The sequence below is a fragment of the Acetobacter malorum genome, from assembly GCF_001580615.1.
Taxonomy (GTDB): domain Bacteria; phylum Pseudomonadota; class Alphaproteobacteria; order Acetobacterales; family Acetobacteraceae; genus Acetobacter; species Acetobacter malorum.
Map to the genome: position 1 here is coordinate 114,412 of NZ_LHZC01000057.1, position 230,686 is coordinate 345,097.

At 59.8% G+C, this 230,686-nt stretch carries 210 protein-coding genes and 1 tRNA gene (2 of these 211 running past the window's edge); 85 read left to right on the forward strand and 126 right to left on the reverse strand.

Features of this window, described 5'->3' with window-relative positions:
* The 4 genes from pheT to rpmI all read right to left on the reverse strand — a co-directional run.
* A protein-coding gene (gene pheT, locus AD930_RS16080; RefSeq protein ID WP_061507054.1) for a phenylalanine--tRNA ligase subunit beta crosses the window boundary here: on the reverse strand, positions 1-421 show its 5' portion. 2,039 nt of this gene lie to the left of the window's left edge; only the first 421 of its 2,460 coding nucleotides appear in the window; the start codon lies at positions 419-421; its stop codon lies off the left edge, out of view.
* Between the two features lie 3 nt (positions 422-424).
* A complete protein-coding gene (pheS, locus tag AD930_RS16085; RefSeq protein WP_043552380.1) occupies positions 425-1,495 on the reverse strand; it encodes a phenylalanine--tRNA ligase subunit alpha in 1,071 nt (356 codons plus the stop codon).
* 146 nt (positions 1,496-1,641) lie between these two features.
* Positions 1,642-2,001, reverse strand: a complete 360-nt coding sequence (gene rplT, locus AD930_RS16090) for a 50S ribosomal protein L20 (RefSeq protein WP_025825489.1) — start codon at positions 1,999-2,001, stop codon at positions 1,642-1,644.
* Positions 2,002-2,015: 14 nt separating this feature from the next.
* Positions 2,016-2,219 carry a 50S ribosomal protein L35 gene (gene rpmI / locus AD930_RS16095; protein ID WP_006557067.1) on the reverse strand — a complete coding sequence of 68 codons (204 nt, stop codon included), beginning with the start codon at positions 2,217-2,219 and terminating at the stop codon, positions 2,016-2,018.
* A gap of 308 nt (positions 2,220-2,527) precedes the next feature.
* On the opposite strand from rpmI, the gene AD930_RS16100 reads away from it, so the two are divergent.
* The 4 genes from AD930_RS16100 (at position 2,528) to AD930_RS16115 (ending at position 8,554) form a co-directional block, all read left to right on the forward strand.
* Positions 2,528-4,000: a mannitol dehydrogenase family protein gene (locus tag AD930_RS16100; protein ID WP_061507055.1), complete on the forward strand. Its 1,473-nt coding sequence runs from the start codon at positions 2,528-2,530 to the stop codon at positions 3,998-4,000.
* Positions 4,001-4,411: 411 nt separating this feature from the next.
* Positions 4,412-5,743 carry a cytochrome c gene (locus AD930_RS16105; protein ID WP_043552375.1) on the forward strand — a complete coding sequence of 444 codons (1,332 nt, stop codon included), beginning with the start codon at positions 4,412-4,414 and terminating at the stop codon, positions 5,741-5,743.
* 20 nt (positions 5,744-5,763) lie between these two features.
* A complete protein-coding gene (locus AD930_RS16110; RefSeq protein ID WP_043552373.1) occupies positions 5,764-6,237 on the forward strand; it encodes a (2Fe-2S)-binding protein in 474 nt (157 codons plus the stop codon).
* The gene (locus AD930_RS16115) at positions 6,230-8,554 is read left to right on the forward strand and encodes a xanthine dehydrogenase family protein molybdopterin-binding subunit (protein ID WP_061507056.1); all 2,325 of its coding nucleotides are present in this window, start codon (positions 6,230-6,232) and stop codon (positions 8,552-8,554) included. Before AD930_RS16110 ends, AD930_RS16115 begins: the two co-directional genes overlap by 8 nt.
* Positions 8,555-8,786: 232 nt before the next feature.
* Here the strand turns inward: AD930_RS16115 and AD930_RS16120 are convergent, their stop codons facing one another.
* The 5 genes from AD930_RS16120 to AD930_RS16140 all read right to left on the reverse strand — a co-directional run bounded on the left by AD930_RS16120 (position 8,787) and on the right by AD930_RS16140 (position 14,979).
* A complete protein-coding gene (locus AD930_RS16120; protein WP_043552370.1) occupies positions 8,787-9,230 on the reverse strand; it encodes a SufE family protein in 444 nt (147 codons plus the stop codon).
* Complete coding sequence (gene hslU / locus AD930_RS16125) at positions 9,230-10,543, reverse strand: ATP-dependent protease ATPase subunit HslU (protein WP_061507057.1); 1,314 nt, start codon at positions 10,541-10,543, stop codon at positions 9,230-9,232. Before hslU ends, AD930_RS16120 begins: the two co-directional genes overlap by 1 nt.
* Positions 10,543-11,148, reverse strand: a complete 606-nt coding sequence (gene hslV, locus AD930_RS16130) for an ATP-dependent protease subunit HslV (RefSeq protein ID WP_043552367.1) — start codon at positions 11,146-11,148, stop codon at positions 10,543-10,545. The genes hslU and hslV overlap by 1 nt, the downstream gene beginning before the upstream one ends.
* A 62-nt stretch (positions 11,149-11,210) precedes the next feature.
* Positions 11,211-13,205 (reverse strand): response regulator, encoded by a 1,995-nt coding sequence (locus tag AD930_RS16135; protein ID WP_061507058.1) that lies wholly within the window; start codon positions 13,203-13,205, stop codon positions 11,211-11,213.
* The gene (locus tag AD930_RS16140) at positions 13,195-14,979 is read right to left on the reverse strand and encodes an ATP-binding protein (RefSeq protein WP_061507059.1); all 1,785 of its coding nucleotides are present in this window, start codon (positions 14,977-14,979) and stop codon (positions 13,195-13,197) included. Before AD930_RS16140 ends, AD930_RS16135 begins: the two co-directional genes overlap by 11 nt.
* Positions 14,980-15,357: 378 nt before the next feature.
* Between AD930_RS16140 and AD930_RS16145 the strand changes: the two genes are divergently transcribed.
* Positions 15,358-15,771, forward strand: a complete 414-nt coding sequence (locus tag AD930_RS16145; RefSeq protein ID WP_043552363.1) for a hypothetical protein — start codon at positions 15,358-15,360, stop codon at positions 15,769-15,771.
* An 8-nt stretch (positions 15,772-15,779) separates the two neighbouring features.
* Here AD930_RS16145 and AD930_RS17995 read toward each other — a convergent pair whose 3' ends face one another.
* Complete coding sequence (locus AD930_RS17995; protein ID WP_156102590.1) at positions 15,780-15,941, reverse strand: hypothetical protein; 162 nt, start codon at positions 15,939-15,941, stop codon at positions 15,780-15,782.
* Between the two features lie 268 nt (positions 15,942-16,209).
* On the opposite strand from AD930_RS17995, the gene AD930_RS16150 reads away from it, so the two are divergent.
* The 3 genes from AD930_RS16150 to AD930_RS16160 all read left to right on the forward strand — a co-directional run bounded on the left by AD930_RS16150 (position 16,210) and on the right by AD930_RS16160 (position 18,455).
* Positions 16,210-16,881: a cell division ATP-binding protein FtsE gene (locus tag AD930_RS16150; RefSeq protein ID WP_061490673.1), complete on the forward strand. Its 672-nt coding sequence runs from the start codon at positions 16,210-16,212 to the stop codon at positions 16,879-16,881.
* Between the two features lie 3 nt (positions 16,882-16,884).
* On the forward strand, positions 16,885-17,835 hold the full coding sequence (locus tag AD930_RS16155; protein ID WP_061507060.1) for a cell division protein FtsX: 951 nt from the start codon (positions 16,885-16,887) through the stop codon (positions 17,833-17,835).
* A gap of 65 nt (positions 17,836-17,900) precedes the next feature.
* Positions 17,901-18,455 carry a YdcF family protein gene (locus AD930_RS16160; protein ID WP_061507170.1) on the forward strand — a complete coding sequence of 185 codons (555 nt, stop codon included), beginning with the start codon at positions 17,901-17,903 and terminating at the stop codon, positions 18,453-18,455.
* Positions 18,456-18,549: 94 nt separating this feature from the next.
* On the opposite strand, the gene AD930_RS18000 is transcribed toward AD930_RS16160, so the two are convergent.
* From AD930_RS18000 to fghA, 3 genes are all read right to left on the reverse strand, one after another.
* Positions 18,550-19,227, reverse strand: a complete 678-nt coding sequence (locus AD930_RS18000) for a hypothetical protein (RefSeq protein ID WP_156477180.1) — start codon at positions 19,225-19,227, stop codon at positions 18,550-18,552.
* Entirely contained in the window at positions 19,217-19,732 is a 516-nt protein-coding gene (locus AD930_RS16165) for a hypothetical protein (RefSeq protein ID WP_061507061.1), read from the reverse strand. Before AD930_RS16165 ends, AD930_RS18000 begins: the two co-directional genes overlap by 11 nt.
* A gap of 195 nt (positions 19,733-19,927) precedes the next feature.
* Complete coding sequence (gene fghA / locus AD930_RS16170; protein WP_373320514.1) at positions 19,928-20,794, reverse strand: S-formylglutathione hydrolase; 867 nt, start codon at positions 20,792-20,794, stop codon at positions 19,928-19,930.
* A gap of 313 nt (positions 20,795-21,107) precedes the next feature.
* On the opposite strand from fghA, the gene AD930_RS16175 reads away from it, so the two are divergent.
* The 3 genes from AD930_RS16175 to AD930_RS16185 all read left to right on the forward strand — a co-directional run bounded on the left by AD930_RS16175 (position 21,108) and on the right by AD930_RS16185 (position 24,381).
* The gene (locus AD930_RS16175) at positions 21,108-21,983 is read left to right on the forward strand and encodes a bestrophin family protein (RefSeq protein ID WP_043552354.1); all 876 of its coding nucleotides are present in this window, start codon (positions 21,108-21,110) and stop codon (positions 21,981-21,983) included.
* Positions 21,984-22,062: 79 nt separating this feature from the next.
* The gene (locus AD930_RS16180; protein WP_043552352.1) at positions 22,063-22,653 is read left to right on the forward strand and encodes a CarD family transcriptional regulator; all 591 of its coding nucleotides are present in this window, start codon (positions 22,063-22,065) and stop codon (positions 22,651-22,653) included.
* A 117-nt stretch (positions 22,654-22,770) separates the two neighbouring features.
* Positions 22,771-24,381 carry a tetratricopeptide repeat protein gene (locus AD930_RS16185; protein WP_061507062.1) on the forward strand — a complete coding sequence of 537 codons (1,611 nt, stop codon included), beginning with the start codon at positions 22,771-22,773 and terminating at the stop codon, positions 24,379-24,381.
* A gap of 85 nt (positions 24,382-24,466) precedes the next feature.
* On the opposite strand, the gene AD930_RS16190 is transcribed toward AD930_RS16185, so the two are convergent.
* On the reverse strand, positions 24,467-25,888 hold the full coding sequence (locus tag AD930_RS16190; RefSeq protein ID WP_061507172.1) for a penicillin-binding protein activator: 1,422 nt from the start codon (positions 25,886-25,888) through the stop codon (positions 24,467-24,469).
* Between AD930_RS16190 and rsmI the strand changes: the two genes are divergently transcribed.
* Positions 25,876-26,856 carry a 16S rRNA (cytidine(1402)-2'-O)-methyltransferase gene (gene rsmI / locus AD930_RS16195; RefSeq protein ID WP_061507173.1) on the forward strand — a complete coding sequence of 327 codons (981 nt, stop codon included), beginning with the start codon at positions 25,876-25,878 and terminating at the stop codon, positions 26,854-26,856. The two genes, AD930_RS16190 and rsmI, sit on opposite strands and share 13 nt — an antisense overlap.
* 8 nt (positions 26,857-26,864) lie before the next feature.
* On the opposite strand, the gene AD930_RS16200 is transcribed toward rsmI, so the two are convergent.
* Both AD930_RS16200 and AD930_RS16205 read right to left on the reverse strand, forming a co-directional pair.
* Positions 26,865-28,091, reverse strand: a complete 1,227-nt coding sequence (locus tag AD930_RS16200) for a BaiN/RdsA family NAD(P)/FAD-dependent oxidoreductase (RefSeq protein WP_061491439.1) — start codon at positions 28,089-28,091, stop codon at positions 26,865-26,867.
* Between the two features lie 5 nt (positions 28,092-28,096).
* On the reverse strand, positions 28,097-28,765 hold the full coding sequence (locus AD930_RS16205) for a glutathione S-transferase family protein (RefSeq protein WP_061507063.1): 669 nt from the start codon (positions 28,763-28,765) through the stop codon (positions 28,097-28,099).
* A gap of 175 nt (positions 28,766-28,940) precedes the next feature.
* Here AD930_RS16205 and minC point away from each other — a divergent pair, with 175 nt between their 5' ends.
* The 3 genes from minC to minE all read left to right on the forward strand — a co-directional run bounded on the left by minC (position 28,941) and on the right by minE (position 30,916).
* Entirely contained in the window at positions 28,941-29,639 is a 699-nt protein-coding gene (gene minC / locus AD930_RS16210) for a septum site-determining protein MinC (protein ID WP_061507064.1), read from the forward strand.
* A gap of 141 nt (positions 29,640-29,780) precedes the next feature.
* Positions 29,781-30,596, forward strand: a complete 816-nt coding sequence (gene minD, locus AD930_RS16215) for a septum site-determining protein MinD (RefSeq protein WP_043552344.1) — start codon at positions 29,781-29,783, stop codon at positions 30,594-30,596.
* Positions 30,593-30,916, forward strand: a complete 324-nt coding sequence (minE, locus tag AD930_RS16220) for a cell division topological specificity factor MinE (protein ID WP_061491437.1) — start codon at positions 30,593-30,595, stop codon at positions 30,914-30,916. The genes minD and minE overlap by 4 nt, the downstream gene beginning before the upstream one ends.
* A gap of 86 nt (positions 30,917-31,002) precedes the next feature.
* Here minE and AD930_RS16225 read toward each other — a convergent pair whose 3' ends face one another.
* Positions 31,003-31,695: a GntR family transcriptional regulator gene (locus AD930_RS16225; protein ID WP_082781961.1), complete on the reverse strand. Its 693-nt coding sequence runs from the start codon at positions 31,693-31,695 to the stop codon at positions 31,003-31,005.
* Positions 31,696-31,744: 49 nt separating this feature from the next.
* Complete coding sequence (locus tag AD930_RS16230; RefSeq protein ID WP_061507065.1) at positions 31,745-33,520, reverse strand: ABC transporter ATP-binding protein; 1,776 nt, start codon at positions 33,518-33,520, stop codon at positions 31,745-31,747.
* A 184-nt stretch (positions 33,521-33,704) separates the two neighbouring features.
* On the opposite strand from AD930_RS16230, the gene cysG reads away from it, so the two are divergent.
* The 8 genes from cysG to rsmA all read left to right on the forward strand — a co-directional run bounded on the left by cysG (position 33,705) and on the right by rsmA (position 45,222).
* Complete coding sequence (gene cysG / locus AD930_RS16235; protein WP_061507175.1) at positions 33,705-35,114, forward strand: siroheme synthase CysG; 1,410 nt, start codon at positions 33,705-33,707, stop codon at positions 35,112-35,114.
* Between the two features lie 422 nt (positions 35,115-35,536).
* Positions 35,537-37,207, forward strand: a complete 1,671-nt coding sequence (locus AD930_RS16240; protein WP_061501560.1) for a hypothetical protein — start codon at positions 35,537-35,539, stop codon at positions 37,205-37,207.
* A 136-nt stretch (positions 37,208-37,343) separates the two neighbouring features.
* Positions 37,344-38,171, forward strand: coding sequence for an aldo/keto reductase (locus AD930_RS16245; RefSeq protein WP_061507066.1), 828 nt, complete (start codon positions 37,344-37,346; stop codon positions 38,169-38,171).
* Positions 38,172-38,346: 175 nt separating this feature from the next.
* A complete protein-coding gene (gene lptF, locus AD930_RS16250) occupies positions 38,347-39,492 on the forward strand; it encodes an LPS export ABC transporter permease LptF (protein WP_061507067.1) in 1,146 nt (381 codons plus the stop codon).
* 17 nt (positions 39,493-39,509) lie between these two features.
* Positions 39,510-40,622 carry an LPS export ABC transporter permease LptG gene (gene lptG, locus AD930_RS16255; protein WP_043552337.1) on the forward strand — a complete coding sequence of 371 codons (1,113 nt, stop codon included), beginning with the start codon at positions 39,510-39,512 and terminating at the stop codon, positions 40,620-40,622.
* 6 nt (positions 40,623-40,628) lie between these two features.
* Complete coding sequence (locus AD930_RS16260) at positions 40,629-42,956, forward strand: LPS-assembly protein LptD (RefSeq protein WP_061501578.1); 2,328 nt, start codon at positions 40,629-40,631, stop codon at positions 42,954-42,956.
* A gap of 80 nt (positions 42,957-43,036) precedes the next feature.
* On the forward strand, positions 43,037-44,386 hold the full coding sequence (locus AD930_RS16265; RefSeq protein ID WP_043553308.1) for a peptidylprolyl isomerase: 1,350 nt from the start codon (positions 43,037-43,039) through the stop codon (positions 44,384-44,386).
* Entirely contained in the window at positions 44,383-45,222 is an 840-nt protein-coding gene (gene rsmA / locus AD930_RS16270; protein ID WP_061507068.1) for a 16S rRNA (adenine(1518)-N(6)/adenine(1519)-N(6))-dimethyltransferase RsmA, read from the forward strand. The genes AD930_RS16265 and rsmA overlap by 4 nt, the downstream gene beginning before the upstream one ends.
* Positions 45,223-45,396: 174 nt before the next feature.
* Here the strand turns inward: rsmA and AD930_RS16275 are convergent, their stop codons facing one another.
* The 8 genes from AD930_RS16275 to AD930_RS16310 form a co-directional block, all read right to left on the reverse strand.
* Complete coding sequence (locus tag AD930_RS16275) at positions 45,397-46,608, reverse strand: SAM-dependent methyltransferase (protein WP_061507069.1); 1,212 nt, start codon at positions 46,606-46,608, stop codon at positions 45,397-45,399.
* Positions 46,609-46,714: 106 nt separating this feature from the next.
* A complete protein-coding gene (rplI, locus tag AD930_RS16280; protein ID WP_043552332.1) occupies positions 46,715-47,314 on the reverse strand; it encodes a 50S ribosomal protein L9 in 600 nt (199 codons plus the stop codon).
* Between the two features lie 10 nt (positions 47,315-47,324).
* The gene (rpsR, locus tag AD930_RS16285) at positions 47,325-47,600 is read right to left on the reverse strand and encodes a 30S ribosomal protein S18 (protein WP_025827993.1); all 276 of its coding nucleotides are present in this window, start codon (positions 47,598-47,600) and stop codon (positions 47,325-47,327) included.
* Between the two features lie 5 nt (positions 47,601-47,605).
* Entirely contained in the window at positions 47,606-48,079 is a 474-nt protein-coding gene (gene rpsF, locus AD930_RS16290; RefSeq protein WP_043552330.1) for a 30S ribosomal protein S6, read from the reverse strand.
* Between the two features lie 156 nt (positions 48,080-48,235).
* Positions 48,236-48,820 carry a GNAT family N-acetyltransferase gene (locus AD930_RS16295; protein WP_061507070.1) on the reverse strand — a complete coding sequence of 195 codons (585 nt, stop codon included), beginning with the start codon at positions 48,818-48,820 and terminating at the stop codon, positions 48,236-48,238.
* Complete coding sequence (gene rpoD / locus AD930_RS16300; protein WP_061507071.1) at positions 48,810-50,789, reverse strand: RNA polymerase sigma factor RpoD; 1,980 nt, start codon at positions 50,787-50,789, stop codon at positions 48,810-48,812. Before rpoD ends, AD930_RS16295 begins: the two co-directional genes overlap by 11 nt.
* Positions 50,790-50,945: 156 nt before the next feature.
* Positions 50,946-52,781 (reverse strand): DNA primase, encoded by a 1,836-nt coding sequence (dnaG, locus tag AD930_RS16305; protein WP_061507072.1) that lies wholly within the window; start codon positions 52,779-52,781, stop codon positions 50,946-50,948.
* 313 nt (positions 52,782-53,094) lie between these two features.
* Complete coding sequence (locus tag AD930_RS16310; RefSeq protein WP_043552323.1) at positions 53,095-53,550, reverse strand: GatB/YqeY domain-containing protein; 456 nt, start codon at positions 53,548-53,550, stop codon at positions 53,095-53,097.
* 180 nt (positions 53,551-53,730) lie between these two features.
* Between AD930_RS16310 and carA the strand changes: the two genes are divergently transcribed.
* The 11 genes from carA to AD930_RS16365 all read left to right on the forward strand — a co-directional run bounded on the left by carA (position 53,731) and on the right by AD930_RS16365 (position 70,434).
* Positions 53,731-55,140, forward strand: a complete 1,410-nt coding sequence (gene carA, locus AD930_RS16315; RefSeq protein WP_061507073.1) for a glutamine-hydrolyzing carbamoyl-phosphate synthase small subunit — start codon at positions 53,731-53,733, stop codon at positions 55,138-55,140.
* Between the two features lie 6 nt (positions 55,141-55,146).
* A complete protein-coding gene (gene carB / locus AD930_RS16320; protein ID WP_061501545.1) occupies positions 55,147-58,401 on the forward strand; it encodes a carbamoyl-phosphate synthase large subunit in 3,255 nt (1,084 codons plus the stop codon).
* 142 nt (positions 58,402-58,543) lie between these two features.
* Complete coding sequence (greA, locus tag AD930_RS16325) at positions 58,544-59,017, forward strand: transcription elongation factor GreA (RefSeq protein ID WP_043552318.1); 474 nt, start codon at positions 58,544-58,546, stop codon at positions 59,015-59,017.
* Position 59,018: 1 nt separating this feature from the next.
* The gene (locus tag AD930_RS16330; protein WP_061507074.1) at positions 59,019-60,215 is read left to right on the forward strand and encodes a threonine ammonia-lyase; all 1,197 of its coding nucleotides are present in this window, start codon (positions 59,019-59,021) and stop codon (positions 60,213-60,215) included.
* A gap of 88 nt (positions 60,216-60,303) precedes the next feature.
* A complete protein-coding gene (gene gpmI / locus AD930_RS16335; RefSeq protein WP_061507075.1) occupies positions 60,304-61,842 on the forward strand; it encodes a 2,3-bisphosphoglycerate-independent phosphoglycerate mutase in 1,539 nt (512 codons plus the stop codon).
* Positions 61,843-63,381 carry a murein hydrolase activator EnvC family protein gene (locus AD930_RS16340; RefSeq protein ID WP_082781962.1) on the forward strand — a complete coding sequence of 513 codons (1,539 nt, stop codon included), beginning with the start codon at positions 61,843-61,845 and terminating at the stop codon, positions 63,379-63,381.
* Between the two features lie 172 nt (positions 63,382-63,553).
* On the forward strand, positions 63,554-65,005 hold the full coding sequence (locus AD930_RS16345; RefSeq protein ID WP_061507076.1) for a S41 family peptidase: 1,452 nt from the start codon (positions 63,554-63,556) through the stop codon (positions 65,003-65,005).
* Positions 65,006-65,028: 23 nt separating this feature from the next.
* Positions 65,029-66,210 (forward strand): divergent polysaccharide deacetylase family protein, encoded by a 1,182-nt coding sequence (locus tag AD930_RS16350; protein WP_061507077.1) that lies wholly within the window; start codon positions 65,029-65,031, stop codon positions 66,208-66,210.
* A complete protein-coding gene (locus AD930_RS16355; RefSeq protein ID WP_061507078.1) occupies positions 66,207-66,725 on the forward strand; it encodes an RNA pyrophosphohydrolase in 519 nt (172 codons plus the stop codon). Before AD930_RS16350 ends, AD930_RS16355 begins: the two co-directional genes overlap by 4 nt.
* Before the next feature lie 180 nt (positions 66,726-66,905).
* Complete coding sequence (locus AD930_RS16360) at positions 66,906-67,748, forward strand: SDR family oxidoreductase (protein WP_061507079.1); 843 nt, start codon at positions 66,906-66,908, stop codon at positions 67,746-67,748.
* Positions 67,749-68,028: 280 nt separating this feature from the next.
* Positions 68,029-70,434, forward strand: a complete 2,406-nt coding sequence (locus AD930_RS16365; protein ID WP_244150638.1) for a TonB-dependent receptor — start codon at positions 68,029-68,031, stop codon at positions 70,432-70,434.
* An 89-nt stretch (positions 70,435-70,523) separates the two neighbouring features.
* Here the strand turns inward: AD930_RS16365 and AD930_RS16370 are convergent, their stop codons facing one another.
* The 5 genes from AD930_RS16370 to AD930_RS16390 form a co-directional block, all read right to left on the reverse strand.
* Positions 70,524-72,101: a DHA2 family efflux MFS transporter permease subunit gene (locus AD930_RS16370; RefSeq protein ID WP_043552305.1), complete on the reverse strand. Its 1,578-nt coding sequence runs from the start codon at positions 72,099-72,101 to the stop codon at positions 70,524-70,526.
* The gene (locus tag AD930_RS16375) at positions 72,098-73,297 is read right to left on the reverse strand and encodes an HlyD family secretion protein (RefSeq protein WP_052403973.1); all 1,200 of its coding nucleotides are present in this window, start codon (positions 73,295-73,297) and stop codon (positions 72,098-72,100) included. The genes AD930_RS16370 and AD930_RS16375 overlap by 4 nt, the downstream gene beginning before the upstream one ends.
* Positions 73,298-73,484: 187 nt before the next feature.
* The gene (locus tag AD930_RS16380) at positions 73,485-75,272 is read right to left on the reverse strand and encodes an ABC transporter ATP-binding protein (protein WP_061507081.1); all 1,788 of its coding nucleotides are present in this window, start codon (positions 75,270-75,272) and stop codon (positions 73,485-73,487) included.
* Between the two features lie 45 nt (positions 75,273-75,317).
* The gene (locus AD930_RS16385) at positions 75,318-76,532 is read right to left on the reverse strand and encodes a CCA tRNA nucleotidyltransferase (protein WP_061507082.1); all 1,215 of its coding nucleotides are present in this window, start codon (positions 76,530-76,532) and stop codon (positions 75,318-75,320) included.
* Positions 76,529-77,098, reverse strand: a complete 570-nt coding sequence (locus tag AD930_RS16390; RefSeq protein ID WP_244150646.1) for a DUF1285 domain-containing protein — start codon at positions 77,096-77,098, stop codon at positions 76,529-76,531. The genes AD930_RS16385 and AD930_RS16390 overlap by 4 nt, the downstream gene beginning before the upstream one ends.
* A 131-nt stretch (positions 77,099-77,229) precedes the next feature.
* On the opposite strand from AD930_RS16390, the gene AD930_RS16395 reads away from it, so the two are divergent.
* The 5 genes from AD930_RS16395 (at position 77,230) to AD930_RS16415 (ending at position 85,189) form a co-directional block, all read left to right on the forward strand.
* On the forward strand, positions 77,230-78,249 hold the full coding sequence (locus AD930_RS16395) for an AAA family ATPase (RefSeq protein ID WP_061507084.1): 1,020 nt from the start codon (positions 77,230-77,232) through the stop codon (positions 78,247-78,249).
* A gap of 4 nt (positions 78,250-78,253) precedes the next feature.
* Positions 78,254-79,327 (forward strand): DUF58 domain-containing protein, encoded by a 1,074-nt coding sequence (locus AD930_RS16400; protein ID WP_082781963.1) that lies wholly within the window; start codon positions 78,254-78,256, stop codon positions 79,325-79,327.
* Entirely contained in the window at positions 79,324-82,332 is a 3,009-nt protein-coding gene (locus AD930_RS16405) for a DUF4159 domain-containing protein (RefSeq protein ID WP_061507085.1), read from the forward strand. The genes AD930_RS16400 and AD930_RS16405 overlap by 4 nt, the downstream gene beginning before the upstream one ends.
* Positions 82,333-82,337: 5 nt before the next feature.
* A complete protein-coding gene (locus AD930_RS16410) occupies positions 82,338-84,509 on the forward strand; it encodes a hypothetical protein (protein WP_061507086.1) in 2,172 nt (723 codons plus the stop codon).
* Between the two features lie 71 nt (positions 84,510-84,580).
* On the forward strand, positions 84,581-85,189 hold the full coding sequence (locus AD930_RS16415) for an ankyrin repeat domain-containing protein (protein WP_061507178.1): 609 nt from the start codon (positions 84,581-84,583) through the stop codon (positions 85,187-85,189).
* Positions 85,190-85,301: 112 nt separating this feature from the next.
* Here AD930_RS16415 and AD930_RS16420 read toward each other — a convergent pair whose 3' ends face one another.
* From AD930_RS16420 to AD930_RS16430, 3 genes are all read right to left on the reverse strand, one after another.
* Positions 85,302-86,426, reverse strand: a complete 1,125-nt coding sequence (locus AD930_RS16420) for a site-specific DNA-methyltransferase (RefSeq protein WP_043552293.1) — start codon at positions 86,424-86,426, stop codon at positions 85,302-85,304.
* Positions 86,423-87,052 (reverse strand): ribonuclease HII, encoded by a 630-nt coding sequence (locus AD930_RS16425; RefSeq protein WP_043552292.1) that lies wholly within the window; start codon positions 87,050-87,052, stop codon positions 86,423-86,425. The genes AD930_RS16420 and AD930_RS16425 overlap by 4 nt, the downstream gene beginning before the upstream one ends.
* A 126-nt stretch (positions 87,053-87,178) precedes the next feature.
* Positions 87,179-87,484 carry a CsbD family protein gene (locus AD930_RS16430; RefSeq protein WP_043552290.1) on the reverse strand — a complete coding sequence of 102 codons (306 nt, stop codon included), beginning with the start codon at positions 87,482-87,484 and terminating at the stop codon, positions 87,179-87,181.
* A 112-nt stretch (positions 87,485-87,596) separates the two neighbouring features.
* Between AD930_RS16430 and AD930_RS16435 the strand changes: the two genes are divergently transcribed.
* The 5 genes from AD930_RS16435 to AD930_RS16455 all read left to right on the forward strand — a co-directional run bounded on the left by AD930_RS16435 (position 87,597) and on the right by AD930_RS16455 (position 98,560).
* Positions 87,597-88,991, forward strand: coding sequence for an MFS transporter (locus tag AD930_RS16435; protein ID WP_061507087.1), 1,395 nt, complete (start codon positions 87,597-87,599; stop codon positions 88,989-88,991).
* Positions 88,992-89,257: 266 nt separating this feature from the next.
* Positions 89,258-90,517 (forward strand): MdtA/MuxA family multidrug efflux RND transporter periplasmic adaptor subunit, encoded by a 1,260-nt coding sequence (locus tag AD930_RS16440; RefSeq protein ID WP_043553296.1) that lies wholly within the window; start codon positions 89,258-89,260, stop codon positions 90,515-90,517.
* Positions 90,514-93,705 carry an efflux RND transporter permease subunit gene (locus AD930_RS16445; protein ID WP_061507088.1) on the forward strand — a complete coding sequence of 1,064 codons (3,192 nt, stop codon included), beginning with the start codon at positions 90,514-90,516 and terminating at the stop codon, positions 93,703-93,705. The genes AD930_RS16440 and AD930_RS16445 overlap by 4 nt, the downstream gene beginning before the upstream one ends.
* Positions 93,702-96,998: an efflux RND transporter permease subunit gene (locus AD930_RS16450; RefSeq protein ID WP_061507089.1), complete on the forward strand. Its 3,297-nt coding sequence runs from the start codon at positions 93,702-93,704 to the stop codon at positions 96,996-96,998. Before AD930_RS16445 ends, AD930_RS16450 begins: the two co-directional genes overlap by 4 nt.
* Positions 96,999-97,006: 8 nt before the next feature.
* On the forward strand, positions 97,007-98,560 hold the full coding sequence (locus AD930_RS16455) for an efflux transporter outer membrane subunit (protein ID WP_061507090.1): 1,554 nt from the start codon (positions 97,007-97,009) through the stop codon (positions 98,558-98,560).
* 62 nt (positions 98,561-98,622) lie between these two features.
* Here AD930_RS16455 and AD930_RS17555 read toward each other — a convergent pair whose 3' ends face one another.
* The 48 genes from AD930_RS17555 to AD930_RS16690 all read right to left on the reverse strand — a co-directional run bounded on the left by AD930_RS17555 (position 98,623) and on the right by AD930_RS16690 (position 141,290).
* The gene (locus AD930_RS17555; RefSeq protein ID WP_043552281.1) at positions 98,623-98,799 is read right to left on the reverse strand and encodes a DUF1328 domain-containing protein; all 177 of its coding nucleotides are present in this window, start codon (positions 98,797-98,799) and stop codon (positions 98,623-98,625) included.
* A gap of 52 nt (positions 98,800-98,851) precedes the next feature.
* Positions 98,852-99,091 carry a hypothetical protein gene (locus tag AD930_RS16460; protein ID WP_061507091.1) on the reverse strand — a complete coding sequence of 80 codons (240 nt, stop codon included), beginning with the start codon at positions 99,089-99,091 and terminating at the stop codon, positions 98,852-98,854.
* Positions 99,092-99,176: 85 nt separating this feature from the next.
* Positions 99,177-99,989: an ABC transporter ATP-binding protein gene (locus AD930_RS16465; RefSeq protein WP_061507092.1), complete on the reverse strand. Its 813-nt coding sequence runs from the start codon at positions 99,987-99,989 to the stop codon at positions 99,177-99,179.
* On the reverse strand, positions 99,986-100,639 hold the full coding sequence (locus AD930_RS16470; RefSeq protein WP_233420016.1) for an ABC transporter permease: 654 nt from the start codon (positions 100,637-100,639) through the stop codon (positions 99,986-99,988). The genes AD930_RS16465 and AD930_RS16470 overlap by 4 nt, the downstream gene beginning before the upstream one ends.
* 107 nt (positions 100,640-100,746) lie before the next feature.
* A complete protein-coding gene (locus AD930_RS16475; protein ID WP_061507093.1) occupies positions 100,747-101,787 on the reverse strand; it encodes an ABC transporter substrate-binding protein in 1,041 nt (346 codons plus the stop codon).
* 323 nt (positions 101,788-102,110) lie between these two features.
* Entirely contained in the window at positions 102,111-103,439 is a 1,329-nt protein-coding gene (locus AD930_RS16480; protein WP_043552276.1) for an MFS transporter, read from the reverse strand.
* Between the two features lie 317 nt (positions 103,440-103,756).
* Positions 103,757-104,182 (reverse strand): 50S ribosomal protein L17, encoded by a 426-nt coding sequence (gene rplQ, locus AD930_RS16485; protein ID WP_043552274.1) that lies wholly within the window; start codon positions 104,180-104,182, stop codon positions 103,757-103,759.
* A gap of 30 nt (positions 104,183-104,212) precedes the next feature.
* Positions 104,213-105,232 (reverse strand): DNA-directed RNA polymerase subunit alpha, encoded by a 1,020-nt coding sequence (locus tag AD930_RS16490; protein ID WP_043552272.1) that lies wholly within the window; start codon positions 105,230-105,232, stop codon positions 104,213-104,215.
* Between the two features lie 112 nt (positions 105,233-105,344).
* Positions 105,345-105,737, reverse strand: a complete 393-nt coding sequence (gene rpsK, locus AD930_RS16495) for a 30S ribosomal protein S11 (protein ID WP_006557780.1) — start codon at positions 105,735-105,737, stop codon at positions 105,345-105,347.
* Positions 105,738-105,804: 67 nt separating this feature from the next.
* Positions 105,805-106,182, reverse strand: coding sequence for a 30S ribosomal protein S13 (gene rpsM, locus AD930_RS16500; protein ID WP_025826479.1), 378 nt, complete (start codon positions 106,180-106,182; stop codon positions 105,805-105,807).
* A 138-nt stretch (positions 106,183-106,320) separates the two neighbouring features.
* Positions 106,321-106,971, reverse strand: a complete 651-nt coding sequence (locus AD930_RS16505) for an adenylate kinase (protein ID WP_043552271.1) — start codon at positions 106,969-106,971, stop codon at positions 106,321-106,323.
* Positions 106,968-108,326: a preprotein translocase subunit SecY gene (gene secY / locus AD930_RS16510; RefSeq protein WP_043552269.1), complete on the reverse strand. Its 1,359-nt coding sequence runs from the start codon at positions 108,324-108,326 to the stop codon at positions 106,968-106,970. Before secY ends, AD930_RS16505 begins: the two co-directional genes overlap by 4 nt.
* A 136-nt stretch (positions 108,327-108,462) precedes the next feature.
* Positions 108,463-108,954: a 50S ribosomal protein L15 gene (gene rplO, locus AD930_RS16515; RefSeq protein WP_043552267.1), complete on the reverse strand. Its 492-nt coding sequence runs from the start codon at positions 108,952-108,954 to the stop codon at positions 108,463-108,465.
* Position 108,955: 1 nt separating this feature from the next.
* Positions 108,956-109,141 (reverse strand): 50S ribosomal protein L30, encoded by a 186-nt coding sequence (gene rpmD / locus AD930_RS16520; RefSeq protein WP_043552264.1) that lies wholly within the window; start codon positions 109,139-109,141, stop codon positions 108,956-108,958.
* Positions 109,134-109,712: a 30S ribosomal protein S5 gene (gene rpsE, locus AD930_RS16525; protein WP_061490106.1), complete on the reverse strand. Its 579-nt coding sequence runs from the start codon at positions 109,710-109,712 to the stop codon at positions 109,134-109,136. Before rpsE ends, rpmD begins: the two co-directional genes overlap by 8 nt.
* A gap of 15 nt (positions 109,713-109,727) precedes the next feature.
* Positions 109,728-110,090 (reverse strand): 50S ribosomal protein L18, encoded by a 363-nt coding sequence (gene rplR / locus AD930_RS16530; protein ID WP_043552261.1) that lies wholly within the window; start codon positions 110,088-110,090, stop codon positions 109,728-109,730.
* Positions 110,090-110,623, reverse strand: a complete 534-nt coding sequence (gene rplF, locus AD930_RS16535; protein ID WP_043552259.1) for a 50S ribosomal protein L6 — start codon at positions 110,621-110,623, stop codon at positions 110,090-110,092. The genes rplR and rplF overlap by 1 nt, the downstream gene beginning before the upstream one ends.
* 10 nt (positions 110,624-110,633) lie before the next feature.
* Positions 110,634-111,032, reverse strand: coding sequence for a 30S ribosomal protein S8 (gene rpsH / locus AD930_RS16540; RefSeq protein ID WP_043552257.1), 399 nt, complete (start codon positions 111,030-111,032; stop codon positions 110,634-110,636).
* 9 nt (positions 111,033-111,041) lie between these two features.
* Entirely contained in the window at positions 111,042-111,347 is a 306-nt protein-coding gene (gene rpsN, locus AD930_RS16545) for a 30S ribosomal protein S14 (protein WP_025826462.1), read from the reverse strand.
* Between the two features lie 83 nt (positions 111,348-111,430).
* Positions 111,431-112,000: a 50S ribosomal protein L5 gene (gene rplE, locus AD930_RS16550; RefSeq protein ID WP_043552255.1), complete on the reverse strand. Its 570-nt coding sequence runs from the start codon at positions 111,998-112,000 to the stop codon at positions 111,431-111,433.
* Between the two features lie 10 nt (positions 112,001-112,010).
* Entirely contained in the window at positions 112,011-112,331 is a 321-nt protein-coding gene (rplX, locus tag AD930_RS16555) for a 50S ribosomal protein L24 (protein ID WP_043552253.1), read from the reverse strand.
* A complete protein-coding gene (rplN, locus tag AD930_RS16560) occupies positions 112,332-112,700 on the reverse strand; it encodes a 50S ribosomal protein L14 (RefSeq protein WP_006557767.1) in 369 nt (122 codons plus the stop codon).
* Positions 112,701-112,718: 18 nt separating this feature from the next.
* Positions 112,719-112,991: a 30S ribosomal protein S17 gene (gene rpsQ / locus AD930_RS16565; RefSeq protein ID WP_043552251.1), complete on the reverse strand. Its 273-nt coding sequence runs from the start codon at positions 112,989-112,991 to the stop codon at positions 112,719-112,721.
* A gap of 13 nt (positions 112,992-113,004) precedes the next feature.
* Positions 113,005-113,244: a 50S ribosomal protein L29 gene (gene rpmC, locus AD930_RS16570; protein WP_043552249.1), complete on the reverse strand. Its 240-nt coding sequence runs from the start codon at positions 113,242-113,244 to the stop codon at positions 113,005-113,007.
* A 1-nt stretch (position 113,245) separates the two neighbouring features.
* Positions 113,246-113,662, reverse strand: coding sequence for a 50S ribosomal protein L16 (gene rplP, locus AD930_RS16575; protein WP_025826454.1), 417 nt, complete (start codon positions 113,660-113,662; stop codon positions 113,246-113,248).
* Positions 113,663-113,680: 18 nt separating this feature from the next.
* Entirely contained in the window at positions 113,681-114,358 is a 678-nt protein-coding gene (gene rpsC / locus AD930_RS16580) for a 30S ribosomal protein S3 (protein WP_043552247.1), read from the reverse strand.
* 3 nt (positions 114,359-114,361) lie between these two features.
* Positions 114,362-114,772 (reverse strand): 50S ribosomal protein L22, encoded by a 411-nt coding sequence (rplV, locus tag AD930_RS16585; protein ID WP_043552246.1) that lies wholly within the window; start codon positions 114,770-114,772, stop codon positions 114,362-114,364.
* Position 114,773: 1 nt separating this feature from the next.
* A complete protein-coding gene (rpsS, locus tag AD930_RS16590) occupies positions 114,774-115,052 on the reverse strand; it encodes a 30S ribosomal protein S19 (protein ID WP_025826448.1) in 279 nt (92 codons plus the stop codon).
* A 13-nt stretch (positions 115,053-115,065) separates the two neighbouring features.
* Positions 115,066-115,896 (reverse strand): 50S ribosomal protein L2, encoded by an 831-nt coding sequence (gene rplB, locus AD930_RS16595; protein ID WP_043552244.1) that lies wholly within the window; start codon positions 115,894-115,896, stop codon positions 115,066-115,068.
* A gap of 16 nt (positions 115,897-115,912) precedes the next feature.
* Entirely contained in the window at positions 115,913-116,248 is a 336-nt protein-coding gene (locus AD930_RS16600) for a 50S ribosomal protein L23 (protein ID WP_043552242.1), read from the reverse strand.
* Positions 116,245-116,859 carry a 50S ribosomal protein L4 gene (gene rplD / locus AD930_RS16605; protein WP_043552241.1) on the reverse strand — a complete coding sequence of 205 codons (615 nt, stop codon included), beginning with the start codon at positions 116,857-116,859 and terminating at the stop codon, positions 116,245-116,247. Before rplD ends, AD930_RS16600 begins: the two co-directional genes overlap by 4 nt.
* Positions 116,860-116,863: 4 nt before the next feature.
* Entirely contained in the window at positions 116,864-117,547 is a 684-nt protein-coding gene (gene rplC / locus AD930_RS16610) for a 50S ribosomal protein L3 (protein ID WP_043552239.1), read from the reverse strand.
* 10 nt (positions 117,548-117,557) lie between these two features.
* Positions 117,558-117,866, reverse strand: a complete 309-nt coding sequence (rpsJ, locus tag AD930_RS16615; RefSeq protein WP_007282720.1) for a 30S ribosomal protein S10 — start codon at positions 117,864-117,866, stop codon at positions 117,558-117,560.
* 104 nt (positions 117,867-117,970) lie between these two features.
* Positions 117,971-119,161: an elongation factor Tu gene (tuf, locus tag AD930_RS16620; RefSeq protein ID WP_043552236.1), complete on the reverse strand. Its 1,191-nt coding sequence runs from the start codon at positions 119,159-119,161 to the stop codon at positions 117,971-117,973.
* A gap of 91 nt (positions 119,162-119,252) precedes the next feature.
* Positions 119,253-119,729: a 30S ribosomal protein S7 gene (rpsG, locus tag AD930_RS16625; RefSeq protein WP_043552235.1), complete on the reverse strand. Its 477-nt coding sequence runs from the start codon at positions 119,727-119,729 to the stop codon at positions 119,253-119,255.
* Between the two features lie 14 nt (positions 119,730-119,743).
* Positions 119,744-120,115, reverse strand: coding sequence for a 30S ribosomal protein S12 (gene rpsL / locus AD930_RS16630; protein ID WP_025826436.1), 372 nt, complete (start codon positions 120,113-120,115; stop codon positions 119,744-119,746).
* 351 nt (positions 120,116-120,466) lie between these two features.
* A complete protein-coding gene (gene rpoC / locus AD930_RS16635) occupies positions 120,467-124,642 on the reverse strand; it encodes a DNA-directed RNA polymerase subunit beta' (RefSeq protein WP_061507094.1) in 4,176 nt (1,391 codons plus the stop codon).
* A gap of 93 nt (positions 124,643-124,735) precedes the next feature.
* On the reverse strand, positions 124,736-128,908 hold the full coding sequence (rpoB, locus tag AD930_RS16640; protein ID WP_043552231.1) for a DNA-directed RNA polymerase subunit beta: 4,173 nt from the start codon (positions 128,906-128,908) through the stop codon (positions 124,736-124,738).
* A gap of 230 nt (positions 128,909-129,138) precedes the next feature.
* A complete protein-coding gene (gene rplL / locus AD930_RS16645; RefSeq protein ID WP_043552229.1) occupies positions 129,139-129,513 on the reverse strand; it encodes a 50S ribosomal protein L7/L12 in 375 nt (124 codons plus the stop codon).
* A gap of 98 nt (positions 129,514-129,611) precedes the next feature.
* Positions 129,612-130,136, reverse strand: a complete 525-nt coding sequence (gene rplJ / locus AD930_RS16650) for a 50S ribosomal protein L10 (protein WP_043552228.1) — start codon at positions 130,134-130,136, stop codon at positions 129,612-129,614.
* A gap of 285 nt (positions 130,137-130,421) precedes the next feature.
* A complete protein-coding gene (gene rplA / locus AD930_RS16655; protein ID WP_043552226.1) occupies positions 130,422-131,114 on the reverse strand; it encodes a 50S ribosomal protein L1 in 693 nt (230 codons plus the stop codon).
* Between the two features lie 4 nt (positions 131,115-131,118).
* Complete coding sequence (gene rplK / locus AD930_RS16660; protein WP_043552224.1) at positions 131,119-131,550, reverse strand: 50S ribosomal protein L11; 432 nt, start codon at positions 131,548-131,550, stop codon at positions 131,119-131,121.
* Between the two features lie 106 nt (positions 131,551-131,656).
* Complete coding sequence (locus AD930_RS16665; protein ID WP_373320518.1) at positions 131,657-133,207, reverse strand: efflux transporter outer membrane subunit; 1,551 nt, start codon at positions 133,205-133,207, stop codon at positions 131,657-131,659.
* Positions 133,208-133,269: 62 nt separating this feature from the next.
* Positions 133,270-134,616, reverse strand: coding sequence for an efflux RND transporter periplasmic adaptor subunit (locus AD930_RS16670; RefSeq protein ID WP_043552222.1), 1,347 nt, complete (start codon positions 134,614-134,616; stop codon positions 133,270-133,272).
* Entirely contained in the window at positions 134,613-137,786 is a 3,174-nt protein-coding gene (locus AD930_RS16675) for an efflux RND transporter permease subunit (RefSeq protein WP_043552220.1), read from the reverse strand. The genes AD930_RS16670 and AD930_RS16675 overlap by 4 nt, the downstream gene beginning before the upstream one ends.
* 102 nt (positions 137,787-137,888) lie before the next feature.
* A complete protein-coding gene (locus AD930_RS16680; protein ID WP_061507096.1) occupies positions 137,889-139,274 on the reverse strand; it encodes a sensor histidine kinase in 1,386 nt (461 codons plus the stop codon).
* Entirely contained in the window at positions 139,261-140,013 is a 753-nt protein-coding gene (locus tag AD930_RS16685) for a response regulator transcription factor (protein ID WP_082781964.1), read from the reverse strand. Before AD930_RS16685 ends, AD930_RS16680 begins: the two co-directional genes overlap by 14 nt.
* Entirely contained in the window at positions 140,010-141,290 is a 1,281-nt protein-coding gene (locus tag AD930_RS16690) for a DNA recombination protein RmuC (protein ID WP_061507097.1), read from the reverse strand. The genes AD930_RS16685 and AD930_RS16690 overlap by 4 nt, the downstream gene beginning before the upstream one ends.
* Positions 141,291-141,464: 174 nt before the next feature.
* On the opposite strand from AD930_RS16690, the gene AD930_RS16695 reads away from it, so the two are divergent.
* The 3 genes from AD930_RS16695 to AD930_RS16705 all read left to right on the forward strand — a co-directional run bounded on the left by AD930_RS16695 (position 141,465) and on the right by AD930_RS16705 (position 144,631).
* Entirely contained in the window at positions 141,465-142,757 is a 1,293-nt protein-coding gene (locus AD930_RS16695; protein WP_061507179.1) for a dicarboxylate/amino acid:cation symporter, read from the forward strand.
* A gap of 73 nt (positions 142,758-142,830) precedes the next feature.
* Positions 142,831-144,093 carry an MFS transporter gene (locus AD930_RS16700; RefSeq protein WP_043552216.1) on the forward strand — a complete coding sequence of 421 codons (1,263 nt, stop codon included), beginning with the start codon at positions 142,831-142,833 and terminating at the stop codon, positions 144,091-144,093.
* Between the two features lie 127 nt (positions 144,094-144,220).
* Complete coding sequence (locus tag AD930_RS16705; RefSeq protein ID WP_061492011.1) at positions 144,221-144,631, forward strand: hypothetical protein; 411 nt, start codon at positions 144,221-144,223, stop codon at positions 144,629-144,631.
* Positions 144,632-144,671: 40 nt separating this feature from the next.
* Here the strand turns inward: AD930_RS16705 and bcp are convergent, their stop codons facing one another.
* Positions 144,672-145,163 (reverse strand): thioredoxin-dependent thiol peroxidase, encoded by a 492-nt coding sequence (gene bcp / locus AD930_RS16710; RefSeq protein ID WP_061507098.1) that lies wholly within the window; start codon positions 145,161-145,163, stop codon positions 144,672-144,674.
* 70 nt (positions 145,164-145,233) lie between these two features.
* Positions 145,234-148,380 (reverse strand): bifunctional [glutamine synthetase] adenylyltransferase/[glutamine synthetase]-adenylyl-L-tyrosine phosphorylase, encoded by a 3,147-nt coding sequence (locus AD930_RS16715; protein WP_061507099.1) that lies wholly within the window; start codon positions 148,378-148,380, stop codon positions 145,234-145,236.
* Between the two features lie 38 nt (positions 148,381-148,418).
* Between AD930_RS16715 and AD930_RS16720 the strand changes: the two genes are divergently transcribed.
* A complete protein-coding gene (locus AD930_RS16720) occupies positions 148,419-151,676 on the forward strand; it encodes an AsmA-like C-terminal region-containing protein (RefSeq protein WP_061507100.1) in 3,258 nt (1,085 codons plus the stop codon).
* Here the strand turns inward: AD930_RS16720 and AD930_RS16725 are convergent.
* From AD930_RS16725 to aat, 4 genes are read right to left on the reverse strand one after another with little or no spacing between them, the layout of a single operon-like run.
* Complete coding sequence (locus AD930_RS16725) at positions 151,634-152,350, reverse strand: hypothetical protein (RefSeq protein ID WP_061507101.1); 717 nt, start codon at positions 152,348-152,350, stop codon at positions 151,634-151,636. The two genes, AD930_RS16720 and AD930_RS16725, sit on opposite strands and share 43 nt — an antisense overlap.
* A gap of 34 nt (positions 152,351-152,384) precedes the next feature.
* Positions 152,385-153,068 (reverse strand): dihydrolipoyllysine-residue succinyltransferase component of 2-oxoglutarate dehydrogenase complex, encoded by a 684-nt coding sequence (locus AD930_RS16730; RefSeq protein WP_244150639.1) that lies wholly within the window; start codon positions 153,066-153,068, stop codon positions 152,385-152,387.
* Positions 153,065-153,973, reverse strand: coding sequence for a DUF4412 domain-containing protein (locus tag AD930_RS16735; RefSeq protein ID WP_061507102.1), 909 nt, complete (start codon positions 153,971-153,973; stop codon positions 153,065-153,067). The genes AD930_RS16730 and AD930_RS16735 overlap by 4 nt, the downstream gene beginning before the upstream one ends.
* 55 nt (positions 153,974-154,028) lie before the next feature.
* Positions 154,029-154,706: a leucyl/phenylalanyl-tRNA--protein transferase gene (gene aat, locus AD930_RS16740; RefSeq protein ID WP_061507181.1), complete on the reverse strand. Its 678-nt coding sequence runs from the start codon at positions 154,704-154,706 to the stop codon at positions 154,029-154,031.
* A gap of 160 nt (positions 154,707-154,866) precedes the next feature.
* Here aat and AD930_RS16745 point away from each other — a divergent pair, with 160 nt between their 5' ends.
* Complete coding sequence (locus AD930_RS16745) at positions 154,867-155,841, forward strand: 2-hydroxyacid dehydrogenase (RefSeq protein ID WP_061507103.1); 975 nt, start codon at positions 154,867-154,869, stop codon at positions 155,839-155,841.
* 14 nt (positions 155,842-155,855) lie between these two features.
* Positions 155,856-156,038: a hypothetical protein gene (locus AD930_RS16750; protein ID WP_061507104.1), complete on the forward strand. Its 183-nt coding sequence runs from the start codon at positions 155,856-155,858 to the stop codon at positions 156,036-156,038.
* A 79-nt stretch (positions 156,039-156,117) separates the two neighbouring features.
* Here the strand turns inward: AD930_RS16750 and AD930_RS16755 are convergent, their stop codons facing one another.
* Positions 156,118-156,954: an EcsC family protein gene (locus AD930_RS16755; protein ID WP_061507105.1), complete on the reverse strand. Its 837-nt coding sequence runs from the start codon at positions 156,952-156,954 to the stop codon at positions 156,118-156,120.
* Positions 156,955-157,323: 369 nt separating this feature from the next.
* On the opposite strand from AD930_RS16755, the gene AD930_RS16760 reads away from it, so the two are divergent.
* Positions 157,324-158,028 (forward strand): hypothetical protein, encoded by a 705-nt coding sequence (locus AD930_RS16760; protein WP_061492020.1) that lies wholly within the window; start codon positions 157,324-157,326, stop codon positions 158,026-158,028.
* Positions 158,029-158,102: 74 nt separating this feature from the next.
* Here the strand turns inward: AD930_RS16760 and AD930_RS16765 are convergent, their stop codons facing one another.
* The 3 genes from AD930_RS16765 to AD930_RS16775 all read right to left on the reverse strand — a co-directional run bounded on the left by AD930_RS16765 (position 158,103) and on the right by AD930_RS16775 (position 160,839).
* Positions 158,103-158,918: a sulfotransferase family protein gene (locus tag AD930_RS16765; RefSeq protein ID WP_082781973.1), complete on the reverse strand. Its 816-nt coding sequence runs from the start codon at positions 158,916-158,918 to the stop codon at positions 158,103-158,105.
* 245 nt (positions 158,919-159,163) lie between these two features.
* The gene (locus AD930_RS16770; protein ID WP_061507107.1) at positions 159,164-159,562 is read right to left on the reverse strand and encodes a hypothetical protein; all 399 of its coding nucleotides are present in this window, start codon (positions 159,560-159,562) and stop codon (positions 159,164-159,166) included.
* A 248-nt stretch (positions 159,563-159,810) separates the two neighbouring features.
* The gene (locus AD930_RS16775) at positions 159,811-160,839 is read right to left on the reverse strand and encodes a threo-3-hydroxy-L-aspartate ammonia-lyase (RefSeq protein ID WP_244150640.1); all 1,029 of its coding nucleotides are present in this window, start codon (positions 160,837-160,839) and stop codon (positions 159,811-159,813) included.
* A 102-nt stretch (positions 160,840-160,941) separates the two neighbouring features.
* Here AD930_RS16775 and AD930_RS16780 point away from each other — a divergent pair, with 102 nt between their 5' ends.
* A complete protein-coding gene (locus tag AD930_RS16780) occupies positions 160,942-161,277 on the forward strand; it encodes a TIGR01244 family sulfur transferase (protein ID WP_043552200.1) in 336 nt (111 codons plus the stop codon).
* A gap of 106 nt (positions 161,278-161,383) precedes the next feature.
* Here AD930_RS16780 and AD930_RS16785 read toward each other — a convergent pair whose 3' ends face one another.
* Together AD930_RS16785 and AD930_RS16790 are read right to left on the reverse strand one after the other, a co-directional pair.
* On the reverse strand, positions 161,384-161,800 hold the full coding sequence (locus AD930_RS16785) for an EVE domain-containing protein (RefSeq protein ID WP_061507108.1): 417 nt from the start codon (positions 161,798-161,800) through the stop codon (positions 161,384-161,386).
* A gap of 2 nt (positions 161,801-161,802) precedes the next feature.
* Positions 161,803-162,096: a YciI family protein gene (locus AD930_RS16790; RefSeq protein WP_043552196.1), complete on the reverse strand. Its 294-nt coding sequence runs from the start codon at positions 162,094-162,096 to the stop codon at positions 161,803-161,805.
* A 170-nt stretch (positions 162,097-162,266) separates the two neighbouring features.
* On the opposite strand from AD930_RS16790, the gene AD930_RS16795 reads away from it, so the two are divergent.
* The 11 genes from AD930_RS16795 to AD930_RS16840 all read left to right on the forward strand — a co-directional run bounded on the left by AD930_RS16795 (position 162,267) and on the right by AD930_RS16840 (position 170,239).
* The gene (locus tag AD930_RS16795) at positions 162,267-163,055 is read left to right on the forward strand and encodes a heme ABC transporter permease (RefSeq protein WP_061492022.1); all 789 of its coding nucleotides are present in this window, start codon (positions 162,267-162,269) and stop codon (positions 163,053-163,055) included.
* On the forward strand, positions 163,052-163,213 hold the full coding sequence (locus AD930_RS18140; protein WP_167347358.1) for a hypothetical protein: 162 nt from the start codon (positions 163,052-163,054) through the stop codon (positions 163,211-163,213). Before AD930_RS16795 ends, AD930_RS18140 begins: the two co-directional genes overlap by 4 nt.
* Positions 163,210-163,758, forward strand: coding sequence for a cytochrome c maturation protein CcmE (gene ccmE, locus AD930_RS16800; RefSeq protein WP_061492023.1), 549 nt, complete (start codon positions 163,210-163,212; stop codon positions 163,756-163,758). The genes AD930_RS18140 and ccmE overlap by 4 nt, the downstream gene beginning before the upstream one ends.
* Before the next feature lie 121 nt (positions 163,759-163,879).
* A complete protein-coding gene (locus AD930_RS16805; protein WP_061492024.1) occupies positions 163,880-165,865 on the forward strand; it encodes a heme lyase CcmF/NrfE family subunit in 1,986 nt (661 codons plus the stop codon).
* Complete coding sequence (locus AD930_RS16810) at positions 165,862-166,437, forward strand: DsbE family thiol:disulfide interchange protein (RefSeq protein WP_061507109.1); 576 nt, start codon at positions 165,862-165,864, stop codon at positions 166,435-166,437. Before AD930_RS16805 ends, AD930_RS16810 begins: the two co-directional genes overlap by 4 nt.
* Positions 166,431-166,907, forward strand: a complete 477-nt coding sequence (locus tag AD930_RS16815; protein ID WP_043552189.1) for a cytochrome c-type biogenesis protein — start codon at positions 166,431-166,433, stop codon at positions 166,905-166,907. Before AD930_RS16810 ends, AD930_RS16815 begins: the two co-directional genes overlap by 7 nt.
* A gap of 4 nt (positions 166,908-166,911) precedes the next feature.
* Positions 166,912-167,643, forward strand: a complete 732-nt coding sequence (ccmI, locus tag AD930_RS16820) for a c-type cytochrome biogenesis protein CcmI (protein ID WP_061492026.1) — start codon at positions 166,912-166,914, stop codon at positions 167,641-167,643.
* A gap of 194 nt (positions 167,644-167,837) precedes the next feature.
* Positions 167,838-168,296 carry a GNAT family N-acetyltransferase gene (locus AD930_RS16825; protein ID WP_061507110.1) on the forward strand — a complete coding sequence of 153 codons (459 nt, stop codon included), beginning with the start codon at positions 167,838-167,840 and terminating at the stop codon, positions 168,294-168,296.
* A gap of 61 nt (positions 168,297-168,357) precedes the next feature.
* Complete coding sequence (locus tag AD930_RS16830; protein WP_061507111.1) at positions 168,358-168,900, forward strand: RrF2 family transcriptional regulator; 543 nt, start codon at positions 168,358-168,360, stop codon at positions 168,898-168,900.
* Between the two features lie 28 nt (positions 168,901-168,928).
* Entirely contained in the window at positions 168,929-169,318 is a 390-nt protein-coding gene (locus tag AD930_RS16835) for a cupin domain-containing protein (protein ID WP_061507112.1), read from the forward strand.
* An 18-nt stretch (positions 169,319-169,336) separates the two neighbouring features.
* Positions 169,337-170,239, forward strand: coding sequence for an NAD-dependent epimerase/dehydratase family protein (locus AD930_RS16840; protein ID WP_061507113.1), 903 nt, complete (start codon positions 169,337-169,339; stop codon positions 170,237-170,239).
* Between the two features lie 130 nt (positions 170,240-170,369).
* Here the strand turns inward: AD930_RS16840 and AD930_RS16845 are convergent, their stop codons facing one another.
* The gene (locus tag AD930_RS16845; protein ID WP_061507183.1) at positions 170,370-170,936 is read right to left on the reverse strand and encodes a GNAT family N-acetyltransferase; all 567 of its coding nucleotides are present in this window, start codon (positions 170,934-170,936) and stop codon (positions 170,370-170,372) included.
* A 26-nt stretch (positions 170,937-170,962) separates the two neighbouring features.
* The gene (locus tag AD930_RS16850; protein WP_061507114.1) at positions 170,963-172,219 is read right to left on the reverse strand and encodes a dicarboxylate/amino acid:cation symporter; all 1,257 of its coding nucleotides are present in this window, start codon (positions 172,217-172,219) and stop codon (positions 170,963-170,965) included.
* Positions 172,220-172,542: 323 nt separating this feature from the next.
* Here AD930_RS16850 and AD930_RS16855 point away from each other — a divergent pair, with 323 nt between their 5' ends.
* Positions 172,543-173,520, forward strand: a complete 978-nt coding sequence (locus AD930_RS16855; RefSeq protein ID WP_244150641.1) for a hypothetical protein — start codon at positions 172,543-172,545, stop codon at positions 173,518-173,520.
* Here AD930_RS16855 and AD930_RS16860 read toward each other — a convergent pair whose 3' ends face one another.
* Together AD930_RS16860 and AD930_RS16865 are read right to left on the reverse strand one after the other, a co-directional pair.
* The gene (locus AD930_RS16860) at positions 173,521-174,048 is read right to left on the reverse strand and encodes a hypothetical protein (RefSeq protein WP_043553267.1); all 528 of its coding nucleotides are present in this window, start codon (positions 174,046-174,048) and stop codon (positions 173,521-173,523) included. It abuts the gene before it with no gap.
* Between the two features lie 117 nt (positions 174,049-174,165).
* Complete coding sequence (locus AD930_RS16865) at positions 174,166-174,540, reverse strand: YidB family protein (RefSeq protein WP_043552176.1); 375 nt, start codon at positions 174,538-174,540, stop codon at positions 174,166-174,168.
* Positions 174,541-174,794: 254 nt separating this feature from the next.
* Between AD930_RS16865 and AD930_RS16870 the strand changes: the two genes are divergently transcribed.
* Complete coding sequence (locus AD930_RS16870; protein WP_043552175.1) at positions 174,795-176,978, forward strand: FUSC family protein; 2,184 nt, start codon at positions 174,795-174,797, stop codon at positions 176,976-176,978.
* A gap of 98 nt (positions 176,979-177,076) precedes the next feature.
* Entirely contained in the window at positions 177,077-179,284 is a 2,208-nt protein-coding gene (locus tag AD930_RS16875; protein WP_061507115.1) for an FUSC family protein, read from the forward strand.
* 21 nt (positions 179,285-179,305) lie between these two features.
* Here AD930_RS16875 and AD930_RS16880 read toward each other — a convergent pair whose 3' ends face one another.
* From AD930_RS16880 to AD930_RS16925, 10 genes are all read right to left on the reverse strand, one after another.
* Positions 179,306-180,178 carry an ion channel gene (locus AD930_RS16880; protein ID WP_231558332.1) on the reverse strand — a complete coding sequence of 291 codons (873 nt, stop codon included), beginning with the start codon at positions 180,176-180,178 and terminating at the stop codon, positions 179,306-179,308.
* Between the two features lie 265 nt (positions 180,179-180,443).
* Positions 180,444-181,379, reverse strand: a complete 936-nt coding sequence (locus AD930_RS16885; RefSeq protein ID WP_061507116.1) for a tetratricopeptide repeat protein — start codon at positions 181,377-181,379, stop codon at positions 180,444-180,446.
* Complete coding sequence (locus AD930_RS16890; protein ID WP_043552170.1) at positions 181,376-182,326, reverse strand: MlaD family protein; 951 nt, start codon at positions 182,324-182,326, stop codon at positions 181,376-181,378. Before AD930_RS16890 ends, AD930_RS16885 begins: the two co-directional genes overlap by 4 nt.
* Positions 182,326-183,027 carry a P-loop NTPase family protein gene (locus AD930_RS16895; RefSeq protein ID WP_043552169.1) on the reverse strand — a complete coding sequence of 234 codons (702 nt, stop codon included), beginning with the start codon at positions 183,025-183,027 and terminating at the stop codon, positions 182,326-182,328. The genes AD930_RS16890 and AD930_RS16895 overlap by 1 nt, the downstream gene beginning before the upstream one ends.
* A 1-nt stretch (position 183,028) precedes the next feature.
* Positions 183,029-183,922: an MlaE family ABC transporter permease gene (locus AD930_RS16900; RefSeq protein WP_043552167.1), complete on the reverse strand. Its 894-nt coding sequence runs from the start codon at positions 183,920-183,922 to the stop codon at positions 183,029-183,031.
* The gene (locus AD930_RS16905; RefSeq protein WP_061507117.1) at positions 183,919-186,243 is read right to left on the reverse strand and encodes an adenylate/guanylate cyclase domain-containing protein; all 2,325 of its coding nucleotides are present in this window, start codon (positions 186,241-186,243) and stop codon (positions 183,919-183,921) included. The genes AD930_RS16900 and AD930_RS16905 overlap by 4 nt, the downstream gene beginning before the upstream one ends.
* Before the next feature lie 170 nt (positions 186,244-186,413).
* Positions 186,414-187,904 (reverse strand): Ppx/GppA family phosphatase, encoded by a 1,491-nt coding sequence (locus AD930_RS16910; RefSeq protein ID WP_061507118.1) that lies wholly within the window; start codon positions 187,902-187,904, stop codon positions 186,414-186,416.
* A gap of 91 nt (positions 187,905-187,995) precedes the next feature.
* Positions 187,996-190,266, reverse strand: coding sequence for an RNA degradosome polyphosphate kinase (locus AD930_RS16915; protein WP_043552162.1), 2,271 nt, complete (start codon positions 190,264-190,266; stop codon positions 187,996-187,998).
* A gap of 270 nt (positions 190,267-190,536) precedes the next feature.
* On the reverse strand, positions 190,537-192,636 hold the full coding sequence (locus tag AD930_RS16920; protein ID WP_061507119.1) for a S46 family peptidase: 2,100 nt from the start codon (positions 192,634-192,636) through the stop codon (positions 190,537-190,539).
* An 86-nt stretch (positions 192,637-192,722) separates the two neighbouring features.
* On the reverse strand, positions 192,723-193,490 hold the full coding sequence (locus AD930_RS16925; RefSeq protein WP_043552159.1) for a P-loop NTPase family protein: 768 nt from the start codon (positions 193,488-193,490) through the stop codon (positions 192,723-192,725).
* 102 nt (positions 193,491-193,592) lie between these two features.
* Here AD930_RS16925 and purM point away from each other — a divergent pair, with 102 nt between their 5' ends.
* The 6 genes from purM (at position 193,593) to AD930_RS16955 (ending at position 200,836) form a co-directional block, all read left to right on the forward strand.
* Positions 193,593-194,675, forward strand: coding sequence for a phosphoribosylformylglycinamidine cyclo-ligase (gene purM, locus AD930_RS16930; RefSeq protein ID WP_061507120.1), 1,083 nt, complete (start codon positions 193,593-193,595; stop codon positions 194,673-194,675).
* Positions 194,672-195,298: a phosphoribosylglycinamide formyltransferase gene (gene purN, locus AD930_RS16935; protein WP_061507121.1), complete on the forward strand. Its 627-nt coding sequence runs from the start codon at positions 194,672-194,674 to the stop codon at positions 195,296-195,298. Before purM ends, purN begins: the two co-directional genes overlap by 4 nt.
* Positions 195,299-195,374: 76 nt before the next feature.
* Complete coding sequence (locus AD930_RS16940; RefSeq protein WP_043552153.1) at positions 195,375-196,703, forward strand: RsmB/NOP family class I SAM-dependent RNA methyltransferase; 1,329 nt, start codon at positions 195,375-195,377, stop codon at positions 196,701-196,703.
* Between the two features lie 63 nt (positions 196,704-196,766).
* A complete protein-coding gene (rpe, locus tag AD930_RS16945) occupies positions 196,767-197,438 on the forward strand; it encodes a ribulose-phosphate 3-epimerase (protein WP_043552151.1) in 672 nt (223 codons plus the stop codon).
* Between the two features lie 93 nt (positions 197,439-197,531).
* Positions 197,532-199,712 (forward strand): heparinase II/III family protein, encoded by a 2,181-nt coding sequence (locus AD930_RS16950; protein WP_061507122.1) that lies wholly within the window; start codon positions 197,532-197,534, stop codon positions 199,710-199,712.
* Between the two features lie 11 nt (positions 199,713-199,723).
* Positions 199,724-200,836 (forward strand): glycosyltransferase family 4 protein, encoded by a 1,113-nt coding sequence (locus AD930_RS16955; RefSeq protein ID WP_061507123.1) that lies wholly within the window; start codon positions 199,724-199,726, stop codon positions 200,834-200,836.
* Between the two features lie 75 nt (positions 200,837-200,911).
* Here AD930_RS16955 and AD930_RS16960 read toward each other — a convergent pair whose 3' ends face one another.
* The 6 genes from AD930_RS16960 to AD930_RS16985 form a co-directional block, all read right to left on the reverse strand.
* Positions 200,912-201,418 carry a hypothetical protein gene (locus tag AD930_RS16960; protein WP_061507124.1) on the reverse strand — a complete coding sequence of 169 codons (507 nt, stop codon included), beginning with the start codon at positions 201,416-201,418 and terminating at the stop codon, positions 200,912-200,914.
* 145 nt (positions 201,419-201,563) lie between these two features.
* Positions 201,564-202,241, reverse strand: a complete 678-nt coding sequence (dnaQ, locus tag AD930_RS16965; RefSeq protein ID WP_061491223.1) for a DNA polymerase III subunit epsilon — start codon at positions 202,239-202,241, stop codon at positions 201,564-201,566.
* On the reverse strand, positions 202,238-202,825 hold the full coding sequence (gene coaE / locus AD930_RS16970; RefSeq protein WP_061507125.1) for a dephospho-CoA kinase: 588 nt from the start codon (positions 202,823-202,825) through the stop codon (positions 202,238-202,240). The genes dnaQ and coaE overlap by 4 nt, the downstream gene beginning before the upstream one ends.
* A 51-nt stretch (positions 202,826-202,876) precedes the next feature.
* A complete protein-coding gene (locus AD930_RS16975) occupies positions 202,877-203,752 on the reverse strand; it encodes a shikimate dehydrogenase (RefSeq protein WP_061507185.1) in 876 nt (291 codons plus the stop codon).
* Positions 203,753-203,998: 246 nt separating this feature from the next.
* Positions 203,999-204,856 (reverse strand): N-formylglutamate amidohydrolase, encoded by an 858-nt coding sequence (locus tag AD930_RS16980; protein ID WP_082781965.1) that lies wholly within the window; start codon positions 204,854-204,856, stop codon positions 203,999-204,001.
* A gap of 94 nt (positions 204,857-204,950) precedes the next feature.
* On the reverse strand, positions 204,951-205,274 hold the full coding sequence (locus tag AD930_RS16985) for a hypothetical protein (RefSeq protein ID WP_061507126.1): 324 nt from the start codon (positions 205,272-205,274) through the stop codon (positions 204,951-204,953).
* Positions 205,275-205,522: 248 nt separating this feature from the next.
* Here AD930_RS16985 and argH point away from each other — a divergent pair, with 248 nt between their 5' ends.
* The 6 genes from argH (at position 205,523) to AD930_RS17010 (ending at position 213,353) form a co-directional block, all read left to right on the forward strand.
* The gene (gene argH / locus AD930_RS16990) at positions 205,523-206,983 is read left to right on the forward strand and encodes an argininosuccinate lyase (RefSeq protein WP_061507127.1); all 1,461 of its coding nucleotides are present in this window, start codon (positions 205,523-205,525) and stop codon (positions 206,981-206,983) included.
* 2 nt (positions 206,984-206,985) lie between these two features.
* On the forward strand, positions 206,986-207,129 hold the full coding sequence (locus AD930_RS18145; RefSeq protein ID WP_167375208.1) for a hypothetical protein: 144 nt from the start codon (positions 206,986-206,988) through the stop codon (positions 207,127-207,129).
* Between the two features lie 125 nt (positions 207,130-207,254).
* Positions 207,255-208,598, forward strand: coding sequence for a diaminopimelate decarboxylase (gene lysA, locus AD930_RS16995; protein WP_061507128.1), 1,344 nt, complete (start codon positions 207,255-207,257; stop codon positions 208,596-208,598).
* Complete coding sequence (locus AD930_RS17000) at positions 208,595-211,429, forward strand: DUF4175 domain-containing protein (RefSeq protein WP_061507129.1); 2,835 nt, start codon at positions 208,595-208,597, stop codon at positions 211,427-211,429. The genes lysA and AD930_RS17000 overlap by 4 nt, the downstream gene beginning before the upstream one ends.
* Before the next feature lie 90 nt (positions 211,430-211,519).
* Positions 211,520-212,506 (forward strand): UDP-glucose 4-epimerase GalE, encoded by a 987-nt coding sequence (gene galE / locus AD930_RS17005; RefSeq protein ID WP_061507130.1) that lies wholly within the window; start codon positions 211,520-211,522, stop codon positions 212,504-212,506.
* Positions 212,496-213,353: a trypsin-like serine peptidase gene (locus tag AD930_RS17010; protein ID WP_082781966.1), complete on the forward strand. Its 858-nt coding sequence runs from the start codon at positions 212,496-212,498 to the stop codon at positions 213,351-213,353. The genes galE and AD930_RS17010 overlap by 11 nt, the downstream gene beginning before the upstream one ends.
* 114 nt (positions 213,354-213,467) lie before the next feature.
* Here the strand turns inward: AD930_RS17010 and AD930_RS17015 are convergent, their stop codons facing one another.
* Positions 213,468-213,797 carry an ArsR/SmtB family transcription factor gene (locus tag AD930_RS17015; RefSeq protein ID WP_061507131.1) on the reverse strand — a complete coding sequence of 110 codons (330 nt, stop codon included), beginning with the start codon at positions 213,795-213,797 and terminating at the stop codon, positions 213,468-213,470.
* 95 nt (positions 213,798-213,892) lie between these two features.
* On the opposite strand from AD930_RS17015, the gene AD930_RS17020 reads away from it, so the two are divergent.
* Complete coding sequence (locus AD930_RS17020; RefSeq protein WP_061507132.1) at positions 213,893-214,984, forward strand: NADH:flavin oxidoreductase/NADH oxidase; 1,092 nt, start codon at positions 213,893-213,895, stop codon at positions 214,982-214,984.
* Positions 214,985-215,237: 253 nt separating this feature from the next.
* On the opposite strand, the gene panB is transcribed toward AD930_RS17020, so the two are convergent.
* Positions 215,238-216,059: a 3-methyl-2-oxobutanoate hydroxymethyltransferase gene (gene panB / locus AD930_RS17025; RefSeq protein WP_061507133.1), complete on the reverse strand. Its 822-nt coding sequence runs from the start codon at positions 216,057-216,059 to the stop codon at positions 215,238-215,240.
* A gap of 165 nt (positions 216,060-216,224) precedes the next feature.
* Between panB and AD930_RS17030 the strand changes: the two genes are divergently transcribed.
* Positions 216,225-216,310, forward strand: a tRNA-Tyr gene (locus tag AD930_RS17030).
* Positions 216,311-216,539: 229 nt separating this feature from the next.
* Here AD930_RS17030 and AD930_RS17035 read toward each other — a convergent pair.
* The 4 genes from AD930_RS17035 to AD930_RS17050 all read right to left on the reverse strand — a co-directional run bounded on the left by AD930_RS17035 (position 216,540) and on the right by AD930_RS17050 (position 220,568).
* Entirely contained in the window at positions 216,540-217,352 is an 813-nt protein-coding gene (locus AD930_RS17035) for an SDR family NAD(P)-dependent oxidoreductase (RefSeq protein ID WP_244150642.1), read from the reverse strand.
* A gap of 81 nt (positions 217,353-217,433) precedes the next feature.
* Positions 217,434-218,318: an S-methyl-5'-thioadenosine phosphorylase gene (locus AD930_RS17040; protein WP_043552134.1), complete on the reverse strand. Its 885-nt coding sequence runs from the start codon at positions 218,316-218,318 to the stop codon at positions 217,434-217,436.
* A complete protein-coding gene (locus tag AD930_RS17045) occupies positions 218,305-219,069 on the reverse strand; it encodes a cytochrome c1 (protein ID WP_061507188.1) in 765 nt (254 codons plus the stop codon). Before AD930_RS17045 ends, AD930_RS17040 begins: the two co-directional genes overlap by 14 nt.
* A gap of 125 nt (positions 219,070-219,194) precedes the next feature.
* Positions 219,195-220,568 carry a cytochrome b gene (locus tag AD930_RS17050; protein WP_244150643.1) on the reverse strand — a complete coding sequence of 458 codons (1,374 nt, stop codon included), beginning with the start codon at positions 220,566-220,568 and terminating at the stop codon, positions 219,195-219,197.
* A gap of 65 nt (positions 220,569-220,633) precedes the next feature.
* Between AD930_RS17050 and hemF the strand changes: the two genes are divergently transcribed.
* Both hemF and AD930_RS17060 read left to right on the forward strand, forming a co-directional pair.
* Positions 220,634-221,548 carry an oxygen-dependent coproporphyrinogen oxidase gene (gene hemF / locus AD930_RS17055; protein WP_061507134.1) on the forward strand — a complete coding sequence of 305 codons (915 nt, stop codon included), beginning with the start codon at positions 220,634-220,636 and terminating at the stop codon, positions 221,546-221,548.
* A 134-nt stretch (positions 221,549-221,682) separates the two neighbouring features.
* Positions 221,683-222,843, forward strand: coding sequence for a hypothetical protein (locus AD930_RS17060; RefSeq protein ID WP_061490898.1), 1,161 nt, complete (start codon positions 221,683-221,685; stop codon positions 222,841-222,843).
* On the opposite strand, the gene AD930_RS17065 is transcribed toward AD930_RS17060, so the two are convergent.
* From AD930_RS17065 to AD930_RS17080, 4 genes are all read right to left on the reverse strand, one after another.
* A complete protein-coding gene (locus AD930_RS17065) occupies positions 222,808-223,383 on the reverse strand; it encodes a Smr/MutS family protein (RefSeq protein ID WP_061507189.1) in 576 nt (191 codons plus the stop codon). The genes AD930_RS17060 and AD930_RS17065 overlap by 36 nt on opposite strands.
* A 161-nt stretch (positions 223,384-223,544) precedes the next feature.
* Positions 223,545-224,978, reverse strand: a complete 1,434-nt coding sequence (locus tag AD930_RS17070) for a cytochrome-c peroxidase (protein WP_061507135.1) — start codon at positions 224,976-224,978, stop codon at positions 223,545-223,547.
* 125 nt (positions 224,979-225,103) lie between these two features.
* Positions 225,104-225,949, reverse strand: coding sequence for a DNA-methyltransferase (locus AD930_RS17075; RefSeq protein ID WP_043552127.1), 846 nt, complete (start codon positions 225,947-225,949; stop codon positions 225,104-225,106).
* Entirely contained in the window at positions 225,946-226,623 is a 678-nt protein-coding gene (locus tag AD930_RS17080; protein ID WP_061507136.1) for a Tim44/TimA family putative adaptor protein, read from the reverse strand. The genes AD930_RS17075 and AD930_RS17080 overlap by 4 nt, the downstream gene beginning before the upstream one ends.
* 164 nt (positions 226,624-226,787) lie before the next feature.
* On the opposite strand from AD930_RS17080, the gene AD930_RS17085 reads away from it, so the two are divergent.
* Complete coding sequence (locus AD930_RS17085) at positions 226,788-227,306, forward strand: histidine phosphatase family protein (RefSeq protein ID WP_043552124.1); 519 nt, start codon at positions 226,788-226,790, stop codon at positions 227,304-227,306.
* A 124-nt stretch (positions 227,307-227,430) separates the two neighbouring features.
* The gene (secB, locus tag AD930_RS17090; protein WP_043552122.1) at positions 227,431-227,928 is read left to right on the forward strand and encodes a protein-export chaperone SecB; all 498 of its coding nucleotides are present in this window, start codon (positions 227,431-227,433) and stop codon (positions 227,926-227,928) included.
* A 133-nt stretch (positions 227,929-228,061) separates the two neighbouring features.
* Here secB and AD930_RS17095 read toward each other — a convergent pair whose 3' ends face one another.
* Together AD930_RS17095 and hemC are read right to left on the reverse strand one after the other, a co-directional pair.
* Positions 228,062-228,811, reverse strand: a complete 750-nt coding sequence (locus AD930_RS17095) for a uroporphyrinogen-III synthase (RefSeq protein WP_061507137.1) — start codon at positions 228,809-228,811, stop codon at positions 228,062-228,064.
* A gap of 9 nt (positions 228,812-228,820) precedes the next feature.
* A complete protein-coding gene (hemC, locus tag AD930_RS17100; RefSeq protein WP_043552120.1) occupies positions 228,821-229,894 on the reverse strand; it encodes a hydroxymethylbilane synthase in 1,074 nt (357 codons plus the stop codon).
* A 172-nt stretch (positions 229,895-230,066) separates the two neighbouring features.
* Here hemC and tsaD point away from each other — a divergent pair, with 172 nt between their 5' ends.
* Positions 230,067-230,686, forward strand: the 5' portion of a protein-coding gene (tsaD, locus tag AD930_RS17105; RefSeq protein WP_061507138.1) for a tRNA (adenosine(37)-N6)-threonylcarbamoyltransferase complex transferase subunit TsaD. The gene runs 493 nt beyond the window's last position; only the first 620 of its 1,113 coding nucleotides appear in the window; the start codon lies at positions 230,067-230,069; its stop codon lies off the right edge, out of view.

Genomic DNA, 230,686 nt, shown 5'->3' on the forward strand with positions numbered 1-230,686 from the left:
CCGGCAGTTCCGCAATACCGCCGGTATCTTCCCCCATGCCCAGCTCACGCAGGGAGCACAGCATGCCGCCGCTGGCTTCCCCACGGATTTTGCCTGCCTTGATGGTGATATCCAGCCCCGGCACATACGTGCCCGGTTTTGCAAAAATGACTGCCAGACCGGCGCGGGCGTTCGGCGCGCCGCACACAACCTGCACATCAGTCATGCCCGGCCCGGCATCCACGCGGCAGACCTGCAAGCGGTCCGCGTTCGGGTGCTGGGTGGCTTCCAGAATACGGGCGGTCAGGAACGGCTCAAGCGCCGCACCGGGGTTTTCCACCCCTTCAACCTCAAGGCCAATCTGGTTCAGTTTGGCGCAGATTTCCTCAACCGTGGCTGAGGTTTCAAGATGGTCATACAGCCATGAAAGCGTAAATTTCATGTCTTACACCCCTTCGTGCAGCAGTGCGGGCGCAAGCGGGTCAGACCCGTAATGACGCAGCCAGCGAATATCACTCTCATAGAACGAACGCAGATCGGGAATGCCGTTCTTCAGCATGGTCAGGCGCTCAACGCCCATCCCGAAGGCAAAGCCCTGCCATTCACGCGGGTCCAGACCACAGTTGGCCAGCACGCGGGCGTGAATCATGCCGGAGCCCAGCACTTCCAGCCAGTCTTCCCCGCCACCAATCTCACCCGTGCGGCGAGACCAGCCGATATCCACTTCCATGGAAGGCTCGGTAAACGGGAAGTAGGAGGAGCGGAAGCGTACCGGCAGATCCGGCTTGTCAAAAAACACCCGCAGGAACTCAATCAGGCAGCCCTTGAGGTGCCCCAGCGTAATGCCCTGCCCGACCACCAGACCTTCGCACTGGTGGAACATGGGGGAATGGGTCGCATCATGGTCAGCACGATAGGTGCGGCCGGGGCAGATCACGCGGATCGGCGGCTTCTGGCTGAGCATGGTGCGGATCTGCACGCCAGAGGTCTGGGTGCGCAGTACGCGCGCAACATCCAGCCCCGGCACGGGCGGCAGATAGAACGTGTCATGGTCGGTCCGGGCGGGGTGATGGTCCGGCGTGTTCAGGGCGGAGAAGTTATGCCAGTCCGTCTCGATATCCGGCCCTTCCGCCACACTGAAGCCCATGGCCCCGAAAATGGCGGTCATTTCTTCCACAGCGCGGCTGATGGGGTGAATAGACCCCTGTGCCGTCACGGGTGGCGGCAGGCTGACATCCACACGCTCGGCAACCAGACGGGCTTCCAGCGCTGCGGCTTCCAGCTCACGCCCACGGTCTTCAATGGCCCGCGTCAGGTCATCGCGCAGGCGGTTGAGCGCCACGCCACGCGCCTTACGCTCGTCCGGGGCCATTTTCCCCAGCGCCTTGAGCAACGCCGTCAGGCGGCCTGATTTACCCAGTGTGCCAACACGCACGGCATCCCATGCCCGCATATCGGCCGCACCGGCCAGTTCCGACAGGACGTCCTGCCGGAGAATCTCAAGATCGTCGCTCATGAAACCTCACACGAGAGGGGAAAATGCTAGGAGGCGGATACCCGCTCAGCCGCGCAGAGAAAACCCCTTAGCCAGAAAAACAGCCGCCGGAACAAAAAAGGCCGCCCTTGCGGACGGCCTTTTTCAGGACAAATCGGCCAGAAGCCTCAGGCAGCCAGAGCGGCCTGAGCTTTCTTCACGATTTCCGCAAACGTTGCGGCGTCATCAAAAGCGATGGCGGCCAGAACTTTACGGTCGATTTCAATGCCAGCCTTGTCCAGACCGTTGATGAAACGGCTGTAGGTCAGGCCGTGCTCACGCACAGCAGCATTGATACGCTGGATCCACAGAGCGCGGAATTCGCGCTTCTTGTTCCGGCGATCGCGGTATGCGTACTGGAGAGACTTTTCAAGCCGTTCCAGAGCAATGCGATAGTTTGTAGAAGACCGGCCACGGAAGCCCTTGGACATGTCCAGGACTTTTTTGTGACGAGCGTGGGTTGTTACACCGCGTTTTACACGTGCCATATCTCAGATGCTCCTCAAACCAGCCCGTAGGGTGCCCACTGCTTGACGGTACGACCGTCCTGCGGTGTCATCACCTGTGCGCCACGGTTGGTGCGCTTCATTTTCTGCGGACGCTTGATCATGCCGTGACGTTTACCGCACGGACCTGAGAGCACCTTGCCGGTTGCGGTGATTTTGAACCGCTTTTTGACCGACGACTTGGTCTTCATCTTGGGCATTTCTTTACTCCTGAAAGCTCGAACCGCGCCCCTCTGTTGCCAGAGCGGCAAAACACGGCCGGGCATGCCCCACAAGCCCGGACGCGTGTAACGAAGGCGCTGACATAACGGAAAGTGCGGAGAGTTTCAAGCGGCATCTCACCGGGATTTTTCTGCGCAACCATGGTATGGTTCCTCATGGTCAGGCCTTTCCCGCCCGCAAACCGGGCACCGCACCCTGTGTACCACAGCCCTCCAGCGCGCTGTGATTGAAAGATTTTTAGCCTGCACCAGATCTGCCTGAAAACAGAACGAGGTACGCCAATTTCATGATTGCCCTTTCCAATACCACCCTCAAACAACTTCCGCCGCAGGTTCTCACCCCCGCCTATGACCGCCAGAAGACCACACCGGGCATTGCCCATCTGGCCGTCGGCAACTTCCACCGGGCACATCAGGCGCTGTATGTTGATCGGGTATTGGCACGCCCCGGCCAGCAGGACTGGGCCATTGTGGGCGTAGGGCTGCGTGATAATACGCGGGAAACCCGCCGCGCCGCCATTATGGCGGAACAGGATGGCCTGTATACGCTGACGGAATTTGCACCGGACAACACGCACACCATCCGCGTTCTGGGCGCTATTACCGAATATGTGCAGGCCGCAAAGGATCGCGCCGCCGCCATCAAACGGCTGGCTGACCCGGCCATTAAAATTGTCAGCCTGACCATTACAGAAGGCGGCTACTACGTAGATGCCAGCGGCAAATTCATGCTGGATGATCCCGCTATTGCCGCGGACCTCAAGCGCGACGTGCCGGAAACCGCTTTCGGGCTGGTGACGGAAGCCCTGCGTTTGCGCCGGGAGAGTGGCATCGGCCCCTTCACCGTCATGACGTGTGATAATCTGCGCGATAACGGCACCGTCGCCCGCACGGCGTTCTGCACCTTTGCGGAAGCGCGGGACCCGGCTCTGGGCGCGTGGATCAAGGAAAACGTGACTTTCCCCTCCACTATGGTGGACCGCATCACCCCGTCCGTTTCCGAGACCGACATTGCCCGGCTGGACGATATGAGCGGCATTGCGGACCAGATGCCGCTGTTTGCGGAAGACTTCACGCAGTGGGTCATTGAGGACAAATTCTGTGCAGGTCGCCCGGAACTGGAAGCCGTTGGCGTGGAATTTACGGATGATGTTGGCCCGTATGAGCAGGTGAAACTGCGCATGCTCAACGCCTCCCACTCCATGCTCGCCCTGCCCGGCGTGCTGATGGATTATGACACCGTGCCGCACGCCATGGCTGACGCCGGACTCGTCACCCTGCTGGAGCAGTTTCTGGCAAATGATGCCAGTCCGCTCATCACTCCGCCCAAAGGTGTATCCCTCAGCGACTATGCGCGTCAGGTTCTGCACCGCTTCCGCAACCCGGCTGTGGGAGACCAGCTTCTGCGCATTGCGTCAGATAGCGCCTCCAAGCTGCCGGTTTTCTGGACCGACACCGTCAAAGGCGTCCTGAAAGACGGCAAAGACCATCGGCGTGTTGCCTTTGGTGTCGCCTGCTTCTTGGAATATCTGCGCGGCGAGACGGAAAGCCACAAAACCTACAAAATTGCCGAGCCGGGCCTGCCTGATGCCGCCAAAGATCTGGCGCTGAAAGACGATCTGGCCGCAGGCCTGACCATGCCGGTCTTCTCTGGCTGGGATCTGGACCAGTATCCGGCGTTTGTTGAGGATGTAACCAAACTGCGCAGCAGTATCCGCACGCACGGCGCGCGCCAGACACTTAAAGAACTCGGCCTGTAATTCTGTTATAACACTAAAGTTCTGCTCGTTTTTTCGGGCAGAACTTTTCCTGCAGGCAACTACACTGCGTAAACAAGCCAAAACCGCTCACAAAAACAGGGGTTTCCGCACGCAGTGGGCGCATGTCTTACATGCAAAAGAGCCCCCGTCGATATAGAGAAAAATACAGTCAAGGGGGAAACTGGCTGATTTCCATAACATTATCGTGTTTCAAATAAATCTTATTCAGATTTCTCTGCTTTACGCACAAACCTATGCGTTTATTTGCAGGCCAAATCCAGATAAGTTTTGTCCACTATTAAATAACAGACCTTCAGACGGCAGGTTCCCGGACCTCCCGAAGAGGAGGGACTGGATGTTTTCAGTCTTTCAGCTTCGGCTGGCTGTCGTATGCACAGGATTGGGGGTAGAGTGATCAAACGTCTCTTAGCAGGAGCTGTCGGGGCTGGTGTCCTGGGTGGGCTCGGGTTTCTGTATTATGCATGGTATCCGCCGATTGCCACGATAGAGCCGCCGGCGGCCAGCAGCTTTTCAGCCGAGCAGATTGAGCGCGGCCGCATTGTTGCCGCTGAAGGCTATTGTGCGGAGTGCCATACCCGCACAGATAATGGCGGCGGCCCTGAGCTTGCCGGTGACTACAAGATGGAAACCCCGTTCGGGGCCATCTATTCCTCCAACATTACCCCTGACCCTGAAATGGGCATTGGCGCGTGGTCGGAAGAGGCTCTGCGCCGCTCCCTGCGCTATGGTGTCTCCCGTCAGGGCGTGCATCTGATCCCGGCTTTCCCGTACGATCACTTCACCAAAATGACGGATCAGGACATTTCTGATCTGTATGCCTTCCTGATGACACGGCCTGCCGTGCACATGTCCCGCCGCCCGAACGAACTGCCGTTCCCCCTCAGCCTGCGTATTTTCCAGGCTGGCTGGAAGCTGATGTTCTTCACCCCCGGCGTCTACAAACCCGACCCCAGCCATGATGCGCTGTGGAACCGTGGTGCCTATCTGGCCGAAGGCAATGCCCACTGTGGTGCATGCCATACGCCGCGTAACCTGATGGGTGCTGAAAAGAAGGGCTCCATGTATGACGGCGCTGTTGTTGATGCGTGGATTGCCCCCCCGCTGAACGACAAGAACCCGACCCCGACCACATGGACGGAAGACGAGCTGTACCAGTATCTGCGCTTTGGCGTAGCCCCGCTGCACGGCCCGGCTGGCGGCCCGATGTCCCCCATCCCGCACCGCTTCCTCTCTCAGGTGCCGGATTATGATGTGCATGCCCTTGCGCATTACTATGCGGACGTGGACCACGCTGCGGAACGTCAGGGTCATGACAAAGCGGCTCTCGCCCGCGCCATGGAACAGTCCAAAAAGGACCTGATCGGCCCGAACACGCTGGACCCGGATGCCCGCCTGTATCAGGGCGCCTGTGGCGCCTGCCATTACAACGCAGCCCCCATGCCCGTCCTCGGCCGCCCGGATCTCGCTCTGAACAACGCGCTGTGGCTGGATGAACCGACCAACCTTTATCAGGTCATGCTGCACGGCCTGACGGCTGAAGAAGGCCAGTCCGGTGTCGCCATGCCCAGCTTCTATAACGCTCTGTCCGATGCAGACATGGCCCGCATTGCTGCCTATCTGCGCCGCACACGCACCACGCTGCCGCCCTGGACAGATCTTGAGAAGAAAGCTGCGGAAATTCGCAAGACCGTTAAAACCCTTCCCGTTAACTCTTCTCACTAAGGCGGCACACGGAGCCACTCATGATTAAGTTCAAACTCAATGGCCGTGACGTTTCCGTCGATGTGCCAGAAGATACCCCCCTGCTCTGGGCCCTGCGTGACGAGCTGGACCAGACAGGCACAAAATTTGGCTGTGGCGTTGGCCAGTGCGGTGCCTGCACCGTGCATGTGGGGGGCCGCGCCACCCGCTCCTGCATCACGCCGATCAGCTCCATTGAAGGCGCTGAGATCACCACGATTGAAGGGCTGCACCCCGAGGGTGAACACCCCGTGCAGCAGGCATGGCGGGATATTCAGGTTCCGCAGTGCGGTTACTGCCAGTCCGGCCAGATCATGCAGGCTGCCAGCCTGCTGAAGGACTATCCGGACCCGACGGATGAGGAAATTGACGGCGTGATGGGCGGCAGCCTGTGCCGCTGCATGACCTATGTCCGCATCCGCAAGGCTATCAAGAAAGCCGCCGCCGCCATGCGTGAGGAGAAATCTAATGGGTAAACTGGAACGCATTGCAGCCCGGCAGGACCGTGCGGCCGGGCGTGGCCCGACCCGCCGTGGTGTGCTGCTGACAGGCCTTGGCTCGGCGTTCATGTTCGGGTTCGCGCGGGAGGCTTCTGCCGCGCAGACCTACCCGCAGAATGCCAGCCTGCCCGGCAACGGCGCGTTTGAACCGACTGTCTGGTGCTCTGTCGGCCCGGATGGCGTGGTGAACGTCAACATCATCCGCGCAGAAATGGGCCAGCATGTTGGCACCGCCCTCGCCCGTATTATTGCGGACGAAATGGAAGCCGACTGGGACAAGGTCCGTATCACCTATGTGGATACAGACCCCAAATGGGGCCTGATGGTCACCGGTGGGTCATGGTCCGTATGGATGACATGGGATGTCTTCCGTCAGGCTGGGGCCGCAGCCCGCACCGTGCTGGTGGAAGAAGGCGCCAAACTGCTTGGCACCTCCCCCGCCAACTGTATTGCGCGTAATGGCCGCGTGATTGCCGGCAGCCGCTCTGTCTCCTTTGGTGACATTGTCAGCCACGCCCGCCCCACACGCTCCTTCAGCCCGGATGAGATGGCCAAGCTGCCGCTCAAACCCGCCTCTGAACGTCGCCTGATTGGTAAAGACGTCAAAGCGCTGGATATTCCGGCCAAGACTGACGGCACCGCCATTTACGGCATCGACGCCAAGCTGGAAGGCATGGTGTATGCGCGGCCCAAGCTGCCGCCCACGCGCTATGGCTCCAAGGTTGTCTCCGTTGATGATAGCGAAGCCAAAAAGATCAAAGGCTATATCCGCTACATCGTTCTGAACGATCCGTCCGACACGGTGCCCGGCTGGGTTGCTGTTCTGGCCTCCACCTATCCGGCCGCCATCCGCGCAACCGATGCGCTGAAGGTCACCTGGACGCCGGGCAAGACGGCCAATGTCTCGGAAAAAGACATTATCGAACACGGTCGCAAGCAGATTGCCGAGAAAACCGGCGGCTCCTGCGTGTTCAATGATGATGGCGTGGATGAAGCCTTCGCGTCTGCCAAACACGTGTTTGAGCGCACCTACACCTGTGCATCCGTGCTGCACTATCAGCTTGAGCCCATGAACGCTCTGGCCCGCCAGCAGGACGGCAAATGGGAAATCCATTGCGGTAACCAGTGGCAGTCCCTGTTCCTGCCGGTTATCGCCAAGGCATTGCAGGTTAAAGAGACCGACGTTGTTATGCGCAGTTACCTGCTGGGTGGTGGCTTTGGCCGACGCCTGAACGGGGATTACGCTGTTCCTGCCGCGCTGATTTCCAAGGAACTCGGCGGCAAGCCGGTCAAACTGATCCTGACCCGCTCTGACGATATGCAGTTTGACTCCTTCCGCTCCCCGTCCATCCAGACGGTGCGTGTGGCTATGGATGACCAGAAGGCCCTCAAAGGCTGGCAGCACCATGCCTCTGCAGGCTGGCCGACCGGCGTGATGGCTTCGGCCTTCATGGAAAAAGGTGCAGACGGCAAACCTTACGATCAGTTCGCCATTGCTGGCGCTGACCACTGGTATGATGTCGGGCCGATGCGCGTGCGTGCGCTGGATAATGATCTGGCTGACGCCACGTTCCGTCCGGGCTGGCTGCGTTCCGTGAGTTCCGGCTGGACGCCATGGGCGCATGAAGCGTTTCTGGATGAACTGGCCCACGAACTCGGGCATGACCCGGTTGAGTTCCGCATCTCCCTGCTGACGGCCAAAGGCCGCAATGCAGGCAAGGCACCGGACTCTGTTGGGGGCGCGACCCGTCAGGCCAACGTGCTGAAGCGTCTGGTTGAAAAATGCGGCTATGGCAAAGCCCAGCTGCCGAAAGATACGGCCATTGGCATTGCCACCACCTTCGGTCAGGAACGCGCCATGCCGACCTGGACGGCAGGTGCCGTGCAGGTGCATGTGGACCGCAAAACCGGCGTTGTGACCTGCCAGAAAATCTGGCTGGTTCTGGATGCTGGCACGATTGTTGATCCCGATGGCGCTATGGCCCAGACGGAAGGTGGTGCTCTGTGGGGCCTGAGCATGGCGCTGTTTGAGAACACCGAAATCGAAAACGGCAACGTGCGCGACCGCAACCTGAACACCTACACCCCGCTCCGCATTACCGACATCCCGGAAATGGATATCGAGTTTGTGGACAGCACCGAAAAGCCCATGGGCCTTGGTGAACCGGGTGTAACCACCATTGGCGCGGCCATTGCCAATGGCGTATTCAATGCCGTGGGTGTCCGCCTGCGCCACCAGCCCATCCGCCCTGCGGATGTTCTGAAAGGCCTTTCCGAGAAAAAGCCCGCCTGACGCAGGCTTTTTCCTGAACGGATAAGACGGTTACAAAAAACCGGTGCGCTGTTTTCAGCCGCCGGTTTTTTTTATGCGCCAAGCTCTAAAAGGCGACTGTGAAAGACAACAGTCGGCCCATAAAAAAAGCCCTCCAGACCGTTTAGGACCTGAAGGGCTGCTCTATTCATCTGGAACGACCAGTTATCTGGCGCGACCAACTAAAGAAAATCCAAAAACCGGAAATCCTGTCTCAGACTTTCAAAGACGCCGCCGCAGACCGGATCGCCCGCGCCATGGCTTCCACTCCGTTGCCACGGTTGGTAGAAAGCGCCTGCACCAGCCCGAGGTCCCGCAAAAAGTGCGGATCTGTCGCCATGATTTCCTCACAGGTGCGGCCGGAATAAACCCGCAGGAGGAGTGCGACCAGACCGCAGACAATGGCCGCGTCGGACAATCCTGCGAAGTAGAGCTTTCCGCCCTCTTCCCGTGCTTCCAGCCACACCTGGCTCTGGCAGCCTGGAACGCGGTGCTCATCATTGCACCATTCCGGCGGGAATGGCGGCAGCTTGCGGCCCATCTCAATGATGTACTGGTAGCGTTCCATCCAGTCATCAAAGACTTCAAGCTCGTCACGGATCGCTTCAATCGCCTCAGCGGCAGTATCTTCTTCGGGCAGTAAAAAGGGTGCGTTCATTACAGAATAAACCGGCTGAGATCGCCCTTGCGGGCCAGAGGAGCAACTTTGTCCTGAACCAGAGAGGCTTCGACGTGAATGACCTCGCCCTTCCGGTCAGACGCTGTGAAGGAGATTTCCTCCAGCAGCTTTTCCAGCACCGTGGCGAGACGCCGGGCACCAATATTTTCCACGCGATCGTTGATATCGGCGGCCAGTTCGGCCAGCGCTTCCACAGCGCCGTCCGAGAAGGTCAGCGTCACGTTTTCCGTGCTGAGCAGAGCGATATACTGCTTGAGCAGAGAATGCTCAGGGTCCGTCAGAATACGGCGCAGATCCTCACGAGAAAGCGGCTGAAGCTCAACGCGGATCGGCAGACGCCCCTGCAATTCTGGCAGAAGGTCAGACGGTTTAGCCAGATGGAACGCGCCGGATGCAATAAACAGAATATGGTCGGTTTTCACCGCCCCATATTTGGTAGAAACGGTCGTGCCTTCAATCAGCGGCAGCAGGTCACGCTGCACGCCTTCGCGTGAGACATCACCGCTGCGTCCACCACCATCGGCAGCACGACCGCAGACCTTGTCGATCTCATCCAGAAAGACAATGCCGTTTTCCTGCGCATGCGCCACGGCTTCCCGCGTCAGCGCTTCATTATCCAGCATCTTGTCGGCTTCTTCACGCTCCAGATACTCCCGCGCGGCTGCCACTTTCAGGCGGCGCTGCTGGGGTGTCTTGTTCATGAAGGTCTTCATCATTTCGCTGAAGTTGATGACCTGTCCGGGCATCATCCCCGGCATTTCACCACCGCCGGCGGGGGCTGCTTCCACAACAGCCACCTCAACGTCTTTATCTTCCAGCTGGCCATCCCGCAGCATGGTGCGGAACTTGTTCTTGGTCTCAGCCGAGGCACTGGCACCAACCAGTGCATCCACCAGTCGGTCTTCCGCAGCCTGCGCGGCACGGGTGGCAACGTCCTTGCGTTTGACCTCGCGCAGCATGGTGATGGAGGCTTCGACCAGATCGCGCACGATGCTTTCCACATCGCGCCCCACATAGCCCACTTCCGTAAACTTGGTGGCTTCCACTTTCAGGAACGGGGCCTGAGCCAGTTTGGCCAGACGGCGGGCAATCTCAGTTTTACCGCAGCCAGTCGGGCCAATCATCAGGATGTTTTTGGGCACCACCTCTTCACGCAGCGCTTCCGGCAACTGCGCACGCCGCCAGCGGTTGCGCAGCGCAATAGCCACAGCACGCTTGGCGTCAGCCTGCCCGATAATAAAGCGATCAAGCTCCGAGACAATTTCCCTCGGAGAAAATGTCGGTGCGTCCATCAGGAAGAAGCCTTGTCGGTTGAAGGAGAAGCCGTCAGCGTTTCCACCCGCACGGAGTGATTGGTATACACGCAGATATCCCCGGCAATTTTCATGGAACGACGCACAATTTCCTCGGCATCCAGATCCTCGACCGTCAGCAGCGCACGGGCGGCCGAGAGGGCAAAATTTCCGCCGGAGCCAATGGCGATAATGCCATCTTCAGGTTCCAGCACGTCACCATTCCCCGTCAGCGTGAAGGAGTGCTCCGCATCGGCCACAGCCATCATGGCTTCCAGCCGCCGCAGGTAGCGGTCTGTCCGCCAGTCCTTGGCCAGTTCCACACAGGCGCGTTCAAGCTGATTGGGGTAGCGCTCCAGCTTGCCTTCCAGCCGCTCCAGCAGGGTGAAGGCATCTGCCGTTGCTCCGGCAAACCCGGCCAGAATGGAGCCAGAGGGGCCAATACGCCGCACCTTGCGGGCGTTGCCCTTGATGACGGTCTGGCCGAGCGTCACCTGCCCGTCCCCGGCCATGGCCACTGTCGGGCCGCGCCGGACACAGAGGATGGTTGTCCCGTGCCATCCGACGGGATCATGCGAGGAGGAGGCTGTCTGAAAGCTTTGCATGGTAGAAAGAGATAAGCCTTCCTGCCGCCAGCACAAGAGGCCAGCAGGCAGGAAACCGCTCGTTATGCGGCCAGCATAGCCCTGACATCCCCCAGCAAGGCATCCCGCGTGTAGGGTTTGTGCAAAACCGTAACCCCTTCCGGCAGCGAGGCAAGGTCGGCATAGCCGGTTACAAACAGGACGGGCAGTTCTGGCCGCACGTCATGCAGGCGGCGGGCTGCTTCATCCCCATTCATGCCCGGCATCATCACGTCCATCACCACCAGCGCAATATCCGGCTTGTCGCCCACCACACTCAGGGCCTCAGCACCACTGGCGGATTCCAGCACGTCATACCCGGCCCGGCGCAGGAAGCCTGCCGTCACGGCCCGCACACCCGGTTCATCATCCACCACAAGAATGGTCTTGCCGGACTGAACCGGCGGCAACGTCTGAGGGGGCACCGGCCCTCCGCGCACAGGTCGAACCGGTGTGACCGGCGCGCGCTCTTCCACCATGGCGGGCAGCCAGAGTTCAATGGACGTGCCACCACCGGGCACGCTTTCCACCCGCACTTCCCCACCGCAATGGCTGATAAAGCCGTAGATCATGGACAGGCCCAGCCCTGTACCCTGCCCGATGCCCTTGGTGGTGAAGAACGGATCAAAAATGCGGGCCTGCATTTCTTCCGTCATACCCACACCGCGATCCATCACCTGCACCACCACCCAGGCTTCCCCGTGGGTGGCGCTGCCCGTCAGGCCCAGAGGCCGGTTTGCCTGCCGGACGGAAACCGTAGTCGCCCCGCCTTCGGGCTGCGCATCCAGCGCGTTGACGCACAGATTGAACACCGCCAGTTCCAGCTGTGTGGCATCCGTCCACACCACCGGCAGCGGCGTAGATGGGATATCAAACTGCACAGTGCTGATGCGGCTGCTGGAGGAAAGTGCCGCCGCCCCCAGCACGGCCTGAATTTCATCCGGCACTTTACCCTGCGTCATGAAACTTTGCAGAGATGCCATCAGATCCCGCAAATCAACCTGCTGGCACACCAGATGGCGCGGCCTGCTGAAGTCCAGAAGTTTCTGCGTCAGCGCACCACCGCGTCGGGCCGCTTCCAGCGCGTTATGGAACAGGCGGGAGACACCCGGCTCTTTGGGTGGCTCCAGATCCATCACCAGTTCAAGCGAGCCGAGAATAGCCGTCAGCAGGTTATTAAAATCATGCGCAATGCCGCCTGCCAGCGTGCCAATGGCCTGCATTTTTTCGGCCTGACGCAGGCGCTGCTCCATCGCCAGCAAATCGGTCACATCCCGATCAATCAGGATGGAATAGTTTTCCAGAGCAGAGGCCCCGGCAGCCAGGGTTCCGTCCGGCGCACCATCCAGCCGCACGCGCGTCAGATCATGCCAGCGGGCCTGTCCATCCGGTCCGACCAGTTGCAAAACCTGCTGGTCCCGCCCGGAAGAGTCCAGAACCCTCTGCGCATCCTTCAGGCTCTCCAGACGCGTGGCATCCACCAGTTCTTCTTCCGTGTGGCCTTCACACGCATCCACACTCCGCCCGAACTGCTGCGCCATCTGCCGGTTCAGGCGGATAAAGCGCCCGGACTGCTCCTTGAACGCCAGACCAAACGGCAGATTATCCAGCAAGCCGCGCAGCAAAAGCTGTTCACATTGCAGCTCTTTTTCCAACCGGTAACGAGACGCCGCCTGCCCGACCATGGAGAGCAGCGTTTCATCATCCCACGGCTTGTACGCAAAAAAGGAAATCTGCCCCTGATTCAAAGCGGCTTCCACCGCCGTGATATCCGCATACCCCGTGAGCAAAATAGCCCCGGCGGAAGAGAGCAGTCTGGCGCGCGCCAGAAACACGTCCCCCGTCATGCCCGGCATCCGCTGGTCGGACACAATGACGGCAACGTCAGAGCGTTCCTTCAGCAGCGCAAGCCCGCGCTCCCCCGACGAGGCAGGGAGAACCTCATACGTGTCTTCCAGCAGATCCGTCAGAGCGACCAGAATCTCTGGCTCGTCATCCACAATCAGGACAACGGACCGCTTGTCAGGTTCAGGCAGCATGAGTGCGCCTCTCCTCTTCGGCCCGATAGGGCACACGCAACGTAAAGCAGGCTCCGCCATTTTCGCGCGCATCGGTCACAACAATACTCCCGTCATGGGCCTGTACAACGCCATACGCTGTCGCCAGTCCCAGCCCTGTCCCCGAGCCTACAGGTTTTGTTGTGAAAAACGGTTCAAAAACGCGTTCCTGAAGATCCTGCGGCACACCCGGTCCTGTATCACTAATCCTGATCACGTAATCCTGTCCGGCATGCGTGGTTGCGGGCTCCAGAGTAGACGTGATTTCAATCCGGTCTTCCTCGCCCGCGGGCTGCCCGGATGCCTCTTGCTCTCGCTGCTTTTCCATAATGGCGTCGGCAGCATTGCTGACGATATTCATGACAACCTGGTTCACCAAAGCCGCCTGACAGAACAGGTCCGGCGGTGCATCCAGAGCGCACACCACCCGAATATTCTGCCCAAGTTTGGGGGCCAGCAAAGTCAGCACCATGCTGATGGCATCCGGCACATCCAGACGGCTGAACTCCCCTTCCTCCAGCCGGGAGAACCGCCGCAGGCTAACAACCAGATCCCGCATGCGGGAGAGCCCGACGAGAGACGCGGCCAGACGTTCACTGCTTTTGGCCAGCGCCTGCTCCGCCGTCAGGCTATCGCCTTCGCGCACGGCGTTCAGGGCGCGGGTAATACTGCGGTTGACCGTGTTTTCATGCGCCAGAACAAACGCGAGCGGGTTGTTGAACTCATGCGCAATCCCTGCCGCCAGTTCCCCCAGCGAGGCCATTTTAGCCGACTGCACGAGCTTGGCCTGCGCCTCGATCAGCTTGCGGTTGGCTGCTGCCAGATCCGCATTTACGCGCCGCAAGGCATCCGCCAGCGCCATACGGGCACGCGCACTTTCAATATGCGCCTCTTCCCGCCGGGTTTCATCCTGCACCATCTTGCGGCGCACAAGGCTGCCAATGCGGGCTACCAGCAGATCCGGCGCAATATCCGTATCCACCAGATCCTCCACCCCGGCGGTAAAGGCCATGCTGGCCATCTGCCCGGATAGCTGGCCACCATCCACCATCCCCAGCACACGCATGCACTGCCGGGTTCTGCGCCGCATGGCCACAACGGTGTGGGCAAAGGCCAGCCCGTCAAAGACCGGGCAGCCCAGATCCACCACCAGACAATCCGGCTGATCTTTCCCACCGGGCCAGTTCGTCAGATTAAAATCATCGGGATCATCAATCAACACGACGCTGGCGCCATTCCGCCGCAGCAGCTCTGACAGAACAGGCGGCGTATCCCGCCCCTTCCCCCGCCAGGACCACAGCAATCCACCAGGAGCCGTAACAATGGCCACACAGGGCTGGCGGAACGTCCCCCCCATGCGGGACAGCGGGTCTTCCTCCTGCTCCCGCAGGAGAGTGCAGATCCGAAACATCAGGAAAGCCGGCTCAGTCTGGCTGCTCAGGCAGGCATCAGCTCCTTGCTCCAGAATCAGGCGCTCCTGCTCCGGGTTCTGCGTTTCCACCAGCACCAGAACGGGGATGCCCCGCGTCACCGCATTCAGCCGCAGGCGCTGGCACAGTTGTGCGGCGGACATATCCGGCAGCGCGGCAGGCACCACCAGCAGGTCCGGCAACTGATCCTCAAACCCTTCAAACGCCTGACGACCGCTGAGCGCAGATCGCACCTGAAAGCCGCGCTGGTTCAAAAGCGCAGAAAACGCCTCACGCCGCTCAGGCTCCAGTCCCACCAGCAAAATATTATTCGAGCGGATCGTCATCTCAATTCCGCATCCCACACCTGTTGCCCCGGAGCGTCCATCACGTTTTCAGGTGTCCTGTTTCTTCTGCTGCCGTCTTCTACATCATGCCCCTGCCTCACGACCACAGGGGTGACGCGTTCATGAGCGTGAATTCATCTAGCCCAATCCCGGCAGCCCCGTCTGTTCGCGAATGCGTTACCTGAGCAAGAAAGACTAACGCCCACATGATTGTTATAACAAAGTCCTATAGCAGCAAAGCCACAGCCTCTGCCTTTTGCGGCAAGCCTGTGTGTGCTTGGGCGGCACTTGTGTATAATCCTGTCCAATCTGTGCGTGCCTGTTGGTTTCTGACCGCCGCCGCACCCTGTTTTTACTGGCTGAGGACACACCAGACCTATGGACCACACCCCCAACCGCGCTGATGCTCAGCGGCCCCTTTCCTTTTTATCCAGCGCGCAGAGTTCTTCGCCGCTGGGGCTCAAGCTGGCCCGTGCCGGCCTGTGGTCCATCTGCTATTTTGTTTTCTACTTTATCCAGCAACTCGCAGAACTGTTTGCCCCGCTGCTGCTGATTGCTGGTGTCGCGTGGAAAGCTCTGCCTGTGCTGATTGGCGCGGTCTCTCACGTCAGCGCCTCGGCTGACCCGCAGGCGCGTGACGCCATTGCCAACGTCGCCTCCGCCATTCCGGAACAGCTCACCATGGCAGGCCACACGCTGACAGCCAGCGGCATGATCTGGGACGGCATTCTTCTGATGGGTCTGGCCGCTGCCGGTGCGACACTGGCCACCCTAGCCGGGCGCAATATGTAAAAGGTACCTCAGCCCGGTTGATGCAGCCGGGCTGCCGCAGGCCAGACCTGCACAATATCCTGCCACCAGAAACTGACTGACAGGACCACCAGCACAGCCACCACGCCGCTGGCCATCCATGCCCACCGCCAGAACCTGTCCGTCAGCATCAGTTCTCGTAAAGCGGGCATTCTTACCTCTTGCTGATTAATTAGCCGATTGGCTTCAGGGCTCGAATCGGAGGGCTACTCTGGCAACGTGTTTGCCGAGCCAGCCCCGGCAGCCCCCTTTATACACAACGGACCGGACGCCACGCCAGACCGGAAGCCCCGGCCTGCTATTTTAGCGTTCCCCCACGGCTTCTGATCGACAGCACCACCTTCCCTCCGTTACACTTGATCCCATGCGTAACCCCCGTCCTTCCTGTCTGCTGCCGCGTGGCAGAACCGTGCTTTCACTATGATTCGTCTCACCAACGTCTCATGGCGCAGGGAGCGCAAGGCCAGCACCCCCGTGCTCTCCAATCTGTCTTTTGAAGTGCCTCAGGGCGGCTTCCGCTGGCTGCTTGGCCCGTCTGGCGCGGGCAAGACCAGCCTGCTCAGCCTGCTGCATGTGGAAAGCCTGCCTTCCGATGGCACGCTGTGCCTGCTGGACAAGGATGTGACAGCCCACACACACCGTTCCGTTCTGGTGCGCCTGCGGCAAAGAATCGGCATGGTGCATCAGGATTTTCGGCTGATGCCGGACCTCTCCGTGGCCGATAACGTCGCACTCCCCATGCGCCTGCAACACAGACCGGAAGATGAAATTACGGATGAAGTGCAGTCCATTCTGAAATGGGTGGGCTTAGGCGACCAGCTGGGCGTCCGCGCCTCCCGCCTTTCTGGCGGTGAGCAGCAGAGAACCGCCATTGCCCGCGCCATTGTGCATCGCCCCGGCCTGATTTTGGCGGATGAACCCACCAACGCGCTGGAAGAACCGCAGGCGCACAAACTGCTGGATATGTTCAGTGAACTGAGCAGCATGGGCACCACCGTGATTGTCGCCACCCATAATGAGGCACTGGTCCGCCGCCTGCCCCGACCGGCCTTAGTGCTGGAACGCGGCCGCCTTGTGCAGGATGGAGCCTGAGCCGTGGCCCTTCCCTTTTCTGGCCGTAAAGACGGTCTCTCCCTCTCAGAAGCACTGCCGGACAGAAGCCTGTTCATTCTGGTCGCTATGATGAGCTTTCTGGCCGCCCTGACGCTGACGGGCGCGACCGGTGCCCGCACCCTCTCCACCCGCTGGGCAGGCGGTGCTGCGCAGTTGCTGACCATTCAGGTCTCCGAACCCGACCAGCCCCTTGCCGTAACCAGTAAAGCCGACAAGACCGCCCAGCCAACCCGCGCCGATGCCGTGCTGGCAGACCTTGCCACCCTGCCCACCGGCACACAGGTCCATCGGCTCACGCAGGACGAACTGGCCAGACTGCTTACCCCCTGGCTGGGCGATGCGGGCAAAACGGCTCTCCCCCTGCCTGCCGTTATTGAAGTGCGTCTGGCCGAGGGGCAGGAAGCCCCGACTAATCTGGAACAGACGCTGGACGCGCATGTGCCCGGCACAGTGGTGGAACATAATGCGGAATGGAGCACCCGCCTGCGGGCTCTGGCCCAAAGCCTGCTGGCCTGCGCTGCTTTAGCACTCGCAACAGTCGGCGGCATTGCCACCATGATCACCGCTCTGGCCACAAAAGCGGGCCTGTCCACTCGACGTGATATTATTAAAATCCTGCACGGGCTAGGGGCGACAGACAGCTACATTGCCGGGCGCTTTGCATGGCGCACGGGCGGCCTGGCACTTGGTGGCGGCCTGCTCGGCACTCTGCTGGCCATGGCCCCGCTGCTCCTGCTGTTCAGAATGGCTGCCCCGTTTGCGGCCTCCACGCTACAAGCCGCCAGCACAACCATGCCGGACTGGCGCACTCTGCCGGACCTGCTGCCCGGTGACATGCTGATCGGCCTCGCCGCCCTGCCGTTTGTGGCCGCCTTTATTGGCTGGGTGACGACACAGTTTATGGTCCGCGTCTGGCTCCGACGGCTCCCATGAGACACGAGGCCGATCGTCCTCATCGCCCCTCACGCCTGTCTCGCTTCATCTTCTGGTGGGTTAAAATGGGGCTGCTGGCCAGTCTGGCACTCTGCGGGGCGTTTGGCTGGTTTGTATATGACGCGCTCAAGCCTGCACCGGACAACATGCCACACACCGATGGCATCGTCGCACTCACAGGTGGGCAAGGCCGCGTGGATACGTCCCTGCGCCTGCTTATGCAAAACCGAGGCGATAAACTGCTGATTTCCGGAGTAGACCCACAAGCCACCCAACAGGACCTGCTCCCCCCGCACCTGCCAGAAAGCCTCAAGGACCGCGTAACCCTCGGCTATCTGGCCCGCTCCACTATTGAAAATGCGAGCGAGACAGCCGCATGGGTGGTGGACAACCATGTCCACACGCTCACGGTCGTTACGGCAGGCTACCACATGCGCCGCGCTCTGGTGGAACTCCGCCGCACCCTGCCGGGCGTCACCCTCTACCCCTACCCGGTTATTCCCCCAGCCCTCGAACACCCCTTCGAGACCTCAACCCTGCAACTCCTCCTCCGAGAATTTGCAAAATGGCTCGGCGCACTAGCAGGTTTTGCGCATAACCCGTCGCATGCTGCGGGGTGAATGTAAGTGACTGAGGGAATGTCTGATTAGGGGGGGAAATCAGACTGTCCGTTCTTGAAAGACCAGATCAACAAACCGACGGATGTACTATACATTAAGGAATATGAAATCTCCGTCGCAGTTCCGTAGAAAACCACCCAATCAGTTGTTCTTCACGACTACGATTAGATATTCGAACTTCAAAAATGGGCATTGCTTTATGGGCATTCAAAAGTTTTGGTATATCACTGTGGGATGTATTGGAAACAAGCGCCTTGACTGAAGTGCTAAATTCGGAATTAAGACCTATAAACTCACGGCCTATGCTTAAATTAAGTGTAACACCATAAAATTTGCATTCTATAAAAGCGTGAATTTTGTTTTGTGATGGATCAACTTGAAGAATACGACACTTCACGGCCTCTTCTTTATCAACGATACATACATCCAGCTCATGCAATACACTTGAACGTCCGCGAACTCGAATACCATTTTGAACTTCAAACTGTCGTCCAGGGCATATTGCATTTATAAAAGTTGAGGGCGTGGTAGGACTATGGATTTTTCCAGGACCAAATCTGAATATTAAATTATTTGTTTTCTGATCATTAAGGTCACGGGCTTCAATTACTGCCCCAATATTACGGAGAGCCTCAAGTAAGCACATCAGAATGTAGATTTCATAAACTTTCTCGATTACGCCGCGCGATGCCAGAGAGGGACTGGCAGCTTTTAAGTTGGAAAGTTCGGTTCTTATACGTGCTAGATATCCTGAACGAGGACTAATCGCCATCTTTAAGAATCTCCTTGGACGGTAGCGACATCATCTCTAAAAGCAAACCTTGAATGACAATTAGTTTCTTTTTAATACTGTCAAGGTCAACTGTATATAATTGAAATTCCTCATTGCTTTCATCATCAACTAAATGCAATTCAATGTCAGAGGCACTCTCATTGAGGTGGATTGTATTTGCCCTCTTTAAAATCTCGTTTATGTTGTTGGAAACCTCATACGTATACGTCTCAAGGGTTTTATTTATAATATTTATCTGTTCATCTAAAGTAAATGGTGACAGCTTCATTCGTGTCTTCTCGCCAGAAGCTCGCACATCAGAAGACGAAATTTTTTCTCCCAATTTAAATGTAAGTTTTCCTTCTATTTTAGATTGATTAACGATAAACGTCTCTGGTTTTCCACCATTAATAACCTCTTCTATTTCCTCTCCAATCCACGCCAATTCAATGCTTTCTAATAAAGAAATCACTTCTGAAACCAAAGGGTCAGGCAGAAAACTCATCTCTTTTTCACCAAAAATAATTATTTATTATCTTATCAACTAAGATGCACAAAATCACAATATGTCAGTCTCTTCATTTTCAGCATACCAATTATTGCTAACCACTGTCTGTTTTTCGATTGAGGACAATCTGCCTTATGTCAGAAATGAGGGCGAAAGCAGACCAGCCACTTTCACTCACTCTTTAAGCCTCCCTCACATCCCATTCAACACCCCCGCATGATGCCGAATATGATCAGCCGCAAAACTCTGCACAAACCAGTACGAATGGTCATGCCCGGCATGGCGGCGGAGGCGGAGGGACTGGCCTGCTTTGCGGGCAGCCTCTTCCAGTAGTTCCGGTTTGAGCTCGCGTTCCAGAAACTGGTCGGCCTCGCCCTGGTCAATCAGAATATCCGCCGGGTGGCGGTAGCCATCTTCCAGCAGGCAGACGGCATCTTCCCGTCGCCATGCCTGCCGGTCTGGCCCCAGGTAGCCGGTAAAGGCTTTCTCACCCCACGGCACGGCAGCCGGATGCACAATGGGCGCAAAGGCCGAGATGGATTTCCAGAACTCCGGTGCCCGCAGCCCGTGCACCATTGCCCCATGGCCGCCCATGGAATGCCCCATAATGCCGCGCCGCGCGCCATCCAGCGGGAAGAGCTGTTCTGTTAAGGCAGGCAGTTCCTGCGCAATGTAGCTGCCCATGCGGTAATGGCGGCTCCACGGTTCCTGTGTCGCGTCCAGATAGAACCCGGCTCCGGTGCCAAAATCCCAGCTATCCTCCTCACCTGGCACCTTCGCCCCGCGCGGCGAAGTATCCGTCGCTACCAGAGCAATCCCCAGTCGGGCGGCTTCAGCCAGCGCATGGGCCTTGATAAAGAAGGTTTCTTCCGTGCAGGTCAGCCCCGCCAGCACATGCACCACCGGCACAGGCCGCGCCGCCGTAGCACCGGGCGGCACAAACACGGCAAAGCGGGCTTCCAGCCCCAGCACGTCGGACTGATGGCTGTAAAAGCCAACACGCCCCCCGTGGCACAGGTGCTCCGATCTGGTTTTCAGCATGCTGCTGGTCGTCATCAGCCCGACACTCCTTACTTTCCCCAAGCCACAGCGCAAATGCTCTGCCGCCCTGACGTAATACAACCACGATAATCCGCTTTTTAACGGGAGGGCCAGAGCTGTTCTCGTGTCCGGAGTCACAAGAAAATCATGACGATTTTTTTAAAAAGCCCTCCCACCCCCGCCACACACGCGCCAGACCATGCTATTGTCCCATTTTACGCGCTACAGCATTGCATCCAAGGAAACCCTTTGGGGGCTAAGCTGTTAAGCAACATTGCTTTTTACGGTCCGGCCCCGGTGCCTGACCCCAGATAGAATGGAGATTTAATGGATGATCGTTGACCAACGGATCGGCCTGCGCATCATCAGTAAAGAAATTTTTGGTGTTATCCTGCTTATGGCGGCGTGGGATCTCATCGTGGTTATCCTGTTCCAGGTGTTCCATCAGGAATGGATGGAGCAGCCAAGCCTGCCCACATCGCTCATTGGCTCAGCGCTGGCCCTGTTCATGGGCTTTCGCAGCAACAGTGCGTATGCCCGCTGGTGGGAGGCTCGCACCCTGTGGGGCTCCATTACCAACAATAGCCGCTCCTTCGGCCGACAGGTCGGCACCCTGCTCAAGGACCGCCCAGACCTGATGATGGGCATGGCCGCCTATCCGCATGCCCTACGCGGCGCGCTGGGGAATGTGGATGTTTCTGCCGACGTCAACCGCCTGCTCCCGCCGGAAATGGCAAAGGCCATTGCAGGCTGGCGCAACCAGCCTAACGCCATTCTCTATCAGCTCGGTCTGGGCGTGAGTGATGAAGTGGCTAAAAAGGGCATTGATGGCGCAGTGCATGGCCAGATTGACCGCATCCTCTCGGACCTCGCCAATGCGCAGGGCGGGCTTGAGCGTATTCGCAACACGCCGTTGCCCATGCAGTTTTCTGCCCTGCCCCGTGCTCTGGTGAACGTCTTCTGTATCGTTCTGCCGCTATCCATGGTGCAGACGCTGGAATGGATTACGCCGCTGGGTTCATCTCTGGTGGGTATTCTGTTTCTGGTGCTCGATAAAAGTGCGAATGACCTGCAGGAGCCGTTTGCCAGCACGCCGCACGCCCTCCCCATGGCCGCAATGGCCCGCACGATTGAGATTGATGTGGTCCAGCCCACAGGTCTGCCGCTGCCGCCGCCCATCACCGCAGTAAACGGCATTCAGCCCTGATCTGCGGCTCCATCTGCCATACGGGCCTGTCAGCCGTTTTGGAAGACAGGCCACGGAAATTGTGGTATAAGGTTTGGTTATGAGCACATTCAGAACAACTCCGAAAGGCGGCGTGACAGACGCAATGGCACGCACTGCCGCCGCAACAACCGCAGCGCAGGCCAAAACCAAAATTAAAGATGACGACCCCTTCCAGGAAGGTGACGCCATTGTCTATGCCGCCCATGGCGTGGGCCGTGTAGACCGCATCGGTGTTGACGAGATTGCCGGGACCAAGCTGGAAGTGATTCAGATCTCCTTCCCCGGCAACCAGATGACCCTGCGCATCCCGCTGACAAAAGCCCGTAAAGCTGGTCTTCGCAAAATCGTCTCGCGCGAGATTGTGGACAAAGCCATGGCCATCATCAAGGGCAAGCCGCATGTCAGCAAAGGCATGTGGGCCCGCCGCGCTGTTGCGTATCAGGAAAAGATCAACTCTGGTGATCTGGTTCAGATCGCCGAAGTGCTGCGTGACCTGCGCCGCAATGTGGACAGTCTGGACGGCAGCTTTAGTGAACGGAAGCTGTTTGAAGCCGCTCAGGAACGTTTTGTGGCGGAAGTCGCTGTTCTTGAGAAAAAAGACCCCACGGAAGTTCTGGACTCCCTCACGGCTGTGATGAAAGCAGCCTGAGGCTCCCGCTCCAGATCTGACGCAAAAACCCGGTCCGGCCCAGTGCCTGACCGGGTTTTTTGATGGCGGGTGCGCTTCCTCTTTTCAGCACTGCATCAGCGCAGTAGGCTGGCGGCCATGACGCGCAAAGCCTCCTCCCCCGCACATTCTGCGGTTCCTGATCCTGCCATTCTGCGCCGGGCGCTGAGTGAGATCAAAGCCGGGCACTTTGAAAGCACTCTGAAGGCCCTCAGTCCCTACGCCAGCAGTGGGGAGAATTCCGTTGATATAGTACGCGCCTTCTGTCTGGCAGGAACCAATAAGCCGGAACAGGCTGCGGAACTTCTGTGCCGGGTTGCACAGAAAAGCCCCACCACCGTTCACCCCCTGCAGGACCTGAGCGACATCATGGCGGAGCTGGACCGCAGGCCGGATGCCGTTGCGACCTGCCGTGCCGCGCTGAAGGTCACCCCGCAGGATGCCCGTATTTATGACGTGCTGGGCGGCGTGCTGACCCAGATGGGCCTGTTTGACGAGGCCGTTGAAACCCTGCGCCACTCCATCGCCCTCCGCCCCAATGCCACCTATTCCTACAACATGCTGGCTATGGCGCTGACGGAGCGCGGAGATATGGCCGAGGCTCTGAGCGTGCTGGAAGGCGTGCTGGCGGAAAACCCGGAACACGCCGGCACCCTCTCCAACATCGGCTGCATTCTGGCAGGAGAAGGCCGGTTTGAGGACGCTCTGAACGCCTACCGCCGCGCCATTGTCTACCGCCCCACAGATGCTCAGATCCGCCTGAACCATTCCATCACCCTGCTCAAAGCCGGACGCTATGCACAGGGCTGGGCCGAGCATGAATGGCGGCTGAAGCTGCCGGGCCACAGCAGCCTGCCGCAGGACCGCCTGCTCCCCTCCCTCGGGCCGGACACAGACCTGACCGGCCAGCGCGTTCTGGTCACGCAGGAAGAAGGTCTGGGCGATACACTGATGTATCTGCGCTATGTGGAACCGCTGGCCCGCCGGGGCGCGCATGTTCACCTCTGGGTGCCGGATACGTTGGAAGATCTCTGCCGCCGTCTTGAAGGCGTTGGCACCGTGCAGGTGGGAGGCGAGGTGCCGCCGTATGACTGGCATTGCCCCTTTATCAGCCTGCCCCGCGTTTTTTCCGCCACGCCGGATGCCATGGGCGCTCCCGTCCCGTATCTGAAAGCCGACCCCGACAAGGTCAAAGAGTTTGCCGAACTCCTGCCCGACAATCACAAGCTGAATGTCGGCGTGATCTGGGGTGGTGCGCCGCGCCCTAACCTGATTGGCCCGCATATGGTGGACCGCAGGCGCTCCATGAGCCTGAAAACACTGGAACCGCTCAGCGCTATTCCCGGCATCAACCTCATCAGCCTGCAAAAAGGCCCTTATGCGGACCAGATGCTGGACCCGCCGCGTAACATGACGCTGTATGACCCCACGGATGACCTGCATACCATGGACGATACAGCCTCGCTCATGATGTCACTGGATGTGATTGTGTCTGTCGATACCTCGTCCGTCCATCTGGCCGGGGGGCTGGGCAAGCCAGTTATCATGATGGATCGGTATGACAATTGCTGGCGCTGGTTGCATGGGCAGGACACCAGCCCGTGGTACCCAACCATGCACATTGTCCGGCAGACCACGCCCCGCAGGTGGGATGATGTTGTGAAAAAGGTCGCGGAACGCCTGCGCGTTATGGCCGCCTACCGCGCCTGACGCAGCGGAATAAGCCTGAAACAAAAACGGGGCACCGGGAATTTCTCCCCGGTGCCCCGTTTGCTTTTTCAAAGCCGCGTTCAGATCAACCTGAAACAGCGCTTTTGGTGGTGCCCGGAACCAGCAGTTTTGCACCGCCCCCATTATCCAGAACTTCAAACACACCCAGAGCCCGACGCGTACGACCATCCGGCAGCAGCGTGAACGGACCGTCCACCCCCGCAAACCCTTCCGAACGGGTCAGCACATCGGCGGGGTAACCATTAGGCGCCACGCGCGCCACGGTGGTGGCAACTTTTGCAGCATCATAGGACAGATCAGCCAGCGGGCGTGGCATATGGTGGTTGCGTGCCATAAAGCGGCTGGCAAAGCTCTGGCGGGATGACGGGTCCGGCGCCGCATACCATGCACCCTTCAGGGCACCCAGCTTGGTCGCAAACGCAGCCCACAGGCCCGGCCCCATAATCCGCACATTGGCGGAGGACACCTGACTATCTGCCAGCGCACCAATCACGTTTTTCAGGCCAAGGCCCGTATCACCCAGCAGCAGCGCATCAAACGGCGGCGGCGCAAGTTTGGGCACTGTCGGGGTTGGCGCTGCGCCATCAGCCGAAGCCGTTGCAGGCGTATCAGACCCACCTTTGAGAGCGGCAGCCAGATCAGACGGCAGCGTCTTGTCTGTCGTGTCCGCGCTGCCCGTAGCGGGTGCCGCAGGCGTGCTTGCAGGCGCAGACGCATTGCCATCCGGCTGTGCTTCCGCACGGCGCGTGTCGTAAGAAGACAGCTCCCGCATCATCTGCGTAATGCTGGCCTGAGAGCCGGTGTGATAAACAATGGTGGGGGACATCAGGCCCTGATCCCGGCAGGACGCCAGCAAACCATTCCCCAGCGCATGGCCCAGCGGATTATCCGGCAGGAAGGCTGCAAAACGATGCCGCCCTTCCTGACGCGCCGTGGCAACCAGACGTTCCACCTGATCTTCCGGCGTAATGCCCATCACCCACACACCATTCCGGGCCTGACCAACATCACTGGTAAAAGCCAGAACCGGCATGCTGGCGGATTGCGCAGCAGGTGCTGCTGCAGCGGTGTCCACCGCCGTCAGCGGGCCGAGGATAATGCCATCGCCAGCTTCAGCCGCCGCCGTGGCCGCAGCGGAGGCGCCCCCAACGGCTGCTGTGTCATGCACGTCCATTTGCAGGGCAGACACCTGCCCCGGCGTCGTGGACGTTCCATTTTCTGCAAGAGCAAGCTGCGCCCCGGCCAGAAGCTCATGCCCCAGGGCGGCATTCGGCCCGGTCAACGGCAGCAGAACGCCAATCTTGTGGCTCGTCGCGGCCTTTGGGGCCTGCGGGCCAGTGGCTGCACCGGGGCCGGACTGGTCCGCACATCCCGCCATTGCAAGGCCAACTGTACCCAAAACAACCATTCCGGCCTTGCGTCCTGCGCCATTTCCAGCCAGACCTCGCGTGGATGCCTTTGACAGGAAAGAATATGTGCGCGTCATCATCCAGATCGTCCTCCGCAAACAACCGGCCTGATGAAGCTTATGACCGGACTTCCACACTCCATAGCGAAGGAAAGGCCTCTCGTCATGCCTTCTCTTCCTCAGGTGGTGCGGCAGGCCTCACTCTGGTTGCGACTCCCATAGGAAATCTGGGAGATTTCAGCCTGCGTGGTGCGGAAGCTCTGGCCGAAGCCGACCTGATTTTGTGTGAAGATACCCGCATGACAGCCCGCCTGCTGTCTGACCGGAATATTACAACCCGCACGGAAGCCCTGCACGAGCACAATGAACGCCAGCGCGTTCCGGCCCTCATCGAGCGGATGCAGAACGGCACCCGCATGGCGCTTGTGTCCGACGCCGGCATGCCGCTGATGTCCGACCCCGGCTTCCGGCTGGTGCGGGCAGTGATTGACGCGGACCTCCCGCTGACCGTCATCCCCGGCCCTAACGCTGCTTTGACCGCACTGGTGCTATCCGGCCTGCCGCCGCACCCCTTCATGTTCATCGGCTTTCCGCCCCCGCGCTCTGCCGCCCGCAAGGAAGCCTTCGCCAAACTGCGCGCAGCGGAACGAGCTGGCCTGAGCGCCACCCTGATCTGGCATGAAGCCCCGCACCGTCTGGCGGATACGCTGGCCGACATGACCGAAGTGTTTGGGGAAGACCGCCCGTGCGCCGTGGGACGGGAACTCACGAAACGCTTTGAGGAAGTCAAACGCGGCCCTGTAGGCACGCTGGCCGCATTCTATGCGGAAACAGCACCGCGAGGAGAAATCACCCTCCTGCTCGGCCCGGCAGAAGCCGAGGAAAGCAGCGCGGATGATCTGGATACGACCCTGCGCAGCCTGTTGAGCACACATTCCGTCAAAGATGCCGCAGCCCTCGCCGCCACGGCCATTGGCCTGCCCCGCCGCACGGTTTACGCCCGTGCGCTGGAACTGGCTGCGGAACTTAAAAACAGCGCCGACTAAGGCGTCCTTCAGGCGGCAGCACTTTCCCCAAGGGCTTCGCCTGCCGCGTGCCCGCTGGCCCATGCCCAGTGGAAGTTATAGCCACCGAGCCAGCCGGTCACGTCTACGGCCTCGCCAATCACATAAAGGTTTGGCACGGTCTGCGCTTCCATAGTTTTGGAAGACAGTTTCCGGGTATCAACGCCGCCACGTGTGACTTCCGCCTTGGCAAACCCTTCCGTTCCGGTGGGGTGCAGGTCCAGACGATGAATGCGGTCAGCCAGTGCACGTAGCGTGCGGTCCGGCCATTCTACCACGGGGCGCTCTTCCGGCGCACCCTGACGCGCCAGTTCCTGCGCCAGACGGTGCGGCAACCAGCGCCCCAGCGCTGCCGGGCCTTTCATCTGCCCTTTGGCTTTTTTCAGTCCGGCCAGAAGTGCGTTCAGATCTTCACCGGGCAGCAGATTAATCCGCACGGCCTGCCCCGGCTCCCAGTAAGACGAAATCTGCAGTAACGCCGGGCCGGACAGGCCCCGATGCGTGAACAGCAGCGATTCATCAAACCCGATTTTCCCGCAGGACGCCCTTACTGGCAGAGAGACGCCAGCCAGTGATTGCACCCAGCTTTCGTCAGGCTGCCCAAACACCAGCGGCACCAGAGCTGGCTCCGGCGAGACAACCGACAGGCCAAAATAGCGGGCAATATTATAGCTGAAGCTGGTGGCACCCAGTTTGGGGATGGAGAGGCCACCCGTCGCCAGCACCAGCGCTTTGCTGGTGAAGGTTCCGGCAGAGGTCTGCACCCGGAAATCCTGCGGCTTGGTGACATCGGTAATGCGCACATCCGTCAGAATGGTCACATTGGCGGCCGCACATTCCGCCAGCAGCATCTGCACAATGTCCCGCGCGGAATTGTCGCAGAACAACTGCCCCAGCTTTTTCTCGTGCCAGGGGATTTTATGCTTCGCCAGCAGTTCCAGAAACTGCGCAGGCGTGTACCGGCTGAGCGCCGAGCGGGCAAAATGCTTATTTTGGGAAATAAAGCGTTCAGCCCGCATTTCGGTATTGGTAAAATTGCAGCGCCCGCCGCCAGAAATCAGGATTTTACGCCCAACCTCCGGCGCATGATCCAGCACGACAACGCGCCGACCGCGCCGGGCCGCTGTAAACGCCGCCATCAGCCCGGCAGCACCGGCACCAATAATCAGCACATCGGGCGCACGACGCGCTGCGTCGCCGCCATTATGAAAGGTCACGCTCTTCAGAAATCCAGATTGGCGTAATAATCCGGCGGGGTAATGCCAGATACGCGGTCACCCAGCAGGGGGCGGAAACAGGGGCGAGACTTCATGCGGGCGTACCAGTCCCGCACCGCCGGCGCTTTGGACCAGTCAATATCCCCAATAAAATCAAGGCTGGAGAGATGGGCTGCTGCCGCAAAATCCGCCAGAGAGAGGAAGTTACCAGCCAGCCAGTTCCGGTTTTCCGCAAGGAAGTTGATGTATTTCAGGTGCGGCTTCATGGCCGCATAGCCTTCCCGCAGAATGGTGCCGTCCGGGTTGCCGCGGCCGCTAATGCGCTTCATGACGCGCTCGCCAATAAAACGGCGGGACACATCGCGGGCAAAGCGCTGGTCAAACCACGCCACCAGACGCCGCACTTCCACGCGCTCAGCCAGCGTGCGGCCCAGCAGCGGCGTATCGGAATAGGCTTCTTCCAGATACTCGCAGATCACGGAGGAATCCGGCACAACCAGCCCGTTATCTTCAACCAGAACCGGCACTTCACCCGCCGGGTTCATGGCGTAGAATTCCGGGCGTTCTTCCCACACCCGTTCCACGATGGCTTCAAACGGCAGACGTTTTTCACCCAGCACAAGCCGGATCTTCCGGCAGTAGGGGGAGAGGGGGAGATGATACAGGGTACGCATGCGCAAGATTTATGACATTGTCTGCCAGCGCGCCAGAGGGTAATCGGGCCTGCGGGCATCAAATAATGCACAGGGTCCCTGCGCGTTCTGCACAGATGCTCGACAGACAACCCTTGCAGCGTGTACCACTGCTGCACTTTCCCGTCCGATCCTACGCAAGCGAGATCTCACGTCCTTGTCCGCCACGACATCCCCCCTGCCCCGCATCCGTATCTCCGGCCGGTCCTTTCTGGCGCTCACGCTCACCCCGGAAGCCCCGCTGGAAGACTGGCTGAGCGCGCTGGATCACCAGATTGCCCGCTCCGCCGGGTTCTTTGCCGGCAAGCCCATTATTCTGGACCTCGGGATGCTGGATGCTGAAACGCAGCATCTGGCTGATCTGCTGCCTGCCCTGAAGGAACGCGGCATCCGCGTGATGGGCATTGAAGGCGGGGACCGCTCCTGGCCCGCGCTGGCGGACTGGGAATGGCCGGAAAACTTTGCCGGTGGCCGCGCCTCTGCCGAGATCGATATCCCGGAAGATGACGTGCCCGAAGCCCCCGGCCCGCGCACGCTTATTCTTGAGAGCCCCATCCGCTCCGGCCAGCAGGTCGTGTGGCCGGATGGTGATGTGATCATTCTTGGCTCCGTCGCCTCTGGGGCGGAAGTCTCAGCCGGCGGCTCCATCCATGTCTACGGCCCTCTGCGTGGCCGGGCCATTGCAGGCATTGGCGGGAATGGGGAAGCCCGTATCTTCACCCGTGCGCTGGAAGCCGAACTGGTGGCGATTGACGGTTTTTACGCCACCGCGGAAGAAATGAATGCGGACCAGACAAGTAAACCAGCTCAGGTTGCACTTTCCGGGGAAACACTCACTTTCCTTCCTCTCACGTAACATTTTCGCGCAAAAGACTTCGCATAATGCGAATATTCTGCGTTCCATTTTTGATGACAGATTGTAAGGTTGCGTTCCTACACGGCTGTCGTACTAAGCTGACGGCAAAGCAGCCTTAAAGACCAAAGAGGAATAACACGGATGTCAAAGGTTCTGGTCGTCACGTCCGGCAAAGGTGGCGTGGGTAAGACCACCACTACCGCAGCCTTAGGCGCAGCGCTGGCACAAAATGGTCAGAGCGTTGTGCTGGTTGATTTCGATGTCGGCCTGCGGAACCTTGATCTGGTAATGGGCGCAGAACGCCGCGTGGTGTTTGACCTGATCAACGTGATTCAGGGTGATGCCAATCTGGCGCAGGCGCTCATCAAGGATAAGCGCGTCCCCTCCCTCTCCCTGCTGCCTGCCTCCCAGACGCGGGACAAGGACGCCCTGACGTCTGAAGGCGTGGCCAAGGTAATTGCGGAACTGCGCAAGAAGTTTGACTGGGTGATCTGTGACAGCCCTGCCGGGATTGAGCGCGGCGCGCAGATGGCCATGTATCACGCCGATATGGCCGTGATTGTCACCAACCCGGAAGTCTCTTCCGTGCGTGACAGTGACCGCATTATCGGCATGCTGGACAGCACAACGGAAAAAGCCAAAAACGGTGAGAAGCTGGAGAAACACCTCCTCCTCACCCGGTATGACCCGCAGCGCGCCTCCCGGGGTGACATGCTGGGGACAGACGATGTGCTGGAAATCCTCTCCATTCCGCTTCTGGGCATCATCCCTGAAAGCGGCGACGTACTGCGGGCCTCAAACGTGGGAGCCCCGGTTACGATAGCTGAGCCTGAAAGTGCAGCGGCGCGCGCCTATAACGATGCAGCGCGGCGTCTGGCAGGCGAGAAGCTGGAAGTCACTATTCCCACGGAACGCAAAGGCCTGTTTGACTGGCTGTTTAAACGGAGAGTCTCATGACCTTCCTCTCCAATATCTTCAAACGCCGCTCCTCGGCCCCCGTCGCGCGCGACCGTTTGCAGATTCTCCTCGCTCATGAACGGATTTCCGGTGGGGACGGCAAGGATGACCTGCTGGCCCAGCTGCACCGTGAAATCATGGAAGTGATCAAACGGCACGTCGCCGTGGATCAGGACAAGGTGCAGATCAAGCTGGATCGCGGTGCCCACTGCTCCACGCTGGAAATTGACGTGGAAGTGCCCGGCCTGACGGATGTCAAACCGGGTGAAAAGCCCGCCATTCAGGCTGCCAAACCTGCCCCTCAGGCTAAAAAAGCCTGAGACCTTCCGCCATTACGGCATGAAAAAACCCGGCCCGCTCTGGCAGCGGACCGGGTTTTTCTTTGCCCGAAAACTCTCAAACAGGGTCAGGCCGGCAAAAGCGGCTCCAGCCAGCTACGAGCCTGCTGGAAATCCTGACGGATTGCGGCCACGGCTGCCTCCGCATCATGCTGGCGGAAGGCCTCAAGCAGCAGCATGTGCGGATGGTTAGCCTCCACTGGGCTGGCTGGCGGCAGACCATTGGTGCCCGCATAAAACGGCCCAATCCGCGCCCAGAGACGCTGCATGATCCCGGCTGTAATAATCATGCTGGAAAATTCAGCAATCGCACTATGGAAGGCCGCGTTACCGACAGCCGCCTGATGCGGGTCTCCGGCCAGATAGCCATCAATAAAGGACTGATGGCAGGTTTCCAGCACGGTAATCTGTTCTGGCGTGATCCGCCCCGCGACGTTGCGCGTCAGCCGCTCTTCCAGGTCCCCGCGCAGCGGATGCACTTCCTGAAACACGTCCCGCGAGAGCTCGGGCACGCGCGCGGTGTTGCGCTCATCCAGTTCCAGAGCCTGTTCGGACACCAGCCGCAGCAGGGCCTCACGCACCGGCGTCGGGCTGAGTTTGAGAGACGCCGCCAGCGGACGCAGAACCAGCCTCTCACCGCCCTTATACGTGCTCAGGATCAGACGTTCTCTGATCTGCTGATAAGCATACGCGGCAAGCGCCCCTTTGGCTGCCGCCGGACGATCAGAGTCCAGAGCGGGCGCATCGTCATGCAACATCATGGGTATGGGTCACCTGCTGGTTCAAAAAATTCTTATACGGGCCGTCCTGCTATTCCAGCAGGGTGGGAGAGCCGTCCTCCACAATCCTGCCGTCCTGCATCACGACAATTCTATCAAAGTTGCGCAAAGTTGAAAGCCGGTGTGCCACTGCAATCACAGTTCGGCCCACCATTAGCCGCTCCAGCGCCTTTTGCACATGTGCTTCACTTTCCGTGTCCAGCGCACTGGTGGCTTCATCCAGAATAAGGATAGGCGCATTCCGCAGGAAGGCCCGGGCAATGGCAATCCGCTGCCTCTGGCCACCGGAAAGCTTCACGCCCCTGTCCCCCACCAGCGTCGCAAACCCCTCCGGCATGGCTTCAATAAAGTCCGCACAACCAGCCGCCGCCGCTGCGGCGCGCACGGCCTCATCCGTCGCATCGGGACGGCCATAGCGAATATTTTCCATCACGGTGCGATGCAGCAGAGAGACATCCTGCGGCACAATGGAGAGGCAGTCCCGCAGGCCATCATCCGTCAGGCTGCAAATATCCTGCCCGTCAATCAGAATACGGCCAGACTGCACAAAGCGAAGCCGCTGCAACAGCACCAGAACCGTGCTCTTGCCGGAACCGGATCGCCCCACCAGCCCCACGCGGGTGCCTGCGGCAATATGCAGGTTAAACCCATCCAGCACCTTCGCCCCGCCGGGATAGGCAAAACCGACATCCTCAAACACAATCTCACCGCGCACCGGGCCGCGGTGCGGCACGGCGTCATCGCGGTCCGGCATATCGTGCGGCACCAGCAGCGCGGACAGCACTTCAGAAAGCCGGGCATTGTGCTGAATGGTCTCCACCAGCGCCATCGCCAGATCCCGCGTGCCATGCAGAATGGCAAAGCCAAGGGTGATGACCATCACCACCTCCCCCACACTGGCGTCGCCATGCTGCCAGAGTAGCACTGCCCAGATCAGCAACCCCGCCGTCAGCACAGCCGTCAGCACGGCGTGCACCATGCGCAGCTTTTCCATGTAGCGCAGGGAACGCAGGCGCTCGCCCATCTCCTTGCCCGCCAGCGTATTAAAGCGCAGGCGCTCCTGCGTGCGCATCCCAAAGGCACGCACCAGAGCGATATTGCCCATCACATCCAGCGTCTCACCCTCAAGCCCGGCAGCAGCAGCCGCATATTCCCCGTGCAATGCGCGCCCGCGCACCGCCAGACGGAACATCAGCAGGCACAAAGCCGCTGCCAGAACCACCGTCACACCCCCCATCAGCCAGCTGACGGACAGCATGAGCGTGACGGACAACAGCACATTCAGCGCAGGCGGCAGGACGCTCCATGCCAGAAGATTTTCAAGGGTGAAGCAGACATTCCCCGCCGTGGTGATCCGCGCGGCCAGAGACGTTGGCATCCGCTCGGAAAAATATGCGGGGGAATGACCCGTCAGAAACCGGAACAGATCGCGCCGGATATCTCCGGTCATTTCAATAAAGGTGCGCGAGGCAAACCAGCCCGCAATACGCCAGCCCATATTATCTGTGGCAATCAGCACCGCCAGAATGGCCACAGCCTGCCAGACAGCCTCTACCGGCCCATTATGCGCTGTGGCCGTCATCACATCCACCAGATGCCGGATGGCGTAGGAGGACAGAACCGCGCAGCCAATTGCCAGCCCGACCGAACCAAACACCATCACATGCGCCATGGCCCGGTTGCGCATATAGCGCAGCAGAAACGCCACGGGCCGCCCGGCATACACATGCAACTCGCGGTCTGGCACCACGATGGTTTTATCGGCCTGCGTCTGCTGCGTGCCAGATTGTGTGCCCGTTCCTGCCATTCTGCCCTCTTTGTGATGGTGAAGCTTAGGTTGCCCCACACTTTTTGTGTCCTGTCACTTGGGAAGACGGCGCTATCATGGCAACAGACCACTGAAACGCAGAAAGATTAAAAAAGCGCTTTTTGTGCGCTCAGCGCGTCAGAACCCTTGCGTCCTGCGCACAAGCCTGCTTGCTGAGGGTGTTATGCAGTCGTCTTCTGAAAAAACCAGCTGGTTCCCCATCATGCTTCGCCTCGACGAAGCCCGTGTCCTCGTCATTGGTGGCGGGAATATCGCCGCCAACAAGGTGCGCCTTCTGGTGCCCACCGGCGCACGGATTGAACTCCTCTCCCCCACACTCTGCCCGGAATTGCAGCGTCTGGCGGATGATGGTGTGCTGACGCATGTGCCGGGTCTGGTATCGGAAGACGACGTGCGCGCCCGCCTGCCCGGCTGCCGTCTGGTCTATATCGCCACGAATGATACCACGCTGAACCGCAGCCTTGCCGCTGTGTGCCAGCAACAGAATGTGCCGGTCTGCGCGGTGGATGATCCGGGTAATTCCAGCTTCATCACCCCCGCGCTCAGCACACGTGGTGCGGTGCAGGTCGCCGTCTCCACAGGGGGCGCTGCTCCGGTTCTCGCCCGCCGCCTGCGTGCCAAAATTGAGGAAATTCTGCCCGCTGGCCTCCATCTGCTGGCTGACTTCATGCAAAACGCCCGCCTGCCGCTGCGTGCACGCCTGCCCGACCCGTCCGACAGGCGGCAGGTGTGGGAACGGTTTCTGGATGGAGCCGGTGGCAATCTGGCCATGAGCGGACAGACAGAAGCCGCCAGACAAGAGCTGAACAACCTGCTGGAAGGGCACACCCGGCAGGGCGAAGTCTGGCTGGTCGGCGCTGGCCCGGGAGACCCGAACCTGCTCACCCTCGCCGCCCTGCGTCTGATGCAGGATGCGGATACGGTTCTGTATGACAATCTGATTGGCCCGGACATTCTCAACTATGTCCGGCGCGATGCCGAGCTGATTTTTGTCGGCAAGCAGCGCAACCGGCACACCCTGCCGCAGGAAGGCATTAATGCCGAACTGGTCCGCCGCGCCAAAGCGGGTGAGCGCGTGCTGCGCCTGAAGGGCGGAGACCCGTTTATTTTCGGCCGTGGCGGGGAAGAAATTGAAACGCTGACAGAAGCCGGCGTGCCCTTCCGCATTATCCCCGGTATTTCCGCTGCCAATGGCTGCGCGGCCTATGCCGGCATTCCGCTGACGCACCGGGACTGCGCACAGGCGTGCCTCTTTATTACCGGCCACGCCAAGGCCGATGGCACGCTGGATCTGGCATGGGAAACCATCGCCCTGCGCAGCCAGACAGTGGTGATCTATATGGGCCTGACCATGCTGCCACAGCTCAGCGCGCAACTCATAGAACATGGCCTGCCCGCCGACTGGCCCGCTGCCCTGGTGGAACGCGGTACAACGCCGCAGCAGCGTGTAATTACCGGAACCCTCGCCACGCTGCCTGAACAGGCTGTTGCTGAAAATGTGACCAGCCCTGCCCTGATCATAATTGGCGAAGTTGTGCGGCATCGGGTGTCCCCAACGCTACCGGAGGCGTAACAACTGCGTGACCTCCGGGTACATTCCCTTATCGTTTCTCGTTATAACAACAGGGTTTTTTGCATCTCCCTGAGGCGGACAAGTTCTATTCCCGCATAGCACCCCTCCGCCACAAGCGTGCAAGAGGGCGTGCTCCGGAGGCTTTGTTTCGATCCAAAATCGTTACCTGATCCGGAACAAATCCTCATAACACTTTGACAACAAACAAAAACTCCCAAAACCCCGCACACCCCAGCCCGCATACGCTGCATAAGTGCCCCTTAAAAGCCTCACAGCTCAAAGGCTGTACGCCTCCTTTGCCTCAACCCTGTTTCCTTGCCGGTCAGGCCTTTGTACTGGCAGAAAACTCTTCTTATCAGGGTGTTGACGGAGGGAAGTCCAATCTCTCAGAGATAGCAAACGACGTGAGGGAGCAGACTTTTATGGCATCGAGAAAACGGGCACTTCTATTACCTGTTGTGGTAACATCCGTTGCCTGTGCGCCATTTATGACTGCGCCATCTGCGCTGGCTGATGACTATAGTGACCTGCTGGATATCCTTCAGCTCAAAGGCAGTCTGACCAAGCATGAGCATGATACGCTTCTGGCCAAACATCTGAGCCACACCGCAGCCACCACACAGCACGCAGCCCCTGCCCGTACAGCCCGCCCTGTTCGCACCGCCACGGCCTCTGGCGCACATCATGCCGGACAGGCTGCGCACACCCTCGGCTCAGGCTATGAAGATGGCATCCGGTTTGATCCGGGCGCACCGGATGAAGCCTCCAGCCGCGCAGAACTGGCCGCCAACCGGGCCGAAGCCAGCGCTCGTTCCGCGCAGGAAGCGATGCGCTCCACCAATGAGGCCCTGAACAGCAACAGCATTGTCCGGGTGGCCAAATACGTGCCGGGCAAAGGCCTGACCTTCAAGGCCGGCCCGATCGACATCAACTTCTCCGGTTTTGTGAACGGGTTCTACACCTACAACAGCCCCGCAGGCGGTCGCCCCGTGGCAGGTGGCGTCTCCACCGGCTCCAGCGGGTTTGATTCCTCCTCCGTACGTAACGGCCTGCTGCCCGCAGGCTTTATCCTCAAGCTCAGCACTACCCAGTCGGGCATTGATATGTCCGCCGTGCTGGGCATGTATCCGGGCGTGGACAATGCCAAGAACGGGGCCTTCAACGCCAATACAGGCGGCAGCCCCGTCGGGCTGGGCACCGCCGGGATCGATCTGCGACAGGTTTACGTAACGGTCGGCACCAAAAAAGTCGGGACGTTCAAGATCGGGCGAGACCTCGCCATCTTCGGCAGCGACGCCATCCTGAACGATGCCACCCTGCTCAGTGTGGGTTCCACCGGTAGTAACGCCGCACCGGGTAATACATCGCTTGGTCGTATCGGCGTGGGGTATGTCTATGCGGACTGGATCCCGCAGATTTCCTACGTCTCTCCCAAATATCACGGCCTGCAAGGGTCCGTCGGCATCTTCCAGCCGCTTGATGAATTCAACTTTGCCGGTGGTGATTCCTCAGGCCGCGCGCTCTCTGCCTCCTCCTCTCAGCACTCCTCACCCATGGTGCAGGGCAAAGGCACTTACGACTTTACGATTGGTGGCGTGCAGACCCGTATCTGGGCCAGCTTCCTTGTCCAGCATCAGCAGGGCCTGACCAGCCCCGATCTGGATGCCAGCAGCCGCCGCGGCGCGATGGTGGAAGCAGGAGAAATCGGCACCAAGATCACCTACAAAGGCTTTCAGGGTGTGGCCTATTACTACCGGGGCAGCGGGCTGGGCACCACCGGCCTGTTCTTTGACGGCGTTGCGAATAATGGCCGCAAACGGGCGTCGGAAGGCTATTACGTGCAGGCCATGTATAACTTCACCAAGAAGTTCAAGCTGGTCGGCAGTTATGGTGTGAGTAATCTCTATCAGGCTCCGGGCGAAAACAGCTCACTGCTGGTGCGCCGTAACCAGTCCGAAGTCGGTGCGGCCTTCTACAGCCTGACTGACTGGCTGAACCTTGTGGCGGAATACGCTCACACGGAATCTGCCGCCCACGGGCCGAACAAGGAAAGCGACAACTCCGCCTCCGCTGGTGTCATCCTGCTGTTCTGAGGCGGCTGGTTTTTCTGAACCATCACCACCCCGGAACGTTGGGAAAGAAAGCCGCGCCCTGCCTCCCGGCCCTGTGCCGTAAGGAGGCTGGCTTGCGCCTCTGACGTTCTGACAAGACTTTCAAGGATTGCGCCCCATGCCCACAGCTCCCCTTCTTACCCTGAATGATGGCCACAAAATTCCCGGCATGGGATTTGGCACCTACCCCATGAATGATCAGGAAGTCGAAGCCGCCGTGCAGGCCGCCCTGCTCACTGGCTATCGGCTGATTGACACCGCCGCCAGCTATGGGAATGAAACCGGTGTTGGCCACGGGCTACAAGAGTCTGATGTTGAAAGAAAAGACATCTTTCTTGCCACCAAACTGCGCGGAGCCGATCAGGGATATGACGCCGCCCTCAAAGGGCTGGATGGCAGCCTCCAGCGGCTGAATGTGGACTATGTGGACCTCTACCTCATCCACTGGCCGCTGCCGGAAAAAGACCTGTATGTGGAAAGCTGGAAGGCGATGATTGCCGCGCAGAAGGACGGCAAGATCCGCTCCATCGGCGTCTCAAATTTCAAGCCCGCTCATCTGGAACGCCTCATTCAGGAAACGGGCGTGGTGCCCGCCGTCAACCAGATTGAAATTCATGCGGACTTCCAGCAGACGGACATGCGCCGCTTTAACGCCAAACATGGCATTCTGACGGAAGGCTGGCGGCCACTGGGCAAGGGGCTGATGGATAACCCCGTGATTGTGGAGCTGGCGGAAAAACACAACCGCACCCCGGCCCAGATCATGCTGCGCTGGTTTAGCCAGAACGACATCATCCCCATTCCCAAATCCAGCAACACGGACCGCATGCGCGCCAATCTGGATATCTTCAACTTCACGCTGGATGCGGGCGACCTCGCCGCCATTGCGGGTCTGGAAGCAGGCAACCGTCTGGGCGGTGACCCGGATACCCACGTAGAAGAATAATTTTTCTACATGTCAGATAGCGCCTGTCTGGCCATCTGACAGGCATAATCCGGCCTGCGGCGGCGTTCTTCGCCCTCATAATGCCGCAAGCCGGAACCACTCTTCCTCGCCCGCCCCCATTATTCGACCTCAGGGGGTGTTGCTCTGAGAGAGGGAGGGGGTAGATAAGACAGATATGACCGTCCGTTCATTTCCATCATGGCTGAAAGCACGCGTTTCCACACTGGATCGCTATGTTTTTCATCAGCTTCTGATAGCCCTGCTGGCCACCACCGGGGGGCTGGCAGCACTTATCTGGCTGATGCAATCACTGCGCTTTGTCTCGCTGGTGGTGGATCGCGGGTTGTCCCTTCGGGTCTTTATCGAGCTGACCAGCCTGCTCATCCCCTCTTTTGTCGCCGTCGTGCTGCCCATCACCACCTTTGTGGTCAGCCTGTTCATCTATCAACGGCTGGCGGGGGACCGGGAATTGACAGTCATGCGCGCCGCAGGGCTTTCCCCCCTTGCTCTGGCGCGCCCCGGCCTGACCTGCGCACTGATGGCAACCCTCATCGGGTTTTTGCTCAATCTGTGGGTGGTCCCCGTCTCCTATCATCATTTCCGGCAGTTTGAATTCCAGATCCGGAACAAGATGGCGGCCTTTATGCTGCAGGAAGGCGTCTTCACCAAAGTGTCCGATGTCATGACGGTCTATATCCGTGAACGCAGCCATGACGGCACGCTGCATGGTATTGTGGTGGAGGATGACCGCCAGCCCAACAGCCGCGCCACCATTCTGGCCAATCGCGGCACCATGATGATTGTCAACGACACACCCCGCGTCATCCTGTATGACGGCTCCCGTCAGGTGATCGACCATAAAACGGGACGTCTGGACATGCTGGTCTTTCAACAGGATTCCATGGATCTTTCCTCCACCCATCAGGAAGACTCCCGCTTCCGCGATGCGGCGGAAATGTCTCTGCATGAACTGCTGAACCCAGACCCCAAAGAGGTCGCCCCGCGTGATACCGGTAAGTTCAAGGTGGAGGGCTGGCGCAGGCTAACCTCCCCGCTCACCTGCTTCTCCTTTGCCATGGTTGGTCTGTTTGCCGTGCTGCGCGGCGTGTTCTCGCGCCACGGCAACATCAAGCGCCCACTGGCTGCTGTGCTGAGCGTGGTGGGATTACTGGCGTTCAACCTGCTGCTGCAAAATCTTGCCAGCCGGAACATGGCGCTCATTCCGCTTATCCCGCTGGTGGCCCTGCTGCCCGGCCTGGCGTGTGCGGCCATCCTGTTTGTGCCGGAGCTGCGCCTGCGCTCCAGCAACCGTACGGTCTGAGGAAGAACGCGCCCCTTATGGTTGTCTCCGTCACCCTCTCGCTCTACATCGCGCGCCAGTTTGTCTTTTCCGTCATGGCCATGATCGCGTCGCTGACCGGCATTGTCTGCCTATTCGACTTTATCGATCTGCTGCGCCGCGTGGCGACCCGGCCAGATGTTTCCACCAATGTGGTGACGGAAATTGCGGCCCTGCATGTGCCCTATTTTTCTGTGGAAATTCTGCCGTTCGGTATTCTGCTGGGCGGCATTATCTGCTTCTGGCGGCTCACCCGCTCTTCAGAGCTGATTGTGGCGCGCGCTGCCGGTATTTCCGCGTGGCAGTTTCTGGCCGGCCCGCTGGCCTGCGCCATGCTGATCGGCACCATCGCAACGGCGCTGATCTCCCCGCTCTCCTCCGCCATGTATCGCCGGGCGGAAGAGCTGGATCAGCAATATCTGCGCACCGGCGGCGGCCCGCTCAGCCTGTCCAGCGGCTCGCTGTGGCTGCGGCAGGCGGATAGCCAGTATGACCCCAAAGGTGTGGCCATCCTGCATGCCCGTGGTGTGCAGCTGGATAAAGGCATTCTGCATATTCATGATGTCAGCGTTTTCCGGCTCGACCGAAACGACAAGCTGGTCATGAGAATCGAATCGCCTGATGGCATTCTGGGCGACCGCGTCTGGGAACTGAAAAACGCGCAGACCGTCCGCCCGAATGAAATTCTTCATCCCCTCGGCCCGATGAACCTGCCAACCGACCTGACAGTCGCCCGTGTGCAGGAAAGTTTTTCCTCGCCGGAAACCCTCTCCGTCTGGGCTCTGCCGAGCTTTATTGCGCTGCTGGACCGCTCCGGATTTTCTTCCATCCGCCACCGGATTCACTTCCAGTCTCTGCTCGCGCTCCCTATGCTGGCGGGCACTATGGCTCTCGTGGCGGCAGGTTTTTCCATGCGCCCAACACGGCGTGGCGGCGTGGCTCAGATGATCGGGTCTGGCGTTGCGGCGGGATTTCTGCTTTTCACAGTATCAAAAGTTGCGGAGCAGTTTGGTAACTCCGGTGCCCTTCCCCCCGTTCTGGCGGCATGGGCTCCCACAGTTGCCGGACTTTGCCTCGCTATTTCTCTGCTTCTTCACCTGGAGGATGGCTGATTGACCGTGGCCTCTCGGCCTTCCCGCTTCCGGCTTCTGCACCGCCGGCGCACGCTTGCTGCCGCCACGGCGCTGGGAGGCATGACTGCGTGCATTCTGGTCGCAGCGCCCAAGGAGGCGCACGCCCAGTTCAGACCGCAACCCATGCACCTGAACACCGGCGCCAAAACATCTCCTGATGAACCGGCAACTTTCCAGTCTGACAGCGTGGACTATGATGACCACGCTAACACGGTCACATGGACTGGCAACGTGCAGGTCTGGCAGGGCGACCATGTGCTACGCGCGGACAAGATTGTTTTTGACCGGGATACCGGCATCGTCGCTGCACGCGGTAACGTGGCCACCATCCAGCCGGATGGCTCCGTCCTGTACGCCAATTATGCGGAACTGACGGGCAATATGCGCGACGGCATTATGCTGCACGTCAATGCCCGCCTGCCGGAAAACGCCAAGCTGGCCGCCAACGGCCTGCGTCGCACGGGCGGCAAGGTCAACGTGATGAGCCGCGCGGTCTATACGGCCTGCGAAATCTGCGAAAAGGACAAGACGCGCGCGCCGTTCTGGCAGTTCCGCGCCTATGACGCCACGCAGGATCTGCAGCACGAGCGCATTGATTTCCGGGATACGTTTATCGATATCTTCGGCATCCCGGTAATCTACCTGCCCTACTTCTCCATGACGGACCCCTCGTCCAAACGGCACAGCGGCTTCCTCATGCCCGGCGTGACCCCGCATGACCGTTATCTGGGCACCTACTTCACCATCCCCTATTACTGGGTGCTGGATGATAGCTCAGATATTACCGTGCAGGGGCTGTTCTCCACCAAGACAGGGCCGCAGCTCAGCGCGCAGTATAGAAAGCTCTTCAACTTCGGCATGCTGAATGTGCAGGGTGGCATCGCCTATGATACCCACCGCTCCAGCAGCTACACCAACAACTTTGGGGAACCTGTGGGCCGCGGCAACGGCCATGGTATGCAGGGCTATATTTTTGCAAACGGCCAGTTCTCCATCAACAAATACTGGCGCGCCGGGGCCAACATTAATCTGGCCACATCCGCTGACTATATGCGGGACTACCGCGTGCAGGGCTACGGCTCCGACACCCTGAATTCCAACGTCTATCTGGAAGGGTTTGGCACAGGCGCTTACAGCCGTGTGGATGCGCAGTATTATCAGGGCCTGAACCAGGGTGTTATCCGTAACTCGGATCTGCCGTTCGTGCTGCCGCGCTATACCTATAGCTACCTCGCACAGCCCGATGCGTGGGGTGGCCGGTTTGGCATGTCCACCACGGACTTCAACGTCCGGCGTGAAAACGGCACGTCCGACATGCGCGGCCAGCTTGCGCTGAACTGGGATCGCCCCTTCACCAACCGTCTGGGCCAGAAGTTCCTGCTCACGCTGCATCTGGATTCCATGGTCTACCGAGCCAAGAAACTCTACCAGCAGCCCAACTTCTACAAAACCGGCGCAACCTCCGTCAGCGGACAGGTTCTGCCGACAATCGCGCTGAAAACCAACTGGCCGTTCATCCGCACCTTTGAACATGGCCACGGCACGCAGATTGTTGAGCCCATCGTGCAGGCCATTTACGCCCCCAACACCGGGGCAGGCACAAACGACAACATTCCAAACGAAGACAGTCTGGCTTACGAGTTTACGGACTCAACCCTGTTCTCGCTTAACCGCTATCAGGGCACGGACAGGCTGGATGGCGGCCTGCGCGGCAATGTGGGCATGCATGCCAACTGGACGTGGGACGGTCATGAAATCGACCTGCTGGGCGGTGCCAGTTTCCAGGAGCATATTACGCAAGACCGCCTGCCCTATTCCGGGCTGGACCACCATGTGTCAGACATCGTGGCCCGCGCGCGCGTTGTGCCCAACCAGTATTTCGACTTCACGGCGCGTATGCGCCTGAACCCCTACACCTCCAAGTTTGACTTCGGGGATGCGCTGTTCAGCGCCGGGGTGCCGCATTTCCGCGTCCGTGGCGGGTATATTTATGAGCCCGTCACCCCGTATTACTATTACGCAACCGATTACCGCTCTTCCGGCCCGACACAGCTGTATTACGTGCGCACCAGCGAGTTGAGCGGCGGCTTCTCCACCGACTGGGCCAACTGGCACCTGTCCGGCTTTGCCCGCCGTAGCCTCTCCCGCAAGGAATTTGTCTCTCTGGGTGGCGATATCGGCTATAACAACGACTGCTTCGGCCTTGATTTCATGTATCTCAAACAATACACGTCCATTGGTGGTCAGCAGCGTAACTCGACCTATCTGTTCACTGTCAGCTTCAAAACACTGGGGGCGTTTGGTCTCAAATGATCAGTGCTTCAAAAAATCCGCCGTCTCCGGTATTCAAGAGTATTCCCGTTCTCCAGCGGAAAGCTGAAAGACTGTCCTGCATGCGTCTGCGCTCTCTTACACTGGCCTGCTCCCTTACGGCTCTGACACTGGCCTCCGTTGCCCATGCTGCCCCCCATAGCGGGCAGACAAAAGCCGCGTCGGCCTCATCAGCTCCCGCCAAAGCGCCCCACCCGGACGACACCATTATTGCCGTGGTGAACAGCATTCCGCTGACCACGCGTGATGTGGACAATCGCGGCAAGCTGTTTGCGCTCTCAACCGGTCTCCCGGTCAATGATGAGCTGATGCAGCGCCTGCGCCCGCAGATTATCCGCCAGCTGATTGACGAACGCCTGCGCACGCAGGAAATTCTCTCCCGGCATATCAATACACCGCCAGAACAGATTGCCGCCGCCATTGCCGGGATTGAGCGCCGCAACGGCATGCCGGAAAACGCCCTGCGTGACCGGCTGGCGCAGGACGGCGTCTCCCTGACGACGCTGATCGACCAGATCCGCGTGCAGATTGGCTGGGTGCAGGTGCTGCGGCAGGAACTGGGTGCCCGTGGCCGTGTTTCCGCCAAGGAAATTGCACAGCGTGAAGACGCTCTGAAACGGCAGGATGGCCGGACAGAATATAATCTGAGCGAAATCTTCGTGAAGGTGGAAGATCCGCGCCACTCCGAAGAAGAGCTGGCCTTTACCAACACCGTTATTCAGGAACTGCGCAAAGGCGCACCCTTCCCCATTGTGGCGGCCCAGTTCTCCCAGAGCCAGACGGCGCTGGATGGTGGCTCCATGGGCTGGGTGCAGGAAGATGAGCTGGACCCGGCTGTGATTGAGATGGTCAAACAGATGCCGGTCGGGGCTGGAGCAATTTCCAACCCCATCAAGGTGCCCGGCGGGTTTGTGATCATCACGGTCAATGGCAAGCGGACAATCGGCCATCAGCCGGGGCATGTCATTTCCATTCGTCAGGCTTTCCTGCCGTTTGATGCTGAGCTCAACCCCGAGCACATCACGCCCCAGCAGCAGCAGACCCTGCAAAAAGCCGTCAAAATTGCACAGACCGTGCATTCCTGTGACGAAGTGGCCGCCATTAACCAGCAGAATGGGGAAAGAAGGCCGTCCGACCCCGGTGAACTGCAGCTGGAACGCATGAACCCGCAGATGCGCGGGCTGCTGGAAGGCCTGCCGCTGAACAAGCTCTCCCGCCCGCTGGTTTCCACGGATGGGATTGCTCTGATCATGGTCTGCTCCAAAAAAGAGAAGAACTTTGCCGACCGCTCACCCAGCGAAATTGCTGACCAGCTGATGAATGAACGCGTGGAGCAGACAGCCCGCCAGCTGGATAGTGACCTGCACCGCAAAGCCATGATCGACATGCGTATCAAGCTGAAGGGCGTATGACGTCCCTCTCCGAGCTTGAAAGCTTAAAGGACGTTATCAGCCGCCACGGGCTGGACGCCCGTAAGGCACTTGGTCAGCACTTCCTGCTTGATCCTGATATCACCAACCGCATCGCCGCTCTGGCAGGCTCGCTGGACGGGCGACATGTGGTGGAAGTCGGCCCCGGCCCCGGTGGCCTGACGCGCGCGCTGCTGGGCACCAAAGCGGCTTCAGTCACCGCCGTGGAAGTGGACCCGCGGGCCGCCGAGATTATCCGGGAACTCATCGCCTTTTACCCGGACCGCCTGACACTGGTGGAAGCAGATGCTCTCAAGCAGGATCTGACAACCCTGTGCCCGGCACCCCGGCATATCGTCGCCAACCTGCCTTACAATGTCGCCACGCCGCTGCTGGTTGGCTGGCTGCGGCAGGGGAACGCGTGGGAACGCCTGACCCTCATGTTCCAGCTCGAAGTTGTCGAGCGGATTTGCGCGCAGCCGGGCTCATCCCATTACGGGCGGCTGGGTGTTCTGGCGCAGTGGTGCGCGCAATGCGCGATTGTCATGAAGCTGCCGCCGGGGGCGTTTTCTCCCCCGCCTGCGGTCTGGTCGGCTGTTGTCAGCATTACCCCTCACGCCGAGCAGCCTGAACCAGCTCTGTTCAAGGCCATGGAGCGGGTCACCGCCGCCGCCTTTGGGCAGCGCCGCAAAATGCTGCGCGGCTCCCTGAAAGGCCTGCATGGCGAGCGCCTGCTGGCCGAAACCGGTATTGACGGCACGCGCCGGGCTGAAACGCTCACCATCGCAGAGTTTGACAGCCTTGCCCGCGCCCATCTGGGGCTTTCAGCCAAAGGCTGAACAGGCACTCCCAAAATAGTCTTTGTTCGTTCTCGGCGTTACACTCTTTTATAATGCCGAGAACTCACACTATCATCACCAATATTCTGGATATTTTTTAGACCGCCTGCTCCAGCAGGAAGCCGGCGCTTTGGTTTTCAGGTCTTCGTCCCCAGAAAAAGAAGAGGTCTTGCCTTAAGCCGGACCTTCCGCTTCCGCCATATAATCCCGCGTCAGCGGCACGGCATTAATGGAGCGGGCTATCTGCATCTGAAAATTCATGTGCCCTTGCACGTGGAAGGACAGTTCTGCAGCGTCCAGATAGAACTCGAACATCCGCGCAAACCGCTCATCATACAGCGCCACAGCTTTGGCACGGTTCGCGGCAAACCGCTCCCGCCAGATGGCAATGGTCTTGGCGTAGTGCAGACGCAGGATTTCGCAATCCGTCACCCACAGGCCTGACCGCTCTACCGCTGCGAACGCTTCACTCAGAGACGGTGAATACCCGCCGGGGAAGATATATTTGTTAATCCACGGATTAGTAGTGCCGGGGCCGTCATTCCGCCCGATGGAATGCACCAGAGATACGCCATCATCTGTCAGGTTGTTTTTGAGAATTTCAAAAAACTGATGGTAGTGGTGCACGCCCACGTGCTCGAACATGCCAACAGACACAATCCGGTCAAACCGCCGGTTAAGATTGCGGTAATCCAGCATTTCAAAGCGCACACGCCCTTCCAGGCCTTCTTCCTGCGCACGACGGCGGGCAATGGTCAGCTGCTCTTCTGAAAGGGTGATGCCGGTAACAATCGCGCCGTAATCCCGCGCCAGTGTCAGCGCCATACCACCCCACCCGCAGCCAATATCCAGAACTTCCAGCCCCGGCTTGTTCAGCAGCAGCTTGGAGGCAATATGCTTTTTCTTGGCGTCCTGCGCCTCATCCAGCGTTTCATCACCCCGGCGGAAATATGCACAGGAATATTGCCGGTCTTTGTCCAGAAACAGGTCATACAGGCGGCTATCCAGATCATAATGATGCGCTACATTCTGCCGCGCGCGTTTGATCGGGTTGAACTGGATCCAGCTCCGGCAGGCATAGCGGAATGTGCTGGCAATCTGCTCCGGTAAATGGCCGGGAGACATGGCATTGAGCATCAGCAGGTCCAGCAGCTGATACAGCGTGCAGTCCATCGGCTGAATGCCGCCATTCATGTAGCCTTCACCAAAGCCCAGACCGGGATTCATGGCCAGAGCACGCGCACTGGCGTTATCCACCAGCTTCATCCCCGCCTCAGGCCCCGGCTTGCTACCGCTATAATGCGTCTGGCTTCCATCGGGCCAGGCAACATGCAGCCGTCCCGAGGAAATAAAGTGCCGTAATATCCGGTCCAGAATGCGGTTCATGCACTTACTCCGTCATGGCCATGAAAATACGTGATGATAAAACACAAAAAAGGGCCCGGGAATACTTCCCGGACCCTTTTGAAAGCATAGCAGAAAAAGACGACGATCAGGCGTCGGCTTTGTTTTCTTCTGCTGCGGGTGCTTCCGCGTCATCAGCGACAATTTCGCCTTCGATTACGGCTTCATCACCAGCAATTTCTGCTTCTTCTTCAACGCTCACGGCTTCACCGCGTGCCTGACGCTCAGCTTCTTCAGCAGAACGGGCAACGTTGACCACAACCGGCACAACAACTTCCGGGTGCAGAGCAACCTTGACTTCATACAGACCAAGAGACTTGATCGGATGAGCTAGGAAGACCTGCTGACGGGAGATGGTGAAACCAGCTTCGGTCACAACCTGAGCAACGTCACGGGTGGACACGGAGCCATACAGGCTGCCGCTGTCACCAGCCTGACGGATCAGCACAACAGCCAGACCGTCCATGCGCTCGGAGAGACGCTCGGCTTCTTCACGACGTTTGATGTTCTGTGCCTCAAGCTGGGCGCGTTCACGGTCGAAGCGTGAACGGTTGGCTTCGTTTGCACGAATAGCCTTGCCCTGCGGCAGCAGGAAGTTACGGGCATAACCCGGACGAACCTTCACCACATCGCCCATCTGACCCAGATGTTCAACGCGCTGAAGCAGGATCACTTCTGTAGCAGCCATGATCGCCCTCTCAGCTCATCACGTAGGGAAGCAGAGCAAGGAAGCGGGCACGCTTGATAGCCTGGGCCAGCTCACGCTGCTTCTTTGCGGAAACCGCCGTAATACGGCTCGGCACGATCTTGCCACGTTCGGACAGGAAACGGCTCAGCAGACGTACGTCCTTGTAGTCGATCTTCGGCGCATTCGGGCCGGAGAACGGGCAGGACTTACGACGACGGTAGAACGGACGACGGGCACCTACAGCAGGGCGACGTGCGGCGGGATTGATTTCGGTCGTTTCAGACATGCTGCTCACTCCGCTTCAGTGCTGGCTGCATCAGCCGGCTTTTCATCACGGGCGCGATATTCTTCACGATCTTCGGAAGAACGACGGCCGCCACGACCGCTTTCAAAGCGTCCGGCCGGCTTCGGGCCACGGAAACCACGGTCACCGCGGTCATCACCCTTGCGGGACAGAACCGGGGACGGAGCTTCATCAATTTCATCAACGCGCAGCGCCAGCAGACGCAGAACGTCTTCATTGATGGCGAGCTGACGCTCGATTTCCTTGAGCATCTCGGCTTTCATCTCAAGACCCAGCAGGACGTAGTGGCCCTTGCGGTTTTTCTTGATACGGTAAGCGAGCGTGCGCAGGCCCCAGTATTCGCGCTTCTTGACGGAGCCGCCGTCGGCTTCGACCTGAGCAATGATGCCGTCGATGATAGCATCGACCTGCTGCTGGGAAATGTCATTACGTGCAATAAGCACGGTCTCGTAAAGTGGCATGGGTACTCCCTTCGGATCGTATCAACCCAACTGCGCCAGACCGTTCCGGCAAACAGCGCCCCGCATAAGCAGAGCATTAGGTATAGCCGGAGCGATGCCGCGCACCCGGCAGGGAAGATGGCGTGTCAACCACACTTTAGCCCAGAAGGCAAGAGCTCAGACCAGAAATCTCTCAGGAATCTTCAAACCGAGCCTGTTGGGCACATCCCACGTTTCTTCCACCGTGCGCACAGGCTCAAAACCAGCCTGCTTATACAGCGGCAAAGCGCGGGGGTGATCCGCCGAGCAGGTATTAACCCGCACACACAGCGGGCCAAGCGCCCAGGCGTGCCGCACAGCCATATCCAGAAAGGCGCGCCCTACCCTGTGCCCAATGGCTTCCGGGAACAGGCCAAAATAGGACAGGTTGATATCCTGCGGGTTGGACAGGTTGAGCTCATAAAAGCCACGGATCTCCTGCCCCTGGCGGAGCAGAGCAATGCTGGCAGGCCCCTCTTCCAGAAAATGCGCAAGATCCTTATCAGACGCAGCCTGACGCATCCACCAGCAATAATCCCGGCCGACCTTGTCCTGCAGCAGGCGATATCCGGCCACATCCGGCCGGGCATTGGTCTCGACTGACCAGCCTTCCGGCAGAGCAAGCCCTTCCCCCTCAGGGGGCCGCAGCATCCGCATGAAGGTGACATCGACCTTCATGCGCGTGGCAGGCTCAGCCTGCCGGATGAGAACCTCAGTTATCATCCAGGAAGGACCGGAGCTTACGGCTGCGGCTGGGGTGCTTGAGTTTACGCAGGGCCTTGGCTTCAATCTGACGGATACGTTCACGGGTCACGTTAAACTGCTGGCCGACTTCTTCCAGCGTGTGGTCCGTGTTCATCCCAATCCCGAAGCGCATACGCAGCACGCGTTCTTCACGCGGCGTGAGCGAGGCCAGAACGCGGGTCGTGGCTTCACGCAGGTTGGTCTGAATAGCGGCATCCAGCGGGATAATCGCCGTTTTATCCTCAATGAAGTCACCCAGATGGCTGTCTTCCTCATCCCCGATCGGGGTTTCCAGAGAAATCGGCTCTTTGGCGATTTTGAGAACTTTCCGCACTTTTTCCAACGGCATCCCCAGCTTTTCAGCCAGTTCTTCCGGTGCCGGTTCCCGACCGATCTCATGCAGCATCTGGCGGGAGGTCCGCACCAGCTTGTTGATGGTCTCGATCATATGCACCGGAATACGAATGGTCCGCGCCTGATCCGCAATGGACCGCGTAATCGCCTGCCGGATCCACCAGGTTGCATAGGTGGAGAATTTATAGCCGCGGCGGTATTCGAACTTATCCACGGCCTTCATCAGGCCGATATTGCCTTCCTGAATCAGATCAAGGAACTGCAACCCACGGTTGGTGTATTTCTTCGCAATGGAAATCACGAGACGCAGGTTGGCCTCAATCATTTCCTTCTTAGCGCGGGCAGAATCGCGCTCACCGCGCGCAACGGTTGCGTAAACGCGGCGGAATTCACCAATCGGCAGACCTGTATCCTGAGCCAGTTCAGCAACCTGATTACGCAGGCCGATTACCGTTTCAGAATGTTTGGCGACAAAGTTCTTCCAGGACTTGCCCGGCAGTGCGGAGACCATGTCCATCCATGCCGGGTCCAGCTCACGGCCACGGTATTTCAGCAGGAAGTCTTCACGCGAGACGCGGCAGCTTTCCGCCAGACGCAGCATACGGCCTTCCAGCACGTTCAGGCTGCGGAACAGCTCTTTCAGCTGGATGACCAGATCTTCAATCCGGTTGTTGTGCAGATGCACCTGCTCAACCTTGCCCACCAGCTCATCACGCAGGGCGGCATAGATCTTCTCAGAGCGGTCCTGCACTTCCTCACCGGTGGTCAGCACATCAATGCGCTTGACCTGAAGCTTGCGCAGCTTTTCGTACAGCGGCTCAATTTCTTCAAAATGCGCGAGGATTTCCGGCTTCAGCTTTTCTTCCAGCGCGGAAAGAGACAGGCCACTGCCTTCCCCCTCAACTTCGCCTTCAGCTTCGGTTTCCGGTTCGTCGCCTTCTTCGCTCTCACCTTCTGCGTTTTCAAACGCATCGCCGGTGCCTTCTTCCCCCATGGGGTTAGTGGCAGCCTGCATGGCTTCCAGATCCACAATGTCACGCAGCAGCATTTCATTGTTACGGATCTTCTCATGCCAGGAGATGATGGCGCGGAAGGTCAGCGGGCTTTCGCACAGGCCGCCGATCATTTCATCACGGCCAGCCTCAATGCGCTTGGCAATGGCAATCTCGCCCTCGCGGGAGAGCAGCTCCACCGTGCCCATTTCGCGCAGATACATGCGCACAGGGTCATCCGTGCGGCCAAGATTTTCTGCGTTAACGTTGCCGGAAGCGGTTTCGGTTTCAGCCTCTTCGGCTTCCTCTGCCTCTTCGCCTTCAGCTTTTTCGGTCTTCTGAGACTCGGTCTCTTCGTTCTCTTCGTTCTCGACGACCTGAATACCCATTTCGGACAACATCGCCATGATGTCCTCAATCTGCTCGGAGGACATCTTGTCCTGAGGCAGCACAGCATTCAGCTCGTCAAACGTGATGTACCCGCGCTCACGCCCCTTCGCGATCAGCTTTTTGACCGCGGCAGACTGCGTATCCAGGGTGGTTGTGTCACCATCCTGCTCCGCTGAGTGCGCTCCGTTACCCGATGCTGTCTTTGTTGCCATGCCAGACCTGCTCCTCCCCCCGCTGCATTCTGACAAGTTGCAGAACGACCAGCTCAACACAAATTGTTCAGTTTTCCAGGGCGGGCAGGACGTGGGATATACTGCCCCCGAAGTCAAGAGGAACGCGGGCCGAACATTCCCCACGCCTCGTAAAAACTACTCGTCTATCTCCCCACGCCGCAGCGCCGCCAAAGCCTCCAGCCTTGGCTGTAGCCGCTTCCATTCCGCCATATCTGCCCCATCCTGTGCGAAGCGCGCAACCTCCTGCTCAACTTCTTTTCGAAACTGACCAAAATTCAGCAATCCGTAAAAATGCCACCACTGTGTTCTTATGGCCACAGCCAGCGAGGTGTCTTTTTCTTCCAGATTCAACGGCAAAGGGCCTTCCGTGAGTACGGATCGGACCAGCGCTTCCTCTTCCCGCCCGGCCAGTTCGTCCAGCAGCGTCTTGCCATCTTCGGGCAGCAGACCCTCTGCCGACATATCCAGCAACAGTGCACGCAGTTCGGAATAGTCCTCCGGCAGACTCAGGCGGCAGAGCGCTTCCTCCACCTCCGTCACCAGTTCCGGGTAACGCAGCAGGAGGGCGAGAAGAATACGCTGCCGCTCCCGCACAGGGTCCACGCGGGACGGCTGCATATCCTGCGGCACGCGACTTCCGCTGCCACCAGAGGAAGAATTCCCCTTGCCAAAAGAGCCGCCACCCTTCTTCCGCCGGAAGGTTTCAAAAAACCGGTCCAGCAGCGTGGAACGATATTCTGCCGCCAGATTTTTTTCCGGAATAAGTGCTGCCGCCTCTACCAGCTTGCGCCGCAGGGCCGCCCGCTCTTCCGGTCCCGGATTACTCACCCCTCCGGCCAGCAGATCAAACAGCACATCAGACAGCGGACTGGCGGAGGCGAACAGATCCCCCACCGCCTGCGCCCCACGGGAGCGCACCAGACTATCCGGGTCTTCCCCTTCCGGCAGCAGGCAGAGGCGGAGTGAGCGTTCCTCCTTCAACAGCGGCAACGCCGTCTCCGCCGCTCGTGCCGCAGCGCGACGGCCCGCAGAGTCCCCGTCAAAACACAGCACCGGCGCACGATCGACCTGCCACAGCACTTCAAGCTGCTCCGGCGTCAGCGCGGTCCCCAACGGGGCGACCGCGCCACCAAACCCGGCCTGATGCAGGGCGATGACGTCCATATACCCTTCGACCACAACCAGATCCGTCGCAGGCGTTCCTTTAGGCCGGGGTGCCCGAACAGCAACCCGTGCCCTATCCAGCCCGAACAGCAGGCGCCGCTTGGAAAACAGCGCCGTTTCCGGGCCATTCAGATATTTCGGCTGACCATCGCCCAGAATACGGCCACCAAAGGACACCAGCCGCCCTTTGCGGTCGCGGATGGGGAAGGTCACGCGCCCCCAGAACAGTTCACCCTTGGGGCGTCCGTCCTCATCCAGACGCATCAGCCCGGCTTCCGCCATCATCTGGGGCGTTACACCTTTGGCTGCCAGCGCCGCCGTCAGGCTCCCGCGCCCGTCTCCGGCCCAGCCCAGCCCGAAGGTCTCGATCGTCTCTCGCGTCAGCCCGCGCCCCAGCAGATAGTCCAGCCCGGCCCGCCCTGAGGCCGAATACAGCGCGGACGACCAGATCTCCTGCACAAGCTCCAGCACTTCACCCAGAGACCGGGTGTGTGCCACCTCTTCCTGAGAGCGTCGCGTGTCTTTGGGAACATCCAGCCCGGCCGCAGAGGCCAGTTCTTCCACTGCTTCGGGAAAGCTTTTGCCTTCCATCTGCATGACAAAGGAGATGACATCCCCATGCACACCGCAACCAAAGCAGTGGAAGTGATCGTCATAGACGTAGAAAGACGGCGTTTTTTCACCATGGAACGGGCAGCAGCCCTTCCAGTTCCTGCCGGACCGGGCGAGCTTAACCCTCCGCCCCACCACTGAAAACAGCGGCGTGCGGGCACGGAGTTCATCCAGAAAGCCTGCCTCAATTGCCATAGGCGCCTGATATCATTTTGTCTCTGAATGCGACACCGCTCCACCGTCCCGATGACGGGCACAAAGACAGCCCTGCAAAAAGCCCCATTCCAGACGTTCAGAATTTTTGCTGACGACATGAAAGGACTTCGGAACGAAAGTATCCGTCCATGATCATCTAAATATTTTTTAGGGCGACATTTTCCACCCTACCGGAGACCCTGACAGGGGTTTCCCCCAGCATACTCCGGGTGCTGATAAAGCCGAACTCCATCAGCACAGTCTCAACGCGGACTGCCACCGCCAGTCGGAGCAGCAGTCCGCATAGAGGTCTTCAGCTCAGGCTGGCTTTTACAACCGCATTCGCGCGGCCCATATCTAGGCCCGCGCCGAATTTGGCTTTCAGAGCGCCCATGACCTTGCCCATGTCCTTCATGGTTTCGGCACCGGTCGCAGCAACAGCTTCCTTCACGGCAGCTTCCAGAGCGGCATCATCCATTTCCGGCGGCAGGTAGCCACGGATCACAGCAATTTCCGCTTCTTCCTTCTCAGCCAGTTCCGGACGACCTGCGTCCCGATACATGGTGGCCGATTCGGTGCGGGTTTTGACCATACCGCGCAGCGCGGACAGGCCCTCATCCTCGCTCAGCCCTTCGCTCCCTTTAGCGCGGCCCGCAATCTCAACATCCTTGAGCTTGGCCGTAATCATGCGGATCGTGCCCACACGCGCACTTTCTCCGGCTTTCATTGCCGTCTTGAGATCAGCCATCAGGCGTTCACGCAGGGACATAACCACTCATACTCCATATCATGTACATCAGAGGCCACACCGCACAGGCGTGGCATAAAATCATCACGTGGGAAGAAATTTCCCACCCCAGATTAAAACCCGCATACGCTGGTGGGAAATTTCTTCCCACCCACCCCGCAGACTGCTAAACCATGCGGAACGGGAGGCACAGTCTACCTTATGCCCATTTCAATCGATACCATCATTGCCCGACTTGGCGGGCCGGACGCAACAGCACGCCTGACCGGCGTTGGCACAGAAGCTATCCGCAAATGGCGGCAGGCTCAGGCCATTCCATCCCGCCACTGGCCCGTCATAGCACGGGCCACAGGTCTTTCGCTGACAGATCTGGACCCCGCCAGCCCCACATCCCCGGACCAATCCTCCCCGGCACCGGGAGGCAGCACAACAGGAATACCCATGCCAGACGCCCGCCCGGACGGCGCAACCGCCGCCCTTGTTCTTGCAGACGGAACCATTCTGTGGGGGAAAGGCTTTGGCGCCTTCACGCAGAAACCCGCCCTTGGTGAAATCTGTTTTTCCACCGGCATGTCCGGCTATCAGGAAACGCTGACGGACCCGTCCTTCGCGGGCCAGATCATCACCTTCACCTTCCCGCATATCGGAAACGTGGGCACCACCCCGGAAGATGATGAAGCCTCTCGGATTGCCGCCCTTGGCCTTGTCACCAAGGAAGATCTGACCGAACCCGCCAACTGGCGCGCTACGGAAAGTCTGGACGCATGGCTGAAGGCACAGGGCGTTCCGGGCATTGCCGGCATTGATACCCGCTCCCTCACCCTGAAGATCCGTGACCACGGCGCACAGACGGCGGCTCTGTTCTTCCCGGAAAACGGACAGTTTGATCTGGCCGCCCTGCAGGACGCCACCCGTGCATGGCCCGGGCTGGAAGGCATGGATCTGGCCAAGACCGTGACCTGCAAAGCCCCTTACACCTGGAGCGAAAGCGTGTGGGAATGGTCGAAAGGCACCCGCCCCGCCCCGGAAAACCGCCGCAAGGTTGTGGCTGTGGATTACGGCGCGAAACGCAACATCCTACGCTGTCTGGTCGCTGCGGGCTGTGACGTCACCGTTGTGCCCGCAACAACGACGGCGGAAGAAATTCTGGCGCTCAAGCCCGCTGGCGTCTTCCTCTCCAACGGTCCCGGTGACCCGGCTGCGACCGCTGAGTATGCCGTGCCGGCCATTCAGGGTGTGCTGAACGCTGGTCTGCCGCTGTTTGGCATCTGCCTTGGCCATCAGCTTCTGGCCCGCGCTCTGGGCGGCAAGACCTACAAGCTGGCCCTTGGCCACCGCGGCGCGAACCAGCCGGTGAAGGATCTGGGCACAGGCCGCGTGGAAATCACCAGCCAGAACCACGGTTTTGCGGTGGATGCAGACAGCCTCCCGGACGATGCGCATGTGACGCATGTCAGCCTGTTTGATAGCTCTAACGAAGGTCTGGCGTCTGACCGTTTCCCGGCTTTTTCCGTGCAGTATCATCCGGAAGCCAGCCCCGGCCCGTCTGACAGCTTTTATCTTTTTGAACGGTTTGTCGCGCTGATTGATGCGCACGGCAGCAAGGACTAACGCATCATGCCAAAACGGACAGATATCCGCTCCATTCTCATTATTGGCGCTGGTCCCATTGTCATCGGGCAGGCCTGCGAGTTCGACTATTCCGGCGCTCAGGCCTGTAAGGCCCTGCGGGAAGAAGGCTACCGGGTCATTCTGGTGAACTCCAACCCCGCCACCATCATGACGGACCCCGGCCTTGCGGACGCCACCTATGTGGAGCCCATTACGCCGGACTGCGTTGAACGCATTATTCTGAAAGAAAAGCCGGACGCCATTCTGCCCACCATGGGCGGCCAGACGGCGCTGAACACCGCCATGGCGCTGGATGCCTCCGGCTTCCTGCAAAAGCATGGCGTGGAACTGATTGGTGCCAAGGCCGACGTGATCGACCGCGCGGAAGACCGTCAGAAATTCCGGGAAGCCATGGATGCCATTGGCATTGAAAGCCCTCGTAGCTTCATCGCGCACAGCATGGAAGAAGCGCGGGAAGCCTTCAAGAAAATCGGCTTCCCCACCATCATCCGTCCGTCCTTCACCATGGGCGGTTCCGGTGGCGGTATTGCTTACAACCGTGAAGAGTTTGAGCAGATTGTTGCATCCGGTCTGGATGCCTCCCCCACCACAGAAGTGCTGATTGAAGAATCTCTGCTGGGGTGGAAAGAGTACGAAATGGAAGTTGTGCGCGACAAAGCGGACAACTGCATCATCGTCTGCTCCATTGAAAATATTGACCCGATGGGTGTGCACACCGGGGACTCCATTACCGTCGCCCCGTCTCTGACGCTGACGGACAAAGAGTTCCAGCGGATGCGTGATGCCTCCATTGCCTGCCTGCGCGCCATTGGCGTGGAAACGGGTGGTTCGAACGTGCAGTTCGGCGTGAACCCGGCTGACGGGCGCATGGTGGTCATTGAGATGAATCCCCGCGTCTCCCGCTCTTCCGCACTCGCGTCCAAGGCCACCGGCTTCCCGATCGCCAAAATCGCGGCCAAGCTGGCTGTAGGCTACACGCTGGATGAGCTGAAGAACGACATCACCGGCTCCACCCCGGCGTCCTTCGAGCCGACCATTGACTATGTGGTCGTCAAAATCCCGCGCTTTACGTTCGAGAAGTTCCCCGGCGCCCCGGCTCTGCTCTCCACCTCCATGAAGTCTGTTGGTGAGGCTATGGCCATTGGCCGGTCCTTCACGGAAGCTCTGCAGAAGGGCCTGCGCTCCATGGAAACCGGCCTGCATGGGCTGGACCCGGTAGAGGTACCCGGTGATGGCGGGGAAGACGCTTTCCGCGCAGCCCTCTCCCAGCCGCGCCCGGAACGCATTCTGATGGCCGCTCAGGCTCTGCGTGCTGGCCTGTCTGTTGAAGCCATTAACGAAGCCTGCCGCTTTGAGCCGTGGTTCCTGCGGGAACTGGAAAAAATCGTCCACGCTGAACGCGCTATCCAGAACCACGGCCTGCCGCGTGATGCACAGGGCCTGCGCCGCCTGAAAGCCATGGGCTTTTCCGATATCCAGCTGGCCCGCCTGTCCGGCCTGCAGGAAGACGAAGTCTCTGCCCTGCGGGATCAGGTTGGCGTCAATGCCGTCTACAAACGCATTGATACCTGTGCCGGTGAGTTCGCTTCCAGCACGCCGTATATGTATTCCACGTATGAAGGCGTGTTTGCCCCTCCGGCCTGTGAATCCGAGCCGACCGACCGCGAGAAGATTGTCATTCTCGGCGGTGGCCCGAACCGGATTGGTCAGGGCATTGAGTTCGATTACTGCTGTGTGCACGCCGCCTATGCGCTGCGTGAGGCCGGGTTTGAGACCATCATGGTCAACTGTAATCCGGAGACGGTCTCCACTGACTATGACACATCTGACCGTCTGTATTTCGAACCGCTGACGGCGGAAGATGTTGTCGCGCTGATCCGCAAGGAACAGCAGAACGGCACCGTTAAAGGCTGCATTGTGCAGTATGGCGGCCAGACGCCGCTCAAGCTGTCTCATGCGCTGGAAAAAGCGGGCATTCCGCTGCTGGGCACCCCGGCAGACGCCATTGACCGCGCGGAAGACCGTGAGCGCTTCCAGGCGCTGCTGCACAAGCTCGGCCTGCTTCAGCCTGCCAACGGGATTGCCCGCTCCCCGGCGGAAGCTGAGGATATTGCAGAACGCATTGGCTACCCGGTTGTGGTGCGTCCATCCTACGTGCTGGGCGGCCGGGCCATGGAAATTGTGTATGACCGTGCAGGCCTCCAGCGTTATATGCGCGGTGCCCTTCAGCTTGCCGGGCATGACATTGCCTCCGGCCCCGTGCTGATTGACCACTACCTGAACGAAGCCATTGAAGCCGACGTGGACTGCATTGCAGACGGCACGGACGTGTATGTGGCCGGTGTGATGGAGCACATTGAGGAAGCTGGCATTCACTCGGGTGACAGCGCCTGCGCCCTGCCGCCCTACACCCTCTCCCCTGCCATTGTGACGGAGCTGAAAACGCAGACCGAAGCCATGGCGCGTGAGCTGGGCATCGTCGGTCTGATGAACGTGCAGTATGCCATCAAGGATCAGGAAATCTTTGTCCTTGAGGTCAACCCGCGTGCCTCCCGCACCGTGCCGTTCGTGGCGAAAGCAACGGGCGTCCCGGTGGCCAAGATTGGTGCCCGCGTTATGGCCGGTGCAAAGCTGAGCAGCTTCAATCTGGATGACCGCGCTGTGGTGCCGCATGTGGCCGTGAAGGAAGCCGTCTTCCCCTTCAACCGCTTTGCGGAAGTGGACATCATTCTGGGGCCGGAAATGCGCTCCACGGGTGAGGTCATGGGGCTGGATACGTCCTTTGAGCGCGCTTTTGCCAAGTCTCAGCTGGGTGCTGGCGTGCGCCTGCCCACCTCCGGCACGGTCTTCCTGTCCGTGCGGGAGAGTGACAAGCCGCACCTGCCTGCTCTTGGCCGCCAGCTGGCCAGCATGGGGCTGAAAATTCTGGCCACACGCGGCACAGCCAAAAAGCTGCGCGATGCCGGGATTGAGGTCGCTGTGGTGAACAAGGTGCTGGAAGGCCGCCCGCATTGTGTGGACGCCATCCGCTCGGGTGAAGTGCAGATGGTCATCAACACCGCCCGTGGCGCACAGTCCGTGGCGGACAGTTTTGACATCCGCCGCTCTGCCCTTGTGCTGGGCATTCCGCACTACACCACCATGGCCGGTGCACGGGCTGCAACCTATGCAATTGCGGCAATGCGTGAAGGACCGCTTGAAGTTGCGCCGCTTCAGTCATACTTTAGTGGATCGTTCTGAACAGGAGGGTCGGCCTTAGGGCCGGCCCTCCACGTTCCGCGGGGCAAGCGGCCTGTCTGATGGCATGGCCGCCTGTACCCGTGTTTTTTTATAACTTCCATGCCGGCCAGATCGTCCGGCAGATTTATTCTGGGGACATGTCTTGCAGAAAACTCCGATGACGGAAAAAGGTTTACGGCGGCTCGAAGACGAACTGCGTAATCTGAAATCTGTAGAGCGTCCGGCCATCATCCGCGCCATTGCGGAAGCCCGCAGCCACGGCGATCTTTCGGAAAACGCGGAATACCACGCCGCGCGTGAACGACAGTCCTTTACCGAAGGCCGCGTTCTTGAGCTGGAGAGCATTATCTCCACGGCTGAAGTGATTGACCCCACAAGCCTGTCTGGTGATCAGGTCAAGTTCGGTGCAACCGTCACCGTGGTTGATGAAGATACCGACAAGGAAGCCACCTACCAGATTGTTGGTGTGCATGAAGCGGACATCAAGCTGAACCTGCTGTCCATTTCCTCCCCGCTCGCCAAATCCCTGATTGGCAAGCATGAAGGCGATACCGTTTCCGTCCCCGCCCCCGGTGGTGACCGGACGTATGAGATCCTGTCTGTGAAATTCATCTGAGATGCTGAAGTTTGAGGATATCACCGCCGCGGCGGCGCGGATCAACGGCAGTGTACTCCGCACCCCTACGATTTCCTCTCAGTCTCTCTCGAAAGCGACCGGCGCCGATATTACCCTGAAGCTGGAAAATCTTCAGGCGGTCGGCTCGTTCAAGGAGCGCGGAGCGGCCAACAAACTCGCGCTGCTCTCCGAGGATGAGCGCAAGCGCGGCGTGATTGCCGTCTCGGCTGGCAACCATGCGCAGGGTGTCGCCCGCCATGCCAGCCTGCTGGGTATTGATGCCGTTATCGTCATGCCCAAATTCACGCCAGCGGCTAAAGTGGTGCGCACCCGCAACTGGGGTGCACGGGTTATTCTGGAAGGCGAAAGCTTTGCAGAAGCCCTGCTGTTTGCGCAGGATCTTCAGGCGCGTGAAGGCCGCACCTTCATTCATCCGTATGATGACCCAGCCGTCATGGCCGGTCAGGGCACCTGTGCGCTGGAACTGTTTGAGGATGCCGGACCGCTGGACATGCTGGTCGCCCCCATTGGCGGCGGCGGTCTGCTGGGCGGCTGCTCTGTTGCGGCCAAAGCCATGCGTCCAGAGGTGGAACTGATTGGCGTGCAGGTAGGAAGCTACAATTCGCTCTCCGCCTTCCCCGGCCCGGCTACGCATCCGTCGGGTGGCTCGACCATTGCCGAGGGCATTGCCGTCATGCAGATCGGCCAGCGCCCGGATGAGATTATCCGCAAGCTGGTCTCCAAAGTGCTGGTGGTGCCGGAATGCGCGGTGGAGACCGCTATCACCCTGCTGGCCGAGGGTGCCAAACAGGTAAGCGAAGGTGCTGGCGCTGTCGGGCTTGCTGCCGTCATGACCTACCCGGACCTGTTCCGGGACAAGAAAGTCGCCCTGCCTATCTCTGGCGGCAATATCGACAGCCGCATTCTGGCCAACACCCTTCTGCGCGCCATGCTGCGTGATGGCCGCATCCTGCGCCTGATTATGGAAATTCCCGACCGCCCCGGCGTGCTGGCTGATATTTCCAGAAGCATTGGGGAAGCAGGCGGCAACATCATCGAAGTCTCTCATCAGCGCCTGTTTGCCGCCCCCTCCGTGCAGGCGGCTGAACTTGAAGTGATGATTGAAGCGCGGGACCCGGAACACGCGGCCCTGATTACCAAAGCACTGGGCGAACACTACATCGTTCGCCGCGCTTAACACTTAGGAACCATGCCTGCCGGGCACTTTGTGTCCGGCTGTTTTAGTGGCATAGTCAGGCCATAAAACAATAAGAAGGCATGGTTCTATGAGTGCTTCAGCACCTTCCCAGACAAAACGCCCTGTTATGCTGGTTATTCTTGATGGCTTCGGCTGGAGAGAAGACTCGTCAGATAACGCAGTCCAGCAGGCCCACACCCCGGTTTTTGATGCGCTGTGGGAAAATGGTCCCCGCAGCTTCCTGCGCACCTGCGGGGAAGATGTTGGCCTGCCCAACGGCCAAATGGGCAATTCCGAAGTCGGGCACCTGAATATCGGCGCGGGCCGCGTCGTCATGCAGGAACTGCCACGCATCACCACCGCCATTCAGGATGGCAGCGTGGCCCGAAGTGCTGCCATGACCAGCTTTATCGACACCCTGAAAAAAACCGGCGGCACCTGCCATCTGCTCGGCCTTGTCTCCCCCGGTGGCGTGCATGCACATCAGGATCATGCCGCTGCCCTCGCCCGTATGGTGGCGGACGCTGGCGTGCCGGTGGCGTTCCATGTGTTCACCGATGGGCGTGATACCCCGCCCCGCTCCGCCCAGGGCTATCTGGAAACCCTGCGCGCGGCTCTGCCAAACAGCGTGAAAATTGCCACCGTTTCTGGCCGCTATTACGCCATGGACCGCGACAAACGCTGGGACCGGGTGGAAAAAGCCTACAACGTGATGGTCAGCGCAGAAGGCCCGACAGCCGCCACCGCGCAGGATGTCATCACCAAAGCCTATCAGGCCGATATTTCAGACGAATTTATCGAACCGACCGTACTCGACGGCTATACCGGCATGAAGGATGGAGACGGCCTGCTCTCCTTCAACTTCCGCGCCGACCGCATCCGCCAGCTTCTGGACGCCATGCTGGAGCCGGACTTTGACGGCTTTGCCCGCCATAAGGTTGTGAAATTCTCCACCATTCTGGGCATGACACATTATAGCGACACGCTGGCCGAACGCCTGACGGTGCTGTTCCCGCCGGACTCGCTGGAAAATATTCTGGGGGAAGTCGTCTCCCGCGCTGGCCGCACCCAGTTGCGCATGGCCGAGACGGAAAAATATCCGCACGTCACCTACTTCCTCAATGGCGGGCGCGAAAAGCTGTTTGAAGGCGAAGACCGCATCATGGTGCCGTCCCCCAAGGTCGCCACCTATGACCTTCAGCCGGAAATGTCCGCGCCGGAACTGACGGACAAAGCTGTTGCCGCCATTGAAAGCGGGCAGTACGACCTGATTGTCCTGAACTTCGCCAACCCGGATATGGTTGGCCATACCGGCGTCCTGAAAGCAGCCATCAAGGCGGTGGAAACGGTGGACACCGGCACGGGCCGCATTATCGAGGCCCTCAAAAAACAGAATGGCTCTCTGCTGGTCACCGCCGACCACGGCAACTGTGAGACCATGAAAGACCCGGAGACCGGCGTGCCCCACACAGCCCATACGCTGAACGTGGTCCCGCTGGTGGCCTTTGGGGTTGGCACCAAGACGCTGAAAGACGGCAGACTGGCCGACCTTGCCCCCACCCTGCTGGACATGATGGGTTTACCCAAACCTGATGACATGACCGGGACTTCCCTGCTAACGGACTGAATGCCTTTCGCCCCGCCTCCCAAGCCGTTGCCCCACTCTCTGTCCGCTCAATGCGGGTGGGGAGATCAGGGCTATGGGGCGCGGGGTTTGCGCCTGCTGCCTGTGGGGGTCTTCGCCTTGCTGGCCTGCATCCCGCCAGCACAGGCCGCCACCGCTAAGAAAAACACAACACACACGACGCATAGTGCCACCAAAAGCACGAGCCACCGGGCCTCCGGTCACACAAGTCGTGCGCACTCGTCCTCTTCCGGCACCCGGTCCTCTTCAACAGCATCCCGCACTGCCTCCACCCGTGCTGAGGCCGAGGCTGAACGCTCCGTCAAACAAGCGCAGGCTGCCCTTGCTGCCACGCAGGCCCAGCGGGCCGCCATGGATAAGCAGAAAGCCGAGCAGGCCGCCGCCGTCACGGCGTCCCGCGCTAAAAATGAGGCCGCTCAGGCCGTCGCCGTGCAGAGTGCCGCCAAGGCGTCAGCCCTGTCCGCAGCCACCGTCTCCGCCACCGCGCAGCTTCAAACCACAGAACAGCAGGTCGCAGATCTCGATTCCCGCATTGCCGATCTCCGCAAGGAACAGGCCAGCCTGCGGGATGCGCTGACGGAAGACGCTAAAGCCCTCGCCCCGGTGCTGCCGCTGGCCGAACGCCTGTCCCTGTATCCATCCGATACGCTGCTGGCGGCCCCCGTGCCGCAGGGTGAGGCCGTCACCGGCTTTCTGGTCTTGCGCGGGCTGTCTCGAGGGCTGGAACATCAGGCCGAAGACATGCGCGCCCGGCAGCAAAAGCTGACGGCACTGGATGCTGACCTCACCGCCAAACTCGCAACCCTCGGCCAGTTGCAGGAAACCCAGAGCCGCCAGCGTGATCAGGTCCGGCAGCAGGCCTTAAAAGCCCGTGCGGCCCAGCAGCAGGCCAACGCCGCCGCCCGCGCCGCAGCCGTGCGCCTGCAAAGTGCGACGCAGAAGGCCTCCAGCCTGCAGGACGCTGTCTCCCGGCTGGATGCGCTGCAAGCTGACGCGGAATCCGCCCTGCAAAAAGAAATTGCCGCAGCAGAAAAAGCCCATCAGGCCGCGCGGGATGAAGCCGCCAGACGCCGCGCGCAGGAACGGGCCGACGCCGCCCGGCGCAAAATGGCCGCCATGGCCTCTGCCGCAGGCCCCGGCCTGTCAGACCACCCGCCCGCAGGCGGCGGTACGCGCCCGGTGGTCGGCACGCTTGTCAGCACATGGGGTTCAGCAACCGAATCTGGCCCCGCCACCGGCATCACCTACCGCACCGCACCCGGGGCCAGCGTGCGCACGCCGTGTTCCGGCCGCGTTGATTTTGCAGGGCCGTTCCGCACCTATGGGCAGATGGTCATTCTGAATTGCGGGCAGCATTATCGCTTTGTGATGGCAGGCTTTTCCGGGCTGGATGTGGCGACCGGGCAAGGCTTATCCAAAGGCGCGCCCATCGGGCATATGGGCTCTTCCGGCAGTTCCGGCACCCTGTTCATTCAGCTCCGGCACGGGCAAAAACCCGTTAACCCCGCACCTTTCCTGTAAGGAAAAGCGGACAGACAGTTTGCCTGTCCGGCGGAAGCGGCTAATCTCGCCCAACTGCATGGCGGACACAGGCAGAGCTTTGCGCTACAAGGCAAAGTTAGCCATACGCTGTAACATTCGACAGGACACGACCGCACGGGTTTTTGCACCCGGCGACAGGAGACGAGATCGCATGAAGTTCCGCACAGGTCTGATGCTTGGCGCCACTTTCCTGGCAGGCCTTGCCCTGGCCTCCACCCCCGGAGTGCTGCCCGGCGCAGGCATGCTCGCCTCCCCCGCCATGGCGGAAAAGGCTCCAGACGCCTCTCCCACCAGCAACCATGCCGAAACCTATCGCCTGCTCACCCTGTTCGGCACTGTGCTGGACCTTGTGCGGGCGGATTATGTTGAGCCGGTTTCTGATAAAGACCTCATCACCAATGCCCTCAACGGCATGCTGACAGGTCTTGACCCCCACAGCTCCTACATGACCGAAAAACAGTACGCGGACATGATGGTGCAGATGAAGGGTGAGTTCGGCGGCCTTGGTCTGGAACTCCAGCAGCAGGACGGGCACATCCGCGTGGTCTCCCCCGTGGATGGCACGCCGGGCTTCCGCGCTGGCATCAAGCCGGGTGATTACATTATTGCCGTGGACGGCCACCCCGTGGACGGCACCCCGCTGGATGAAGCCGTGAAGAAAATGCGCGGCAAGCCGAACACCAAAATCACCCTCACGCTGGTGCGCGAGAAAACCCCCAAGCCGATCATCCTGACGCTGACGCGTGAGAACATCCATATCGAGGTGATTAAATCCGCCCTGTATGACCGGATTGGCTATATCCGCATTGCCCAGTTCAATGAGGAAACGGAAAAAGGTCTGCTCAAAGCTTACAACCAGCTCAAGCAGCAGGCTGGTGGCAAACTGGCCGGGCTGGTGCTGGACCTGCGGAATGACCCCGGTGGTTTGCTGAATCAGGCCATTGATGTCTCATCCAGCTTCATCCGCTCGGGCGAGATTGTTTCCACCCGCGCCCGCCACCCCAAGGACAGCCAGCGCTGGGATGCCCACAGCACGGACATTACCGACGGCCTGCCCGTTGTGGTGCTGATCAACGGCGGCTCGGCCTCTGCGTCTGAAATTGTGTCCGGCGCTCTGCAGGACCATCACCGGGCTGTGCTGCTGGGCACGAAGTCCTTTGGTAAGGGCTCTGTGCAGTCCATCATGCCTATTCCGGGCAACGGGGCCATCCGCCTGACAACAGCGCGGTATTACACCCCCTCCGGCCGGTCCATTCAGGGGCTGGGCATCACGCCCGATATCGCCGTGAAGGAAACGCGGGAAGACCCCGGCTTCAGCCTGCATGAAGCAGACCTTGAACATATCCTGAAAAATCAGGGCGGGAACCAGACCAAGTCCTCTCCGCGTACGGACCTGCCTGCCATTTCCAAGGATATTCCGGGTGAACCGCCGGCAAACTGGCCGGAGTTTGACTACACCAAGCCTGCAACGGACTTCCAGCTCCAGCAGGGCCTGCGCGTTGTGCGCTCCATGGCCGGGCTGCCCGCGCCGGACCCGTCTGCCTCCCTGCCCGCCGCCAAGCCTCCGGCCCCGGCGGCTAAGGATGACCACGCGCACCACTAACCCCAACCGGAGCCAACGCCCTTATGTCCAGCCCATCTCCTGGCACGCCCGGGAAGCCCTCCGGGGCTTCTCTGTGGCAGAAGATGCCTGCATCTGGCCGCGCTTTTATCTACTTCTGGGGCGGATGCACGGCGCTGGCGGGGGTTGTTGCCCTCACTCTGCAGATCATGGGGCCGCCCTATGCGGAGGTAAGCGGGGACGATATTGACGTTGGCACCACCTCCCCCGCCGCCATTGCAGCCCTAGCCAGCAAAACGGACATTCCCGCCCCTATGGGGGATTTGCTGACAAGCGACCTTGGTCCCGGCGGTTTTGCTCTCCCCAAAGTCGGGCCGCATGGCCTCCTGCCCCGGCAGGTTTATGCCGCCCCGGTGGTGCCGGTTCCCGCAGGCAATGCACAGGTTGCCCTGCTGATTGATGGGATTGGGCAGTCGGATGATGAACTGAGCAATCAGGCCATTGATAATCTCCCCGGCCCGGTTTCTCTGGCTATTTCCCCATACGCGTCGGACCCGAGCAGCCTGATGGACCGCGCCAGAGCGCATAACCATGAAACACTGCTTTCTCTGCCGATGCAGGACCACCCTGCCAACGGCAAGGCCGCGGGTGAAGAGGCGTTACCGAACACCCTGCAAGCTGCTCTGCCTGAACGAAAAAATATTGAGAACCTGAACGAAACGCTCTCTCATCTGGCGGGCTATGCCGGGGTGACAAATGCGTTTTCTGGCCAGAATGGCGGGGAATATCCGCATTCTCCGGCGTTCAAACCCATTCTCTCTGCCGTGCATCAGCGCGGCCTGTTCTATCTGAACGCCACACCCGCCACCACGTCCGATGGACCGGGGCTGGTCGGCACGGCTGATGTCGCCATTAATACCGATGCCGATATCATCACAATCGACATCCAGCTTCTCAAACTCCAGCAGCTTGCCCGCAAGAACGGCCGGGCCATTGGCGTTATCGGCCCCTTGCGCCCCGTGGCTCTTTCCTGCCTCAAGGCCTGGATTCCGCATCTGGCCAATGTCGGGATTACGCTGGTGCCCGTCAGCATGCTGGTTGCACCCCTTCCGGCTCCGCCGCCAGCCCCTGCAAAACCCGCGGCACCGCCGACACCCACAGCCGCAACGGGCGCTATGCATGTGAATGTTCACAACGCCACACCCAATACCCAGAACGGCCCCACCTCTCTCGGACTTCCGCAATGAGCACCAGCCCTAAGGCAGAAAGCCTGCCCTACCGCCCGAATGTCGCGGCCATGATTTTTCGGCCCGATGGCCGTATCCTGATCGCCCGCCGCACGGACCAGCCCGGCGCAGGCGGCCCGCTGTCCGAAGGCGTGTGGCAATGCCCGCAAGGCGGGATTGATGAAGGGGAAGACCCGCACACAGCCGTCTTCCGGGAAGTGCAGGAAGAACTGGGCCTGGATGCCAGCACGCTGAGCATCCTGCGGGAACATCCGGACTGGATTACGTATGATCTGCCGGATTATCTGATTGGCAAGGCGCTGGGTGGCCGCTTCCGCGGGCAAACACAGAAATGGTTTGCGCTGGCTTTTACCGGCACCGATGCCGATATCCGACTGGACGCCCAGATCCCCCCGGAATTTGACGCTTTCCAGTGGATTGAACTGGCCGACCTGCCCTCCGGCAATGTCGGGTTTAAAAAGCCGATTTATGAGCGTCTGGTGCAGGATTTCGGGCCGCTCGCAACACCTGCCTGAACCCCATTTTCCCCTAAAAACATATCTCCCCTGCCAACACCGCCCCAGAGTTGATCGGAACTCCGGGCGATGCTGTGCGTCCCTTTAAGCAACGGGGCTGTTCAGCTTCAGGTCACTCTTCTGAATGCGGACACAGGCAGAAACTGCCCTGCCCCTCCCTTAAGCTTAAAGGAAAACACCATGACGACAGTCCTGATTACAGGCGCAGGCACGGGTTTTGGCCGTGAAGTTGCTCTCCGTCTTGCTGCCGAAGGCTTTGACGTCATCGCTGGTGTGGAAATTGTTGCGCAGGTTTACGAACTCTCGGAAGAAGCCCGCAGTCGCAATGTTACGCTTCAGGTTGAAAAACTTGACGTCACGCATGATGGCGATCGCCAGAAGGCCGAAGGCTGGGACGTTGATATTCTGCTGAATAACGCGGGTATTTCCGAAGGTGGCGCTGTGGCCGATATCCCGGCCGAAAACCTGCGCCGCCAGTATGAAGTCAATATTATCGGCCCGGTCCTGCTCACACAGATTGTCCTGAGAAAAATGGTGGCGAAGAAGAAGGGCAAGATCGTGTTCATGTCCTCCGTGGCGGGCCTCACGGCGGATCCTTTCACCGGCGCCTATTCCTCTTCCAAGCATGGTGTTGAAGCCATTGCCGCAGCGTTAAGTCAGGAAGTGCGCGAATTTGGTATTGAGGTGGCCACCGTCAACCCCGGCCCATTCCTCACCGGCTTTAATGACCGCATGTTTGAGACCTGGAAAAGCTGGGAAGATGATCCGTCAAAACGCCTGTTCGATTACAGCAAAATTGCCTTCCCGCATGCGCAGTATGATCCGGAGCCTGTTTTCAAAACTACCGTCGGGGTCATCAACGGGAGCATCAAGACCTATCGGAACGTAGAGCCGAAGGAAATCATCCCGCAGCAGCGCGAACAGATGGACGCCGCCTGGACACAGAAAGTCACAGATGGTCTGGGCACACGCCCGGAAATTATCCAGAAAGCCTACGATATCAAGCCCGGCACACCGGTCTGATGCGATAAACCCCGGCACGCAAAACCGGTTTTTATCTCAAGAGTTTTATAAAAAGCTACGCTGCATCATGTGACCACAAAAAAAGGGGGAAAGAGCGCGTCTCTTTCCCCTTTCCCTATCTGCCGCCCGAAGCACCTTTAATACGCGCCCGCAGGCAGGCAGGCTGGATGAGGCGTCATAACCCTCCTAACAGAAATGTTATGATATAACATTTGAGTCTTCTGAGAAGACCGATAGGCTATGAAAAAATCAATAAAATCCAATGAAAAGTCTGATCTGCATGCCGCGCGCCTCCTCTTCCTTTCCCGACAGCACTCTTGTCTCCATGCTTATGCTGGCGACGGCACTCTCCAGCCTGTGTGGCTCGCCTGAGGCGGATGCCGCTACGGAAACATCCAGTACAACAACAGAAGAAACATCACGCGAGCAGAAAAAGAAAAGCTCAGCGCCTGCGCACCCGGAATACGTGACCGTCAAAAGCCACACCACGGCAGATGGCACCACGGGCCGCACTGCAGGCGGAGGCCTGATGCCACAACAACGCTCGCCGCATGCGCAAAGCGGCCTGACGCGAGACTACATTGCCCGCCAGAGCCCCACCGAGAGCCCTACGGCCATGATTGCCGCCCTGCCCGGCGTAATCTATTCCGCCAATGACCCGCTCGGCACGAATGATGACCAGCAGGGCCTTTCCATCCGCGGGCTGGACCAGACGGAAATCGGGTATCTGTTTGAAGGCGTGCCCGCTGCGCCGCCACTTTTCCTGATGCCTTACACCTCTGCCACGGCAGATACGGAAAACATTAGTTCCGTTACCCTCACGCAGGGCGCGGCAGAAGCGACGGCACCGCTTTACAACGCGGTAGGCGGCCAACTGAGTGTGCACATGATCAAACCGCGCAAAACAGCAGGCGGTTTTATGGATCTGTCTTACGGGTCCTATGCGCTCAACCGGGAATTTCTGCGGCTGGACAGTGGAGAAATTGGCCATACAGGGGTAACCGGCTTTGCCTCCTTTTCCTACCGTAACGCCAACCAGTGGCGCGGAGCCGGAGACAGCCCACGCTACCATGTGGACAGCCGCCTGCTGCGGGAATGGGGCACGGGCAGTTCGGCCTCGCTCATTTTTTCCTTCAACCGGCAGCGGCAATATTACCTGCGCGCGCCTACGCGTAAGCAGTGGGATGCCAGTGGCACCCATTTCAATTATTCATCCCATTATACCGAGGGTGACAGTTCCTATTACCTGTTGCAGGAAAACGCCCGCGCCCAGACCTTGCTGACAGCCCCGCTGGAATTCAGGCTGAACCGGCATTTCCATCTCTCGCTCACACCCTATTTCATTTATGTCTCGGGGTATGATGGGTTTGGCACCACGCTTGACCCGCAGCACAGCTATCAGGGCAACCAGCCCGCCGGGCCGCTACAGGCCAGTGCTGGCCCCCGGACAGGCCTGATTACCGCCGTTGCGACGGATACTTTTAAGCAGGCCCATTCCGGCATTACGGCGTCCTTGCGCTGGGATGCAGGGCGCAACAGCCTGACAGGTGGTGCGTGGTATTCCTATTATGATTATTCAAACCCCTCCCGTTACGCGGCTGTGGATGCAAATGGCGGGGTTTCCAACATGCGGGGTTACTACCCTATTCTGACGGCATCAGGAGACCCGCTGACATCCTACAACTCGCATCTGGTGCAGCAGGTGAATGCTCTGTTTGTGCAGGACCGTTTTCATGCCCTGTCCAACCGGCTGACGCTTTCCGCCACGTTCCGCGCCATTATGGTCACGCGCACCGTCAGCAACCAGCTTGCTGGCGCACGGTACCGCAACGGGGCCAGCTATTTCTCACCCCAACCTCAGCTTTCCGCCAGTTATGACCTGACGCCCAACGACCAGATCTTCCTGAACGGAACAACGGGGTTCCGCGCGCCCTCCGGTATTTCCAGCTATAATGACCGTTTCAGCGTCGCTACTGGCGCACAGACCCGTAGCGCCACCAGTGACACACGCCCCGAATATTCCATTGGGGAAGAAGTGGGCTATCGCCACACCGGGCAGGTCAACGTCTCTGCGGCCCTTTTCAATTACAATTTTACAAATCGCCAGATCAGCACAACGAGCAACCTGAATGGTGCGCTGGTAACGGAATCCCTCAACGGAGGGGGGCAGACAGCCCGCGGCGCACAGCTTGAGGTCGGGCTCAAGCCCTGGCACCATTTCAGCCCTTACCTCTCGGGCCAGTATATTCACGCTACCATCGACAATAATCTGAAATCAGGCATGGACTACCTGCCCACACGGGGCAAAAAGGCCATTCGCACCCCCGATTTTTCCGGCAGTCTTGGCCTGTCCTATGATGACACGCATCTGTTTGGTCAGTTCACGCTCAATTACGTGGGGCCAACCTATTCCACCTTCATGAATGATGAACGTATTCCGGGCTTTATGACGGCCAATCTCAGCGTGGGCTACCGGCTGCGGCAGGTGGGCTTTGCGCGCTCTCCCCAGATCCAGCTCAATCTGATCAATCTTGGTCAGTCGGGTTATCTGTCCGGGGTTAACAGTGTTTCCGCCAATGCCCGCACCACACAGGGGGTTTATGGCACCACCATTGCGGGAAAGGCTCCCACCTATTTTGTGGGTGGGGGCTTTGCCGGGGTCGTTTCCGTCTCAACCGGCTTTTAGAGCCAACACGTTGTCATGCTGCCTCGATGGCAGGCATGACTTGGCGAGTGGCCATCGCCCTCGTGGCCACCGAGGGCGTGGAGCGCGCTTTAGTGCGCGCCCGTGGGCTTGCCGCCACTTTTGATATTGGACAGCAGGAAGCAGAACGGCACGCACAGGAATGCGCCAATCCCGAGGATCATGAAGACCTCGTTATAGGTCAGCATGGCAACCTGACGGGAGAACTCCAGATACTGCACATGCTGGGCCACAGCCTGTGCGTTCTCCGGCGTTAGTCCCCGGTTGATGCCGGCATTCTGGGCCTGCGTCAGATACTCATTATACGGCTGGTTATAAGGCGTCATCCAGTGGACCATATGCGCCTGATGCGCCTGCTTCCGCTCCATCAGCAGTGCCGTGGCCCCGGAAATAGCCAGAGACCCCAGCACGTTACGTGACATACTGAACAGCGCCGACGCATCCGCATTCAGGTGTCCCGGAATAGTGGAATACGCAATGGTGGAAAGCGGCACAAACAGGAACGCAAGGCATGCCGTCTGGCTCATACGGAAGAAGACCAGATGCTTGAAATCCAACAGCGGCGTCAGTTGTGCTGAGAAGAACAGCGACAGCCCCATCAGCGCAAAGCCTAACGCGATGACGCTGCGAACGCTGAAAATGCTCATCAGCTTTCCCACAATCGGGATGAGGATAATGACCGCAATCCCGCCCGGAGAAAGAACCAGCCCGGCGAGCGTGGCCGTATAGCCCATAACCTGCTGGGCAAACTGCGGGACGATAATTGCAGAGGAATAAAGCAGTGCGCCCATCGCCCCCATCATTGCCGTGCCCACAGCAAAGTTGCGATCCTTGAACACCCGCAGGTCCACCGCAGGTTTATCCGTATGCAGCAGCCACATCACAGCGCCACCCAGCCCCAGCACGGCAAGCACACACATCACGCGGATAAAGGTGGAGCCGAACCAGTCGGCATCCTCACCACGGTCAACCATCACTTCCAGACAGCTGAACCCGATGGTGATGAGGCTGATACCGATCAGATCAACCGGGGCTTTTCGCTTTCTGGCCCACGGCGGATCTTCCACCAGAGCCGCAACACCCAGCGTGGTCAGAATACCGAACGGCACGTTGATGAAGAAAATCCAGCGCCATGAGAAGTTATCGGTAATCCAGCCGCCCAGCGTCGGGCCAATCACCGGCCCCACGACCGCCGCAATGGCCGTCAGCCCGAAGGCTGCTGCGCGTTTTTCCGGCGGGAAACTATCCAGAATAATCGACTGCTGATTGGGTTGCAGCCCGCCCCCAAAGAAGCCCTGCATCATGCGGAAGACAATCAACTCCCCCAGACTGGTGGCCATGCCACACAGAAAGGATGAGACCGTAAACATCACAATACAGACCAGAAAGTACCGTTTTCGGCCAAAAACCTTGCCCAGCCACCCGGAGATGGTGAGCACAATACCATTTGCGACGAGGTATGCCGTCAGCGTCCATGTCGCATCATCGTAGGTGCTGGATAAGCTCCCGGCGATGTGCGGCAGGGACACGTTGACGATTGTCGTATCCAGAATTTCCATGAACGCCGCCATCGTCACAATGAAGGCGACGGACCATGGATTATGCTTGGGCTTCCACCCTCCGGCGGCGACCTCGTCCTGAGCACTCATTGCGCGGCGGTCTCATGACCAGCTGTGGAGGCTGCTTTCTGGCGCTGCGCCACGGCCTGCTGCACATCCTGCGGCGCGGCATCGGAATGGCCCTGCGTATCCACATGCACAACGGGGATGACGGACATACCCAGAGCCAGCTGCTGGTTGGGGTCCAGACCATCATCAATCAGGATTTTTACCGGCACACGCTGCACGATCTTCACGTAGTTGCCGGTCGCATTTTCAGGCGGGAAAGCGCTGAAGGTTGCCCCGGTGCCCTTCTGCAGGGAATCGACATGCCCGTGTAGCTTGAGAGACGGATAGGCATCCACCTTGATATCCACCGTCTGACCGGGGCGGATGCGGGTGATCTGCGTTTCCTTGTAGTTGGCCATAACCCAGACTTCCGGCTCCACAATGGACAGCACAACCTGCCCGGCGCGGACGTAATTGCCCTGCTCCAGATTACGCTGGGAAATCCAGCCATCACACGGAGCGCGGATCACCGTCCATTCCAGATTGAGGTTTGCGTTATCTAGCTCGGCCTGATCCGCTTTGGCCTGACCTTCCTGCTGGCTGACCGTAATCTGCGCGTTCTTGATGTTCGGCTGCACCGGGGTGGCAATCTGCACGGCACCCTGTGCTTCCTGCACCTGCGCTTTTGCGGCTTCCAGCGCAGCGCGGGCGTAATCGATATCCTGCTGCGAGGTTGCGGCACGCTCGACTGAATGCTGCCGTTTGTAATCGGTTTCCGCCTTGAACAGCTGCGCTTTGGCAGCCGCCAGGTTCCCCTGTGCGCGGACCAGCTGACCCGGATAGCTCTGCATGGCCACTATGTGCATCATGTCACTGGCCTGCATACCGGCCTGAGATTTTTCCAAAAGGCCTGCGGCTTTATCCCGCGCGGCCTGCCAGTCTCTGGGGTCAATGCGGGCCAGAACCTGCCCTTTGCGGACAAACTGGTTATCGTTCACCAGCAGTTCCGTCACATACCCGCCCACATGCGGGGCGATGGAGACGGCGCGGCCTGCGGTAAAGGCGTCGTCCGTTTCCACTTCATTGCGCGTCAGGAACCAGTAAACCCCGGCCGCCACCGCCAGCACAATAACAACGCATGTCAGAATAATCTTGCCGCGCCCGCTTTTCTTCTTTTCCGGCGGGGCCTGCCCGTTATCAGACGTTGCATCAGACTGTTCGTTATGGTCTTCGGCCATTCTGTTTCCCGTCCCTGAGACACACTTCATACACAAAGCCAGTCACGGAAGCTCTCGCCCCCGCCCCGCTGACCGACCGGTTCGGTCAGTATGTGGCATGATCGGAAAAAGGCTTCAAGCGGGCATGCAGCCCGCCACGCCTATTCCGACCAAAAAGCCTTGCTAGCTGTGGGAAAAAAGAACCGCTTTAGCGATCCAGCCCCTGCGTGCGCACCAGCCGGGCATACAGACCATCCTGCGCAATCAGTTCATCATGCGTGCCATATTCCACCGCACGCCCTTCGCGCATGACCACCACCAGATCAGCCGAGCGGATGGTAGACAACCGATGCGCGACGACAATGGTTGTGCGGGAATGGCGGAGTGTGCTCAGCGCTTCCTGCACAGCGGCCTCGTTCTCGCTATCCAGCGCGCTGGTCGCTTCATCCAGCAACAGCAGACGCGGGTTCCGCAGCAGGGCACGCGCCAGTGCCACGCGCTGCCGCTGCCCGCCAGACAGGCGCTGGCCACCGGGACCAACCACCGTGTCATACCCATCCGGCAGCGCCAGAATGAACGGCTCTGCCGCAGCAGCACGGGCAGCTTCCCGCACGGCTTCATCGGACGCATCTTCCTGCCCGATCAGAATATTATCGCGGATGGAGAGGTCGAACAGCAGCGGGTCCTGACTGACATACGCAATGGCATGCCGCAGGCTTGAAAGCGTGAGGTCCCGCAGGTCCACGCCATCCAGCCTGATCCGGCCAGACGTCACGTCATGCAGACGCGGCACCAGAGAGAGCGCAGTCGATTTGCCCGCGCCAGAGGGGCCAACCAGAGCGACGGTAAAGCCGGGAGCGGCTTCCAGACTCAACCCATCCAGCCCCACGCGCCCGTCCGGGTAGATAAAGCCGACATCTTCAAACGCCAGATGCCCCTGCCCCGGCGGCAGCGTAATCGCCCCGGTGCGTTCCAGAACCGCCGGTTTTTCGTCAATTACATCAAACACGCGCACGAGGCCCGCCAGACCTTCCTGCAAGGCCGCATTCAGCGCGCCCAGCGCCCGCAGCGGTCGTGCCGCCAGCAGCAGAGCCGCCACAAAGCCGGAAAAGTCCCCCAGCGTCGCGCCGCCCATTGCTGCGCGCCAGCCTGCAAAGCCGAGCACTGCCGCCACCGCAGAACCACCCAGCGCTTCCAGCAGAGGGTCCACACGGGCGCGACCACGGGTGATGCGCAGCATCGCACTGTAAAGATGGTCAAAGGACAGAGCCGCCCGCGCGCTCTCTTTCTGCTCCATGCCATACACACGCACGGTGCGGGCCTGAGAGAAACTTTCGGTCAGGAAAGCAGCCGTCTCACCGATTCTCTCCTGCATGCCACCGGAGGCCCGGCGCACACGCTTGCCGAGCTTTTGAATCGGCACAGCAGCAATCGGGTACAACAGACCGGCAATCAGGCTCAGCTCCCAGTCCATATAGAACATGGAGGCAATCAGCCCGACCACCGTGACCACATCGCCCAGAGAATTGACAGCGCGGATCATCGCCTCACGGATGGAAACGGCATCTGTCGTAAAGCGGGCGGCCAGTTTGGCGGGCGGTTCGCGCTCAATGCGGGTCACGTCAGTTTGCACCAGATGGTCAAACATCTCGCCCTGCAAGCCGCGAATCACCACCAGCACCAGCCCTTGTGCTGCCAGTGTCTGCGCATATTGCGAGGCGGCCTTGGAAATGGTGATGACCACCACCAGCAGCGGCACCTGATACAAAATGCGGGAATCATGCGTGGAAAACATGTCCAGCGCCCGCTGAATAACCAGCGGATACAGAGCCGTCAGCGCGGCGGTCAGCACTGTCAGCACAATCACCGCGGCAATACGCGCAGGGTGCAGACGCACCTGCTCCCGCCAGAGGCGTTGCAGCAGAACGCGTGAGTCATCGGGCAGCAGGGAACGGCGGCGGGCAGCAGCCGCAGCATCAGGCTTTGCAGAAGTCATGCGAGACCTCTACCAGCCTCATGCCTCGCTATGCAAAGGGGCACCCTAGCTTTGAGATTTTAAAACCTTTTTCAGGAAGGCCAGACAGGCCTCGCGCGGCGGCGTGCAGCCCTCCGCCAGCCACCATGCCCGCGCCTGCTCCAGCACCGCACCAACCTGCGGCCCCGGCGGGTGGCCTGCGGCCAGAACATCGCGCCCAGCCAAGGGGAAAACTGGCGGAGACATCGCGGAGAGCGTGCTTCTCAATACGAGCCACGCGTCCTGATTTGCGCCGTCTGCCCCCTCCGCCTGCTGCAACCATGTTCGTCCCAGCAGCACTTCCGGTGCGTCCTGCACCAGCAAGCGGCGTAAATCTGCGTCGGTCATGCCCGGTTCCAGCACCGGACCATCGGACACGCCGACCAAAAACGCGCCTTCCGCCTTTGAGAGTTTCAGACGGCGGGCCAATCCGGCCTTATCTTCCGGGACCAGAGCCGCCAGACGCAGGACCGCATCGGCAGGTGCACCGATTTCCACCAGCCGCACCAGCCGCGCACACGCAACGCCGTCCGGGAACAGCACCCCCAGCACGCCGGCCTCATCCATAAGGGTCAGCACAGCCGGCACATTCGGGCCGGTCAGAATCCGTTTGAGTTCGGACCAGATTCGCTCAACAGAAAGGCCGCGCAACAAAGCCGCCTGCTGCGTAATGGCCTGCATGGCCTCCGGGTCTGGCTGACTGCCGCCATACCGCGCCTGAAAACGAAAAAAGCGGAGAATCCGGAGGGCATCTTCCTCAATGCGGATTGCAGCCTCCCCCACAAAGCGCACGCGGCCCTGTGCAAGATCATCCCGCCCACCAAAATAATCATGCAGAACGTCATCCCGCCCACGGGACATGGCATTGATGGTAAAATCGCGCCGGGCCGCATCTTCCTGCCAATCCGATGTCCACGCGACGACGGCATGTCGTCCGTCCGTCTCCACATCGCGCCGCAGGGTGGTGATTTCATACGGTGCGGCATCAATCACCGCCGTCACCGTCCCATGCGCCAGACCGGTTGGCACGACCTTGATCCCGGCCTTCTTCAACGTTTCCAACACTTGCTCCGGCGGCTCCGGGGTTGCCATGTCAATATCGGCAACAGCGCGGCCCACCAGCAGATCCCGCACGACACCGCCGACCAGACGCGCTTCCGGCAATACCTGCCAGATTTGCCCCAGAGCATGCGTTTGCTGCGGGGAAAGGCGCGTTTCCGTGGCGTGCAGTCCGGTGGTCATACGTCGGAATTTTCGGCAGGCATCCGGGCCAGCGGGAAGAAGCAGTCACAACTCCACACCCCCATGCAGGGCACGCCCTGACACATGCCGGGCTCGGCTAAAGCCGCCAGTTCATACCAGACCGGGCGGGACAGCCGCGCTTCTATTGGAAACTGACCGTCTCCTGCCCGTACAAGCAGATACGGCGGGCATCCCCCATCCCCACAAGCCTCGGTTGGCACATTCCAGATGGCCCGAATCGGGTGCTCCCGGCTGGCGACCACCGGTTCATCCACATTGGTGCGGAAGCACAGCTTCTGCATGCGGCCGCAGCCTTTCCAGTCCAGCTCCACGGCCAGAAAGGGCACGTCTTCCACGTCAATATAGCCCGTCTCAAACGGGGAGCGCAGCAGATACCCGCCAGCCTCATCCCGCGTCAGCAAGGAGCCAAACAGACAGACCATTTCCTTCCGCTTGATGGGGGACCCGCGATAAAGCCAGACGCCATCACGGCGAATAAGAAACGGTAGCTTCCCCGGCGCTTCTCCCGTTGCGGCTTTTTCCGTGCAGGCGGTGTGGCGGGACACCGCATTCTTCTGGGTTTGGCCTTCAGCATTCACCGGTGGATCATCCTGTTCGTGACTGTTTCACTGCTTAGGGCATGATATAGGGATGATACCCCGCTTGATGTAAGCCCTGTATCTGTCAGACTGGACCCATGACCTCATCAGACACATCGCCCCTCGCCAGCCAGCCTGCCACCATGCCCGACGTGCGTGAAGCGGATATGATCTGTGAACGCCTCCAGCGTGCCCGGCAGGAAACGTCCCGCATCATCTTTGGTCAGGATAAAGTGATCAGCCAGACGCTGACCGCCATTCTGGCCGGTGGCCACGCGCTGCTGGTGGGCGCACCAGGTCTGGGCAAAACATTGCTGGTGACAACGCTTGGCACCGTTCTGGGTCTGGACGCCCGCCGCGTGCAGTTTACGCCGGACCTGATGCCGTCTGACATTACCGGCAGCGAAATTCTGGATGAGGACGCCTCCGGCCGCCGCAGCTTCCGCTTTGTGCCCGGCCCCGTGTTCTGCCAGTTGCTGATGGCGGATGAAATCAACCGCGCCAGCCCCCGCACCCAGTCTGCCCTGTTGCAGGCCATGCAGGAACGCCGCGTCGCCATCGCCGGGGCCGAGTATCCGCTGCCCCGCCCCTTCCATGTGCTGGCCACCCAGAATCCGCTGGAGCAGGAAGGCACCTACCCGCTGCCTGAAGCCCAGCTTGACCGCTTCATGCTGCAAATCCCGCTGACTTTCCCGGATGAGCAAGCTGAACGCACTATGCTGCTGGCCACCACCGGCACGCAGGACGCGCAGGCCCAGCCGATTATGGACACAACCGGACTGATGGATGCGCAGGCTCTGGTCCGCCGCCTGCCCGTGGGTGAAAAAATTGTGGATGCCATTCTGGCGCTGGTCCGCTCTGCACGGCCGGAAACATCCCCGGATGAATCGCTTCGCAGCCAGATTGCCTGGGGTCCCGGCCCGCGTGCCGCACAGGCGCTGATGCTGGCCACCCGCGCCCGCGCCCTGCTGGACGGACGCCTCTCCCCCAGTCTGGACGACGTAATTGCCCTCGCCCGCCCCGTGCTGGCGCACCGTATGGCGCTGACCTTTGCCGCCCGGGCAGACGGCGTGCAGCTGGACGATGTGCTAACGCGGCTCGTCAACCGGCTGGGCTAACCCTTTGGCCCGGTCTGCTTTTTCTCCATCCGGCCTGCTCCGCCGCCTGTTCGCTCAGGGCGCGCCTTCTAATGCGCGCCCCTCCGCACGACGTGGAGCGAACGGCAGCGCGACAGACTCCTCTGGCGGTCTGTTTGGAGCCTTGCGCACCAGAACCGGGCAGCCTGTTTCCTCCCCGATTCTGGCCACCAACAGCACCAACACAGCCTCCGCTCTGGCGGCGCGCCTGCCGGGGTTGGTGCTGCAGGCCGACCATATTGCAGCAACCCTGTTTGCCGGGCAGCATGGCCAGCGGCGCGCCGGTGGCGGAGAAACCTTCTGGCAATACCGGCAGGCTTTGCCCGGTGAGCCCGCCAACCATATCGACTGGCGCCAATCCGCCCGCAGCACACACGCCTACGTGCGTGAGACGGAAGCCGAATCCGCCCAGACCGTTTTCATCTGGTGTGACCTGTCCCCCTCCATGGCGTGGCGCTCCAGCCCGTCACTGCCGGAAAAGCAGGACAGCGCCATTCTGATCGCCCTCGCAGCCGCCGCCCTCCTGCTGCGGAACGGGGAACGTGTTCAACTCCTCACCCCCACCGGCCCGGCCATCCTGCCCCCCGGAGGCAGCCCGCTCGAACGACTGGCCTTAGGGCTGGCCCAGCTTGCCAGCACACCAGAGGCCAAACGTCCGGCACTGCCTCCCTCTGCCGTGCTGCCACGCTATGCACAACTGCTGGTTGTCAGTGATTTTCTTTGTGCGGAGGATACCTTTCAGACGTGCCTGCATCATGTCGCCGGTCGCCCGGTTCGCACCCATCTGGTGCAGGTGACAGACCCGGCGGAGCGCACCCTGCCGTATCAGGGCCGCGTGCGGTTTGAAGGGCTGGAAGGCGAGCCGGAGATCGACCTGCCCAACGTGCAAAGCCTGCAACAGGACTATGAGCATCTGGTCGAAGCCCGGAACGCGCAGCTTGCGGCTCTTGCCACCCGCTACGGGCATGACCTTGTTCTGCACAGCACGGAAGCGCCGCCCATGCCCACGCTGCTGGCGCTCCATGCTCTTCTGTCTGGCCAGTCCGGGGTGCGCTCATGATCTTTCTTGCCCCGCTGGCCCTGCTCGGCCTGCTGACACTCCCGGTTGTCTGGTGGTTGCTCCGCGCCACACCGCCCGCCCCGCGTGCCCAGATTTTTCCCGCAGTCGCCCTGCTGCGCACTTTGCGCCCGCATCAGAATGACGCCGTTCGCTCCCCGTTATGGCTCCTGCTGGTCCGGCTTGCCGCCGTGGCCTGTCTGGTTCTGGGGCTGGCTCAACCTGTAATGCCGGGGGATCGCCTGCCCAGCACCGGGCATGGTCCGCTGCTGCTGGTGATGGATGATGGCCTGTTCTCCGCCTCAGACTGGGGCCGACGCATTGCCACAGCGCAAGGACTGGTGGAGGATGCTGACCACGCCGGTCGCACCATTCTATTCGTCCGCACCGCCCCCGCAGCCGATGGCCACGAGATCCAGCCCCCCACACCCCGCGCCGCCGTCGCTGTGCGGCAGGAACTGGACAGCATGCGCCCGGCCCCCTGGCGCACAGACCGCGCTGCTGTGGCACGTGCCCTGAGCAAACTGCCCCACGCCGATGGCAGCGTGCTGTATCTGGCAGATGGCGTCGCCTCCCCGGGTGATGACGCCTTTGCCCGCGCCCTGCGCGCTTTTGGCCCGGTGCAGGAAATCCATTTCCCGGATGCGTCTGTTCTGGCTCTTGCCCCAACGGCTGAACGCAACAGCACCCAGATGGCGCGTCTTCTGGCCCTGCCCCAGCCCGCGCCCCGCTCCCTGTCCGTGCGCGTGCATGCACAGGATGGTGGTACGCTGGCGGTCCTGCCGCTGGTTCTGCCCGCCGGAGCCGCGCAGATAGATGTGCCCGTCACGCTGCCGACAGCCGTGCGTAACCGGATTGACCAGCTTTCTCTGGCCGGACAGGCTAGTGCCGCCACAACCCTCCTGTTTGATGAAGGTGACCGCCTGCGCCCTGTGGGGCTGATGACCTCCGGCGCAGCGGACACCCCGCTCATCGGCCCGCTCTTCTATCTGCGCCGCGCCCTCGCCCCCACGGCGGATCTGCATGAAGGCACCCCCGCCACCCTGCTGGCCCAGCCGCTCTCCGTCATCATTGCGCCGGATGGCACACTGGCAAACCCGGCCATCCGCCAGAAGGTGAAGGACTGGGTAAAAAAGGGAGGCACCCTGATCCGCTTTGCTGGCCCTGCTCTGGCAGGCGCACAACATGGTGCAAACGCAGATGGAGCAGACGCTGCTTCCGAGGCCCCTGCTGGGGACGATATAGACACACCGGAACCCCGCACCGCGACGGCAGGCCCTTCAGCAGACCCAACGGCTGACCTGCTGCCCGTCGCTTTGCTGGACGGCTCCCGTCAGCTCGGCGGCACCATGACGTGGGGTGCGCCGCAAAAGCTGGCCGCGTTTGATGCCACGTCTCCGTTCCATGGGCTGGATATTCCGGCAGACGTCACCATTTCCCGGCAGGTTCTGGCCAGCCCAGTCGCGGACCTCGCCGCCCATAGCTGGGCACGTCTGGCCGATGGCACCCCGCTGGTGACCCATGCTACATTGGGCAAGGGCGACATCATCCTCTTCCATGTCAGCAGCACGGCGGACTGGTCCAACCTGCCGCTTTCCGGCCTGTTTGTCTCCATGCTGCAAAGGCTGACAGACCACGCCAATGGCGTGACCATTCCGGCGGATGACACACTTCTTGCCCCGGTTCTCACACTGGATGGAGACGACGTGCTCGGCCCGCCTCCGCCCGCAGCCCGCGGCCTGAAAGCGAGCGACTTTGCCCGCACAGCCGTCTCTCCTGCCCATCCGCCCGGCCTCTATGGCCCGCGTGCTGCCCGCCGCGCACTGAATGCCAGCAGCCAGATCACAGCGCTTGCCCCGGCAACACCGGTCGGCACCGTCACCAGCCCCGGCGGACGCAGACCGGATACGGCGCTGGCTCCGGTCTTCCTCTGTGCCGCAGCCGTCTTGCTTTTGTTGGATGGCCTGCTGGTTCTGGCCATGCGTGCAGGACTTTCTCTGCGCACCGTGACAAAGCACGGCTCGGGCAAACATGGCCTGTCCCTGCTGCTGGCCGGTGCACTGACTCTCCCGGTTCTCGCCTCCGCACAAAGCGCGCCTTCCGGGCATACCCCAGCAGCCCCTGCCGGGGCTTCCACGGGAGCCACTGGGACGGATACCGGAACACCGTCCGGTTCCACGCCTGCATCGGCTTCAGCTTCCGGTTCCAGTTCCGGAGACAATGGCGCAGCGGTTTCGTCCCTGCCTTCTTCAGCCCCAGCCCCCTCCGGCCCAACGCCCGTCCCCGGAGCAGCACTCGAAACACGGCTGGCCTATGTCATCACCGGGCATGACGATATTGATACCGTCTCGCGGCAGGGGCTTCAGGGCTTGTCGGACTATACCAACGCCCGCACCTCCGCCATGCTTGGCCACCCGGACGGGGTCAGGCCGGGGCAGGATGATCTGAGCTATTATCCGCTGCTCTACTGGCCCATCACGCCGGACGCCGCGCCCACCCCCGCCATGACTGCCGCCCTCACGGCCTTCATGGCCCATGGCGGCATTGTGCTGATTGACACGCAAGGGCAGGATTCCGGCAGCCAGACTGACGCCGCCGGCCCTTATGCGGGTGATGCCCCCGGCACGCGCTCGGCGCTGCGCCGCGTAACCGCTGGCCTGCCTATTCCGCCACTCATGACCATGACGGACCATCACCTGCTGGCTCATACCTTTTATATGCTGCACGAGTTTCCCGGGCGTTACGCGGAACAACCCGTCTGGGTGGCGCGGGAAGGAGAAGCCGAGAATGATGATGTTAGCCCGGTGATTATCGGCTCCGCAGACTGGGCGCACGCCTGGGCGGTGGATGAAAGCGGCAATACCCCCTTTGCCGTCCTGCCCGATGGCGCAGACCAGCGGCAGCTCGCCTACCGCTTTGGCGTCAACACCATCATTTATGCGCTGACAGGCAACTACAAAGCCGATCAGGTGCATGTGCCCATGTTGCTCAAGCGGCTGGGAGAATAAGCACCATGCCTCAGTCTCTCGCCCGCTCTCTTGGTTTTGCCCCTCTTGTGCCGCTCTGGGTGCTGGTAACGCTCGGCATTCTGACTGTTGTGCTGTGCGGCTATGCGCTCTTCCGCCGCACCAAAGGCGCTTTCTTCCGGCTGGCGGCCCTGCTCTCCGTGCTGGTATGGCTGGCCGGGCCGCAGCGCCTGCATGAAAGCTGGCATGTGCTGCCGGAAACGGCGTTACTGCTGGTGGATCAGTCGCCCTCCATGTCCGTCGGGCAACGGGCCTCCATCGCCCGGCAGGCCGCCAGCACGCTTGCGCAGGCCCATACGGATGGGCTGAACCTGCGCACTGTCACCGTCCGCAATTCCGGCCATAACGGCACCCGCCTGTTTGATGCGCTGGAGCAGGCCGCTGCCGATGTTCCACCGGACCAGCTGGCCGGCGCGGTGATGATTACGGATGGTCAGGTTGCCGATATTCCGGCCAGCGTGCCGGACCGCCTGCGCCCCACCACGCCAGACGGCAAACGCTTCACCCTGCCCCTGCATGTGCTCCTGCCAGCCAAAGGCGAGGAAACCGACCGGCAGCTCCGCATTCTGCAAGCCCCGCCCTACGCCATTGTCGGCCAACCCGCCAAACTGCGGGTGCAAGTGGATGATGCCGGGCCGGGCACCACACCCGGCGCACAGGCAGACGTTACCCTGCGGGTGAATGGGGAGGATCCGGTTGTCATTCCCGTGCGCACAGGCTCCCCGCAGGATATTTCTCTGCCCGTGCCGCATCCGGGGCAGATGCTGGTCAGCCTGTCCGTGGCCCCGCTGGAAGGCGAGGTCTCACAGCTCAACAACCAGTCCGTCACCCACATTACCGGTATCAGGGACCGGCTACGCGTCCTGTTGATTTCAGGCACGCCAAATCAGGGGGAGCGTGTGTGGCGACGTTTGCTGAAAGCCGATCCCTCGGTTGATCTGATTCACTTCACCATTTTGCGTCCACCGGACAAGGATGACGGCACCCCGCTATCTGATCTGGCTCTGATCGCCTTCCCCGTGCGGGAGCTGTTTCAGGACAAGATCAACCAGTTTGATCTGATCATTCTGGACGGGTTCGAGAACAGAAACATTCTGCCGCACGCTTATCTGAACAACATCGCCAACTTTGTGCGTAAAGGTGGCGGCCTGTTGCTGACAGGTGGCCCGGAATTTGTTGGCCCCGGCACGTTGCAGGACACCCCTGTGGGCGACATCCTGCCTGCGCATGTGCCCTCTGAAGGCGGCATGGTTGAGCAGCGGTTCCGGCCGAAGCTGACCGCCGAAGGCCGTCGCCATCCGGTAACAGCTGCCCTGCCCGGCGCGCCGCCGCAGAACAGCTCAACGGACACCGCCCAGACTACCCCCGGCCAGTGGGGTCCGTGGTATCGCGCCCTCAAGCCCGATTCCACGCATGGCCAGACGCTGATGAGCGGGCCGGACAACGCCCCGCTTCTGGTGCTGGACCATGTGGATCAAGGGCGCGTTGCCCTCCTGCTGTCTGACCAGATCTGGCTATGGTCGCGTGGTGAAGGCGGCGGCGGCCCGCAGGCCGAGCTGCTGCGCCGCATTTCACACTGGCTGATGAAAGAGCCGGAGCTGGAAGAAGAGCAACTGACGGCGGCAATCTCTGGCGGAGAACTCACCGTCACCCGCCGCAGCACTGCTGGTGCGCCGCAAAAAAGCGTGACCGTGACCCCGCCCGGCAGCCCCGCCGTCAGTCTGCCGTTGAAGCCTGCTGCGGAAGACGCCGGGAACAAGGACGACGCCACCGGCCTCACCATGGGCCGCATGCAGGCCGATAAACCCGGCATCTGGCAGGTGGATGACGGCACGCACAAAGCCTTTGCGGCCCCGGTGCAGCCAGACCCGCAGGAATTTGCAGACCTCCGGGCGACTGCCAGCCGGATCGGCTCGGTCGTGTCGGCCTCTGGTGGCGGCGTGTTCTGGACGGGAGAAAACAGCGCCTCCCCCACCGTTCCGGCCCTGCGGCTGGCAGACGGCAGTACCCGGCACGGGGCAGACTGGATGGGCTTCCCGCACCGGAACGCGCATGTCGTCACGGGGAAAAGTGCAACGCCCCTGCTGCCTGCATGGCTGATGCTGGGCCTGTCCCTGTGCCTGCTGTTTGCGGGCTGGTGGCGGGAAGGACGGCGCTGACTACCGTTTTCCTTTCCGCCCGCACGCGGGTGTGATAAATAATGAAGTCAGGTTCCACCTATGGACAGATCATGACCCGTTTCTTCCGCTTTACTCCGGCTGCTCTCATGGTTGGTGGCAGTCTTCTTTTTGCCTGTGCTACGCCCGTCTGGGCTCAATCCGCCCGCGAGGCTGAAGCGCAGGCGGCTGCTGAAGAAGCTGCCCAGAAAGCGGAAGCCGCCAAGGCCATGAAGCGCGCCGCCCCTCCGGCCTCCATCCCCGGTGCGGAAGGCAATGATGACGAGGAGGGTGACCGCACCAATGCGGACATGGAGCCCACCGCTGCTCTGTTTGACGCCATCAACCGCGGCAGCCTGCTCTCAGCCAAGGAATCCGTAAACCGTGGTGCCGATCTGAACCATCGCAACATGCTGGGTCAGACGCCGCTGGATATGGCGATTGACCTGAACCGGAACCCGATCATCTTCCTGCTGCTGTCCATGCGCGGCAATGATGACCGCCCGCGCACCGATATCGCGTCGCAAACCCGCGGCATGGAGACCAAAGACGGCGCAGGCCATCTGACCATCGGCGGCACGGCTGGCCGCCATAATGCGGAAGCCGCAACCAGCAGCCGTTATGACAGAACCGGCGGCTCTGCGCGCCCCGACATCGGCTTCCTTGGGTTTGGCGGAAGCTAAACCAATCAGATCCAGCCATGAAAAAAGCCGCCCATAAGAGGCGGCTTTTTTTATACCCTCGACCTGACGCAAAAAGGGGCGAAGCCTTAACGGCCCCTCCCCCGTTTCCAGTTCAGACAGAAATTACGTTGCTGGCCCCACGGCCGGACTGCACCAGACTTTCCTGCCGCAGCACATCCAGCGGCAGCCAGACGCCATCCCGCTCAAAGTGCCAGAAAGTCCAGCCATTGCAGGACGGTGCATTGGTCAGCATGGCGCCCATTTTGTGAATAGAGCCGCGCTTGTCGCCGCTCACCAGCGTGCCGTCGGGAGAAACTGTGGCCTGCACGCGCTGCTTTTTATCAGCCAGAACAACCCCGGCAGACAGAAACCCCTGCTCAACCAGACTGCCAAACGGTACGCGCGGCGCTTCGCGCTTGTCCTGCGTGGTCATCACAGCATCGTCGGACAGCGGCTCTTCCCGCGCCACACGACCCAGAGCGGCTTCCACATAATCAGGATGACGCTCAATGCCGATAAACCGACGGCGCAGGCGCTTCGCCATAGCAGGCGTGGTGCCCGTGCCGGTGAAGGGGTCCAGCACAACATCATCAACAGACGTGGAGGCCAGCAGAACACGATGCAGCAGGCTTTCCGGCTTCTGCGTCGGGTGTAGTTTCAGGCCGTGTTCGTTGCGCAGGCGCTCATTGCCCGTGCACAGCGGCAGATACCAGTCGGAGCGCATCTGCACATCATCATTCAGGGCCTTCATGGCCTGATAGTTGAAGCGATACCGGCTATCTTCGCTGCGGGCGGCCCAGATCATCGTCTCGTGCGCATTGGTAAAGCGGCGGCCACGGAAGTTGGGCATCGGGTTGGACTTGCGCCACACGATGTCATTCAAAATCCAGAACCCAAGATCCTGCAGGATCGCGCCAATGCGGAAAATGTTGTGGTAGGAGCCAATCACCCAGATGGTGCCGTCCTTATGCAGAACGCGGCGCGCTTCCGTCAGCCATGCGCGGGTAAAGCGGTCATACTCAGCCAGATCAGAAAACTTGTCCCAGTCATCATCCACGCCGTCCACGAGGGAATCATCCGGGCGACGCAGTTCACCGCGCAGCTGGAGGTTATACGGCGGGTCAGCAAACACGCAGTCAACAGAACCAGACGGCAGGCTGCGCATGGTTTCCACGCATTCGCCACGCAGAATCTGATCAAGAGGAAGTTCCATAGTGACTGATTTTGCGCCGCTCATGCCCGGCCCTCCATAGCAAGATGTTCAATTTGCCGGCGCACAGTGCCGAATGTTTTACGATGATGCGGGGTCACCCCCACGCTGCTCAGAGCCTCACGGTGGACCACGGTGCCGTATCCGGCATTGCGTTCCCAGCCATAAGCGGGCCAGCGCACGTCAAGACGCGCCATGATGCGGTCCCGCACCACTTTGGCCATGATGGATGCTGCGGCAATAGAAAGGCTGAGCCTGTCGCCCCCAACAATCGCTTCTGCACTACACCCGAAAGACGGCAGCTTGTTTCCATCCACCAGCACATAGTCCGGCAGGCGCGGCAGACGCGCGACGGCGCGCTGCATGGCCAGATGGGCAGCATGATGGATGTTGAGCGTATCAATTTCGGTAGCAGAGGCAGCGCCCAGGCCAATTTCAATGCCGGGCACATCAGGCAGGCGGGCCGCAATGGCCTCACGCACAGCAGGCTTCAGTTTTTTGGAATCATCAATAACGGCTGCGAGGTCATCCGGCACACCAGCGCCAAACACCACAGCGGCAGCCACCACGGGACCAGCCAGCGGGCCACGCCCGACTTCATCAACACCGGCGACGCGTCCGCCGTGTTGCTGCTCCCGTGTAAAATCCGGCATGGCCCCTCTTTCCACTCATTTGGCAGGACTCGGTTAAAATAACCGAGTCGCACCAATTCCGACTCCGTGGAAAGAGGAGAATCACTTTTCACCGGAACGCGCAAGAGTCCCGGTGAAAATGTTTTATCAGGAGCGCTTGGAACGCGGAAACACCAGCCAGCCGAGCAGGATGCCCACGAAGGACACAATACCCAGTGAAAGCAAGGGTTTATCCCGCACGAAAGTCACAGCTTTTTCCACCACGCCCTCGCCTTCTTCATACAAATCAGCAAATTCCTGCTGGGCCATGCCGGAGAACTGATCGTACTTGCCTTCGGCCTGCAGACCCAGATCACCCGTCAGACCACCGGCTGCGTCTTTCACGCGGCCTTTGGCTTCATCAGCTGCGCCTTCGAGTTTTGCACCGATGTTTTTGAGTTTATCGTCAGCCATAAACTTTCTCCTTTTTTAGACCGTTCCGTATTCATAATGCCGGTCGCCATAAAATAGCGTTTGAGCACGGTCTTCTGTTGCATCAGACCGCAAAAACACGTCTCTGGCTAGCATGCCGTCCATAAGCCGCCCTCATCTGATCGCCCTGATCGTCGCCTCCATGTTCTTCATGGAGCAGCTGGATGGCACCATTCTGGCCACAGCACTGCCCTCCATCGCCCACAGCCTGCATGTGGATACGGTCTCCACCTCCGTGGCGCTGACGTCCTACATCATAGGTCTGGCCATATTTATCCCTGCTTCCGGCGCGCTGGCGGACAGGCTGGGCAGCCGCACGGTGCTGACCGGGGCCATCATCATGTTCGTTGCGTGCTCGGTCCTGTGCGCGTCCGCTACCAGCCTGATTTTTCTGGCTTGTATGCGTACTTTGCAAGGCATTGGGGGCGCACTGATGGTGCCGGTGGGGCGTCTGGTGGTGCTTCGCGGCACCGCGCGGGAAGATCTGGTGCGCACCATGACGTGGATGATGCTCCCCGCCACGCTCGGTCCGCTGATGGGGCCTGTCGTGGGCGGCTTCATCACCACCTATCTGTCCTGGCGGTGGAATTTCTATCTCAATATTCCGGTCGGCCTTGTAGGGCTGCTGCTCACCCGCCGCTTCATCCCCAATGTCCGCGCGACCAACCCGCCGCCATTTGACGTGCGCGGCATGGTTCTGGCCGGTGGCGGGCTCGCCATTCTCTCAATCGCCGCAGAACTCTTCAGCCACGGCGAAGGGGGCGGGATGCTTGTTCTGGGCATGCTGATCGGCGGTAGCAGCCTGATGGGGCTTTACAGCCTGCATGCGGGGCGCACGGATGCCCCGCTGCTGGATTTCAGCCTGTTCCGGGTGCCCACCTTCGCCATTTCCGTGGTGGGGGGCGCAGCGTCCCGCGTGGCTGTGGGCTCCCTCCCGTTTCTGTTCCCAACGTTTCTGCAAATTGGGGCGGGGCTGAACGCGGCGCAAAGCGGGGCCATCACTTTTATCGCACCCCTCGGGGCCATCGCCATGCGGCCTTTTGTGCCTGCTACACTGGCCCGCTGGGGCTTCAGGCGCGTGCTGATGGCCAACGGGTTTTCCGCCGCCATTCTGTTCGCCCTGATTGCCGGGTTCCATAAAGGCCAGCCGTTGTGGACGCTGTCTCTCATTCTGTTTGTAGCTGGCATGGCGCAGGCCACGCAGTTTTCAGCCTATAATACCATCGCCTATGCGGATATTTCCCGGCAGCGCATGAGTGCGGCCACCAGCCTCTATTCCACCCTGCAACAGCTCATGCTCTCGGTTGGCATCTGCACCGCTGCGGGCACTCTCACGCTCACCCATATCCTGTGGCGGCACGCCACCCCCACCCTGCATGATTTCTCAATCGCGTTTCTGGTAACCGGCACCATCTCCATGCTGGCTGTGCCGGCTGCGGCGTGCCTTTCACCGCAGGCTGGCGCCAGCATGAGCGGCAACAAATCCTGACCCTGCCCGCAATCTTAAACCTTATTTTAAAGGCACTTTTGTAGTGTTCTCTTTCCGTAATAAATCTTGGATGGCACTTTCAGTCCGTGTAAAGTCGACTCTTGTTTTTGTTACAACAGAAGCCCTCTTTTCCCCGTCAGTTTCTTGTCAGGATTGAAATTGAACGGTGAGGAAAAGCTGCTACTGTGCCCTTTGGTTTCCCGCAGGGCTGCATTGCAGCCTCTGCTGTCCACTCTAGCTGTCAGGTGAAACGAGCCGCGCGCCCTATGGATGATCATACCACGGACACACGATCCGATTCACCCACGCCTCCTCCCCGCACATCAAGCCGGAAAAAGCGTCTCCTCTGGGGCGGCGTTGCCGTTGTTGGCGTCTGCGTGCTGGCGTTTGCCTTCCTGCGCCCGCACCACACGGCCACAACAGGCAAGCATTCCAGCCGCCATGCCGCGGCCGATAGCAGCACGGTTCAGCCTGTTGCCGTGCAGGTCGTCAAAACCGGCACCATGCCGGTGGTTCTGACGGAACTTGGTACGGTTGTACCCGTCACCAACGTGACGGTGCAAACCCGTGTTGAGGGCTACCTGATGCAGGTGCTCTTCACGGAAGGCCAGCATGTGCATGCCGGTGACCTTCTGGCCGTGATCGACCCGCGCCCGTATGAAGTGCAGCTGGCCCAGTATGAAGGCCAGCTTGAGCGGGATAAAGCCCAGCTTGCGCAGGCCCGCGTGGATAATGCCCGGTATCAGCGCCTGATCAAGCAGGACAGTATCGACGCCAAAACGGCGCGGGATCAGGAATTTCTGGTCCAGCAGTATGAAGGCACCGTCAAGTCCGATCAGGCGCTGGTGGATAACCAGAAACTTCAGCTGATCTACTGTCACATCACCGCTCCGGTGGATGGCCGTATTGGTATCCGTGCGGTGGATAAGGGCAACTATGTCAGCGCTGGTCAGTCCGGCGGGCTGGCTGTGCTGACCCAGATGCAGCCTATTTCCGTCATCTTCACGCTCCCGCAGGATCAGCTCCCGCAGGTCGCGGAACAACTCCGCGCCAAGGGCTCCCTGAAGGTGGAAGCATGGGACAGCTCAAACAGCACCAAAATTGCTGATGGCACGGTGAGCACACTGGACAGCCAGATTGATACCGCCACCGGCACCGTTCGCCTGCGCGCCCTCTATCCCAATACTGATGAGCATCTGTTCCCCAACCAGTTCGTGAATGCACGCCTGCTGGTGAAGGATCTGGAAAACGTCATTCTCGTGCCCTCCACTTCTCTGCAGACAGGCCCCTCCGGCCAGTTTGTCTATGTGGTCAAGGCGGACAACACGGTAGAAGTCCGTCAGGTCAACATCGGGATTTCTGACGGCACGAATACAGTCGTGAAGACCGGCCTGAAGGCCGGGGACCGCGTTGTGACCGACGGCGTGGACCACCTGCGTGCCGGGACCAAAGTCACTATTCCTGACGCTAAAACAGCGGCCGACACATCTCCCACCACCACACCTGCCGGTACGCCTGCCCAGTGAACCCCTCCAGCCTCTTTATCCGCAGGCCCGTCGCCACGACGCTCCTGATGCTCGCCATTCTGATGAGCGGGCTTCTGGGCTATCACTTCCTCCCGGTCTCAGCACTACCGCAGGTGGATTACCCCACCATTACGGTGGAGACGTTCTACCCCGGCGCCGGGCCGGATGTGATGGCGACCTCTGTCACCGCTCCGCTGGAAACCCAGTTTGGCGAGATGCCGGGGCTGGACCAGATGACCTCGCGCTCCTCCGGGGGCGCGTCCGTCATTACCTTGCGTTTCAACCTCACCATGTCCATGGATGTGGCGGAGCAGGAAGTGCAGGCGGCCATCAATCAGGCCAATTCCCTTCTGCCGACTGACCTTCCGGCGCCACCGGTCTACGCCAAGGTCAACCCGGCAGACACACCCGTTCTGACGCTGGGCATCACGTCCTCCACCATCCCTCTGCCGGAAGTGGAAGACTATGTTGATACCCGTCTGGCCCAGAAAATCAGCCAGATTTCCGGCGTCGGGCTGGTCACGCTCTCGGGCGGCAACCGCAAGGCCATTCGCGTCCGCGTCAACATCCCCAAACTCACGTCTTACGGGATTGATCTGGATACGCTGCGCACCACCATTGGCAACGTCAACGTCAACTCCCCGACCGGCACGTTTGATGGCGCAACCCGTGCGGCAACGCTGCGGGTTGATGGCCAGATTACCAATGTGGACATGCTGCTTAATCAGGTTATCGCCTATCAGAACAGCGGGCCTGTCCGTATCCGGGATGTCGCGACCGTCGTCATCGGCCCGGAAAATACCCAGCTTGCCGCATGGTCCAACCTGACGCCGGCGCTGATCATGAATGTGCAGCGCCAGCCGGGTGCCAACGTTATTTCCGTGGTGGACAATATTCAGGCCGCCCTGCCCGTGCTGCGCAAGGCGCTGCCGCCGGGTATTGATATTGTCCCGCTGACAGACCGCACCACCACCATCCGCGCCTCCGTCTCTGACGTGGAATTCGAGCTGTTTCTGGCACTCGTGCTGGTTGTTGGCGTGATCTTCGTCTTCCTGCGCAACATTCCGGCCACCATCATCCCCAGCCTGTCCGTGCCGCTGTCCATTATCGGCACGCTGGCCATCATGTATCTGCTCGGCTTCTCGCTCGATAACCTCTCGCTCATGGCTCTGACCATCGCCACCGGCTTTGTGGTGGATGATGCCATCGTGATGATCGAGAACATCTCGCGTTACGTGGAAGCGGGCGAAGACCGGATGACCGCCGCCATCAAAGGTGCGGGGGAAATCGGCTTCACCATTATCTCCCTGACCATCTCGCTGATTGCAGTGCTGATCCCGCTGCTGTTCATGGGTGATGTGGTCGGCCGCCTGTTCCATGAATTTGCGCTGACGCTGTCCATCACCATCGTGCTGTCCGCCGTGGTCTCGCTCACACTGGTGCCCATGATGTGCGCCCGCATCCTCAGCGAGCGCCCGCATGATGAAGCCCACGCCACCACCGCCTTCCAGCGCTGGTCCGCCCGCATGGAAGTGGCAACGGAAAAGCTGATTGCCGGGTATGACCGCGCTCTGGATGTCGTTCTGGCCCACCGGGTTCTGACCCTGTGCGTGGCCGTTGGCACACTGGTGCTGACGGGCGTTCTGGCTCTGGTCATCCCCAAGGGGTTCTTCCCCGCGCAGGATACCGGCGTCATTCAGGGTATTTCCGTCGCGTCTCAGGCCATCTCGTTCGAGAGCATGAAGGAACACCAGCAGGCGCTGGCGCGTGTGCTGCTGAAAGACCCGGATGTGGTCTCCCTCTCCTCCTTTGTGGGTGTTGATGGGCAGAACGCCACGCTGAATCAGGGCCGCTTCCTCATCAACCTGCGCCCGCATGATGACCGCTCAGACAGCGCTGCAACCATTGCGCGGCGTCTGGCGGAGGAAACCTCGCAGGTGGCCGGGATCAAGCTGTATATGCAGCCCATTCAGGATCTCTCGCTGGATACAACCGTCACCGCCACGCAGTATCAGTTCCTGCTGGAAAACCCGGATGCCACAGCCTTCAACACGTGGATCCCCAAACTGCTGGACCGCCTGCGGCAGGAACCGGCTCTGACCGATGTCACGTCTGACCTTCAGGCCGAAGGGCTGGTGGCGCATGTCACGCTGGATCGCACCACCGGGGCGCGTTACTCCATCACACCGCAGACCATTGATAACGTGCTGTATGACTCCTTTGGCCAGCGGCAGATTTCCACCATCTACACGCAGTCCAACCAGTACCGCGTCATTCTGGAAGCCGACCCGGCCTTCCAGACCAATCTGGCCTCGCTCAACCAGATTTATCTGCCGGGTATTGGCGGGAACTCAGGGGAAAGTGCTTCCGGCCCGACCCGCTCGCCCACCTCCGGACTGGTGCCTCTGGCGGCTGTCACGACGGTGACAAAAGGCAAGGCCCCGCTGCTGATTACGCATTTCGGGCAGTTCCCCGCCACGACGGTCTCTTTCAACCTCGCACCCGGCTATGCGCTGGGGGATGCCACAGCGGCCATTCGCAAGGTGGAAGAAGAGATCAAACTGCCGTCGTCCTTCCAGACATCCTTTCAGGGCACGGCAGCCGCGTTTGAAGGCTCGCTCAGCAACGAACTGTTCCTCGTCGCGGCGGCGCTGATCGCGGTCTATATCGTGCTGGGTATTCTCTACGAGAGCTTCATCCACCCCATCACCATTCTCTCCACCCTGCCCTCCGCCGCCATTGGCGCACTGCTGACGCTGATTGTGGCCGGGGTTGATCTGGATGTGATGGGCATTATCGGCATCGTGCTGCTGATTGGCATCGTCAAGAAAAACGCCATCATGATGATCGACTTCGCGCTGGATGCTGAGCGCGAACACGGCATGGACTCCCTCCAGTCCATCCGTCAGGCCGCCACCCTGCGTTTCCGTCCCATTCTGATGACGACACTGGCTGCCATGCTGGGTGCTGTGCCGATGGTCATTTCCAATGGCACGGGGTCTGAACTGCGTTACCCGCTTGGGCTGACCATTATCGGCGGTCTGGCGCTCTCGCAGTTGCTCACGCTGTTCACCACACCGGTGATCTATCTGACGCTGGATACGTGGGCGCACCGCTGGAACACATGGCGGCACCGTAATGACCTGCCTCCCACCCAGTCTCCTCCAGCCGGACAGGTTAACTCGTGAACTTCAGCCGGATCTTTATTGACCGGCCTGTTGCCACCATTCTTCTGACCGTAGCGCTCCTGCTTGCCGGGGTGCTGGGGTACAGAAGCCTGCCCGTTTCGGACCTGCCAAACGTCGATTTCCCGGTCATTCAGGTGCAGGCCCGTCAGGCTGGCGGCTCACCGGAAGAAATCGCCAGTGCAGTCGCGGCACCGCTGGAGCGGCATCTGGGCCAGATTGCGGACCTCACGGAAATGACGTCCCAGTCCTCCCAGAACACAACGCGCATCACCCTTCAGTTCGCGCTCTCGCGGGACATCAACGGCGCTGCGCGTGATGTGGAGGCCGCCCTGCAGGCCGCCCATGCGGATCTGCCATCCTCCCTGCGGCAAAACCCGTCCTACTCCAAAGCCAACCCCAACGGTGCGCCCATCCTGATTCTGGCGCTCACGTCAGACACGCACACCCAGCCACAGCTGTATGATTACGCGACCAACGTTCTGGAACAGCAGCTTTCGCAAATTGAAGGCGTGGGGGAAGTAGAAATCAGCGGGAGTGCGCTTCCGGCTGTGCGTGTGGAAATCAACCCACACCCGCTCTACAAATACGGCATCAGCTTTGAAGACGTCCGGGCAGCGCTGGCCTCCGCCAACGCCAACACGCCCAAAGGCATTGTGGACCAGAACGGCCTGCGCTTTACGCTGGATACAAACGATCAGGCCCGCAGCGCGCAGGATTATCGGGACCTGATTATTGCCTGGCGCAACAACCGCCCGGTGCGGCTGTCGGACGTGGCCTATGTGCAGGACAGCGTGGAAGACCTCCGCAACGCAGGCTATTATAACGGCTCCCGCTCCGTCATTGCCGTTGTCTTCCCGCAAGCTGGGGCGAACACCATCAAGACGGTGGATCAGATCAACGCCAAAATGCCCCTCCTGCGGGCCGCCCTGCCGGGAGGCGTGGACCTGCACGTGGGGCTGGACCGTTCTCTAACCATCCGGGCCTCGCTGGAAGATACGCAATATACGCTGATTATTTCCGTGGTGCTGGTCGTGCTGGTGGTGCTGGCCTTCCTGCATTCCGGCCGCATGACGCTGATCCCCGCCGTGGTGGTGCCAACCTCTATTGTCGCAACGTTTGGCGTAATGGCTGCCCTTGGTTATTCGCTGGACAATATGTCCCTGATGGCACTGACCGTTTCCACGGGCTTTGTGGTGGATGATGCCATCGTGGTGATGGAAAATATCGCCCGCTATATCGAGCAGGGCTATTCCGCGCGGGATGCCGCCATCCGCGGCACCGGAGAAGTCGCCTTTACGGTGCTGTCCATCTCCATTTCGCTCATTGCCGTCTTCCTGCCCATCCTGCTGCTGGGCGGGCTGGCGGGGCGACTGTTTCATGAATTTGCGATGACGGTCTCCATCACCATTCTGGTGTCCATGGTGCTGTCCCTCACCCTCACCCCCATGATGGCCGCGCAACTGCTCACGCCACGCAAGCCCGGCAGCACCCCGGCCTTCCTGCGTCACACTGCCGCCGCCATCACCACGGTGCTCAACCACCTGCAGGCAGGATATACGCGCACGCTGGATATGGCGCTTAGCCACCGTAAACTGGTGCTGCTCAGCCTGCCGCTCACACTTGCGCTGATTGTGGCGCTGTTTATTCAGATGCCCAAAGGCTTCTTCCCCACCGAAGATACCGGCATGCTGATGGGCCATTTGCAGGGTGACCAGTCCATTTCCTTTACCGCTCTGTCCCAAAAGCTGGTGGATGTTCAGAAGACCATTCTGAAAGACAAGGACGTGCAGAGCGTCTCCAGCTTTATCGGCGGGCGCGGCTCCAATCAGGCCAACCTGTTTCTGCAACTCAAGGACAAAGCCGACCGCTCAGACACGCCGACAGATCTGATCGCCCGCGTCACGCGCAAGCTGAGCCATCTGGTGGGCGCACAGTTCTTCCTCATGCAGCCCGGCGCCGTGCGGGCCGGGGCGCGGCAGAGCAACGCCGCCTACCAGTATACGCTGGAAGGTGAGTCCGCCTCCGAACTCTATACATGGACCAGCAAGTTACTGGCCGCCTTGCAGCACAGAACAGAATTCACGGATCTCTCTTCGGATGTTCAGCAGGGCGGCTCCGCCATTGATGTGCAGATTGACCGCAACACGTCATCACGGGTGCAGATCACACCTCAGCTTCTGGCCAATACGCTGTATGATGCGTTCGGTCAGCGTTCCGCCTCGGTGATTTATAACGCCCTCAATCAGTATCATGTGGTGATGGAAGCGGACCCACAGCACTGGTCCAGCCCCAATTCGCTCAATCAGGTGTGGATCAGTGTCTCCGGTGGGTCTGCCGGGGGTGGCACCAAGTCCAATACCGTGCGTGTCCGGCGAGATTCCACAGGCAGGGATTCCGCAGGCAATAGCAGCTCTTCCAGTTTGAGCAGTCAGTCTTTCAGAAACCAGATTGCCAATGCTCTGGCTGGTGGCGCCAGCGCCTCCAATGGGTCGGCGGTCAGCACCTCATCGGAAACCATGGTGCCGCTTACGCTGGTCTCCAAACTGGTGCCGGCCAAAACAGCGCTGTCCATCAACCATCAGGGGCAGTCTGTCGCCACCACCATCTCGTTCAATCTGGCCAAGGGTATCTCGCTGGGGACGGCCACGCAGGTCCTGCAGGCAGCGCAGGTGTCCCTGCATATGCCGCCGACCATCCACGGCAGTTTTGCAGGCAATGCCGCGCAGTTCCAGCAGACGGTGAATGACGAACCCATCCTGATTCTGGCAGCCCTCGCCGCCGTCTATATTACACTGGGCGTGCTGTATGAGAGCTACGTGCATCCGCTGACCATCCTCTCCACCCTGCCCTCCGCAGGCGTTGGCGCTCTGCTGGCGCTGCAACTGGCTGGCGAGGAATTTTCGCTCATCGCCATGATTGGCGTGATTCTGCTGATCGGCATCGTCAAGAAAAACGCCATCATGCTGGTGGACTTCGCTATTGAAGCCGAGCGAGACCAGAACCTGTCCTCGCTGGAGGCTATCCGCACGGCCTGCCTGTTACGTTTTCGCCCTATTATGATGACGTCTGTCGCAGCGGCCCTCGGGGCTGCCCCGCTGATTGTCGCAAACGGCTACGGCGCCGAGTTGCGCCGCCCGCTGGGAATTGCGATTGTGGGCGGCCTTATCGTCAGTCAGGCGCTCACGCTCTATACAACGCCCGTTATTTACCTTGTGCTGGATGGGTTGCGCCTGCGCTTTACCCGACGGCGCACCCGCTCCCTCCGCCTTTCTCACAACATGCAAGATACCTGATACGCCCGATGAAGCATTTCCCCCTCCGTCCGTCTTCTCGCCGCCTGAGTATCCTGCTGGCACCGCTTGTTCTCGCAGGCTGCATGGTCGGCCCCAGCTACAAGCGTCCGTCCGCCATTGTCTCCCCGCAGTTCAAGGAACTGCGCCCGGCACCGGGCTGGAATTATGCCAAACCCGCTTTAGCCGAGCTGCCCAAGGGCACATGGTGGACGATTTATAACGACCCCATACTGAACGAGCTGGAAGCACAGGTCGCGCTGAACAACCAGAACGTGCTGGAATATGACGCCCGCTACCGGAACGCCCGTGCGACCATCAACTCGGTGCGCGCCCAGCTTTACCCAACCCTCAGCGGATCCCTCTCCTTCAACCGGCAGAGTTCCGGCCGAGGCTCACGCTCATCCGGCACCATCATCAATTACGGTGGGGATAGCTCCTCCTCGGGGTACACCCCGTCCAACAGCACTGAAAACACTTATGGCATGGGGCCAACGGCCTCGTGGGATCTGGATCTGTGGGGCAAAATCCGCCGCCAGATTCAGGCACAGGTGACGGAAGCACAGGCCACCGCAGCGGACCTCGCCAATGCGCGTCTGTCCTATCAGGCGCAGCTGGCCACGGCGTATTTCAACATGCGCTATCAGGACAGCCTGCATGACCTGCTGGAGCGGAACGTAAAGTTCTATGAACGCTCCTACCAGATCACCAAAAACCAATATGACGCCGGGACGGCCACGCCGACCACGCTGCTGCAGGCGCAGACCCAGCTGGAGCAGACCCGCGCCCAGTCCACCGCCACACAGGCGGCCCGCGCACAGTATGAACACGCCATTGCCATTCTGATTGGCAAGCCCCCGGCGGAAGTCTCCATTGCCCCCGGTGCCCTGCCCCGCAGCATCCCGGCCATTCCGGTAACGGTCCCTGCGGACCTGCTGCAACGCCGCCCGGACGTAGCCGCGGCGGAACGCCGGATGGAAGAATATAACGCCCAGATTGGCGCTGCCATTGCGGCCTTCTTCCCGGACGTGAAGCTCCAGGCTTCCTATTCCTACAGCGGAGACCCGGTGGGCACGCTGGTGCAGGTGGCCAATCGAATCTGGTCTCTGGGGGCTTCGGCTACGGAAACGCTGTTCTCCGGTGGCAGCCGCACCGCCGCCGTGCATGAAGCCAACGCCAATTATGACTATTACGTCGCCACCTACCGCCAGACCGTGCTGACCGCACTGCAAGGCGTGGAAGATCAGCTGGCTAACCTGCGCGTTCTGGCTCAGCAGGCTGACCAGCAGGATGTGGCCGTCAAAGCCTCAAACCGTGCCGTTACGGTGGCGCTCAACCAGTATATGGCCGGCACCGAGATTTATACGACCGTCATCACGTCAGAAGTCACCGCACTCTCCAACGCAGAGACCGCGCTCCAGATCCAGCAAAACCGGATGCTGGATTCTGTAACGCTGATTGAAAATCTGGGCGGCGGCTGGGATGCGGCCGAACTCCCCAGCAAGAACTCCATGCAGACGGATAATCCGTTCCTGCCGTCTTTCATTCAGAAAGACAAAAACTGAGGTTACAAAAAAGCCCCTCTCCTTTCGGACAGGGGCTTTTTTATTAAAGCGGGCTGAACCGTTTATCGGGTGAGCGACCGGCCTGCCAGCAGGGCAATGACCAGAAACACCACGAACAGAACAATCGCGATAAAGAACAGAATTTTTGCCATTCCGGCAGCAGCGGAAGAAATTCCGCCAAAGCCGAACAGGCCCGCGATGATGGAGATAACCAGAAAGAAAAGCGCCATTTTCAGCATGTACATACGTCCTTATGTTTTTTGAACCAACAGACCCGTCGGTTGCTTTAAATCAGGATTTGCGGGCAATCACAGCGCCCAAAATAAAACCAAGCAGGCCAGCCACTGAGGCAGCGATAACAGGCTGGTCAGCAACACAGTCCCGCACCGCATCCAGAGCAGCACGGCTCTTACTGCAGGAGGCCAGATCTTCCGCCTGGTCCTTCTCCTTGTTCAAAAGGTTTTCAGCGCCGTCCTGCACGCGGCCAACGCCGTCTTCCAGTTTGTGCTCAACTGTTTTTTCGTCGCTCATAGGACACCCTCCCCTTACTCATGACTCCTCATAACGCACTCTTGCGCAGAGAGATGCGTCATGACGGCACTTTATTGGAAAAAAATTAAATTTCAGCAGAACGCCAGTAAGGCGCGCCACCGGGGTCCGCTTCTCCGGCAATCATGGCCCGCAGCCGCGCGGCATACATTCTGAAGGCCGGGGAGTCTGGCGTCTTCTGCTCAGCCCCGATCGTCAGCTCTCCGGTAATCCCCGCGGGAGAACCGGACAGCACGACAATACGGGTCGCCAGCTTAAGAGCTTCCTCAATATCATGCGTAACAAACAGCACCGTTTTGTGGGTCTGCTGCCAGATCCGCAGCAGTTCATCCTGCAGGCTGTTGCGCGTAATGGGGTCCAGCGCACCGAAAGGTTCATCCATCAGCAGCAGGTCCGGGTCCACAGTCAGCGCCCGTGCCACGCCAACACGCTGCCGCTGGCCGCCGGAGAGCCGCTTGGGCCAGCGATCAGCCGCCTCTTCCAGCCCGACCAGCCGCAGGGCATCCAGAGCGCGCTCGCGTTTTTCCTGCCGGTTCAGCCCCAGCCCTTCCAGACCAAAGGCAACATTCCGGAGCACAGAGCGCCAGGGCATGAGCCGCGCATCCTGAAAGACCAGCGCCTGCGCCCGACGTTTGCCTGCAGAACGCCCTTCTGCCGCGCCCCCATCATCCGTGGGGCCTGTCACAGTGCCTTCGGACGGCTTGCTCAGCCCCATCAACACCCGCAACAGCGTGGATTTCCCCACGCCGGACGGCCCCAGCAGGGCGACAAACTCACCTTTGTGCAAATTCAGGCTGACGTGACGGAGAATGAAGGTCTCACCGCCATCATGCGAGAGCCCGACATCATCCAGCCGCGCCAGCGGCGTCGCATCACTCATGCCTGCCACCGCAGCACACGCAGACGCACAAACCCGAACAGAAAATCCGTTACCGCATAGAGAAGAGCCATGGTCAGCATATAAACCACAACCACATCAGTCGCCAGAAGGCTGGAGGCCTGCATCATCCGCGCGCCAATACCCGGCACACCAAACAGCTCCGCCGCCACAACCGACATCCAGCCCTGCCCCAGCCCGGTCCTGAGCCCGGCCATAACACCGGGGGCAGAGGCAGGCAGCACAACTTTGAATAAACGCCCCAAAAAGCTGCCATGCCCGAAGGCTGAGGCCAGCTCATACAGTTCCGGGTCCACACTCCGCACCGCCGCATAGGCCGCGTAGAAATTGATCCAGAACACGGAAATGGCGATGACAAAGGTCGCCCCGGATGTGTTCAACCCAAACCACAAGATAGCAAACGGCACCCACGCCAACCCCGGCACCGGGCGCAGCAGATGCACAATGCCGGCCAGAAAGGCATCCAGCACCGGCACCATGCCGCACAGCAGCCCAATCAACGCGCCCAGCACGGAACCGAACAGCAGCCCCAGCGCATAATGGCTCAGGCTATCCAGAATGGCCTGTTGCCAAAACCCGCCATGCACTTCATCCAGCCAGGCCTGCCACAGGGAACTGGGCGCAGGCACCATGCCGGACGGTAGAAGGCCGGTGCGGACCGCCGCTTCCCAGCCTCCAAAAAACACAACCAGACCTAGGCCCGACAGCGCAACGCGCTGCCGTCGGGAAAGAGCAGCCTTCACGGTTTCAGCTGCCGCCACAGGTCCAGATCAAACAGGTCTTCAACCGGCTGTGCCTTACGCAGAAGCCCCTGCTCCACCTCAAAATCCTGCAGCTGCCGCACGCCTTCAACAATGCGGGTCGGGTCGCTCACAAAACGAGAGGCCGAGCCTTCCAGAGCTTTTTTCAGGACATCTTCGCTCAGAATACCGCCACCCAGCGCCTTGGTGACAAACGGAGCGGCTTCATCCGGGTGCGTAGACAGCAGCGTTGTCGCCCGCACAAACAGGCCGCCAAGCACTTTGGCCCAGGCCTGACGGTCCGGCGCATCCGGATTGACAATAGCCAGCACAGAACCGGGCTGGTCCGGCAGCAGATCATGCCCGCTGGCCAGCGTTCTGACATCCTTCAGGCGGCTGCGCACGACTGTCAGAGCCGGTTCTCTCAGCACGGCAGCATCAACCGCACCGGCCAGAAAGGCCTGCTGAGCAGCATCAATATCCACACCAATAATGTTTACAGACGACGTGACAGGGTTAATCCCCGAGCGCTTTTGCAGCCAGAACCGCAGCAGGCTATCCGGCACAGAGCCTGACGGCTGAGCGGCAATGCGCGGCAGGCGAGACTGCTCCTGCTTGAATTTATCAAGAATGCCTTTCAGAGCATCAGGAGAAAGACCGCCTTCTGTTCCCGCAGGCAGCAGAGCACTCAGCGCGCCGCGAGAGACTACTTCCAGTTCTTCGACAGACGCAGCCGTCACCACCTTAACGTCAGAACCATGCGCCCGGGCCTGTAACAGCGGCAGAACACCTGCCACATAGGCGTCAATCCGGCCGGACACCAGCGCCTGAATAGCCTGCGGGCCAGAGGTAAAGCGCACGAGGTTGAGGTCCAGCCCGGCTTCCTTCGCCCAGCCTTCACCATCCAGCACAAACAGCGCGGACGACCCCAGAACCGGGATATAGCCGATCCTTACCGGAGTGCCCGCGTGCGCCGCGCCACTCAGCACGGAGAGCGTCAACGCGCCTAAAACCATTAATCGGGAAAACAGCCGTTTCATTTCATCACCACGCTGAGAAAAAGCGTTTAATACCTAACCGCAATAGTGAGAAAATCCAACTCTCTGTCAATGCTACAATCGGAAAGGGAGATTATTCCCTTTCGCCATAGCTGCAGGGTGGATCTGATACCCTGAGAAAAAAACAGGAACGCCCGTGATGGGGGTTGCCCACCACTCCTGCTCCCCTACTCATGCCACTCCGCCGACACCGCAAACAGCAAAAAACCGTGCCCCCTCCTTTCAGATCACCCTGAAAATGGAAGTGGCACGGTTTTTCACAAACCAGACGTCTTCAGACCAGAGAGGTGTTTGCCTCCCGGTTTTTACTGATTACCGACTGCATGCATAGCCGCTTCACGATCGGCCTGTGCTTCATTCAGCTCATCCTTACGGATCTGCGCACGGGCTTCCGGAGAAACCGTGATCATCAGCGTCAGCAGTGCGGAGACGACATACAGACCGCTGAAGATCCAGATCACGCCTTCAACACCGCGCCAGCCTTCAAACCAGGTCACAATCGCCGGGCCAACCCACGTGCTGGCACCAGCTCCCAGCCCCAGAATGGACAGGGCTGCGGCTTTCTCACGCGGGCAAACCTGCGGCATCAGGCCGGACAGCGGCACGAAGGACGCCAGAGACGCGCCATACAGCACACCCATAGCCGCCGCGATGGGGAAGTTATGCGTGAAAGACAGCGGCACGTAATAGAACAGCGGAACAGAGATCGCCGCACCAAGGCCACCACCAATCGCCACAACTGTCCGCGGGCCCAGCTTGTCAGCCATCACCCCGGAAAGCAGGTTGAAGATGATGTTGCTCAGGAACACGATGGACAGCAGTTGCAGCCACTGCTCCAGAGAGAACCCGACCAGCTTGGTAAACACGCCCGGCATGATCACCAGAAAGGCATATTCAGAGGACGTGTTGATGGTGCGGACAATACCGGCCACCAGTGTCTTCGGCTCTCTCCAGATGATGCTGATAGAACCAAACATGGCCTGCTTCAGCGTTACATCCGGCGGGCTGAGGCGCTGCATACCGCGCGGTTCCCGTGTGAACAGCAGAGCCACAAGGCCACCAGCCATCACCAGAATCAGGGAAGACCAGAAGGTGCCCATTTCCCCGATGCGCGGAATGGCGAAGCTGGCAAACAGAGAGCCAAGCGTGGGCAGACCACCGGAGAAGGCAAACCAGAACCAGCCAGCGGCAGAGCCAAGCTGACGGGCTGGCGTTGCCGCAGCAATCCACACCAGAAAGCCATAGGCAAAGAGTGGATAGCCCAGACCACGGGCCGTGTAGGCCACCATCATCATCTGATAATTGTTCGGCTGGAGGCCGAGCAGCAGGAACAGGACTTCAAAAACGCCCCAGATCCAGAGGCCAGCCCACATGACCTTTTTAGGGCCCCACAGGTCAGACAGCGGGCCGGAAAGCCAGGAGGAGATGGAAACAGCAACACCGTAAATGGTAAACAGCAGTGCAACGCGTGTGGAGGACTGCCCCTGCCCTTCCAGGTACGGTGCCAGATACCCGGCTTCAACCCCGTCCCCGATCATGAATAGCAAAAGCCCGACAAAGCCCCAGAGTAAGGGACGTGGTATGCCCATCCTGTCTATTAAGTGTGGTTTTTCCTGCTGTGTTGCTGTCTGCATCTACATGCTCTCCTGACATGCGGTGACGGCACGTAATAAAGACACCTCGCCTCATTGCGGGGGCTTTGGGCGCATCACCTTACGGGACCTTGCGGGAGTGCTCGCAAAGAACCGAAAAAAACGATTTTTGGTTGGGTATTCGTCAGACTTCAGACGAAACAGACAGATCCTGAGATCTCACCCATACAGCCGCTTGGACGGAGAAAAACTCAACATCCGGGCTGATAAAAACGCCCACCGTGGGTGGGCGCCTCTGCCAGTGCGGCAGAAGAGACCGGCATGAAGAAGCCGGCCTCCCAAATCAAACTCTGAAAGCCTCAGGCTGCCAGATCGTGCGATTCCGTCACTTCCGGACGGGGGCCGCTGTCCTGGCCCTTCGCGCTAACATCGCGGTCGACCAGTTCGATCACAGCCATGTCGGCGGCATCGCCATAACGCATGCCAGCGCGCATCACGCGGGAATACCCACCGGTGCGGCCTTTGTAGCGTTCAGCAATCGCGGAGAACAGTTTCTTCACGATCACTTCGTCACGCAGCATGGCATAAGCCTGACGACGTGCATGCAGATCACCACGTTTGCCCAGCGTAATCAGCTTTTCGACGACGGGACGCAGTTCCTTCGCCTTGGGCAGAGTGGTCGTGATCTGCTCGTGTTTGATGAGAGCAACGGCCATGTTGCGAAACATTGCCGCGCGGTGAGAAGAGGTTACGCCGAGCTTTCTGCCGGCCATCCGGTGACGCATAGTTCAGTTCCTAGTCAGTAAGATATGGACTTAGAACGGCTCATCAAGCCGCTTTGCCAGATCTTCAATATTTTCCGGCGGCCAGGCCGGCACATTCATACCCAGAGAAAGCCCCATGGAGGTCAGGACTTCCTTGATCTCGTTCAGAGACTTACGCCCGAAGTTCGGAGTGCGCAGCATTTCCTGCTCGCTCTTCTGGACCAGGTCCCCGATATAGATGATGTTGTCGTTCTTCAGGCAGTTTGCGCTACGAACGGACAGTTCAAGCTCATCCACCTTGCGAAGCAGGTTACGGTTGAAGGGCAGGTCATCCTGCGGCTCTTCAGCCTGAACCGGACGAGGCTCGTCAAAGTTGATGAACAGCTGCAGCTGATCCTGAAGGATTCGGGCAGCAAGAGCAACAGCATCTTCCGGCGTGATGGCGCCGTTGGTTTCCACCGTCAGCAGCAGCTTATCAAAGTCGGTAACCTGCCCAACACGGGTCGGCTCCACTTTGTAAGACACCCGCTTAACTGGAGAATAGATGGCATCAATCGGGATAAGACCGATCGGGGCATCTTCCGGACGGTTTGCAGCAGCAGGGACATAGCCCTTGCCCATGTTCACCACGAATTCCATGCCCAGCTTCACGCCGTCATCCAGCGTGCAGAGAACCAGATCAGGATTCATGACTTCAATGTCATGCCCGGTCTGGATCTGGCCGGCACGCACTTCACCGGGGCCAGTGGCCGTCAGCACCATGCGCTTGGGCCCTTCACCATGCATACGCAGCGCAAGCTGTTTGATGTTCAGGACAATGTCCGTCACATCTTCGCGCACGCCAGCAACGGAAGAGAACTCATGCAGGACGCCGTCAATCTGCACGGCCGTAACAGCAGCCCCCTGCAGGGAAGACAACAGCACACGACGCAGGGCGTTGCCCAGTGTCATACCAAAACCGCGCTCAAGCGGTTCTGCCACAACTGTCGCAATACGTGTCGGTTCCACACCGGATTCGACTTCAAGCTTTTCGGGCTTGATCAGAGATTGCCAGTTTTTCTGAAGGACCAAGGTACCGGCCTTTCAATATGAAAAAACACTGCTGATGCAGCGATTTCTCAGAAAATTAACAGAACAGCGAAAAGACGGCGGCTACCGCGAGGTAGCCGCACAGCCTCAATGCTTAGACGCGACGACGCTTACGCGGGCGGCAACCGTTGTGCGGCACCGGGGTCATGTCACGGATAGAGGTGATGGAAAAACCGACAGCCTGCAGAGCACGCAGAGCGCTCTCACGCCCTGACCCAGGACCGGAGACTTCGATTTCCAGCGTTTCCATGCCGTGTTCACGGGCCTTGCGGCCTGCGTCTTCAGCAGCAACCTGCGCCGCATACGGCGTAGACTTACGGGAGCCTTTGAAGCCCTGAGCACCAGCGGAAGACCAGGAAATTGCATTCCCCTGGGCATCAGAGATGGTGATCATGGTGTTGTTAAACGTGGACAGAACATGTGCCACGCCAGAAATAATGTTCTTGCGCTCTTTTTTACGAATACGCGGTGTAGCGGCTTTCGCCATTGTTTTCCTACCTCAGTCCCTGCCCAGAAGCCCGCAAAAGCCGTCCGGAGATCCTTAACAAATCGGATTAACGCGTGGCTTTCTTTTTACCAGCGATAGCCACAGCCTTACCCTTACGCGTGCGGGCGTTGGTGTGGGTTCTCTGACCATGCACCGGCAGACCGCGACGGTGACGAAGACCGCGATAGCAACCCAGATCCATCAGACGTTTGATGTTCATTGCGACTTCACGACGCAGATCACCTTCAACGCGATAGTCGGTGTCGATCACTTCACGCAGCTTTGCGATTTCGTCATCGCTCAGCTCGTTCACGCGCTTTGCATCGGCAATGCCGACTTTCTCGCAGATCTGAGCCGCTTTGGTTGCGCCAATTCCGTAAATATACTGAAGCCCGATAACAACCCGTTTGTTCGTCGGGACATTCACGCCGGCAATACGTGCCACGCTTTACACTCCTGTCGGTCCAACTCGCTGGTCGAACACTACTGGCATCCACATGGATGCATGATTTCAATCAGTGGCCGCGAAATATACCGGCCACCCGCACAAGTCAACGAAAACAGATCACTTTTTCGTGAGCTGTCACTTCCCAGCCATGACAGCTTCAATGTCTGCCGTGACCTGAGCGGTCGGAAGCATTCCATTAATTTTATAAAGCCGTCCGGTTTTTTCGTAAAAAGGAAGAATCGGAGCCGTAAGATTCCGATATTCCTTCAGGCGCTCCACAACCGTTTCACGCTTGTCGTCCGCCCGACGCTTGAACTCATGGCTTCCGCACACATCACACTCGCCTTCCTTCTGGGGAGGCTTGGAGACTTCGTTGTACGTCGCGCCACACTTGCTGCACGTAAAGCGGCCGGAGATTCGGTCTGCCAGAATGTCTTCATCAACATCCAGAAACAGAACCACATCTATTTTTTTATTTTCGGCAGACAGCATCTTATCCAGAGCATCTGCCTGCCCGAGCGTGCGCGGGAATCCATCCAGGATGAATCCTTTTGCACAATCAGGCTGCGCAATCCGGGAGTGCAGCATGGCGATAATCAGATCATCCGGCACCAGTCGCCCGGCATCCATGAGTGATTTCGCCTGCTTCCCGATGTCAGACCCCCGGGCAACTTCTGCACGCAGCATGTCCCCCGTTGAGATCTGCACCAGACCGTATTGCTCTTCCAGCCGCTTGGACTGCGTCCCCTTCCCGGCACCGGGAGGTCCCAGAAAAATAACGTTCATCGTCTGATAATCCTCTGCTTCTTGCCTCCACGGGAGCGCCGCATAAGCCCCTGATACTGATGCGCGACAAGATGCGACTGCACCTGCGTCACGGTATCAATCGTGACTGACACGATAATGATCAGACTGGTGCCACCAAAGTAGAACGGCACGTTGTAACGGCTGATCAGAATCTGCGGCAGCAGACACACAAGAACCATGTAGGCAGCGCCAATCGTCGTCAGGCGCGTCAGAATCTTATCAAAGTAGGTTGCCGTCGCAGCACCGGGACGAATCCCGGGAATAAAGCCTCCCTGCTTGCGCAGGTTATCTGCCGTCTCAGCCGGATTGAACGTGACCGCCGCATAGAAATACGAGAAGAACACGATCATCGCCGCGTAGAACAGCATATACAGCGGCTGCCCCTGCCCCAGCTCCTCACCCAGGAACGAAAGCCATCCCGGCATAGACTTGCCGTTCATGAAGCCGGAGATCGTTACAGGGATCAGCAGCACAGATGATGCGAAAATCGGCGGGATTACGCCCGCTGTATTCACTTTGAGAGGCATATGGGTGGTATCCCCCCCAAACATCCTCTGCCCCATCTGACGCTTGGGGTACTGGATCACAACGCGTCGCTGTGCCTGCTCCATGAAAACGATGAACGTGATGGTCACCGCAGCCAGAACAAGAAACACCAACACGAAAAAGGGTGAAAGCGCGCCCGTATAGCCAAGCTGGAACAAGCTTGCCATCGCATGCGGCAGGTTCGCCACAATACCGGCAAAGATAATCAGAGAGATCCCATTCCCAACACCGCGGGAAGTAATCTGTTCACCCAGCCACATCAGGAACATGGTGCCACCCACCAGGGTGATCACGCAGGAAACCAGAAAGAATACGCCGGGGGTAACAACCGCGGATCCTGCCGCACTGTGCATATTCTCAAGACCAACAGCAATGCCGTAAGCCTGAAACAAAGCAATAAATACAGTGAGATAGCGGGTGTACTGATTAAGCTTTTTCCGCCCTTGTTCACCCTCTTTCTTCAAGGCTTCCAGAGAGGGAATAGCCGTAGACATCAGCTGCACGATAATCGAGGCAGAGATGTAAGGCATGATATTCAGGGCAAAAACGGTCATACGCCCAAGCGCACCACCGGTGAACATGTTGAACATGCCCAGAATGCCACCCTGATGCTGGGCCAGCAGCTGCCCCATAACCGTGGCATCCACACCCGGAACCGGGATGTAAGTACCAAGACGGTAAATGATCAGCGCACCAAGAGTGAACCAAATCCGCTTTTTGAGTTCGGTTGCCTTGGCAAAGGAGCCCACATTGAAGTTGGCAGCCAACTGTTCGGCCGCGGAAGCCATGCATCCGTCCTTTCACACAAACAGCGCCACCACGTAACGCGGGACGCTGTCATGATAGTCTAAGAGTTAACCCAGACCACATCTGGAGAGGCATCGGCCAGAAGAACAGTACGAAACCGTCCTTCTGGCCAAAGCATCAGGATGCGCTGGCTTCAGCAGCCTTGGGAGCTACCAGGACCTTGATGGACCCACCAGCTTTCTCAATAGCTGCCACTGCAGAAGCAGAAGCACCAGACACTTCGAACGTGACAGCGCGGGTCAGTTCGCCTTCAGCCAGAATGCGCACACCGGCATATTTGCCCGTGCCGATCAGACCAGCGTTCTTCAGCGTTTCTTCCGTCACAGCCGCGCCAGCTTCAAGCTTGCCTTCAGCAAAGGCTTTTTCAATGGTACCGAGGTTAATCGGAGCATAGACCTTGCGGAAGATGTTCTTAAAGCCGCGTTTCGGCAGACGACGATAGATCGGCAGCTGACCACCTTCAAAGCCGTTCAGGGACACGCCTTCACGTGCTTTCTGCCCCTTCACACCTCTACCGGAGGTCTTGCCTTTGCCAGAACCGATACCACGACCGAGACGCTTTTTGCGATAACGAGAGCCTTCGTTATCACGCAGTTCGTTCAGATTCATATCAATCCTCCACCTTCACAAGGTGGGCCACCTTACGGACCATACCGCGGGTTGAGGGGGTGTCTTCCAACACCCGCTCACGACCGATCTTGTTCAGGCCGAGACCCACAAGGGTCTCTTTCTGACCAGGCTTGCGGCCGTTGCCGGACGCAATCTGGGTGACTTTAAAGGTTTTCGCCTCAGACATCTGCAGCCTCCACAGCCGAAGCAGCCTGGTCGCGCTTGCCGAAGATTTCAGCAACCTTCTTACCGCGACGGTTGGCGACAGAACGCGGGCTTGCACACCGTTCCAGCGCAGAGAACGTCGCCTTCACCATGTTATGCGGGTTACGGGTCCCGAGGGACTTAGCAACCACGTCATTAATGCCCAGGCTTTCGAAGACAGCGCGCATCGGGCCGCCAGCGATGATCCCCGTCCCTGCTTCAGCAGAGCGCAGGATTACTTTACCAGCACCGAAGTGACCAGCCACATCGTGATGCAGCGTACGGCCTTCCTTCATCGGCACGCGGATCATGCCACGTTTGGCACGTTCCGTTGCCTTGCGGATGGCTTCCGGCACTTCACGGGCTTTACCAGCACCATAGCCAACGCGGCCTTTCTGATCGCCAACGACAACCAGAGCAGCGAAAGCAAAACGCCGACCACCCTTAACAACCTTAGCAACGCGGTTGATGGTTACCAGCTTATCAACCAGTTCATCGCCTTCGCGTTCACGATCACGGCCGCCTCGACCGCCTTCTCTTGGTTCACGAGCCATTACGTGATCCTTTCCTCAGAAGGAGAGACCGCCCTCGCGGGCAGCCTCCGCCAGGGCTTTCACGCGCCCATGATAAAGATACGACCCCCTGTCGAAAACAACCTGGGAGACGCCTGCAGCCACAGCACGCTGCGCAACAAGTTTACCGACAGCGCCAGCGCTATCCTTGTTGGCACCGCTCTTCAGAGACGGACGAAGTTCTTTATCCAGGCTGGAAGCGGCAGCAAGGGTGCAGCCACGCACATCGTCAATGACCTGTGCATAGATGTTCTTGCCAGACCGGAAGACCGACAGACGCGGACGACCACCAGCCTTGCGACGGAGCTGAAAACGCAGGCGAGCACGCCGACGGTTCCGCAGTTCCTGCTGAGTGCTCATTATTTCTTCTTGCCTTCCTTGCGACGAATGGTTTCCGTCTCATAACGCACACCTTTGCCTTTATAGGGCTCAGGCTTACGAAAACTGCGAATATCAAGAGCAACCTGACCAACGCGCTGCTTGTCGATACCTTCGACAAGAATAGCTGTCGGACGCGGCGTGGAGATCTTGATACCCTGCGGGATCGGATAAACCACGTCGTGAGAATAGCCCAGGTTCATCACAAGATTAGAACCCTGCACTGCAGCACGGTAACCAGTACCGTTAATCTCAAGAGCTTTTGAGAACCCTTCAGATACGCCTTTGATTGCTGTTGCAATCAGTGCGCGGGTTGTACCCCACATCATACGAGCCTGCGCTGCTGTCCCAATCGGACGCACCGCGACTTTCCCGTCTGAAATTTCCGCCTCAATGTGAGAGGAAAGCGGCAACGCGAGTTCGCCCAGCTTCCCTTTCGCCTTGAACACACCGTCTGCAATCGAGACAGTCACCCCGGCGGGAACGTCAACGGGATATTTGCCTACACGTGACATTTATCCCTCCTCAGAACACGCGACAGAGGACTTCGCCGCCAACATTGGCAGCGCGAGCCTCGACATCAGACAGAACGCCACGCGGTGTGGACAGGATCGAAACCCCGAGACCAGCACGCACCCGCGGCAATTCTTTAATCTTGGAATACACACGGCGACCCGGACGGGACACGCGATGAACTTCCTTAATAACCGGCTCGCCTTCGGAATACTTCAGCTCGATATGAAGCTGAGTAATCCCTTTGCGAATTTCTTCGTGTGAATAGCCACGGATGTAGCCTTCACGCTGCAGGGCATCAAGAACATTCGCACGCAGCTTGGAAGCCGGTGACACACAGGACACGTGACGTGCACGCTGTGCGTTACGAATACGGGTGAGCATATCACCCAGCGGATCAGAAAGTGACATTGTGCGCCCTTACCAGCTAGCTTTGACCAGGCCCGGGATCTGCCCGTTTGAAGCCAGATCACGCAGTGCGATACGGCACAACTCAAACTTGCGGTAGTTACCGCGAGAGCGCCCCGTAAGTTTGCAACGGAGACGCACGCGAACGCGTGAACCATTCCGCGGCAGTTCAGCCAGCTTTAAAGACGCATCAAACCGATCTTCTACAGGAAGCGAGCGGTCCATAACGATGTTTTTCAGCGCCGCACGCTTTTCCTTGTCGCGCGCAGCCATGCGTGTCCGCTTGGCATTACGCGTGATGGCAGAAGTCTTAGCCATATATTTTTATCCTCCGGAACCCTTCGAAAACCTTCGACGGTTTTCCAAGACAACAACACCTGGAGACAGGTAACCTATTTCACTCAGGCAGCAAAGGGCAGATCGAATGCTTTAAGAAGCGCCTTAGCTTCAGCATCCGTCTTTGCACTGGTCACGAACACCACGTCCATCCCACGAACTTCGTCTACTTTATCGTAGTCGATTTCCGGGAACACGAGCTGCTCTTTCAGACCGAGAGCAAAGTTACCGCGTCCGTCAAATCCCTTGTTGGCCGGCAGACCACGGAAATCGCGAATGCGGGGCATTGCGATCGTGACCAGACGGTCAAGGAATTCATACATCTGCGCACGACGCAGCGTAACTTTACAACCAATCGGCAGACCTTCACGGATTTTAAAGCCCGCGATTGCTTTTTTAGCAACAGTCTTGACCGGCTTCTGACCTGCAATCAGCGTCATTTCAGCAAAAGCAGCGTCCAGTTTCTTCTGGTCGCCTGCAGCTTCACCAACGCCCATGTTCAGGACAATTTTTTCCAGCCGAGGAACCTGCATGATGTTTTTGTAACCAAACTGCTCGCGCAGCTTGGCACGCAGTTCGGCTTCATAACGTTCCTGCATACGAGGAACGGAACGAACGCCCTTAGACTCACTCATTCTCGCCCCCTCAGCCTTCAATCACTTCGCCGGTTGCTTTCGCAACACGAACTTTCCGTCCGTCTTCAAGAACACGGAACCCAACGCGGGTCGGCTTCTTGGAGGCCGGATCGATCAGTTTCAGATTAGACAGGTGAATCGGGGCTTCACGCGTGATGATGCCGCCTTCTTCACCCATGCGCGTTGCTTTCTGGTGGCGCTTAATCATTGCAACACCACGCACAATCGCACGATTTTCAGCCGGGCGGACGGAAAGAACTTCACCCTGGGTTCCTTTGGAGGAACCGCTGATGACAACAACCGTATCGCCTTTTTTAATGCGAGCAGCCATTTATAGAACCTCCGGCGCCAGAGAGATAATTTTCATGAACTTGCGCGCACGCAGTTCACGAACAACCGGGCCGAAGATACGGGTGCCGATCGGCTCCTGCTGCTTGTTAATCAGCACAGCAGCATTCTTATCAAAACGGATAGCGCTCCCGTCGGGGCGACGAACCGGATAAGAGGTACGCACGATAACAGCTTGGTGTACGTCGCCTTTTTTCACCTTCCCGCGAGGGATGGCTTCCTTGACAGACACGACGATCACGTCGCCGACCGAGGCGGATTTCCGTTTGGAACCGCCCAGCACCTTGATGCACTGCACCTGACGCGCACCAGAATTGTCGGCCACGTCGAGGTTGGTCTCGGGATGGATCATGATCTAGATATCCTTACCTTACGCCGACACGCCAGCGGAGGACGCATCAACAACCTCACCGTTGCGTGCCACCACGGCCCACGTCTTGCGCCGGGAAATCGGTGTGCATTCGATGATGCGCACGGTATCGCCCACTTTGCAGACATTCTCTTCATCATGCGCTGCATATTTCTTAGAGCGACGGATGAACTTCTTATACAGCGGATGCATGACGCGACGATCGACAAGAACCGTTACGGTCTTGTCCATCTTGTCGCTGGTCACACGTCCGGTAAGGACGCGCCTTGGCATCGTCCAACTCCCTTCAGGAAATGGCAGCAGATGTTTTCGCACCTGCCGCAGACTTCTCAGTATTCTGCGCGACGATCGTTTTGATGCGCGCAATTTCACGACGGACCACACGAATGCGGCTCTGGCCTTCGTTCTGCCCGGTTGCCTGCTGGAACCGGAGATTGAGCTGCTCACGCTTCAGTTCAAGCAGAATCGTGTTCAGTTCATCGGCCGTTTTGGCACGCAGGTCAGCGGGCTTTGTTGCCTTCGCCATCTCACGCATCTCCAATTCGGGTCACAAATTTCGTCTTAATCGGCAGCTTTGCTGCACCGAGAGCCAGCGCTTCACGCGCGATCTCGGGCGGCACGCCTTCGATTTCAAACAAAATGCGACCGGGTTTCACACGGGCCACCCAGTATTCGGGAGATCCCTTGCCCGACCCCATACGCACTTCTGCAGGCTTTGTCGAGACCGGAAGGTCAGGGAAAATACGAATCCACACGCGACCTGCACGTTTCATCGCCCTGGTGATAGCCCGACGAGAGGCTTCAATCTGCCGCGCGGTGATACGTTCGGGCTGAAGAGCCTTCAGACCAAACGTACCGAAGTTGAGCGTCGTACCGCTTTTGGCCAGGCCGTGAATACGACCTTTGTGAGCCTTACGGAATTTAGTTCGCTTCGGAGAGAGCATTGTCTTCTATCCTTCGCCTCAGCGCTGAGGGGCCTGCTCGGCCGCCCGGCGGTCCTGAGCCAGTGGGTCATGGGCCAGGATCTCACCTTTGAAGATCCACACCTTCACACCGCAAGCGCCATACGTGGTCTGTGCAGTAGCCGTCCCGTAATCAATATCAGCACGGAGCGTGTGCAGCGGCACACGACCTTCACGATACCATTCGATACGAGCGATTTCTGCGCCACCCAGACGACCGGAACAGTTGATCCGGATCCCCTGTGCGCCCAGACGCATAGCGGACTGCACGGCGCGCTTCATGGCGCGACGGAAAGCCACACGACGTTCGAGCTGCTGAGCAATGTTGTCAGCGACCAGAGTTGCGTCGATTTCCGGCTTGCGGATTTCAACAATGTTGAGAGCCACTTCCGTACCGGCCATTTTGGTCAGCTCTTTGCGCAGAGCATCGATGTCCTGACCTTTTTTACCGATCACAACGCCCGGACGAGCCGCATAGATGGTCACGCGCGGCTTTTTAGCCGGGCGTTCGATCACAACGCGGGACACGCCAGCACCAGACAGCTTGCGACGCAGGAAAGCGCGCAGCTTCAGGTCTTCGTGCAGCAGACGAGAATAGTCGGAGTCAGCGTACCAACGGCTATCCCAGGTGCGATTGATTCCGAGCCGCAGCCCGATTGGATTGACTTTATGTCCCATACGTCAGGCCGCCTTCTGCTCAGGAGAAGCTGCTTCGGGCTCCGGAGCCCGTTCGGCAACAACAATCTTCAGATGGCTGAAGAACTTTTCCACACGGGCGGAACGACCACGGCCACGCGCATGGAAGCGACGCATGACAATAGACTTTCCGACCTCAGCCGTCTTCACAACCAGCTGGTCAACGTCCAACTGATGATTGTTCTCGGCATTAGCGATCGCGCTTTCCAGGGTCTTTTTGACTTCCTGGGCAATGCGACGCTTGGAGAACGTCAAGGTTGCGACAGCCTGAGACGCAGGCTTGTTGCGGATAAGACCCGCAACAAGGTTCAACTTGCGGGGACTAACCCGGATGTTGCGCGTAATCGCCTGCGCTTCTGTTTCCGCGAGCGTGCGCGGATGCTTCGGCTTGCTCATCTTAGCCCCGCTTCGACTTCTTGTCGGCCCCATGCCCGTGGAATGTACGGGTGGGAGAAAATTCGCCGAACTTGTGTCCGACCATATTCTCCGTCACCTGCACGGGCAGGAACTTCTGACCATTATAAACACCGAACGTCAAACCAACGAACTGCGGAAGGATCGTAGAACGACGTGACCAGATCTTGATCACTTCATTACGACCCGACGCGCGGGACGTTTCAGCTTTGCTCAGCAGATACCCGTCGACGAACGGGCCTTTCCAGACGGAACGTGCCATCTTCTATTGCCCCTTACTTGCCGGTCTTCCGACGACGGATAATCAGACTGTCCGTACGCTTGTTGACCCGAGTTTTGTAACCTTTGGTAGGCTTGCCCCACGGCGTAACCGGATGACGGCCACCAGAGGTGCGGCCTTCACCACCACCATGCGGATGGTCGACCGGGTTCATCACAACGCCGCGGTTATGCGGACGACGACCCAGCCAGCGCGCACGGCCAGCCTTACCCATGTGCTGGTTCATGTTGTCCGGGTTGGAGACAGCCCCAACCGTTGCCATGCATTCACCGCGCACAACACGCAGCTCACCAGACTGCAGCTTGATCTGTGCATAGCCGGCATCTTTACCAACCAGCTGTGCATACGTCCCGGCAGAGCGGGCCAGCTTGCCACCGGCACCCTGCTTCAGTTCGATGTTATGCACGATCGTGCCAACCGGAATGGATGCCAGCGGCATCGCGTTACCCGGCTTGATGTCAACGCGCGTGCCAGCGATGACATTGTCACCAACTTTCAGACGCTGCGGTGCCAGGATGTAAGCCAGCTCACCGTCTTCATACTTCACCAGCGCGATGAAGGCGGTACGGTTGGGGTCATATTCCAGACGCTCAACCGTGCCCAGCACGTCAAATTTACGACGCTTGAAGTCGACATAACGGTAAGACTGCTTGTGCCCGCCGCCACGGAAACGAGACGTGGTGCGACCGTTATTGTTACGACCGCCCGTCTTGTTTTTGCCTTCCGTCAGCTGCTTGACCGGCTTGCCCTTCCAGAGGTCGGAACGATCGATCAGAACCGTACCACGAAGGCTCGGCGTGACGGGATTAAAGTGCTTCAGTGCCATTTGTTCCTACCCCACGTCACGCCAGTTTGGCGGTAAGGTCGATGGACTGACCTTCCGCAAGCTGGACGAACGCCTTCTTGATATCAGAACGCTGCCCCAGACGCCCTTTGAAGCGCTTGGTCTTGCCCTTCTGGACAAGCGTGTTAACGCCAACAACTTTGACGCCGAACAGTGTTTCCACAGCCACTTTGATTTCAGGCTTGGTTGCAGAGATCGCAACCTTAAAAGCAACCTGATTTTTCTCTGAAAGCGCAGTTGCTTTCTCGGTGATCAGCGGAGAACGAACAATGTCGTACATCGCTTCCCGAGAAAGACGCTCGGCTTTCTTGCGCAGAGCAAGAATGTTCGTCATGCCAGGCGCTCCTTCAGACCCTCGAGGCCAGCCTGGGTAATTGCCAGGACCTCGTGATTAAGAATGTCATAAACGTTGGCACCGATTGTCGGCAGGACATCAATGCGCGGCAGGTTGCTTGCAGCGCGCAGAAAGCCTTCATCAACAGCGGCGTCAACAATCAGGGCAGACGTCCAGCCAAGCGTTTTCAGCTTTGCAGCCAGTTCGCTCGTGCGTGCCACGCCAGAAGCAGACTGAAGAACAACAAGCTTGCCTTCTTTTGCCTTCTGGGACAGCGCAGAAATCAGACCCAGACGACGCACCTTCTTAGGAAGGTCGTAGCCATGATCACGCACAACCGGACCATGGACAGCACCACCGGTACGATACTGCGGCGCACGGAGAGAACCCTGACGGGCGCTACCGGTGCCTTTCTGGCGGTACGGCTTTTTGGTCGTGCCGGACACTTCGCCCATGCCTTTGACCTTATGCGTACCTGCGCGGCGTTTAGCCAGCTGCCAGTGTACAACACGCGCCATGATGTCATTGCGCGGTGCTACGGAGAACAGCGCCTCGGGGAGCGTTGCAGAACCTGCGGTGCCGTTATCAAGCGTTTTGATTTCGATTTCCATGACCTCAGCCCTCCGCCGTCACGAGAGCGGCCGGGTAAGGCGCATCGACATGGCGGGCTTTTTTAATCGCATCACGGACCAGAACGACACCGTTTTTAGCTCCGGGAACGGAACCACGGATCATGATCAGGTTCTTTTCCGGATCGATCGCAGCAATTTCAAGATTCAGCGTGGTAATACGCTCATCGCCAAGGTGACCAGCCATCTTCTTGTTCTTGAAGGTCTTGCCGGGATCCTGACGGTTACCGGTAGAACCATGTGAACGGTGAGAGATGGATACGCCGTGGGAGGCTTCCAGACCGGCAAAGTTCCAGCGCTTCATGGCGCCTGCGAACCCTTTACCTTTGCTGGTGCCTGTCACGTCGACTTTCTGCCCCACAACAAAGTGAGCAGCGGACAGAGAAGCACCGATATCCAGCGTAGCATCGTCAGCCACACGGAATTCAGCCAGCTTCTTCTTCGGCTCTACCTTTGTGCGGGCAAAATGGCCGCGGTTCGGCTTAGAGACATTTTTTACCTTGGCTTTGCCCATACCCAGCTGAACGGCTGTGTAGCCATCCCGCTCCTGGGTGCGGACATCAACCACCTGCACGGAATCCACATGCAGGACGGTAACGGGCACATGTGTGCCATCTTCCTTGAACAGTCGGGACATGCCCAACTTTTTTGCGATCAATCCGGTGCGCATCGTCTGGACCTTAAAGTTTGATCTCGACATCCACGCCAGCGGCGAGGTCGAGTTTCATGAGAGCGTCCACGGTCTGCGGAGTCGGCTCGACAATATCGAGCAGGCGGCGGTGAGTCCGAATTTCGAACTGTTCGCGGCTTTTCTTATCCACGTGGGGAGAACGGTTCACTGTAAACCGCTCGATATGCGTCGGCAGCGGGATAGGACCCCGAACCCGCGCACCCGTACGCTTCGCCGTATTGACGATCTCTTTCGTGCTGTTATCGAGAACACGATGATCGTACGCCTTCAGGCGAATGCGGATGTTCTGGTTGTCCATTGTTTCTTAGTCCAACACTTTACTGGTCCGGGGTAACCCGGCCGCCAAGTAAGACCCCGGCCGAAGACTCAGCCGGGGCCATCCAGTCCTAGGCTTCTAACCGATTACTCGGTGATAGAAGCAACCACGCCGGCACCAACGGTGCGGCCACCTTCGCGAATAGCGAAACGCAGGCCTTCATCCATGGCGATCGGAGCGATCAGTTCAACATCCATGGCGCAGTTATCGCCAGGCATGACCATTTCCGTGCCTTCCGGCAGGTGAACAACGCCGGTGACGTCGGTCGTGCGGAAATAGAACTGCGGACGATAGTTGGTGAAGAACGGCGTGTGACGGCCACCTTCATCCTTCGTCAGGATGTAAGCTTCAGCTTTGAACTTCTTATGCGGGGTGATGGAACCCGGCTTAGCCAGAACCTGGCCACGCTCAACGTCTTCACGCTTCGTGCCACGCACCAGCGCACCGATGTTGTCACCAGCTTCACCACGATCGAGCAGCTTGCGGAACATTTCAACGCCCGTAACGGTCGTCTTAACGGTGTCCTTCAGGCCGACGATTTCAACTTCGTCACCCACGTTCACAACGCCACGTTCGACACGGCCCGTCACCACGGTGCCACGACCGGAGATGGAGAACACGTCTTCGATCGGCATCAGGAACGGACGGTCAACCGGACGTTCCGGCTGCGGGATGTAGGAGTCAACCGCATCCATCAGATCCTTAACGCGGTTTTCACCAACTTCCGGATCACCATCTTCCAGAGTTACCAGAGCGGAACCCTTGATGATGGGGATATCGTCGCCGGGGAACTGATAAGAAGACAGAAGTTCACGAACCTCCATTTCAACCAGCTCGAGCAGTTCCGGATCATCAACCTGATCAACTTTGTTCAGGAAGACAACCAGGGCCGGCACACCGACCTGACGAGCCAGCAGGATGTGCTCACGGGTCTGCGGCATCGGGCCATCAGCTGCGGAAACCACGAGGATAGCGCCGTCCATCTGCGCTGCACCCGTGATCATGTTCTTCACGTAGTCAGCATGTCCGGGGCAGTCGACGTGTGCGTAGTGACGCTTTGCGGTTTCATATTCCACGTGAGCCGTGGAGATGGTGATACCACGAGCGCGCTCTTCCGGAGCGGCGTCGATCTGGTCGTATGCTTTAAAGTCAGCACCACCGGATTTTGCCAGCGTCTTCGTGATAGCAGCCGTCAGAGACGTCTTGCCATGGTCAACGTGGCCGATGGTGCCGATGTTGCAGTGCGGTTTATTCCGCTCAAATTTAGCCTTAGCCATTTCTCTACTCCATACCCCGAAAACTTATCGGGATGCAGTTTTTAATAAGTCCGCCCCCACTCCACAAGGAGTGAATGCCACACCTAAAAGATTACCAGCGATAGTGGCTGAATGCCTTGTTGGCTTCGGCCATACGATGGGTATCTTCACGCTTCTTTACAGCAGCGCCACGGTTGTTCACAGCATCCATCAGCTCGTTGGACAACCGGTCCTGCATGGTGTTCTCGCCCCGTTTGCGGGAAGCGTCGATCACCCAGCGGATGGCCAGCGCCTGACGACGCTCAGTGCGAACTTCAACAGGCACCTGATAGGTCGCACCACCAACGCGGCGAGAGCGAACTTCTACTGCAGGCTTAACGTTATCCAGAGCATTGTGGAACAATGCGACCGGATCTGCAGAAGCTCCACTCCGGCGAACCATCGCCTCGAGAGCTCCATAAACAATCCTCTCCGCAGTGGATTTTTTGCCATCATACATCAGAGCGTTCATGAAACGCGTAATGACAATATCTCCGAACTTCGGATCAGGAAGAATCTCACGCTTAACAGCGCGGTGACGGCGGCTCATACCTTAACTTCCTCTTACTTCGGACGCTTCGCGCCGTAGAGCGAACGCCGCTGACGACGCTTAGCAATACCCTGGGTATCCAGGACACCGCGAAGGATGTGATAACGCACACCCGGAAGATCCTTTACACGACCCCCACGGATAAGCACGACGCTATGTTCCTGAAGGTTGTGGCCTTCACCCGGAATATAACTCACCACCTCATAGCCGTTCGTCAGACGCACCTTTGCAACTTTACGCAGTGCGGAGTTCGGCTTTTTAGGCGTCGTCGTATAAACACGGGTGCAAACACCACGTTTCTGGGGGCAACTCTGCAGCGCGGGCACTTTGTTGCGCTTGACTGCAGGCTTGCGCCCCTTGGCAATGAGCTGGTTGATGGTCGGCATGCGCCTTTCCCGATCCTTACACAGTTCGGCCGGCTAACCTTTTTATCGGCTGCCGACTGTCATTTGAAAAACCCACCAGGCAACAACACCCGTGTGGGGCTATCTAGGCATCCGGCTCTAACTTCCCAGAGAAAGCCAACCGCATGCTTACACAAGAATTACGAATTTACCTCCGCTCCGGCACGGGAGCAGAAGCTGAGGGCTGCTAACTACCTCTCCCCCCCCCTTAAGTCAAGCGGGGTACGCGATTCTCGACCGCGAAAAGAAGAAAGAAGCCCTCACATAAAAAGAAAGGGACCAGAGCATAGCCCTGATCCCTCCTTTTCTAACGTCTTAATGGCGCCTGCTGCGTTACTCGGCAGCAGACCGTCCGACGCGCTGACGGTCCTGAGACGCTGCGATTGCCCGCAGACGGTTCATGACGCTCCCCGTACCAGCCGGGATCAGACGGCCGACAATGACGTTCTCTTTCAGACCGTTCAGGGTATCCACCTTCCCTGCCGTTGCAGCCTCTGTCAGGACACGTGTGGTCTCCTGGAAGGATGCAGCAGAGATGAAGGACTGGGTCTGCAGAGAGGCCTTGGTAATACCCTGCAGCACGGGCATGGCATGCGCAGGGCGCTCACCAGCATTCATGCGCTTGGTATTCTCGGTCTCATACTCAATCCGATCAACGGTTTCGCCAATGAGGTACGTCGTATCACCAGGTTCGAGAATTTCGACCTTCTGGAGCATCTGACGCACGATGACTTCAATGTGCTTATCGTTAATCTTCACGCCCTGCAGACGATACACATCCTGAATTTCGTTCACGAGGTAGTCGGACAAAGCCTCAACCCCCATGACTTTCAGAATGTCATGCGGCACGCGGGGACCATCGACCAGCGGATCGCCCTTCTCGACGAAGTCGCCTTCCTGAACAGACACGTGCTTGCCTTTGGGGATCAGATATTCAGTCTCTTCACCCGTCTCATCGTTCTTCACGATAACACGACGCTTGGACTTGTAATCCTTCCCAAACTCAACACGGCCTTCCATTTCCGCGATAATCGCATGGTCTTTCGGGCGACGGGCTTCGAAAAGCTCGGCCACACGCGGCAGACCACCGGTAATATCACGGGTCTTGGACCCTTCACGCGGCAGACGTGCCAGCACGTCACCCGCATGAACTTCTGCGCCGTTTTCAACAGACAGAAGTGATTCAGGCGGCAGGAAGTAACGAGCATCGTTGCCGTTATCCAGCTTGATCACGTCGCCCTTGGCGTCCTTCAGCTGCAAGCGCGGACGCAGATCAACGCCCTTCCCTGCCTGCTTGTAGTCCACCACGGTCTTGGCGGTCAGGCCCGTCACTTCATCCATACGCTCGACAAGCGTGATGGAGTCGATCAGGTCAAGATACTCAACCTTACCAGCCTTCTCGGTGATGATCGGCAGGGTGTAGGGGTCCCACTCGGCCAGTTTCTGAGCGCGTGTGACTTCCGCACCTTCCGTCGTCAGCAGACGAGCACCATACGGCACACGATAGCGGGCTTTTTCGACCCCGGCTTCGTCCGTCAGCAGGATTTCACAGTTACGGGCCATGACAACCGGCACGCCCTGACTGTTCTGCACAACGTTGCGGTTACGAATAACCACTTTACCGTCACGAGACGCTTCGATCATGGACTGCTCAGCACCACGCTGCGCCGCACCACCAATATGGAAGGTACGCATGGTCAGCTGGGTGCCCGGCTCACCGATGGACTGCGCGGCAATAACACCGACAGCTTCACCAATGTTGACCGGCGTGCCGCGTGCGAGGTCACGGCCATAGCAGTGGCCACAGACGCCAACACGGCTGTCACAGGTCAACACGGAACGGATGAGAACCGTTTCCACACCGGATGCTTCAATGCGTTCTGCGTCGGCTTCGTCGATCAGGCAGTTGCGCGGGGCAACCACGTTACCAGAAGCCGGATCAATCACATCAGCAGCCAGCGTCCGGCCGAGGATCCGTTCAGACAGAGAGGAAACAACCTCACCGCCATCCAGCACCGCACGAATGGTCAGGCCACGCTCGGTGCCGCAATCATTTTCGACAATGATGCAGTCCTGCGCCACGTCGACCAGACGACGCGTCAGATAACCGGAGTTTGCGGTCTTCAGAGCGGTATCGGCCAGACCCTTACGTGCACCATGGGTAGACGTAAAGTAATCGAGAACCGAGAGACCTTCTTTAAAGTTCGCAATAATCGGCTGTTCAATAATCTCACCAGACGGCTTGGCCATCAGACCACGCATACCAGCAAGCTGCTTCATCTGTGCCGGTGACCCACGAGCCCCGGAGTGGCTCATCATCCACACAGAGTTGATGGGCTTGCCGACTTCCTGACGAGAAATCTCTTTGGTCATCGCGGCCTGGACTTCGTCCGTGCAGCGAGACCATGCGTCCACCACCTTATTGTAGCGTTCGCCAGCCGTGATCAGACCATCCTGATACTGCTGTTCGAATTCTTTGACTTCAGCCGCTGTGCGGTCAACCAGCACTTTCTTTTCGGCCGGGATGATCATGTCATCCTTACCGAAGGAAATACCGGCCTTAGCAGCGTGACGGAAACCAAGCGCCATCAGACGGTCACAGAAGATCACCGCTTCTTTCTGACCACAGTGACGATAAACCGTATCAATAACGTCAGACACGGCTTTCTTGGTCAGCTGCTTGTTGATCAGCGAGAACGGAATGGCTTCGCTCTTCGGCAGGATCTGAGCAATCAGCACGCGACCCGGAGTGGTCACAACCGTTTCATGCTGCTTCTTGCCGTCTGCGTCGATCGTCTCGAAACGGGCACGGATCTTGTCGTGCAGCTTCAGGACGCCAGCATTCAGAGCGTATTCCACTTCACCGATGGACGAGAAGGACGGTGCACCTTTGGTCGTCAGTTTACCAGTGGTGTTGTCATACTCGTTACGGTCCGGCGTCACACCGAATTCAGGCGTTTCAAGGCTGAGGTAATACAGACCAAGAACAATATCCTGAGACGGCACGATAATCGGCTTACCGTTTGCCGGGCTGAGAATGTTGTTGGTGGACATCATCAGCACGCGGGCTTCAAGCTGGGCTTCGAGGCTCAGCGGCACGTGCACAGCCATCTGGTCACCGTCGAAATCCGCGTTGAACGCAGTACAGACGAGCGGATGCAGCTGGATGGCCTTACCTTCAACCAGCACAGGTTCGAACGCCTGAATGCCGAGACGGTGAAGGGTCGGTGCGCGGTTCAGCATCACGGGATGCTCGCGGATGACCTCTTCAAGGATATCCCAGACTTCCGGACGCTCTTTTTCAACCATGCGCTTTGCAGCTTTAATGGTTGTGGCGTGGCCGTATTTTTCCAGCTTGGAGTAGATGAACGGCTTGAACAGTTCCAGCGCCATCTTCTTGGGAAGACCGCACTGGTGCAGCTTCATTTCCGGGCCAACCACGATGACCGAACGGCCAGAGTAGTCAACGCGCTTACCAAGAAGGTTCTGACGGAAGCGGCCCTGCTTGCCTTTCAGCATGTCGGACAGAGACTTCAGCGGACGCTTGTTGGCACCGGTAATGGCACGGCCACGACGGCCGTTATCAAACAGGGCATCGACAGCTTCCTGAAGCATACGCTTTTCGTTACGCACGATAATATCGGGCGCACGCAGCTCCATCAGGCGCTTGAGACGGTTGTTACGGTTGATGACGCGACGATACAGATCGTTCAGATCGGACGTTGCGAAACGACCACCATCCAGCGGCACCAGCGGACGCAGTTCCGGCGGGATGACGGGAACCAGATCAAGGATCATCCACTCAGGGCGCGAACCGCTTTCTGAGAAGGCCTCAATCAGCTTCAGACGTTTGACAAGCTTCTTGCGCTTGGCTTCAGACGTCGTTTCTTTCAGTTCCTGACGCAAATCGACCTTTTCGGCATCACAGTCGATGCGTTCAAGCACCTTCTTGATGGCCTCAGCGCCGATCCCGACTTCAATACCTTCTTCGCCATATTCATCCATGGCGTCGAGATACTGTTCTTCCGTCAGCAGAGAATACTGCTTGAGCGGAGACGTGCCGGGTTCAAGAACCAGATAGTTCTCGAAATACAGAACCTTTTCGAGGTCTTTCAGCGTCATATCGACCATCAGACCGATACGGCTCGGGAGAGACTTCAGGAACCAGATATGGGCAACAGGGCTGGCCAGCTGGATGTGACCCATCCGCTCACGCCGCACTTTTGCCAGGGTGACTTCAACGCCGCATTTTTCACAGACAATACCGCGGAACTTCATCCGCTTGTATTTGCCGCACAGGCATTCGTAGTCCTTAATCGGGCCAAAAATACGTGCGCAGAACAGACCATCACGCTCCGGCTTGAATGTCCGGTAGTTGATTGTCTCGGGCTTCTTGATTTCACCAAACGACCAAGACCGGATCTGCTCAGGCGATGCGAGCTGAATCTTGATCTGGTCGAAGGTCATCGCCTGGCCGGTCTGGCCAAGAATTTTCATGAGTTCATTCATGTGCCGAAGCCCCCAAAGGGAAATGAGGAGCCGGAATCGTCATTCCGGCCTCCCCCTCAAAATAAAAACGGATCGTGCTGCTAAGGGTCACCTTTATTTGGCCCCCTGCTCCAGCTCAACATTCAGGCCAAGGGACTTCAGTTCCTTGATCAGAACGTTAAAGCTTTCCGGAATACCGGCTTCAAAGTCATCCTGCTCACGCACAATGGCTTCATAGACCTTGGTTCGACCGGACACGTCATCCGATTTCACCGTCAGCATTTCCTGCAGCGTATACGCAGCACCATAGGCTTCAAGAGCCCAGACTTCCATTTCACCAAAGCGCTGACCACCGAACTGCGCCTTACCACCCAGCGGCTGCTGGGTCACAAGGGAGTACGGACCGATGGAACGTGCGTGGATCTTGTCATCAACAAGGTGATGCAGCTTGAGCATGTAGATGTAACCAACTGTGGTCTTACGCTCAAACGGCTCGCCCGTGCGTCCGTCGATCAGCTGAGACTGACCGGATTTATGAACACCGGCTTTTTCAAGCATGGCTTCAATATCCGGGATGGAGGCCCCATCGAACACCGGCGTTGCAATCGGCACGCCCTTGCGCAGATTGTTGCACAGCTCGGTCAGCTCGCGGTTGTCCATGTCGGCAATGGCTTCGTCATAGATGTTCTGCCCATACACGTCCTTCAGACGGTCCAGCAGTTCCTGACGTTTTTCACCAGTGCGCTGGTATTCATCCACCAGTTCACCAATGCCACGACCAAGGTTGGCACAAGCCCAGCCAAGATGCGTTTCCAGAATCTGCCCCACGTTCATACGTGACGGCACACCCAGCGGGTTCAGCACGATGTCCACAGACGTGCCGTCTTCCAGGAAGGGCATGTCTTCAACAGGCACCACGCGAGAAACCACACCCTTGTTCCCGTGACGACCGGCCATTTTGTCACCCGGCTGCAGCTTACGCTTCACCGCGACAAACACCTTGACCATCTTCATCACGCCGGGCGGCAGTTCATCACCGCGCTGCAGCTTTTCAACCTTGCTTTCAAAGCGGGCCTGAATTTTTGCCACGGAGGCATCAAATTCACGACGCAGCGTTTCCAGCTCAGCCATGACTTCATCGGACGCCACAACAATGTTGCGCCATGCGCCACGCGGGTTTTCGTCCAGAACTTCGTCCGTAATCACGGTGCCGGAGCGAATACCTTTGAAGCCGGCCCCAGCGGTCTGATCGAGCAGCTTTTCACGCAGACGGCTATAGAAGGAGCGTTCCTGAATAGCGCGCTCGTCATCACGGTCCTTGGACAGACGTTCGATCTCGGCGCGTTCAATCGCCATCGCACGTTCGTCCTTGTCCACGCCACGGCGTGAGAACACGCGGACGTCAACAATGGTGCCGGTCGTGCCGGGCGGCAGACGCAGAGACGTATCACGCACGTCAGACGCTTTTTCACCGAAGATGGCGCGCAGAAGTTTTTCTTCCGGCGTCATCGGGCTTTCACCCTTCGGCGTGACCTTACCGATGAGGATATCACCGGGGTTCACTTCAGCACCGACGTAAACGATACCAGCTTCGTCCAGGTTACGCAGCGCTTCTTCACCCACGTTGGGGATATCACGCGTGATTTCTTCCTGACCCAGCTTGGTATCACGCGCCATGACTTCGAATTCCTCGATATGGATCGAGGTAAACACGTCATCCTTCGCAATACGTTCGGAGATCAGGATGGAATCTTCGAAGTTGTAACCGTTCCAGGGCATAAACGCGACGAGCGTGTTACGGCCCAGAGCCAGTTCACCCAGCTCCGTGGACGGACCATCGGCAATGATGTCACCAGCGCGAACCGTGTCCCCAACATGCACCAGCGGACGCTGGTTGATGCAGGTGGACTGGTTGGAGCGGGAGTATTTCCGCAGACGATAGATATCAACGCCCTGCGTAGACCCGTTCTCATCCGTTGCACGCACAACGATACGCGCACCGTCGATCTGATCCACAATACCCTGACGACGGGCAACAATCGTTGCACCGGAGTCATGAGCCACGGCGGCTTCCATCCCTGTGCCAACCAGCGGCGCATCAGAGCGCACCAGCGGCACAGCCTGACGCTGCATGTTGGAGCCCATCAGTGCGCGGTTCGCGTCATCGTTCTCAAGGAACGGAATGAGCGCTGCAGCGACGGAAACCAGCTGCTTGGGAGACACGTCACAGGCCGTCACTTCGGTCGGCGGCACGAGGCGGAAGTCCCCGCCACGACGCACGGACACCAGATCGCCCGTCAGGGTGCCATCAGCATCCTGCTTGGCATCAGCCTGTGCCACCACCAGCTTTTCTTCTTCCATGGCAGAAAGATATTTCCAGCCATCCTGAAGAATGCCGTCTTTCACCAGGCGATACGGCGTTTCAATAAAGCCGTATTTGTTCACCTTGGCGTAGGTGGACAGAGAGTTGATCAGACCGATGTTCGGGCCTTCCGGCGTTTCAATCGGGCAGATACGGCCGTAATGGGTCGGATGAACGTCACGAACTTCAAAGCCTGCGCGCTCACGTGTCAGACCACCCGGGCCAAGCGCTGAAAGACGACGCTTATGCGTGACTTCAGACAGCGGGTTGGTCTGATCCATGAACTGGCTCAGCTGAGAAGACCCGAAGAACTCACGCACAGCAGCAGCGGCAGGCTTCGCGTTGATCAGATCATGCGGCATGACCGTATCAATATCGACAGAACCCATACGCTCACGAATAGCGCGCTCCATACGCAGCAGGCCAACGCGATACTGGTTTTCCATCAGTTCACCAACCGAGCGAACACGGCGGTTACCAAGGTTATCAATATCGTCGACCTGACCGCGGCCGTCCTTCAGTTCACACATCACCTTGATGGTGCGCAGGATGTCTTCCTTACGCAGAACGCGCACGGTATCCGGCACATCGATATCAAGACGCATGTTCATCTTCACACGACCGACCGAAGAGAGGTCATAGCGGTCGGGATCGAAGAACAGGCCATGGAACATGGCATCAGCGGTTTCAGCCGTCGGCGGCTCACCCGGACGCATGACGCGATAGATATCGATCAGCGCTTCATCACGCGCGGTGTTCTTGTCAACCGTCAGCGTGTTGCGGATCCACGGGCCCTTGGCAGCATCAATTGCCAGAACCGGCATTTCCGTCACGCCAGCGTCTTCAAGACCCGTCAGCGTTGCTTCGGTGATTTCGTCACCAGCTTCTGCGTAGATCTCGCCGGTTTCGAGATTGACCATATCACGGGCAATAAAGCGGCCCAGCAGATCAATTTCACCAACCAGCACTTCGCGGGTTTTTTCAGCGATCTTGCGCACCATACGGGCGGTCAGCTTGGCTTCTGCCTCAGCAACCACTTCGCCGGTTTCTGCGTCAACCAGCGGTGCCAGCAGCTTCAGACCACGGAAAGAGTCCGCATCGAACGGACGCGCCCAGCCTTTAGCCGTTTTGGTGAAGGTGACGGTGTCATAGAAGTAGGAGAGGATTTCATTATCATCCATCCCCTTGATATCCAGAGCATCGACGTCCCCGCCTTCTGCCATTTTCGCTTTACGGGCAGCGGCAGATGCCTCGCCTTCCAGCGCATACAGCAGCGTAGTAACAGGCAGCTTACGCTTCCGGTCGATACGCACATAAATCAGATCTTTGGCGTCAAACTCGAAGTCCAGCCAGGACCCGCGATACGGAATGACGCGTGCGGCAAACAGATATTTGCCGGAAGAGTGCGTCTTGCCCTTATCGTGGTCAAAGAACACACCGGGAGACCGGTGCATCTGGCTGACGATAACACGCTCGGTGCCATTAATAATGAAGGTCCCGTTGTCGGTCATCAGGGGCATGTCGCCCATATAGACCGGCTGCTCCTTGATATCCCTGATGGAGCGGGAACCCGTATCTTCATCCACATCCCATACAATGAGACGCAGGATCACTTTCAGCGGAGCGGAATAGGTCAGCCCGCGCTGAATGCATTCTTCAACATCATATTTCGGCTCTTCGAATTCGTAGCTAACGAATTCCAGCCGCCCGCGACCTGCAAAGTCATTAATCGGGAATACAGACCGGAAAACCTCCTGCAAACCTGTCGGCGTGCGCGCATCAGGCGACACATTCGCCTGAAGAAACGTCTCGTAAGACGCCCGCTGCACGTCAATCAGGTTCGGCATCGGAGCGATTTCGGGGATCCGCCCGAAACTCTTGCGAATCCGCTTCCGTCCTGTGAACGATTTGGTGATTGCGTTCATCGTCGCTCCTGCCCTGCCCTTTGTCTCGGACCATCAGGCCCGCCGCGCTCTACCGCGAGCCTGATGGTCCGACCTGTAGTAACCGGCCTTCACTGATACCGGGAAGACCCCGGCCTCTATACCTGCTCCGAACCGGATCCGAAACAGGCAAACGGGCAGAGGCAACATACCCCCACCCGAAAACCTTTTCCATTACCCCGCCGCCCTGAGGCAGCGGGACTTTGGCAAACTTATTTAATTTCGACGCTTGCGCCGTTGTCTTCAAGAGTCTTCTTGATTTTTTCGGCTTCGTCTTTGCTAGCGCCTTCTTTAACGGTCTTCGGTGCGCCTTCAACCAGGTCTTTGGCTTCTTTCAGGCCCAGACCCGTGATGCCACGGATTTCCTTAATGACGTTGATTTTCTTGTCGCCAGCTTTGGTCAGAATGACGTCAAACTCGGTCTTTTCTTCAGCCGGAGCAGCGGCAGCAGCCGGACCAGCAGCAGCAACAGCAACCGGAGCAGCGGCGGAAACGCCCCACTTTTCTTCCAGCAGCTTGGAGAGTTCAGCAGCTTCGAGAACGGTCAGAGCAGACAGTTCGTCAACGAGCTTGTTCAGATCAGCCATGATTAGACTTCCTAATATAAACACTGGTTTGCAAAGCACAACCTCCCCGGTGGAAGGCCATGCGATTTCTTGAACACGTCTTCAGATGAAGGCGTGCTTTAGGCGGCTTCCGCCTCACCCGTTTTGGCATAGGCCCCAAAAACCCGGGCAAGCTGCCCTGCCGGTGCCTGGGTAACACCTGCGATACGCGTAGCGGGCGTGGAGATAAGACCCACGAGCTGCGCGCGCAGTGCATCCAGAGACGGCAGTTCGGCCAGAGCCTTCAGTCCGTTGGCGTCAAGCACCTGCGAACCAAGAGAACCCCCGACCAGCACAAGCTTGTCATTGGTTTTGGCGAACTCGACGATCACCTTTGCCACTGCTACCGGATCAGCTGCCCATGCAAGAGCAGTCGGTCCTTTAAGCATCGGCTTAATGCCGTCGAACTGGGTCCCATCCAGGGCGAGAGTTGCCAGCCGGTTTTTTGCGACCTTGTAAGTTGCACCCGCTGCACGCACTTTGCGTCGCAGATCCGTCACATCAGCTACGGTCAACCCAGCATTCTGGGTCACCACAACCATGGACGTTTCAGCGAACACGGCGGCAAGGGCGGCAACAGCGGCCTGCTTTTCCGTACGGTTCAAATCCCGTCTCCGTCTTGCTTCATCCAGCCTTGGCCGAATAAAGCGGGTTGCCCTCAGGATTTCACAAAACAGCGTGAAATCCGCTCGCCTGTCCTTCAAACGGAATACCCGGAGCCTGCCGAAAAACAGCCTGCAACCAGCATCCCCGTCTTACACGCGCAAACCTATAAGGTCTTTTACGGCACAAGGCCACGTGTGATCTCGGACAGGATCGGGAAGCAACCCGAAGGCGCTTCCCTTAATGTGCCGCACCAGACCGAAGCCCAGCACAGCAGCATCTCAAACTCAGCCTGCGAAAGCTGAGATATCGACCTGAACGCCCGGACCCATGGTGGACGCAAGAGCGATCTTCTTCAGATACGTGCCCTTTGCACCCGTCGGGCGAGCTTTCTGCACGGCATCGATGAATGCGCGAGCATTTTCAATCAGCTTTGCTTCATCGAAAGAAGCCTTGCCGATGCCAGCATGCACGATACCGGCTTTTTCAGCGCGGTATTCGACCTGACCGGACTTGGCTGCCGTAATAGCACCCTTAACGTCCATGGTCACGGTGCCCAGCTTCGGGTTCGGCATCAGACCACGCGGACCGAGGATCTTACCCAGACGACCGACCAGAGCCATCATGTCCGGGGTTGCAATGCAGCGATCGAATTCGATTTCGCCAGCCTGCACTTTTTCCATCAGATCTTCAGCGCCAACAACGTCGGCACCAGCAGCGGTTGCTTCTTCAGCTTTCGCGCCACGAGCAAACACGCCAACGCGCAGCGTTTTACCCGTGCCGTTCGGCAGGGAAACGAAACCGCGAACCATCTGGTCAGCATGACGCGGGTCAATGCCCAGGTTGAGGGAGATTTCAACCGTTTCGTCAAACTTAGCCGTTGCATTGCCCTTTACCAGGGAAATAGCTTCGTCCAGCCCGTAAGACTGACCGTGAGTGACTTTGCTGCGTGCAGCGGCAATACGCTTGTTCTTAGCCATGCTCTCAGCCCTCCACCGTCAGACCCATGGAACGGGCAGAACCTACCAGCATCCGCACGGCGCCATCGATATCGTTAGCGTTCATGTCTTTGAACTTCTGCTCTGCGATTTCCTGCAGCTGACCCATGGTCACCTTGCCGACAGCAGCAGACTTACCAACCGTCTGGCTACCTTTGGAGATCTTGGCAGCTTTCAGCAGGAAGTAGGTGTTCGGCGGCGTCTTGGTGATGAAGCTGAACGTGCGGTCTGCATAAGCGGTGATGACGACCGGGATCGGCATACCTGGCTCAAGACCCTGGGTCTTGGCGTTGAACTCTTTACAGAACTGCATGATGTTCAGACCACGCTGACCGAGCGCGGGACCAACCGGCGGCGAAGGATTCGCTTTGCCAGCAGGAATCTGAAGCTTGATGTAGCCAACAACTTTTTTGGCCATATCCGGGACTCCTCATTATTGAACCCGGACCGCGGTTCTCACGACTCCTCTGAGCCATGGTTATGGCACAGGAAGAGCCTCCCGCGTTCCGATAGGAAAGGCGCGCTTACCGGTGCGCGCCGCTTGTGTCAAGAGGCTGACGCATATTTGCACCGCCCGATGTCAGGTCAGATGCCGTAGGATCAGCCTGTGTGCTGATGCCACCAAGTGGGGCTGCATGGCGCAGATTGCCATACTGCAGCGGGTGGAACGGCATGATTTTATCAGACTGCGGCAGCTCTGCCCGAGACCAGCCACCACCCAGCGCGCGAATCAGTTCCACGCGCGCATCAACAGCACGGGTCTGCACCTGCACAAGGGCAATACGCGCGTTCAGCGCCGCCACCTGTGCCACAACCACATCAAGGTAGTTGGTCAGGCCGCCGGTATAGAGCGCCATGGTCATGGTCTGAGTATGCAGGGCCGCACTCACAGCATTGCTCTGCTGCTGTGATTCCGTCTTCAGGCGGCTGGTGCGCGTGAGGTTATCTTCCACCTCCTGAAACGCATCCAGCACGGTGCTGCGATACAGGTCTTCCTGCTCCCGGTATTGCGACCAGTTGCGCTGCAGCTCGGCACGCCGCAAACCGCCCTGGAACAGTGGCAGCAACGCCTGCACGCCAAACTGGTACATAGAGTTGGAGAGAGACGCGAGGTCAAACCCGTTATCCATGAAGCCCGTCATGGCGTTGAAGGTAATGTGCGGATAGAACGCCGCGCGTGAGACACCAATCGCCCGGTTGGCCTGCGCCATACGTCGCTCGGCCTCGGCAATATCTGGCCGCCGTTCCAGCAACGTGGAGGGCAGAGCAACCGGCGGTTGCGCCTCAGCAAACCCCAGACGCGTGACCGGCGCGATATGGAATGAGGCAGGCGCCTGATTCACCAGCACCGCAATGGCATGCTCCATCACATCCCGCTGGGCGCGCACCTCGGTTTCCTGCGCCTGCGTGGTGTAAAGCTGGGTTTCTGCACGTGAGACGTCCATCCCCGGTGCGATGGCCCCCGCCAGACGCATTTTGGTGACCTGCACCGCCGTCTGATAGTAGCGGATGGAATCCCGATACACCGCATCCTGCGCGTCCAGCCCGCGCAGCGTGACGTAATCGCTCGCCAGCTCGGCCTGCAGGCTCAGGCGGGCCAGCGCGTAGGCTGCGGCCTCGGCCTGCGTGCCCTGCTTGGCCATACGCACCTTGTTACGAATGGCAGACCAGAAATCCGGCTCCCATGTCGCTGTGCCCGAATATTGCTCGGACGACATATAGACCGGCCCCTGAGAACCAGCCCCACGCCACAGCCTGTGCCGTGAGCCCTTATATTTCTCACCGCTCGCGGCACCATTAACCTGCGGGTACAGGTGCGACTTAGCTTCCATCGCCACATCACGCGCCTGCATGAAGGCTTCCGCCTGCGCCTGAAGGCTCGGGTTCAGGCGCATGGCCTGCTCTTCCAGCTGGTTGAGTTGCGGGTCCCCCAGCATGGTCCACCAGTCTGGGCGGATCGCATCATCCGCCGGCTGGCCGGGCTGCAGAACCCCGTGGTTCTGCCCTTCCCACTGGGCGGGCAGCGTCAGCTTGGTCGGTTTGTAGCGCGGGGCCAGATCACACCCCGAGAGCATGGTGGCCAGAGAAAGACCAACCAGAAAACTCCGCTTCAGTCGCAGCGTCACGGCGCGCCCTGTCATGGGCGGCCTCCTTCTTCTGCCGCTGGCTGATTATCGTCCGGCATGGCGCGGGTATCATCATTACCCTGCTCGGCCTTCGGGGCTGGTGCCTTTTGTTCCGGCTTGGGCGGAGCCGGCTTTTTGGAAGCAACGTTATAACCCGGCGTGCCTTTAACAATCCGCACGCTCTGGCCATCCAGCAGGCCAGCAGAGGGGCTATTCACCACGCGGTCCGTTTTCTTCACACCGCGCAGGATCTGCACCGTTGTGCCCAGATTGGTCCCGACTGTCACACCCACCAGATGCACATGGTTGGAATCATCCACCAGCGCGACCTGCGTGCCTTCTGCGCGGAAAATAATCGCGCCTTCCGGCAGGATCAGCATGTCCGGGTCACCCGGCGCTTTGAAGTTGGCTGTGGCGTAGGAGTTCGGCCAGAGTTCGCCAGATTTGTTGTCCAGCGTGAGTTCCGTGGTCACCGTACGGGTCGAGGCATTAAAGGCCGTGGCGGTCGCCAGGAATTTCGCCTTGAAAGTGCGGTCCGGATATTGCGGGATGCTCAGATCGGCTTCCAGACGCGGAGAGATAATATCCGCATAGTCCTGCGGCACAGCAACGAACACGCGCATGGCATGCACATCCGCCACGCTGAACAGTTCTGTGGCATTCCCGTGAGAGTCCACATCCCCGCGCCCGGCGTTGACGTAATCCCCCACGTCCGCAAAACGCGATGTCACGATGCCATCAAACGGTGCGACAATTTTCTTGAAGCCTTCAAGTGCCGCAAACCGTTCCACGTCATGCCGTGCGGCTTCCACCTGCGCCTGCTGGGCCTCGGCATTGGCGGCCTGCACGTCCACTTCCTGCTGCGAGACAGCCTGCGTGCCCTGCAACGCCTTCCAGCGCCGCGCCGTAATCTGCGCCAGCTTGTAGCGGGCCTGAGCCACGTCCAGATTGGCCTTGGCGGCGGCATACTGCGCATCCAATCCCGGCGTGTCGATTTCCGCCAGAACGTCGCCAGATTTCACGACCGCACCAAAGTCTTTGTACCACATTTTCACGTAGCCAGAGACCTGCGCGTAAATGGGGGCCTGATACCATGCGGCAATATTGGCCGGCAGCGAGAGCGTGCGGACAGACGGTCCCGGCTGCGGGTAGATCACCTGCACGGCCGGTATCGCGTTATCCTGCGTTTCCTTTGCCAGATGCATGTAATGCGCCTGCCGCTGCACAATGCCGACAACTGCCAGAATAATGGCGACGATCGCGACAATAATGATTCCGATCGTCCTTTTGCGGGAAGACGCCGCATCATGCTGTGTGGTCTGCTCCGGCTGGCCACCGTCTTCATGATACCCGCTCATGCGCCTTCTCCCTGTTCCGTCGTCGTGGTCGGCTTTTTTCGATTATGCAGCATGGCGAAAACACATGGCACAAATAGCAAGGTTGCAACTGTTGCCACCAGCAGGCCGCCCATGACGGCTTTGCCCAGTGGCGCGTTCTGAGAATTACTGAGGGACATAGGCAACATCCCGATAATCATGGCGGAGGCCGTCATCAGCACGGGGCGAATACGCTCAAACCCGGATTCAATGGCGGCCTTAATGGCGTCGCCATGTTCTTCCAGCCGCTCCCGCGCAAAGGACACCACCAGAATGGCGTTGGCGGTTGCCGTGCCCATGCACATAATGGCCCCTGTCAGCGCAGGCACCGAGAGCGTGGTGTGCGTCAGGAACAGGCTCCAGGAAATCCCGGCCAGTGCGCCCGGAAGGGCTGTGATGATGATGAACGGGTCCAGCCAGGACTGAAAGTTGACCACAATCAGCAGGTAGACCAGCAGCACGGACATGGCCAGGCCACCTAGCAGCTGCGCGTAGGCGCTGTTCATGGTCACCGCCTGCCCGCGCACTTCCAGCGCGGAACCATGAGGCAGGTCCGGACGGACCTCATCCACAATACGCTCCACCTCACGGGACACCGTGCCGAGATCAATGCCCTCGTTAGAGGCGTAAATGTCGAACACCGGCAGAATGTTGTAGTGCGAGACCTCACCTGGCGTGCCTGTCTGCACGATCTGGCTCAAACCACCCAGAATCTGCGGGTTCTGGCCGGACGGGTTGCCATCGCCCTTATCAATAGGCGTGATTTCCAGATCATTCATGGTCTGCAGGAAGGTGGCCGGGGTCTGAATATCAATCAGATGCGAGACACCTGTCTTGGTATCCAACCAGTACACCTGCCCAACCTGAGAACTGCCAGAGAGCGACACCAGCGCGTTGTTCGCCACATCGGCTTCCGTAATTCCGGTGCCCAGCGCGTAGGTCCGCTGCGTGTTGACCCGCAGGGTGGGCGTCGTCATTGGCTGCTGGACGGACACATCCGTCAGCCCCGTAACGTGCCGCAGACGGTCCGCCAGACGGTTTGCAAAGCGGAAATTCTCCGCAAGGTTACGGCCCGTAATCTGCACATCAATCGGGGACGGCAGACCGAAGTTCAGGATCTTGGCGGTCAGATCCCCCGGCAGGAAGGAAATCTGCGTGCCGGGGAATTTCTCACCCAGATTGTGGCGGATCATCCTGCGATATTCCGCTACGGGGGAGTCCGGGTCTTTCAGTGAGACCGTGAGGTCACAATCCTGCGTGCCGACCGTGGGGGTAGGAATATAGGCCTGATTAAGCGGGCTGAACGGCAGGCCGCAGTTATCGACAATACTTTCCACCTGCCCCGGCAGCGTGCGTTCAATCTCGTCATTCACCAGCTGGGAAATTTTGCCCGCTTCCGAGAGCTTGGTGCCCAGCGGTGCGCGCATGTGGATGGCCATGGTGTCGGAATTGATTTCCGGGAAGAAGTCCTGCCCCACAAAGAACAGCAGCCCCAGAGACCCCAGCGAACACACCACAAACACCGGAATGAAGGTGCCGCGCGTGGCGACCAGATGGGTCAGCAGGTTCTGGTATCCGTGACGGAAGTCCTCAAACTTGCGCTCAAACCCCTTCTGGAACCGGCCAAAAATGGTTTTAGGCGCCACCGGACCATGCGCATGCGCGGCCACCTGAGCGGCCAGCATGTATTTCGCCATGGTCGGCACGAGGGTTCGGGAAAGGATGAAGGAGGCAATCATCGCAAAGATGATGGCTTCCGCCATCGGCATGAACAGCCAGCCCGCAACGCCAGTCAGCTGGAACAGCGGCATCCATACGATACAGATACACAGCGTAGAGACGAAGGTGGGGATCACGATCTGATTGGCGGCATCGATAATCGCGGTCTCGAGATCCTTGTCCATCTCGAGATGCGCATCGATGTTTTCAATCATCACGGTGGCATCATCCACCAGAATACCCACGGCCAGCGCCAAACCGCCGAGGGTCATGACGTTAATGGTCTGCCCGGCCCAGCCCAGCCCGATAATGGAGCACAGCATGGCCAGCGGAATGGAGGTGGCGATAATGACAGTCGAGCGCCAGGAGCCGAGGAACAGCAACACCACAAGCCCGGTCAGGCAGGCGGCGGTCAGCATTTCCCGCAGCACGTCCTGCACGGATTCCTTCACAAAGGTGGAGGCGTCATTCAACACCTTGATGTTCACACCTTCGGGCAGGGTTTTCACGATACCGGGGAGCAGCTTCTTCACGCCCGCCACAACTTCGAGTGTCGAGGCGTCACCGCTCTTCATGACCACAATCAGAACGCCCTGCTGACCTTTGACCAGCACGAGGTTGGTCTGCGGCGGGCCACCCTGATGCACCCACGCCACGTCCTGCAGGCGGACTACGGCATTCCCCACCTGCTTGATGGGCAGCATGTTGAGGTCATCCATGTCACGCGGGGAGGCGTTGGTCTGCACCATCCAGTCAAATGCGCCAATCCGCTGGTCACCCGCGGGGAGCACGATGTTCTGACTGTTTAGAGCCTTGGACACATCCACGGGCGAGAGCCGGTGCGCCAGCAGTTTAACGGGGTCCAGATCGACCATCACGTTGCCGGGCTGGCCGCCATAGGGGTTCGGGATTGCCGCCCCTGCCACGGACACCAGCGCAGGCCGGATAAGGTTGGACGACATATCGTAGATCTGTGAGGCCGTCATGGAGGTCGAGGAGACCTGCAACGTGATGACCGGCACAGAGGAGGCGTTATAGGCCAGCACCAGCGGCGGCGTGGAGCCGGTGGGCATCTGCTTGATCACGGTCTGGGAGACCGAGGTGATCTGCGTCTGCGCCACGGCGGTATCCGTACCGGGCTGGAAGAAGATTTTGACAATCCCGCGGCCGTAATAGGACTGGCTTTCAATATGCTCGATATTGTTCACCGTCGCGGTCAGCGCACGTTCGTAGTAATACACCACGCGGCCGGACATATCTTCAGGCATCAGGCCGGTATAGGTCCAGACCACGGCTACCACCGGGATCTTGATACTGGGGAAGACGTCAGTCGGTGTCGTAAAGACACCTCTGATACCAAACACCAGAATAAGAATGGAGAGTACCACAAAGGTATACGGCTTTTTAAGCGCCGTTACGACAATCTCATTCATACGTGACAGCCCCTGCCGACACGTCTAAACGCCAGCATCCAGATAAATCGCTCATATCAACTTGGATACAGATATCCCCCCTGAGCGCCAATAAAAATGCTTTTAATCTGGAACTCTCAGGCCATGTTGTAACAGAAAAATAACACGAAATCGTGTCCCGTGCCCATCGGGGCCGGCATCAATTTCCACCGTGGCGTCATGCAGATGCGCAATGGCTGAAACAAGGCTGAGCCCCAGCCCGCTGCCCGGCACATGCCGGCTTTTGTCTGAGCGGTAAAAGCGGGAAAGCACGGCACCCCGCTCTTCCGGCGCAATGCCAATCCCGGTGTCCGTTACCGTCAGACAGACCGCTCCGGCCTGACGGCTCACACTCACCGTCACCTCCCCGCCCTCCGGCGTGAATTTGATGGCGTTATCGACCAGATTGACCAGCAGTTCGATCAGCAGATGCCGGTCTCCGTCCAGACAGACCGGCACGGCGGTGGGCTGCATGACCAGCGTCACCCCCTCGGTCTCCGCAATCGGCTCATAGAGATCAACCACGTCGGCACCAAGCTCATTCAGGTTCACTGTCCCAAACCCGGCGCGGCGGCGGCTGCTTTCCAGCTCCGCAATGCGCAGCAGGGCGGTGATAATGCCCAGACACTGGTCCAGATTAGCCACGGCCCCGCTGACAGCCTCTTCCAGCGCCTCGCGCTCACCGCCGGAGGTCAACGCCCGCTCCAGCTTGGCCCGCACGCGGGAGAGCGGTGTGCGGAGGTCATGCGCAATATCGTTGCCGACCTCCCGCATCCCGTCCATCAGGTGCTCCAGCCGGTCCAGCATGCGGTTCACACTGCCTGCCAGACGCTCCAGATCATCCCGTTCCTTCCCGGCAGGGAGACGTTCATGGATATCCCCGGCCATGATCAGATCAATGGCCTCGTGCATTTCCTTCACCCGGAACAGGGCGCGGCGGCTCAGCACCACCCCCAGCAAAAGCGCGAATAACAGGGTGGGAATGGCGGCAACCACTGTGGCATGCCGCAGCATCAGCTTCTGTTCCGCCAGCAGATGGAAGCTGCGCCCCAGCACCAGAATCGTGCCGTCGGGCAAGGTCTCAGCCAGCAGGCGCAGCGGATAGGCAGCACCTTCTTCCGGGTAGATTTCGATATTATGCGGCTTGCCGTCCGCCACCAGCCCTTTGGGCCATGCGTGCAGATCCCCCGCAATCAGGGCATGACTGGCGTCAAACAGTCCCGCGCTGCTGATCACCAGCCGCAGATCATCCGTTGCGCGTTTGCGGATGACATATTCCAGATGTTCCGGCGTCATCTGCGCCAGCAAATGGGCCTCGCCGCGCAGCAGTTCGGTCGAGCGGCGGGATTCCACCGCTTCCATCTGGGTGTAAACCAGCCCGAACTGCATCACCATCACGCCACCCATGGCGGCCACAGCAGCCAGCGTGAGGCGGAAAGTCGCGGTGCGGAATAGCTCAGTCAGGAACACGCAGCAGAAATCCTGTGCCGCGAATGCTACGGATCAACGGCTCTTCTCCCGGTGCATCCACCTTGCGGCGCAGCTTGCCGATATGCACATCCACCAGATTGGTGCGCGGAATAAAGCGATACTGCCAGACATCTTCCAGCATCATGGAGCGGGTCAGCACCTGCCCCGGCCTGCGCATGAGATATTCCAGCAGACGAAATTCACGCGGCAGCAGTTCAATCTCCCGGCCATCCCGCCAGACGCGGCGCTCGATCAGATCCATGGAGAGCGGCCCCACCCGCAACTGGGTGCTGCGGGTATCATCCGGGCGGCGCAGCAGGGCTTCCACCCGCGCCATCAGCTCTTCCATGGCGAAGGGCTTGGTCAGGTAGTCATCACCACCCGCTTTCAGGCCGGTTACGCGGTCATCCACTGCTGAGAGCGCGGACAGCACCAGCACCGGCGTGCGGATGCCGCGCTGGCGCACCGCCTCAATCACGCTCAGGCCATCCATCCCCGGCAACAGGCGATCCACCACCATGACGTGCGCCTCACCCGTAAGGGCTGCCGTAAGACCAGCATCGCCGGTTTCCTCGTGCCGCACCTCAAAACCATGGGTCATCAGTTCGCCCACAATTTCCTCGGCAATCGCGCTGTCATCTTCTATCAGCAGCACAATACCTCTGGAGTGCTCGGGGCCTCTGGACTGGCCGGGCTGTGCTGTATCCGGATCTGTGTTCAGTGCTGTCTCTTCCGTCATAACTGTCCTGATGCTGTTTTCCCCGGTTCAGGGCCAGTAAATTCCATTTCAGGATTAAGCGCCACGTCTTCCGTCTCCGGGGCATCCAGTTCGCGCAGACGGCGGCTGACCACACGGGTTCGTCTGCGGGCTTCCTCAATGGAGGTTGACATGGCCTGCGCGTTCCGCGCCAGTTTTTCCAGCACGCCATCCATGCGGATCATTTCCTGCCGGGTGGCCCCCAGCAGGCGGGCAATGGTTTCCGTCCGGTCTTCCAGCGCCAGCGTCACATAGCCCAGATGCACCGTGCGCAGCAGCGCGGGCATGAGGGCTGGTCCCATAATCATCACCCTGCAGGTGCGGCCCACTTCATCAATCAGGCCGGGGATACGGGCGGCTTCTGCATAAAGGCCGTCGGTGGGCAGATACAGCACGGCAAATTCCACCGTGCGGGGCGGATGGATATATTTGGTCGCGATTTTCCGCGCTTCCATCCGCAGCGTGCTTTCCAGAGATTTGCGGGCGGCTTTCTCGCCCACTGCATCGCCCTCATCCACCGCATTCAACAGGCGCTCGTAGGCTTCTGTCGGGAATTTGCTATCCACTGGCAGCACCGGCGGTGTGCTGGAGCGCACCGGCATACGGATGGCAAATTCCACCACATCATTCCCCGGCCCCAGACGCACGTTCGATTCGTAAGAGCCTTCCGGCAGCACATCATCCAGAATGGCCTTGAGCTGCGCTTCCCCCCAACCACCACGGGTCTTCACGTTGCCGAACAGCCGCTTGAGGTCGCTGATCTGCGCCGTCATGGCCCGCACCTCGCCCATGGCCTTCTGCATGGCGCTGAACTGCTCCAGCACACGCTGGAAGGAGGTTTGCATCTGCCGTTCCACGGCCTCATGCAGCTGGTCCGTCACCGCTACGCGGATGGCGGACAACTGGCGGGCGGAGGTTTCCGCCATCTCCCGCAGTGCTTCGGCCTGAGCCGCCCGCACTTCAGCCTGCTCCCGCCCCATACTGCCCGCCATACCCGCCAGACGTTCGGCCAGTTCGGTGCGCACCTGCTCAATGCGCCCGGTCATCACGCGTTCCAGTTCCGACAGGTGCGTTCTCTGATGCGCGGCTTCCGTCCGGGCGGCGGCTGTTTCCTGCTCCACCAGCACATAAAGCCGGGCCAGCAGGTCCGTATCTGCCCCGCCCTGCCCTTTGCGGCCGCCAGCCAGCAGCCAGGCCAGTAGAGCCCCAACCGCCAGTGCTCCCAGAGCCACAACAACCAGCATTATTCCATCATCCATCCGTGATCCGTCTCATTTTCTCTCGGCAGGAAGGCCGGTTCGTGCTGATCTGGTTCCAGAAATAAATTATGACGCCAATGCAACGAAGAGCCTGTATACAACATCCTTCAGGTTTGCCGCGCTGCTACAGCGTTGACAAGAATAATGAACAAACCGGGAAATACCCTTTTCGCCATGTCTCATCCTACAACTGCTTCTGCCCCCTCCGGCTCCTCCCGCGCGCACCTGTTTTATATTCAGGTGATTATTGCGGTTATTGCGGGCATTCTTGTGGGCGCCTTTTTCCCCAACATCGGTGCGGCCCTCCGCCCGCTGGGAGATGGGTTTGTCAAACTCATCAAGATGGTCATCGCCCCCGTCATTTTTCTGACCGTCTGCACCGGCATTGCCGGGATGGCGGACCTCAAGCAGACGGGCCGCGTGGCGGGAAAGGCCATGGCCTATTTCCTGTGTTTTTCTACACTGGCGCTCATTGTCGGCATGCTGGTGGCCAATATCGCCCGCCCCGGCGCCGGGCTTCATATCAAGCCTGCCTCGCTGGATACCGGCTCCGTCGCCACGTTTGTGAATGAAGCACATTCCCACTCCTTTACGGAGTTCCTGATGCGCATCATCCCCAGCACCACTGCCGGAGCCTTCACATCGGGCGAGATTTTGCAGGTGCTGCTGATTGCCATCCTGTTTGGCGTCAGCCTCGCGCAGATGGGTGAGAGCGGGCAGAAAGTCCTTACCCTGTTCCGTAATCTGACGGAGCTGGTCTTCGGCGTGGTGCGTCTGGTGATGTATGTCGCCCCCATCGGGGCCTTTGGTGCCATGGCCTTTACGGTGGGCAAGTTTGGCGTGGCGTCCATCGGGCATCTGGTCGGGCTGGTTCTGGCGTTCTATCTGACGGCCATTCTGTTCGTCTGCGGTATTCTGGGTCTGGTGACGCGCATGATGGGCTTCAGCATTTTTCGGCTGCTGGCCTATATCAAGGAAGAACTGCTGATTGTTCTGGGCACCAGTTCCTCGGAATCTGCGCTGCCGGGGCTGATTGCCAAGCTGGAAAACGCCGGCTGCCCGCAGGGGATTGTCGGGCTGGTGGTGCCCATGGGCTACTCCTTCAATCTGGACGGCACCAATATTTACATGACCCTCGCCGCCCTGTTCATCGCACAGGCGACCGATGTGCATCTGGGCCTTGGGGAACAAATCGCCCTTCTGCTTGTTGCTATGGTGAGTTCCAAAGGTGCGGCCGGTGTGACAGGGGCCGGGTTTATCACGCTGGCAGCGACACTGTCCGTTGTCCCCAGCGTGCCTGTTGGTGGCATGGCGCTTATTCTGGGGATTGATCGCTTCATGTCGGAATGTCGTTCCCTGACCAATCTGGTCGGCAATGCGGTTGCAGCCATTGTTATCTCCCGCTGGGAAAATTCTTTGGATACAGAGCAACTCCACCAAGCCCTGAGCGGAAAAACAGACGCCTGAAGCAGCCGCCCTCCCCTTCTTTTCAGCCTTTAAAAGCCTCTTATCAGATGCGAGATTTTACATGAGAACCGGAATGACAACGGCGCAGCGCCTTCGTGGTATTCTGGCAGGGTCTGCCGGGAACCTGCTCGAATATTACGACTGGTATGTCTATTCCTCCTTCACCATCTACTTCGCACACGCCTTCTTCCCACGCGGTAACCAGACTGCAGAGCTGCTGAATGCCGCAGCCATTTTTGCTGTTGGCTTCTTTATGCGTCCTGTTGGGGGATGGCTGCTGGGTATGGCAGCGGATCGCTATGGCCGCCGCACAGCGCTGACTTATTCCGTCACAGCCATGTGCTTTGGCTCGCTGGCCATTGCCGTCTGCCCGACCTATGAGCAGATCGGCCTGCTGGCCCCGGCGGTGCTGCTGGTCGCCCGATTGATACAGGGCCTCAGTCTGGGTGGGGAATATGGCGCATCCGCCACCTATCTGGCAGAAATGGCCACCCCGGAGCATCGCGGGTTCTGGTCCGGCTTCCTGTATGTCACGCTGGTTATGGGGCAATTGCTGGCGCTGCTGCTTCTGCTGCTCATGCAGTATGTCCTGCTTACGCCGGAACAGATTGCTGCATGGGGCTGGCGCGTGCCGTTTGTTATCGGGGCGATGGGCGCGTTGCTGGTGTTCTGGCTGCGTCGCCACATGCAGGAAAGTGAGCGTTTTGAAAAAACCAGCCAGCAGAAGGAAAAAGGGGGACTGCGCGTCCTGCTTCAGCACCCGCGCCCCGTGCTGACCGTCTGTGGCATGACGCTGGGTGGCACGGTTATTTTCTATACCTACACCATCTATATGCAGAAATATCTTGCGAACACGCTGGGTTTTCCCAAAGAGACCGCAACGCTGATTTCCTCCGCCAGCCTGATTATTTTCGCAGCCATCCAGCCTGCGTTCGGGGCGTTGTCTGACCGCATTGGTCGCCGCCCGCTGCTGCTGTATTTTGGCATCTGCGCCACGCTGGGCACCGTCCCGCTGCTGACCGTTCTCTCCGGCGTCAGCTCTCCGTGGGCTGCATTCGGGCTGATAACGGGCGCGCTGTTTATCGCCTCCGGCTACACCTCCATCAACGCTGTGGTGAAAGCGGAACTCTTCCCCACGCGCATCCGCGCCCTCGGTGTGGCGCTCCCTTATGCCGTCACGGTGTCCGTCTTTGGGGGCACGACGGAATATGTAGCACTCTGGTGCAAGCAGGCGGGGCATGAGATGTGGTTTGCTTATTATGTGTCTGCCTGCGCCCTTGTCACACTGCTGACGGTGCTGACCCTGCCGCGCACAACCGTGATTGATCAGGGATAACAGCCCCTGTTTTAAGGGACACAAATTGCCCGGAAGCGGCCTTGAAATTGCCATGAGGCGGCGCGTTATTAGGAACTGAAGAGGGGACGCTCCGGTGTTTCCTCTGTCAGTTTCGAGGAGGCACACGATGCGCCGTATGACAAAACTTCTTCTCGCCCTGCCCCTTATTGCAGGCACGACACTGGCTACACTGCCCGCCGCAGAGGCGCATCCGGGCGGCGGCTGGGGCCGTCCCGGCTGGGGTGGTCCGCCTCCGCCGCCGCGTGGTGGATACTGGGGCGGTGGCCCGCGCAGAGGCGGCTGGCACCGTGGCCCCGGTGGGGGTGCCATTGCTGGCGCTCTGATTGGTGGTCTGGCTGTTGGCGCTCTGGCCGGTGCCGCCATGGGCAACAGCGGGCCGCCGCCCGTAGCCTATGCACCGCCCCCGCCGCCTCCGCCCGCCATGGGCTACGCGGTGCCGGTAGTGCCCGCAGTGCCTATGGTTCCGGCTGCACCGGGCTATTACGCCGCCCCCGGCAGCTATTATTCCGGCTGGTAACCCCAGCCGGATTTAACGGCCTGATGCAGGCGGTCTGCTGTTAAAGAGCCTGCGCGGCTTCCAGCACCGCCTCCACATGGCCCGGTACTTTGACCTTTTTCCAGATACGGGCGATTTTCCCATCAGCCCCAATCAGGAACGTGGTGCGATCAATCCCCATATAGGCTTTGCCATACAGGGATTTTTCGACCCACACGCCATAGGCTTCCGTCACGCTCCCGGCTTCATCTGAGGCCAGCGGGAATGTGAGGTCATATTTCTCAGCAAATTTATCGAGCTTTTTGACCGGATCGCGCGAGACGCCGATCACACTCAGCCCGGCCCCTTCAAACTGCCCCAAGGCCTCACTAAACCCACAGGCTTCCTTGGTGCAGCCGGGCGTATCCGCCTTGGGGTAGAAATAGAGCACAAACGGTTTGCCTTTCAGCGCAGCAAGGCTGACCGTACGCCCCCCACTGGCCTCCATGCTGAAATCCAGAGCGGCATCGCCCTCTTTCAGGCCGTTTTTTGTGGTGTCCTGCGTCTCTGTCATGATCCGGTTCTTTCCTTAAAAAACGATGTCTCTGCAAACGCTACCTGAACAGATCCCTGTCAGACAGCCTTCAAAACTTAACGGCTGAAGGTGCGGAACGTTCTTCGGCAGCCCGCGCGGCAAAGCCGTCGTCCACACCCACCGCCCCTACCCTCTGCTCGAAAATCTTCCGCACGGCCTGTGCCAGATGCGCGGTGTGCGCCATCAGGTCTGGCAGGCTGGCCTCTCCCATTACACGCAGCAGAATTCTCACCGCACCGGGGGCCAGTCCGCGTTCCAGATCAACCGGCGGCACAGGGCCGCACAGCAGGCGCAGCAAACATTGGAGCTGTCGCCAGACGGCATCGGCCTCAAGCAGCAGTTTTGTTTCTGCCACACTCAGAAAACTGCCTTTCCTTAGCAAAGTCAGCGCCCGCCTTGTGCAGGGGTTTCTGGCGTCCTTTGTGCCAGCCACCAGTTGCAGGATCTGCGCGATAAACTCCACCTCCATCAAGCCGCCCGCCCGGCGTTTGATATCCCACGGGCTGGAGGCTGGCAGATCCCGCGCCAGACGGGCGCGCATCTGCCGGGCATCCTCCAGCATGGTTTCGGCGGAGGGGCGGGGCTTGCGCAGGTCTCCGTTCAAAATCTGCGCTAAATCGCCCTGCAGGCGGGCCTTGAGCGCCACGGGAGCCGTAATCACACGGGCGCGGGTCAACGCCATGCGCTCCCATGTCCAGGCGGCGTCTTCATGATATTTCAGGAATGCTGTGCGGAACACGGCAACCGGGCCTGCCGCACCGGAGGGACGCAGCCGCATATCCACCGCATAAAGCGGGCCTTCCGGGCCGGGAGCGGTGAGGGCTGCAATAAAAGCATGCGCCAGACGGGTATAATATTGCGACACCGCCAGAGACCGTGGAGCACGCACCGGCAGACCGTTCTGACTTTTGGGCGCATTCTCCGGCACCTGACTCATCTGCACGTCTTCGGGATGGTCAAATACCAGCAGCAGATCCAGATCGGACCCCGGCATCATCTCCCGAGAGCCTGCTTTGCCCAGCGCCAGCACGGCCATGCCGCCACCCGGCACGCGGCCATAGCGCTGCTGATGCTCCTTTTCCACGGCCCGCATCAGCACGGTCATGATGGTATCAGCCAGTGCCGTGCGCTGCTTTTCGGCCTCGTTTTCTCCCAGCCGCCCTTCCAGCACGGCCACGGAGAGACGAAATTCTTCCCCGCGCAGCAGAGGCCGCAGGGCTGTCACCAATAGTTCCGCTGCGTCCACTTCCGTTGCCAGATGCCGCAGGCGGTCCAGCACGTTGCGGCCTTCTTCCGGCTCCGGTTCCAGCAGCCCTTCCAGTGCGGAGGGCGTATCGGCCAGATGGTTCGCAAGAAAAGCCGAGGAATCAAACAAGGCCGCAATGCGGTCAATCAGCGCCGGGTTCCGCTCAAACAGGGAGAGCAATTGCACCCCGGCATGCTGACGCGCCAGCAGCGCCTCAAACCGCCGCAGGCAGGCCAGAGGATTACTGCGGGCCGCAAAACTGGCCAGCAAGGCGGGCAGGAGGCCACGCAGCAAAGCCCGCGCCCGTTCGGAACGCAATGCCCGCAGGCTGTTGGTCTGCCAGCGGGCCAGTACCTGCACAGCCTCGTCCGTCTGAGTGGCAGGAAAACCGAGACGTTCCAGTAAGGCCGGAGAATTTTCATCATCCGGGGCGACGGCCAGCAGGGTCGCATCCTCTGCAGGGGCGCTCACCTGCGGCGTGGCAAAGTGGCGCTCAAAAATGCGCCGGGCTTCCCGCATGCGGGGCAGCATTTCCAGCGCCAGTGCTTCGCCATCCGAATAATTCATGAACACGGCGAAGGCATCGAACGCCTCCGGGCGGTCCGGCAGATCATGCGTCTGATGGTCAGCCCGCATCTGCAACCGGTGTTCCGCATCTCGCAAAAACCGGTAGGTCCGGGCCAGCACTTCCGCTTCCTCACGCGGGAGATAGGCCGAACCCACCAGTTTTTTCAGCGCGCCAAAGGTTGTGCGGTCCCGCAATGCGGGCACGCGCCCACCCCAGACAAGCTGCATGGCCTGCGCCAGAAATTCGATTTCCCGAATCCCGCCCTGCCCTAGCTTGACGTTATGGCCCAGCAGCCAGTCCCGGCTGGCCGCCGGGTCCGCCAGCACCGCATCAGGCAGGTCCGCCAGTCCGGTGCGCCCGGCCTTGCGGTAGCGGTCAATGCGGGCCTTCATGTCATGAATATCGTCAATCAGCGCAAAATCGAGGTGTCTGCGCCAGACAAACGGGCGAATGGCGGCCAGAAACCGCCGCCCCAGCGCCATATCCCCCGCCACGGGCCGCGCCTTGATCATGGCGGCGCGTTCCCATGTCTGGCCCAGACTTTCATAATACTGGAGGGCCGCCTGCACGGAGACCGCCGGAGGGGTGGAAGACGGGTCTGGCCGCAGGCGCAAATCTGTCCGAAAAACGTAACCATCCGCATCCCGCGCTTCCATGAGGCCCACAAGATCGCTAGTCATACGGATAAAGACGCGCCGCACGGTATCAGGCTGAGACTGCACGGACGGATCGTACAGCACCATCAGATCAATATCCGAGGAGAAATTCAGTTCCCGTGCCCCCAGCTTTCCCATTGCCAGCACAACAAAACCACTGGCATGCGCCGGACGTTTGGGGTCTCGTAACTGAATCTGCCCAGCCTGATGAGCACTCCACAGCAAATGTCTGACAGCCACCTCCAGCGCCGCATCCGCCAGCCGGCTGAGCGTTTGCGTCACCTCCTCCAGCGACCAGAATCCCCCAAGGTCCGCCACAGCGCATATCAGGGCTGTGCGTTTTTTGGCCTCGCGCAGGAAGCGGGCAACACACTCTCGCCCCGATGTGATGTCAAAATCGGCAAATGCTGCAAACACGTCCTTCGCACAGGGTTCCGGCCCGCTTTGCACCAGCGTTGCAAAAAACACCGGGGCCTGCCGTGCCAGATCAGACAGATACGGGCTGTTGCCCCCCAGACAGGCAACCAGCCCCGCAGCACCCGGCAGGTTCAGCACAGCGCCCGGTCCTCCGGCCTCCTGCAAAGCCAGCGCCATATCCTGCGCAAAATGCGTAGCCGCCTGCGCGTCAGCCGGCGCGGCCCAGTTCGCATCGGGCCACAGACGGGTGCGGGCACCGCGCGGGGCCCGCACATCCCGGAAGTAAGAAGAAACAACGCTTGCTGTCATAATCTGACCATTCTTATTGAACGCAAAGGGTTGCTGCGTTGACTTCCACGGGTCAAGACCTCCCGCGCCCCCTGCACAAGCGGGCCTTGCGCGTTCTGACCGTTCTGGCGGTGGGTGTGCTGGTGCTGCCGGTGCTGTGTGTGGCGGCCCTGCTGATGCGCATGCTGTTCGGGCCGGTTAACGTCACGCCTTTTGTCCGGCCCTTCCTGCCGGTTGCAGTCCTCAGCGGGCGGCCCGGTCAGCCAGCGGCAGCGACCCTCACACTGCGGCGGGCCGATCTGGCATGGAATGGTCTGCGGGACGGTTTGAGCGTGCCAGTTATGCTCTCATTGCATGACGTTCGCATTCTCAAAGCCGACAAGACAACAACAGACACCATTCAGTCCGCCAACGTCACGCTCGACCCGCTGGCGCTGATCCACGGCAGCGTAGCGCTGAATACGGTGGACCTCAGTGGCGTGCGTATGGCCCTGCGGCGGGAGAAGGACGGCAGCGTCGGGCTGGATGTCGATGCGCCCCCCACGCCCGCAACGCCGCCTGACAGCACCAACACGCTCGACCCCAGCACCCTGCAACGTATTGGGCTGACCGACGCACAGGTCACGATTGATGACCGGCTGACCCATACGCAGTGGATTGCCTCACCCATCACCTCCACCCTGCATGCCGTCAGCCTGCATGGGGGCAATGGCCTGACCGGCTCCGTCGCCCTCACCTTTCAGGCACAGCAAGACAGCACGGAACGCCTGAGTGTAACGGCAGAGGGCACACAGACCGATCACGGCACTATCCAATGGCATGCGTCCCTCGCCCCCGTGCGCCCCAGCACCTTTGCCGGTCTGGCCCCGGCCCTGAAAACGCTGGATGTGCCGGTCAGCCTGACGGCGGATACCGTTTTTGCCCCCGCCCCCCATAGCAGCTGGCTACTCCCGCAGGGGCTGGACCTGAAAACCGATCTCGGCGCAGGTGAGCTTCAAGGCGGCGGCTCCACCTATCTGCTTCATCATGGGTCTCTGCTCGCGCATCTGGCCCTTGACCATCGCTCGCCCACCCACACGCCCGCCACCATCACGCTGCAAGGTCTGACGCTGGACCTGCTGAACCCGGAACATCCGGAAGATGTGAAGGGCGGCATCACCGTCAGCCTGACGGGCCAGCTGAATGCGTCCGACCTGTTCAGCCCCACCGTGCTGTCTGGCCAGATGGCGCTGGAGATCCCCACCATTCCGTTTGGCGATATTGCCAATTACTGGCCCGCCAAAGCAGCAAAGGGTGGCCGGAAATGGGTGGATACCAATATTACCGACGGCACAGCGCATGACCTGCACACCGCCGTAACACTGCATAGTGATAAGGGCTGGAACGGCATCAAGCTCACCTCCATCAAAGGGAGCGTGGAGGGCTCAGACCTTACGGTGCACTGGCTGCGCCCCATCTCACCGCTGCATCATCTTGATGCGCATCTTGAGGTGAATGATCTCGATAAACTGACCATCCATTTCGACCACGCCTATCAGCTGGTGGACCGTGCCGATAAAAATGTGGGGGCCACGGGCATCGGGCGCGTCGCGGCTGGTCCCGGCTCCATGGAAATTACCGGCCTGTCCAAAAAGGACCAGATGGGCACCATTGTGACAGAGCTGCACGGAAACCTGCGGGATCTGCTGGCTATGCTGGCCGAGCCGCGGCTGCATCTGCTGGCCCGCCATCCCATCAGCTTTACCAGCCCCTCCGGGGATGCCAGCGCCAAATTCTCCCTGACCCTGCCGCTGGAAAGTGATGTCACGACGGATCAGATGATTGTGGATGCCCACGCACAGGTCAGCCACACGCATCTGGGCAATGTTGTTGCAGGCCGCGCCATTACCACTGGTACCTTCCAGATTGCCGCTACCACGCAACAGATGGATCTGAACGGACATGGCGTGCTGGGTGGGCTGCCGTCAGACATTACCTATTTCATGAACTTCCGCTCCCTTAAGCCGCAGGAAATTGCGGAAAAGGCGCATCTGTTCACCCGCATCACGCCGGAAACGGCGACGGCTGCGGGCATCGACACCAGCTCCCACTTCTATGGCAGCGCCGATCTGGGTGTTGACTATGCCCGGCAGGCCAACAAGCAGGGCACGGTTCATATCAATCTTGACCTGAAGCATTCCCGCATCGTCATCCCCCTCTGGCACAAGGCGGCAGGCCGCACGGCGCAGGTCACTGCTACCCTCGCGTTGCTGGATGGGCGCATTACCTCCGTTGAGAAAATTTTCGCCACAGGGCCGGAACTGGATGTGCGGGGCCGGGCTGTGTTGCGGGAAAAAGCAGCACCGGAACTGCTGATTTCATCCTTTAAAATCGAACGCTCCTCCGGGCATGCCCGCCTTGTGCTGCCTTATGCCTCGCAGGACAAAACCATTCAGGTGGGGGTCTATGCCGATACGCTGGACCTCGCCCCCCTGATGGAGGGCGACCCGAATGCCCCCAAACAGGCCACTTCCCCCGGCTTGCATGTGCCGGAAGCCGCAACGGGCAAGCTGCACGGGCCGCCGGGCAACGCGTGGACCATCGATATGACGGCCAACGCCCTGTATTACAGCCAGACCAAGCAACCTTTGCGGGCTGTAACCGGGCATTTTGAAGATAACGGCCAGCGCCTGGAGCGCATGCGTTTTGCCATGCGCGGCCCCTCTCCCGTCACCATGACGCTGGAACCCAAAGGCGCCACCCGCGCCCTGCATGTGACCATTCCGGACATGGGCGGGTTTCTAGCGGCTCTCAACATCCTGCCCAACGTGCAGGGCGGCCACGCCACGCTGACCGGCGCGTTTGATGACACACAAGCCACAGCCCCCTTTAAAGGCACGCTGCATGTCAGCCCGTTTGTGCTGAAAAAAGCGCCCGCCACGGTGCTTCTGGCCCGCAACCTGTCTCTCTACGGCTGGGTGAACGCCCGGAAGTCTCCGGAGTTTGAAGTCTCCACCCTGACCATGCCCGTCGGGTTTTCTGATGGCGTGCTGACCATTGAGAATGGCCACATGGGGAATGACGCGCTGGGCGCCACGCTGGAAGGTAAGATTGATCTGGACCACAGCACGCTCGACCTGAACGGGACCGTGGTGCCGGTTTTTGCCATCAACAAACTGCCCGGCAAGCTCCCCGGCATTGGCAAACTGTTCAGCCCGGAAAAAGAGGGCGGCCTTGTGGCCATGACCTTTGGCATTGCCGGCAAGCTGGAAAACCCGGACCTGAGCGTAAACCCCTATTCCGTTCTGCTACCCGGCGTTTTGCGTAAACTGTTCTGATCCCAGCCGGTGCTGTGTGCCCAGTCCGGGCCCATAGTGTTATCAGGTTCTTCGGGGATGTCGGCCTGCGTTTCCGTCAGCGCGACAGTCTCTTTCAGGGTGCCCTGCACATGGGCCGTGATGGCCCCGGTTTTAACGGCACTGCGAAACGCGTCGGGTTCTTCCTCAAACGACGTATCCACGCCATTACCGCTGACTTCCCCCACCGGATGCAACACCACAGCAGCCTGAGGCCGCACCGGGTCCACCAGCCAGTGGCGCGTGCGGGACACCAGCGTGGAGGCATCCGCCCCGCTACAGGGCTGCATTTCTGTCAGTGTTACGGTTTCTGTAGTGACAACAGCTTCCATCTGCGCGCTTTGCCGACGGCCAGCAGCCGCAGTCTGCCCAACCAGCACAGTGCCGGAGGGTATGACCAGCAACGTATCCCGCGCCGCCCCCGGCGGAGGTTTGACACAGATGGAAACAGCCTGCCCGCCGGCGGAAGCACCTGCACCCGCATCTGCAGCAGTATTGTCTCCGTTTCCGGCGTCCGGGATCGCATTGGCACTGGCACTGGCACTGGCACTGGCATCTTTGGCCGCACGGGGCGCTGGCTGTCCAGAAGCCCTCTGCCCGGGCGCAATCAGCGCACTGAGCGCCAGACCCAGCACAACAGGGTAACGCAACCGCATACCCTTTCCTTTCCGTCGTAACGGTCCGGGCGGATTACGGTCTGGCGGGGGCCTCCTGCTTCAGGCCCGATGGAATGGCGAACACATCATCAGGCTGGGCCACCCGGCTGACACGGAGCGCCCGGACGGTAATCTGTCCCTGTTGTGCAACCTGCAACAACAGACCATCCGCCGTGTAACAGACATCACTCGCATGTCCGTCGGCGTCTTTGGTGCGCCAGATAATGCAGCTTTCCCCGGCCACCACGGAACCACCCAATCGTGCATAGGTGCCAACCATAGCCGGGTGACCGGGCGGCGTGAGGCCCTGACTGGGGGCTGGCATCACGCTCTTCCGCTTGCGGCCCGGGTCCACCACGGTCAGCGTATGCTCGGGCCAGGAGGTGATCATGAACAGGTCTGACCCCTGCGGGTCCAGCCGCTGGCGGAGGCTGCCCACCTGCCAGCGCATCCGCTGCTTCATCACCGCATCCCCGGTCGGCGATGTCAGTTCATACAGCACATCCGCATCCACAGACGGCGTGATAAACGGCGCATCCTGCGGTGCGACTGGCGCAGGAGTGGCAACCGCCTCAGCACCGCTCGCACCTGCGGAAACAGCGCTGCCTGCATTGGCCCCCGCAGCAGGCGTTTGCGCCAGCGCCACGGGCAAAGAGGCCGCAGCCATCATAACGCCCAGCCCGGCACCAAGCAGCACCCATGCACGCAGCCCGCTCATGGCGTATTGCCTGACGCATCATGCGCGTTGGAATCCGTGGACGGCATGCTCGTCACAGGACCAACACCCGGCACAACGCCTGTGGCGGAGGGCACGCTGGAATGTTCCTGCTGCTGCACACTGGTTGGCCCCCGCATAACGGAGGGGGGTGCTGAGCCATCCTCATTCCCTCCAGACTGAGAGCCCGGAGAATGCGGCGTGACTTCCTGAAAACCGGCAGGCGGCTGGAAGGACGTAGCCGGCACGTCGTCATAAGAGACTTTCATCGCCTTGAGGTGCCCGTTCAGACCATCCACATCCACGCCGTCCTGCTCTAGAATAAAGCCGTCATCCGTCACGCAGGCCGTGCCATTCCCCTGCGCGGAGACCACACCCCAGATGGTGCAGGGCTGGCCGATGACTTCGGATTTGCCTTTGCGCGTAAAACTCATGGACATGTCCAGCAGGAACGGGCTGCGCGCCACCTCCTGCTGCACCAACCGGGTATAAATTTTGCGGTCGTTCAGGACAATCATCACTTCCTGCGCCGCCCGGTTGATGATGACGGCACCCCGGCTTTCCGGGCCGTCCATGCTGAGCATGTAGTTGATGCGCATCAGCCCGCCATCACCGGAAAACAGAACCTGCACATGCCGGTCCTTGATCGGCAGGGCTGTTGCGGGGCCTCCACCCGCAGGCGGGCGCGGCTGAAAGACGTAATCAATGGTGGCATCGCGTCCGGGCATCAGGCGCGGATGGTCCATCTGCGGGGCGGGAGCCGGTGCGCCTGCCGGGGCCGCAGGAGTTGCGGCTGTCTCGGCGGCGTGGCCTGGCTGGCTCAGCAACCCTGCCACCAGCGGTGCCGTGGCCAGAAGGCTGCAAAGGGTCAGCATGCGGCGCGTCCGGGCCGGCTGGCAGTGTGTCATACGTCTTCGTCTTTCCTGTTTCTCATCCAGACCGCTCTGCTCCCAGAGCCGGTCCCTAACTGTGCTGAGTGTCTGCCGCCTGCGTCTCTGCCCGCATGGCGCGAATTTCAGCCTCCAGCACATCTGCCGGAATGCTAGCCTGCCAACATGGCATCATCTGGACAGCACGTTCCAGCGTCGCCTTATACAGGCTTGCCGGAATTTCCTCCCCGCCAAAGCGGGCGAGATGGTCTGTTCCAAACTGGGTGTCAAGCACGATAAAGCCGCCAATCCGCAGCCGCGCCACCAGATGCACTAACGCAACCTTGGAGGCATCGGTCGCACGGCTGAACATGCTTTCCCCAAAAAATGCGCCGCCCAGAGCCACACCATACAGGCCGCCCACCAGCTTTCCATCCTGCCGACATTCCACACTATGCGCGTAGCCCATGTCATGCAGGGCGCAGAACAGGCGGAAAATCTCGCCATTAATCCATGTGTCTTCCCGCCCCGGTGCGGGCGCAGCGCAGGCCTTCATCACACCGGGGAAATCCTGATCCACGCTGACATCAAACCGGCCCGATAACACTGTGCGTTGCAGGCGGCGTGAGAGATGGAAGCCACGCAGAGGCAGGATACCGCGCGGGTCCGGGTCATACCACTGGAGTTCGTCATCATCCGCATCGGCCGCCATCGGGAAAATTCCGGCAGCATACGCGCCCAAAATCAGTTCCGGCGTCAGCGCGTCAGTCATGTCGCCTCCTTTGAACAGATAAGACATGCGTATTTTTTACCGCCTGCGTCTGATCCTGTTTCCGTTTTCACCGTTATACGCTCGTCATGGCTTTTCTGAAGGGTCATGCTAGTCTGTCATTACGGAAACTCAATCTGTCCCACTGAAAAAAGGAACGCCCATGCCTTCCGAAAAGCCTCGCCTGATCCGTTCCGTCCGGCTTCCTGCCGCCGTTGAAAAGCGGATTGAGACCGACTTCACCGCCCCGCCCGTACCGGATGCGCCGCTGGATACCGCCGCCATGCTGGCGCTGGCGGAAAAGCAGCAGGCGTTTGCCATGCTGGTCACGCATCATTGCCCGCTGAAAGGCGCTGATGTGGCGGCTATTCCGGACTGCGTGAAGCTGGTGGCGACCGTCAGTGTCGGGCTGGACCATCTGGATGTACCGGCCCTTCTGGCGCGCGGCATCCAGGTCTGCAACACGCCGGATGTGCTGACAGACTGTAATGCCGACCTGACCATGATGCTGATTCTGGCCGCCTGCCGCCGCGCTGCGGAATACTACACGCTGATGAAGAACGGCTGGGGCCGCACGCTGGAAATGGATGAGATGCTGGGCATGCGCGTGAGTGGCAAGACGCTGGGTATTGTCGGCATGGGCCGCATCGGGCAGGCCGTGGCCCGCCGGGCGCGTGGGTTTGACATGAAGGTGCTCTACCACAACCGCCGCAGGCTGGACCCCGCGCAGGAAGAAGGGGCGACCTACTTTGAAAATCTGGAAGAGATGCTGCCCCACTGCAACATTCTCACCCTGCACATGCCCGCTACCCCCGGCGCACCGCCCCTGATGACGGCCAAAATGTTCGGCCTGCTGCCCCGCGGCAGTGTGCTGGTGAATGCTGCTCGCGGCGCACTGGTGGATGAGACAGCGCTGCTGGACGCCCTGCGCTCGGGCCATCTGTTTAACGCCGGGCTGGATGTTTATCAGAATGAACCCAACCCGAACCCCAGCATTCTCGCCCTGCCGAAGATTTTCATGACACCCCATACCGGCAGCGCCACCGTGGAAACCCGCACGGCCATGGGCATGCTCTCACTGGACAATGTGGCCGCCCTCGCCGCAAATAAGCCGCTTGTCACCCCTGTAACGGCCTGAACCGGAGAGACTTAATGACCTTAAGAATAGCCTGCCTGCTGGGTATTCTTGCCTGCGTGGTAGTGAGACTGATCGACTTCCACTACCAGCAAACCTGCTTGATTGTGGGCGGGTCCATGCTGTTTCTTGCCGTCATCGGCACGCTGATTGATGAAGAACCGCCGCCGGTCAAAAAACAGAAAGAGCCAGCCTCCTGAGGGAAAGCTGGCTCTCTGACAAGACCGTCTGAGACCACGCCGGAGGACCTGCCTCCGGCTTTTTAATGGCTCACGCCCTTCAGGACACCCGACCGTTACGGGTTGCGACGTGATCGCGCAGGGCCTCAGCCGTATCCCGCACCACGGGGCCATGTTCACGCTCCAGACGACGGATGGTGAAATGCGCCCGCGCCAGTGCCCGGTAATGGTTGAGGAAGGCCGTATTGAGCGACGCCCCACACAGCGCACCGGCCACCGGCATAAGCTGCAGAGAGACTTTCTGACCCAGCGCCAGCCCGTAATGCGAGGCGACTTCCGCAATCAGCATCACAACCGGGCGGCCACGCAGCAGCGCACGGGCTGAGAAATACCCTAGTTCGCTATCTTCCGCCTTCCGCGCATTGGGGAAGGCCCGCAGTGCGAACACTTCCAGACAGGCGCGGCGTGCATCCGGGTCGGACAGGTCCTCACCTTCTTCGCGCGCAATGCGGCCAATCTCACGCATGATGGTCAGCGTGGTAAAGCTGATATCCGGGGCCAGACCGGCAAGGCCGGCAAAGCCACCTACCGCGCCGGAGACGGCAACAGCCGCCTGCAACGCCGGGCCACGCCAGGGCTGCGGTTCCGCCAGAGCATCACCAGGGCTGCGCAGCCCGACAATGGCCACATCAAAGGCACGGGCAATGGCGCTTTCCGCCAGACCACGCAGCTTGTCTTCCATGCCGGGGGCCATGCCCAGCCCGCGCAGGCCCAGCCGCGTGGCGTGGCCTACAGCGCCGCCCATCAGGTCCGCCAGACGCACCAGAACGCCTTTGCCAGACTCGACCTGTGCGAGGGCGTGTTCCAGCTCTCCCAGATCCTGACCACTGAGCTTGAGCGTCACCATCTCGCTGCCTGTCATGTCCTGCGTACTCATTTGCGCCCTTTCTGCTTGCTCTGCCCTGCCGTGAAAGGCCGGGCCGGGGCGCAGTCGAGCGCCCGCAATAGTCTGTTTTGTAAAGGAGAGTGTAGCATAGCACGCCCGAAAAGCGACACGGGCCGCCCCTCGTCCGGCATATGCCTCCCATCTCCTGAACAGCGATGTCCACCTTCCCTCACAAAAGCCCCACGGGCTAAGAAGTTGCCTCCCGCCCCTTTTCCTTTTTGATTTTTGCTATGGTTTTCCGGTGTGCGTGCGCCCTTTTGGCGTCAGACTTCACGGTGGTTGTCACGTGCATCGGAACCCCTTACACAGCCGAAGGTGAGACCATCCCGGCGCAGACTGTGCGCCAACAGGAGTTTTTCCATGTCGCACACCACGTCTTCCTCCCAGCCCACCCGCACCCCACGCTGGCAGCATCTGCTGCGCGCTGGCTCCGTTGCCGCCGTTCTGGCTGCCACAGGCTGCGCCCAGACACCGCAGCAGCAGGCCTATCATTCTGCACTGGAACATGCGCGGACGGACCCGTCCTACTGCTATTCCCACCAGTATGACACGCTTCTGGCCGAAGCCATGCAGCGCGACCACAGCCTGCAATCCAGCAAGACGCCGGACCGGGATGACAAGCCGGATTCCTCTTTCCAGCCGACCATGCAGATCAGCGTGACGGGGGCTACCGCCATGCCGGACCTCAGCCTGCCGCCATATTTCCACCGCGTCTGCCGCCTCAGCACCAAGCTGCCCAATGGCACCACGGAAAACGGGTTCCTGACCTTCACCTACCTGATCCGTGACAACAAGGTGCAGTCCGCCCTGAGCGAATGGTATTCCGATGCGGAAGTCACGCAGGAATATGATGCGACCATGAAGCAGATTGAAGCCGGTCTGGACATGAACAACCCGGATCTGAAATCCTGCATCCAGCGCTACCCGGCTTTTGATGCACCGTCCAAAGATCCAATCGTGCAGCAAGGTGCGCTCGACCTCCGCGCCCACCTGGTCCGCCGCTGCCTGGCTAACAAGGCTGCGCTGAAAGACCTGTATTCAGACCTGTATTTCATTCATCGTTAAAACAGTCTTTCTATCCGGGGCTTGAGAGCAATCTCTTCATGCTCCGGACAGAATGTTTTCCAGATCACAGCATGTCAGGCCAGAACGGTCGCTCGTCCGGGATTTTTCTCAGGATTTCGCCAGAATAATTCTCCAGACAAACGCGCCACAACATCTGGCGGCAACACAGGCCGCCGAGGCGTATAAGCCACTTTTTTCCTGACCTCATGTAGTCCCGGCGTATTCAAAGCCTGATCAAACGCTGAGGCTCCCTTGAATTCTACAGCGTTAAAATCATAATGCCATTCAGGCAATTTGAGAAGATTTGTGATACGAGCCACTGTCTCTTCTGGTTGCGTGACTAACCGATCATACTCGACAACAATCAGCTTATGCGCCAGAGCACTATAAAACGCTTCCTGCAACGCACGCCAACAATACCCGAATGAGCCATTTGGAGCCGTTAAGGCCTCAACCCGGTCATATAATGTACCCCGCCGCTCGATCGGCACGAGTTGTGAGCCCAGAACAGGATCTTTCTGAATAATCCGTTCGAAAGAATCTATGATCCAGACAGGATTCCGAACACAGCAAATAATGCGGGCCTCTGGAAACAAATGGTCAAGAAGCCCCAACCGAGTACACCACATACGATTATGATCAATAATCATACCGGGTCGACGCCTGCTGTCTGGTCCCTTCTCAAAATAATAGTGAGACAGAACACCACGCAGAAGGCGTTTACGAGTTTCATCATTAAACTCACTCGCGTATTCGCCCTCCACCATCAAGGAAGACAGTTTGACCATCATGGGAGCAACGGGCGTAATAATTCCGGCATGACGGACGGCCGGATTTTGCTGCAGAATTGCGCTAAGAAGTGTTGAACCGGAACGCGGCAATCCAGACATAAAATGCACAGAAGATGTTAACAACGAATGCAACCCTTTTTGAATACACCGTGATTTTTAAGAAATATTATTGCACCCCGCTTTAAAGACAGCAGACAGACCAGTGGCTTTACATGAGCACTGCAATAAATTTTATTTTTCGGGAATACTGTTGATAGCAATTATGTTGCCACGATTACTGTACGACTAGAGTAACAGCGCACCAAAAGACGGAATGATTCGTCGGATGAAGTGGCCTGATACTCTCACCATTTCAGCCGCAGTCCAGCCGTTACGGCAGCCGATGCAATGTGACTCCCTGTGCTGGTCAGCCTGTGACCACCGAAAGTATTTACAACCAAATCCAGTCCGCGCACCCCTTTGACCGGATAAGCGAGTGTGACTGTTGTCCCCTGCTCAAAAGCCATGGGGGGTGTCGTGCTACGTTCAACATTGAAGGCACCCAAATGCGTCCAGTCATCCGCAACATTAAACCGATCATACAACCGGGGATCAGGAGCCGTTTTGTAAAATGATCCGGCCAGAGGGACGGTGGCATGCAAAGTAGTTGATGGGGTTTGCGCATATCCGGTCTCTGGCAAAAACATGAACAGAGCGCTGAAAATATGCGAGGCTATGTTTGCCTTCTCCAGTTTTGGAAACACATCGGGAATCCTCTTTAATGTCCTGTAGCATCCAGAATGAAGCGCGAAATCTCTCGCTTCCTGTCACATTAAAGCCACATATACTGATTAAACTTAGATAACCTTCATAAAACTCTGTTTCATAATATTACAAGACTACATTTTGGATGCTATTTTTAAAAGTTTTTCTCCCAAGATACCGCATCTATTTTTGGTTTTAGCCTTAAAAATACATTCATTTTCTCATTTCGCACTTCAAAGACTTATCCTCATTCAAAACCCTGCACCAGCCGGGAAAACCGCGCCATATCGACATTCCCGCCTGAAATAATCACGCCAATACGCTTCCCCTTCCATTCGGAAGCAGCCGCCAGAGCAGCAGCGACGCCGAGGCAGCCGGTGGGTTCGACGACTATTTTCATCCGCTCCGCCAGTGTGCGCATGGTCGCAACCAGCGTGGCATCATCCACCGTGACAATCTCGCGCAAAAGCCTGCGCATAATTCCAAAAGTAAGCGGGCTGATGGCGGTGGTCTGCGCCCCGTCCGCCAGTGTTTTTGGCACTTCAATCTGCACGATATGACCTGCGGCCAGAGATTGCCGCGCATCATCCCCGGCTGCCGGTTCTACCCCGATTACGGTGCAGCCCTTCGAGGCCGCCTGCGCAACCAGCGCGCAGCCTGAGGCAAGGCCGCCGCCGCCGACCGGCACAAACAGCGCATCAAGCGGCCCGGTCTCTTCAAACAATTCCAGCGCTGCGGTGCCCTGCCCGGCGATAATATCCGGATGATCAAAGGGAGGCAGCAGCGTGGCCCCACGTTCCGCTGCCAGAGCGCCGCCTATGGCCTGCCGGTCCTCTGCATAGCGATCATACAGCACCACCTCCGCCCCGTAGCCTCGGGTGGCAGCCAGCTTCATGGCAGGCGCATCTTTCGGCATCACAATCACGGCGGGAATCCCGGCCTGCTGTGCCGCACAGGCCACACCCTGCGCGTGGTTACCGGAGGAATACGCCACCACACCCCGGCGACGCACCTCTTCCGGCAGGGCCAGAATGGCATTCAATGCGCCTCGGAATTTGAACGCGCCCACACGCTGGAAATTTTCCGCCTTGAAGAACAGCTCTGCCCCGCTGAGCCTATTCAGATAACGAGAGGTGAGAACCGGCGTGCGATGCGCATGCCCTTTCAGACGCACCGATGCTGCCACAACATCTGCAAAACCCGGTTCTTTCTGCATGTCCCGCCGTCCCTCTTTTTTCTGATACACGCCCACCATGCCGGATTTCAGGGCAGGCATACAGCCAGAGCAGTATGCCCCCCTCTTTCCGCCTGGTCTGTCCGGGCCTACAAGGTCAGAGAGCTTGTGAGCAGAATGCTGTCTGAAAGGACTTTATTGACCATGAATTATCGCAGCCTGTCCCCCGATTTTGTTGTTGCCCCGCAGATTGCCGTCAGCGACATCCCCGCCATTAAAGCGGCCGGGTTCAAAACCATCATCTGCACCCGCCCGGACGGGGAAGACCCCGGCCAGCCGACGGCTGAAACCATTGGGGAAGCCGCCAAACAGGCAGGCCTGTCCTTCATCTCCATCCCGGTTGTTGGCGGTCAGGCTCCGTCTTCCGATGCCGTGATCATCATGCAGGAATCCCTCAACACCCTGCCGGGCCCGGTCTTCAGCTATTGCCGCTCCGGCAACCGCGCGGGTCAGCTGTGGGCGCTTGCCACGCAGAGCTGAACCACTCCGGCACCCGGAAACGGTCACTAAAAAAGGGAGCTGCCCGGTCTGGGCGCTCCCTTTTTTAGTGGTGCGACGAGAACAACGCCCCGCCGGCTTCTGGTCGTCAGTCGCCAGACCAGCCGCCCATGCGGCACAGATACTGCCAGTGTTCTACCGAGACAGGACATACTGAAAGGCGGGATTGCCGGACCAGAGCCAGATCCGTCAGCGCCTCATCCTGCTTGATATCCGCAAGCGTAACCGGGCTGGGCATGGGGCCGACAGTTTTTACGTCCACACACACCCAGTTGCCGCTTTCCGCCGTGGGGTCCGGGTAGGCTTCACGCACAATTTCCACCACGCCCACAATCGCGCGCTGCACGTTGGAATGGTAGAAAAAGGCGCGGTCTCCCACCTTCATGCCAGCAAGATTCTTTTTGGCCTGATGATTGCGCACCCCGGTCCAGGGTTCGACATCATTGGCCACCTGTTCATCCCAGCTAAAGGCGTCTGGCTCGCTTTTAATCAACCAGTAGGCCATGGCTATTCCACCAGCGCGCCATCACGGAACACCGTGCGCAGCGGGCGCACAATCACACTTTCAAACAGATTGACCTCAGCATACGGGTCTGCCGCCGCAAAGCCTTCCGCCGCCGCGCGATCCTGCACATCCAGCAGCACGAGGCTGCCGCAAGGGGTGCCGTTCACGTCAAGTTGAGGTCCGGCGAACTGAATCGCCTGCTTGTAATTTTCCAGAAAAGCCAGATGTTTCTCACGCGTAGCCTTACGTATTTCAAGGGCTCCGGGGCGATCTGTGCAAATAACGGCAAACAACATGTCTTCTCTCCGCTGTGTTGTCGGGACAGGACGCCCATGAATAACTGCCTCGTGTCAAGATGCCCCGAATGATGTAAAAGGTGCGCGAGCGCATGTCTGGGCAGGAAACTCCTGCACGCAAGACCCCTGCAAGCTCACGTGATTTGTTGAGATACGGAACGGACTGACATTTGAGCGCCACACCGACCCTCGTCGCGCGTGCCGGGACATTCTTCCATCGGTATGCCAATCCCGGCCGGTTTCTCAAGCTGGGCGCACGCCTGCAGCCCTGGCTGACATGGCCAGCCCTGCTGCTCACCCTTGCGGGGCTGGGCTGGGGCCTGTTTTTCTCGCCTGCCGACTGGCAGCAGGGCGACTCTGTCCGCATTATGTATGTGCATGTGCCGGCTGCCATGCTGGCCTCTGCCGGGTATGCAGGGCTTGCGGTGTGCGCCGTGCTGTCACTCGTCTGGCGGCACCCGCTGGCGGATCTGGCCGCGGTGGAAATCGGCCCGGTGGGGGCCTGCATTACCGCCCTGTGTCTGGCCACCGGCTCCCTGTGGGGCAAGCCGATGTGGGGCACATGGTGGGTGTGGGACGCCCGACTGACCTCCGTGCTGGTACTGTTCTTCCTGTATCTGGGCCATATCGCGCTGATACGCGCGTTTGATGACCCACAGCGCGGCTACAAAGCGGCGGCCATTCTCGCACTTGCAGGCGCTGTCGATCTGCCGGTGATCAAGTTCAGTGTGCAGTGGTGGAACACCCTGCATCAGCCGGACAGCATCACGCTGACAGGCGCGCCCACCATGTCCTCCTCCATGCTGTGGCCGCTGGCTCTCTCCACGCTCGGCTTCTCGCTGGGATTTGCCGCCATTGTGCTGGCGCGCACCCGGGCCGCCGTGATGGAAAGCCGCATTCGCAGCCTGCTCTCCAGCCCGCGCCGCCGTGCTGGCAATGCTTCGGGAGACGCCGCATGACGCATCTGCCCTATATTCTGGCCAGCTATGGTCTGGCCACCGTCATCGCCCTGACCCTCTCCATCGGGGCGGCCCTCCGCCTCAAAAAGGCCCGTATGCGGCTGGCCGTTCTTGAACGCCCCTCGGACCGCACCACAGGAGCCACTTCGTCTCTATGACCCGCAAGACACGTCGCCTCTGGCTCGTTATCGCCTGCGTTGCCTGCCTGGGGGCTGCCGCAGCCCTCATGCTCAAGGCGTTTTCCTCCGATATTGTTTTCTTTGTCACGCCCTCTCAGGTCGCAGCGTCCGCGCCTCCGGCAGACCGCACCGTGCGGCTGGGCGGCATGGTTGTGGCGGGCTCCGTCAAACGGGAAAAACGGGGCGAAACCCCTATTGCCCGCTTTGACGTGACAGATGGGCAGGCCGCCGTAACCGTGCGGTATGAAGGCATCCTGCCCGACCTGTTCCGTGAGGGGCAGAGCGTGGTGGCCGTGGGCAGCATGCACAAGGACGGGTTTGTGGCGAGTGAAGTGCTGGCCAAGCATGATGAAACCTACATGCCGAAGGAAGTGGCGGAAGCCCTGAAAAAATCCGGCAAGTGGGACCCGCGCTTTGGCCCGCCGCCCAGTGCAGCAAGCTGGAACAGCATGACGGTGCAGGACGCAAAGAAGGGCCTTCCCGCCTCTAATGCTCCTGCAGCCCCTGCCCCGGCTGGCAACTAAAACCCTGTGTTACGCCGCACATCCCCTTTTGCGTCTTTTGCCTCTGTCTGGCAGGCCTCTTGCCCTGCCAGCCTCTTTTACGCTGTTCTGACAGCCCGCCACCCGGAGACATCCCTCTGACATGCTGAGCCCTGAACTCGGACATTATGCGCTGGCCCTTGCCTGCATCCTTGCCGCCGCGCAGGGCATTCTGCCTCTTATCGGCGCGCACCGGCGCGACAGACGGGTGATGATGCTCGCCCCGGGGCTGGCCGTGGGGCAGCTTCTGGCCTTGCTGACGGCCTTCCTCTGTCTGGTGTATGCCGCCGTTACGGATGATTTCTCGGTCCAGAACATTGCGGCCAACAGTGCTGTCTCCAAACCGCTGCTGTATAAAATCACCGGCGTGTGGGGCAATCATGAAGGCTCCATTCTGCTCTGGGCGCTTATCCTCGGGATCTGCGGCGCTGCCGTGGCCGCCTTCGGGCGCAACCTGCCGTCTGCTCTGCGGGCACGGGTTATTGCTGTTCTGGGTGCCGTGGCTGCCGGGTTTGAACTGTTCTGTCTGACCACGTCAGACCCGTTCGCCCGCGTCTGGCCCGCTCCGATGGATGGGCAGGGCATGAACCCGCTGCTGCAGGACCCCGGCCTCGCCTTCCATCCGCCCATTCTCTACACCGGCTATGTCGGGTTTGCGGTGCCGTTTGCCTTCGCTATTGCGGCCCTTATTGAAGGCCGTGTAGACGCAGCATGGGGCCGCTGGGTGCGCCCGTGGGCCGTGGCCGCATGGTGCTTCCTGACCTGCGGCATCGCGCTGGGGTCATGGTGGTCCTATTATGTGCTGGGCTGGGGCGGTTACTGGTTCTGGGACCCGGTGGAAAATGCTTCCCTCATCCCCTGGCTGACCGGCACGGCTCTGATCCATTCCGCCATTGTGGTGGAAAAGCGCGAGAGCCTGAAAATCTGGACGGTGCTGCTGGCCATTGCCACGTTCTCGTTCTCGCTCTCCGGCACGTTCCTCGTCCGCTCCGGTATCCTGAACTCCGTACATGCCTTTGCGAATGACCCGGCCCGCGGCATTTTCATTCTCGGCCTGCTGGCAGTCGTAATCGGTGGCTCTCTGGCGCTGTTCGCCTATCGGGCCCCGACGCTGACGGCCGGTGGCCTGTTCGCTCCCATCTCGCGGGAAGGCGCTCTGGTGCTTAACAACATCCTGCTGTGCTCGCTGTGCGCTGTGGTGCTGACCGGCACCATGTATCCACCCTTCATGTCCCTGCTGTTTGACCGTACCATTTCCGTCGGCAAGCCGTTCTTTGATGCCACGACCATTCCTCTGGCCATCCCGCTGTTCATCTTCATGGGCTTTGGCCCCATGCTGCCGTGGAAGCGCGCTCAGCTCTGGCCGGTGCTGCAACGGCTGTGGATTGCCGCCATTCTGGCCGCTGTAGCCTTCGCCGTGGCGACCTTCGGCATGTCCGGCATTTTGCCCATCCTGTGCAGTGCGCTGGCGGTGTGGGTGATTGCCGCTTCCGTGCTGGATATTACGGAACGTGTGCGCCTGTTCCGCATGCCACTTTCCGGTAGCCTCCAGCGTGCCCGCATGCTGCCCCGCTCCATTTTTGGCACGGCCATTGCCCATGCGGGTGTGGGCGTGACCATTCTGGGGCTAGCTGCTATGTCTCAGGCCCAGCACAAGATTGTGGAAGTGCCGGTTGGCACCACCGAGCATCTGGCCGGGTATGACTGGACGCTGACGAACGTGACGCAGGAACCGGGGCCGAACTATTCCGCTATGGTTGCAACCCTTGAGGTGCGGCATAACGGCAAGATTGTCACCATCATGCATCCGTCCAAACGCAGCTTTAACAGCCAGAACCAGACAACGACGGAAGTCTCCATCCACACCAATCTGCTGGCTGACCTGTATGGCGTGCTGGGGGACAAACACGGCACAGACGCAGCCCCCACCTATGTGCTGCGCCTGCATTACAACCCGCTGGCCCCGTGGATGTGGCTGGGCGCGCTGATTATGGCGATTGGCGGCGTGCTTTCCCTTTCCGACCGGCGCATGCGCGTGGGCGCACCGCGCCGTGCCAAATCTTCCCCCAATACGGTGACGGCAGCATGAGCAACCCTCCTGAAAACATGACGCGCCGGCGGCTGCTGATGGCCGCCCCTCTGGCCGGGGCCGCGATTGTTGGCGTTGGCTTCTGGAAGATGCTGTCCGGCATGCAGCACGGCTCCTTCAACCCGCATGATATCAACGCGCCGGTTCTTAACCGCCCGGTGCCGGATTTCAGCGTGCCGGATCAGGCGCCCGGTCAGGGCTTCAGCGCGCAGGATTTGCGGGCGCTCACGCAGCCGGTTCTGGTCAACTTCTTTGCCTCATGGTGTATCCCCTGCCTTGCGGAAATGCCCACTCTGATGGGCCTGAAGGATGACCTGACGATGTGGGGCATTGCCTATAAGGACCGCCCGGAAAATGCTGCCGGGTTCCTGAAGCATTCCGGCAACCCGTTCACCCGTCTGGGCAGTGACCGCGACGGCCGTGTGGGCATCGACTGGGGGATTTCCGGGGTGCCGGAAACCTTCCTGATCGGCCCCGGCGGGATTATCCGCTGGCACAGTGCCGCCCCGCTGGATGTGGATACCATCCGCGGCACGCTGGTGCCCCTGCTGGAAAGCCTGAAAAAATCATGATGCTGCGCCGCCTGTCTGCCCTGTTTCTGGGCTGCGCCCTGCTGCTGGCCCCGGTTCTGGTTCTGGCTGTAGATGACCCGTCCGAAATGCTACCCAACCCGCAGGAAGAAGCACGAGCCGAGGCCATTGGCTCTCAGCTCCGCTGTCTGGTCTGCCAGAATGAATCCATTGAGGACAGCAGCGCCGGGCTGGCGCGGGACCTGCGCCGCGTGGTGCGGGAACACGTTGCCAAGGGTGAGAGCAACCGCCAGATCATGGACTGGATGGTGAACCGCTACGGCAACTTCATCCGCCTCAGCCCGCCGCTTTCCATCGGCACGCTGTTACTGTGGAGCATGCCGGCTCTCGCCCTGTTGCTGGGCCTGACCACTGCATTTTTCGCCTATCGCCGCCGCAATGCGGCCCCCGCTGCCCCCCCACCGCTGACAGCGGAAGAAAAGGCCCGTCTGGCCGACCTGACGAAGGACTGAGCGCATGATCTGGCTTTCCATTGTGCTGTTAAGCTGTCTGGCTCTGGCTCCGGCGGCCCTCCCCCTGTGGCGGCGCGCCCGACAGGTGCGGGATGAGCGGAGTGCGGCGCTCTCGCTGCATGAAGCTCAGCTTTCTGAAATTGACCGTGATCTGGATATTGGCCTGATTGCCCCGGCTGAGCATGATATTGCCCGGCTGGAAATCCAGCGCCGCATTCTGGTGGCCGACACCGCCCCCACCCATGCGGACGATGCCATTCCGCCGGTTGCTGTATGGAGCGCACTGGGGCTGATCCCCATCGCAGCGGTTGGCCTGTATCTGACCAACGGCGTGCCCTCCCTGCCCGCGCAGCCGCTCGGCCCGCGTCTGGCAGCACAACATGAGCAGAACACGCGCGGCGATGCCGTGGTCCAGCGCCTGAAAGCCACGCTGGCCATGATCCCGGCAGGCGACCCAAACCTGCGGCAGGGCTACCTGCTGCTTGGGCAGGCCGAAGCCACCCGCGAACATTACGCAGAAGCCGCCGAAGCGTGGAACCACGCCCTCTCCCTCGGCTTTGATCCCGAAGTTGCTGCCCGCACCGGCGAGGCCCTGACCCGCGCCGCCAGCCACGTCACCCCGCAGGCACTCGACCTGTTCCGCAAAGCGCTGGACGCTGCCCCCAAAGACGCCCCATGGCGCGGCGCCATTCAGGCCCGCATTGCAGAGGGCGAGCATGAGCAGGATAATCCGTAAGCTGCTTTTAAACCGAAAAATTTACCAGAAAGCAGACTGTTGGCTGTATACTTCGATAGAGCCAACAGTCTTTTAACCAAATATTGCGCCCACGCTAAAAAAGTCTCCAATACTTATTTGAACTCTGTATTGGGACGACCTTCAATATTTCAAATCAAAATCAATACCGGAATTCAAAAGGTAGAAAAGCTTTTATGATTTCATTCAGACCCATGCAGGAAAACGAATTTTCTCGTTATACTGACTATTTTGTATCCGATTATGCTCATGAAATATCCGAAAATTACGGCTTGTCTCTTTCAGACTCTCTAAAGCAGGCACAGGAAACTGTAGAAACCAGCTTTCCCCAAGGCCCGCTCACAGAAAGCGAAATCCTTCTGTGCATTATAAAATCTGGTGAAATCATCGGGTATCTTTGGTATCGCCCCGACCAAAATAATCAATCAGTCTATATTTATGATTTCCACATTCTCCCTGATCAGCAGGGTCAGGGTTATGGAAAGCAAGCTTTAAAAACTCTGGAAGAAAACCTGAGCCAACAGGGGTTCAAACACATCAAGCTTCGGGTGGCGGCGGACAATACGCGTGCTCAGCATGTCTATGAAGCCAGTGGGTTTCGCGTAACGGGCATCAATATGAACAAGACCATCTGAAGGACGGTTCAGTCGGGTTTAAAATCTTGCGAATCTAAACGCGGACTTATATGGTCCGCGTATGTCACTTTACGGCGCAAGCACCGAATATGTTCTGCACAGCCTGCTTTGGCTGGTGGACAACCCTGAACCTGTCAGCAGTCTTGACCTCGCGGAGCTTCAGAACATCCCTGCGGCATTCGTCGCCAAGCTCCTGCCCCGCCTTGAAAAGGCTGGCCTTCTCGCCGCATCCGAAGGGATGAAAGGTGGTTACACGCTGGCCAGACCCGCCGATGAAATCAGCGTGCTCACAGTTGTGGATGCTGTTGAAGGCGAAAAAAGCCTGTTCAACTGTCAGGAAATCCGGGGGCGCTGCGCTCTCTTCGGCCAACAGCCACCCCAATGGGCAACGCAGGGCGTTTGCGGAATTCATGCCGTCATGCTGCGGGCTGAACAGGCCATGCGGCGGGAACTGGCACAGACCTCACTGGCTGACCTGGCACAATCAGTGCGGGACAAAGCTCCCCCTCCTTTCTTTGGAGAGGCGCACTCATGGTTTGACGAGCGTATTCAGACGCGCCGCACCAGCAAAGTCAGGCAACGCAGACGGTCTGGCACACCCTGAACCCGTCTTTTCAAAAGGATTATTGAGTATGCGCAAACTTGCCATCCTCGCGGCCATAACAGCAGGTTTCTGGAGCAGCCCTCTTCACGCAGAGACCAAAGTCACACCTTTGATGACCCATGACCTGCAAGGCATTCCCGGCAAGGAAGGAGCCATGCTGACAGTCTATTACCCACCCGGTGGTTCAGACCCCATCCACAGACATAATGCCTCCGTGTTTGTCTATGTCCTGAAAGGGAGCGTCACCATGCAGGTCGCGGGAGGCGCACCCGTTACTCTGAAAGAAGGGCAGAGCTTCTTTGAAGGACCGGCTGACGTTCATCTCGTCGGGCGTAATGCCAGCCAGACGCAGCCTGCCCGTTTCCTTGCATTCTTCGTCAAGGATAAAGCAGCGCCCTTCGTCTTTCCCGCGCATTAAGCCAGAGGAGACCGCACCATGAAAATTCTTGTTGCCGGAGCCAGCGGAGCGCTTGGTCGTCCTCTGATAACGCGCCTGCGGAATGCGGGGCATGACGTGTGGGGACTGGCTCACCGCCCGGAGAGTCTGAAAGCAATCGAAACGCTCGGCGCGCACCCACTGCAAGAGAATGCGCTGGATCGGAGCAGTGTTTTTGATCTGATAGAGCGCATCCGGCCAGACGTGGTGATCGACCAGCTGACCTCGCTTCCCGCCAGCCCTTTCGACTTAGCAAAGCGCATTCCTGCCGATTGCACATTACGTCTGGAAGGCGGCGGCAATCTGTTTGAGGCAGCCAGCACCCTCGGGGTGCAGCGCTATATCCAGCAATTATCCGGTTTCTATCTGGATGGCGGCGATGGACTGGCCACTGAAGCCTCTCCTTTACGGCTCAACGCTCCCGGCACGATTGGGCAAAGTGCCCGCATGTATGCGCAGCTGGAAAGGCGGCTACGGAGCGCACCGTCTATGGACAGCATCGGTTTACGCTACGGCTTCTTTTACGGTCCGGGCACATGGTACTGGCCGGATGGTGCATTCAGTCACCATCTTGCACAAGGCGAGGTTTCACTCATTGGTAAAGGACGCAGCACGTTTTCCTTTATCCATGTGGACGATGCCGCACAGGCAACGGTCGCCGCTTTAACTGCGCCAGCCGGGATTTATAACGTCGTGGATAATCAGCCGACAAAAATGTCTGCGTGGTTGCCAGCTTATGCCCGCTGGATTGGATCTGCGCCTCCACCCCACATGAATGAGCAGGAGGCTCTTCGCCAGATAGGCGAGGAAAGCATTTATTATCAAAACAACCTGACGGGAGCATCCAATCGCAAGGCGCTGGAAATCCTGAACCTCAATCCGCAACCGCTCCCCTGGCTTTAGAAAGAGAGCGGAGGCCTGTTTCTGCCGGGGAGAAACAGGTTATCCGCTCCGCCCTTATAGGACAGCAGGTGGCATAAGCCTCTTACAACCAGTCCTCCCTCGGGCCGTCAGCCCCCCTCCCTGCTCAGCGTCATGATTGGGAGCAATGTGCCTCGTTGTCCCATTGCTCACGACGGAGCCGATAAAGAACGTGACCACGAAGATGGTGTCCCTCCGGAACATAGGGATGATCGAAATTTTCGTTGGGATTATGCGTCATACCAAGCTTTGCCATCACCCGTCGTGATTTAAGGTTAGCTGGCACGGTGATGGCAAGAATTTCAGGTAAATTCAGCGTTTCAAACCCAAACTGCAAACAGGCCTTTGCAGCTTCCGGCGCGTAGCCCTGCCCCCAGAACGGGCGCGCAATCCGCCACCCGAGTTCGACTGCCGGGGTAAAGAAGGCATCATACCCCACTCTGCGCAGGCCCACAGTCCCGATGAATGCGGCGTCCTCCTTACGTTCAACAGCCCAAAAACAGAAGCCATGCTCTTGCATGTGAGCGATCTGATCATCAACCCACGGACCAGATGCCTTGTCACGGGGGAGAGGCATCATGAACTCCATGACATCAGGATCAGCGGACATATCTGCAAATGGCGACCGATCCTCATCAGTCCATTCCCGCAACCGCAGCCGTTCTGTTGTGATCGTCATGAAGCCGCTCCCCTCCGGGTCGTCTTTCACAGCCGATCCTCCGTCGGCCCGTCAGACAGCACGCCTTCCCACTTGGCGGAAATGGCAGCAGCGTAGCCGTTGCCCAGCACGTTGGTGGCGGTGCGGGCCATGTCGAGGAAGTGGTCGATGCCGAGGATCAGGGTAATCCCGGCTTCCGGCAGGCCAAACTGCGGCAGCACGGCCACCAGTGTGACAATGGACGCGCGCGGCACACCGGCAATGCCCTTGCTGCTCAGCATCATGACCAGCACCATGGTGAACTGCTGCATGGCGGACAGGTGGATGTCATACACCTGCGCGATAAAGAGCGCGCCAAAACTCTGGAACAGGATGGAGCCGTCCAGATTGAAGCTGTAGCCCAGCGGCAGCACAAAGCCGCTGATGCGGGTCGGCACGCCAAAGTTTTCCAACTTTTCCAGCAGCAGCGGGTAGACGGATTCACTACTGGCCGTGGCATACCCCAGAATGAGCGGCTGAATGAGCTCCCGGATCAGGTCTTTAATCCGGGGGCCAAGAACCAGAAACGCCAGCGTGGTCAGCACAACCCAGAGCACCAGAATAGTGCTGTAGAACTCAACCAGAAAGCGGCTGTACTGGATCAGCATCCCGCCGCCACTATGCGCAATGCTGCCCATAACGGAGCCAAACACGGCCATGGGGGCCAGCAGCATGACCATGTCGGTCATCCGCAGCATGATGTGGCCCAGCTCTTCCGTCCAGCCCAGCATGGTCTTTCCGGCCTTGCCCGCGGCAGGCAGCGCCAGACCGAACAGCACGGAGAACACCACAATCTGGAGGATATCGTTGCGGGACATGGCATCGAGCACGCTGGTCGGCACGATATGCAGCAGGAAATCAACCGGCAGGAATGGGTGCTTCAGGCTGGCCAGATCTTCCACGGCCGGAGGTTCAAACCCGGCACCCGGCTGGAAGATATTCCCCGCCAGAAGCCCGATAAGCAGCGAGATAAAAGACATGCTGATGAACCACAGCAGGATTTTTCCGCCGATACGGAAAACCTGACTGTCATCACCCAGCTTGCCAATCCCGCTCACCAGCGTGGCAAAAACCAGTGGTGCGATGACCATCTTGATCAGCCGCAGGAAAATCCCCGTCATCAGGGTTGCTGCCTGTTCGGCAAAATGAATGACAGCGGATGAGAGCGTGTGAATGAAAAGCCCGCTCATTACACCCAGAACGAGGGCTATCAGAATGGCATAAGTCCGCCGTCTGGTGTTGACCGGCTGCGTCCCAATGGCCATCGCGTTGTTCCCTGTTCTGATTTTTTATCACTATTGTGCCGGTTTCTACGCTACTGGCGGCAATATTTGAAGACCAGAGCGCGCTCAAATCATGAATTCTTCCCCACAAAGCAGACTCCATGAAATAGATAAAATATCGTAACAATAAAGTTTCGATATCTAAGTGTAACGAAATAAAGTTTCCTTAACACCCGCAGAAAACTCAGAGTCTTTCAATAAGACCCGTAAAATCTTTTGTGAAATCTCTCCTCTATTCTTGATTTCAGCGGAATTTGCTGGCCTTCTGCGCCCCAAGATAAAAAAACAAGGCGCTTTTAACGGTTATGATCAGACTATCGTTCCCTCCCTGCTCCCGGTCTTTGTGTGCGGTGCTGGTCGGATCATGCCTTACAAGCCTCTCCTCCCCCACTGCGCGCGCGGCCCAGTGGTACACCGGCTCTCTGGTCTCACCGTCTGGTGCAAAGTCTCATGCCGGGGATCTGGGGATCGAGCCTTATTATACTTACAGCCAGCCTGTGGGGACGTTTGCGTCCAACGGCACCAGCCACCCTCTCCACCCACGGCAGCAGAGCTTTAGTAATTCCACCTTGTGGAAATACGGCATTACGGATGACATCAGCATTCAGACCCACACCGTCATCAGCTATGGGTGGAAGCATTCAGCGGGGCATTCGCATGGCCCGCAATTCGGGGATTTCCCGGTCGATTTCATCTGGCGGTTTCTCCACCCAAACCCAAAACGCTTTATCCCGGACCTCAATCTGTTTGCCGGTGTCGTCATGCCAACAGGAGCCTATTCCCGCCTGCGCTCCACACAGGATGGGACGGGGACCGGCGCTTACGTCTTCCGCGTGGCTGTTACCGAGCAATCCACCTACACCCTTCCCGGCAACCATGCCCTGCGCCTGCGCGTCTGGAACTGGTGGCGCCGCGCTTTAACCAGCGCGCGCCTGCGGGACACGACCACGTACGGCACCACAGCAGGTTTTCGTGGCACAGGGCGACCGGGCATGAGCGGGCAGACCGGGTTCTCTCTAGAATACGGCATCACTCAGCGTTGGGTTCTGGCCATGGATCTGGCGCGGGACTGGGGCAACGGTTCGCACCTGAAAGGCTGGACCGCTGCGGGTACACGCGTGAACAAGATCAGCGCGGCCTCAACAGACTGGCAGATTGCCCCGGCGGTTGAATATAACTGGAACCCACGCTGGGGTGTGATTGCGGGAGCTGCGGTTTATTACGCCGGTCATAATACGGGCATTAAAGTCGCCCCGCAGTTTGCCGTTAACGCAGTGTTCTGATCAGCTATTCCCGGCTTCCTGCAGCGGGGTCCGTGCCCAGATATCTTCCCGCGCGCGGCGTTGCGGCGGCCGGGGCTGGCAGGAAATGAAATACAGCCCCACTACAAACACGAGGTTGGAGAGGGCGTTGAACCACATGGGGAGCTGGAACGGCGCAGGCGCATCATACGCCTGATACAGCACGTAAGCGGTAAACGGGATGGACACCAGCCGCACCCCCACCAGCATATAGCGTAACGGGTTGGGCCTGCCGGGCTGCACGAGCACGCGCATACGGTTCAGACCGATGAAGAACGTCACGCACAGGCCCCAGACCAACACGTTGAACATCATGTTGGAGATGTCTTCCATCCCGCCAATGACAAACACGGCAATAATGGACACAGCAGAAAACAGGAGGGAGCCAAGCTGGCAACTCATGCCAACTTCCAGCGCCGGCATGCGCTCGGGCAGCCTGTCTGCAAGCGGCTGACAAAGGTCATCCAGCAGCCAGCTATCAACACGTGTGATGCGCTCACCAAGGTTCATGCGGGCATCATAACGGATTGTCTGGCCTGATGCACCTTTCAATCGTGCAAGTTTGCCATCTCAGTGGCAAAGCCCCGCCCCCGACGCATGGAGTGGTCGGGGGCGGGTCATAAAGCCTCAGGCTTCTTTTGTTGCGTCGGCAGGAGCAGGCAGCGTGCCTTCCGGCGTCTTTTTGTCCACGGCCTGCGGCAGGAAGTGCGCCAGCGTGGTCAGAACCGCATCAGCCGGCAGGCCGGTGCGCTGCACCAGGTCATGCACGGTGCTGCTGCCCAGAATATCGCGGATTTCATCAGCCGTTGCAGGCACATTGCTGCCCTGACTGATCCATGACCGAACCTTGTCACCCAGACCGGCCTGATCAGCCTGCGTCAGAATGCTCTGGAGCGTTTCAGGCTGGAGCAGTTTCTGGAGCTGCTGCTGCATTTCCCCCTGAAGACTGACGCCAAGTGCGCCTTCCACTTTTCCAACAAGGTTCTGAATGAAATCGGACATGTAAAGCCTCTCTGCTTTTCCATTAAGCCTGCTGTGCAAGTCTTGCACAGTTCAGGCGGGCATCAGTTAAGATCATCATGGACCAAATAGCAGTCATGTGCGAGATCAATAACTGCCTTTCTTATCATCCCGGCACCCCACTGAGATGGACCGATAGCTGATATGCGTCTGACACCTCAAGGAAAATTCAGGGAATCGGGCTACTTTGAAAGTCTGAAACGCTTCAAACAGCCGCAGCCGAAAAAGTAGCACCTTTGCCCAGTCTCCCCGTCTTCCTTCTCGACCGCATCGGCCCCTTGCGCCATCTGCGCCCGCTGCGCCGCCCCGGCGAGCAGCAGAGTGGCCGGCTGCGCTGGCTGTTTGCCCCGTCCCTTCCTGCACTCGGCTTTGCCGTGCGCACCACCGCTGCGGCGCTGATCGCCCTGATCATTGCTTTGTGGATGGAACTGGATGACCCGCAATGGGCCGCCATGACCGTCTGGATTGTGGCGCAGGGTTCCCGCGGGGAAAGTATTTCCAAAGCGAAATGGCGACTGGTCGGCACAGCCATTGGTGTGGTGATGTCCATCACGCTCATTTCCGCCTTTATCCAGCAGGCGTGGCTGTTCTTCCCGGCACTCGGAATCTGGGTGGGGCTGTGCTGTACGCTGGCAACGCTGGTCCGCAACTTCCGCTCGTACGCGCTGGTTCTGGCGGGCTACACCTGCGCCATCATTGCGATTGGGGCCATTCCCAACCCTGCCAACGTGTTTATGACCGCCATGTCCCGCGCCACATATATTGTGCTGGGCATTACGTGTGAGAGCGTTCTGGCGGGGCTGTTTGCCCATAATCTGGCCGCCACGGCCCGCCGCAATATCCGTGACAAGCTGCGCACAGCATTGGGGAATGTCTCCGGCTCTGTCTCCAGCCTGCTCTCTGGCGATGATGAAGCCCTTGTGCGCTCCCGCGCCATGTTCGGCCCCATTCTGTCCATCAATGACCAGATTGAATTCTCGGAAGTGGAAATGGGCCCGCACGGGCATGAGGGCGACCACGCCCGCGCCGCCCTCGCCGCGGTTTCCGTGCTGCTTTCCCGTGGTCTGGGCATGGCCGTGCGGCTGCAATATGTGGAGACGGACCAGCCTGTTTTCCGCGCCACGGCAGCCAGAGTCAGCGCTTTTCTCAACGCCCTGCCGCCCCAGCTGGAAACTGACGACACCGTTCAGGCTCTGCTGGAAAACCTGCGCCTGATCCGTGCGGAATGCCGGCAGCAGATTGTTGATGCCCTGACGACCGAAATCAGCATGCAGCAGGTCCGTGTGCAGGATAATCCGGAAATTCAGGCGCTGCTGGATGGCCGTATTCTGCACAACGCGCTGGATGAATTGCTGGGTGAGCTGGAACAGGCCATTCGGGAATATGACGCCAGCCAGCACTTTATCCGCGGGGACCACTTCCACTTCCGCCTGCAATCCCATGTGGACAAGCGCGAGGCCCTGTATAACGGCATCCGTGCGGCAGTCGCCATTACCAGCGCGGGTCTGGTGTGGGAGGTCACGGCATGGTCCGCAGGCCTCGGCTTTATTACCTTTGTCGCCATTGTCTGCGGCCTGTTTGCCACCCGTGAAAATCCGGTTGTGGCCACCACGCAGTTCATGGTGGGGAGCCTCTGGGCCGCCCTTGTCTCCTTCTTTCTTGTGTTTGTGGTGCTGCCCACACAGGAAAATTACGAGATGCTGGTCGCCTCCCTCGCCCTGCCCATGATTGCAGGCGGGCTGGCCAGCCGGAACGCAGGCACGGCTCTGCATGCCGCCGCCTACACCCTGCTGCTGCCCAACTTTGTGCATCCGTTTAATCAGGGTCGTGAAAACGAAATTGCCTGGTTCAACACCACAGCCGCCATTCTGCTGGGGGTGGCGTTTGCCGTCATCATGTTCCGGGCGGTTATGCCGTTCAGCAGTGCCGCGGAACGCTGGCGCATGCGCCGCACGCTGCTGCGTGACCTGCGCACGCTGGCCTCTGCCGAACCCATTCCGCTCAACCAGAACTGGATTGGCCGGAACATTGACCGCTTTGCCCGGCTGATCCGCCATGCAGGCCCCACGCCCTCCCCCACTATTGAGGGCTGCTTGCAGGGCACACTGGCCGCCATGACCATCGGCCTGAACATCATCCGCCTGCGCAACCTGCTTGAACGTAACCAGATTCCACGTTCTGCCCGGCGGCCAATTGAAGTCGTGATGGCCCGCATGAGCCGCTTTACCGGTAAATATGGCCGCACCGCTCAAAGCGCGCGCCTCGCCACCAGCACGTTGCGCCGTATTGAGGCGATGGAACCCAACATCACCACCCGCATCGAGCTGACCCGCGCCATTGCGTATCTGATCGTCGTCTCGCACGAACTGGATGCCAACGCCGTATTCCTTGATGCCTCCAAACCTTACAGGGCGGCTTGAGCAGGAGCGCAGTTCTCTCCATTTTGAAAAACTATTTTAATATGTACCGGACCCTCACCTTCATGTTATAATAGAAGGTCTGGAGGAATAATCGGTCCGTGCATGTGTCTTCATTCTCTGATCGCCTTTCGCAGCAAATGCATGCGTGGGCGACCAGACTCTCACTGGGCCGAACCGGTCTTTCAGAAAATGCCCCCCTCGCCTGGCTGATTGCGCCCTCCCCGGCCAATCTGGGGTTTGCCCTGCGCACAACCTTTGCTGCCCTGCTGGCCTTGAGCCTTGCGCTGTGGATGGAGCTGGACAGCCCGCAATGGGCCGCCATGACCACATGGATTGTGGCGCAGAACTCACGCGGACAAAGTATTTCCAAAGCCAAATGGCGACTGATTGGCACCTGTATTGGCGCGATATCTGGCATTGCCTTTCTGGCCGCCTTTCCGCAGGAACCCTGGCTGCTGTTTCCCCTGCTGGCGCTGGGAGCCGGGGCCTGCTGTGCGGAGGCGACGTTTCTGCGCAACTTCCGGTCCTACGCGCTGGTTCTGGTGGCCTTTACCTGCACCATCATTGTGCTGAGTGCGGCCAACCAGCCGGACAATGTGTTTATGATTGCCGTGTCCCGCACCACCTACATCACGCTGGGCATTGTGTGTGAAAGCACGCTGGCTGGCCTGTTCGCCCCCCGCCTGAATACTGTTGCGCATGAAGAAATTCGCAGCCGTTTGCAAGACGCTCTCAGCGGAGCCTGCCTGAGCATGACCGGCCTGCTTCTGGGGGAAAAAGATGGGCTGTTCCGTTCCCGCGCGCTGATGGGCAGCATCCCTTCTCTGGCAGATCAGGTGGAGTTCAGCGAGATTGAGTTAGGCCCGCATGCGCATGTGGGCGACCACGCCCGCGCTGTGCTGGCCAGTATCTCGACCTTTCTGGCACGCGGGCTGAGCATGCATATCCATATGGAAGCCGCTGCCCCGCTGCCCGAGACATTTAAAAAATCGCTCTCGGACTTTGCTCAAATCCTGAAAACCATCCCCGATCACCTGAAAAATTCTGATCCGGTCGAAGCAGCGCGCCAGATCCGTGCGGACCTGTATCACGCCCGCACAAACTGCCTGCAAACCGCCACGGACACACTGATCCTTTTTGAACAGGCGAGAACACATCCCAACAGTTCCGAAGAGCTGATGCGTGACCTGCTGGAAAGCCGCATTCTGGCAACGGCTCTGGCAAAGCTCATTCTGGAACTGGATGAAGCCCTTGAGCATTTTATTGCAACACAGGACCCCAGCCCCAAAGACCACTTCCGCTTTGCGCAGCATATTGAAAAAGATCCTGTTCTGGCCCTCAATAATGGCTTGCGGGCGGCCGCTGCCATTTGCATTGGCGGTCTGATATGGGAAGTCACCGCCTGGCCGGATGGCTCCACACTGGCCATGTTTGTGGCAGTCACCAGCACACGTTTTTCCTCTTTTGAAAATCCCGTTCTGGCCTCAAGTGGTTTTCTGAGGGGCGCTGTCTGGGCTGCGGTCGTCTCATGGTTTTTAGTGTTTCTGGTCCTGCCAGATCAGGCCAGTAATGAGACCCTGCTGGCCTCCTTGTTTTTCCCCATGCTGGTGGGCGGGCTGGCCCTCCGCGCGCCGAATTCCATTGGTACCGCCGCAGCCTATAACAACTTCATGCCGTTTATGATTGGCCCGGCCAACCATAGCCGCATGAACGAAATCATCTGGTTTAATACCACGCCCGCTGTTGTTCTGGGGATTGCTCTGGGGGTATGGGCCTTCCGCCTTGTGCTGCCCTTTGATGCAGCTGCCGAACGCTGGCGCTTACGCCGCAAGCTGGTGCGGGATTTACGCAGGCTGGCCGCGCAGAAAAGCACCTTTACCCCGGCGGAATGGATGGCCCGCTCCTGCGGACGCATCGCGCAGATTATCCATCATGCCGGCGTTAAACCTGACGCTCTGACAGAAGCCTATCTGGCCGGAGCAATGGGAATCATGACAGTCGGCCTGCTGGTGCTACGCATTCAGCATGTGCTGGAGCACCATGCCCTATCGCCGGAACAGACGCAGCTTTTGCAATCTGTGATGCACAGCATCGCCACGCTGCATGGTCACACCACACAGCCTGCGGAGACTGCGGCCAACGCACTGGCGCAGCTGCGGCCCGCCGCGTTGCGGGAGCCAAACCTGTCTTTACAGATGGACCTGACCCGCGCTGTCGGCAGTCTGGAAGTGATGAAGCGGGAACTGGCGGACAATGTCACCTTTCTGGACACAACCCGCCGTTTCCATCTGCCTGTAGCGGCCTGAATGACCGCTCTAACGCGGCTCTCAGTGTTTTTCGATATCGTGAAAGCGCGTGTAATCCACAGCAATCCGGCCATCCGGGCGGGAGAGAACGATATCCACAAACCGATGATTATGGTGCACCCGGTCAAACCGATACGCGGTGCGGGCAAATACGGTCTGACCCAGCGCCTCGTCCGTGCCTGTGACGGTTACGACAATTTCGGCTTCTTCCTTTTCCAGTTCCGCCATGCTTTTGCCGTGCAGCGGGCTTTCCGGCCCGATGACATGCGCCATGACAAACGCAAACCGCAGCACCGGCACATGTGACTGCACCAGCAAAAGCTGGTCAAACTGCCGGACCAGATGCCCGTTTTCACTCATCACCAGTCGGGACAGGGATACTTCCACATCCACGGATAAAATGACGCTCAGCCGCAGGTTGGCAATACGGATACACAGTGCTGGAATGCCGTTTTCATTACTGATAACCGCCGTATTGCTGAACATGATGCGCGCGCGGGGGCGGGCAAAACGGGCAAACACAACGCCTGTTGCCAGCGCGTTGATCATCATGCCCACCAGCACTTCAAACGAGACCACAATGTTGGCATACGGCCCCACCGGCACCATGCCGCCATACCCGACGGTCGAGAGCGTTTGCACACTGAAGAAGAACAGGGAAAGCAGCGTATGCTGGCCATCCCCCGTCACCTGTGACGGTGCGATCAGATACAGCAGGGCAAAGAACAGATTGATCAGAAAATAGAAAATAACCGATGTATAAACAAAAGCTGTCCAGCTTGCCGTCAATGCGTGGTGATACAGGTCCGTCCAGACACTATCGGACAAGCCGACACGCACCACATCGCGGTGGGCTTTTTCTTCCACCAGCGCATGCGCCCGAAACCGGCGCATGGCCTCTTTGGTGGTAAAGTGAGACTTCTTGCCAGTCTTGCCTGTATTTTCAAGCGGCGTATCGTCCAGCCTGTTGTAGCGGGCCGTCAGTCGCGCTTCGCGCTTTTCCTTAAGCCTTTGAAATACGCTTTTCATGTCCGCCCTTCCGATCTGAAAGGCCGCCATGCCGCGCGACCCTGCGATCAGACGGTGATACACGGCCTCAGAAAGGCTTGCTTCCACCAATTACGCATAGCAAATCCGCATCACTTTGCAGCGATTTTGCTTATTGCTTCTTCGGCTCCGCAAACGGATGCAGGGATACGCCACCCGCCAGATGCGCCCATTGCGCGGCATCACTCTCAGCTGTCGTCGCCCCGCCCCGCAGCAGGCTCGACCCCTGCGTGACGGTTGCTGCATCCACCGTGTTGGCTGAATTCGCCTGCATGGAGGCACTCTGGGCCGCCCGCGCCCACAAGCTGGCGGCTTTCTGATGGTCGCCACTGCGGTCCGCCGCCTGCCCTGCCAGAGCCAGCGCCCGGGACATATCCCGGTAAGAGGCATCATCCCGCCGCAGGGTCGCGGCCTGCTCAGCCAGTTGCTCCGCCTGCACCGGGTTAGATGCCAGAACGGCACGCGCCTGAATTTCCGCCTTATCCGCCTGCTCCGTGCGGGAAAGCGGTGGCTTCAGCCCGTTGAAATAGGCCAGAGCTTTCTGGAAAGATGGTGTATCCTGCCCTGCATCCGCCGCCAGCCCCAGCACAAGGGCGGACCGTGCGGCATAGGCTGTATTGGTGGAGGCCATGCCGCCAGAGGCCAGCGCAATCGCCTGCGGATATTGCTTCAGGCGGTACCGGGCTGCGGCCTCAATCAGATCAAACTCCGGGCGTGCCGTCTGCCCGCGCACGGTGGCTGCCTGCCGGGTGGTCTGCACGGTTTTAACAGCCGCCGCCGGGTCATCCCCCGCCAGTTGCGACACCGCGAGGTCATACCCCGCTTCGGACGCCGCCACGCCGTCATCCCTCAGCAGAGCGAGATCAGCCGCTTTGCGATATTGGGTAATGGCGACGCTGTAACGGCCAAGCTCAAAGGAATCCTGCCCGGCGGTCATAGCCTGATCCCACGCGGCATCATCCCGCGCTGAGGGCGCTTCCACAACCCCTCCGCCGCACCCTGTCAGAAGCAAGGGTACCAGCAGGGCGAGAGAGCCAACGCGCCTCATGGCCGCACCTGCCGGGGTGCGAGGCGGTTTTTCTTGGTGGTTTTCTGGCCGCCCAGCAGCCACATGCCGCGCAACTGGTCGGTCAGCTTTTCCAGCCCGTAAAGCGTTGTTTGCGCCTGCGCCAGTAGCGCGGGCAGATCCGCCGTGCTGGCCTCCACGCTGCCTGCAATAGCGGGCAGATGCGGCGTGGCCCCTTTCAGGTCATGCGAGGCGGAACGGAGATTGCTCATGGTGCCATCCGTCTTGGTCATAATGCCAGACACCTGGTTTTCAATCGGCTTGAGGCGATCAATCACGGTGTTGAGGGAAACTGCCGCAGCCTGCGCCTGTTTGAGCAGTTCATCATTAGTCAGCAGTTGCCCCACGGTGCCCTTGCCTGCGTGCATGTCCGTCATGGTGGCGTCCAGTTCGGCCATCATGTGCCGTGCGCTGGCAATGGCGGGCATGATCTGGGCCTGAATATCATTCAGTGTGGCTGTAATCTGGTCCGCCGGGTTGGGCGCTGGCGTGGCGCTCAGAACCGCGTAACTCCAGTCCATGGCGTCCCCATGCCCACGACTGAGTTCCAGATAGGACGACCCGGTGACAATAAACTGCTTGCGGATAATAGCCGTGCTGTCCCGGCGGATAAACGGCTTGGCCTGCGGGTCCAGATCAACCTGCGCATACAGCTCACCCGAGGGGTTGAGCTTGACCGCGCGGATCGTCCCCGCATGGGTGCCGAGCAACTGCACATCACTCCCCACCGTCAGGCCACCCACGCCAGAAGCGGGCAGCGTGACATGCAGGCGTGCGGGTGGTGTTAGCCAGTTTTGCAGCACACCGGCTTCCACCACGGCACCAGCAAACAGCACCACGCTGAGCAGCACGAGGAACCCGACCCATTCATCCGCATAGCGCAGGGAAATGAGAGGTTTGATTTTCTGTCGTAAGCGGATCTGGAACATTATGCCGTCCGTATTTCTACAAGCCCGTCATCAGCCAGGCGCCACATACTTGTAATTCCCTGCCGGTAGCCCTGCCATATGGCATTATTACGTACCAGCCAGATGACACCAGCCCCTCTGTCCCGCGCCTCCGTTATTGCACTGAGGAACGGATTTTGCAGATCCACCGGGCTGCCTTCCAGCGGGTCTTCCAGAAGCAGCAACCGGGGCCGCCCCAAAAAGGCCCGCACACAGCCCGCCCGCAGCAGGTCTGCGTCGGAAAGCATGCTTGGCCGCAGGACAGGCAGGCCGGGCAAGCCAAACAGTTCTCCCAGCCGGGCTGCTTCCGCCACAATCTCATCCAGCGGGCGCGTGGTATGGTGCAGTTGCTGGAGTGTAATGGCAAAATGCGTATTCAGGAACTCAGGCCAGCTCGGCCTGCGCGTCATGCGCCCGATGCGGCCACGCAGAGCATTCATTTCCCTGTCATGCAGCGCGGCCCAGTCCAGCCCCATGAACTTCACCCCACCATCCTCCAGCGGCACCAGCCCGCAGCACATGTCTGCAAACATGGTCGCGCGGGAGGTGGAGCGGGCTTCAACCACCATACAGTCTCCCGGCATCAGCTTCATGCTGAAGGGGACTGGCGGCAGGCCGCTTTCCTCAAAGGAAGGGACTGCCTTGTTCAGTTCCAGAAGCGGGCCGGTTGTGCGTGTATCCATCTTACAGATCCAGACTGAACAGCACGCTGACAGCCATCACAATCAGCATGCCGCGCGAGAAGCCACGCGGCAGAAGGGTGCGCAGATTATCCTCATTGGTCGCGGTCAGACCTGTCAGGCAGCCCCCCAGCCCCACCACAAACCCGACGGTGATGAATTTGAGCGGGATCACCAGATAATCGGCGTGGGACATGGCGGTAATGACGTCATAGAGAAACGTCCAGATCGGATTGGTCACCACGCCGGACAGGCGGCTGATGATATAACCTGTCACCAGTGCCGCGAAGGAGAACAGAATGCCAAGGGTAAAGCCGCCCACGGTAAAGGCCAGCGTCCGCGGCATGACCAGCAACAGGAACGGGTCCAGCCCCTGCGCCTGCATGGAGCGGATTTCCCCGCCCGTTGTCAGCAGCCCCAGCTCCGTCACGGAGAGCATGCCATTGCGGCCCAGCAGCAGGATACCCACCAGAATGGGCGCAATTTCCCGAATGACCACATCAATCAGAATGGTGCCGGTCATTTTGGCCATGCCAGCCAGACCCAGCCAGTAAATGGTCTGCGAGACTGCTGCCACACCAGTCAGAGTGCCAGCAAACATCGTGGCGACCATGCCACCGCCAATCACGCTGTTGAGGGTTGTGCCGAACTCGTACCGCACAGTCCGCCGCCAGGAATGAGAGCGAAAACTCTCAAAAATAACGCCCCAGCTTGCTCCCAGCATGATCAGGAAAAAGCGGATCTGCCGCCGCGTCAGGCGGCCTATCCAGGCCAGCTTGCCCCGCACCCACTCATGCAGCACAAATTTCTGTTTATGCTGCGGATGGCTGGCAGCATCGGCCTCCAGAATAGGGTCACGCTCATCGCCCGGATTGCGTGGTTCGCTGCTGCCACTCATCGCCGCGCTGCCAGAATATAGGCCCGGCCAAGGCCCAGATGCGGCGCAAAGAAGGACCCGCGTGAGCGGAACAGATACCGGTCACGCAGCGCCTGATACACCCGGTCTGTCACCTGAATGGTGCCGCCATCCGTAGCCCCCTGCGCCATCAGTTCCGCCAGAGAGACCGTCTGCCCCCACAGGTTGAACACTTTCGGGTCTTCCCCCACAGCGCCCCCAAAGGCGGCACCGTAATCCAGCCCCATGGCGAACACAGGTTCCAGATTAGCCGCAGCGAGTGCGGCCATGAAGGTTTCCCGCATGGTCAGCGCAGCATCGGCAATGCGGATAATGGCGGTCGGATCTTCCTCCGTCGTGCAACCCGCCATGCAGATCATACGGTGCCCGGCCACTTCCACGCCAAACAGGCCGCGCTCGCGCGAGATGCGCTGCACGTCCGTGGCCAACTGGTTGATCAACGTCAGGAGAGCCTGCGTTTCCGCATCCCCATCCACCACCGGGTCGGAGAAGGTGATGACCAGCACGGCAACGGACGGATAAACGCCGGATGTCGTCACGCCAGCCACCTGCGGCGCACGCATGAGCATATTATCAAACTGCGGTTCCGGCTGCGGCTTGGCGGAATTGACTGCACCGGGCACTTCATCCGCAGGCAGGCCATGCCCGCTCCCGCTGTTTTCCGCTGTTTCAGCCAGCCTGATCCCGGCGATAGACGCCATCAGGTCCACAAAATACACCAGATGCGGGGCCATATGGGCATCTTCCAGCACCACCGCGCCGATAATCCCTTTGGGACCCGGAATGGGGTAGACGGCCAGCATACGCGTGCCCAGTTCCCGCATGACCAGCCGCTCGAACTGCGTTGTCCGGTCATCCACCGCCGCGTTCTCAACGCTCAGCACATCACCGGATTCAATGGCTTCAAAAAACGCCCCCAGCTCCGAGCGGGACATTTCAAACCCGCCGGAATGGGCATCCTGCTTCTGATCATAGGAATCTTCACAGATCAGCGCCTGCCCGTCATGCATCAGCCGCCAGATACTGGCTCGGCGTGCATCCGTGACATGCGCAAGCTGCTCTGTCAGCACCAGAGGGTCTGCCGCCGGGTCAAACAGATGCGGCGTGACCGCGACCTGCTGCACGGCCGCACTTTCATGCGTAATCTGCACACCCTGCTGTGCCAGCTTGCGGGCCACCCGTTCCGAACGGCGCACCTGCCGCACAAGAAACCCGGCCAGCACCAGTGAGAAGACGATGATGATCCCGGCAAATTGCAGGCTCTGCTGGCTGCTCTGGCGGGCAAAGCTGGCAAAGTCATTTTCCGGCGCGGAGAGCAGCAGGATCCAGCCTTCCGCTGAGCTTTTCAGCGGTGAGGCAATGGTCACATAGCGTTTGCCGTTTAGCTCAAAACTACGCGGGCCAAAGCCACGCACGCGGTAATGGTCATACCCACGGGCAAAAACCGGATGGGTTTTGGGGTCCAGCACCATCTTGTTGGGGTCCCATCCCGCAGCTTCCGCCTGCTGCATGATGTTACGCCCCGCCATAACCCGGCCCTGCTTATCCAGAATAATGGCGTTGCCGGTTTTACCGACCTTAAGATGGTCAAGAAACGTGCTGAGTTCGTTCAGGGAAATATTGGTAGCAAAAACATAGGTGTGCCCGTTTGCGGCCTTAAACCGCAGGGAACTGGTCATGACAAACTGGCGCGAGGACGGAAACAGATAAGGCTGCGTCCACTGGATGTCCGTCTTGCCTTCCGTATTGGCGTACCACGGGCGTTTACGCGGGTCATACCCGGTTGCGTCCGTATATTCCTCGCCGGTTTTTACGCCGTCATCCGTATAAAATTCCCGGTGATAGACCTGCTTGCCATCATGTACCTCAAACGTGGTGCGTTCCTGATTTTTGCCATCCGGCCCACGGGTAATCAGGCGGAAATGGCCGTCCTCATCCCCCAGATAAAAGGACTGCAACTGCGGCACACTTTGCAGCATGGCCGCACCGTAGGAATTAAACACCCGGTCCGCCACCTGCGGCGGCGCATGCGCAATCATCCCGCTGGCAATGACGTTCCCGGCCATGGCGGGCATGATGTAATCGGACACTTCCTGAGAAATATTCCGCTGCACAGCGCCAAGCAGTTCATGCGTCAGTGCCGCCACCCCGGCCCGCGTGGAGCGGTAGGAATGCAGGCCAATACCGGCGATGGATGCCACAACCAGCAGCAAAGCGCCAAAAGGCAGAACCAGATGCAGCAGCACACGCCGCACAGAGGCATCATTCTGCACGGTCGGGTCGACTATCTCATCAGAAGACACGTGACTTTTTCCACTGACTACGGATCATAAATCTCCATCCCGGGCAGATGTCCGAAATTTAAGGTGCCCAGAACGCCACAGCTTGTCCAGTCCCATGGGTGTGTCCGCTGGCGCAGAGCCTCTATGCCCTGCTCCCCGCACACATCAGCATCCGACCGAAGGCAGGCTGATCAGGATTCCAGATCAGCCTCAAAGCGGGTGGAAACGTCCAGCGCCTGCCCGAGGCGGGTCAGCCCGCGCCTCACCGTTTCACCCCGCACCGCAACGCGGGAAGACACCAGTTTAAGCACCAGCACCTTGCGTTGCCACAGCAGAGCCGTGCCATCCAGCAGCACCGCCGTACCGCCGGAAAGGGAATACGCCAGACGCAAAGCCAGCCCCAGCACAATGGCGCGGCGGCATGCGGCCTCGCTCAGCAAGGTGCGTGAGGTTGCCAGAAATTCCGCATTGATATCCGCCGCATACCGCATGGCCAGCGCCAGAGAAAGCCAGGCCCGCGATTCATGATCAAACCCGACACCCTGCAGGCGCAGGATACGCCAGTAGGTTTGCTCCGCCCGATATTCCGGGTGATCGTGACTGCCAACATCCGAGAGAATACAGGCAATGCGCCGCAGATGCCCTTCCTGCTTGCTTTCCTTGGTCAGCAGGCCATCCGTCCAGCGGCAGAGGACATCCGGCAGCGTATTACTGCGGCCCAGCCGGGCGCACATGTCCCGCGCGACAACTTCCATCGGGTCCTGAGGCAGACAATCGGGGGCGACATTGAGCATGTACCACCCCTCCCGCAGACCATCCACGCAGAACACCACCCGCTCCGGCTGCACCCTGCGCAACAGTCTGCGCAGAACAGTGGCGGCAAATGGCACATCATCCAGACGCTTTTTCGGCGCGCCCGGCAGACGTTCCAGACCACGACGCGGTGCATGCAGCAGCCAGCCGGTCATCTCCCGCGCTTCTTCCAGCCCAAGCGTATAATAATGCACGATATTCAGCGGATACTGCATGCGGGCAATGTGCAGCCGGGCCAGAGCGCGGAAGGCTCCGCCAACCAGATACAGCGTATCCCCTTTAACCTGAGGCAGCCATTTAACGCCCCCGATATCCTCTTCCGCCAGCGTGCGGGCCACGGCGAGGTCACACTTGGCGCGGTCGCTCAGGCGGATAACGCCCAGCGGCAGCGTGTTGGCATCATGGCGGCCATCTTTCGCCAGACGGATCAGTTCCAGAGAGCCGCCGCCCACATCGGCCACCAGCCCCTTTGCGCCGGGGATGCCACACATCACGCCAATGGCGGAATGATCGGCCTCTTCTTCCCCGCTCAGAATACGGATGGGCACACCCGGCATATTTCTGCGCAGGGCGTCCACAAATTCCGGGCCGTTCAGGGCATCCCGCACTGCAGCGGTCGCCAGAATTTCAAACGGGTCGGCGTTCATGGCGCGGGCAATGGCGTGGAAGCGGCTGAGCACTTCCATGGCCATCTGCACGCCTTCTTCATTCAGCCTGCCTGTTGCCGTCAGGCCACGGCCCAGACGCAGCACGGCCTTTTCATTAAAAATAGGCACAGGATTGCGCGATATGCCCTCGAACACCACGAGGCGCACAGAATTGGACCCAAGATCAACAACGGCCGAGCGGCGCGGCATATCAGTCTGCATGGGCGGCACTCTACTCCCGAAAATCGTTCACGAAAACCGAGAACAGATGCCGAAAACACGCATTCTGCTTTTCCCGCTCCGCTGGCTGAGGTCAGTCATCAAACATCAGGTCTTTTGATGTCGGCAGAGAGGCCGGTGCGCGCAGGGGTGTTTCATGCGCAGCAGACCCCCGGCCTGAAAGAGACGGGTGCGTCATAAACCATTCATGCGCGGAGAAAGGCCGTGCCCCCGGCGTCAGCCTGCGCCACGTCCCGCTGGCTTCCAGCCCCCAGGATTGCAGATTATCCTTGAGGTTAGAGACCATGATCTGCCCCAGCATCTGCGCATGCACCGTCGGGTTGGTGACGGGCACCATGCTTTCCACGCGCCAGTCCATGTTCCGCGTCATCCAGTCCGCAGAGGACAGATAGACCTTGGCATAGCGGGAGGGCAGACGGTGGCCGTTGCCGAACGCGAAAATACGGGAATGTTCCAGAAAACGCCCGACGATGGATTTGATGCGGATATTTTCAGAAAGCCCCGGCACACCGGGCCGCAGGCAGCAGATGCCCCGGATCACCCCGATAATCCGCACCCCGGCGCAGGAGGCGCGATAGAGGCAATCAATCAGATCCGGGTCCACCAGCGCATTCATCTTCAGCCAGATGGTGCCCGGCCGCCCGGCTTTGACGTGGGCAATTTCTTCCTCAATCAGCTCCCGCAGCGTGCTGCGGATGGTGATGGGCGAGAAGGAAATGGCTTCCATCTTGGCCGGCATGGCGTAGCCGGTCACGTAGTTAAACAGACGAGCGGAATCCCGCGCCAGCTCCGGCTTGCAGGTAAAGAAGGAGAGGTCCGTGTAAATCTTGGCGGTAATGGGGTGGTAGTTACCCGTGCCAAAATGCGCGTAGGACCGCACCTGATTCCCCTCGCGCCGCACCACGAGGCTGAGCTTGGCGTGGGTCTTCAAATCCGCAAAGCCGAACACCACCTGCACGCCGGCAGCTTCCAGCGCGCGGGAGAGGCGAATATTGGCTTCCTCATCAAACCGCGCCCGCAGTTCCACCATAGCGGTGACGGACTTCCCGGCCTCAGCCGCTTCAATCAGCGCCTTGACGATGGGGGAGTCACGAGACGTGCGATACAGCGTCTGCTTGATGGCAATCACGTTCGGGTCGAGCGCTGCCTGACGCAGGAACTGCACCACCACGTCAAAGCTTTCAAACGGGTGATGAACCAGCAGGTCCTTCGCCCGGATGGCGGCAAAGCAATCGCCATTAAAGTCCAAAATCCGCTCAGGGAAGCGCGGCGTGTAGGGCGGGAACAGGAGATCGGGACGGTCATCCACAATCATCTGCTTGAGGTCCACGACGCCGATCATGCCGGAATGGACGGCAATTTCTTCCGGCGGCAGATCCAGCCCGGAGGCAATGGCGTCCGCCAGCTCCGTCGGTACGCGCTTTTCCATATCCAGATGGATCACCACGCCCCGGCGGCGGCGTTTGAGCGCGCTTTCATACGAGCGGACAAGGTCTTCAGCCTCGTCCTCAAACTCCACATCGGTATCGCGCACCACGCGCAGCATCCCGCTTTCTCCCACCACAAGGCCGGGGAAAAGCTGGTCCATGCACAGGGTAATGAGGTCTTCCAGACGGATGAAGCGCACCGTGCGGTTGCCCGCCCCATCCTTGCTCGGCAGGCGGATAAACCGCTCAACCTGTGCGGGCAGCAGGATCAGCGCGTTCATGGCAAACGCGCCATTTTCCGCCAGCAGCAGACGCAGGCCCAACGCAAGCCCCATGTTGGGGATGAACGGCAGCGGGTGCGCCGGGTCCACCGCAAGCGGCGTCAGCACCGGGAAAACGCGGTCCATAAAGCAGGTGTGCAGCCATGTGCGGTCGGCTTCATCCAGATCAGATGGCTCACATAGCACCACATCGGCCTCTGCCAGCAGGCCACGCAGCTCCACCCAGATGCGCTGCTGCTCCCGCAGAAGCTGGGCACAGCGTTCCCGCACGGCGTCCAGCTGCTCGGCAGGGGTCAGGCCATCGGGCGAGAACGCCACCAGCCCTTCCCGCACCTGCCCGACAAGACCGGCCACACGCACGGAATAGAATTCATCAAGATTACTGGCGCTGATGGACAGAAAGCGCAGGCGCTCCAGCAATGGGTTGCGCGCATTATCCGCCTCTTCCACCACGCGCTGGTTAAAGGCCAGCCAGGAGAGTTCGCGGTTGATGAACCGCTCGGGCATGTCCAGCGTCACTTTTTTCTGGACCGGCTTTTTTCTGGTTCGACGAACTGCCGGCGTGCGTCTGCGGGCGGGCACTTTGGCTCCGGCTGATTGACCCGTCTTTTTGTCCTGCGCCGTCGTCACACCCATTCTCCCTTATTTTACCCCCATCCTGCCTGCATCAGCCTTGCCGGCATAGGGCTCATCGTCTCTTAAGTTCTTGCATCATACTGTACAGTGCTCTGAGTGGAAAAGAATGACACATGTTACGGTTTTGTGTCGCGCGTCTTCCCAACAGCCCACGCACAACGCAAAACAGGCCCGCAGAGCCATTGCCCCGCGAGCCTGTTCCTCACGCGCGCTGCCCCTGCAAAGCCCTGCGCCTTACGCGGCGGGGCCTTGCGGATCAGACGTCAGACCTCAGAGATGCCCCTGAGACAGTTCATTAGCCAGCGCCTGATTTTTATAAACCACTTTCAGCGCTTCCATGATGGCGGCTGTATCCACTGCAACAGCACGGTTGGTGGTTTCATCGTAATAGAAATCCCCACCCAGAGAGTGGATGTTCCCATCAAAAATCAGCCCCACGGCATGGCCCTGAGAGTCGATGACCGGAGAACCTGAATTGCCGCCGATAATGTCGTTGGTCGAGACAAAATCGTACGGGGTTTTCATGTTGACGTGCGCCTTGGCGTCCAGCCAGGGCTTCGTCAGCTTGAACGGGTCAGAGCCGGTTGCGCGGTCATACAGACCGGAGAAATAGGTAAAGGCCGGCACGGCTTTTCCGTTTTCATCCCAGCCTTTGACCTGACCGAACGACAGACGCTGCGTGAACGTCGCATCCGGGTAGGACGACACGCCATCGCGCTCAAAGCGGGCCTTGGCCATGGCTTCGCTTGCCTGACGAGACGGTGCTGCGACCTCATCATCCATCTGCTTACGCAGGGCGCGGGTCTGCGGTTCGATGCTGCGGGCCAGCACAATCATCGGGTCTTTGGAGGCGGCAATGGCGTCCGCGCCACCTTTCCAGAGCGCCAGACGCACCTTGGGGTCTGCAAGTTTGGTGCCCTTGACCAGCGTTTCCGCCAGATCATCCGGTGCGGCTTTACCCAGAACCAGCTTCACCATCTCATCATCCGCGCCCAGCACCTGCCGCAGCTTGGTCAGAGAAAAAGCGAGTTCTGTCTTTTCAAGATCAGGATAAACCGGCGCCGTGGAACCGAGTTCGGCTTCCAGCGCAGGCAGGCGGGCGTCATGATACGCGGTCAGACGTTCGGCATCCGGCTTCTGGCGTTCACTCGCAGCGCGCACCAGCAGCTTGGCATACTGGAACAGCTCACCCTGAATACCAAAAGCGCCTTCAAGCATCAGGTAAGGTTTGAAAATACGCTTCTTAACAGCCAGCGCCTGTGCGTTTTTCGCCCACGGGTCGCCATAGGCTTCCTTGCGTTTGGGGTCCGCGTTGATCCAGTCGCGCAGGCTGGCTTCACTTTTTGCCTTGGCATCCAGCAGTTTGGGGTCAGACAGAACATCCACGCGGCCACGATAGACTTTCAGACTGTTCTCAATCCCAAAGACGCGTTCCTGTGCTTCCTGATGATGCGCCGTGCTTTCCCGGCTGTACTGCCACAGCGCGCCATCCAGCGCGGAATAGTTGTCGACAATGAATGGCACCGTCACGTTTCTGGAAAATTCCAGATCCGCCAGCGGCACTTCACGTTCTGTAGAGCCCGGATTGCCGGAGGTGAACACCAGCTCCCCTTCCTTCGGGCCAGCAGCGTCAAACGGCAGGAAGGCATCAACCTTGGCAGGCTTCCCGTTTTCGTAAACACGCATGAACGCCATATCGAGGTCGTAGCGCGGGAAGTTGAAGTTATCCGGGTCCCCACCAAAGAAGGCCGCGTTCTGATCGGGCGCCATCACCATACGCACATCCTGATAGCGGCGGTACCGATACAGCGCCGTGCGACCCCCGTGATACAGGCTGATCACATCACAGCGCCATTTCTTCGGGTCATCCTTGGCGCATTCTTTTTCAATCGCACTTTCCTCGGCCTGACGTGCCGTGGTGTAGGCCGCGCCATCCTTGCCGCGCAGGGCCGTCTGCATCCGGTCCGTCACATCGGTAATGCTGTCCAGCTGGTTCAGCTCCATGGCGGGGCAGCGCTGCTCATCCGCCGGGCTTTTGGCGCTGTAGCCGTCCTGAAAGTAGTTCTTCCCTTTGCCGGAAAGCTGCTGGAGGCATTCATTGGCGCAATGGTGATTGGTCATCACCAGCCCATCAGCGGAAACAAAAGAGGCTGAGCAGCCCAGTGCCAGACGGGCGGACGCCTTGGTCACGCGTTCTGTCCACGCGGCGGTGGGGGTAAAGCCATAACGCTGCTTCATCAGGTCTGCGGGCAGATGGTCCATGGTCCACATCCCCTCATCCGCATGCGCGAAGGGAATGGAGGGAAGAACCGCCGGAGCGCACGCCAGCACCGCCAGAGGCAACAGAGAACGCTTGAAAAAGCTGCTCATGATGCAGAAACCACCTTCGGGTAAATGTTACACTATAACGAAATCGTTCCGCACAGTGACGCAGACACGCGCACAGAGCAAGACGTTTAAGACGCTGCTCCGTCGTCTTCCTGCAAGGTTTCCAGAACACCTGCGGCCAGAGCGCGCGTCACTTTTTCACCAGACGCAAGGGCGGCCTGATCCAGCCGGGCCGCCATATCCCGAATCGCCCCGGCATTGCGGGGCAAACGCCGCAGCAACCATTCCGTCACCGGCTGGGCCACCACCATCTGCCGTTCCGCCAGCAAACGCAGGAATAACCGCCGCAACAATTCTTCCTCCGCCTGCCCAATGGGCACAGAGGCCGTGGCCCGCAGGCGGCTGGCCAGATCCGGCAGAGACACACGCCACCGCGCGGGAGAGGCCCGCCCCGCCATGAGCAGCGCCATCCGCCGCTCCCGCACCAGATTGATCAGATGCAGAAGGTCCGCCTCCTCCCGCACCTGATCCGCATTATCCAGCGCCAGCGCACGGAACCCGCCTTCATGAAACAGATCAGCCACATCCTGCTCATTCAGGCGGCGGCCCTCAATAACAGGCGCACCATGCCGCGCCGCCCAGACGGAGAGCAGATGCGTCTTGCCAGTGCCGCTTTCCCCCCACAGGGCCATGCGGCCTTCCGGCCAGCGCCACATTGCTTCCGCATCCAGCACCCAGCCGCGCGCTGCCGCATTGGAGGGAGCCGCCACAAAGTCTGAGCGTCCGAATCGGGGGCGGTGCGCGAACGGCAGAGCAATCTGCCCGCTCACTCCACCCTCCTTTCCGTCCGCCACAGGCTGCTGTGCGGCCTCTTTTGTTTCCGTAATCCGTTTCATGCCGCTTTGCGTGTTGCTTCACCTGCCGTAAAGACTGTCCTCAGGGATTCCTACCCTACCCGATCCGTTACATCGACCCCTTTCAGACCAAGAGCACCTGTCATGACGTCTTCTTCCAGTTCTCCCTCTTCCCGCCTCACCTACCGTGACTCCGGCGTGGACATTGAAGCCGGAGAAGCTTTGATTGACGCCATCAAACCCGCAGCCAAGGCAACAGATCGCCCCGGCACCATGGGTGGCCTTGGCGGATTCGGTGCGCTGTTCGACCTCAAGGCCGCAGGCTTTAAAGATCCGGTGCTGGTCTCCTGCACGGATGGGGTCGGCACAAAGCTCACACTGGCCATTGAAACGGGTCTGCATGAAACCGTGGGGATTGATCTGGTCGCCATGTGCGTGAACGACCTGATTGTGCAGGGCGCGGAACCGCTCTTCTTCCTCGATTATTTTGCAACCGGCCGCCTGTCTGTTGAAAGTGCCGCCAACGTTGTGCGCGGCATTGCGCAGGGCTGTGAGCAGTCCGGCTGCGCGCTGGTAGGTGGTGAGACAGCAGAAATGCCCGGCATGTATGCCGATGGGCATTACGATCTGGCCGGCTTCTCTGTGGGTGCGGCAGAACGCTCCGCCCTGCTGCCCGCTGGCATTGCTGACGGGGATGCGCTGATTGCCCTGCCCTCCAGCGGCGTACATTCCAACGGCTATTCTCTGGTGCGCCGCATTGTGGCCGATGCCCATCTGGCCTGGACGGACCCGGCAGCCTTCGCACCGGGCAAAAATCTGGGTGAAGCCCTGCTGACCCCCACAAAACTTTACGTCCGCACGGTGCTGGACCTGCATCGCGCAGGCCTGCTGCACGCCGCAGCGCACATCACTGGTGGCGGCCTGCCGGGCAACCTGCCCCGTATCCTGCCCGACGGGCTGGACGCTGTGATTGACGCCGCATGGCCGGTGCCGCCCGTTTTCAACTGGCTGGCCCGCACGGGGGACGTGGCGAATGAAGAAATGCTGCGCGTGTTCAACTGTGGCGTGGGCATGGTGCTGGTTACCCCCAAGCCGGACGACGTTCTGGGCCGCCTGAAAGAGCTGGGCGAGGAAGGCACGCTGATTGGCCACATCGCCAAAGCGGCTGACAGCTCCGCTAAAGCTGGCCTGAAGATGGTTGCGTCCCCGGATTTTCACGCAGCATGAGTGAGACGCCTAAAACCCCGGTCGCCATTCTGCTCAGTGGCCGGGGCAGTAACGCCACGGCTCTGATTGAAGCCTGCAAGCAGCCGGATTTTCCGGCCCGCATCTGCCTTGTGCTGAGCAACAAACCAGACGCACCGGGGCTGGACATGGCCCGCGCCGCAGGGCTTGAGACCGTGGCGATTGACCACCGCCTGTATAAAAAAGACCGTGACGCGCATGAGCGCGCTGTCGATACCGCCCTGCGGGACGCCGGGGCGGAAGTTGTTTGTCTGGCGGGCTATATGCGCCTGCTCACCCCGTTTCTCACCACCCAGTGGGCGGGGAAAATGCTGAACATTCACCCCAGCCTGCTGCCCGTCTTCCCCGGCCTGCATACGCATGAGCGTGCGCTGGACGCTGGCGTGCGCATTCACGGCTGCACCGTGCATCTGGTTACAGAAGGCATGGATGAAGGCCCTATTCTGGGGCAGGCGGCAGTGCCGGTTCTGCCGGGTGATACGGCTGATGCCCTTGCCGCGCGTGTGCTGCGGCAGGAACACCAGCTCTACCCGGACGTCCTGCGCCGGTATCTGACCAAGAGCCAAGCCCCGATATCAGCAGACGCCGCCCTGTTAGTGGCGTAATGCTCCGGCAGGTCTGGCCTGCCACTTCCCCCCGCCTTTATGGCCTGACCTGATTGCCTGAACAGATAGTGAGCTGATGACAGCAGAACCCCGCCGCCCCCGTAACCCCAGACGCAATGCAGCACGCCGCAACAACGCCCCCCAGCCTGCTGACCCCACGCGGGACGTTGCGTTTGATATCCTGTGCGGCGTGGTGGAACACCGGCGCATGCTGGAAACCACCCTGTCCCGCTCCGCTAACGAGCACGAGGCCCCGCCGCGTGACCGTGCGGCAGCCCACCGTCTGGCCGCAGCCACCCTGCGCCACATGGGTACGCTGCGCACCGTGCTGGAACCTTTCCTGCGTAAGGAACCACCGGAGCCTGTCCGCGTGGCGCTGATGATGGGCTGTGCGCAGCTCCTGTTTCTGGAAACACCGCCGCACGCTGCTGTTGGCACCACGGTCTCTCTGCTGCGCCGCCGCAAGCTGGCTCCGTTTGCCGGGCTGGCTAATGCCGTGCTGCGCAAAGTGGCCGATAAAGGCCCCGCTCTGCTGGAAGGGCTGGACCAGCCACGCCTGAATATCCCTTCCTGGCTGTGGAGTTCCTGGAACACGCTGGGCAAAGGGGCCGCGCGCGCCATTGCTCAGGGGATCAGTCATGAAGCCCCGCTGGACATCACCCTCCGCCCCGGCGCGACGGCCCCGGAAGGCGGCGTGGAACTGCCCAACGGCTCCATTCGCCTGCCCGCCGGCACCCGCGTGACGGAACTGCCGGGGTATGAGGAAGGTGCGTTCTGGGTGCAGGACGCTGCCGCAACCCTCCCGGCCCGCCTGCTGGCCGCCAAGCCGGGTGAACGCGTGGCCGATCTGTGCGCCGCCCCCGGCGGCAAAACCGCGCAACTTGCCGCCACTGGCGCAAACGTGACTGCGGTGGAGCAGAACGCCACTCGCCTGCTGCGCCTGCAGGAAAACATGGCCCGGCTGGCCTACCCTGTGCAGATTGTGCAGGACGACGCCGCCACATGGAAACCGGATGCGCTGTTTGACGCCATTCTGCTGGATGCGCCCTGCTCCGCCACCGGCACGGCCCGCCGCCACCCGGATGTGCTGTGGGTCAAACGCCCGCGTGACCTGAACGCCCTGACAGCCGGGCAGGACCGGCTTCTGGCTGCGGCCAAATCCATGCTGCGCCCCGGTGGCCGGCTGATTTACGCCGTGTGCTCCCTGCAGGATGAGGAAGGCCCGGCCCGCGCCCGTGCGGCGCAGGAGATGGGGCTGATCCCCTCTCCCTTTACGCCGGAAGAACTTTCCTTTCTGCCAGAAGCGCTTACGCCGGAAGGCTGGCTGCGCACTCACCCCGGTATGTGGCTGGACAAAGGCAGCATGGATGGGTTTTTTGCAGCCCGCTTCATCGTGCCTGCGTAACAATCTTCCAAACGCGCTTTAACAGAGTTGCGTCAGGCGGCGGGATTGCGGATAACAAAAGTTATGCACTCTGTAACCCGCCCCCTTATTGCTCCCAGTGTTCTTGCCGCCGACTTCGCCCGTCTGGGCGAGGAAGTGCAGGCCGTGGCCAGAGCCGGGGCAGACTGGATTCATCTGGACGTGATGGACGGGCATTTTGTGCCCAACATCTCCTTCGGCCCGCAGGTCGTCAAAGCGCTGCGGCCTTACAGCACGCTGCCGTTTGACGTGCATCTGATGATCGAACCTGCCGACCCGTATCTGGAAGCCTTTGCCAAGGCTGGGGCGGACCATATCCTTATCCATATCGAAGCCGGGCCGCATGCCCACCGTTCGCTCCAGCATATCCGTGCGCTCGGGGCCAAACCCGGCATTGTGCTGTGCCCGGCAACACCACCGGAAGCCGTGAGCGAAATTCTGGATATGGTGGACGTTATTCTGGTGATGAGTGTTAACCCGGGTTTTGGCGGCCAGAAATTCCTGACCAGCCAGCTGCCCAAAATCCGCCGCCTGCGTGAGATGATTACGGCTACTGGCCGGGATATCCGTCTGGCCGTGGATGGCGGGATTGACCCTAAAACCGCCCCACTGGCCGTTGAGGCTGGCGCAGATGTGCTGATTGCCGGCAGTGCGATTTACGCTCAGCCGGACTATGCCGCAGCGATAGACGCCCTGCGCTCTCCCGTTACAGCATGATGCAGATCATTCCGCCCTCTTGCGCAGGGCTTTATCACTCCTGACAGCCCCCTTGTTTTCCCCGCCCTCTCACTTCGGAGCACTCCCTGCCTGATGCCCCTGCGCCGCTGGACCCGTGATGCCCGTCTGACCTTTGCCATGCGGAACCCGCTGGGTGGTTTTAGCCGTGTGCCTGCCGCACCGGCCCTGACATTGCGAGACCTCTGGCCGGGGGACCCTCTGGTGGGTGAGCGGCTGGTGCGGAACCAGAGCCTGTTTGAAGGGGTTGTGCGCAACCTCCAGCATTTGCAGTGGGACAACCCCGCATGGCCGGAAGCCTATCGCCGCTGGCTGCAAGGCTTTACCTGGCTGCGGGACCTGCGGGAACTGGGGGCGGAATCTGCCCGCATCAAGGCGCGCAGCATGGTCGCCACATGGATTGGCCAGCCTGCTTCTGAGCGCCCGATTACTGACCCCTCTGTAACCGGGGCGCGTCTGGCCGCGTGGCTCTCCTATTACGAATTTTTTGCTGCTGCTGCGGATGATCATTTCCGGCAGAACCTTATGGCCGCGCTGATTATGGAAGCCCGCTCCATTATGGCGCTGATGCCGGAGGGAGCCCGTGGCTGGCGCGCGCTGACAGCCCTGAAGGGCCTGCTGGCCGTTGCCGTCGCCATTCCGGACCATCCGGAATTTCTGTCCCGCTATCTCAAGCTGATTGATCAGGAAATTGATCAGCAGTTCCTCGCGGATGGCAGTCACATCACCCGCTGCCCGGAAGACCAGTTTCAGGCCGTGCGGGAACTGGCGGAAATGCTCAGCATCCTCCAGACCGCCCGCCTGCCCCTGCCCACCCGCCTGATGGAAGTGGCAGACCGCGCGGCCCCGGCCCTGCGTGCCATGCGGCACGGGGATGGCGGGCTGATGCTGTTTAACGGCAGCCGGGAGCGCGACCCGCAACTGATTGAGCAGGTGCTCAACCGTGCCTCCCGCGGGCGCGTCGTCGCTGCCAGCCAGCCGGAAAGCGGCTATATCCGCCTTACCAGCGGTCGAACCATGCTGTTTGCCGATGCCGCAGGCCCTGCCCCGGCAGGCTATGACAGCACGGCCCATGCGGGTATGCTCTCGTTTGAATTTTCTTCTGGCCGCCAGCGGATTATCGTCAATTGCGGCGCCAGCACGCAGCGTGGCTGGTCTGAGGCGCTGCGCGTCCCGGCAGCCCATTCCGTGCTGGAAATGGGCTCACTTTCCCCCATCATGCGGAACCAGAGCGGCACCATTACGCGCAGGCCCACCGTCACCCGCGCGCAGGCCTCGCAGGAGGGCGCGCACTGGCTGCACATGACGCATGATGGCTACAAGCCTCAGGGCGGCGGCGTGTATTCCCGCCAGCTTTATCTGGGCAAAGATGGCCAGACCCTGCGCGGGGCAGAAGCTCTGGAAGGCACAGAAAGCCGGGATTTCTGTATACGCTTCCACCTGCACCCCGACATTACCGTGGAAGAAATCGAACACGGTTTCCTGCTCTACACGCATGAAGAAAGCTGGCTGTTTCAGGCCAACGTGGCCGCTTATCTGGAAGACAGCGTCTATCTGGGCAGCGGGGAACGCGTGGATTCTCTGCAAATTGTCCTCTGCCCGCCGGAAGCACCCGAACCGCCGGAAGAACGTGCGGCCGCGGCAGAAGGCGAAGAGGATCAGGACCCCGAGGCGGAGGGTGCAGACCACGCCGCCCATGCGGAGGGTGAGGCTTACCCGGAAGATAGCGCCACTTATTCCGCAGACCGCGCTACAGAACAGGACGCTTTTTACGGCCAGTCTCATGAGGCAACGGAGCACGAGGCCTATCAGCCGGAAAACGGGGGCCACGCCGAACAGGATACGTCTGCTCCCTACCCAGACCACACCTACGCCCAGACGGACGCGCACGGTTATACGCAGGAGGGAGAGGCTTACGCCTCAGCCCCGCAGGACAGCGAAGAGGATGCCTTCAGCCCGCTGCTGCATGATGCGCCTCCCGCCGACAGCATGCCGTATCAGGCCGCCAGCACGACGGGCCTGGGCCATACGGACCATTCCGAACACGCTACGCAGGAAACGCCGAGCATGGCGGAGGCGCTGTTTGCCGGGGAGGATGCGGCCGCTGACCATGCGTCGCAGACGGAAGGTCCCACAGATCACGGGGCATCCGCACAGGCCTCTGAATCCGCAGCTTCCAGCAAACCCACCGAGGCTGCTCCCTCCGCCCCGGCCATGCGCCCTGTCCGGTGGGCACTCACGCTGATGACTGACTGAGTAAGACCAGCGTGAAAATTCTCGAAATCACCAACGTCGATTTTTCCCTGAACCACTTCCTTCTCCCCCTCATGCGCGCCCTGCGGGATGAGGGACATGAAGTGGTGGGGGTTTGTGCGGATGGTCCTCTGGTCGCCCCGCCCCGGCAGGCCGGGTTCCGGGTGGAAACGCTGCCCTTTGCCCGCTCTTTTTCCCCCATCGCGCAGGCCCGGGCGTTCTGGGCGCTGGTGCGGCTCATTCGGCGGGAAAAGCCGGACATGGTGCACGCCCATATGCCCATCAGCGGTATTCTGGCCCGTGTGGCTGCCAAACTCTGTGGCGTGCCGCGCATTGCCTATACCTGCCACGGCTTCCTGTTCAATCAGCCGGGGTCTGCGCTACGGCGCGGGCTGGCGCTGGTTCTGGAATTTCTCTGCGGGCGGATGACGGATGTTTATCTCACCGTCTCGCAGGAAGAGGCTGAGGATGCCCGGCGGCTGCACATCGCCCGCAACCCCATCGCCATTGGCAACGGGCGGGATAGCTCCCGCTTCCGGCCAGACCCGGCAGCCCGCGCCCGCATCCGGCAGGAACTGGGCACGGCAGAAGAAACACCGGTTATTGTCGTGGTCTCCCGTCTGGTGCGCCACAAGGGCTATCCGGAACTGCTGGACGCCATGCACAGCGTGCCCGAAGCCGAACTGTGGGTGGTAGGTGAACGCCTGACCTCTGACCACGGTGCGGCACTGGACGCCTGTTTTGCCGAAGCACAGGCCGCCCTTGGTCCGCGCCTGAAATGTCTGGGCTACCGGGCCGACACCCCTGCGGTTCTGGCCGCAGCAGATATCTTCACGCTGCCCAGTCATTTTGAAGGGCTGCCCATGTCCATTATCGAAGCGATGATGACGGGCCTGCCCGTGGTCAGCACCGATATCAGCGGCCCGCGTGAACAGGTTATATCCGGAGAAACCGGCCTGCTGGTGCCTCCGGCCACAGTCGCCCCCCTCGCAGCGGCCCTGCGCCAACTCGTGCAGGACGTGCCCCTGCGCACCCGTATGGGGCAAGCAGGACGGCAGCGCGCTCTGGCACTGTTTGAAGAAAAGCAGATTATTCAGAAAACGGTGCAGCTGCTTACCAGCGGCTAAGCAGACAAAGTGACGGGCGCAGGTGAGAGGCTCAGATCCTCTTCACACCCTCTGCGCCACATCACATCCCAAAATTTATTTGGTCGCCGTATGGGCTTTTGCGCTACCTGTCTGCTCACCGGCAGACTGATCCGGCGTTTTCAGCAAACGGATGGTCAGACGAGAGGGAGACGCCGCAATGCGTGCCCCATCCCGCGTGTAGTCCAGACGAATCCGCACGCCGTTATCATTTTCCATCAGCTGACCACTCACGCCACGGCCCACTGTCGCCTCACCGGAGAGCGCCCAGAACGTGCCGGCAAAATCTTCAATCCGCTGGAGATTATAGACCTTGCCCACACTGTCACCGGACGAATAGCCGATTGCAGCGGCGGAAGCGCCTTTGACGGAGAACGGATAGGTCCGGCCGCCGTAAGTCAGAACCCCATGGCCCCACGTGTAGCCCACGCCAAGATCGGCTGAGCTGGTGTGAAATGAGACTTCACCCGTTACAGGCCCAAGCGTCGTCTGGGCACAGGCGGTCAAAGACCATGTACCACACAAGGCCAGGGCAGTCGCAATGTGAAGGGATGCAGAGCGCATCAACAGGCTCCTTGCTTCAGGATGGCGGCCGCCAAAGTCCGGGGGATCCAGATGCAGCGCCTTTTCGTCTTGCCATGTTTTACGGAAAGAAGAAACACGGCAAGACCATAAAGACAGTAACCTTGTTTAAAAAGATATCCTGCCTCTATTCAGCATTCCACACAGGGTCCTTCAGTTCTTCCAGAAAAGCGCGGTGGGCCGCCAGTTCTTCCTGCGTGGGCACAACCCGCACAACCCGACGATTCACCGGCCCCTCATACATCACCGCATGGCCATTGGTGCCATCTGCCACCAGCCCGAGCCCGTGCTGGCGGCCGCCCATCAGCTCCACATACACATCGGCCAGCAGTTTACAGTCCAGCAGGGCGTTATGGGTGGTTCGGGCAGACAGATCGATGCCAAAACGGCGGCACAGCGCATCCAGACTGTTGGGCATACCGGGGAAGCGCTCGCGCGCCATGTCCAGCGTATCCACCATGCGGCCCAGATCCAGCGGCTTGCGCCCGGCGCGCTTCAGTTCCGCATTCAGAAAACCAAAGTCAAAGCGGGCATTGTGGGCAATCAGCTGGTCATCGCCAATAAAGCTGAGAAATTCGTCCACAACCTCGGCAAATTTCGGCTTCCCCTGCAAATCCGCTGCCGTAAAGCCATGCACGCGGGAGGCCTCTTCCGGCACGTCCCGCTCCGGGTCAATCAGCACGCGGAAGCTGCGGCCTGTCGGCAGGTCACTCACCAGTTCAAGGGCGGCAATTTCAATCACCCTGTCCCCGGTGGCGGGGTCCAGCCCTGTGGTTTCCGTATCGAACAGAATGGAGCGTTTCATGCCTTTAGTGCCTTAATCAAAGAACGAACCTGCCGCTGCGTTGCGCCCAGAGTCACGCCGGTGTCTATCACCGTATCCGCCAGCCGTCTCTTTCTGGCATCGGGCATTTGCCGGGCCATCAGCCGCCGGGCCTCGGCTTTTGGCAACCCACGCCGCCGAGCCACCCGCTCAGCCTGCAAACGCGGCGGGGCGGAGACGAGCAACACATGGTCACACGCCCGCTGACTGCCGGTTTCAAACAACAGCGGAATATCCAGCAGCACACAGCGCGCACCCTGCCGCCGGTGGCGGGTGAGAAACGCCTGTCGAGCCGCCCGCACCATGGGGTGAAGAATGGCCTCAAGCTGCCGCAACAGCCCCGGCGTTTCCGCCACGGCACGCCGTAGGACGGCTCTGTCCAGATGTCCGTTAGTCACGGCCTGCGGCACCAGCTCCGCAATCGGCCCAAGGGCCGGACCATTGTCGGCCTGAAGCTGGCGGACGGTCGCATCGGCATCAAATACCGGAACGCCTGCCTGCCGGAACATGCTGGCCACGGTGCTTTTGCCCATACCCATCCCGCCTGTCAGCCCCACAACCTTCATGTCAGACCTTTCTGTTTGCCTGATGCGCGCCACGCTCTCCCCACCAGCGCGTCACAAACTGGCGGTTACGGTCGCTTCTGTTTGGGCATCTACCACCGGGTCCTGCCCGAACCATTCACGGAAGCCGAGGCGTGCCTGATGCAGCAACATCCCCAGTCCGCCCAGCGTTTTCAGACCGTGCTGTTCTGCCTCAGCCAGCAGCGGGGTCAGGCGCGGCACGTAAACGATGTCGGCCACAACCAGTTTATGAGACGCCGCTTTCAGAGACGGACGGAACATCGGGTCCGGGCCGCCTTCCATCCCCAGTGATGTAGTGTTCACCAGCAGGTCATACCCGCCCAGCCCGGCTTCCCACGTCTCCCACGGCACAACTTCCAGCCCCGGCAGAACAGCGGCAAGACTGTCAGCCCGCGCCTGCGTGCGGTTGGTCACGGCGACATGCAGCCCCCGGTCCTGCAACGCTGCGGCGACTGACCGCGCAGCGCCCCCGGCCCCAAGCAGCAGCGCCCGACCTGATGCCTGAAGGCGGATGCCGCTGGCGTCCATGCTGGCCACAAAGCCCCCGCCGTCGGTCGAGAGGCCTCGAATCCGACCATCCTCTTCAAACACCAGCGTATTGACGGCCCCGGCCCGCTCGGCGGACGGGTCCAGCTCATCCGCCAGCGCACACGCGGCTTCCTTATGTGGAATGGTGACATTCGCGCCCCGGAACCCGGCAGCCTGCAAACCACGCACGGCAGCTTCAAACTGTTCGGGCTTTACGGGGAGCGGCACATACGCGCCATCAATCCCGTAGCGTCGCAGCCAGTAATTATGCAGCGCGGGAGAACGGGAGTGTGAAACCGGCCAGCCCAGCACCCCGGCCAGACGCGCCTTGCCGGTGATGATCTGAGGTTTGGGGGAAACAGAATCAGGCGTTTTGGTCATGCTGTTCTCTGGCGTTTCAGACGGGGGAAAACGGATGCGCACCCCTCCGCACAGCCGGCGAAAGGGGGCTCCTGTTTCAAAAAATGGCTTTATCAAACACTACGGGCAACACGCGCGGACGCAAAGGCCACACATAAAGCGGTCGGAACAGTTCTGAAACGCACGCATGCAGCCTGCATACCTCTGCGATTCAGCCCCAGTCTCTCACGCATGACACTCAGCCCAGAAACCCGCTTGCCTGCCAGACTACCGGCTGGCCTGCGCTGCTTGCTTTACAGATGCCGGAGCGGATTGCTGGTTATCCTGCGCGGTAAGCACTTCCACAGTCCCGCTGGCCCCATAGATTTTGCAGAACTGCACCCATGCTTCCGGCAGCAGGCGCGCCAGACGCTCGGCCCACGCTTTCTGGCCGGCTTCATCCGCAATCAGATCCTGCCGGATTTCAATTTCCAGATGCGGTAGCTGCCGTTTTTCACCGTGCAACGGGATGGTATAGTCGGACGTATCGGTAAGCGCATAAGGCTCGTTGTCCCCCACTGTCAGACCATCCTGCCGCAGCAGGTCGAGCATGATGTGGGCCAGACGCGAATCCTGATTATGCAGGATACCGGCCTGCCATGGCCGCCTGAAGCCGCGCATTTCCGGCGTAAAGCTGTGCAGCGCCACAACCGCCGTCGGGCGACCGGCTTTCAGACGGGCATCCAGTTCCTGCGTAATACGAGCGTGGTAGGGATGCAGAATGGTCTCATGCCGGGCAGCAATCTGCTCCGGCGTCAGCCCCTCATTGGCGGGAACGGGCGTGCCATCACTCGTGGTGACAATAGAGGTGGGGTGGTCGGGGGCACGGTTACAATCAATCACCAGCCGGGAATAAACCTGCTCAATCAGCACCGCAGGCAGCAAAGCGGCTAACTGACGGCCCACGCCATCAATCCCGATATCCCAGCCAATGTGGCGCGCGCGCTCTTCCGCACTCACGCCCAGATCCCCCAGCGCGGCCGGCACGGCGCGGCCTGCATGGTCGCTCACCAGCACAAAGGGGCTGCCCTGATCGGTGCCATAGACGGCAAAACTTGAAGCTGTTTCTGCGGCGCTATCCGTCATCCTGCGTCCTTCCATTACGCAAAAAGGCCACCACGGGCAAAACCGGGCGGCCTTCTGCTCAGCACTCCGGCGTTTTGCCAGAAGTCTTCATGCCTCAGCCTTTGGCGGAAGAGACAACCACGCCAGCTTCATCAGCCTGAGCGCGCAGCAGACCGGCATCTTCACCCGTCAGGCCTTCATCATCCAGTTCCGCATCCGTCAGGTCATAGACCAGATAGACCGGGTCGGCCCCGTCCAGCGATTCTTCGCCACCCAGATCGTAGGAACGGGCTGCCACATATTCAGGCCCGCGCATTTTCTCTTCAATTTTCTTCACGGCTGCAATCGGGCTTGCGGCCTTCATGACTTCCAGCAGCACATTCGGGCCGGGATCAATCACAGCGTAGGTCGTAAGTTTGTTCGTTGCACTCATAGTCATGAACTCCTTGGAATCCTGTTCCTCTTGCCTGCGCAAGATAGGGATGATCCCGCGTTACGAAAACCCATGCCGCGTAGCAGGGCAGCCCCGCCCTCACAACAGGTGATAACGGCATCATGGCGTATCCTCACGGTTTGCGCCACGGCGCGCGCATCAGTAGGGTGCACGCTTTGCACGCTGCACCCACGGGCCTGACCCACCGGATGCAGCACACAGACACTTTTTAAGGATACGGGTTGGGGCATGACATGTCTCTGAGCAGCACGGACACCACCAGCACGGCCGCCGGGGCCAAAGCAGACGCCAACATGCAGTGGGGCGGCCGTTTTGCCGGTGGCCCTTCCCAGATCATGCAGGCCATCAACGCCTCGATCGGGTTTGATAAAGCCATGTGGAAGCAGGATATCGCAGGGTCTCTGGCCCATGCGGCCATGCTGGCCCATACCGGCATTATCTCTGCTGAGGATGAAGCCGCCATCCGCGAAGGCCTGACGGCCATCGGCAAGGATATTGAAGCCGGACGCTTTGAATTTTCCGAAGCGCTGGAAGATATTCACATGAATATCGAAGCCCGCCTGTCCGAACGGATTGGCGAGCCCGGCAAACGCCTGCACACCGCCCGCTCCCGGAACGATCAGGTCGCGACCGACTTCCGCCTGTGGACGCGGGACGCGCTGGACGGGCTGGACCAGCAGGTGGCCTCCCTGATGCGCGCCCTCGCCCGCCGTGCGGAAGAGCATGCCTCAGACCCCATGCCCGGCTTTACCCACCTGCAAACCGCGCAGCCCGTGACGTTTGGCCACCATCTGATGGCCTATGTGGAAATGCTGGCCCGTGACCGTGGCCGTCTGGCAGACACCCGCAAACGCCTGAACGAATGCCCGCTCGGCTCCGCAGCGCTGGCAGGCACGTCCTTCCCCATCGATCGGAAGATGACGGCTCGCACGCTGGGCTTTGACCGCCCGACGGCGAACTCACTCGATTCCGTGTCGGACCGGGACTTTGCGCTGGAATATCTCTCGACCCTGTCCATCATGGCCATGCACCTCTCCCGTCTGGCGGAAGAGATTGTGATCTGGTGTTCCTCACCGTTCTCCTTCATCCGCCTGTCCGATGCGTTCACTACCGGCTCCTCCATCATGCCGCAGAAGCGCAACCCGGATGCGGCTGAACTGGTGCGCGCCAAAACAGGCCGCATTACCGGCAGCCTTGTCAGCCTGCTGACGGTGATGAAAGGCCTGCCGCTGGCTTACGCCAAAGATATGCAGGAAGATAAAGAGCCGGTTTTTGCCGCGACCGATGCTGCCGCCCTCTCCCTCGCCGCCTGTGACGGCATGGTGCGGGATATGACGGCTAACACGGCGCAGATGCGTGCGCTGGCTGGCTCCGGCTTCTCCACCGCGACTGACATTGCCGACTGGCTGGTGCGGGTGCTCAAAGTGCCGTTCCGGACCGCGCATCACGTCACCGGTCGACTGGTCGCCAAAGCGGAAGAAAAAGGTGTGGATCTGGCGGATCTGTCTCTGGCAGAAATGCAGGCGGAAGAACCCGGCATTACGGACGATATCTATTCCGTGCTGACGGTCGAAGCCTCTATTGCCTCCCGCACCAGCGAGGGCGGCACCGCTGGCAGCAATGTGCAGCGTGAAGCCCGCAAATGGCTGGCCGCACTGGATGCTGAACCTGCGGCTGAACACAAAGGGGCCTGAGCATGAAGATCCGTCTGATTGTCAGCTTTCTGGCGCTGGTTGTGCTGGCCCTGCCGCTGAGCGGCTGCGGCAAGAAGGGCTCTCCCCACGCGCCGGGGCCGCAGGATAAAATCATCTATCCGCAGGGCTACCCGCCCGCCGACTAAGCTGGCGTGATGACTGGCAATCTGTCAGGCTGGCGGTATAACAGAACAAACACGCTCCGGGTCCGGCAGAAGCCGCCCTGCCGCATGGGTGCCGGAGCATTTTATTTTCAAGGCTTACGCGCCCCATGGCCGATGATGTGACGTTTCATGACCCGGACCCATCCGTTGCGGAGCTGCTGGCCAGCCGCCCGTTTCTGGAGATGGACCCGCTCTGCGGCCTGATGCTGGATGGCGTGGCGCTTAACGCCATTGCGGATAAAGTTGGCACACCCTGCTGGGTGCTGAGCGGTGATACCCTGCGCGCGCGCATGCACCGGATGCGCCAAGCCATGCAGGATGCCGGACTGAACGCTTCCATCCATTATGCCGTGAAGGCCAATGATCATCTGGCCGTCCTCTCCCTGCTGCGTCAGGAAGGCTTTGGTGCGGATATCGTCAGCGGAGGCGAACTGGCTCGTGTGCTCAAGGCTGGCATCCCGGCCAGCCACATCGTGTTTTCCGGGGTGGGCAAAAGTGATGCCGAGCTGGAGCATGCCATTGGTCTGGGCATTGGGCAGATCAATGTAGAAAGTGCGGAAGAGCTGGACATCATTTCCGGCATTGCCAGCAAACTTGGCAAAGACGCCACCATCACCCTGCGCGTAAACCCGGACGTGGACGCTAAAACCCACGCCAAAATCACCACCGGACTGGCCGCCAACAAATTCGGCATCCCGTATGATGACGCCGCAGCCCTCTACACCCGTGCCGCAAGCCTGCCCGGTATTCGCGCGGTCGGGTTCTCCACCCATATTGGCAGCCAGATTACTTCCGTCGCGCCTTATCGCGCTGCATACGCCCGCATTGCCGAACTGGTGCAGACCGTGCGGGCCGCGGGCCAGACAGTTGAGGTTGTGGATTGTGGCGGCGGCCTTGGCATTTCCTATCGCAACGAGCCGGAAGGCCAGCCGGAAGCACTGGCCGGGGCCATCAAGGCAGAACTCGGCGGCCTGAATGTCCGTCTGGCCATTGAGCCGGGGCGCTGGCCCGTTGGTCCCTCCGGTCTGTTGCTCAGCACTGTTATTCTGAACAAGGCGCGTGGTGATGAAGCCCCGTTCCTTGTGCTGGACGCCGCCATGAATGACCTGCTGCGCCCCAGCATGTATGATGCCTGGCATGGCATTGTTCCCCTCAGCCCGCATGACGCCGCCCTGCCCGCAGGCCCGGCGCATGTGGTTGGCCCAGTGTGTGAAAGCGGGGATACCTTCGCGCGGGACCGCGCCCTTCCCCCTATGCAGCGCGGCGCACGCGTGGCCATTCTGGATACCGGGGCCTATGGCGCTGTGATGAGCTCCACCTACAACAGTCGCCCGCTGGCAGCGGAAGTGCTGGTGGACAAGGGCGCGTGGCACGTAATCCGCCCGCGCCAGCCGCTTGAAGCCCTGTGGCAGGATGAAAGCGTGCCCTCCCACCTTGCCGGAACCGCATGAAGACGGCGGATCTGAAACAGGATCTGGCCTCCTCCACTGCGGACGGAGGTTCTCTGGCGGCCCGGCTGGCGACCGTCCGCCAACACGCGGCCTATGTGCTGCATACCGAACAACTCTGGCCCGCTCTTCAGCCCACGCTGGCGCTCCTTGGCGTGTATGGCGTGGCGGGGCTTTTACGCCTGCCGCAACATCTGCCGGACGGGCTGCGACTTGTGGCTGTTGCCGGATGGCTCAGCCTGTGTGGCTGGCGCCTGCATAATGACCTCTCCCGCCTGAAGGCCCCCACAGCGGCCGCCATTGACCGCCGGATTGAACGCGCCTCCGGCCTCCACAACCGCCCGCTCGCCACCCTGACAGATCAACCTGCCGGTGCCCGCAAAGGCCAGCCGCAACCGTTGTGGCAGGCTCACCAGCAGCGTGTTCTGGCCTCTCTTGGCACGTTACGCGCCGGATGGCCGCGCCTGCTGCCTGCCAGCCCGGCGCGCCGCTGGATAGGGGCCGCTCTGCTGGCGGCTTTGGTTGGCACCGGGGTTATGGCAGGGTCGTCCGCGCCCGGTCGTCTTCTGGCAGCGTTCATCCCCGGACGGGATGACCCGGACGTGCCGATGGCGCATGTGGAAGCGTGGATTACCCCTCCGGCTTACGCGCCGGAAGCCCCGGTTTTCCTCAACCCTAATGCTCCCGCTCCCTCTGTACCAGAAGGCGCGCGGCTGACCGTTATTGTCACAGGCCTGTCCTCCCACCCCGTTCTGCGCAGCGCAGGCGGGCTGGTCATGCAGGATGAAGCCCGCCAGACGCTGGACCGGCAGAGCTGGAAAATTCAAGTCACCCTCCACCACAGCGGCCTTGTGCGCGTAGCCGGACGAGGCCGCACCCTTACCCGCTGGCCCGTGACAGTTCTGCCCGATGCTGCCCCCACCGCTGCATGGGGCCCTAACCCCGGCGCTGGCAAAACAGACTGGCGCACCCGCCTGCCGTATGAAGCAGCACATGCCTACGGGCTGGCCTCGCTCTCCGTGCAGTTGCATCTTGTGCATCCGGGGCGCGGGCCGTCCCGCACGCTCACAGTGCCTCTGCCCCTCAGCGGCCATCCCAAATCAGCCAAAGGCCTTAGCACGCCGGACCTTTCGGAAGATCCATGGGCAGGCGAAGAGGTGACCGGCAACGTCGTCGCGACCGCTGTCAGCGGACATGAAGGCCAGAGCAAACCGGCCACCTTCCGGCTGGGCGCGCGCGTCTTCCACTCCCCCGTGGCCCGCGCAGTGCTGGACCTGCGCAAACGCTTTGCTCTGGGGCGCGAAAGCCGGAGCGAAACCGCAACGGACCTCGCCGCCCTTGGGGAAACCCCCGGCCCGATTAATGATCACACGGGCATGTTCCTGACCCTGACGAGCCTCGTCGCTATGCTGGACGACAAGGAAGTGGATACGGAAACCGCCCGCACCAGCACGACTAATCTGCTGTGGGATCTGGCACTGGATATTGAAGACCGCCGCAAAGGCGATGATGCCAGTGCTCAGGCCTCCATTGAGGTGCGCGCCGCTCAGGCAGCCGTGGCCCAGCAGTTGCAGCATATGCGGGAAGACGGTCAGCAATCCCCGCAGGCGCGTGAGGAACTGGAAGCGCGACTGAAAACCCTGAAAGACGCCATTGCCCGCAAGATGCAGGCTCTCGCGGCGCAGGCCATGCGGGAACATACGGCCATTCCGGATCTGCCCGGTTTTTCCAAAGCCGGAGATAAGGCGTTTTCCCGCCTGATGCAGCAGTTGCAGCGTGATGCCGCCAACGGCCACTCCGCCGAGGCCCTGCAACGCCTGCAACAAATGGAAGACGCCACGGAGCGCATGCGCAACGCCACCCCGCAGGATATGGCGGCCATGGCGCAACAGATGGTGGCGCAGCAGAAAGCGCGTGAACAGGCCGCCGCTCTGCGGGACCTGACGGGTAAGGAAACGTCCCTGCTGGACCATGCTCAGTCCCGTCTGGATGAAACACTTCGCGCTCAGGCCCGCCAGCAGAACGACATGGACCCGGACGAAGACGGGGATGAGGATTACGGTGCCATGTCCACCTCTGAACTGCTGCGTAAGCTCGGCCTCCCCGTGCCCCCCGGCACTGACCAGAACGCCCCCTCGCCACACGCAGCCCCTCACCATCCCGACACCTCTTCGGACGATGCCCAGCAACCCGCTCTGGATCCGGCCAAAGCTGAAGCACAAGCCGCTGCGCGCCGCACGGACCGCGCCACCCAGCATGCACTGGACCGCGCGCTGGATGAGCTGAAAGACGAATTCAAGGAACTCACCGGCAAAACGCCCCCGGCGTTCTCCGACGCCCAGAAAAGCATGCACGATGCCCGCAAGGCTCTGGCCGACGGAGATGATGCTGCCGCCGCCACGGCGGAAGAAAAAGTGCTGGAAGCCCTGCGCAAAAGCCGCCAGCAGATGCAGGACACCATGAAGGGCAACGGCCAGAACGCGACCCCGAGCTTCCTGCCCGCTTTTGGCGGCAATAGCGGCGGCCAGTCCGGTGGACAGGGTGAAGGATCGCAAGGTCAGGGCAGCGGGGACGAAGGGGATGGCGGTGCGTCCCCCTCTGATGACGCGGATGACAGCGACGGTCAGGATAACGCCAAAGGCAAGCGTGACCCGCTGGGCCGCCGCATGGGTGAAGGCGGGGATCAGGCCCCGGATGACGGCACGCATATCCCCGATAACGTCGCCCGCCAGCGCGCGCGGGAGATTGAGCAGGAACTGCGCCGCCGCGATTCCGACCGCACGCGCCCGCAGCAGGAACTGGACTATCTGGACCGTCTGCTCAAACCGTTCTGAGGTCAGAAAAGGACGGCCTTGGCCTTGCCTACCCGCCATCAAAAGCCCTAGGGTCTCACCATCTTTAAATGGATATGAGTATCGGCTTTTATGGCTCGTTTTCTTGTTACTGGTGGCGCCGGATATGTTGGCAGCCACGTTGTCCTGGCCCTTCTGGATGATGGGCATGACGTTGTGGTGTTCGACAGCCTGCGCACGGGCCATCGCTCAGCCGTGCCGGATGCGGCAACGTTCATCCATGGAGATCTGGCGGATCTGGAGTGCCTGAACCGCGTTCTGGCCGATGGCCCGTGGGATGGCGTCCTGCATTTTGCCGCCCTCTCTCTGGTGGGTGAAAGCATGCAGGACCCGATGCTGTATATGTCCGCCAATGCGGGCATCGGCTTCGGGCTAATTGATGCCTGCGTGCGCCACGGCATCAAACGGTTTGTGTTCTCCTCCACCGCAGCGCTGTTTGGCTCTGCGGGGGATGAACCGATCAGCGAAGATACACCTGTTGACCCCGGCTCCCCGTATGGTGAGAGCAAATACATGGTGGAACGCGCCCTGTACTGGGCCGACCGTATCCATGGGCTGAAGAGCGCCTGCCTGCGCTACTTCAACGCCGCCGGGGCTGACCCTGCTGGCCGTGCAGGGGAAGACCATCGCCCCGAAACGCATCTGATCCCGCTGGTGATTGATGCCGCCCTCAAGCGCCGCGCGGCTCTGACCCTGTTCGGGCAGGATTACCCGACGGCAGACGGCACCTGTATCCGTGACTATGTGCATGTCACGGATCTGGCCCGCGCGCATCTGGCCGTTCTGCCCCTGCTGAACGAGAAGAGCGTGACGTTTAACGTCGGCACCGGGCGCGGCAATTCCAACCGCGAGATTATCGAAAGCGTTGCCCGCGTGACCGGGCTTGAAGTGCCCTGGCAGGCCGGTGACCGTCGCCCCGGTGACCCGCCGTGTCTGGTCGCCAGCCCCAAGCGCCTGATGGCCGCCACCGGCTGGGCTCCGGAATTCACGGATATCGACCGGATTGTGGAAACTGCCTTTGCATGGCGCAAAGACCACCCGCAGGGTTATGCAGACTAAGCCGCAACACTTTACCTCTACCCTGCGTAACGTCTGTTCGGAGCCATTACGCAGGGCTTTGGCTACGGGGTTTGGGGTCGCCGCATATGTAACAGCCGGGGCAGCCATGTCTCTGCTGTTCCCCGGTCTGCCTGCTTATGCAGAAGGGCCGGACTACCGCACCCATCTGGCCGGGGTCACGCCGTTTGCGGACCCCAGACAGCGCGTCTCCACCACGCAGGCCCCGTGGTCAGCCATTGGCCGGGTGCAGACAGAGCTTGGCTCCCGCTGCACCGGCTTTCTCATCAGCCCTGTGCTGGTGGAAACCGCAGCGCATTGCCTCTGGCTCACGCAGCCTCAACGTTTTGTTCAGCCCACCAGCGTGCATTTTCTGCGCGCCTATAGTGGCGATAAATTCACGGCCCATGCCCGCGTTGTCCGCTTTATTGTGCCTCCCGGTTATTCTCCCAATCAAGAAAGCCTGAGTGCCGGGCTGGACCACGCCACACTGGTGCTGGATCACCCGGTTGCCCGCCCGGATGAGGTCTTTCACGTCAGCACCACTCCTGACGCTATCGAACCCGGTATGGCGGTTGTGCTGGGAGGCTACGAGCAAAACATGCCGGACGTCATCACGGCGGATTTGCATTGCCATATGACCGGCCTGACGCACGACAGAGGCGGCAATCCTCTGTTCTCGCATGATTGTGCGGGCACGCACGGCAGCAGTGGCGCCCCCCTGCTCTATCAGGACGCCTCTGGCTGGCATGTGCTTGGAGTGCAGGTTCTGGCGAGCGGCGCCCATGCAGGCGGTCAGGCTGTGCCGCTTTTAAATAGCCGCAGCGGCACGTCGGAAGATCCGCAATAGCGGTTTCCTCCCAGCGCAACACGCCATCCTGCATTTTACCTTACGGTGGCCAACACGCTTTTTCACAGCCTCCGCACGCACCATTTCTGGGACCGCAGGGCGTCTGTGCTCCTGTTAGTCCTGCGCAGGCAGTCCTTCACTCCGCGCCGCAGCATCCAGAATCGTTTTGAGCAAACCGGGGAATCGCGCTTCCAGCTCGGCATCCCGCAGGCTGTTCATGTGGTTCACGCCCACCACCACAGTCCGCACCAGCCCTGCTTTTCGCAGCACGCTAAAATGGTGAGAGACGGAGGATTTCGGCCTGCCTCCCTGCAACGGAGCACAGGGTTGCGGCTGCAAAACCGAGAGTTTCTGCACAATGGACAGCCGATACGGGTCAGACAGCGCATGCAGGATAGCCGTTAACCGGAACGCCTCTGCTGGTGGATGCTCATACTGCTTCATACGTTTTTCCTGCCCTTTGCCCTTGCGCACGATGATAGTTCGACTATTGTCGAACTATTCGCTCACCCGCTTCATTTTGAAAAAGGGCCTCACCCATGCCAACTCTCTTTGACCCCTATACCTTAAAAGACGTCACCTTACGCAACCGTATTACCGTTGCCCCCATGTGCCAGTATATGGCGCAGGATGGCGTGCCGAATGACTGGCACCAGGTGCATTACGCCGGCCTTGCCCGTGGTGGCTCTGGTCTGGTGGTGGTGGAAGCAACGGGTGTTTCTCCGGAAGGCCGCATCACCCCGGGCTGCCTCGGCCTGTGGAATGATGAACAGGCTGCGGCTTTCGCCCCGATTGTGGAGTCCATCCGCAAGGCTGGCGCTGTGCCGGGCATTCAGATTGCGCACGCAGGCCGCAAGGCAAGCGCCAATCTGCCGTGGGAAGGAGACGACCACATTCCTGAAGGCGACCCGCGCGCCTGGCAGCCCATTGGTCCCTCCGCCATTCCGTTTGGTGCCAACCTGCCCCGCACGCCGACGGAAATGACGCTTGATGATATTGCCCGCGTGAAAGCGGACTTTGTCAAAGCCGTGGAACGCGCCCGGGATGCAGGCTTCCAGTGGCTGATGCTGCATTTTGCGCACGGCTATCTGGCGCAGAGCTTCTTCTCCCCGGACGCCAACAAACGCACGGACCAGTATGGCGGCTCTGCTGAAAACCGTGGTCGTTTTCTGGTGGAAACACTGGAGGCCGTGCGGAAAGTCTGGCCGGAAAACCTGCCGCTGACCATTCGATTTGGTGTGATTGAATTTGACGGCCATGACGATGAAAACCTGCGGGATTCCGTCGCCCTGCTTAAAAAACTCAAAGAGTCCGGGCTGGATTTTCTGGATGTGAGCATCGGCTTTTCCACCCCGAATGGTCAGATCCCGTGGGGTGCGGCGTTCATGGCGCCCTACGCACAGCAGATCAAACAGGAAACCGGCCTGCCCGTTTCCACCTCCTGGTATATCAGCGAAGGACGACAGGCAGATGCGCTGATCCGCACCGGCACGCTGGATACCGTGGCTCTTGGCCGCCCTCTGCTGGCTGACCCGCACTGGCCCTACGCTGCGGCGCGTGCCGTGCATAAAAAGCAGCCCGCTGGCGTTCTGCCCCCGCCGTATGGCTGGTGGCTGAACCGTTACCAGTAAAGCCTGCCAGTGCCCTCTCTGTTTGTCCCGATCAAGGACAGCAGGGAGGAGTTCCTTGCGGATGCGACTACTTTGTAAAAGCGCTGAGAGAGCGGAGCCACGCGCTACGCTCTCTCAGATAAAGTCAGATAATCTGAGGATATTTTAAAAATCTCTCACTCAGATTTAAAATACCTCAGAAACCCCACTGCCTGAATTTTCAAAACAGCGCCTTAGAAACTCTGCGAAAAACGGCTTACTCCTGAATGGTTTTTCAGGAGTCCTTTTTCAGCATTCCAACGCACTGCTCCGGCCCAGGAAAACTGCGGTTGCGCACGGCTTCAGCATACTCTGCCACGGCTTTGTCCACCTGTTCACCAATAGCGGCAAAGCGTTTGACAAAACGCGGAGTGAAATCAGAGAAAAGCCCAAGCATGTCTTCCCCGACAAGAATCTGCCCACCGCAGGCCGGAGAGGCCCCAATGCCGATTGTCGGCACGGAGAGCGTTTCTGAAATCTCACGCGCCAGCGGTTCCATTGTGCTTTCAATCAGAACGGAAAAAGCCCCGGCTTCCTCAATCGCTTTTGCATCCTGCATCACCTGCTCAGCCTCACTCCCGCGCCCTACGGTGCGAAAGCCTCCATGCGTGTGCACAGACTGCGGCTTAAGGCCGATATGGCCGATGACCGGGATACCGCGCTGGGTAAGGAAGTGGACGGTTTCAGCCATTTCCACGCCGCCTTCCAGCTTGACGCAACCAGCGCCTGTCTTCGCCATGATCTCGGCAGAAACGGCAAAGGCCTGCTGCGGGCTCTGCTGGTAGCTGCCAAATGGCAGATCGATCGCCACACAGGCGTTTTGGCTCCCGCGCACCACGGCCTGCCCATGCGCAATCATCATCTCCGGCGTAACGGCCAGCGTGGAGTCCATGCCATAGACCACCATGCCCAGAGAATCCCCCACCAGCAGGAGGTCACAATGCGGGTCCATCAGGCGGGCCATGGGAGTGGTGTAGGCCGTCAGCGCGACAATGGGGGCGTCTAACGCCGCGAGGGACCGCGGGGTGTGCCGTCTGGCTGTCACATGTTTGCTCAAGACTGTTTCTCCTGCTCAAAAAAGCTGCTGAGCGGCACCTTTCACGCCTGATGGCACCCCTGTCCACCCATCGCCTGCAAAGTTTTTTCCTGAATACGGAAAGAGAATGAAAACAGAGTGTTGACAACAGGCCGCCTGACCTCTAATTCCTCCCTCAACAACCCCGGAGGAGTGCCCGAGTGGCTAAAGGGGGCGGACTGTAAATCCGCTGGCGTACGCCTACGTTGGTTCGAATCCAACCTCCTCCACCATTTTTCCTGAAAATAAAAATATCTGCTTAGCACTTCGTAAATACGAATTGTGCTGCGTTTACTCTACAGATTTTATCTGTGGGGCAATTTTGCGTGTACACGCTCTGAAAGCGGCAGCATGCAACTGTGTCCCCATGCAGCATTCTGCACAGTGGGTTCTAATCCCATCCCCTCTGTCACAAAACCTCAAAACACGGCATCAGAGAAACGAACTCTCAGGATTACTGCCTCAGCATCGCCCCTGCCCATCCAGATACTTCCGCAGGCCCTTGCGGCCTTTTTTGAGCAGTATTGGCAGGATCAGCCGCCAGACGCGGGGCATCATCAGCATCAACTGTGCCAGAATGCCGTCTGAGCTGGGGCAGAACACCTCCGCACGCGGGCGGCGCAGCAGGCCCATCACAATAGCTGCTATGCCGTCTGCCGTGGCGGGGGCCGTGACGAAGTTGAGCGGTGAGCCCCCGTTATCAATCTCGCGCTTGAGCATGGGCGTATCGACCGCCCCCGGAAAAACGGACGAGACATGGATGCCGCGTTTGCGCACATCCTGCGCCAGAGAAAGCGCGAAGCCACGCAGCCCAAACTTGCTGGCCGTGTAGATGCTGCTCCCCTCCAGCGGCACGAGAGCCGCCATGGAGTTGATAAACACCACATGCCCGCCAGAAGGGATATGCGGCAGCAGCTTCATGGTCAGGAGAATGGGAGCTTCAAGATTGACGGCCAGCTGGCAGGAGACAGCGGCGGTATCCCCGCCGCCCATGCGCTGCGGCACAATCACCCCGGCAGAATGCACCAGCACCTGCACGCGGCGGTCGAGTGCGGCAATCTGCGCCACAACCTGTTCAATCTGCTCAGGCTTCGTCAGGTCGCACGGTATCGGCGTGACAAATGGCTGTTCCTCGCCCCCGCTCCGGCTAAGCGCCAGAACATGATAGCCTGCCGCCACCAGACGGCTGACAAGCGGCACACCAATGCCACCCGCGGCTCCGGTTACAAGGGCCAGCGGGCGGGTTGAAGAGCGAAGATGTTCAGAAGTCGTCACGAGAGCAAAGCCATCCATTCTTTTGGCTAGCATTCGCCCTTTTTGGTGAGACGTGCAAGAGAGGCTACCTGGTTACCAGCCTTACAGTACGCGCCCGGCTACCACCTTCAGCTTGCTGATAAGCGCAGGGTCCCGCGCTTCCGGGGCGGTAATCAGGGCGTATTCCAGCGCTCTGTCACACCCGGCAGAACACAGGCCGCGCGGCTGGCCGAGGGCAGGAATCACTGCTTTCACCAGCGCTTTGGCTTTGGCGGAGTTGCCCTGCATGGTTTTCACCACACCCTCCACCGTCACATTGTCGTGGTCTTCGTGCCAGCAGTCATAATCCGTCACCATGGCGACGGTTGCGTAGCAAATCTCGGCTTCCCGCGCCAAAGTCGCTTCCGGCATGTTGGTCATGCCAATCACGGAGCAACCCCATGAGCGATAGAGGTTGCTTTCCGCACGGGTGGAAAACTGCGGGCCTTCCATCACCAGATACGTGCCGCCACGGGTCGCCTCAATATTCAGCGCTTTGGTCTGGGCTTCCAGCACGTCACCAATACGGGCGCACAGCGGGTCCGCCATAGAGATATGGGCCACGCAGCCCGTGTCAAAAAAGCTTTTTTCCCGCCAGATGGTGCGGTCAATAAACTGATCAACAATCACAAAATGCCCCGGCGGCAGCTCTTCTTTCAAAGACCCGACGGCAGAGAGCGAGACAATGTCCGTCACGCCAGACATTTTCATCGCGGCAATATTGGCGCGGTAATTCAGGCGAGACGGCGGAATGGGGTGGCCCCGGCCATGGCGCGGCAGGAAGACGCAGCGCACGCCATCCAGTCTGCCAAACAAAAGCTGGTCAGACGGCAGACCCCACGGGGTTTCAACAGTCCGCCATTCCTTCTCTTCCAGCCCGTCAATATCATACAGGCCGGACCCGCCAATAAGACCGATGACGGGTTCCACAACTTCATTTTGAGACATGAGACCAGATTCTCCGTTTCAGGATAACAAGAAGACAGGCGAGAAAACACAGATAGAGCCCAACCCCAACCCCCAGCCTGCGTTTGTCATCTGCATGCGGGTTGGAAATCCACGCCAGAAAGGTTGTGACATCCCGCGCTTCCTGCTGCGCAGTGGGCTGGGTGCCATCCGCATACAGCACAGCATGATCCCGCAACGGCGGCGGCATGGCTGTGCGATGGCCAATGGCATAGGGGTTGGCAAAGCCTGCTTCCGGTGGCGTAGGCGCAGGATGCCTCTCTGCATCAGTCCCTGCGGCAGAGGCAGGAGCCTTTACAGGTGTATAGCCCGTCAGCAGCGCATACACACGGTCCGGCCCACCAGGATAGACCTGTGTAATGCGGGACAGATCAGGCGGCACCGCGCCACGATTGGCGGCGCGTGCGGCATCCGGGTCCGCATAAGGCCGGGGCAACGCATCATCCGGGGTGGCTTTGCGGTGTTTGAGATGCCCTTCCGCATCCCGCCCTGCGGCAACCTGCCAGGAGGCGGCAAGCGCCGTTACCTGTTCCGGGGTCAGCCCCATATCGCCAAGGTCAGAAAAATGCACCTGCGTCAGGCTGTGGCAGGAGGCGCAAACTCCGGCAAACACCGCATAGCCGCGCTGCACGGCGCCCAGATCAAAATGCCCTAACGGCCCGTTGAAAGACCAGTTTTGTGCAGGTGCATGAGCCGGAGCACCCGGGGGAGGCGCAGCCTGCGCGGAGGCCATGAACGCACCCTGCCCAGCTGGCACGAAAGAGCAAACCAGCACGCCGAGCGCAACCGGCGGCAGCCTGCGCAAGCCACCCCAACGGCCAGCCGCGAGAGACCGCACCGGGAAAGACATCCGCGCCTTCAAGACCGTGCCTCCTTACGCGCCAGCCGACTGTAAAACGGCAAAAAACCGAGGAAATAGAGGTAATAGCCCAGCGTTGCCAAACGCCCGACCAGCAACCAGACGCCCTGCACATGATGCCGCCCCGCAAGCCCGGCCAGCACGAAGGAGCAGACCAGCACCGCCAGCGCCACACGTGGGAGCCATCGCAGACCGCCCCACCGGCCAGCCACAAAGGTGGCGGATGCTCCCCGGTCCAGCCAGGGCACAAACAACAGGATGGCCACCGCGCCGCCAGACACCAGTAGCCCGAAAAACTTGGACGGCACGGCCTGCAACATGCCGTAAAACGGCAGGAAGTACCATTCCGGCTCAATGTCCGCAGGCGTGTGCAGAGGATTGGCCGGACGGTAATTTTCCGCCTCGGTCACTAGTCCCGACCAGAAGCACATCACCAGCGTGAACAGAATGGCCAGCACCACCACGCCCAGACCATCCTTGACGGTAAAATAGGGATGGAACGGCAGCATCCGTGCCCGGTTCTGCCCTACAGGCCCGGATGGGCTGGTGCTGCCGCGGGCATGCAGAACCGCCACATGCAGGATGACCATGCCGACAATGGCAAAAGAGAGCGTGAAATGCAGCACGAACATCCGGTGCAATGTGGCCGTGCCCGGCGCGTCACCGCCCAGAAAAACGCGCTCCAGCATGTTCCCCACAAGCGGGATCGCGCCAACGGCTTTGCCTGCCACGTCCGCACCCCAATAGGACATCTGGCCCCATGGCAGCACGTACCCGGCAAAAGCAGTGATCATCACCATCATCAGCAGAACTGTGCCCACACCCCACAGCCCCTGACGCGGCGCACGGTAGGAGCCGTAACACAGCCCCCGGAACACGTGCAGATAGAGAGCAGCCATGAAGAACGTGGCCCCCGTCATATGCATGCTGCGCAAAAGCCAGCCGAAAGGCACGCGCCGCTCCAGTGTTTCGACAGAAGTAAAGGCCAGCGAGGCATCAGGCGTATAGGTGAGCGCCAGTGTCAGGCCGCTCAGCAGCATCAGGGCCAGAACGGCCACCAGCATGGCGCCAATGGTCCACAGCACGTTGAGGTCTCGCGGCAGGAGAAACGCCATATATTCCCGCACAAACTCATAGGCCGTATGCGTCTGAGCGGGACCACCCGCTACGGAAGCAGCCGGTGTTTCCGGCACGGGTTGCACCGAAACCGGCCCCGTTGGCGGCTGATAGGCCTGATCCTGACACGATGGTGTGCCTGCCATCCGTTCCCCCTCACCTCTTCCAGATACCGCATCCCGAACGCCGTACAGAACAGTGTTGTCGTGTTTAACGATGAACGGCATGATCTTGCAATGATCGTCAGGAAGGCGCACCTCTAAGGCCTTTAGCAGGCGCGGGTGAGCCTCCATCCGCGCGTGAGAGGAAAAAAGACCCGGCTATGACTCCCACCAAAGCGTATTCTGTGCCCGCCCATACAGCTCTGAAAGCGGAAGCTAAAGAGTGGTTTGAAACCCTGCGTGATAAGATCTGCGCTGCCTTTGAGCAGATAGAGCAGGACGCCGTGCAGCAGAACACGCCCATCCTGCCCGGGCACGAAGCCGCAGGCCAGTTTGAGCGCAAAAGCTGGAACCGCCAGAATCAGGACGGCTCTCCCGGCGGTGGCGGCGTGATGAGCGTAATGCGGGGCCGCGTTTTTGAAAAAGTGGGCGTGAATGTTTCCACCGTGGAAGGCACGTTCTCCCCGGAATTTGCCGCCACTATTCCCGGTGCGTCGGAAGACCCGCGCTTTTTTGCAACCGGCATCAGCCTTGTGGCGCATATGTGCAGTCCGCTGGTGCCTGCAGCGCACTTCAACACCCGCATGATCATCACCACGCAGGGCTGGTTTGGGGGCGGTGGGGATATTACCCCCATGTTCCCTGAAAGTGCGGAAGCGATTGATGACGCCGCCCGCTTCCATGCCGGATTTGAGCAGGCCTGCGCTCGCCATGACCCGGAGTATTATCCGCGCTTCAAAGCCTGGTGTGACAAATATTTCTACCTGCCGCACCGCAACGAACCGCGCGGTCTGGGCGGCATTTTCTATGACCGGCTGGATAGCGGAGACACCGCGCAGGACTTTGCCTTCACAAAAGATGTCGGCCTCGGATTTTTAGAAACCTATCCCGAAATTATCCGGGACCGGATGATGCAACCCTGGACGCCGGAACAGCGCGACACCCAGCTTATCCGCCGTGGCCGCTATGTGGAGTTCAATCTTTTGCATGACCGTGGCACGCTGTTTGGCCTGAAAACCGGCGGCCATACGGAAGCAATTCTGATGAGCATGCCGCCGGAAGTGAAGTGGCCCTGAGAGCCCGACCGTAATTTTGCCGCAGATCGCTGGTGCGGTCTGGCTGGGCTGGCAAGACTCCACTCCCTGAGTCTCCCGGCCCTGCCCCTTTAAGGACGCTCAGACAGATACGACGACTGGGAGGTTTTTCACACGTGCCGCGCACTGATCAGCCAGATCATTCCTCTTCCGCAAGACTGTTCTCCCGCCGCCTGTTGCTGAGCGGGGTATGGGGCGGCGCTGTCTCGGCCCTGCTGCCGCGCCACGCTGCACGCTCTGCCACGCCGCTCAATACCCAGCCTCTGTCCCCGCTGATTGTGGGGGGCACATCGGAGAGTATCTGTGGCCAGTGGGCGGCCCTGCTGGCCCAGGTCCTTGCGGAAGAGATGCATCATGCTGATCCCTTCCCCCTCCGCCTGACCACCGGCTGGGATGGTGTAACCGGCGGCAATCTGTTTGACATCCAGCAGGAGCAGCCCACCCCGCCCTCCGGCCTGATTGTGCCCGGCTCCGGCCTGATTGCCGCGCTGACGGGCGACCCCCGCGTGCATTATGACGCCCAGCGCTGGCTCCCTGTTTTTATGAGCTGCCAGCCAACTGTCACCATTGGCAAAATCAGCCTGCACCGCAGCTTTGCCGGCTTTTTGCAGGGCCGCCCCCTGCGAGTAGCCGTTTCTGCTATTTCGGGCCCGGAACTGCCCACCCTTGTGGCGCTCGACCTTTTGGGCATGCACCCGCTGCCCGCGCCGGGTTACGGCACACCAGACGCCGCCATCGCTGCGCTGAAGGCTGGCACCGTGGATGTTATCCAGCTTCCGTTTGACGAAGAGTATGAAGAGCGGATGGCCTCCCTGCAGGATGATGAGCCGAACGCGCAGCCCCTGTTCTCCAACGTGCTGCCTGCCTCGGTCTCCCCGCGCCTGCGTCTGCCGCCTGATTTTACGACAATTTTCAAGCAGGAAAGAAAGCGCCTGCCTACGGGACGGCTCTATGACGTCTGGAAAACAGCGGCCTCAGCCGCCAGCCTGAAAGCCGGGCTGATGCTCCCCAACCTGTCTGCGCCGGATCTCGTTGCCCGGTTCCGGCATGCTGCACAGGCCGCTGCCAGCCAGCCAGCCCTGCGCGCCCACGCCCGAGAGCAAAACCAGATCCTGATTGCGGGCCTCGCCTGCTCAGCACTCTATGCGGATATGATGCCGGATCTGGACCGTATCCTGGCCCTGCGGCGCTGGCTGTCTGTTAATATTCCGCGCTGGCGGGATGCCCCTGCAGGCAGGCCCTTACCGGCGACGGCGACGCAGCAGAATACGGACTGACCCTTTATTCCCCGCATGGGGATAGGTCACGCCCAGAATCCGGTGCCGCATATCCGCGCGGGCCAGCCAGTGCGGCAGTTCCCGCCGCAGGATGCCGCCTTCCTGCCCGGTGCCAAGGCCTGTCACCACTTCCACGCAGCGCAGGCCGCACCGAAACGAGACATCCATAAATTCCATGAGCCGACGGAACGCATCTTCCGCAACCATACCGTGCAGGTCGAGCCGCCGCTCAACCTTCATCTTGCCATCGGTAAAGGTGCGCCAGCTGTAATTATCAACACCGGGGGAACGCCGCCCGATTTCCTCCACCGGCTGCACCACATGCTGCACCCGCACAGGTGGCACGGCGGCTGGCACAAACAGGGGAATATCAACCGTGGTTAAACGTCTTTTATGCCGGGGCTGCTTTTTCTGCGCGGCGAGGGCCAGACGCTTGCCTTTGGCCTCTTCCGCCGCAGTCGCCTGATCCTCTGCAGTGGCATTCTTGGGGGAGAGGCCGGCACGCGGCACATGCATGGGCGCTACGTCCCGCATCACCATGGACCACAGCGCCTTTTCTTCTTCCCGGAGATGACGCCGCCTGACCACTGGTATTCCTTCCCAAATAAAAACGGCCCCTTGGCAAGCTTATCACCTGCTGAGGGGCCGTCTTTCAAGGGACCAGCGCATTTATCTGGCTGATCCCTCGTTTTTTCTGCGCATTACTGAGCTGCGGCAGGCTGCCCCATGTCGGCCAGAGAGTGGCCTTCATACTTGCCGGTCAGGCTCTTGAGGAACGCCACAATGTCGCTCACGTCCTGATCAGAAATTGCAGCATCCGGCGTCTGATATTTCGCCATTTTCCGCACGGCCTCGTCCAGCGTCTTTGCGCTGCCGTCGTGGAAGTACGGAGCGGACTGGTCAATGTTCCGCAGGGTCGGGACCACAAAGCGGAAGTGATCTTCATCCTTGTGCGTCACATCATAGCGGCCTTCATCAGCCGCGGTCAGCTTGCCGCCACGGTCCTTGAAGTAATCGCCTTCCAGACCCATCGCTTCATACGCACCACCACCCACGGCAATGCCGCTATGGCAGCCTGAGCAGCCAATGCTCTTGAACTTTTCATAGCCGCGTTTGGCCTGTTCGCTCAGGGCGCTGGTGTTGCCCTTCAGATAGTCATCAAACGGGCTATCCGGCGTAATCAGCGTTTTTTCAAACTCGGCAATCGCGGAGGTGATGGTGTTCTGATCCATCGCCGCATCTGTGCCAAAGGCGGACTGGAACATCGGCGCGTATTCCGGGTTGGTCGCCAGCTTCTGCGCCACACCAGCCCAGTCATGCGAGCCCATTTCTACCGGGTTCATCACGGGGCCAGCAGCCTGTGCTGCCAGATCATCCGCACGACCGTTCCAGAACTGGGCAATCTTGAAGTAGGCGTCATACACCGTCGGCACATTGATGGGGCCTTTCTGGCCGCCAATGCCCGTGGCCGTTACCAGATGGTCCACGCCACCGTGGTTCAGGTCATGGCAGCTTGCGCAGTTCAGCGTGCCGTCACCAGACAGGTTTTTGTCAAAGAACAGCTTGCGGCCCAGCGCAACCTTGGCTGCATCCACCGGCACGCTTTCCGGCACGGGGCGGATAGGCTCACCAGCAAACTGGGAGGCTGCCCCCGTGTTGGCGTAGTATTTGCGGCGCGTGTCTTCCACCCACTTCAGCACAGCCTGACGCTCACCGTCAGACAGGTGCGCATGCCAGTGCATGAGCAGATACATGCTGGGCGGCATGCGGTTCTGCGTAATGACTTCTTCAATACGGGACAGCTGTTCTTCCGTCGGCGGCTTGCCGTCCTTGAACGCTTCCAGAACCGGCTCAATGCGGAAATGGCGCAGACCTTCATGCAGGTCTTTTTCCATCACCTGCTTGGCAATCGGCAGCTTGAAGTAGAACGGCAGATCACGGCCAACCGCGTGGCAGTAATCACAGCGGGATTCCCGCACAGCATTAAACGCTGCGAGAGCCACGGGGTCTTTTAACGTGGGTGAAGCAGCAGGTAATTCGGGGGCCGTCACATGGTCAAAATGGGTCAGGAAGGCAATTGTTCCACCATAAGCCAGAACACCCACACCTACTAACGAGGCTATTAATCTGCGCAACACCACAACTCCTGAAATCTTAGAAACACTGCATAGCTTTTATTCGCTGTTGTCAGGGTTGTGTTTGATACATATCAAAATGTCAAAACGATTATTTTCATAAAAATCATTCAAACAGTCGATTGTCAGTCTTCCGCAGCCTCCAGATCCTCTCTCAAGCGCTGCCGCGCAATGGCGACATACTCGGGGTCAATTTCAATCCCCACCCCAAAACACCCAAGGCGTTGCGCGGCTAACAGCGTGGTGCCCGTGCCCATAAACGGGTCCAGCACCTGCGCTTCCTCCTGCCCGTGCAGCAGCAGGCACTGCTCTGGCAATGCCACGGGAAAGGTGCCCGGATGGTCGAATTTCTGTTTGCGGTCGCGCACGGTCTCATACGGAATAAACCACGCATCACCCCGGCAGCGCCGGTCCTGCTCATGCCCGCGGCGGGCAATGTTGGATTTATCTTTATACGGCACCCCGGCACTCAGCCGGTCCAGCTTCACATCCCCGCTGAGGGTGAAGTGGAACAGATGCTCATGCCCACGATGCAGGAAGCGCTGGCTGTTCATGGGTTTGAAATGGCCAAAACTGTCCTCACCAACAGAAATGGACTTCACCCACGAGATATGATTTTGCAGCACAAACACGTCCCGCAGCCGCACCGCCAGCTCAAACGGCAGCCAGGGCTGAGCGGAAGAGCCTGAAATATTCAGGAAAAACGAGCCATCGGCCCGCAGCACCCGGCGCAGGCCGTGTGCTACGTCGAGCATCCAGTCCAGATACTCGTCCTCTTCCTTCCTGTCCGGATAGCTCCGGTAGGACAGGCCGATATTGTAGGGAGGTGACGTGATGATGACATCAACGGAGTCCGCCTCCATGCGCCGCAGCGCACGCTGGCAGTCCCCCCGGATAATCTGTTGCTGGCCAACCTTGTACCGCTGCGCTCGGGCAGGCGGTTTGGGTTTAGCCCCGGCCCGTGCTCTCACGCACTCCGCGCCGAAGCCAGACGCCAGCTGCTGCCGTTAACACCCAGAAGGCGCTCAAACGTCCACAGATCAGAAAATTCGGTCACAGCATCCGTCCCGGTGACGGGCTGGCCCTGCGCGTCCGTCAGCAGGCTGATCTGGTCGGATACAATCCGCACATCAATGGAGGCCCCGGTGCCAACATCCAGTGTCACCAGACGCACATCCTCAATCGCCAGAGACCGAATCGTTTTGATCTCACTGCGCTGTTTTTCACCCGCTGCGTCCCGCGCATCCATGGCGGCTTCAAACGAGGCATAGACAGCCGGGGTCAGGCGGGTTTGCAGGGTTGCGCGATCGCCCTCCGCAAAGGCTTTCACCACCTGCTGGAAAGAGGTCTGCACACCAGCCAGAAACTGCTGCGGCGTAAACGTACTGTCCTGCCGCTGCACATCCAGCAGCAGCTGGCCCACCCGTGTGCCCTGACCGGGGATATCATAGGCCACGGCTTCAACCTGTTCCGCCTTGCCGTCTATCACCTTCCCCGCTGCATCCGGGCGCGGGGGCACGGGCATGGGGGCCGGCTGAATGCCAACGCGCTTGCCCAGCACACTACGCAGCCGCAGCGCCAGAAACGCCGCCACAAGAGCGAAAAGAATCAGATCGACCGGAAAATGGCCGAAAGAAAAATCCATCTGTCACACGTCCATGTTCGACCAGCCCGGGCTTCAGGCGCAGCCTTATCGTTCAGGAGACCTCGTCTTTATACATAGACAAGCCCCCTGCCCGATACAATGCGTGCGGCACACTCTCTCTGCCCCTTGCGGAAGTCCGGTCGCTGTTCCTAAGTGCTGGGACCATGATTATTCTGCGGCACTGCGAAAGCGAATTCAACCGGCTGTACACTGCCACAGGGCGTGACCCCGGCCTCTCAGACCCTCCCTTGTCCACCCGGGGCCGCGTGCATGCGCAGCGCCTTGTGCAGGAACTGGTGGGGGAAGGCATTACACGCATCCTCGTCTCCCCTTTCACCCGGGCATTGGAGACCGCCACACCTCTTGCCCGCGCGCTGAACATTACGCCGGAAGTCACTCCGCTGGTGCGGGAACGCGCCATGTATTCGTGCGATGAAGGCTCCTGCGCCTCCACCTTGTATGAAAGCTGGCCCCACCTGAATTTCGATGCGCTGGAGGAAGTCTGGTGGACTGCCGCACCGGAAAGTGACGGCATGATGCAGAACCGCGTGCAGCGTTTCCGCACCTTCATGGCGCAGCAGCCGGATGCCGGAACAACGCTTGTTGTCTCCCACTGGTGGTTCCTGCTCGGCCTGTGTGGCGAGAGCCTGGAAAATGGGGACTGGCAGCATCTGCCTGCCTGACTCTGGCTTACCGCCTGAAAATCCTTTTAATTTTTTCTGTCTCATTCTGACGGTTGGCGAAGCCAGACCAGCATGCTACCGCTAAAGACCTCAGTGTGACCTGATTACGAAAGCGCATTTTTCCATGTCTGACTCTGAACAGTCTGCCCCGCCCGCCCTTCCGCTGGCCATTAACCTGCAGTACACGCGGGACCTGTCCTTTGAAGTGCCCGGTGGCGCAGAAATTTTTGCTACACTGCGCTCTCAGCCCAACATTGCCGTGAACATTGATGTTCAGGCCTCCAAACTTCAGGACGACGAGTCCGTTTATGAAGTGACGCTGGCTATCAAGACCGAAGCAAAAGAAGCCCCGGAAACGGAAGGTGGCGCTGCTGGCCGCACGGTATTTATTGCCGAGCTGGCTTATGCTGCTGTTGTCACCCTGACCAACCCGCCGCAGGAGCTGATTGAGCCGATGCTGCTGGTTGAAGTGCCGCGTCTGATCTTCCCGTATGCCCGCAACATCATCAGCGATGTCACGCGTGATGGCGGTTTCCCGCCGATCGTGCTGCAGCCGATCGACTTTGTGGCCCTGTGGCAGGCCAAGCGTGCGGAATTCCCGCAGACCGCTGGCAATGCCTGAGACTGACGGCCTGCGCCGGTAACACGCTGCAGGCCTCGGTTTTTAAACGGTTTCTTGAAAACCGGCTTTCGGAGTTTTCCGGAGGCCGGTTTTTTTGTGCCTCCGCGCTTCCTGCGTCCAGCTTCCTGGCGCCCTAGTCTGAAGACCGTAAGATCCGACCCGCAGGGCAAACACCCAGTGCCGCCAGCATCGCTTGTGCCGTGGGTTTTTCCGCCACCACACAGTGCGTCCACCCGGCCTTTTCCAGCACGGCTGCCGCCGCCTGCGAGATAACAATCGCAGTGGTTCGGCACGCGGCATCCCGATACGCCTCGGGCAAAGCCGCCAGCCAACTCACGGCACTTTCCGAAGAAAAAAACAGGCTGTGGCTAATCTCGCCTGCCCGCAAAGCGCACAGCACGTCCGGTGCAATCTGCCGGGCTGGCCGGGCTGTGTAGGCCACACGCCGCACCACCCGAAATCCCGCCTGCCGCAATCTGTCCGCCAGTTCCATGCCCTGCCGCGCGCCGGAGAGGAGCAAAAGCGGGCCAGACTCTGGTGTAAGGGTGCGGATAATCAGCGCTGCCAAAGCCTCCGCATCGCCTCGCGCACTTTGCACAGCCGTAAATCCGGCTGACTGCGCGCGCTGCGCTGTGCGGTCACCTACGGCGTAAACTGGGCATGTGGGGGGAAGAGAAGCCTGTGCGGCCTGCACGGCCTGCCCGCTTGTCAGCACACAGGCGGCAAAGTGGTGCGGCAAAGCCCGCAGGCTATGGGGCGTAATGCACAACGCCGGAGAGGCATACGCCACCCATCCGGCGGCAGAAACAGCGGCCAGCGTTTCAGACAACCCCGGCTCCGGCCGCGTGACCAGCACGCCGGGGCTGGTGCCGGGGGTTGGCATCAGGCTGCCTTACTTGTCTTCAAAAATATCGGCGGGGCTATCGGCGCGCAGGCTTTCACCCAGTTCCTTACCCAGACGTGCCGCATCTTCCGGTGAGCCGCTGATGGCGCGTTTGAGCAGGAAGGACCCATCCTCCCGCGCTACAAGGCCGGTCAGGTGCAGTTTAGGTTCTTCACCCGCCACAACCGGAATCAACTGCGCATAGCCACCAATCGGCGTGCGGCAGGAGCCATCCAGTTCGGCCAGCAGGGCACGTTCTGCCGTGGCGACAGCGCGGGCTTCATAATCCTCAATGGCCGCCAGCAGTTCGCGCAGTTCAATATCGTCCTCACGCACTGTCACACCCACAATGCCTTGCCCTGCGGCAGGCACCATGACGGTGGGAGACAGCACCAGCGAGGCACGCTCTGCCATGCCCAGACGGCGCAGGCCAGCGAGCGCCAGCAGCGTTGCGTCACAATGGCGGGCAGCCAGCTTGTCGAGTCGGGTTTGAACGTTGCCGCGCAGCAGGCCGAATTTCAGGTCAGGCCGCACATGCAGCATCTGGGCCTGACGACGCACAGACGCACAGCCCACCAGTGCTCCTTCCGGCAGCGCGGAATACGGATCATCCGGGTCAGTCGGGGCAAGGTTGGGACCGAGGATCAGCGCATCCCGCGCATCTTCACGCCGCAGCGTGCAGGCCAGCACAAGGCCGGGGGGGAGTGTGGTTTCAAGGTCTTTGAGGCTATGGACGGCAAAATCAATGCGTCCGTCAGACAGGGCCTCGTGAATTTCCTTGGCAAACAGCCCTTTACCGCCAATTTCAGCCAGACGGCGGTTCTGCACCTGATCACCCGTGGTGTTGATCTGATGCTCCTGAAACGCGCCCATATCCCGCAGCACGGGGCAGAAGCGCGTGAGCATGGTCAGGAAGGCACGGGTCTGGACCAGCGCGAGGGGGGAGCCTCGCGTTCCGACACGGAGGGGCAGAAGACGACGGGACGCATGCCCGGAGGTCTTTTTCTGGCGAGCTGCCGCTTCCGCCGCAACTTTCTGCAGCGCGGGCGAAGGGGCGGGCGAGGAAGGGTAGGCTGAGTCCATAAGAGTGTCTATTACCGGGAATGGAGAGAGGACAAGAAGCCATGATACCTGAAAGGTCTGAAAAACTTGCGCCCCAGAGACGCACGGCACGCGCAGCAGACCGTTTCGACCCCGAACAGCATACGGAATATCAGGGCTTGTTTCCCATCACAGCACATGGAGCCACAGGGCGATGAGCCACCAGAACCTGCCGAAAAACAGCGCCCTTGCCGGACCTGTGCTGGCTATCGAATCGTCTTGCGATGAAACCGCCTGCGCCATCCTCTCGAGCGAGGGCGTATGCCTTGCACAAAGGGTCGTCTCGCAGGACGGCCATGCAGATTTTGGGGGCGTGGTGCCGGAAATTGCCGCCCGCGCCCATCTGGCCCTGCTGCCCGGACTCGTGCAGGCCACGCTGAAAGACGCAGGCATGACTCCGGATGAGGTCGGGTTTGTGGCCGCCAGCACCGGGCCGGGGCTGATTGGCGGCCTGATTGTGGGGGCCAGTTTTGCCAAGGGGCTGGCGCTCTCACTCGGCAAGCCGTTTGTGGCCGTCAACCATGTGGAAGCCCACGCGCTGACGGCGCGCCTGCCCGGTCTGGTACCGGGTGGGGCTGCCTTCCCTTACCTGCTGCTGCTGGTTTCTGGTGGCCATTGCCAGTGCATTGCCGTGGAAGGTGTTGGCCGTTACCGCAAGCTGGGCGGCACCATTGATGATGCGGCGGGCGAAGCGTTCGACAAAGTCGCCAAGATGCTCGGCCTCGGCTGGCCCGGCGGCCCCGCACTGGAAAAACTGGCGCAGTCCGGCAACCC

Coding starts and splice junctions, on each gene's coding strand:
- AD930_RS16805 (WP_061492024.1), top strand. CDS start 163,880: ATGCTGAGCCCTGAACTCGGACATTATGCGCTGGCCCTTGCCTGCATC.
- lysA (WP_061507128.1), top strand. CDS start 207,255: ATGGCCGATGATGTGACGTTTCATGACCCGGACCCATCCGTTGCGGAG.
- AD930_RS16135 (WP_061507058.1), bottom strand. CDS start 13,205: ATGCTGCCTGAACCTGACAAGCGGTCCGTTGTCCTGATTGTGGATGAC.
- AD930_RS16370 (WP_043552305.1), bottom strand. CDS start 72,101: ATGAGTGCTCAGGACGAGGTCGCCGCCGGAGGGTGGAAGCCCAAGCAT.
- AD930_RS16240 (WP_061501560.1), top strand. CDS start 35,537: ATGGCATCGAGAAAACGGGCACTTCTATTACCTGTTGTGGTAACATCC.
- purM (WP_061507120.1), top strand. CDS start 193,593: ATGACGTCTTCTTCCAGTTCTCCCTCTTCCCGCCTCACCTACCGTGAC.
- rplO (WP_043552267.1), bottom strand. CDS start 108,954: ATGAATCTGAACGAACTGCGTGATAACGAAGGCTCTCGTTATCGCAAA.
- AD930_RS17040 (WP_043552134.1), bottom strand. CDS start 218,318: ATGTCTCAAAATGAAGTTGTGGAACCCGTCATCGGTCTTATTGGCGGG.
- AD930_RS16690 (WP_061507097.1), bottom strand. CDS start 141,290: ATGGATGATGGAATAATGCTGGTTGTTGTGGCTCTGGGAGCACTGGCG.
- dnaG (WP_061507072.1), bottom strand. CDS start 52,781: ATGGCAATTGAGGCAGGCTTTCTGGATGAACTCCGTGCCCGCACGCCG.
- AD930_RS16855 (WP_244150641.1), top strand. CDS start 172,543: ATGATCAGACTATCGTTCCCTCCCTGCTCCCGGTCTTTGTGTGCGGTG.
- AD930_RS16920 (WP_061507119.1), bottom strand. CDS start 192,636: ATGAGCAGCTTTTTCAAGCGTTCTCTGTTGCCTCTGGCGGTGCTGGCG.
- AD930_RS16440 (WP_043553296.1), top strand. CDS start 89,258: ATGGATGATCATACCACGGACACACGATCCGATTCACCCACGCCTCCT.
- AD930_RS16225 (WP_082781961.1), bottom strand. CDS start 31,695: ATGATGTTGCATGACGATGCGCCCGCTCTGGACTCTGATCGTCCGGCG.
- hemF (WP_061507134.1), top strand. CDS start 220,634: ATGACTCCCACCAAAGCGTATTCTGTGCCCGCCCATACAGCTCTGAAA.
- rpsH (WP_043552257.1), bottom strand. CDS start 111,032: ATGTCACTTTCTGATCCGCTGGGTGATATGCTCACCCGTATTCGTAAC.
- AD930_RS17015 (WP_061507131.1), bottom strand. CDS start 213,797: ATGAAGCAGTATGAGCATCCACCAGCAGAGGCGTTCCGGTTAACGGCT.
- AD930_RS16705 (WP_061492011.1), top strand. CDS start 144,221: ATGCGCCGTATGACAAAACTTCTTCTCGCCCTGCCCCTTATTGCAGGC.
- tuf (WP_043552236.1), bottom strand. CDS start 119,161: ATGGCTAAGGCTAAATTTGAGCGGAATAAACCGCACTGCAACATCGGC.
- rpsN (WP_025826462.1), bottom strand. CDS start 111,347: ATGGCTAAGACTTCTGCCATCACGCGTAATGCCAAGCGGACACGCATG.
- rplT (WP_025825489.1), bottom strand. CDS start 2,001: ATGGCACGTGTAAAACGCGGTGTAACAACCCACGCTCGTCACAAAAAA.
- rpsF (WP_043552330.1), bottom strand. CDS start 48,079: ATGCCACTTTACGAGACCGTGCTTATTGCACGTAATGACATTTCCCAG.
- ccmI (WP_061492026.1), top strand. CDS start 166,912: ATGATCTGGCTTTCCATTGTGCTGTTAAGCTGTCTGGCTCTGGCTCCG.
- AD930_RS16350 (WP_061507077.1), top strand. CDS start 65,029: ATGTCCAGCCCATCTCCTGGCACGCCCGGGAAGCCCTCCGGGGCTTCT.
- carA (WP_061507073.1), top strand. CDS start 53,731: ATGCCCATTTCAATCGATACCATCATTGCCCGACTTGGCGGGCCGGAC.
- AD930_RS16975 (WP_061507185.1), bottom strand. CDS start 203,752: ATGACCAAAACGCCTGATTCTGTTTCCCCCAAACCTCAGATCATCACC.
- hslV (WP_043552367.1), bottom strand. CDS start 11,148: ATGCAAAGCTTTCAGACAGCCTCCTCCTCGCATGATCCCGTCGGATGG.
- AD930_RS16380 (WP_061507081.1), bottom strand. CDS start 75,272: ATGACTTCTGCAAAGCCTGATGCTGCGGCTGCTGCCCGCCGCCGTTCC.
- AD930_RS17085 (WP_043552124.1), top strand. CDS start 226,788: ATGATTATTCTGCGGCACTGCGAAAGCGAATTCAACCGGCTGTACACT.
- AD930_RS16460 (WP_061507091.1), bottom strand. CDS start 99,091: ATGAGCGACGAAAAAACAGTTGAGCACAAACTGGAAGACGGCGTTGGC.
- rpsL (WP_025826436.1), bottom strand. CDS start 120,115: ATGCCGACCATCAACCAGCTCATTGCCAAGGGGCGCAAGCCTGCAGTC.
- AD930_RS16140 (WP_061507059.1), bottom strand. CDS start 14,979: ATGACGATCCGCTCGAATAATATTTTGCTGGTGGGACTGGAGCCTGAG.
- AD930_RS16230 (WP_061507065.1), bottom strand. CDS start 33,520: ATGGCAGGAACGGGCACACAATCTGGCACGCAGCAGACGCAGGCCGAT.
- AD930_RS16830 (WP_061507111.1), top strand. CDS start 168,358: ATGTCACTTTACGGCGCAAGCACCGAATATGTTCTGCACAGCCTGCTT.
- aat (WP_061507181.1), bottom strand. CDS start 154,706: ATGACTGACGCGCTGACGCCGGAACTGATTTTGGGCGCGTATGCTGCC.
- lptG (WP_043552337.1), top strand. CDS start 39,510: ATGGTTGTCTCCGTCACCCTCTCGCTCTACATCGCGCGCCAGTTTGTC.
- dnaQ (WP_061491223.1), bottom strand. CDS start 202,241: ATGAAACGCTCCATTCTGTTCGATACGGAAACCACAGGGCTGGACCCC.
- AD930_RS16455 (WP_061507090.1), top strand. CDS start 97,007: ATGAAGCATTTCCCCCTCCGTCCGTCTTCTCGCCGCCTGAGTATCCTG.
- pheS (WP_043552380.1), bottom strand. CDS start 1,495: ATGAGCGACGATCTTGAGATTCTCCGGCAGGACGTCCTGTCGGAACTG.
- rplQ (WP_043552274.1), bottom strand. CDS start 104,182: ATGCGTCACCGGATGGCCGGCAGAAAGCTCGGCGTAACCTCTTCTCAC.
- AD930_RS16180 (WP_043552352.1), top strand. CDS start 22,063: ATGAGCACATTCAGAACAACTCCGAAAGGCGGCGTGACAGACGCAATG.
- rpsK (WP_006557780.1), bottom strand. CDS start 105,737: ATGGCGAAAGCCGCTACACCGCGTATTCGTAAAAAAGAGCGCAAGAAC.
- AD930_RS16185 (WP_061507062.1), top strand. CDS start 22,771: ATGACGCGCAAAGCCTCCTCCCCCGCACATTCTGCGGTTCCTGATCCT.
- AD930_RS16750 (WP_061507104.1), top strand. CDS start 155,856: ATGACCTTAAGAATAGCCTGCCTGCTGGGTATTCTTGCCTGCGTGGTA.
- galE (WP_061507130.1), top strand. CDS start 211,520: ATGGCTCGTTTTCTTGTTACTGGTGGCGCCGGATATGTTGGCAGCCAC.
- AD930_RS17095 (WP_061507137.1), bottom strand. CDS start 228,811: ATGCCAACCCCCGGCACCAGCCCCGGCGTGCTGGTCACGCGGCCGGAG.
- AD930_RS16375 (WP_052403973.1), bottom strand. CDS start 73,297: ATGGCCGAAGACCATAACGAACAGTCTGATGCAACGTCTGATAACGGG.
- rplP (WP_025826454.1), bottom strand. CDS start 113,662: ATGCTCTCTCCGAAGCGAACTAAATTCCGTAAGGCTCACAAAGGTCGT.
- AD930_RS16910 (WP_061507118.1), bottom strand. CDS start 187,904: ATGCAGACTGATATGCCGCGCCGCTCGGCCGTTGTTGATCTTGGGTCC.
- AD930_RS16725 (WP_061507101.1), bottom strand. CDS start 152,350: ATGCGGTTGCGTTACCCTGTTGTGCTGGGTCTGGCGCTCAGTGCGCTG.
- AD930_RS16275 (WP_061507069.1), bottom strand. CDS start 46,608: ATGAACCGCATTCTGGACCGGATATTACGGCACTTTATTTCCTCGGGA.
- rpsJ (WP_007282720.1), bottom strand. CDS start 117,866: ATGGACAACCAGAACATCCGCATTCGCCTGAAGGCGTACGATCATCGT.
- AD930_RS16915 (WP_043552162.1), bottom strand. CDS start 190,266: ATGGGTGTGACGACGGCGCAGGACAAAAAGACGGGTCAATCAGCCGGA.
- AD930_RS16865 (WP_043552176.1), bottom strand. CDS start 174,540: ATGTCCGATTTCATTCAGAACCTTGTTGGAAAAGTGGAAGGCGCACTT.
- rpe (WP_043552151.1), top strand. CDS start 196,767: ATGCACTCTGTAACCCGCCCCCTTATTGCTCCCAGTGTTCTTGCCGCC.
- rplC (WP_043552239.1), bottom strand. CDS start 117,547: ATGCGCACCGGATTGATCGCAAAAAAGTTGGGCATGTCCCGACTGTTC.
- rplK (WP_043552224.1), bottom strand. CDS start 131,550: ATGGCCAAAAAAGTTGTTGGCTACATCAAGCTTCAGATTCCTGCTGGC.
- rplR (WP_043552261.1), bottom strand. CDS start 110,090: ATGAGCACTCAGCAGGAACTGCGGAACCGTCGGCGTGCTCGCCTGCGT.
- AD930_RS16100 (WP_061507055.1), top strand. CDS start 2,528: ATGATTGCCCTTTCCAATACCACCCTCAAACAACTTCCGCCGCAGGTT.
- AD930_RS16735 (WP_061507102.1), bottom strand. CDS start 153,973: ATGACACACTGCCAGCCGGCCCGGACGCGCCGCATGCTGACCCTTTGC.
- rpmC (WP_043552249.1), bottom strand. CDS start 113,244: ATGGCGAAGGCAACAAAGCCCGCTGACCTGCGTGCCAAAACGGCCGAT.
- AD930_RS16900 (WP_043552167.1), bottom strand. CDS start 183,922: ATGAGTGGCAGCAGCGAACCACGCAATCCGGGCGATGAGCGTGACCCT.
- AD930_RS16665 (WP_373320518.1), bottom strand. CDS start 133,207: ATGCTCTCGGGGTGTGATCTGGCCCCGCGCTACAAACCGACCAAGCTG.
- coaE (WP_061507125.1), bottom strand. CDS start 202,825: ATGAAGGTTGTGGGGCTGACAGGCGGGATGGGTATGGGCAAAAGCACC.
- rplD (WP_043552241.1), bottom strand. CDS start 116,859: ATGGAAATCGAAATCAAAACGCTTGATAACGGCACCGCAGGTTCTGCA.
- AD930_RS16890 (WP_043552170.1), bottom strand. CDS start 182,326: ATGTTCCAGATCCGCTTACGACAGAAAATCAAACCTCTCATTTCCCTG.
- AD930_RS17555 (WP_043552281.1), bottom strand. CDS start 98,799: ATGCTGAAAATGGCGCTTTTCTTTCTGGTTATCTCCATCATCGCGGGC.
- AD930_RS18000 (WP_156477180.1), bottom strand. CDS start 19,227: ATGGCGATTAGTCCTCGTTCAGGATATCTAGCACGTATAAGAACCGAA.
- AD930_RS16435 (WP_061507087.1), top strand. CDS start 87,597: ATGCCGTCCATAAGCCGCCCTCATCTGATCGCCCTGATCGTCGCCTCC.
- hslU (WP_061507057.1), bottom strand. CDS start 10,543: ATGGACGCACCGACATTTTCTCCGAGGGAAATTGTCTCGGAGCTTGAT.
- AD930_RS16415 (WP_061507178.1), top strand. CDS start 84,581: ATGACCCGTTTCTTCCGCTTTACTCCGGCTGCTCTCATGGTTGGTGGC.
- purN (WP_061507121.1), top strand. CDS start 194,672: ATGAGTGAGACGCCTAAAACCCCGGTCGCCATTCTGCTCAGTGGCCGG.
- AD930_RS16190 (WP_061507172.1), bottom strand. CDS start 25,888: ATGACGCGCACATATTCTTTCCTGTCAAAGGCATCCACGCGAGGTCTG.
- AD930_RS16470 (WP_233420016.1), bottom strand. CDS start 100,639: ATGGTGCCTGCGCCCAGTTCCCTGTGGCAGGCCTGGCTGGATGAAGTG.
- AD930_RS16480 (WP_043552276.1), bottom strand. CDS start 103,439: ATGCAGACAGCAACACAGCAGGAAAAACCACACTTAATAGACAGGATG.
- AD930_RS16340 (WP_082781962.1), top strand. CDS start 61,843: ATGCCTTTCGCCCCGCCTCCCAAGCCGTTGCCCCACTCTCTGTCCGCT.
- AD930_RS16775 (WP_244150640.1), bottom strand. CDS start 160,839: ATGCCTGCCCTGAAATCCGGCATGGTGGGCGTGTATCAGAAAAAAGAG.
- rpsC (WP_043552247.1), bottom strand. CDS start 114,358: ATGGGACATAAAGTCAATCCAATCGGGCTGCGGCTCGGAATCAATCGC.
- rpmD (WP_043552264.1), bottom strand. CDS start 109,141: ATGTCTGAGGCGAAAACCTTTAAAGTCACCCAGATTGCGTCCGGCAAC.
- AD930_RS16810 (WP_061507109.1), top strand. CDS start 165,862: ATGAGCAACCCTCCTGAAAACATGACGCGCCGGCGGCTGCTGATGGCC.
- gpmI (WP_061507075.1), top strand. CDS start 60,304: ATGAGTGCTTCAGCACCTTCCCAGACAAAACGCCCTGTTATGCTGGTT.
- AD930_RS16205 (WP_061507063.1), bottom strand. CDS start 28,765: ATGCGTACCCTGTATCATCTCCCCCTCTCCCCCTACTGCCGGAAGATC.
- AD930_RS16600 (WP_043552242.1), bottom strand. CDS start 116,248: ATGACGAACATTCTTGCTCTGCGCAAGAAAGCCGAGCGTCTTTCTCGG.
- rpmI (WP_006557067.1), bottom strand. CDS start 2,219: ATGCCCAAGATGAAGACCAAGTCGTCGGTCAAAAAGCGGTTCAAAATC.
- rpoD (WP_061507071.1), bottom strand. CDS start 50,789: ATGGCAACAAAGACAGCATCGGGTAACGGAGCGCACTCAGCGGAGCAG.
- rplN (WP_006557767.1), bottom strand. CDS start 112,700: ATGATCCATCCCGAGACCAACCTCGACGTGGCCGACAATTCTGGTGCG.
- AD930_RS16330 (WP_061507074.1), top strand. CDS start 59,019: ATGCTGAAGTTTGAGGATATCACCGCCGCGGCGGCGCGGATCAACGGC.
- AD930_RS16755 (WP_061507105.1), bottom strand. CDS start 156,954: ATGAGTACGCAGGACATGACAGGCAGCGAGATGGTGACGCTCAAGCTC.
- AD930_RS16860 (WP_043553267.1), bottom strand. CDS start 174,048: ATGAACCTTGGTGAGCGCATCACACGTGTTGATAGCTGGCTGCTGGAT.
- AD930_RS16700 (WP_043552216.1), top strand. CDS start 142,831: ATGACAACGGCGCAGCGCCTTCGTGGTATTCTGGCAGGGTCTGCCGGG.
- AD930_RS16850 (WP_061507114.1), bottom strand. CDS start 172,219: ATGGCCATTGGGACGCAGCCGGTCAACACCAGACGGCGGACTTATGCC.
- AD930_RS17045 (WP_061507188.1), bottom strand. CDS start 219,069: ATGGCCTCCGCGCAGGCTGCGCCTCCCCCGGGTGCTCCGGCTCATGCA.
- AD930_RS16360 (WP_061507079.1), top strand. CDS start 66,906: ATGACGACAGTCCTGATTACAGGCGCAGGCACGGGTTTTGGCCGTGAA.
- AD930_RS16410 (WP_061507086.1), top strand. CDS start 82,338: ATGCCTCAGTCTCTCGCCCGCTCTCTTGGTTTTGCCCCTCTTGTGCCG.
- AD930_RS16385 (WP_061507082.1), bottom strand. CDS start 76,532: ATGACCACCGGACTGCACGCCACGGAAACGCGCCTTTCCCCGCAGCAA.
- AD930_RS16685 (WP_082781964.1), bottom strand. CDS start 140,013: ATGACGGAAGAGACAGCACTGAACACAGATCCGGATACAGCACAGCCC.
- AD930_RS16505 (WP_043552271.1), bottom strand. CDS start 106,971: ATGAACGTTATTTTTCTGGGACCTCCCGGTGCCGGGAAGGGGACGCAG.
- AD930_RS17995 (WP_156102590.1), bottom strand. CDS start 15,941: ATGCCCGCTTTACGAGAACTGATGCTGACGGACAGGTTCTGGCGGTGG.
- AD930_RS16980 (WP_082781965.1), bottom strand. CDS start 204,856: ATGACGGATAGCGCCGCAGAAACAGCTTCAAGTTTTGCCGTCTATGGC.
- AD930_RS17080 (WP_061507136.1), bottom strand. CDS start 226,623: ATGGATTTTTCTTTCGGCCATTTTCCGGTCGATCTGATTCTTTTCGCT.
- AD930_RS16175 (WP_043552354.1), top strand. CDS start 21,108: ATGATCGTTGACCAACGGATCGGCCTGCGCATCATCAGTAAAGAAATT.
- rplE (WP_043552255.1), bottom strand. CDS start 112,000: ATGAGTGAGTCTAAGGGCGTTCGTTCCGTTCCTCGTATGCAGGAACGT.
- AD930_RS18145 (WP_167375208.1), top strand. CDS start 206,986: ATGAAGATCCGTCTGATTGTCAGCTTTCTGGCGCTGGTTGTGCTGGCC.
- rpoC (WP_061507094.1), bottom strand. CDS start 124,642: ATGAATGAACTCATGAAAATTCTTGGCCAGACCGGCCAGGCGATGACC.
- AD930_RS16160 (WP_061507170.1), top strand. CDS start 17,901: ATGGGGCTGCTGGCCAGTCTGGCACTCTGCGGGGCGTTTGGCTGGTTT.
- secB (WP_043552122.1), top strand. CDS start 227,431: ATGTCTGACTCTGAACAGTCTGCCCCGCCCGCCCTTCCGCTGGCCATT.
- rpsR (WP_025827993.1), bottom strand. CDS start 47,600: ATGTCTGAAACGACCGAAATCAATCCCGCCGCACGTCGCCCTGCTGTA.
- hemC (WP_043552120.1), bottom strand. CDS start 229,894: ATGGACTCAGCCTACCCTTCCTCGCCCGCCCCTTCGCCCGCGCTGCAG.
- AD930_RS16745 (WP_061507103.1), top strand. CDS start 154,867: ATGCCTTCCGAAAAGCCTCGCCTGATCCGTTCCGTCCGGCTTCCTGCC.
- AD930_RS16345 (WP_061507076.1), top strand. CDS start 63,554: ATGAAGTTCCGCACAGGTCTGATGCTTGGCGCCACTTTCCTGGCAGGC.
- AD930_RS16950 (WP_061507122.1), top strand. CDS start 197,532: ATGCCCCTGCGCCGCTGGACCCGTGATGCCCGTCTGACCTTTGCCATG.
- secY (WP_043552269.1), bottom strand. CDS start 108,326: ATGGCTTCCGCGGCCGAACAGTTGGCTGCCAACTTCAATGTGGGCTCC.
- rplB (WP_043552244.1), bottom strand. CDS start 115,896: ATGGCACTGAAGCACTTTAATCCCGTCACGCCGAGCCTTCGTGGTACG.
- AD930_RS16985 (WP_061507126.1), bottom strand. CDS start 205,274: ATGACTATGAGTGCAACGAACAAACTTACGACCTACGCTGTGATTGAT.
- AD930_RS17065 (WP_061507189.1), bottom strand. CDS start 223,383: ATGGTGATGCGGGACGTAGCGCCCATGCATGTGCCGCGTGCCGGCCTC.
- AD930_RS16885 (WP_061507116.1), bottom strand. CDS start 181,379: ATGAGGCGCGTTGGCTCTCTCGCCCTGCTGGTACCCTTGCTTCTGACA.
- AD930_RS16465 (WP_061507092.1), bottom strand. CDS start 99,989: ATGAGTGATGCGACGCCGCTGGCGCGGCTGGATGATGTCGGGCTCTCG.
- rpsS (WP_025826448.1), bottom strand. CDS start 115,052: ATGGCACGTTCCGTCTGGAAAGGCCCGTTCGTCGACGGGTATCTGCTG.
- AD930_RS16110 (WP_043552373.1), top strand. CDS start 5,764: ATGATTAAGTTCAAACTCAATGGCCGTGACGTTTCCGTCGATGTGCCA.
- AD930_RS16760 (WP_061492020.1), top strand. CDS start 157,324: ATGTCGCACACCACGTCTTCCTCCCAGCCCACCCGCACCCCACGCTGG.
- AD930_RS16115 (WP_061507056.1), top strand. CDS start 6,230: ATGGGTAAACTGGAACGCATTGCAGCCCGGCAGGACCGTGCGGCCGGG.
- rplL (WP_043552229.1), bottom strand. CDS start 129,513: ATGGCTGATCTGAACAAGCTCGTTGACGAACTGTCTGCTCTGACCGTT.
- rpsG (WP_043552235.1), bottom strand. CDS start 119,729: ATGAGCCGCCGTCACCGCGCTGTTAAGCGTGAGATTCTTCCTGATCCG.
- AD930_RS17010 (WP_082781966.1), top strand. CDS start 212,496: ATGCAGACTAAGCCGCAACACTTTACCTCTACCCTGCGTAACGTCTGT.
- minD (WP_043552344.1), top strand. CDS start 29,781: ATGTCAAAGGTTCTGGTCGTCACGTCCGGCAAAGGTGGCGTGGGTAAG.
- AD930_RS16675 (WP_043552220.1), bottom strand. CDS start 137,786: ATGAATGAGATTGTCGTAACGGCGCTTAAAAAGCCGTATACCTTTGTG.
- AD930_RS16925 (WP_043552159.1), bottom strand. CDS start 193,490: ATGAAACGGATTACGGAAACAAAAGAGGCCGCACAGCAGCCTGTGGCG.
- AD930_RS16295 (WP_061507070.1), bottom strand. CDS start 48,820: ATGATAACTGAGGTTCTCATCCGGCAGGCTGAGCCTGCCACGCGCATG.
- AD930_RS16355 (WP_061507078.1), top strand. CDS start 66,207: ATGAGCACCAGCCCTAAGGCAGAAAGCCTGCCCTACCGCCCGAATGTC.
- AD930_RS16420 (WP_043552293.1), bottom strand. CDS start 86,426: ATGAGCGGCGCAAAATCAGTCACTATGGAACTTCCTCTTGATCAGATT.
- rplV (WP_043552246.1), bottom strand. CDS start 114,772: ATGAGCAAGCCGAAGCATCCGCGCACGCTCGCGGAAACAGAAGCGCAG.
- AD930_RS16780 (WP_043552200.1), top strand. CDS start 160,942: ATGAATTATCGCAGCCTGTCCCCCGATTTTGTTGTTGCCCCGCAGATT.
- AD930_RS16365 (WP_244150638.1), top strand. CDS start 68,029: ATGCCGCGCGCCTCCTCTTCCTTTCCCGACAGCACTCTTGTCTCCATG.
- AD930_RS16475 (WP_061507093.1), bottom strand. CDS start 101,787: ATGAAACGGCTGTTTTCCCGATTAATGGTTTTAGGCGCGTTGACGCTC.
- AD930_RS16825 (WP_061507110.1), top strand. CDS start 167,838: ATGATTTCATTCAGACCCATGCAGGAAAACGAATTTTCTCGTTATACT.
- AD930_RS16120 (WP_043552370.1), bottom strand. CDS start 9,230: ATGAACGCACCCTTTTTACTGCCCGAAGAAGATACTGCCGCTGAGGCG.
- AD930_RS17020 (WP_061507132.1), top strand. CDS start 213,893: ATGCCAACTCTCTTTGACCCCTATACCTTAAAAGACGTCACCTTACGC.
- rplX (WP_043552253.1), bottom strand. CDS start 112,331: ATGGCTGCTCGCATTAAAAAAGGCGATACGGTTGTTGTCATCAGCGGT.
- AD930_RS16785 (WP_061507108.1), bottom strand. CDS start 161,800: ATGGCCTACTGGTTGATTAAAAGCGAGCCAGACGCCTTTAGCTGGGAT.
- AD930_RS16765 (WP_082781973.1), bottom strand. CDS start 158,918: ATGTCTGGATTGCCGCGTTCCGGTTCAACACTTCTTAGCGCAATTCTG.
- rpsE (WP_061490106.1), bottom strand. CDS start 109,712: ATGGCTCGTGAACCAAGAGAAGGCGGTCGAGGCGGCCGTGATCGTGAA.
- bcp (WP_061507098.1), bottom strand. CDS start 145,163: ATGACAGAGACGCAGGACACCACAAAAAACGGCCTGAAAGAGGGCGAT.
- AD930_RS16880 (WP_231558332.1), bottom strand. CDS start 180,178: ATGCGCCGGTTTCGGGCGCATGCGCTGGTGGAAGAAAAAGCCCACCGC.
- rplI (WP_043552332.1), bottom strand. CDS start 47,314: ATGGCTGCTACAGAAGTGATCCTGCTTCAGCGCGTTGAACATCTGGGT.
- AD930_RS16150 (WP_061490673.1), top strand. CDS start 16,210: ATGATTCGTCTCACCAACGTCTCATGGCGCAGGGAGCGCAAGGCCAGC.
- AD930_RS16940 (WP_043552153.1), top strand. CDS start 195,375: ATGACAGCAGAACCCCGCCGCCCCCGTAACCCCAGACGCAATGCAGCA.
- AD930_RS16845 (WP_061507183.1), bottom strand. CDS start 170,936: ATGACGATCACAACAGAACGGCTGCGGTTGCGGGAATGGACTGATGAG.
- AD930_RS16395 (WP_061507084.1), top strand. CDS start 77,230: ATGACCTCATCAGACACATCGCCCCTCGCCAGCCAGCCTGCCACCATG.
- rsmA (WP_061507068.1), top strand. CDS start 44,383: ATGACGTCCCTCTCCGAGCTTGAAAGCTTAAAGGACGTTATCAGCCGC.
- AD930_RS16310 (WP_043552323.1), bottom strand. CDS start 53,550: ATGTCCCTGCGTGAACGCCTGATGGCTGATCTCAAGACGGCAATGAAA.
- cysG (WP_061507175.1), top strand. CDS start 33,705: ATGCAGTCGTCTTCTGAAAAAACCAGCTGGTTCCCCATCATGCTTCGC.
- AD930_RS16730 (WP_244150639.1), bottom strand. CDS start 153,068: ATGAGCGGGCTGCGTGCATGGGTGCTGCTTGGTGCCGGGCTGGGCGTT.
- rpoB (WP_043552231.1), bottom strand. CDS start 128,908: ATGAACGCAATCACCAAATCGTTCACAGGACGGAAGCGGATTCGCAAG.
- AD930_RS16425 (WP_043552292.1), bottom strand. CDS start 87,052: ATGCCGGATTTTACACGGGAGCAGCAACACGGCGGACGCGTCGCCGGT.
- carB (WP_061501545.1), top strand. CDS start 55,147: ATGCCAAAACGGACAGATATCCGCTCCATTCTCATTATTGGCGCTGGT.
- AD930_RS18140 (WP_167347358.1), top strand. CDS start 163,052: ATGACGCATCTGCCCTATATTCTGGCCAGCTATGGTCTGGCCACCGTC.
- AD930_RS16145 (WP_043552363.1), top strand. CDS start 15,358: ATGGACCACACCCCCAACCGCGCTGATGCTCAGCGGCCCCTTTCCTTT.
- AD930_RS16960 (WP_061507124.1), bottom strand. CDS start 201,418: ATGCGCTCTGCATCCCTTCACATTGCGACTGCCCTGGCCTTGTGTGGT.
- rsmI (WP_061507173.1), top strand. CDS start 25,876: ATGTGCGCGTCATCATCCAGATCGTCCTCCGCAAACAACCGGCCTGAT.
- lptF (WP_061507067.1), top strand. CDS start 38,347: ATGACCGTCCGTTCATTTCCATCATGGCTGAAAGCACGCGTTTCCACA.
- AD930_RS16405 (WP_061507085.1), top strand. CDS start 79,324: ATGATCTTTCTTGCCCCGCTGGCCCTGCTCGGCCTGCTGACACTCCCG.
- AD930_RS16895 (WP_043552169.1), bottom strand. CDS start 183,027: ATGGATACACGCACAACCGGCCCGCTTCTGGAACTGAACAAGGCAGTC.
- AD930_RS16430 (WP_043552290.1), bottom strand. CDS start 87,484: ATGGCTGACGATAAACTCAAAAACATCGGTGCAAAACTCGAAGGCGCA.
- AD930_RS16715 (WP_061507099.1), bottom strand. CDS start 148,380: ATGACAGCAAGCGTTGTTTCTTCTTACTTCCGGGATGTGCGGGCCCCG.
- ccmE (WP_061492023.1), top strand. CDS start 163,210: ATGACCCGCAAGACACGTCGCCTCTGGCTCGTTATCGCCTGCGTTGCC.
- AD930_RS16695 (WP_061507179.1), top strand. CDS start 141,465: ATGTCTCATCCTACAACTGCTTCTGCCCCCTCCGGCTCCTCCCGCGCG.
- AD930_RS16245 (WP_061507066.1), top strand. CDS start 37,344: ATGCCCACAGCTCCCCTTCTTACCCTGAATGATGGCCACAAAATTCCC.
- AD930_RS16670 (WP_043552222.1), bottom strand. CDS start 134,616: ATGAGCGGGTATCATGAAGACGGTGGCCAGCCGGAGCAGACCACACAG.
- AD930_RS16840 (WP_061507113.1), top strand. CDS start 169,337: ATGAAAATTCTTGTTGCCGGAGCCAGCGGAGCGCTTGGTCGTCCTCTG.
- AD930_RS16790 (WP_043552196.1), bottom strand. CDS start 162,096: ATGTTGTTTGCCGTTATTTGCACAGATCGCCCCGGAGCCCTTGAAATA.
- AD930_RS16835 (WP_061507112.1), top strand. CDS start 168,929: ATGCGCAAACTTGCCATCCTCGCGGCCATAACAGCAGGTTTCTGGAGC.
- argH (WP_061507127.1), top strand. CDS start 205,523: ATGTCTCTGAGCAGCACGGACACCACCAGCACGGCCGCCGGGGCCAAA.
- AD930_RS17000 (WP_061507129.1), top strand. CDS start 208,595: ATGAAGACGGCGGATCTGAAACAGGATCTGGCCTCCTCCACTGCGGAC.
- rplF (WP_043552259.1), bottom strand. CDS start 110,623: ATGTCACGTGTAGGCAAATATCCCGTTGACGTTCCCGCCGGGGTGACT.
- rpsQ (WP_043552251.1), bottom strand. CDS start 112,991: ATGCCAAGGCGCGTCCTTACCGGACGTGTGACCAGCGACAAGATGGAC.
- AD930_RS16265 (WP_043553308.1), top strand. CDS start 43,037: ATGCGTCTGCGCTCTCTTACACTGGCCTGCTCCCTTACGGCTCTGACA.
- rplA (WP_043552226.1), bottom strand. CDS start 131,114: ATGGCTAAGAACAAGCGTATTGCCGCTGCACGCAGCAAAGTCACTCAC.
- minE (WP_061491437.1), top strand. CDS start 30,593: ATGACCTTCCTCTCCAATATCTTCAAACGCCGCTCCTCGGCCCCCGTC.
- AD930_RS16165 (WP_061507061.1), bottom strand. CDS start 19,732: ATGAGTTTTCTGCCTGACCCTTTGGTTTCAGAAGTGATTTCTTTATTA.